Raw genomic sequence first — 230,686 nt, 5'->3', positions numbered from 1 at the left:
CTATTTCAGGACCCATACAGGGGATATTATAAAATCGCTGACAAGTATTATACCGATTTTTGGACCGCTCCCCGATCCTCAGCCGGAAAATCAAATCCTGGGCCCTATGGCCGATCCCTATGGCGGCGTCATTAACATTGGCAGTATAGTTAAAAATGGAGTTGATCATGATTACATAACCTCCATAAATTTAGCTATAGACACCGAGATTCTCCTGAAAGATTTAAATTATACCCTGAAAGCCGGTGATATTGTAACGCTGCACGCCACCTTCCAGGGCGACTATAAAGCTGACGATAATTTTGCATCCAACAAATACAATTACAAAGCAACAGTAATTACTCCAACCGACACGGAATTCCATATAACTATTCCTTTTGGTGATATATCCGGATACGGAACGCCAAAAAATAGTCAGTATAAAAATTTGTATAAAATGTATTATTCTGTAACGCCGAAAGGTACGAATAAAGAAATTGCGGCAAGCAGTTTTTCTACGGGCACTCTTTCAACCAGAATTATATAGGTAAAACAATGAATAAGAATTTAAGTCAAATAACTCCGTTTATAATACAAAACCACATAGATAATGGACATATTAATATTTCAGATATTGGTAATACAATTCAATTTACCTGTGATCCATGGGAGCATATTAGAACTACTCAGCATGCTACACTATTTATCAATAGCAACGCTGTCGCGTCGATGCAACTTATTTCTTACAAAGATCGCCTGGCGTCCCCGCCAATCTTCAGTCTTGCCACCGCAAATCACTTTCAGTCGGGTCAGGGCTACGAAATATATATAGAGGTTGTTGAGCCGGATGGATCCGACAATCCTAATAAAAGCAGAAGCCAATCTCTTTTTATTAGTATATCATAATAGTATTATTTAACAATATTCAACATATACAATTATTATATTTATATTATAAATAGGATATATTTATGATAAATATACTATCTGATCTTGGAGATACGGATCTTTCAGTTGCCGTACTTGATTATAGTTCTTCTCCTCCCGTTCTGTATCTTAATGTCGTTCAAGGTGCAATTTCTGTTACATGTGCTGCGTGGGATAATATAAGAACAGATCAAACCGCAATTTTATTGCTGGATGGTGTAGAGATTGCCTCTCAGCCTATAGAGCCTCTGGATCCGGATGGAGAGAATCCCAATCAAGGGAAGGCTCCGATATTTCCTGTTGACGTAAAAGGTAACTTTACTGCCGGAAATCGGTATAGTTTACAAATAAAGTCCGTCGATACAGCCATGAATATCGGCTTGTCTCGAACTCTTGTCTTTGACGTGAAAGCAGATTCGCTGGAAAAGCATATCTCGATCGACATCACGCAAGGCGCTGCCGGATATTCAGATAAATATCCCTATCTGATGCCCGCCGATGTAGCGGTCGTCAGGGGGCCGGCAGGTTTGGAACTGGAGGCGCGTAGTGGCGGCGCGGTTCGCTTTCAGGATTGCGGAGGAGCTGAAACCTGCATTTTCAGTTTTGACGATCGTGGGGTCTGCCCGCTCGTTCTGATCCGTATCGATTCCCTTAACCCCTCGGGAGGGCCTTCCGGCCTATTGGCCGATGATCCGGATCGGATCATCCTTTTCCGGCGCGGCAAAAAGGATGAACTCATCAGCAAGCCGGTTATTTTCGGAAATTACGTTCCGGCAACAGGCGATGCCGCCCTCGCCTTCGATTCCGTTTCTTGCAATAGCGTTGGTATCGCCGATGGACAGACAATGTGCATCGTCAGCCTCATCATGAAAAATCCGGCAGCAACCGACACGCTTTACATCAATCTCGGAGAGGGGTTGAGAATGGCTGAGCATACCTACAACAAGTCTTATTCCGCCAGTCCCGGCACGAACCTTCCGTCGACCCCGATTGTCAACGGCATGGCCGAATTCGGTGTCATAGCCGACGCGCCCGGCACTTACGATGTGGCCGCTTTTCCGCGCATGCAAACATCGGCTTATTGGACCAATAAAATTGAATTTCGTTCTTTGTTATAAAGGCTTTTGTCATGACTAATACAGATGCTTCATCAAGCAACGTGCTGCCCGTCGATGCCAAAACCACGATTGAAATGGTTACTGACAATTCGGTGGCCAACGGAAATTCCGAAAATATCGCCATGGCAAGCCTCACGAATGCGGGTGATTACCGAGGGGGCCTTTTCTTCACATTCAATATTAAAAAGGGCAATGCCACATTTGTGACTACCGGTCAGAAGACCGTTACCGTCAAGGCTAACCCCGCCTATATTGCTTCCGCAAGTTTTGTCGATACAAGTGCGGAAACAGGAGAGATTGAAGTATATCCCACTGTCAACACCGCGCTTTCTGATAAAACCAGCTATACGTTCGGAGCCGTGCCGGTAAAAAAGGACATGATTAGCCTGAAGGCGACGGTCGATTATGCTATTGCCGACGGAGAGGATGCCGATAAGGTTACGGCAACCTTGACGGACGCCAATAACCAGCCACTTGCCATGCAGCAACTCAAATTCGAACTGCCGGCGGGGAGCGGAGCAACTTTCGGTCCTGATTCAAGTCCGTTAATTGTCAAGACTGACAGCACAGGGCAGGCCACTGTTCCTGTTACTCTCAAGTCGGCGCAAGACGCCATCATCAGGGTGACATGCTCACTGGTGACGGATGCCAGTATTACGCGATATATCGATATCCATTTCCGGGCTTTCGTAAAACCGCAATTGCGTCTGACGGCGAACACGACAAAAGACAATGCCCCGGCAAATGGCACCGACGTCGACACCGTTGTTGCAACGCTGGTTGATCAGAACAACAAGCCCGTCAGCGGCGTTGCTGTCCTTTTTGACATCAGCCCGCATAACAATGATGTGTTCATTCAGGGAGCACCACCGCCTCAGCAGGTGGTGACCGACGTGAACGGCAAGGCGACGGTCAATATCACCGACAAATCCACACTCGCTGAAAGCATCACGGTGACCGCCTCACTCGTCTCCGATGCCACGGTCAATGATAGTGCCATAGTGCATTTCCAGGCTGTCGTGAAACCGCAATTGCGTCTGACGGCGAACGCGACAAAAGACAATGCCCCGGCAAATGGCACCGACGTCGACACCGTTGTTGCAACGCTGGTTGATCAAAACAACATGCCCGTCAGCGGCGTTGCTGTCCTTTTTGACATCAGCCCGCATAACAATGATGTGTTCATTCAGGGAGCACCACCGCCTCAGCAGGTGGTGACCGACGCGAACGGCAAGGCGACGGTCAATATCACCGACAAATCCACACTCGCTGAAAGCATCACGGTGACCGCCTCACTCGTCTCCGATGCCACGGTCAATGATTATACAACAATCCATTTTCAAGTTGTAAATCCAGCGCCACCAATACCACCGCCGCCGCCACCGTCTGGCCAGTTAAGCATAACGTTTCGCTTATACAGGCCCGGTATAACTCAACCTATTCCCTTCCCTAACTATCAGCGAGTGGGAACTGCAAGAGCCTATGTCTTTCTTAATGATAGCAACGGTCGTCCCGCACCCAATAGCCGTGTCTATCTTTTCGTCCAATCCATATACTATGTACAATCGCGCATTGTCGGACTTAACGGATATCCAATAACACCTGCACCCGGAGCATATGCGATAACAGATGGTGAAGGTAAAGTGCAGGTGAATATCGCCCAGTGGCCCGGCCCAAATGTCTCGTCCTCACCTGTAAGGCTATATGCAAATTTTACCGGCCAACAGCCAGTCGGTCAGTTTTTACCTATTACGTTCACATGACCATGACGAATCTGCTCTGGCGGCCATGGCCGCCAGAGTCAATTTCTAATGTGGGCTTCTTGGTTCGATTGCAAAAGTTTTGCGACCGGGCGCCTTCAAATCCAATTACCGGCGGCTGTTTCGTTCGGCGTGAAATTGCGCTAGTTACATCGCATGGCGCAGAAAAAAGCACACGAAGTCGATCAGTTCATCAACCGTCCGGGCAGTTCCTTTCCGGTCGTTCTCATCTATGGACCCGACAGGGGACTGGTGAACGAACGCGCGCGCCGTTATGCGCAGGCCACCAGATTGCCACTGGATGATCCTTTCGCGGTCATTCGCATGGAGGCCGACGAGATCGATGCCGATCCTTCGCGCCTCGCCGATGAAGCCCACACAATATCCATGTTTGGCGGACAGCGGCTGATCTGGATCAAGAACGCCGCAGGCCAGAAGAAGCTGGCCGAGGCGATAAAACTGCTCGCCCATGAGCCGCCACATGAAACCTTCATTCTCGTGGAGGCGGGCGATCTCAAGAAGGGTGCTGCCCTGCGCAGCGCCGTGGAAAATGCTTCGGCCGGTATGGCATTGCCCTGCTATACCGATGATGCACGCGGCATAGATGGCGTCATCGACGACGTGCTGGGCGAATGGAAACTACAGATTACCATGGATGCCCGGCATTTGCTGCGCGCAAGCCTTGGCGGCGACCGGCTTGCCACGCGCGGCGAGCTGGAAAAGCTCTGCCTTTATGCACGCGGCAAACCGCGCATCGACATAGACGATGTGCGTGAAGCCGTGGGCGATGTCGCGGCCCTTTCGACCGATGAAGTGATAGACGCCGTCCTGCTCGCCGATCTGCCCCGCTTTGAAGCGTCCTTCGACCGCGTCGTAAAATCCGGCACAGCACCTTTTCTGCTGCTCAACACGGCCGCACGCCAGTTCCAGCAGATCCAGACATTGCGCCATATCGCCGATACGGAACGCAAAAGTGCTTCTGCGGTCGTTGCGGCGGCCCGCCCGCCGGTTTTCTTCAGCCGCAAGAAGCTGGTTGAGAATTCGGTGAACCGCTGGAATGCCGATAGCCTCGCGCGCGTTCTTGAACGCCTTCAGCGCGCAGTGCTTGAAAGCCGCAGGAATGCGGCCCTTGCAGTGCCGATCATTCGTCAATGTCTGCTGGCAATAGCCGTGGAAGCGGCGCGCAATGCGCGAAAACAATAAACCCCGCTACACGCAAGCAACGAGGCCTATAAGACTAAGTATCAATAAATATATCAGCTCTGCAAGCGACGGCAAATCTCATCAAGCTGCTCAAGAGAACTATACCGTATCTTGACTTCACCACCGCGCTCACGATGATTTATTTCTACTTTCATACCGGTAACATCGGAAAGAAGCTTTTCAAGAGCCTTGGTATCGGCATCTTTTTCCGCCGGAGCGCTTTTAGCAGGCTTGAGCGCACTATCGCCGCGCGCTTCCGCCTGCGCCAAAGCCTCCACCTGCCGGACCGACAGGCCTTCCTTGACGACCCGCTCTGCCAGAGCAGTCGGGTTATCCATGGTAATCAGGCTGCGCGCATGACCGGCCGACAAGGCGCCATCGGAGATGAAATCCTGCACGCGCTGCGGCAGTTTTAGCAGACGCAAAGTATTGGCGACATGGCTGCGGCTTTTGCCGATCACCTGTGCCAGATCGTTTTGAGTATATTCGTGATTATCGATAAGCTGTTGATAACCAAGCGCTTCTTCCACCGCATTCAGATCCGCGCGCTGCACGTTTTCAACGATTGCAATTTCGAGCGCGACACGATCATCCACGTCACGGATAATGACGGGGATGGTATCCACCCCTGCGCGCTGCGACGCGCGCCAGCGGCGTTCACCTGCGATCAGTTCGAAATGATCCGGTTGCCCCGGTGCAGGACGCACGACAATCGGCTGCACCACGCCGTGTTCACGAATGGATTGAGCCAGATCTTCCAGCTCCACTTCCGAAAACATGCGCCGTGGATTGCGCGGATTGCGGGTAACGAATTCAATCGGAATATTGCGCTCTGTGGGAACCGCGACCTTCCGCTCTTCCGCCGGGCGGTCGATTTCACCGATCAGGGCGGCCAATCCCCGGCCAAGGCGCTTTTTTGAAGGATCGTCGTTCATGGTTCGGCAAATTCCTGCAATTGTTACGTAGTCGAATCGATCTGGGTATCACACGCGATACCCGCTATTACGCGGCTTTCAGCTGCCGCTCACGTTGGATTACTTCCGATGCGAGCTGCAAATAAGCCTGACTGCCAGCGCATTTGAGATCATAAAGTATCGCCGGCTTGCCATGCGATGGTGCTTCCGACACCCGCACATTACGCGGAATAACGGTACGATATACTTTTTCACCCATAAAAGCGCGAACATCATCCACAACCTGCGTTGCCAGATTGTTGCGACTGTCGAACATTGTCAAGACGATGCCCTGAATCGACAAATCGGGATTGATGGTGGACCGCACCTGATTGACGGTCTGCAAAAGCTGGCTCAAGCCTTCCAGTGCAAAAAACTCGCATTGCAGCGGCACCATGACGGAATCCGCCGCAGCCATGGCATTCAACGTCAACAGGTTGAGCGATGGCGGACAGTCGACCAGAATATAAGAAAACCGCTCGGCGACGGCTGAATCAAAGCGCAAGGCATCCCGCAGACGACGCGTGCGGTCAGCCACCTGCGCGATTTCCATTTCAATCCCCAAAAGATCGAGCGTCGAAGGGACGATGAACAGGTTTGGAACCGCCGTCTGCATCGCAGCTTCAGGCACGGAAGCTGCCTGCGTCAACACATCATAAGACGAAAGCGGGCGATCATGCCGGTCGATTCCAAGCCCTGTACTGGCATTGCCCTGCGGGTCCAGATCGACGATCAGCACCGTCTCGCCGATAGCTGCCAGTGCAGTGGCCAGATTGATTGCCGTGGTGGTTTTCCCCACGCCGCCTTTCTGGTTTGCAATGGTTATGATCCTGGATCTGTCGCTCATTCCCGTCGCCCTGCTGCTGTTTATTTCCACTATCGGCAAATCAACTGCCTGCTCGGCGCAGATTGCTGATTTCGAGTATTACCGAAGCCGGATCAATGGTGCTTTGATGTTGTACCAGATCGTAACGCCAGCCGACACGGCTTTCATCGATTTCCCGCTGATAATCCCTACCTTTTTGAAACAGGGCCTTGGAACCATTGGTCAGCCAGGGCTCGGCCAGCGTGAAAAGATCGGTCAACGACGCTAAGGCCCGCGCCGTGATGATTTCAGGCGAGGTGATTTTATCCCGCATCGCCTCGATCCGGACCGCATGGACCCGCGCGGGAATATCGAGTTGCCCCGCTGCGGTGCGCAGAAAAGCTGCTTTTTTGCCTGCGCTTTCAATCAGGTCAATTGAAGCCCCCGGCACGTCTTTCAAAAAACAGGCCGTCACGATGCCCGGAAATCCGCCGCCCGAACCAAGGTCAAGCCAGCGTGTCGCCTGCGGAGCCAAGGGAAAAATCTGCGCACTGTCCAGAATATGACGGTTCCAGAGATCGGCCAGCGTCGAGGGAGACGCCAGATTGATCGCTTTCGACCACTTGCGAAACAGCGCTTCAAACTCCATCAGCCGCTGCGCTGTTTCACGTGAAACAGACGGAACCACTGCCCGAAGCGTTTCAAACCCTCTATCTGCACTCATGCCACACCCTTATCAGCAAGTTCCGCCGTGGCGCGTTTACGCGCGCCATGCTTCTTTATCTGGGCGATCAGCAATGCCAATGCGGCAGGCGTCATTCCATCAACCCGCTGCGCCTCGGCGATCGTTTCCGGCTGGCGCAGTTTCAGCTTCTGCTTCAACTCATTGGACAGGCCGGAGATCGTATCAAAGCCAAGATCGGCGGGAATGAGCAGCCGCTCCTCGCGCTCCATCACCGCAATATCATTCTGTTGCCGATCCAGATAGACCGCATATTGCGCTTCGATTTCCAGCGCTTCACGCGTCATCGCGTCAATCGAAGCCAGTTCCGGCCAGATTCTGTTCAACTGTTCCAGGCCGATATTGGGATAGGAGAGAAGCTCGTAAGCCGAGCGGCGCACTCCGTCATGATTAAGGTGAAGCTCATAGCGGCTCGCAAGATTGGGCGTGATCGTCAATGACTTGGCCAATTCCCGCGCCCTTGACAAAGCATCCTGCCGGTCTGCAAAGCGAATACGGCGCTCATGGCCCAGAATGCCAAACTCGTCCGCGAGCGGCGTCAAACGCTGATCCGCATTATCGGCGCGAAGCGACAGGCGAAATTCAGCGCGGGAAGTGAACATACGATAAGGTTCGCTGACGCCGCGTGATGTCAGATCATCGATCATCACGCCGATATAGGCTTCGGTGCGCTGAATGATAACCGGTTCACTGCCCCCTGCCCGCCTCGCCGCGTTCAATCCCGCAATCAAGCCTTGTGCACCCGCTTCCTCATAACCCGTCGTGCCGTTGATTTGTCCGGCAAGAAAAAGACCTTCGACGCGGCGCGTTTCCAGACTGCGTTTCAATTCTCTCGGATCGATGAAATCATACTCGATAGCATATCCCGGCTGCAACATGACAGACTTTTCAAGACCGGGTATGGTCTTGAGCAGATCGAGTTGTACTTCTTCCGGCAGGGAACTGGAAATACCATTGGGATAAACCGTATCGTCGTCGAGACCTTCCGGTTCCAGAAAAATCTGATGGCTTTCACGATCGGCGAATTTGACGATCTTGTCTTCGACCGAAGGGCAATAGCGCGGGCCGATACCCTCGATCGAACCTGAATACATGGCCGAACGGTGCAGATTTGCCCGGATAATATCATGCGTGTGCGCGGTCGTATGGGTGATGCCGCAATCGATTTGCGGTGTGGTGATCTTGTCCGTCAAGAGCGAGAAAGGAACCGGATTTTCATCGGCAGACTGCACGGCAAGCCCGCTCCAGTCGATCGTGCGCCCGTCCAGCCGCGGCGGCGTGCCGGTCTTCAACCGCCCCAAGGCAAAGCCGAGCGCGGCCAATGTGTCCGACAATCCGAGCGCTGGCTTTTCTCCCATGCGTCCGGCGGGGATTTTCTTTTCGCCGATGTGAATAAGGCCATTAAGAAATGTTCCGGTCGTCAGGACCACGGACGCACAATTAAGTTCCCGCCCATCGGCAAGAACCACCGCATGAACGCACCCATCCGACACCCGAATATCTGCGGCACCGCCTTCGACAACCGTCAGATTGTCCTGTTCGGCAATCAGCGCCTGCATGGCCAGCCGGTAGAGCTTTCTATCCGCCTGCGTACGCGGTCCTCGAACCGCAGGGCCCTTGCGGCGGTTGAGCAGGCGAAACTGGATACCGGCCTTATCGGCCACCCGCCCCATCAGACCGTCAAGCGCGTCGATCTCGCGAACCAGATGGCCTTTACCCAATCCGCCAATGGCGGGATTGCAAGACATGACACCTATCGTATCGAATTTATGCGTTACCAATGCAGTGCGTGCGCCCGCGCGCGCTGCCGCCGCTGCGGCCTCACAGCCCGCATGGCCGCCGCCGATCACGACGACATCATAAGCAATAGCTTCGGGCGAACCTGAAATGTTCATCCTGATACAATCCGAATCCGTTTCTGAAAGCGTCTCTTTGACATGAATAGCCTTGGAACGAAAGGGTAAACTGCTGAAAGATGATCACTCTTCATAAATAGGCGAACCGGTTTCAGTTTACCAGGCTCGGCTTCGGTCTGGCGGGTCATGGGTTTGCCCTGAATTACCCGGCAATGCATCCCGCAATCCGTCGAATGTTTCCGACGAAGAGCCGCGTCTGGATTCATAGATATGGGCGTGAGTCAACTCTTGCCGGGAATCTCCACAGATGTTTCACGTGAAACATCTGTATGCCAGTCAATCATGTTTGAGTTATGTTTCAGACGTGTTTCACGTGAATCATTTGCCGATGCAGAATTGAGAAAAGATCACGTCCAATATTTCTTCCACATCCACATCGCCGGTTATCCGCCCCAAAGATTGCGAGGCCAGACGCATATTCTCGGCGCGCAGTTCCAGCGGCAGGTCGTCCCGGACGATTGCTGTTTCTATTTCCGTCACGGTCGATTTCAAGAGATGAATATGACGCTGGCGAGTGGGAACTACATCATTGATCGATCCAATACGCTGCTCTGCAAAACCTTGCAGGGCATCGAGTAATTGGTCAAGATTCTCACCAGTTTTTGTCGAAATTTGAAATTGCCACTCTCCCCCTCCTTTTCGCGCCAGATCCCATTTAGTCCCCACGCGCCACACTTCGACACTCTCGTCTTCCAGAGAGACCGGGAGAGGATCGTGCATATCTTCCAGCAGCAAGACGAGATCGGCCTCCGACGCCCTTTCGAGCGCGCGTTCAATGCCTATCTTTTCTACCTTGCTTTCGGTTTCGCGCAGCCCCGCTGTGTCGGTCACGTAAAGCGGAATCCCGCCAAGATTGAGTTTGACTTCGAGGAGATCGCGCGTGGTTCCTGCTTCCTCGGAGATAATCGCCACCTCGCGGCCTGCGAGAAAATTAAGGAGGCTTGATTTTCCGGCATTCGGCGCACCGGCAATCACCACATGCAAGCCATCGCGCAGCATGGCAGCGCGCTTGCCGCTTTCTATGTGCTGGGAAATTTCGTTCTTGAGATTGTTGAGTTCAGTCCATACCTGCGTCGCCACCGAACCGGGAACATCGCCTTCATCGGCAAAATCAAGCTCTGCCTCAATCAATGCGCGGGCGCGAACGAGCCGCTGCCGCCACTGCGTATAAAGTGCGCGTTGTGAACCCGAAGCCACCTGCATCGCCAGCCGGCGCTGGCCCTCGGTCTCAGCTGCGATCAGATCGGCAAGACCTTCCGCGATGGTCAAATCCATCTTACCATTGGTAAAAGCCCGGCGTGTGAACTCACCGGCTTCGGCGATACGGCATCCGGGAAAGGCGTGCAACTCTTCCAGCAGCCTTTCGACGACCGCAACGCCGCCATGCAAATGAAATTCCGCGCAATCCTCGCCGGTAAAACTGTTTGGAGCAGGGAAAAACAGCGCCAGTCCGCGGTCGATCGCATCACCGTTACGGCTGCGGAATGTCTTATAGGCCGCTGTTCGCGGGATTATCATTGAACCGATAATCGTTTCGAGTACGAATCGAACTTGCGGCCCGGAAATACGCACGACCGCCACGCCGGAAGGCAGGCGTCCGCTTGAAAGGGCAAAAATCGTGTCCTGAAATGTCTGGCGCTCGTTCATTCAATCTGGTGTCCTATATACAGCACTATGTGCATATTGGTTCCAGACAGGAAAGAAAAGGCTCATGAGTATTCCCAGCCGCAATCGCCTCGCCAACGAGCCAAGCGCTTATCTGCGCCAGCATGCAGATAACCCCGTTCACTGGCAGCCATGGGGACGCGAGGCGCTTGACGCCGCCAAAGAGAGTAATCGCCCCGTTCTCCTGTCGATTGGCTATGCCGCCTGCCACTGGTGCCACGTCATGGCGCACGAATCTTTCGGGGATGAAGAAGTCGCCGCGGTCATGAACGAACTCTTCGTGAATGTGAAGGTCGATCGTGAAGAGCGTCCGGATATTGACCAGATCTATATGGCGGCACTCAGTGCCATGGGGCAGCAGGGCGGCTGGCCTCTGACGATGTTTCTGCGCCCCGATGGCAAGCCCTTCTGGGGCGGCACCTATTTTCCGCGCCATGCGCGGCACAACCTGCCGGGCTTTATCGATGTGCTTCAAGCCGTCAATAATCTCTGGCACAGGGATCAGCAAAAAATTAACCATAATGCGCAAGCTGTGTTTAACCATCTGGAAGGACAGCTTTCCGCGCAAAGGGAAGCGGGGCAGAACGAGATCACGCGCTTTGACCGGATAGTCGAGCGCATTAACAGCCTGTTCGACCCGCTTCGCGGCGGCATGGAAGGTGCGCCAAAGTTTCCTAATGCCCCCTTCATGGATGCGCTCTGGCTCTCCTGGCTTTATAACGGCGAAACCGCCCATCGCGACGCGTTTCTGCACTCGCTGAAAACCATGTTGCAGGGTGGGATATATGATCATCTGGGCGGTGGACTCTGCCGCTACAGCACCGATGCCGAGTGGCTGGTGCCGCATTTTGAAAAAATGCTTTATGACAATGCACAGATGATCCGCCACGCCAACTGGGCCTATGGTGAGACGAAGAATGCGTTGTTTCGTAGCCGAATCGAAGAGACCGTCGACTGGCTGCTTAGCGAATTACGCCTGCCCGATGGCAGTTTTGCCTCCAGCCTCGATGCCGATAGCGAAGGGGAAGAAGGCAAATTCTATATCTGGACAGAAGCCGAAATCGATGCGGCGCTTGGTGATGAGGCCGAGCATTTCAAAGCCTTTTATGGCGTGACTGCGCAGGGCAATTGGGAGGGTAGCAATATTCTCAATCGCCTGCATGCTCCCGATCAGCCGGCCGAATTTTCACCCGCCATAATGAATGCGAAAGCACGCCTGCTTGATTTGAGAAACACGCGTATCCGCCCTGCCCGCGATGACAAGGCTTTGACCGACTGGAACGCACTGGCCATTCGTGCGCTCGCGGAAGCCGGACGCAGTCTGGCGCGCCCCGGCTGGATCGATCAGGCCCGCGCGGCTTATCGCTCGATCCGCACGACGCTGCGCGACGGCCAGCTTGCGCATTGCCGGATGGGCGAGCATCTGCTCTACCCCGCCCTTTCCACCGATTATGCCGCCATGATCAATGCAGCCCTTTCGCTTCATGAAGCCACATCCGACAGAAGTTTCATCGATGATGCCATCGCCTACAAGAAGGCGCTGGATGCTTCTCATCGCGATGCCGCCGGTAATTATCGCCTGTCTGCGCTTCATGCGGATGATGTGATCCTGCACAGCTATGGCGATTATGACGAGGCAATCCCCAGCGCCACGAGCCAGATCATGGAAGCGCTGACACGCCTGTTTCTTGCAACCGGCGACATGGCGCTTTATCGGGAAACGGAAAAGCTCATCGAACAGGCACTGGGCCGGGCGCTGGCGCAGCAATATGGCCAGATCGGCATATTGAATGCCGCGAGATTTGCCGCCGAGCCGCTTTCGCTGGTGATCGCAACCCAAGGCAAGGATGAAGAACTCGTTTCGATGGCGAATCGAAAGCCCGACCCGCGGCGTTTCGACAGAATTATCCCGCTCGAAACGGGTGCAACAATCCAGCTGCCGACCGGCGGCAGCGCTCAGGCGCAACATCCCACGGCCTGGCTATGCAAGGGCCAGGTTTGCCTGCCCCCGGTTGAAAATGCGCAGGCGCTCGAAATCCTTCTTGCCGGGTAACAGGCATAATATAAAAACGCCGCGCTGAATGGCAGCGCGGCGTTTTCAAAAGCGATAAGGGATAATGAATATTACGTATTCATCGAGTCGAAGAATTCGCTGTTGCCCTTGGTCTGCTTGAGTTTATCGATCAGGAATTCGATTGCATCGGTGGTTCCCATCGGCGCGAGGATGCGGCGCAGGACAAATATCTTCTGGAGATCGGCGCGCGGCACCAGAAGATCTTCCTTGCGGGTGCCGGATTTGAGAATATCCATCGCCGGGAAAATACGCTTGTCGGCAACCTTGCGGTCGAGAACGATTTCCGAATTGCCCGTGCCCTTGAATTCTTCAAAGATCACTTCATCCATGCGCGAGCCGGTGTCGATGAGTGCGGTCGCGATGATGGTCAGCGAGCCGCCCTCTTCGATATTGCGCGCAGCACCGAAGAAACGCTTCGGGCGCTGGAGCGCATTCGCATCCACACCGCCGGTCAGAACCTTGCCCGATGACGGCACCACCGTATTATAGGCGCGTCCGAGGCGGGTGATCGAGTCGAGGAGGATGACGACGTCCCGGCCATGCTCGACAAGGCGCTTGGCCTTTTCGATGACCATTTCCGCCACCTGAACGTGACGCGACGCAGGTTCGTCGAAAGTCGAGGAAATGACTTCGCCCTTGACCGAGCGCTGCATATCCGTGACTTCTTCCGGGCGCTCGTCGATCAGCAGGACGATCAGATAGCATTCGGGATGATTGGCAGTGATCGAATGGGCGATATTCTGCAGCAGGACCGTTTTACCGGTGCGCGGTGGCGCAACGATCAGCCCGCGTTGGCCCTTGCCGAGTGGTGCGACCAGATCGATGACACGCGCCGACAAATCCTTGGAGGTGGGAACTTCCAGCTCCATCTTGAAGCGTTCATTGGGATAGAGCGGCGTCAGATTGTCGAAATGGACCTTGTGGCGGATTTTCTCAGGGTCTTCGAAATTGATCGAATTGACCTTGAGCAGCGCGAAATAGCGTTCGCCTTCCTTTGGTCCGCGAATGGGGCCTTCGACCGTATCGCCGGTTTTCAGCGAGAAGCGGCGCAATTGCGAGGGCGAGATATAAATATCGTCAGGGCCGGGCAGATAATTGGCATCGGCAGAACGAAGGAAGCCAAATCCGTCCTGCAGCACTTCAACGACGCCTTCACCGATAATTTCGATGTCTTGCGCCGCAAGCTTCTTGAGGATCGCGAACATCAGTTCCTGCTTGCGCATGGCGCTTGCATTTTCGACCTCAAGCGTTTCGGCAAAAGCCAGAAGCTCGACCGGCGTCTTGTTCTTGAGTTCTTGTAGTTTCATTTCCTGCATGGGCGAGGAGCTCTTTTAAAATATAAGGAGAAAATGCAGTGGTTCGGAAAGATGGTCACTGGCGTGACCGGCATCGAAGGCCTGCTATTATGATGGGAGAAGAACTCTTTCATACCGATTTCCGGCACGAAGAGCAAGTATCAGTTAATGATAGTCGAATTATTCTGCAATAGGCAATAAGACGAAGACCCGGAAATCTCCGGGTCTTGTGGTTTAAAATTTCGTATCAGCCTGTTTTAAAACGGTTTCACGATCACCAGAATGACGATCAGGATCATGAGAACGGTCGGGATCTCATTGACAATGCGCCAGTGACGGGCCGGTTTGGTATTCCGGTCTTCGGCAAAAAGCCGCATGTTCTTGGACAGATAGCCATGCAGGCCCGACATAAGCACGACCAGCAGAAGCTTTGCATGCAGCCAGCCGCCCTTGAAGCCGAAAATCTCCCACGCCATCCAAAGTCCAGCAATCCAGCTTACAACCATTGCGGGATTGATGATGAAGCGCAGCAACCGCCGCTCCATCACCTTGAAAGTCTCCGACTTGTCCGATCCGATCGCTGCTTCGCTGTGATAGACGAACAGGCGTGGCAGATAGAGCATGCCCGCCATCCATGAGATTACGGCGATCACATGCAGCGCCTTGATCCAGGGATAGGCGCTGGCCGGATTCACGTGAAACAATGCCCAGGTGCCGACAGCAACGACGATGATGGCAACGACAGCACGGATCAATACGATTGGCCCGCCCTTTTCTCTGGATGTCGCGCTCATGATGCGCCTCCTCTTATCCGGTCGATCATACGCTGCACATTTTCAATCGGCGCCTGCGGGGTGATCCCGTGGCCGAGATTGAAAATCAGCGGTCCATGGCCAAGCTTTTCGAGAATGGCATCCACACCTTCATCCAGAGCCTCTCCGCCTGCAACCACCCGCAACGGGTCGAGATTGCCCTGCACGGCACCTTCCGCCTGCAATTGCGCGGCAAAGGAAAGCGGAACCGACCAGTCGAGGCCAAGCACATCGACGCCGGTTTTCTCGCGATAGCCTGCATAAAGCATTCCCGCACCCTTCGGAAATCCGATAATGCGCGCTTCGGGATAAACCGCCCTCACCTTCTGCACGATGCGCGCGACCGGCTGGATGCAGAAACGCTCGAAGCAATCTTCATCCAGAACGCCCGACCATGAATCGAAAATTTGCAAGGCATCCGCGCCTGCATCAAGCTGCTCGATGAGATATTCCGCCGAAACATCGGCCAGATCGTTCAGCAGCTTTTCAAAAGCTTCAGGGTGACGATAGGCAAACAGCCGGGCCGGTGCCTGATCCGGCGTGCCGTGACCTGCGATCATATAGGTCGCCACCGTCCAGGGCGCACCACAGAAACCCAGCAATGTCGTCTCATCGGGAAGCTGTTCACGCAGCAGCCGCACCGTCTCATAGACCGGCTCCAGCCTTTTTGCCGCCCCTTCCGTCTCAAGCCAGAAAATCTCGTCGGCATCGATGGGCGTCATCAATGGACCCCTGCCCTCTTCAAAGCGAAGATCGCGTCCAAGGGCATGGGGGACGACGAGAATGTCTGAAAACAGGATTGCTGCATCAAAGCCAAAACGGCGGATAGGCTGCAAGGTGACTTCAACCGCCAGATCGGGAGAATAGCACAGGTCGAGAAAACCACCGGCCTGTTTGCGCAATTCCCGATATTCGGGGAGATAGCGGCCAGCCTGACGCATCATCCAGATTGGTGGTGGAAACACGGTTTCACCATCGATCACTTTCAAGACCTTGCGCTTCATTTCACTCCATCCTGCTGATCCCGGCATCCTGACTATATGGATTGCCTGATTCCCTGACCGGTTGCGAGCGAGAGTTTTCCCGTCCGCTTTTCTTAAAGAAAGGAAGATTCTTGAATCTTTTTATTCTTAGAGTCTGTTGGAATCGGGGATTAAGCCTTGTCCGCTTTTTCCCCACAGTTTCACTATCCCGGTCTTATCCTGTGCAATAATTCACCGATAGATGGGACAAATGCAATGATAACTCAAATTTTTCTTAGAATATAAAGGGTTACGAATTGACGCAGTCTAGGTCTCCTTGTGGAAAATCCGGGGATAAAGCCTGGGTTTTGCAATGTTGCGAGTCTTGTCCACAAACAGGATTGAAAGCTGCACACATGTTTGCTCGCTGTGGATGACTTGCCAAGTTTTCCACGGCCTGCCATGGCTTGTGGATGAAGCGTCCGCTTTACGCACATTCATCAACAGGCAGGCCAGAAAACTGTGACCAGACCGCTTTCCTACTTTCATCTTCATCTGATTTCTGATGCGACCGGAGAGACTCTGCTGGCGGCGGGCCGGGCGGCGGCGGCGCAATATGTCAATGCACGGGCGATAGAGCATATCTATCCTCTCATCCGCACCGAAAAGCAGCTTCGCAAGGTGCTCGAAGACATCGATGCCGAGCCGGGTATCGTGCTTTATACGGTGGTGGATCAAAAGCTCGCCGCCATCATCGACCAGTCCTGCATGGAAATGGGTGTGCCGAGCGTTTCCGTGCTGGAGCCGGTGCTCAATACGTTTCAATCCTATCTCGGTGCCCCCGCCCATCGCCGCGCCAGCGCGCAGCATGTGCTCAATGCCGATTATTTCCGCCGCATCGACGCGCTCAATTTCACCATGGAACATGATGACGGGCAATTGCCCTATGATATAGAAGAGGCAGACGTCATTCTGGTGGGCATATCGCGCACGTCGAAAACGCCGACCAGCATCTATCTGGCCAATCGCGGCATCAAGGCGACCAATGTTCCCATCGTTTTAGGCATCCCGCTGCCCGACGCGCTTTTCAGCGCCAAACGGCCGCTGATCATCGGGCTGGTGGCGACGGCGGAACGCATTTCGCAAATCCGCCAGAACCGGCCGCTGGGCAGCGTGCCTTCGCTCGATACCTCTCTCTATACGGATCGCGCGTCGATTTCCGAGGAACTGACCTATGCGCGCAATCTGTGCAACCGGCATGGCTGGCCTGTCATTGACGTAACACGCCGGTCGATCGAGGAAACCGCAGCCGCCATTCAGGCGCTGCTGCGCAGCGGCAAAAAGGATGATTGATCATGACGGCAAAACTTATTCTTGCTTCAAAAAGCCCGTTTCGTTCCGCCCTGCTCAAAAATGCGGGGCTGGACTTTTCAAGTGAAAGCGCTGATCTGGACGAGCGCGCGGTGGAGGCCCCGCTTTATGAAAGCGGAGCGACACCGGAAGATGTGGCCCTCGTGCTGGCTGAAGCCAAGGCGCTTGATGTCAGTGCGAAAAATCCCGATGCCATGGTGATCGGCTGCGACCAGACCTTGTCGATGGGTGACGGGATTTTTCACAAGCCTGCGGATATGGACGCCGCGCGCCGTCAATTGCTGAAGCTTTCGGGCCAGACTCATCAGCTCAACAGCGCCGTGGTGCTGGTGAAGAATGGCGAGACGCTCTGGCGGCATGTTTCCATCGCCCGCATGACGATGCGCGATCTCGATCCGGGCTTTGTCGGGCGCTATCTCGGGCGTGTCGGCGATATTGCGCTGGCAAGCGTGGGCGCCTATCAGGTGGAAGGCCCCGGCATCCAGCTTTTCGAGCGCATCGAAGGCGATTATTTCACCATTGTCGGGCTGCCGCTGCTGCCGCTGCTGGCGCAATTGAGGAAGGAAAAACTTATCGATGGCTGAAACAGCGCTCAGGGCCTTTGTGACCGGTTTTCCGATCAAACATTCGCGTTCTCCGCTGATCCATGGCTTCTGGCTGAAGGAGCACGGCATTAACGGCACTTATGAAGCCATCGAAGTGGCGCCGGATGCGTTTTCCTCCTTCCTGCAATCTTTTCCGGGCAAGGGTTTTGCGGGCGGCAATGTCACCATTCCGCACAAGGAAGCAGCCTTTGCAGCCGCGCAAAGCCACGATGCAGCGGCAACCGCCATCGGCGCGGTCAATACGCTCTGGCTTGAAAAGGGCGTTCTTTGCGGCGGCAATACCGATGCCTATGGTTTTGCCGCCAATCTCGATTCGGGCGCACCGGGTTGGGACAATGCCGATAGCGCGCTGGTTCTGGGTGCGGGCGGCGCGGGCCGCGCCATCGTGCATGCCCTGCAAAGCCGCGGCTTTTCATCCATTGCCATCGTCAATCGCACCTTGAGCCGCGCCGGGGATCTGGCGGCACATTTCGGTGCTGGCGTTTCGGCGCATGGATGGGAGGAGGCGCAGGCGCTTGTCAGGCAGGCGGGACTGATCGTCAACACGACATCGCTCGGCATGAGCGGCCATGGCGAGGCGGAAGATTTTCCGCTCGATTTGAGCAATGCGCAAAAGGCGGCGGTGGCGACCGATATTGTCTATGTGCCGCTCAAGACGCCTTTTCTTGCAAAAGCGCAAGGCGCGGGGCTGAAAACCGTCGATGGGCTGGGCATGCTGCTGCATCAGGCCGTTCCGGGTTTCGAGCGCTGGTTCGGCACAAGACCGCAAGTGACAGCGGCCCTGCGTGAGCATATTCTGGCGGATATGAAAAAGGCTGGTGCTTTATGATTATCCTCGGACTGACCGGTTCCATAGGAATGGGAAAAACCACCGCCGCCAATATGTTTGCGCAGGCGGGCATTCCGGTTCACAGCGCCGATGAAACGGTGCACCGCCTTTATGCGGGGCGCGCGGCAGCGCTGATCGAAGCGGCATTTCCCGGAACGGTCATCAACGCAACTGTGGACCGACAGAAGCTTTCCGCAGCAGTGCTGGGCAATGAAACGGCGATGAAGCGGCTTGAAGCCATCGTCCATCCGCTGGTGCACGAGGAAGAAGCAGCTTTCTTGCGAAACGCGGATGAGGCGGGTGCGGATCTTGTCGTGCTCGACATTCCCTTGCTGTTTGAAACCGGCGCGGACAGCCGGGTCGATTGGGTGGCGGTGGTTTCCGCCCCGGCGCCCATCCAGCGCCAGCGCGTCCTGTCGCGCCCCGGCATGACGGAGCTTAAACTCGACGCGATTCTTGCCCGGCAGATGCCGGATGCGCAAAAACGCGAGCGCGCCGATTTCATCATCGATTCAAGCAGCAGTTTTGACGAAACGCGCCGCCAGATCGGGGATATTATCGCGAAATTGCGTGGACAACCGGCGGCCAGCGCCTGATATGCGTCTGGCCATGGTATAGAATTGACCAAATTGAGAGGTTGTAATGCGCGAGATCGTTTTTGATACGGAAACCACCGGACTTGAGCGGCTGGAAGACCGTGTGATCGAAATCGGCGGCGTGGAACTCATCAACCGCTTTCCGACCGGACGCACCTTCCATAAATTCATCAATCCGCAGGGACGTCAGGTTCATCCGGAGGCGCTGGCGGTCCATGGCATCAGCAATGAGAAATTGCTCAATGAGCCGACATTCGCGGAAATTCTCGATGAATTCATGGAATTTATCGATGGCGCGAAGCTGGTCGCGCATAATGCCATGTTCGATCTGGGCTTCATCAATGCCGAACTCGACCGGCTGGGCCAGCCCCCCATCGCGCTGGAACGCATCGTCGATACGCTGGCGCTGGCGCGCCGCAAGCATCCGATGGGGCCGAATTCGCTCGATGCGCTCTGCAAGCGTTATGGCATTGAAAATTCGCACCGCACCTTGCATGGCGCTTTGCTCGACTCGGAAATCCTCGCCGAAGTCTATATCGAGCTGATCGGCGGCAAGCAGACCGCGCTTGGATTGAGTTCTTTCGGCAATTCCGGTGATGACGAGCGTTCGGGAACGGGCGGTCGGATTGCTCTGGCCCAGCGCCCCCACCCGCTGCCTTCGCGCGTAAGCGAGCAAGAGCGCGCGGCCCATATGGCGCTTGTGGAAAATCTTGGCGAGAAGGCCGTCTGGAAGAAATATATCTGAAGCATTTCCAGCAAAAGTGCTTCGCACTTTTGCGCAGGATAATGCGACAAGAAAAAATGTATTTTCCAGCAAAAGTGCGAAGCGCATCGGAGCAGGAAAAAATACAACAAAAAAAACCCGGCTTCGCGCCGGGTTTTCTCGTAATATAGAGTAAAATCAGCTCTTTACAGCGGCCTTGGCCTGTTCTTCGGCCATGCGCTGCTGGAACATCTGTGCGAAATCGATCGGGTCGATCATCAGCGGCGGATAGCCGCCATTGCGGGTGGCGTCGGCGATGATCTGGCGCGCGAACGGGAACAGCAGACGCGGGCATTCGATGAAGAGCAGCGGCAGCATATGTTCCTGCGCGATGCCCTGAATGCGGAAGACGCCGCCATAGACCAGTTCGGCATTGAAAAGCACGTCCTTGCCGTCGACGGCCTTGGCTTCCAGCGTCAGCACGACGTCGAAATCCGTTTCGGACAGCGGATTGGCGTTCACATTGACATTGATATTGATGGAAGGAGCCTTCTCGCGCGGACGCAGCGACAGCGGCGCGCCGGGGCTTTCGAAGGACAGGTCCTTTACATATTGCGCGAGAATATTGAGGGATGGCTGCGCATCAGCGCCATTGCCGTTCTTTACTTCGCCCGTTTCGGCCTTATCGCTCGGCGTCTTTGCCATTATCGGTATGCCTTCTCTTCGAGATTTATCTTGTTGCCGTTAAAGCTGCGCTGCTTGGCTAGCATGTGCGTGAAGCAGAGGCAAGAAACGGTTTAAAGGTTAGAATATGCGCAATCATCAATCTTTCCTGTCCCGGTTCCACGGTGAATTTTCATCCCCTTTGTCGGTATAGTCTTCCGGATCGAGATCGATCACATGATTGTCGCGCGGTCGGCTCTCGCCATAGCCCTGCGAATAACGCGCACTCGTGGCAGTCATGACCATGCGTCCGCGCATGACCCTGTTCCACACGAAATCGCGGATCGGCGGGATGAACAGCAAGAGGCCGATGGCGCTGGTGACGAAACCGGGCACGATCAGCAATATGGCGGCAAGAACGAGCATCGCCCCATGCACCATTTCGCGATCCGGCACCCGCCCGGCGACGGTTTCGGTGCGGATGCGCTGCAAAAGTCCGATTCCCTGCACGCGCAGCAGGAAAAAGCCGAGCATGGCGCTTAATATGATGAGGCCCAGTGTCGCCAGAACGCCGATTTCGCTGCCGACGATGACAAATCCGGCAATTTCTACGAAAGGCATTGCCAGCATGGCAATGAGGGCTAAAGAAGGGAACACGTCGGTTACGACCTTATGTTGATTTGTGTTTCCGATAGCATATCGCTCGAAAAATAACGATTTTCGAATAATGATATGCGTGCAGACAATCGAAACTGTCTATCATAGAATAACAGATAGGTATGCGCGATCGGGATTTGAATGATCAATGAACCCGATCTATATGTAGGTAACGAAATTGAAGACGGAAGGGAGATGCATATCCTGATCCGTCAGGTGGTGGCAGAGAGTATGGAATTTTTTGATTTTGGCACGATATTCTTTTTCATCGCGGCGGTGGTCATTTTTCTTCAGCTGAGAAATGTTCTTGGTCGCCGCACGGGAAATGAAAAGCCTCCTTTCGACCCCTATACATCTGCGCGCAGCGCCGAGGCGCAGTCCGGTGGTGCTGAAGCGGATAATGTCGTTGCCCTGCCGCGCCGCGGCGCTGAAAAGGATTTCACCGCCATCGACAAGATTGCGCCATCGGGCACGCCGGTCAATGACGGGCTGCGCGCAATCTATGCGGTTGATCCTTCCTTCGAGCCGAACAAATTCGTCGAGGGCGTGAAGATCGCCTATGAAATGATCGTCATGTCCTTTGCCGATGGCGACCGCAAGGTGCTCAAGAACCTGCTTTCCAGGGAAGTCTATGAAGGCTTCGTTTCGGCGATAGACGAACGCGAGCAGCGCGGCGAAAGCATCCGCTCTTCCTTTGTCGGCATCGAGAAGGCGGAAATCTCCAATGCGGAGATGAAGGGAAGCGACGCGCATATCACGCTCAACATCGTCAGCCAGATGATTTCCGCTACGCTCGACAAGGACGGCAAGGTGATCGACGGCGATCTGGAAAACGTGGTCGAAATCAAGGATCTGTGGACTTTCGCCCGTGATACCCGCTCGCGCGATCCCAACTGGAAGCTCGTCGCGACCGAGGCCGAGGATTAATCAAGACGGAAATCGGGCCGTTTACCGCCCGAAACCGGAGCCGGATTCGAGCGTGTGAACAGATTGGCAAAGCTATTGCGCCCGTTGGGCTTTGCGGATTGCCCCGGCTGGGACCGGGACGATCAGGCTTTGGCGTTTTCGGCCTTTCGCCGCTCCGCCGATCATGCTGCAAACAATTCTTACAAGAGCGGCGCGCTGGGTATTTCCTTTGAGGCGCTCCAGCCGGTCTTTGCCGCCGCGCGCGATCTCGCCGATCCCGACACGCAGGCGGCCCGCCGCTTTTTTGAGACGCATTTCATCCCTTGCCGGATTGTCGATGAGGCCGCACCCGGCTTCGTGACCGGCTTTTACGAACCCGAAATCGAAGCCGCGCTGGTCGCCGACAGCTATTTCAATGTGCCGTTTCTGGCAAGGCCGGATGATCTGGTGAAGGTCACGGATGAAAACCGCCCCGCCGGGTTCGATCCGTCCTTTGCTTTTGCCCGGAAGACCGAAACCGGACTTGTCGAATATGACGACCGCCGCGCCATCGAACAGGGCAGTCTTGCCGGTCGCGGTTTGGAACTTGCCTTTGTCGCGGACCGCGTTGACGCATTCTTCGCCCATGTGCAGGGCGCAGCCCGTCTTCACTTTGGCAATGGCGATGTCATGCGGATCACCTATGCCGCCAAGAGCGGCCATGCTTTTACCGGCATCGGGCGCATTCTGGTGGCGGAAGGGGAAATTGCAGCGGATGAAATCAGCATGCAGTCGATCCGGCGCTGGTTGCGCGACAATGCTGACAGGGCGGACGATCTGATCTGGCGCAACCGCTCCTATATCTTCTTTCGCAAGGCAGATGTTGACGACATTGCGGCGGGTCCGGTAGCGGCGGCCAAGGTGCCGCTCACCGCTGGCCGCTCCATGGCGGTGGACAAGCTTTTGCACACATTCGGCACGCCGTTTTTTATCGATGCGCCGACGCTGACCGCTTTCGGCAATGCGCCCTTTTCGCGGCTGATGATCGCGCAGGATACGGGAACGGCGATTGTCGGTCCGGCGCGCGGCGATCTTTTTGCCGGCTCCGGCGACGCGGCGGGCGAGATCGCGGGCGGAATCCGCCACAGGGCCGATTTTTACGCGCTGGTGCCGCGCGCGCTGGTGGGGGCATAAGCATGGCTCCGCGACAGGACAAACCGCCAAAGGACTATCTTCGCATTGAAGACCGGATATTGTGGGAAACGGTAGCAAAAACCGCCACACCGCTTGCCGGTAAAAAGAGCGCGGAGCCGGAAGACTGGCTCGATTTGAAACAATCGGCGCAAAAGCCTCAAAAACCGCCCATGCCCGGGACGGTGCAGGCACCAAACAATGCACAGGAACCCAAGAAACCGCGTTCCGCGCCCAATGAGACACCCCTTCATAATTTCGATCCGCCCACCCATCGCAAGATTTCCAAGGGACGGGTTCAGATCGAGGCGCGTATCGACCTGCACGGCCTGACCCAGAATGAAGCCCATGAACTGCTTTATGGCTTTCTGCTCGATGCCCATGCGCGCGGTCTCAAACATGTGATGATTATCACCGGCAAGGGGCGCTCCTTTGGCAGTGCGGGCATCTTGCGCCAGGCCGTGCCGCACTGGTTTTCGACGCCGATGTTTCGTCTGCTTGTCAGCGCCTATGAAGATGCGGCACGCCATCATGGCGGCGATGGCGCGCTTTATGTGCGCTTGCGCCGCCAGAACCGGACAGGTGGCCTCAAATGACGCCGTTCGGAAAAAGACTGCGCGAGTTGCGTCAGGAGCGTGGCGTCACGCAAAAGGAAATGGCCGAGGCGCTGCGGGTGTCGCCAGCCTATCTTTCGGCGCTCGAACATGGGCGGCGCGGCCAGCCGACATGGGATTTGTTGCAGCGCATCATCACTTTTTTCAATATCATCTGGGATGAGGCGGAAGAATTGCAAAATCTGGCGGCAATCTCACATCCGCGTGTGATGATCGACACTTCCGGCCTGTCGCCGCAGGCAACGGAACTGGCCAATCTTCTGGCGCGCAATATCCGCCTCATCGATCGCGAGACGATCCGGCATCTGAGCGAGGAGATCGAAGCCGCGCGCAAACGGCGCCGGAGCATCAGGCCGCTTTCATCAAAATAATCAAAACAGCGCTTTGAGTTCATCGAGCTTGAAATTGACCAGCCAGCCATAATAGTTTTCCTGCGGCAGCAGCAGATCCTGTCCGGCAGCTTTTCTCCTGGCGTTTTCGTTCGCAAGACTGCGCGCCCGCTGCTCCGCACCGCCGGTATTATAGAGCGTTGCGGTGATGCCCGGATTTTTCGAAATATCGAAACCGGCGATCCGCCGATAATCGGTGATCGATTGTTTGAGCGTCGCCGCGATATAGGGCAGCGTCAGGTCCGGGTCCATGATGGTCTTGTAGACTTCATTGCCGTTTCCGGCATTGAGCTTCGGCAGGCCCGAAACGCGATTGACCATGTCCGACATCATCAGCGCGGTCAGCGGATTGATCTGCCCGAGGCCGAATGTCTGCCCGGCATAGAAAGGCTGGAAGAACACGGCGCTGAAACGATCATTGGGAAAGGTCTTGCCGCCGACGCTCCTGCCGCGAAATTTCGTGTTCCAGATATTTTCGCGACAGCTCCAGAGCTTGTAGCTGTCGGTGAATTTCTGGCATGTCGAAAATTCCGGGCGTTCTATGAACTGGCTTATTCTTTCGCCATTATGACTGAAGCTGACGCCCTGACTGACATAGGACATCGCCTTGACGTAATAGGTCTGAAGTCGGTCATAGACATCGACATTATAGGTGTGCTCGCCGACAATGGCCCCGACGATATGCAAGGGATCGATGCCATAGGCATTGGCGGTGGATCTGATCCTGGAGCGCAGCGCCGCATCCGTTTTCAGCAGATTGTAAATCTTGCGATATTTGGCTTCATAGGTGGTATTGAGCTGGTTCGTGCGGCGCGCCGAAGCCCCCGGCACGGCCGGCTGCTCGATATTGCGGTTGCCCGGAGGAACGCTGACGGCTGCTTGCGCGCTTTGGCAGGCGAAAATCGAGGCAAGCGCAATTCCCGCCAGAGCGGCCATCGGTCTTGCTTTTGCAGCTTTGTGAAAACAGAAAACCGCCCGGCGGCCCCATCGGCTGGTCATTGTATGAAAACGGCCTCAATACAGCTCTTGAATTGGGAGGAAAATAAAAAACCCCCTCGATGAAGTCGAGGGGATTTTTGGCTTTCGCGATAATCTGTCGGCTGCGTGGCTTTCCAGCCACGTTTCTACAGAATGAACCGCGACAGGTCGGTATTTTTTGCAAGATCGCCGATGGTGCTGCGCACATATTCGGCATCAACCTTGAAGGCTGAGCCGGATTTGTCGGGCGCATTATAGGAAATATCGTCCAGCACCCGCTCCATGACCGTCTGCAAACGGCGCGCGCCGATATTCTCGACCGACGAGTTCAGATCAACCGCAATATCGGCAAGCGCATCGATGGCATCATCGGTGATTTCCAGCGTGACGTCTTCGGTCGCCATCAGGGCAATATATTGCTTGATGAGACTGACTTCGGTTTCCGTGAGGATGCGGCGGAAATCATCGCGCGTCAGCGCACTCAGTTCCACGCGGATCGGCAGGCGGCCCTGCAATTCCGGCAAAAGGTCGGAGGGCTTGGAGACGTGAAACGCGCCCGAGGCGATGAACAATATATGATCGGTCTTTACGGGGCCGTATTTGGTGGCGACCGTGGTTCCCTCGACCAGCGGCAGCAGGTCGCGCTGCACGCCCTCGCGCGACACGCCCGCGCCCATTCCGCCTTCGCGTGCTGCGATCTTGTCGATCTCGTCGAGAAAGACGATGCCGTCATTTTCGGTCGAGCGCAGCGCTTCCTGAATGAGTTGCTCCTGATCGAGCAGCTTGTCGGATTCATCATTGATCAGGATGGCATAGGAATCACGCACCGTGGTCTTGCGCTGCTTGGTGCGCCCGCCCATGGCCTTGCCGAAAATATCGCCCAGATTGATCATGCCGATATTGGCGCCCGGCATGCCGGGGATTTCAAAGTTCTGGCCAACACCGGTATCGGCGACCTCGATCTCGATTTCCTTGTCGTCCAGTTCGCCGTCGCGCAGCTTCTTGCGAAAACTTTCGCGGGTGGCAGGGCTTGCCGTCTTGCCGACCAGCCCGTCAAGCACGCGCTCCTCGGCATTGAGATGCGCCTTGGCCTTCACGTCCTCGCGCTTTTTCTCGCGCACCAGTGCGATTGCCGCTTCGACAAGATCGCGGATGATCTGCTCGACATCGCGGCCCACATAGCCGACCTCGGTGAATTTGGTGGCCTCGACCTTGATGAAGGGCGCACCGGCCAGCTTGGCGAGGCGGCGCGAAATCTCCGTCTTGCCCACGCCCGTCGGCCCGATCATCAGAATGTTCTTGGGCATGACTTCTTCACGCATCTGCCCTTCAAGCTGCTGGCGCCGCCAGCGATTGCGCAGGGCGATGGCCACGGCGCGCTTGGCGTCGTTCTGGCCGATAATATAGCGATCGAGTTCCGAGACGATTTCCCGGGGAGAAAAATTACTCATGATTACAACCTGTTCTTCCGCTGCCTGATCGATGGACCGGCGAGCACGTCATTCCGCATCGAGGCTTTCGGCGATGATATTGTGATTGGTATAGATGCAAATATCGGCGGCGATCTCCATCGCCTTGCGCGCGATTTCCTCGGCATCGCGGTCGGTATCGACAAGCGCGCGCGCGGCGGCCAGCGCATAATTGCCGCCCGAACCAATCGCCATGACGCCGTGTTCAGGTTCCAGAACATCGCCGGTGCCTGTCAGCGCCAGCGTGACCTTGCTGTCGGCAACCAGCATCATCGCTTCAAGGCGGCGCAGGTAACGGTCGGTGCGCCAGTCCTTGGCAAGCTCGACACTGGCGCGCATGAGCTGGTCTGGATATTGTTCGAGCTTGGCTTCGAGCCGTTCGAGCAGCGTGAAGGCGTCGGCTGTCGCGCCTGCAAAACCGGCAATGACATTGCCCTTGCCGATGCGGCGGACCTTGCGCGCATTGCCCTTCATCACCGTATTGCCGAGCGAAACCTGCCCGTCGCCGGCAATCACCACCTTGCCGCCCTTGCGCACGGTTACGATGGTTGTGCCATAAATTGTCGTGGGACTATGTTCGATCATCGATCACTCCTTTGGCGGGCGCAAACTTGATGGACCGCCGATAAGCAGGCTGAATCAGGTTGCAGTTTGCTTATTTAAGAACGGTGCGCCGGAATTCAAATAGTCAAAAGCATTTGGCAAAAGAAGCAAGCTGTTCTAGAACGCCTCTGGATTTGGCTGCGATGCGGCCACAAAAGATCAGAATGAGCGCAAGCTCTCTAAAAGGAAATGCTATGACGGCTGAAGGCGCCCGCAAGGCGAGCATCGAACGTTCAACCAAGGAAACAAGCATCGCCGTTTCGGTCGATCTGAACGGCAGTGGCAAATTCGACATCACCACGGGCGTCGGTTTCTTTGATCACATGCTTGAACAGCTTTCCCGCCATTCGCTCATCGATATGCGCGTGATGGCCAAGGGCGATCTCCACATTGACGATCACCATACGGTCGAGGATACCGGCATCGCGCTCGGACAGGCGCTCGCCAATGCGCTTGGCGAGCGGCGCGGCATCATGCGCTATGCCTCGCTCGATCTGGCTATGGACGACACGCTGACCGCTGCCGCCGTCGATGTATCGGGCCGCCCTTTCCTGGTCTGGAACGTCAATTTCTCAGCGCCCAAGATCGGCAATTTCGACACCGAACTGGTGCGTGAATTCTTTCAGGCTTTCGCGATGAATGCGGGCATCACGCTGCATGTGAACAATCGCTATGGCGCAAATAACCACCATATTGCCGAGACGATCTTCAAGGCGGTGGCGCGGGTTCTGCGCGCAGCCATCGAAACCGATCCACGCCAGAAAGATGCGATCCCCTCGACCAAGGGTTCGCTGAAGGGATAGTCCCCGAAAGGACACATCATGGCGCAATTCGTCGTTCTGGAACCGGCCGGCGCTGCCCGCATGGAGAGCGCTGAACAAGCTGTGTTCGTGCGCGACGGATTTTCGGTGCTGGCGCTGATCCTGCCGGTCGTCTGGCTTTTGGGCCATCGCCTGTGGTTTGAAGCGATTGCGGTTTTAGGCGTGACCATTCTGCTGGGATTTGCCGGATCGCTGCTTGGTATTGCCGATACGGTTCCCCTGCTCTCGCTGCTCGTTTCGCTTTTCGTGGCGCTTGAAGGCTCCCACTGGAAAATAGCCAGGCTCCGGCGCAAGGGCTATCGCGAGCGCGCGGCGATAGAGGCAAACAATCTGGATGAGGCGGAAATTCGTTATTTCTCCGCTCTTGACGCTGGCGCGAAAACGCTGGAACAAAAACCGGCTCCGGAATGGAGCTGCCCTATGGCGCAGCCTTCCCACATCCCACCTGCCCACAATCCCACGGGTTCGACCATCGGATTTGTCGGCTACCGCGGAGAAAATTGAAAATGCGTGTCGCTATCGTCGATTATGGCTCCGGCAATCTTCGCTCCGCCGCCAAGGCTTTCGAGCGCGCCGCACATGAGCATGGCATTGCTGCGCAAATTGAACTGACGGCGGATGCGGACCGCGTGGTCGGCGCCGACCGCGTGGTGCTTCCCGGCGTTGGGGCCTATGCCGATTGTCGGCGCGGCCTTGATGCGGTTTCCGGCATGGTGGACGCGCTCAATGAAGTCGTGCTCAAAAAAGCCCATCCTTTTCTTGGCATCTGCGTAGGCATGCAGCTCATGTCGGAGCGCGGGCTGGAAAAGGAGATCACGCAGGGCCTTGGCTGGATTGCCGGTGACGTGCGCGAAATGAAGCCGTCCGATCCCGCGCTAAAAATCCCGCAGATCGGCTGGAACCGGATTCACGTGAAACATTCGCACCCGATCTTCGACGGGATCGAGACCGGCGATAACGGTTTGCATGCTTACTTCGTGCATTCCTATATGTTTGATGCCAAAAATTCCGCCGATGTGCTGGCCGTTACCGATTATGGCGGCACCGTCACCGCCGCCGTCAGTCGCGACAATATGGTGGGCACGCAGTTCCATCCCGAAAAGAGCCAGATGCTTGGCCTTTCGCTCCTTGCCAATTTCCTGAAATGGAAGCCCTAAAAAGAAGTCATGAGAATATGATACTTTTTCCCGCCATCGATTTGAAAGACGGTCAATGCGTGCGCCTCAAGCTGGGCGACATGGATCAGGCCACCATCTATAATGAAGACCCGGCAGCACAAGCAAAAGCCTTTGAAGATCAGGGCTTTGAATGGTTGCATGTGGTCGATCTCAATGGCGCGTTCGCCGGTGAAAGCGTCAATGGCCGGGCTGTTGAAGCCATCCTCAAGGCAACAAAAAATCCGGTCCAGCTTGGCGGCGGCATCCGCACGCTGGCCCATATTGAAAGCTGGCTTGGCAAAGGGCTGCGCCGCGTCATTTTAGGCACTGTCGCCGTGCGTGATCCGGCACTGGTGATTGAAGCCTGCAAGGCTTTCCCCGGACAGATCGCTGTCGGCATCGACGCCAAGGGCGGCAAGGTTGCCGTCGAAGGCTGGGCAGAGGCTTCCGAACTGGGCGTTGTCGAGCTGGCGAAGAAGTTCGAGGGTGCGGGCGTTGCCGCCATCATCTATACCGACATCGACCGTGACGGCATTCTGGCAGGCATCAACTGGGACTCGACGCTGGCCCTTGCAGATAGCGTGAGCATTCCGGTGATTGCTTCGGGCGGACTTGCCTCGATGGACGATATAAGGCGGCTTGCCGGGCCCGATGCGCGCAAGCTTGAAGGCGCGATTTCAGGCCGTGCACTTTATGACGGGCGTATTGATCCGGCTGAAGCATTATCAGTGTTGAGGGCAGTGGCATGAGTTTGAAAGCAAGAATAATTCCCTGTCTCGACGTCAAGGACGGAAGAGTCGTCAAGGGCGTCAATTTCGTCGATCTGATCGATGCGGGCGATCCGGTGGAAGCCGCGCGCGCCTATGATGCGGCGGGCGCGGACGAACTCTGCTTCCTCGACATCACCGCATCATCGGATAATCGTGAGACGATTTTCGACGTGGTGGCGCGCACCGCTGAACAATGTTTCATGCCGCTCACCGTTGGTGGCGGCGTGCGTCAGGTTGCCGATATTCGCAAGCTTCTGCTGGCCGGAGCGGACAAGGTTTCGATCAATACGGCTGCGGTGAAGAACCCGGATTTTGTGGCGGAAGCCGCCGACAAGTTCGGCAATCAATGCATCGTGGTGGCGATTGACGCCAAAAAGGTTTCAGGCGAAGGCGAAGCCGACCGCTGGGAGATTTTCACCCATGGCGGACGCCAGACGACCGGCATCGATGCGGTGGAATTTGCGCAGAAGGTGGTCGATTTGGGAGCAGGTGAAATCCTGCTGACCTCGATGGATCGCGACGGCACCAAGGCCGGTTATGACGTGGCGCTGACGCGCGCGGTTGCTGATAGCGTGCGCGTGCCGGTCATTGCATCAGGCGGCGTGGGCACGCTCGATCATCTGGTGGCGGGCATCCGCGACGGCCATGCATCGGCGGTTCTGGCTGCGTCGATTTTCCATTTTGGCACCTATACGATTGACGAAGCCAAGCGCTATATGGCGCAAGCAGGCATTCCGGTACGCCTTGATCCGGCGCGCTGAATAAAGATCAGGAAGGAAACCCGATGAGCCAGTTCACGCTCGCGGACCTCGAACGCATCATCGCCGGACGCGCAAGCGCCACGGACGGCTCGTCCTATACGGCAAGCCTCATCGCGAAAGGCCAGACCAAGGCCGCACAAAAGCTTGGCGAGGAAGCCGTGGAAACGGTGATCGCCGCCGTCTCCGGCGATCGCGCCGGGGTCATCTCGGAAAGCGCCGACCTGCTTTATCATCTGCTTGTGGTCTGGAAGATCGCGGGCGTTCCGCTCAATGACGTTCTTGAAGAACTGCGCCGCCGCACGACGCAGACCGGTCTTGAGGAAAAGGCCGGACGCGCGAAGGGCTAGGCGGCTGCATATGTGGGAAAAAGTCGATCAGCTCACCCCGTCGCGCTATTCGCCCTACCGCTTCTTTTCCGCGCAGGAATGGTCGGGCTTTCGCGCCGACACGCCGCTGACGCTCAGTTCCGATGAGGTCGACCGGCTGCGCTCGCTGGGCGATCCGATCGATCTGGATGAGGTGCGCCGCATTTATCTGTCGCTCTCGCGACTGTTGTCGGCGCATGTGGAAGCAAGCCAGCTTCTGTTTCATCAGCGCAAGCAGTTCCTCAATATGGAGGACAGTTTCAAGACGCCTTTCATCATCGGCATTGCCGGTTCGGTCGCGGTGGGCAAATCCACCACTGCGCGCGTTCTCAAGGAGCTTCTGGCACGCTGGCCGTCAAGCCCGAAGGTCGATCTGGTGACGACGGATGGCTTTCTTTATCCCAATGCCGTTCTGCGCGAACAGAACCTGATGGAACGCAAGGGCTTTCCCGAAAGCTATGATGTCGGTGCGGTTCTGCGCTTTCTTTCGGCGATCAAGGCAGGCATGAGCAAGGTGCGCGCGCCGCTCTATTCGCATTTGAGCTATGATGTCTTGCCGGGCGAATATCAACTCGTCGACAAGCCCGACATCCTGATCTTCGAGGGCATCAACGTGCTTCAGGTGCGCGATCTGCCCGAAGACGGCAAGATGGTGCCCTTCGTCTCGGATTTCTTCGATTTCTCGATCTATATCGATGCGGAGACCGACCAGATTCATAAATGGTATATCGACCGTTTCATGCGGCTGCGCGAGACGGCTTTCCGCAATCCCGAATCCTTCTTTCACCGCTATTCGCAGCTCTCAGAGGATGCCGCCCGCTCGATTGGCGAGGGCCTGTGGCACAATATCAACCTGAGAAACCTGCGCGAGAACATCCTGCCGACGCGTCCGCGCGCCGATCTCATCCTGCGCAAGGGCAGCGATCATCTGATCGAGGAAGTGGCCCTGCGCAAAATCTGAAAATGTAGAAAGAAAAGGCCGCCTGCCTGTGCATAGCGGCCTTCTTCTTTGATAGATCAGCCTTCCAGCGGCGGAATGCGCAGAACCTGACCGGGATAGATTTTATCGGGATGGGTAAGCATAGGCTTGTTGGCCTCGAAGATGATATTGTTCTTCGCGCCCTTGCCCTTGCCATATTGGGCTTCGGCGATTTTCCAGAGATTGTCGCCCTTCTTGACGGTGTAGAAGACCGGCTCGCTGCCGGTTCCCGCACCTTCCACGGTAAGCTCGGAAGCTTCCACCTTGGAAACGCCGAGCGAATTTCCGACCGCGATGATGGCTTTCTCGAAGGCTGACTGATCCTTCACATTGCCTTTCAGGACCGCCTTGTCGCCCTCGACGCTGACTTCGACGCCATCGGTGCCCAGATGATGTGAATCGAGTTCCTTCTTGAGATCGTCGGCTTTGGGCTCGTCTTCACCGAAACCGAGTTTGGTGCCGACCGACTTTACGAAATCGAAAATTCCCATTGGGCGTGTCTCCCTGTTGTTGCAAACCTATTATTGCCTGAATGAAATATTAGGCGCTTTGCGCCAGAAACAAGTGGTAAATACAGCAATCACAACGCGGTAACGATATTTCGGTTTCCTGTTTCAGTCAAACGAGACCTTGCCGCGCCCCTTTTTGATTTCCGAACGGCCGGATTTGGCTTTCAGCCGCCGTTCGACCGATCCTTTGGTGGGTCTGGTCTTCTTGCGCGGCGGGGGCGGCGGCTCGGCCGCTTTGGCGACCAGCGCGACCAGTCTTTCGCGCGCATCCTCGCGATTGCGCTCCTGCGTGCGGAAGCGGTTGGCTTCGATCAGAATATCGCCTTCCCGTGTGCCACGCTGGCCCGCGAGTTTGAACAGGCGCGAAAGCACCTCTTCCGGCAGGCCGGAGCGGGAAGCATGAAAACGAAGCTGAACCGCGGTCGAGACCTTGTTGACATTCTGCCCGCCGGGGCCGGATGAGCGGATGAAGCTCTCCTCCAGATCGTCCTCCCGGATGCTCAGGCGCGCGTTTATGCGGATGATGTTGCGGTTTTCTTCCATGAAGAGACCCATACACCGTTTTGCATGGTCTGGACAAAGAAAACCCGGCCTCTCGACCGGGCTTCCCCCTCCTCCTCAGGATGAGAACTTATGCCAAGGCGCTGAGATGCTGACGCATCACGCCTTGAATATGCTCAATCGCCGCACGGGCTGCTTGTTATTCAGCGGCAACGCGGATTGCGGGCGCCGCATTCTTTACGTCGTGATCGACATGGCGTTCAAACTTCTCGAAATTCGTCACGAACATATCGACAAGCTTTCCGGCCTGCGCGTCATAGGCTTTCTTGTCGGCCCAGGTCGAACGCGGGTCGAGAATGGCGCTGTCGATGCCCGGCACCGCGACCGGCACCGCGAAGCCGAAATTCGCATCGGTGCGGAATTCGGCATTCTTGAGTGAGCCGTCGAGTGCCGCCGCCAGAAGCGCGCGCGTCGCCTTGATCGGCATGCGCGAGCCGGTGCCGTAAGCGCCGCCGGTCCAGCCTGTATTGACCAGCCAGCAATCGACCTTGTGTTCGGCGATCAGCTGGCGCAGCAGATTGCCGTATTCCGATGGATGACGCGGCATGAACGGCGCGCCAAAGCAGGTCGAGAAGGTCGCTTCCGGCTCGGTCACGCCCTTTTCAGTGCCTGCGACCTTGGCGGTGTAGCCCGACAGGAAGTGATACATGGCCTGCGCGGGCGTAAGCCTTGCGATGGGCGGCATCACGCCAAAGGCATCGGCGGTGAGCATGATGATATTCTTTGGCTGGCCGCCCTTCCCCGTTTTGGATGCATTGGGGATGAAATCGAGCGGATAGGCGCAGCGTGTATTCTCGGTCAGCGAGCCGTCGTTGAAATCCGGCTGGCGACCTTCATCGAGCACGACATTTTCAAGCACCGTACCGAAACGCTGCGTGGTGGCATAGATTTCCGGCTCCGCTTCTGCCGAAAGGCGGATGGTCTTGGCATAGCAGCCGCCCTCGAAATTGAAGATGCCATGTTCGCCCCAGCCATGCTCGTCATCGCCGATCAGCGTGCGGGTCGGGTCGGCGGAAAGCGTGGTCTTGCCGGTGCCCGAAAGGCCGAAGAATACGGCGGTGTCGCCATTCTCGCCTTCATTGGCCGAGCAATGCATCGGCATAACGCCCTTGGCAGGCAGGATATAGTTGAGCGCGGTAAAGACGGATTTCTTCATTTCACCGGCATAGGATGTGCCGCCGATCAGAACGATGCGGCGCGTCAGATCGACCGCGATCACCGTTTCGCTGCGCACGCCATAGCGTGCCGGATCGGCCTTGAAGGACGGCAGGTCGATGATCGTCATTTCCGGCAGGTAGGAAGCAAGTGCGTCCGCTTCGGGCCTGATCAGCAGATTGCGGATGAACAGCGAATGCCAGGCATATTCGGTAATCACGCGGGCATTAATCTTGTTGTCTTCATCCGCGCCGCCGATCAGGTCCTGGACGAAAAGCTCCTTGCCCTTGGCATGCTCGATGAAATCGGCATGCAGAAGCGCGAAGGCTTCCGGCGTCATCGGCTTGTTATTGTCCCACCACACATGATCTTCGGTAGCGGCGTCACGCACGACGAATTTGTCTTTCGGCGAGCGGCCCGTATGCTGTCCCGTCCGCGCCACCAGCGCGCCCTGTGCCGAAATTTCGGCCTCGCCGCGCCGGATGGTTTCCTCGTAAAGCTTCGCCGGCCCGAAATTATAAAAGACTGCGGAGAGCTCCTTGAGTCCTGAAGTCGCGATGGAAGCGGCAGGGTTGTGAATGCCGAACTCTTTCATGGGGTCTCCGCCATTAGATTGAATAACACAATTCCCCGCACTCCTTTTGAAGTCGGGGATGGCAGTCAGAAACAGATTAATTAAATTAAATCAAACCATTAATCGATTTAAAAATTTTGAAATATTTTTTAAATCGTTTAAAATAACAGCAATTGCGTGCAATACGGATAAAATACAGCCGGAAGCTGTATTGGCCAATCTTTGCAATTCGCGAGCGGGTTGGGGTGGATCTTCACGCATTGCCACATTTTGTACCTAATTTGTACTGCAAAAGCGCCATGGCTGTAATAATATCGGGCGCAAAGAGGCGTTCGGTGATCTTGCCGCTGCGATTTTGCGGCAGCTAACAAAGGAGAAGATCCGCATGAAGGAAGCTTCGGCAACACAGACGATTGCGCTGGTTGATGATGACCGCAATATCCTGACCTCTGTTTCGATTGCTCTGGAGTCGGAGGGCTATCGCGTGGAAACCTATACGGACGGGGCTTCGGCGCTGGATGGTCTGACGGCGCGCCCGCCCAATCTTGCGATCTTCGACATCAAGATGCCGCGCATGGACGGCATGGAACTGCTGCGCCGCCTGCGCCAGAAATCCGATCTTCCGGTCATTTTCCTGACCTCCAAGGATGACGAGATCGATGAGCTTTTCGGCCTCAAGATGGGGGCTGACGATTTCATCACCAAGCCTTTTTCGCAACGCCTTCTGGTCGAACGCGTCAAGGCGGTGCTGCGTCGTGTGGCGGCGCGCGACGGCACGGCCAAGCCCACGGGCCAGCAGGCTAAATCGCTTGAGCGCGGCCAGCTCGTCATGGATCAGGAGCGCCACACCTGCACCTGGAAAGGCGAGCCGGTCACGCTCACCGTCACCGAGTTCCTCATTCTGCATTCGCTGGCCCAGCGCCCCGGCGTGGTGAAAAGCCGTGACGCGCTGATGGATGCGGCCTATGATGAACAGGTCTATGTGGACGACCGCACGATCGACAGCCACATCAAGCGCCTGCGCAAGAAGTTCAAGGCGGTTGACGACAGTTTCGAGATGATCGAAACGCTTTACGGCGTGGGCTATCGCTTCCGCGAGGCGTAATAAATCTATCGAAGGCGATGGCCCCGGCAGGGGTGAAACAAGGGCAAGACCGAAGCGGCATGGTCGCAGAAACCCGAAAAAACGGCCTGGCAGGCATAAGGGAACGCAAGGCGCGACGGCAACGCTCGCTGTTCTTGCGGCGGCTTTTTGCGCCTTTCAGCCGCTTTTTCGGACAATATCTGTTCTCCAGCCTGACCCGGCGCATATTGTTTCTCAATCTCGCGGCGCTGGCGGTGCTGGTGTCGGGTATTCTCTACATGAACCAGTTTCGCGCCGGGCTGATCGATGCCAAGATCGAAAGTCTTCTTACGCAAGGCCGCATCATCGCGGCGGCGATCTCCTCATCGGCCACCGTCGACACCAATTCTCTGCTGATCGACCCTGAAAAGCTTCTGGAGCTTCAAGCCGGGCAAAGCATCACCCCCTCGCCCGATTCCCCCGATAACTGGGAATTTCCGATCAATCCCGAAAAAGTCTCGCCGCTGCTGCGCCAGTTGATTTCGCCGACCAGCACGCGCGCGCGCATTTATGACCATTACGCCAATCTGCTCCTTGATTCCCGCTCGCTTTATACGCCCGCCTTTGCCTCCGGCGGTCCGGTCTTCCGCTATGAATTGCCCGCGATCGAAGAGGAAACGCCCGGCCTGTGGGAACGCTTCACCGACTGGCTGTCGCGGCTCTTTTATGGCGGCCTGCCGCTTTATCAGGAACAGCCCGGCGGCAATGGCCTTGCCTATCAGGAAATCGTCCGCGCCTTGAGCGGCTCGCCGCAAACCGCGCAGCGGCGCAACCAGCAGGGCGAACTGGTGGTTTCGGTGGCGGTGCCCATCCAGCGTTCGCGCGCCATTCTGGGCGTATTGCTGCTTTCCACCGAAGGCGATGACATCGACAATATCGTGCGCGGCGAGCGCATGGCCATATTCCGCGTGTTTGGCGTGGTTGCGGCGGTGATGGTGATTCTCTCGCTGTTTCTCGCCTCCACCATCGCCAATCCGCTGCGCAAGCTTGCCGCCGCCGCCGACCGCGTAAGGCAGGCGGGAGCCAAGGGCCGCGTGGAAATTCCCGATTTCTCCGAAAGGCAGGATGAGGTCGGGCATCTTTCCACCTCGATCCGCGACATGACCAGCGCGCTTTATACGCGTATCGAGGCCATTGAAAGTTTTGCCGCCGATGTCAGCCACGAGTTGAAAAACCCCCTCACCTCGCTGCGCAGCGCGGTCGAAACCCTGCCGCTCGCAAAGTCCGAGGATTCGCGCAAGCGCCTGCTCGACATCATCCAGCATGACATACGCCGTCTCGACCGGCTGATTACCGATATTTCCGATGCCTCGCGCCTTGATGCCGAACTGGCGCGCGAGCATGTCGACCGTGTGGATATGGAAAAGCTTCTGGGCGGGCTTGTGAATGCCGCGCGCGAAGTGCGCCGCAACAAGGTCGGCACCGAGATCGTCTTCAATATCGGCAAGCCGCCTGCGGGCAAGAAGGGCTTCTTCGTCGCCGGACACGATCTTCGTCTTGGTCAGGTTGTCAGCAATCTCATCGAAAATGCCCGCTCTTTCGTGCCCGACGATACCGGGCGAATCATTATCGGCTTGAGCGGTGAAGGCAGCCGCCTGCGCATTCTGGTCGAAGATAACGGGCCGGGCATATCGATCGAGAATATCGAGCGCATCTTTGAACGTTTTTATACCGATCGCCCGTCCGCGGAAGCCTTCGGGCAGAATTCCGGCCTCGGCCTTTCGATCAGCCGCCAGATCATCGAGGCACATGGAGGAACGCTGACGGCCGAAAATATCATCAGCCCTGCTGATCCCGACACGATGATGGGTGCGCGCTTCATCGTCGATCTTCCCGCCAGCGCATAGGAAAACCGGATGTTTCCGGGGTGCTTTGATGACGCCTGAAGAAGAAAAAAGCGGCCTTCATGCCACCACGCTGCAATTGCGCGGGCGAGGTATCATGGTGATGGGAAAATCCGGCGCGGGCAAGACCGAACTGGCGCTGACGCTGATCGAGCGCGCCCGTATTCGCGGCGAGCAGGCGGTTCTGGTCGCCGATGACCGCACATTGCTGCATGTCGAGGAGGGACGCCTGATCGCAAGCGTTCCCGCAACGCTTGCGGGTGGGGTGGAGATACGCGGCGCGGGGCTTTTTGCCGTTGATTATGCGGCAGAAACGCCGCTTGACCTTGTCGTCACGCTGGTTGATCGCGATGCGGCGGAGCGCTATCCGGGCGAAGAGAAGTGGCGCTTTGAAGGCGTGGACATTCCGCAGCTTCTCCTGCCTGCCCTCTCGTCGAATGGCGATTCCAATGCGCTGTCGCGCGCGATCGAAGCAATCCTGTTCTACAGGCCATGGCCGGAGCCGGTCGATTGACCTGCAAGCGGGCGGAATATTGCCAATCCGCTCTGAAAACTGTGCTCAATCATGCGGCATTTTGCTTTTTTGAAGGCAACACGGAAATTTTTCACTTGCCATCAAGATTTGCCCTGCCAAGATGCACAACTCGTCGGCTTGGTCCGGCAGGATTTCAGTGCCATCTGCTTTCAGGCGGGATGATGCGGCGGGCGCGCGACAGGAGCTTTTAAAGTATGATCGGACTCGTGCTTGTTACGCACGGAAGACTGGCCGAAGAGTTTCTTCATGCTGTTGAGCATGTGGTTGGCCCGCAGGAAAAATTCGAAACCGTGTGCATCGGGGCGGACGACGATATGGAGCAGCGTCGGCGCGACATCGTCGATGCGGTCGCGCGTGCCGAAAGCGGCAGGGGCGTCATCATTCTCACCGATATGTTCGGCGGCACACCCTCCAATCTGGCGATTTCCGTCATGAAGGAAGGCGAGATCGAAGTCATCGCAGGCGTCAATCTGCCGATGCTCATCAAGCTTTCCAGCGTGCGGATCGGCGGTGACATAAAATCGGCGCTGCGCGAAGCGCAGGAGGCGGGGCGCAAATATATCAATGTCGCAAGCCAGGTTCTGACAGGAAAGTAACCGATGCATTCCAGCGTTGCTGTCACCGGCGAATATGATCCTGCAACCGCCCTCACCCGTTCTTTCGAAATCGTCAACAAGCGCGGTCTTCATGCCCGCGCTTCGGCGAAATTCGTGCAGATGGTGGATGGCTACAACGCCCATGTCCGCGTCTCCAAGGACGGCATGGTTGTGGGCGGAACCTCCATCATGGGGCTGATGATGCTCGCCGCCTCTCCCGGCTGCTGCATCGATGTCAGCGCATCGGGCGAGGATGCGGACGCGGTGCTCGAAGCCCTTGGCGCGCTCATTGCCGACAAGTTCGGCGAGGAATGCTGAATATTTCCCCCTTTTGCGATCTTGTCGATCCGGTTGGCGTTTTCGATGCCGGCATTGGCAGCTATGCCATGGTCGATCTGATTCGCCGCCGTCAGCCTGAGCGCGACATTCTCTATTTTGCCGACCGGGCGAGCTTCCCCTATGGCGCAAAGTCCCGTGAGGAACTGCTGGCGATCACCCGGCGCAGCGTGGATTATCTGGCAGGACTGGGCGCTGGCAGCGTCGTTCTGGCTTCCAATGCGCCCTCCATCATGGTGCTGGATGCATTGAAAAGCGGTTTCGCCCTTCCGGTCCATGGCGTGGCACCCCCGGTGCGCGCGGCGTGCAGCGCAAGCCGCAGCGGCAAGGTCGCCATCATGGGTGTGCGCTCGATGATCGACAGTGCCGAACTCCCCCGCTTCGTGCGCACGCAGACGGACAATCCCGAAAATGTCGCGCTCATCAATGCCTCCGCCATGGTGGAACTGGTGGAAAACGGCGCGTTCCTGCGTGAGCCGGAATTGACGACCCTGAAGGTGACGGCCTTCTGCGACGAGATTGCCGCTTGCCATCCTGAAGTCGATGCGCTGACACTTTCGAGCACGCATCTGCCATGGCTGCGGCCATTTTTCGAAAATGCCCGTCCCGGCTGGCAGTTTTTCGATCCCGCCGACGATGTGGTGGCGGCCTTGCCCCACCTGCATTCAAACAAGTCGCATTCAGGCAAGCCCCATTCAGCCAAACCGCAGGGCGCAACGGGACGCACAGTGGCGCTGGTGACGGAAAGTGCCGCCTACCCGGTCGATGAGTTTCGCCGGATGCTGGCGCTTCTGGGCGTCGATCTGCCCTTGACGGTGGTTTCGCCACTGTCCGATATGCACGTATAATGATTTCTTTATGTTGCGTTGTGCTGATCGCTGCGATCTGATAATCAGAACGCCAGCAGAAGCCCTCTCCTCCCTCCCTTCGTCTTGCGGGCTTCAAAACCAGTTTGATTGGAGCACAAGATGAGCGCAAGCCAGGATTTTGTCGTCAAGGATCTCGGTCTGGCCGATTGGGGCCGCAAGGAACTCGACATTGCCGAAACCGAAATGCCGGGCCTGATGGCGGCGCGTGAGGAATTCGGCAAGTCGCAGCCGCTCAAGGGCGCGCGCATTTCCGGTTCGCTGCACATGACCATCCAGACCGGCGTTCTGATCGAAACGCTGAAAGCTCTGGGTGCGGATGTGCGCTGGGCTTCCTGCAATATCTTCTCGACGCAGGATCATGCCGCAGCCGCGATTGCCGCGACCGGCACGCCGGTTTTCGCCATCAAGGGCGAGACGCTTGAGGAATACTGGACCTATACCGACCAGATCTTCCAGTGGCCCGATGGCGAACCGTCCAACATGATCCTCGATGATGGCGGCGACGCCACCATGTATATCCTGATCGGCGCGCGCGCCGAAGCGGGCGAGGATGTTCTGTCCAATCCTTCTTCGGAAGAAGAGGAAGTCCTCTTTGCGCAGATCAAAAAGCGCATGGCGGCAACGCCCGGATTTTTCGCAAGGCAGCGTGCTGCCATCAAGGGTGTGACCGAGGAAACCACCACCGGCGTCAACCGTCTCTACCAGTTGCAGAAGAAGGGCCTGCTGCCCTTCCCGGCCATCAACGTCAATGACAGCGTCACCAAGTCGAAATTCGACAATAAATACGGCTGCAAGGAATCGCTGGTCGACGGCATCCGCCGTGGCACCGATGTGATGATGGCGGGCAAGGTCGCTGTCGTTTGCGGCTATGGCGATGTCGGCAAGGGCTCGGCGCAGTCGCTGGCCGGCGCCGGTGCGCGCGTGAAGGTGACGGAAGTCGATCCGATCTGCGCGCTTCAGGCCGCAATGGACGGTTTTGAAGTCGTCACGCTCGATGATGCCGCCCCCACCGCCGACATCGTGATCACCACGACCGGCAACAAGGACGTGATCACCATCGATCATATGCGCAAGATGAAGGATATGTGCATCGTCGGCAATATCGGCCATTTCGACAATGAAATTCAGGTCGCGACGCTGCGCAATCTCAAATGGACCAATGTGAAGCCGCAGGTCGATCTCATCGAGTTCCCCGACGGCAAGCGCCTGATCCTGCTTTCGGAAGGCCGCCTGCTCAATCTGGGCAATGCCACCGGCCATCCAAGCTTCGTCATGTCCGCCTCCTTCACCAATCAGGTGCTGGCGCAGATCGAGCTTTATACACGCACGGATGCCTACAAGAACGAGGTCTATGTGCTGCCCAAGCATCTCGATGAAAAGGTGGCGCGCCTGCATCTCGACAAGCTCGGCGCGAAGCTCACCGTGCTTTCCGACGAGCAGGCCGCCTATATCGGCGTCACTCCACAGGGTCCATATAAGCCGGAACACTACAGGTATTAACCATAGGTTAAGCATTCCACTACATGTTGAGGCCAGACGGTTGACAAGCTGTCTGGCCTTTATTTTTGCGCAAGAGACGCTTCACGCGGATTCGCTGGAAGGGTATTGTTAAGGCGAATCAAGCGTTCCGGGCAGAGACGTAAAGCGGCTCTGCCTGCGGAAATGCGGGAAAATAATGTGTTTTGACGGGTATCTGCGTTCGGCGTCTTGTGCCATTTCTGGCAAAAGGCGGTCGGCGTAGCCTTCTTCGAAACCGGATTGCTCTTGCTGCACCATGGCGGGTGCGCAGGGGCTGGAATGTGGCAGTTTTGAAATACGGCTCGATTTCCGTGCGAAATTGGCCGGGGTGGCGGAGAAAAGGGAAACATGCCAGAGGTCGGCTCATTGGAGCATGATCCCGAAACGGGGAAACAGTGTTTCACAAAAATGGCACGCTTGCGCGAAAAGCCGCGAGCCGAAAAGCCTTTTGCTTCAAAAAGCCTGCTTTCCCGATTTCTCAAGTCCGGCATTTCCGTGTCTGCGCTGCTTGCAGCCGCGCCCGCTTATGCGCAGGAGGCTTATGATTCGGCCCGCATCGCCCTTCCCTATGGCGGCAGTGTCGGCGCCTTCGAAGTCATCCAGTTCTCCATTTTTGTCGGCGCTTTGGGCGCAGCCCTTCTTTCCGCTGGCTGGCTCATTCGTGACCGCTCAAAAATATATAATGAAAACAATGATCTGCGCAGCAAATTCGCGGATCTCAGCCTGACGGCGCAGCGCAATGAAGCGCTGCTCAATCTCAAGGATCAGCGCATCGTCGTCTGGGACGCGCATGGCGCGCGCGCCGATCTGGTCGGGCAATTGCCCTTTGACAGCGGCGCACCGCAGGACCGCTCGCATTTTCTGGCATTTGGCCGCTGGCTGCGCCCGCAATCGGTCATAGCGCTCGAACGCGCGATTACCGCGCTGCGCGAACAGGCCCATGCCTTTGACATGACGGTGGAAACCGTCAATGGCGCGCTACTGGATGTGCATGGGCGTACATCGGGCAGCTTCGCCATCGTCCGCTTTCTAAGCCTTGAGGGCGTGCGCGCCGAGCGCGCGAGCCTTCAGGCGCAAAACCGCGAACTCTCCGAAAAACTGGCGCTCCTGCGCCATCTGCTCGACCGGCTCGACCAGCCTGCATGGGTGCGCGACAGCGGCGGGCGGCTCGACTGGGTCAACAGCGCCTATGCCCGCGCGGTCGATGCGGTGGACGCCATGCAGGCCGCAACCGAGGGCCGCGAGCTTTTCGGCGCGCAGGCGCGCCAGCGGCTGGAGCGCAACCGTTTTGCCGAACCCGATCTGCATGAGCAATTGCCGGCGGTCGTGCGTGGCGATCGCCGCGTTTTCGACGTGACCGAAGTGAGCGCGGAAACCGGCTCTGTCGGGCTGGGTTTTGATCTCAGCGAAATGGAGCAGGTGCGCGAGGAACTCAATCGCACGCTCAAAAGCCATGCCGAAACGCTGGATCAGCTTTCCACGGCGGTTGCGATCTTCGATCCGGAAATGAAGCTGCAATTCTTCAATCAGGCTTTCGTCGCGCTCTGGTCGCTCGATACGGCCTGGCTGGAAACGCAGCCGAGCAATACGCTGATTTTTGATCGCCTGCGCTCGGAAGGCAAGCTTCCCGAACAGCCGGAATGGCGCAAGTGGAAGGATTCCATGCTTGCCGCCTATCGCGCGGTAGAGCCTGAAGAACATATGTGGCATCTGCCCGACACACGCATCCTGCGCGTGGTCGCAAACCCGCATCCCAAGGGCGGCGTGACGTGGTTCTTCGAAAACATGACCGAGAAATTCGAGCTCGAAGGCCGCTATAATACGCTGATCAAGGTGCAGGGCGAAACGCTCGATCATCTGGCGGAAGCGGTGGCCGTGTTCGGCTCCGATGGCCGGCTGCGCCTTTCCAACCCGTCCTTTGCCGGTCTGTGGTCGCTGCCTGCGCTCATGGTGGTCGAAGGCACCCATATTTCCGGCATTGCCCGGCTTTGCCGCCAGCGCGGCGGTGACAGCCTGTGGGATGATTTCGTCTCCTCCGTCACCGGCTTCCTCGATGAGCGCAACGGCCATATGGGGCAGGTCGAACTCGATGACGGCATCATCCTTTCCTATGCCGTGGTGCCGCTGCCCAAGGGGCAGACCATGCTCACCTTCATCGACGTGACCGACACGGTGCGCGTCGAGCGCGCGCTCAAGGAAAAGAACGAAGCACTTTCGCTGGCCGATCAGATCAAGAATGATTTCGTGCAGCACGTCTCCTACGAGTTGCGCTCGCCGCTGACCAATATTATCGGCTTCACCGAACTGCTGCAAACCCCGGCCTTCGGCTCGCTCAATGAGCGCCAGCTTGAATATCTCGACCATATCGGCACGTCCTCATCGGTGCTGCTGGCCATCGTCAACGATATTCTCGATCTGGCGACGGTGGATGCGGGCATCATGCAGCTCGATATTGACGATGTATCCATCGCCGATGAAATCGACGCCGCCGCAAAACGTGTCGGCGAGCGCTTTGCGGAACATGATATTTCGCTTGAAATCCACATTGCCGATGATGTCGAGGCCTTCAAGGCCGATGCCAACCGGGTGAGGCAGGTTCTGTTCAACCTGCTTTCAAATGCCGCAAATTATGCGCCGGAAGGTTCCGCAGTGACATTGCAGGTCGTGCGCGAAGGCTCGGAAATCGTCTTTACGGTTCATGATGACGGTCCGGGCATGCCCGCCGATGTGCTCGACACCGTTTTCAAGCGTTTTCAGGCCTATCCCAATGGTGGGCGCAAGCGCGGCGTCGGGCTTGGCCTTTCCATCGTCAAGAGCTTTGTCGAACTGCATGGCGGCAAGGTCGAGATCGAAACCGGCCCCGAAGCCGGACTGAAAAGCGGCACCACGGTAATTTGCCGCTTCCCGTCGGAAGCGCGCAGCTTCCGCGCCGCCGCCGAATAGGATAAGGGGTGCTTATGAGCGCCTCAAACACATATATCGAATTTTTCCTGCCCGACGAAGCCGCCACGCAGCGCTTTGGCGAAGACTTCGCCCTTGCCTTGCAGAAAGGTGATCTTGTCACCCTGTCGGGCGATCTGGGTGCGGGAAAATCCTCGCTTGCCCGCGCCGTCATTCGCACGATTGCCGATGATGACGCGCTGGACGTGCCAAGCCCGACTTTCACGCTGGTGCAAAGCTATGAGGCGCTGCGCCTGCCCGTCGCCCATGCCGATCTCTACCGCATTTCCCATGGCGAGGAACTCGACGAACTGGGGCTTGCGGAATTTCTCGAAGATGGGGCGGTGCTTGCCGAATGGCCCGAACAGGCCGAAGGCTTCCTGCCTGCGCCGTCATTCGCGGTGACACTTGCCCATGAGGGGGCCGGGCGGCGGATTCGTGTCGAAGGCACGCCGGAGGCGATTGCACGTCTGCAACGCTCGCTTGCCATCCGCGCTTTCCTTGAGCAAAACGACCGCAAGGGCGCGACACGCCGCTATCTGCAAGGCGATGCATCGCCGCGCAAATACGAAACGATTACCAGCGCTGGCCATGGCGTCGAAATCCTGATGAATGCGCCCGCCTTGCCCTATGATCCGCCGTTGCGCAACGGAAAATCCTATCGCCAGATTGCCCATATCGCAGAAAATATTCAGGCTTTCGTGGCCATCGGCAGGCTGCTGGAGAGCCGGGGCTTCCGTGTGCCGCAAATGCGCGCGATGGATCTCGATGCCGGGTTTCTGGTGCTTGAGGATCTCGGCAGGCAGGGTGTGCGCGCGCCCTCCGGCGAGCCGGTGACGGAACGCTATGAGGCGGCAGCGCGTTTTCTCGCCCATCTGCATGGGGTCCAATGGCCCGACCGCGTACCGATTGACGGCTATAGTGATCACATCATCGCCCCGTTTGACCGTGAGGCGATGATGATGGAGGTCGATCTTGTCGGGCAATGGTATGCGCCGCGCATGATGGGTCGCCAGTTGAGCGAGACTGAAAGCACCTCTTATGCCGCAGCATGGGATCAGGTCTTTGACGCGATTTCCGATACGGAGCAAAGCCTGCTGCTGCGCGATTATCATTCGCCGAACCTGTTCTGGTTTGCCGATGCGCAGGGCAGGGACAAGATCGGCACCATCGATTTTCAGGATGCGATGATCGGCCCTGCCGCCTATGACGTGGCGTCGCTGGCGCTGGATGCGCGCGTGCGCATTGCTCCTGAGCTTGAGCAGGCGACCTTGCGCGCCTATTGCGGCGAACGCCGCAGGCTCGGCCACACCTTCGACGCGGCAGAATTTGGCAAAGCCTATGCCGTCATGGGCGCGCAGCGCAACGCCAAGCTGCTGGGGCTTTTCGTGCGCCTCGACGAGCGTGACGGCAAGCCGCATTATCTCAACCACCTGCCGCATATCCACGAATATCTGGAGCGCGTGCTGCACCATCCGGTTATGGAGCCGGTGGCGGCATGGTTTAACGCGCTCGGTCTGTTACAGAAAAGGCAGGACGATGAAAATGCCTGATACGGCCATCATGCTTGCCGCCGGTCTTGGCAAGCGCATGCGCCCCATAACCGACACTATACCCAAGCCGCTGGTCGAAGTGGCGGGCAAGCCGCTGATCGATTGGGGGCTGGACGCACTTGCCCAAGCAGGCGTGCAAAAGACAATCGTTAACATCCATTATTTAGCCGACAAACTGGAAGCGCATCTTTCTGAACGCAAAGCGCCGCAGATTATCATTTCCGATGAACGCGATTGCCTGCTCGATTCGGCGGGCGGCATCATCAAGGCGCTGCCGGAGCTTGGAAAAAAGCCGTTCTTCGTTCTCAATGCCGATACGTTCTGGGTAGGCGACGTGGCGAGGCCCAATCTTGCCGCTCTTGCCGAATTCTGGGATGACGCCCGCATGGACATCCTGCTGATGACGGCGGAGTTCTCGCAGGCCACCGGCTTTGAGGGCAAAGGTGATTTCGTTGCGGATAATGAGGCCCGCCTGCGCCGCGCGCGCGATGTTGCGGGAACCCCTGTGATCTATGCGGGCGCAGCTATTCTTCATCCGCGCATCTTTGCGGGTGCCGAATCGGGCGTTTCCTCGCTCAATCGATATTTCGATGCAGCCATTGCAGCAGGGCGTCTTTATGCTATGCCCATGAGCGGACATTGGCTGACGGTGGGCACGCCCGAAGCGATAGGCGAGGCGGAGGCTGCACTATCGGCTTTGGCATAGGAGGCGACAGCATGAGACGGCAGAAACTGTTTTCCATTCCGTCCGGCACGCCTTTTCTGCCCGCTTTCGCCAAGGCGCTGCTGGAAGGCAGGCTGGTGGAAGGTTTTCCCGGCAATCCCTCCGATCCGCTGGCGCTGGCCAGCGCGACCATCTATGTGCCGACGCGGCGCGCGGCGCGCGCCTTGCGTTCAATCCTTGTCGATATGAATCCGGCTAAGAGCGCCATCCTGCCCACCATTCGCCCGCTCGGCGACGTGGATGAGGATGCAGCCTTTTTCAATGCGGGGGCGGCAGGCGTCTTCGATCTCAACCCGCCCATCGGCAAGGCCGAGCGGCTTTTGCTGCTGGCGCGGCTGATCCGTCCATGGCGTGAATCCCTGCCTGTTCATGTGCGCGCGCTTTTCGGCGTGGATGACGTGTCGGTTCCGGCCACCACCGCCGACGCCATCTGGCTTGCGCGCGATCTTGCCGGTCTGATGGATGAAGTCGAAACCGACAATGCAAGCTGGAGCCAGCTTGGGGACATTGCGCCGGAAGACCTTGCCGACTGGTGGCAGGTGACGCTGGGCTTTCTCGATATTGTAACAAAACTCTGGCCGGATATTCTGGAAGAACGCAGGCTTTCCAACCCGGCCGCGCATCGCAACCAACTCATATTGGGCGAGGTGGCGCGGCTGCGTGACAATCCCCCGCAGGGTCCGGTGATCGCTGCCGGTTCCACCGGCTCGATTCCGGCTGCTGCTGAACTGATTTCGACCATCGCCCGATTGCCCAATGGCACAGTCGTGCTGCCGGGGCTTGATCGCGATCTTGATGATGGCGCATGGCGCCTGCTGGGGGAGGCGGAGGACAATCCTTCCACCTTCGGCCATCCGCAATATGGCTTGCACAAATTGCTTGAGACCATCGGGATATTGCGCGACGATGTTGAGCATATTGAAGATATGCCGCATGAAAAGCGTGTGCTGGAACGGGTGGTCAGCGAGGCGCTGCGCCCGGCAGAAACGACCGATGCATGGAGCCTGCTCAACAGCAATGCGGATATGCGCCCGCAGGCCTTGCAAATTGTCGCGCAAAAAATCGATCTGATCGAGGCGGCAAACGAACGCGAGGAGGCGCTGGCGGTGGCGCTCGCGCTTCGCGATGCAATCAGCAATGCGAACAGGACGGCAGCGCTGGTGACGGCAGACCGCAATCTGGCGCGCCGCGTGGTGGGCGAACTGGCGCGCTTTGGCATCGATGCCGACGATTCGGGCGGGCGGCATTTGCGCGACATCGAAACCGCGACGCTCATGCGTCTGGCCATCGAAAACCTGTTTAATCCCGGTGATCCGGTGGCTTTGCTGGCGCTGGTCAAACATCCGATGCTGCGGCTTGGCGGCAAGCGCATCGACCGGCGGCTGGCGGCGGAAACACTTGAACTGGTGGCTTTTCGCGGCGGTACGGGCCGCGCTTCGATCATCGATCTGCCAGCCTTCTTCGACCGCCGGCTGGAGGAAAGCGCCAGCCAGCCATGGCAACCGGCATGGCATTCCACCATCACGCCAGAGATGATCGAGGCCGCGCGTAATCTTTGCGTGAGCCTTTCGGAAGCGGTCGTGCCGCTTGCCCCCTTCACGATTGTTAACCGGCGAACGGAAATTGGCGAGATCGCGCGCGCGACCGTCGAAGCACTCGAAAACCTTGCGCGCGACGAGAATGGCAGCGTGACCGGCTTTTATTCCGGCGAGCATGGCGAAAAGCTGGCTTCCTTCCTGCGTCAGCTTGTATCGAGCGAGGCGGGCCTTGATTTCGAAGCCGCCGAATGGCCCGCTATTATCGAAGCTTTGATGTCGGGCGAGACGGTCAAGCCGCATCCGGGCGGCCATCCGCGCGTCTTCATCTGGGGTGCGCTGGAAGCGCGTTTGCAGACGGTCGATACGGTCGTGGTCGGGGGACTTAACGAAGGCAGCTGGCCTGCCAAGACCCGCAACGACCCCTTCATGTCGCGCCCGATGAAGGCGATGATCGCGCTTGATCCGCCAGAGCGCCGCACGGGCCTTGCCGCGCATGATTTCCAGATGGCGCTTGGCATGGATCATGTCGTGCTGACCCGCTCGCAGCGCACTGACAATGCGCCAACCGTACCCTCGCGCTGGTTGCAGCGCTTTGAAACCGTGCTTGGGGCGGATGTGACTGGCGATATGCGCGCGCGTGGAAACCGCTTCATTCACTGGGCGCGCGAGATCGACCGCGCGCCGGACGTTCCTTTCGTCAGGCGGCCGCAGCCCGCCCCTCCGGTCGAGGCGCGGCCAAAGCATTTCTCGGTTACGGAAATCGAGACGCTACGCCGCGATCCCTATGCGATCTTTGCAAAGAAGATACTCAGGCTGCGCCCGCTGGAGCCGCTGATCCGCGATCCGGCAGCAGCCGAGCGTGGCACGCTGTTTCACGATATTCTGGGCCATTTCACGCAGGAAGCCATCGATCCAATGTCGCCGGAGGCGGCACGACAGCTTGCCGAAATCGGCGGGCTGTTTTTTGCGCAAATGGACCTGCCGACTGAAATCGAGGCGGTCTGGTGGCCGCGTTTCACCGGCCTTATTCCGCAATTTCTCGAATGGGAGCGCGCACGCGCCTATAATGTGCAGACCCGTTTTGCCGAAATCGCCTCGGATAAGCGCGAGGTCGAAAATCTTGGCATCACATTGTCGGGCCGTGCCGACCGGATCGATCTGATGCGTGACGGCAGCGCGGAAGTGATCGACTACAAGACCGGCTCGACGCCATCTCCACGGCAGGCGCATGTGCTCTTGTCGCCGCAACTTGCACTGGAAGCAGCTTTGCTCGTGCGCGGCGCTTTCCGTGAACTGGGCCCGGTCAGGGCGTCCGATCTGACCTATGTGCGCCTGCGTGCGGGCGGTGAAGTGAAGCCTGAATCGATCCTCCGGGTCGGCAGGCCCCCTTCGGAAAAGACCGCGCCCGCGCTTGGTGAGGAAGCATGGCAGCGCCTTGCGCAATTGCTGGCGGAATATCAGAAGCCGGATAAGGGTTATCTTTCGCGCGCGCTGCCGTTTCGCGAAACCGATCTGACCGGCGATTACGATCATCTGGCGCGCGTGCTCGAATGGTCCGCCGGTGGCGATGCGGGCGGGGAGGGCGGCGAATGAAAAAGCAGCGCAATATTCCGCCCGAAACCATTGCCGCCCAGGCGAGCGCCGCCAATCCGCAAGCCTCCGTCTGGGTGTCGGCCAATGCGGGTTCCGGCAAGACCCATGTGCTGACCGAGCGCGTCATCCGGCTTTTGCTCGAAGGCACCGATCCGTCGAAAATCCTCTGCCTGACCTATACCAAGGCTGCGGCGGCAGTGATGCAGAACCGCGTCTTTGCGCGCCTCTCTGAATGGGCGGTCCTGCCCGATGCCGATCTGGCGGAGCGGCTTTTCAAGCTTGAGGGCCGTCGCCCCGGTGCGGCACGGCTTGGCGTGGCGCGGCGTCTTTTCGCGCGCGCGCTGGAGACGCCGGGCGGGCTGAAAATCCAGACCATCCACGCTTTCTGCGAAGCCATCCTGCACCAGTTCCCGCTTGAAGCGAACATCGCCGGTCATTTCGAGATGATGGATGATCTGATGCAGGCCGCACTTGTGGGCGAGGCGCGCCGCACCCTGCTTGAGACGGCGCATGGCGGCGGCGACGCGCAACTTGGCGCGGCCTTTGCCGACGTCATGCAGGCCGCAGGCGAAATGGGCCTGCAATCGCTGCTCGATGAGGCGGTCAACCGCCGCCACGGCTTGCAGCAATATATCGCGGCACTCGGCATGGCAGAGGATCGCAGCGAGGCGCTTCATCGCAATTTCGGCTTCAGTCCGGATGCGCGCGAGGCGGATATTCTCGCCGATCTCTGGCCGATGCCGGAATTTTCCGACGATGCGCTCGATCTGATCCTCTCGATTGCGAAGGGCGCGGCGCGCGCACATGATTTCGCCTTGCAACTCAAGCAGTTCGACAAGGCGAAAACCGCAATCGACAGGGAGGCGGTGCTGCGCGCGGCTTTCCTGAAGGCGACGGGCGAGGCCAAATCCGGTTCCTATGTCGGCTCGGCGGCAGTCAAAAAGCTGTTGCCGGATTTCGAGGAGGATTTCAACGCCGCCGCTGCCCGCATCGAACAGGGACTGGACCGGCTCAGGGAATTGCGTCTTGTCCGGCTCAATCTGGCAGCCCTCACGCTGATCGACAATCTGCTGCAACGCTATCACGATTTGAAACGCAAGCGCGGCCTGCTCGACTTTGAAGACCTGATTACCCGCACGGTTGCGCTTCTGGCGCGCGAGGGCGCAGGGCAATGGGTGCAATATAAGCTCGACCGCGGCATTGATCATATTCTGGTCGATGAGGCGCAGGATACCAGCCCCGACCAGTGGCAGGTCATCCGCATGCTTTCAGAGGAGTTTTTCTCCGGCCTCGGCCAGCGCAATGTGCAGCGCACGCTGTTTGCCGTGGGCGACGAAAAACAGTCGATCTATTCGTTTCAGGGTGCCGTGCCGGAAGATTTTGCCGCGCAGGGCAGGGCGGTCAGTCTGCGCGCCGAGGATGCGCAGCTTCAATTCGAGCGTGTAAGCCTCAATTTCTCGTTCCGCTCGGCTCCCGATGTGTTGCAGGCAGTGGATGAGGTCTTTGCGCGTCCCGAGGCCAATCGCGGCCTGTCAGGGGCAACGGTTCACTCGGCCATTCGCGAAAACGAACCGGGTGAGGTGGAAATCTGGGACATGCTGACGCCGGAAGCGGTGGAGGAGCCGGATGACTGGCGCATACCGGTCGATCACCTGGCCGCGCCCGCCGTCCGTCTGGCCGAGCAGATCGCAGCCACCATCCGCTATTGGCTCGATCGCGGCGAAACCATTCCGGGGCAGAACCGCAAGCTTGCGCCGCGTGACATCATGGTGCTGGTGCGCAAGCGCGACCAGTTCATGCCTGCCTTGTCGCGTGCGCTCAAGGAGCTTCAGGTGCCGGTGGCCGGTGCCGACCGGCTGAAACTGACCAGCCATATCGCCATTCAGGACCTGATGGCGCTGGGCCGTTTTGTGTTGCAGCCTTCCGACGATCTTTCGCTGGCTTCGCTTCTCAAAAGCCCGCTTTTCGGCTGGGACGACGAGCAGCTGTTCAGGCTTGCCCATCCGCGCGGCGCGGGCGAAACCCTGTTCGAGCGGCTTTATCGTGCCTCGCAAGAGGATGCGGCGCTTATCCCGGTCCATAAGACGCTGAGCCGCTGGCGCAACATGGCCGACACCATGCCGGTCTTCGAGTTCTATGCGCGCATATTGAGTGCGGATGGCGCGCGCCGAAAGCTTCTGGCGCGATTGGGGCCGGAAGCGGGCGACATTATCGACGAATTCCAGAATTATGCGCTGTCCGCCGAGCGCGCTGGCTTGCCGGGCTTGCAGGCTTTTCTGGAAACGCTGGATGCAGCCTCGCCCGAAATCAAGCGCGAACTCGATCAGGGGCGCGATGAAGTGCGCATCATGACGGTGCATGCCGCCAAGGGGCTTGAAGGTGCGGTGGTGTTTCTGGTGGATCCGGGCAGCGCGGTCTGGACCGGCAGCCGCGCGCCGAAACTGGTGCCCTTTGATCTTACAAATGACGGTCAGCCGGTGAAAGGTTTCCTCTGGCAGCCCAATTCAGCCTATCAGACCGGGTTTCTGGCAGCCCGGATCGAAGGTTTGAAGACCCGTGCCGAAGAAGAATATCGCCGCCTGCTCTATGTGGGCATGACGCGCGCCGAAGACCGGCTCATCATTTGCGGCTATCGCGGCGCGCGCGAAAGCGGCGAGACATGGCACAGGCTGGTCGAGGATGCGCTGACCACAAAGGCGGAAACCTTCATCCATCCGATTACGGGCGAGGCCGCGCGCCGCTATCGCAACACGCCGCGCGGCTTGACACAGATCATTGAAAGCGAGCCGGAGGAGGCAACTGCACTGCCGCCGCTTCCGCAAGCCTATCTGCATCCGATGAAACCCGAACCCGGATTGCCGCGTCCACTGGCGCCCTCGGGCGCTTCGGCACTGATCGAGGCGGATGAAGAACCGCCGCTCGACATGGCCTCGCCTGTGCTGGGGCCGGGCAATGAAGCGCCCGGCTTTGCTTTGCGGCGCGGCACGGCGATCCATATGCTGCTGCAATATCTGCCGGACGTGGTGCAGGCTGAACGTGAGCAACTGGCGCAGGATTATCTCGCGCGCATTGCCGCCGACTGGCCGCAGGCCGAGCGGGAAAAAGCGTGGGACAGCGTGCGTGCCGTGCTGGATGATTCAAAATTCGCGCCGGTCTTTGCGCAAGGCTCACGCGGCGAGGTGGCGATCATGGGCATGATCGATCTGGGTGGTAAAGACCATGCGGTATCGGGCCAGATCGACCGCATCAGTGTAGATGAAAACCGCGTTCTGATTGTCGATTACAAGACCAATCGCCCGCCGCCGAAGGTGATTGAGGCGGTGCCATTCGCCTATCGCGCGCAATTGGCGCTTTATCGCGAATTACTCACGCCGCTTTATCCGAGCCGCGTGGTGGAGGCTGCTTTGCTCTTCACCGAAGGGCCATTTCTGATGTCTCTGCCGGATGCCGTGCTCGATGAAGCGTTAGAGGCACTTAAAGCCACTCAAGGAAAGGTGAGTAACTAGAGCATTTCCAGCAAAAGTGTGAAACGGTTTTGCGTCCGGATAATGCGATAAAATAAAAAATAGAGCGGTTCCGGCGATTCTGTTTAAACAGGAACCGCTCTAGAACTTGACGGATGGCGGCGCGCGCGCCACATGATATGGTCAAGAGAAGCAGGTTCTGAGTGAGTCTGCAAACATATCTGCCGCTTTGGTGCGAAGAAGAGGACAGCCCCATGACAACCGTAAAGGTCGATAACAGCAATTTTCAATCGGACGTTCTTCAGTCGAGCGAGCCGGTTGTGGTGGATTTTTGGGCTGAATGGTGCGGTCCATGCAAGATGATCGCCCCGGCACTCGATGAGATCGCGGCGGAAATGGCCGGAAAGGTCAAGATCGCCAAGGTCAATATCGACGAGAATCCGGAACTCGCAGCCCAGTTCGGCGTACGTTCGATCCCGACACTTCTTCTGTTCAAGGATGGTGAACTCGCCGCCAATATGGTGGGTGCTGCTCCAAAGAGCCGCCTTGCCGACTGGATCAAGGCTTCCGCTGCTTGATAAGAGCGACTTATAGAAATGAAAAGCCCGGCCTTTGCGCCGGGTTTTATTTTCGAGCGCATCCCGAAAAGTGTGAAGCGGTTTTCGGAATAAGATGCGCGTAAAAACAACACTAGAGTGGCGGAGTGCCGTTTTCCGCCAGCACTTCGCCTGCCAGATAAAGCGAGCCGCCGATCAGGATGCGCGGCGGCGCTTCATCATGCGGCCAGGTATCGCGCAAGAGCTTCAATGCATTGGCCACCGAATGCACCGGCTCTGCCGAAAGTCCGGCTTTTTGTGCCGCCAGCGCCAGTGTATCATTTGCGATGGTCGCATCGCTGGATGAAATGGGCACCGTGAAGACATGCCGCGCCATACCTGCGAAAGCTTCGAAATAGCCGGTCGGATCCTTGGTGTTGATCATGCCGGTAATGAGGAAAAGCGGTCGTGTGGAGCGCTCTTCAAGATCGCCCAGCGCTTCGGCTATGACAATGCCCGCGCCGGGATTATGCCCGCCATCGAGCCAGATTTCCGAAGCCGGAGGCGCAAGATCGACCAGCGCGCCATGGGTAAGCCGCTGCATGCGCGCGGGCCAGTCCACGACCATCAGCGCTTTTTCAGCCGCTTTTTCCGTAATGGTAAAGCCCGCCATCTGCACGGTTTCGATTGCCGCCGCCGCATTGGCGATCTGGTGGCGTCCGGGCAGGCGCGGCAGGGGCAGGTCAATCAGCCCGTCCTCGTTCTGGAACACCATCCGCCCATGTTCCTCAAAGGCGAGGAAATCCTGCCCATAGACCGAAACCGGGCAATTGAGGCGGTCGGCGGTGGAGGTCAGCACTTCGCGCGCCGCATCGAAGAACTGGAAGCCGATGACGACCGGACAGCCTTCCTTGATGATACCGGCCTTTTCGGCGGCGATCAGCTCCACCTTGTCGCCCAGATAGGCCTGATGGTCGATCGAGATGGGCATGATCAGCGCTGCGGCGGGATCATCAATGACGTTGGTTGCGTCGAAACGCCCGCCAAGCCCCACTTCAAGGATGACGACATCCGCCGGATGTTCGGAAAACAGCACGAAGGCAACGGCGGAGAGGATTTCAAAAACCGTGATATGCTGCCCGCCATTGGCCGCTTCGACGCGTTCTATGGCATCCGCCAGAACATCGTCGGAAACGAATTCGCCGCCGCCCTTGGCGGCAAGCCGATAGCGCTCATGCCAGTTGACCAGATGCGGCGAAGTATGGACGTGAACGCCAAAGCCGCTGGCTTCGAGAATGGCGCGGCAGAAGGCACTGGCCGAGCCCTTGCCGTTGGTTCCGGCAATATGGATGACGGGCGGCAGGTTGAGATGCGGATTGCCGAGCTTCTCCAGAAGGCCGCGAATGCGCTCCAGAGAAAGATCGAAACCTTTTGGATGCAATTGCATCAACCGCTCGATGACGGCATCCGCTTTTCCTGCCACGATCAGGCCGCCTTGCTGTCAGCTTCTGGCTGTTCAGGGGCAGGGAGATCGCTGTTGGCCGGCTGCCGGGTCATGATCTTGAGCAGGCGCGCAATGGTTTCCTTCAGTTCGAGCCGCGAAACGACCATATCGACCATGCCGTGCTCCATCAGATATTCGGCGCTCTGGAAGCCTTCGGGCAGCTTTTCGCGAATGGTCTGCTCGATCACGCGCGGCCCGGCAAAACCGATCAGCGCGCCCGGTTCGGCAATATGGATGTCACCCAGCATGGCGTAGGAAGCGGTGACGCCGCCGGTGGTCGGATTGGTGAGGACGACAATATAGGGCAGGCCCGCTTCTTTCAGCATTTCCACGGCAACCGTGGTGCGCGGAAGCTGCATGAGTGAAAGAATGCCCTCCTGCATGCGCGCGCCGCCGGAAGCTGCAAACAGCACCAGCGGACGCTTGAGTTCGATGGCCTTCTCAAAGCCCTGAATGATGGCTTCGCCCGCGCCCATGCCCAGCGAACCGCCCATGAAGCCGAAATCCTGCACGGTGGCGACGATGGGCAGGCCCTCGATGGTGCCAAGCCCGTTGATGATGGCGTCATCCATGCCGGTGCGGGTGCGATAATCCTTGAGACGGTCGATATATTTCTTCTCGTCGCGGAATTTCAGCGGGTCGAGCGGAACTTTCGGCGCTTCCAGCGTCGTATATTCGCCCTTGTCGAAGAAGAAACGCAGACGGTCCTTGCCCTTGATGCGCATGTGATGGCCGGAGGAGGGAATCACGAACTGATTGCTCTCAAGATCCTTGTGGAACACCATTTCGCCGGTCGATGGATCCTTGATCCAAAGATTTTCCGGCATTTCGCGCCGTCCGAGCATCGAATTGATCTTCGGGCGGACGTAATTGGTGATCCAGTTCATGACGTTTGGTCCCGTTTCTTGTTCTACAGTGTTCGCTGCTTAAATGGCCGATTTATTGGGCGGCTTCAAGGCGCGTCGCGCGAATGCTCTGCGCCAATGCGCTTACAAGCTTTGTCGCGGCAGCGACGGGGTCGCCCTTCGCCTTGCCGTCTGCGCCCAGTTCTCCGGCAATGGCATTGACGATTGCCGTGCCCACCACAACGCCGTCAGCCGCAGCGCCAATGGCTGCCGCCTGCTCCGGCGTCTTGACGCCAAAGCCGACGCAGATCGGCAATTGCGTGCTTTTCTTGATGCGGCGAACCGCATCTGCGACGGCGGATGTATCGGCGATGGCCGAGCCGGTAATGCCGTTCATCGAGACATAATAGACGAAGCCCGAAGAATTGTGCAGCACCTTGGGCAGGCGCTTGTCGTCGGTGGTCGGTGTGGTGAGGCGGATGAAGCTGATGCCCGCCTCCATTGCCGGAATGCACAATTCCTTGTCCATTTCGGATGGCAGATCGACGATAATCAGCCCATCAATGCCCGAGGCTTTGGCATCGTTGAGAAAGCGTTCGACGCCGTAAATATAGATCGGATTGTAATAGCCCATCAGCACGATGGGCGTCGTGTCGTCCTGCTTGCGGAAATCTTCGGCCATTTTCAGCGTCTTGGCCAGCGTCTGCCCGGCCTTGAGCGAACGCAGACCAGCGGCCTGAATCGCCGGGCCATCGGCCATCGGATCGGAAAAGGGCATGCCAAGCTCGATCACGTCGGAACCGGCCTTGGGCAGCGCCTTCATCACTTCAAGCGAGGTTTCATAATCGGGATCGCCGCCCATGAAATAGGTGACAAGCGCCGGACGGCCTTCGGATTTCAACTGAGCGAATTTGGTGTCGATGCGGGTGGTCATAGTCATTTCCCTCAGATTTCCATGCCGAGCAATTGTCCGACCGTATGCACATCCTTGTCGCCACGGCCCGACAGATTGACGATGATGACCTGATCCTTGCCCATGGTCGGGGCCATCTTCACGGCCTGCGCGATGGCGTGCGCCGATTCGAGCGCCGGAATGATGCCTTCGGTGCGGGTGCAGAGCTGGAATGCGTCGAGCGCCTCATCATCGAGGATCGGCACATAATCGACACGGCCCGTATCGCGCAGCCATGAATGTTCGGGGCCGACGCCGGGATAATCGAGACCTGCCGAAACCGAATGGCCTTCGAGAATCTGGCCGTCTTCATTTTGCAGCAGATAGGTGCGGTTGCCATGCAGCACGCCGGGGCGTCCCGCATTCATCGATGCGCAATGCTCGATGCCGTCGAGGCCGCGCCCGCCCGCTTCGACGCCGACGATCTTCACCGACGCATCGTCAAGGAAGGGATGGAACAGGCCGATGGCATTGGAGCCGCCGCCGACTGCCGCCACGATCACATCGGGCAGACGGCCTTCCTGTTCGAGAATCTGTGCGCGTGCTTCGGTGCCGATGACCGACTGGAAATCGCGCACCAGTTCCGGATAGGGATGCGGACCAGCGGCGGTGCCGATCAGGTAATAGGTGTCCTCGACATTGGTCACCCAGTCGCGCAGCGCTTCGTTCATGGCGTCTTTGAGCGTGCCGTGACCCGCTGAAACCGGCCTCACTTCCGCGCCCAGCAGCTTCATGCGGAAAACATTCGGCTTCTGGCGCTCGACATCGGTTGCGCCCATATAGACCACGCAGGGCAGGCCGAAGCGGGCGGCGACGGTGGCGGATGCCACGCCATGCTGGCCAGCGCCGGTTTCCGCGATGATGCGCGTCTTGCCCATGCGCTTGGCAAGCAGGATCTGGCCAAGGCAATTATTGACCTTGTGGCTGCCGGTATGGTTGAGGTCTTCGCGCTTGAAGTAGATTTTCGCGCCGCCCGCAAGGCCCTTGGCCGAGGAAATGTCACGAATGTGGTTTGTCAGCCCTTCGGCGAAATAGAGTTTCGACGGACGACCGGCATAATGGGTCGAGAGGTTCGACAGCTCGGCCTGAAATTCGGGATCGTTCTTCGCCGTTTCATAGGCGTCCTGCAATTCGAGGATCAGCGGCATCAGCGTCTCGGCGACGAAACGTCCGCCAAAAATGCCGAACATGCCTTCTTCGTCCGGGCCTGTCTTGTAGGAATTGGGTTCAACCGGCTTGTTCAACATTCCGCTCCGTCATGTTCAGGCATGGTCTGCGGATGATTTTTTATCCGCTCTGGCAATGGCCTGGAAAAATTCCTCGATAAGATGCACGTCCTTTTCGCCGGGCGCGCGCTCCACACCGGACGACACATCGATGCCCGGCGCTCTGGTCTTTTGCAGCGCCTCGGCGATGTTGCCCGCATTCAGCCCACCGGAAAGCATGTAATCGACATCCGCGTCAAGCGTATCAAGCAAGGTCCAGTCGAATGCGACGCCATTGCCGCCGGGAAGCTCAGCGCCTTTCGGCGGCTTGGCGTCGAAAAGAAAGCGGTCGGCAATGCCTTTATAGGGCGCAATGGCGGCCAAATCGGAAGCCTCGCGCACGGCAAACGCCTTCATGACCGGCAGGCCATAGCGCTTCTTGACGAAGCTTACACGTTCCGGCGTCTCATGGCCATGCAATTGCAGCATGTCGGGATAAAGCCGGGCGACGATTTCATCGAGCGCCGCGTCATCCGCATCCACCGTCACGGCAACCACCTTTGCGCGTCCACGCGCTGCATCACGCAGGTGCGCTGCCTGTGCGGGCGCAAGGTGGCGCGGGCTTTTGGGAAAGAAGATGAAACCGATATGCGTCGCTCCGCCATCCAGAGCGGCGGCAACCGCTTCGGGCGTTTTCAGGCCACATATTTTTATATCAAGAACCATCGCATTCCCGTCGCACAAATTGCGGCGCGACTCAAGCCGGATCGCCGTTAGCGCCTATAGACTGGTCATCGATGCCGTGTGCAATCAGGTAATCATATGCTTCCATCACCTCAAGGGGAATGGCTTGCGCGATCTGAAAGCCTTTTGCCGGATATGCGAGAATGCGTTTGAGATCGCCGACCAGTTCACGCGCCAGCATTTCAAACGGGTAATGCTCGGTGGGCTGGTCTTCGAAAGCGGTCAGCGGCGCGGTGATGAAGGCTTTCGCTTCCGGCCAATACCGCGCCACCGTGGCGTGAACCCGGTGTTGCGTTTGCGGTTTGGTCACGAAAATCGCGCTGATGGCGCCCGGCCCGAGCTTTTCGCGTGAGAGCGAGACTTTCTCGCCGATATTGCTGGCATCCGGCTCGATGATGATCGCGCTTTCAGGCACGCCGCGTTCGATCGCAATCGCCGCGAAGGCTTCCGCCGCCGTGGTCGCAAACAGGCCTTCCGTTCCGCTGCCGCCCTTGCCGGTGAAGAGAAGCGAGGGCGCCAGCCCTTCGAGATAAAGCGCGGCGGCGCGTTCCGCCACCCGCAGGTCGTAACTGCCAAACCCGATGATCACATCGGCCTTTTGTAGCGGATCATAGATGCAATGGTAATCCCAAAGCACCTTTGCGGCGGTCAGAATGGTTTGATTCATGAAAAGTCGATAGCCTGTAATGCGCTGCCATTGCGCTTTAGCCATGCCTTGCAGCGCTCGGTGTCGGGGCAAAGCTCCTGGCAGAGTTTCCAGAATTTCGGTCCATGGTTCATCTCGATGAGATGCGCCACTTCGTGGGCCACGAGATAGTTTATCACGGGCGGCGGCGCCATGCCTATACGCCATGAAAAGGACAGGACGCCATCCGATGTACACGAACCCCAGCGGCTTTTCGTATCCTTGAAGCGGATGGCTTTGGCCTTGCGCCCGACGGTTGCCGTATGGCGCGCGACGAGTGCCTCGATGTCGCGCTTGACTTCACCCTTGAGGTAATCGGCAACACGGCGCGGCAAATGGGCGGCATCGCCATGAACCAGCAATATATTGCCGTCAAGCTTTTCGATGGTGCCGCGCCCGGCCTGATGCGCGATGAGATGGGGCACGCCGCGAATGGGTATTTTCACCCCGCTCCGGATGCCGGGCTGGTCGGGCAGTTTTGCAATGCGGCTTTCGAGCCAGCCTTCGTGGCGGCGCAGAAAGCTCTGCACTTCCCGTTCCGGCAGTCCGGGCGGGATGGTGACGCGCAACCCCTTGCCGTTCGCTTCGATACGCAGCGTCAGCCGCTTGGCGCGCGGGTTCTCGAATATCCGCAATGGCATTTCACGACCGCCGACCGCGTGAACGCGCTCGCTTCTGACGGTCGCCGGACCGGCCGGGACGGAACGAAAAAAGGAAAAGCCCATTGCTCAAGAATAAGCGATTCGCGCAAAAAGCCAGTAAAATTTATGGGAGATAGATAAACGGCGCGGATAAACCGCGCCGTTTCATGCTTTTTCGAGGCTGTTTTACCGCTTATTCGCCGGTAAAGCCGTTCTCGTCGTCGTTTTCGCGCGGCGCGGGCGTCCTTTTTGCGCTGGTGCGGCGTTCTGCCATGAAGCGGTCGAATTCTTCCTTGTCGCGTGCACGGCGAAGCTCGGCGGCATAGGTTTCGAATTCGGCACGGGCTTCCTCAAGCTTGCGGCGTTCTTCCGCAAGACGTTCCAGCTCCTCACGGCGCCAGTCGTCGAAAGCGGCATTGCCGGTATTGCCGGTAAAGCTGAAGCTTTCATTCTTGCAGCAGCCGCGGAAAGAGCCGAATACGGAATCGGTCTTCTCGTTCACATTGCGCTTGAAGCCTTCGAGGCGGTCGCCCCAGATGATATAGGCCAGCATGGCAAGGCCGAGCGGCCAGAAAAGGATGAAGCCGAGCACCATCAGCGCAATCGTGGCTGGCGTCCATGCCGGGCGGATCAATGCGGAATTTGTCATGGTCTACTCCGTCGATTATGGCCGGCCTCTCTTCTGCACCATGCAGATATTGAACTGGCGGCTTGATTTCGACGTGGTGAGAAAATTGCGGCATTTCAAGAATACCGCAGTCCGATTTGCGCCCGGCAAGAGCTAAGCAATGTGATTCGCTGCAAATTTTTTTTCGCAGTTTTCAGGGTCAGCCCTGTGAGGGAATGCACTCCACAAGCCCGTCAAGGGTGCGGATGAGCAGATGGATATCCTGTTCGCGCGAAAGCCTGTGGTCGCCATCGCGCACCAGTGTGAGCGTGACATCATCGACCGGCAGGTGTTCGATCAGCGTCAGCGCGTGTTTATAGGGCACGTCCTCGTCCTGCATGCCCTGCAATATATGCACCGGGCAGCCCGTCTCGATAATGCCCTTGAGAACGAGATTGTCGCGCCCGTCCTCGATCAATGCGCGCGTATAGATGTCGGGTTCGGGCGAATAGGCGGAAGGTTCTTCGCAATAGCCTTTCTCAGCAAGATCCTGTTTCTGGCGCTCGCTCAGACCGGGTTCCACGAGAAGGGCGGTGAAATCCGGTGCCGGTGCGATCAGCACCATTCCCGCGAGTGCTTCGCCCTGCTTTTTGAGTTCCTGCGCCATGCGCAGCGCAATCCAGCCGCCCATGGAGGAGCCGACCAGAATCTGTGGACCTTTTGCATAGTGGCGATAGACGGCAAGGCTTTCAGAGAGCCAGCGCGAGATCGTGCCTTCGTTGAAATCGCCGCCCGACTCACCATGGCCGGAATAATCGAGCCGCAACGCGCCATGGCCGGTCTCTTGCGCCCATTCATCGAGCGCCAGCGCCTTGGTGCCCATCATGTCGGAGCGATAGCCGCCAAGCCAGATCACACCGGGCATCTGGCTTCCCGCCCTGTGGCGCACGGCGATTTCAGCTCCGTTCACCTTGATGAATTCCGGTTGCGCGTGGCTCATATTCTTTCTCCTGATTATCCGGCGCCTATGACTGCCATAACGGGCCGCATTAGCCAATGTCCTTGTAATCGTGAGAAATGCGACCGATATGTCGTCTGTCGCCCCCAAAGCTTGTTTATCGTCTTTAACGTCCGGGGGTGATTTTTCATATGAAAGATGCTATTGACTTTAGTGTCTGCTTGACGACATTTCCGTGACCGACTGCGGTTTGATTGGGGATATGTCATCGCGGCAACGAAATTGAATCGCCTTTAGTGACAATAATCAGGAGATAACGACCATTCGCCGACCGTTCAGAGCGACGCCGGTCCAGAAAGATGGACCACGTTCCAACCGCGATATCCGGGTGCCCCGGGTTCAGCTTATTGATGCCGAGGGACAGAACCACGGCACCGTTTCGATTCAGGAAGCAATTGCGCTGGCGGAGGAAGCTGGCCTTGATCTCGTCGAGATCGTGCCGAATGCCGAACCGCCCGTCTGCAAGATCGTGGATCTTGGCAAGCTGAAATATCAGAATCAGAAAAAAGCTTCCGAAGCGCGCAAAAAGCAGAAGACGGTCGAAATCAAGGAAATCAAGATGCGACCGAACATCGACACCCATGATTATGAGGTGAAGATGCGGGCTGCGCAGCGTTTCTTCGATGAAGGCGACAAGGTCAAGTTCACGCTGCGTTTTCGCGGACGTGAAATGGCGCATCAGGAGCTTGGCATGAAGCTGCTCCAGCGCGTCAAGGAAGAGACAACCGAGATCGCGAAGGTGGAAGCCGAGCCGAAGCTCGAAGGCCGCCAGATGATGATGGTGCTGGCTCCGCGCTGATCTTTCTCATATTGCCTTGGAAAAGCCGCCTTTCGGGCGGTTTTTCTTTGCCTGAACAAATCGCTTTCAGGAACAGACATGAAAACATTGGGCGAACTGGGCAAATATCAGCAGCGTCGTCGGCAGGTAATTGCAATCATCATAGCGCTTCTGGTTGTAGCGCTGCTGTTCGTGAGGGCGCAATCTTCAAACCACATTCATGAATATATCGAAGCATTCGGCATCAGCCTGATCGTTGTCGCCATTATCGGGCGCATATGGTGCACGCTCTATATTGGTGGCCGCAAGAGCGCTGAAATCGTAAGCAGTGGTCCCTATTCGGTGACGCGCAATCCGCTTTATGTTTTCAGCGCCATCGGCGCTGTGGGCGTGGGTGCGCAGACGGGAAGCCTGATCGTGGCACTGGCTTTCGGCCTTTTGTGCTATCTGGCTTTTGCGACAGTGATCCGCACGGAAGAAAAGTTTCTCGCGCAGAATTTCGGCCAGCCCTATCGCGAATATCTGGCGCGGGTTCCGCGCTTTTTTCCCAATTTCGCGCTGTTTCGCGACGATGCCGAACTGGTGGTGAAGCCCGACCGGATTTATCGCACTTTCATGGACGGCCTGATATTCTTCATCGCCTATCCGTTTTTCGAGTTCGTCGAATATCTCCAGAATATCGGCACGCTGCCGGTTCTGCTGAGACTTTATTGAGGCTCGCGCCGATTCTCCATTGCCTTTTTAAGGCTTTATGCCTATAAGGCCGCGTCGAACCGCCCGGCAGGGCATGCCGTGGCGGTTTCGTATGCCTTCCGGGCTTGGTCGGTCCGGGAGTAAAACAGGGTTTCTGTCGGTTGCAGACACGAACGCCACTTAAAGCAAGAGGCGTGGAGTGCCGCAGGCACGACGGGGACTAAACAAAGGAGTAGCAAAATGCCCAAGATGAAGACCAAATCGGCCGCCAAGAAGCGGTTCAAGATCACTGCTACAGGCAAAGTCATGGCTGCCGCTGCCGGCAAGCGCCATGGTATGATCAAGCGCTCGAACAAGTTCATTCGCGATGCACGCGGCACCATGGTTCTGTCCGATGCCGATGCAAAGATCGTAAAACAGTTCCTGCCCAACGGCCTTTAAGCCGCGCCTTTTAAGGAGATCATATTATGGCACGTGTAAAACGCGGCGTGACGGGTCATGCCAAGCACAAGAAAGTTCTCGATCAGGCCGCTGGCTTCCGTGGTCGTCGCAAGAACACCATCCGCACCGCCAAGGCTGCTGTCGATCGTTCGAAGCAATATGCCTATCGCGACCGCAAGAATCGCAAGCGTTCGTTCCGCGCTCTGTGGATCCAGCGCATCAATGCGGCTGTCCGTGAGCAGGGCCTGACCTATGGCCGTTTCATCGATGGTCTGGCCAAGGCTGGTATTGAGGTTGACCGCAAGGTTCTGTCCGACATTGCAATCCATGAGCCCGAAGCATTCGGTGCGCTGGTTGCATCGGCAAAGAAGGCTCTCGAATATCTCAAGAACACCGAGACGCCGAACGCTTTTGAAGGCGCTGTCCGCTAAGCCAGCCCTTCCCGAAGTGATATTGTGAATTTTGGGAACCCGCGCTGGCTCGGCTGGCGCGGGTTTTTCTTCATGAGTCCGGCAGGTGCGAGCGGGATGCCGCCAAGAGGCGTGGAGCGCCGCAGGCGCGACAGGGATTTAAAGCAAGAGGCGTGGAGCGCCATAGGCGCGACAGGGAAGCAACCAAGAGGCGTGGAGTGCCGAAGGCACGACAGGGAAGCAAATAATGAGCGATCTTGAACAACTCGAACAAGCGATTCTGAGCGAAATTGCCGCCGCCCATGACGAGCAGGCGATTGAAGCGGTGCGCGTCGCGGCTCTTGGCAAGAAGGGCACGGTTTCGGAGAAACTGAAGACGCTGGGTTCCATGTCGCCGGAAGAGCGGCAGGCGCAGGGACCGGCGATCAACGGCCTGAAAAACCGCGTCACCGAAGCGCTGGCCGAACGCAAGGCCGAACTGCGCAAGGCGGCAGTGGCTGCGCGTCTTGAGCGCGAAAAGCTTGACGTGACGCTTCCGGTGCGCGAAAGCGCTGCATCGCGCGGACGCATTCATCCGATTTCGCAGGTCATCGATGAAATCACGGCGATTTTTGCCGATATGGGCTTTTCGATTGCCGAAGGCCCGGATGTCGAAACCGATTATTATAATTTCACGGCGCTGAACTTTCCCGAAGGCCATCCGGCGCGCGAAATGCACGACACTTTCTTCTTCAATCCGGACGAAAATGGCGAGCGCAAGCTGCTGCGCACCCACACGTCGCCGGTGCAGGTGCACACGATGGAGAAATTTGCCGCGCTGCGCGACAAGGAAGGCCGTGACGAGCCGATCCGCATCGTCATTCCCGGCAAGACCTACCGCATGGATTCCGACGCCACCCATTCGCCGATGTTCCATCAGGTCGAAGGTCTGGTTGTCGATAAAAGCGCCAATGTCGCCAATATGAAATGGGTGCTGGAAGAATTCTGCAAGGCGTTCTTTGAAGTGCCGTCGCTTAATATGCGCATGCGCCCGAGCTTCTTCCCCTTCACCGAACCATCGGTCGAAGTGGATATTCAGTGCGACCGTTCCGGCCCGCATGTGAAATTCGGCGAGGGCAATGACTGGCTTGAAATTCTTGGCTGCGGCATGGTGCATCCCAATGTGCTGCGCATGTCGGGCTATGACCCGGAAGTCTATCAGGGCTTTGCATGGGGCATGGGTATCGACCGCATCGCCATGCTGAAATACGGTATGCCGGACCTGCGCGCCTTCTTCGACGCCGATGTGCGCTGGCTCAACCATTATGGTTTCCGCCCGCTTGATATTCCGACACTTTTCGGCGGCCTGAGCGCTTAAAGACAGGAAGGACAGACACATGAAATTCACGCTTTCCTGGCTCAAGGATCACCTTGAAACCGATGCGACGCTCGATGAGATCGTCGAGAAGCTGACCGATATTGGTCTGGAAGTGGAGGGCGTCGATGATCGCGCCGTTTTCAGAAGCTTCACCATTGCCAGGGTGCTGACGGCTACCCAGCACCCCGATGCCGACAAGCTGCGCGTTCTCAGCGTCGATAGCGGCGACGGCAAGCCGTTGCAGATCGTCTGCGGCGCACCCAATGCGCGCGCTGGTCTTGTGGGCGTTCTGGCGCGTCCGGGCGATTACGTGCCGGGCATCGACGTCACGCTTTCGGTCGGCAAGATCAGGGGCGTCGAAAGCTTCGGCATGATGTGCTCCGAGCGCGAGCTGGAATTGTCCGATGAGCATGACGGCATTATCGACCTGCCCGAAAATGCGCCTGTCGGCACCAGTTTTGCCGCCTATGCCGGACTTGACGATCCGGTCATCGAAATCGGCCTCACGCCCAATCGTGCCGATTGCACCGGCATTCGCGGCATTGCCCGCGATCTTGCCGCCGCTGGCCTTGGTCGGCTGAAAGACACGCTGCCTGAACCCGTCAAGGGCGAGGGCGAAACGCCGGTCAAGGTCGTTCTGGATCAGGATGCGGAAAACCCGTTCTGCACCGGCTTTGCGCTGCGCATGGTCAGGGGTGTGAAGAACGGCCCCAGCCCCAAATGGATGCAGCAGCGCCTCAAGGCCATCGGCCTGCGCCCGATCAATGCGCTGGTGGATATTACCAATTACGTGACCTTCGATCAGGGCCGTCCACTGCATGTTTTCGATGCGGCCAAGGTCAAGGGCAATCTCACCGTTCGTCCGGCAAAGGATGGCGAGACGATTCTGGCGCTCGACCAGCGCGAATATAAGCTCAAGCCTGACATGTATGTGATTGCCGATGAAAACGGGCCTGAATCGATTGCCGGTATCATGGGCGGCGAACATTCGGGCTGCGACGAAAACACGGTCGATGTGCTGATCGAATCGGCCCTTTGGGACCCGCGCATGATTGCGCGCACGGGCCGCGAACTGGGTATCGTCACCGATGCGCGCTATCGCTTCGAGCGCGGCGTGGACCCGGAAATGATGCTGCCGGGTGCGGAAATCGCAACGAAGCTCGTTATGGAACTTTGCGGCGGCGAGCCGACGGTTCTCGACGTCGTGGGCTATAGCAAGTCTGAGCAGCGCGTGATCGATTTCCCGGTTTCGGAGGTCAGGCGCCTGACGGGGCTTGAAGTCTCCTATGATGAATCCGCCGACATTCTCAAGCGCCTCGGCTTCGGCGTCGAGGGCGACGGCAAGACCATCAGGGCCACTGTTCCCACATGGCGCAATGATGTGGAAGGCAAGGCGGATCTTGTGGAAGAGGTCATGCGTATTCATGGCATCAACGAGATTAAGCCGCAGCCGCTGCCAAGCCACAGCGCGGTCAATGGCCGCATCCTGACCACCATGCAGATACGCACCCGCCATGCGCGCCGTATGCTTGCTTCGCGCGGCATGATGGAAGCCGTGACCTATTCCTTCATTTCGGAAGCGCAGGCCAAAGCCTTTGGCGGCGGCAAGCCGGAATTGAAACTGGCCAATCCCATTGCAGCCGATATGTCGGACATGCGGCCTTCGCTGCTGCCGGGCCTGCTCGCAGCCGCGCAGCGCAATGCGGACCGCGGCTTTGGCGATATTGCCCTGTTCGAAGTTTCGGGCATTTATGAAGGCGACAAGCCGGAACAGCAGCGCCGCGTCGCTGGCGGCGTGCGCCGCGGCACGGCAGGCGTCGAAGGTGCGGGCCGCTTCTGGTCGGGCAATGCTCCCGCCGTCGGCGTGTTCGACGCCAAGGCCGATGCGCTGGCGGCGCTGGAAGCGGCTGGTGCGCCGGTCGATCGCATCCAGATCGAAGCCGGTGGGCCGGAATGGTTCCATCTGGGTCGTTCGGGCACGCTAAAGCTTGGTCCGAAGGTGGTGCTTGGATATTTCGGCGAATTCCACCCCGATACGCTGGAAGCGCTTGATGTGTCGGGTGCGCTATGCGGCTTCGAGGTCTATATCGACGCAGTTCCTGAACCCAAGGCGAAGATCACGCGCACGAAGCCGGCCCTGGCTCTGTCGCAGTTCCAGAGCCTCAAGCGCGATTTTGCGTTTGTCGTGGATGCAGGCGTGGAAGCGGGCAATGTCGTGAAGGCGGTTTCATCCGCTGACAAGAAGCTGATTGCAGGCGTTCAGGTTTTCGACATCTTCACCGGCGCTTCGCTGGGCGCGGGCAAGAAGTCGATTGCCGTCGAAGTGCTGTTGCAGCCGCAGGACCGCACGCTGACCGACGAGGATCTGGAAGCCCTGTCGAGCCGCGTCGTGGCCAATGTCACGAAACAGACCGGCGGCGTCCTGCGCGGATAGTGATGACGAAAGCCCGCTCACCGGCGGGCTTTTATGTGCCAGAGAGGAGAACGGCATGTTTCGTTGGGGTGTTCTTTCGACCGCAAAAATCGGCGTTACGCAGGTGATCCCGGCGCTCTGCGCCTCCGATAATGGCGTGGTCCATGCCATTGCGAGCCGCGATCATGCAAAGGCGCGTGCGGTGGCGGATCGTTTCGGCGTGCCGCTCTCTTTCGGCTCCTATGAGGAACTGCTTGCCTGCGATGAAGTCGATGGCGTCTATATTCCGCTGCCAACTGCGCAGCATGTCGAATGGGCCTTGAAGGCAGCACAGGCGGGCAAGCATGTGTTGTGCGAAAAGCCCATCGCGCTCAAGGCCGAAGACATCGACCCGCTTATCGCCGCGCGCGACCGCTACAAGGTCGTGATGGCTGAAGCCTTCATGGTCTATTACCACCCGCAATGGATCAAACTGCGTTATCTTCTGGCAGAAGGGGCGATCGGCACGCTGCGCCATGTGCAGGGTGCTTTCACCTATTTCAATGTCGATGCAGGCAATATGCGCAACCGGCCGGAACTGGGCGGCGGCGCTTTGCCCGACATCGGCGTCTATCCAACGGTCGTAACCCGCATGGTGACGGGCAAGGAGCCCTTGTCGGTGCAGGCGCGGGTTGAATATGATCCCAAATTCGGCACCGACCGCTATGCCAATGTGGCGGCGCGTTTCGACGGATTTGATCTCAGCTTCTATGTCGCAACGCAATTGGCGGGTCGCCAGACAATGGTTTTCCATGGCGACAAGGGCTTTATCGAGGTCCATGCGCCGTTCAATACCGGAAAATATGGCCATGGCCGCATCACGCTTTACGATGCAGCCCACACGCAGGCGAGCGAATGGTCGTTTGGCGATGCGAACCATTATCAGTTGCAGGCGGAAAACTTCGTGCGCGCTGTGCGCGGCGAAAATGTGATGCTGTTTTCGCTGGAAAACTCGCGCGCCAACCAGAAATTCATCGATGCCATCTACCGCGCGGGCAAAAATGAGGGGTTTGTAGATGTATGACAGCGCCTGCAAGCCTTGCCGGACATGAATCTTGCATTGTCCGGCAGCTTGTAGCGACTTGTGACTTGCAGTGAAAAACTGCCTTTCTTATATACGCCTCGCACGAGGCTTTGATGACAGGCCCGGCGGATCGGAAGCGATCCCCGTACCGCAGCCTTGAAGCAGGCATTGTGAAACCGATAGGAACTGCCTTAGAACGCTCGGTAGAGGTTCAGGCGGTTTGCTGAATGGAGAGAAATATGGCTAAAGTTATTGGTATCGATCTGGGAACGACCAACTCCTGCGTCGCCGTCATGGATGGCAAGAACGCGAAGGTCATCGAGAATGCCGAAGGTGCGCGCACGACGCCTTCGATCATCGCTTTCAGCGAAACTGACGAACGCCTCGCTGGTCAGCCTGCGAAGCGTCAGGCCGTCACCAATCCTGAAGGCACCCTGTTTGCCGTCAAGCGCCTGATCGGTCGCCGCTTTGACGACCCGATGGTCACCAAGGACAAGGACCTTGTTCCCTACAAGATCGTCAAGGGCGACAATGGCGATGCATGGGTCGAAACCCACGGCAAGAAATATTCCCCCTCGCAGATTTCGGCCATGATCCTTCAGAAGATGAAGGAAACCGCTGAATCCTACCTTGGCGAAAAGGTCGAGCAGGCCGTCATCACGGTTCCGGCCTATTTCAACGACGCCCAGCGTCAGGCCACCAAGGACGCCGGCAAGATCGCCGGTCTGGAAGTCCTGCGCATCATCAACGAGCCGACCGCAGCCGCCCTTGCCTATGGTCTCGACAAGAATGAAGGCAAGACCATCGCCGTCTACGACCTTGGCGGCGGCACCTTCGACGTGTCGATCCTCGAAATCGGCGATGGCGTCTTCGAGGTGAAGTCGACCAATGGCGACACCTTCCTTGGCGGTGAAGACTTCGACATGCGTCTGGTCGAATATCTGGTTGCCGAGTTCAAGAAGGAAAGCGGTATCGACCTCAAGAACGACAAGCTTGCTTTGCAGCGCCTCAAGGAAGCTGCCGAAAAGGCCAAGATCGAACTGTCGTCGGCGCAGCAGACCGAAATCAACCTGCCGTTCATCACGGCGGACCAGACCGGCCCGAAGCACCTTGCAATCAAGCTTTCGCGCGCCAAGTTCGAAAGCCTCGTGGATGATTTCGTCCAGCGCACCATCGAACCGTGCAAGGCCGCGCTCAAGGATGCGGGCCTCAAGGCTGGCGAAATCGACGAAGTGGTTCTGGTCGGCGGCATGACCCGCATGCCGAAAATTCAGGAAGTCGTGAAGGCTTTCTTCGGCAAGGAACCGCATAAGGGCGTGAACCCCGATGAAGTCGTCGCCATGGGCGCGGCCATTCAGGGCGGCGTGTTGCAGGGCGACGTCAAGGACGTTCTGCTGCTTGACGTGACCCCGCTTTCGCTCGGTATCGAAACGCTCGGCGGCGTGTTCACGCGCCTGATCGAACGCAACACCACGATCCCGACCAAGAAGTCGCAGACCTTTTCCACCGCCGAAGACAATCAGTCGGCTGTGACGATCCGCGTCTTCCAGGGCGAGCGTGAAATGGCAGCCGACAACAAGATGCTCGGCCAGTTCGACCTCGTTGGCATTCCGCCCGCACCGCGCGGCGTGCCGCAGATCGAAGTGACCTTCGACATCGACGCCAACGGCATTGTCAACGTGTCCGCCAAGGACAAGGGCACCGGCAAGGAACACCAGATCCGCATTCAGGCATCGGGTGGCCTTTCGGACGCCGACATCGAAAAGATGGTCAAGGACGCAGAAGCCAATGCCGAGGCCGACAAGCAGCGCCGCGATGCGGTCGAAGCCAAGAATCAGGGCGAAAGCCTCCTGCATTCGACCGAAAAGTCGATGAAGGAATATGGCGACAAGGTTTCGGCTGAAGACAAGCAGGCCATTGAGGATGCGATGGCAGCCCTCAAGACCGCGCTTGAAGGCGACGATGCCGAAGACATCAAGGCGAAGACGCAGACGCTTGCCGAAGCTTCGATGAAGCTTGGTCAGGCCATGTATGAAGCCGCGCAGGCTTCGGAAGAAGCAGGCGCGCAGGGTGACGAACAGGCTTCGTCCAACGACGATGTTGTCGATGCCGATTATGAAGAAATCGACGACGACAAGAAAAAGTCGTAAGCCTTGTCCGTAAAGCTCAAGCCCGGGGTAACTCCCGGGCTTGAACGGCCTTTCGGGACGGTTGAACCGGACGGACAAATGAAAACAGTCCAGCATCAGGCCGCTTTTTTGTTTTGATGTGGCATGTTGCGCCAAACAGGACCGGGGACGCTACCGTGAACGGGGAAGCGGTCCATCCGTCGGGATAACGAACTGATGAAGATCGACTATTACGAAGCTCTGGGTGTCGAGAGAACCGCAGACGAGAAAACGCTGAAATCGGCGTTCCGCAAGCTCGCCATGCAATATCACCCGGACCGCAATCCGGATAATCCGGAAGCGGAACGCAAGTTCAAGGAAATCGGCGAAGCCTATGAAACGCTGAAAGACCCGCAGAAGCGCGCAGCCTACGACCGCTTCGGCCATGCAGCCTTCGAGAATGGCGGCATGGGTGGCGGTTTTGGTCAGGGCGGTTTCGGTGGTGCCGGTGGATTTGCCGATATTTTCGAAGATATTTTCGGCGAGATGATGGGCGGCGGTCGCCGTCGCTCCAGCGGTGGTCGCGAACGCGGCGCCGATCTGCGCTACAATATGGAAGTGACGCTGGAAGAAGCCTATGCGGGCAAGGCAGCGCAAATCCGCGTGCCGACTTCCATCACCTGCGATGAATGCACCGGCTCCGGCGCCAAGGCCGGTTCGCAGCCCACCACCTGCACCATGTGCGGCGGGGCGGGCCGGGTGCGTGCTTCACAGGGCTTTTTCTCGGTCGAGCGCACCTGCCCGACCTGTAACGGTCGCGGCCAGATCATCAAGGACCCCTGCGGCAAGTGCCATGGTCAGGGCCGCGTGACGCAGGAACGCTCGCTTTCGGTCAATATTCCTGCTGGTATCGAGGATGGAACCCGTATCCGTCTGGCCGGTGAGGGCGAGGCGGGAACGCGCGGCGGACCGTCGGGCGATCTCTACATCTTCCTGTCGGTCAAGCCGCATGAATTCTTCCAGCGCGACGGGGCCGATCTTTATTGCAAGGTGCCGATCTCGATGACCACCGCAGCTCTTGGCGGTCAGTTCGAGGTTTCGACCCTTGATGGCACGCAGACGCGGGTGAAAGTGCCCGAAGGCACGCAGAACGCCAGGCAGTTCCGCCTCAAGGGCAAGGGCATGCCGGTGCTGCGTCAGGCGGTCTTTGGCGATCTCTATATCCAGATCGACATCGAGACGCCGCAAAACCTCTCCAAGCGCCAGCGCGAGCTGCTTGAGGAGTTCGAATCGCTTTCCTCGAAGGAGAACAGCCCCAAATCGGCTGGCTTCTTCTCCCGGATGAAAGAGTTTTTCGAGGGAATTGCTGAATGAAGAAAAGGAGGCCGCGAGGCTTCCTTTTTTATTGTTTTCCTTATTCCTGCCTTGCTTAGAGAATTCAAAACGGCATAAACTTGTTCAATAACGACAATGGGAGCATAGAGGATGGCAGGACAGCTCGGCAGGAAACTGGCCGCGAAGTTCGATGAGGAGATTCGTTTTTTCAAAGGCTGGATAGACGGACCCAAGGCGGTCGGTGCCATATTGCCGACGAGTTCCATCACCGCGCGGCGCATGGCGAGCGTCATCGATATTCATTCCGGCTTGCCTGTTCTTGAGCTTGGGCCGGGCACCGGTGTCATCACCAAAGCCATTCTCAATCATGGCGTAAAGCCTTCCGACCTTTATTCGGTGGAATATTCGCAGGATTTTACCGAACATCTGCGCAAGACCTTTACCGGCGTGAATATTCTTCAGGGCGACGCATTCGATCTCGATGCCGCTCTGGGCGAGAAAAACAATCTGCAATTCGACAGCATCATTTCCGCCGTGCCGATGCTCAATTTCCCCATGGAGCGCCGGGTGTGGCTGGTCGAAAACTTGCTTGCACGCATGCCGCAGGGCCGTCCGTTGATCCAGATCACCTATGGCCCCATGCCGCCGGTGCCAGCTGGAAAAGGCAATTATGCCGTGCAGCACTATGATTTCGTGATGCGCAATGTACCGCCAGCACAGCTTTGGGTCTATCGTAGCCCTCTGGTGTGATTCTCCAAGGGTTCGCGATCCATGTCTCCACGCATTCTGGTGTTTGCGGGTTCGATCCGCACAGGCGCATTTTCCGGCCAAATGGCGGATGCTGCTTCTCAGCAGCTTGCTGAACTGGGCGCGGAAGTGACCCGCATTTCCCTTGTCGATTATCCGCTCCCGATCATGGATGAGGATCTGGAAAAGGAAAAAGGCGTTCCGGAAAATGCAATGCGGCTCGGACGTCTTTTCGCGGCCCATGACGGGCTGATGATCTGTTCGCCCGAATATAATGCCTCGATCCCGCCGCTTCTCAAAAACACGCTCGATTGGGTTAGCCGCATATCAAAAGATGGCGATAAGCCTTTCAAGCCCTATGCCGGGCTGACCGTCGGCCTCTGCTCGACCTCTGACGGCAATTTTGCCGGAATGCGCGGGCTTTATCATCTGCGTGCCGTGCTGATGGCGGTTGGAACGCAAATCGTCACCGAACAATGTTCGGTCGCCCACGCATCCGAAGCCTTCAATGAGGATGGCAGGCTGAAAAACGAGCGCAGTGCGAAAGCGCTGCACAGGGTCTGCGCGAGCCTGATTGAGCACGCGCGCTGATTTTTCCTTTCGCAAATGGTTTCCTTATGCGATCAGGGGGAAATCCTGCTGGAGAGTTTCATGACGACAATGCAATTGCGCGACCGCCTGATCGTCGGTCTGGATGTGCCGACGCTCGCCGAGGCGGAAAGACTGGTCGAAGAACTGGGCGATACGGTCTCTTTCTACAAGATCGGCTATCAGCTGGTTTTCGCGGGCGGTCTGGATTTCGCGCGCGCGCTGGTTGCGGCAAAGAAAAAAGTCTTCCTCGACATGAAGCTGCTCGACATCGACAACACCATTGCCAAAGGCGTGGAAAATGTCGCGAAAATGGGCGTCTCCATGCTCACGCTCCATGCCTATCCCAAGGCGATGCGCGCAGCGGTCGAAGCCGCGAAAGGCTCGGACCTCTGCCTGCTGGGTGTTACCGTGCTCACCTCCATGGACGATGCCGATCTCAGGGAAGCAGGTTATGCGGACACAGCCGAAACGCTTGTGCTAAAACGCGCGGCGCAGGCGCGCGCAGCAGGCATGGGCGGCATCGTGGCATCGGCTGCCGAAGCTTCCGCCATTCGTCAGGCTGTTGGCGAGGAAATGGCCGTGGTCACGCCCGGCATTCGCCCGGCAGGCGCTGAAAAGGGCGACCAGAAGCGGGTCATGACGCCAGCCGATGCGCTCAAAGCCGGTGCCAGCCATCTTGTGGTAGCGCGTCCCATTGTGGCAGCATCCGACCGCAAGGCGGCGGCAACGGCTATTCTGGACGAAATGCGCTCGGCCTTATAATTGCAATCGAGGAGGAAACAATGACCAAGGCCTATTGGATTGCCCGCGTGGATGCCCGTGACCCGGAGCGTTACAAGGATTATGTTTCGACCGCCAAGCCTGCTTTCGAGCGTTATGGCGCAAAATTCATCGCGCGCGGCGGCAAGGCGGAAGCTGTCGAAGGACCGGGCCGCGCGCGCAATGTCATCATCGAATTTGAATCCATGCAGCACGCGCTCGATTGCTACAATTCGCCCGAATATCAGGCGGCGAAAGCCATCCGCCAGACGGTGGCCGATGGCGAGATTGTGATCGTCGAAGGCGTCTGACGGAAATCTCCGGCAAAAGCAGGGACGGACCTGCCTGCGGCCTTTCAGGCCGCAGAAAGGGCTATCTCGTCTGTTGATTCCGTCTTAAGTTTCCGCAACTGCGAATCGCGAGGAAATCATGGCTCTTAAAGTTGCGGTCCAGATGGACCATATCAGCACGGTCAGCATTGCGGGTGACACGTCATTCGCCCTGTCGCTTGAGGCGCAAAAGCGCGGGCACGAACTTTATCATTACACGCCCGACCGTCTTTCCATGCGCGATGGCGTGGTGACGGCTCTCATCGAAAAGATGGAACTGCGCGACATCAAGGGCGATCATTATACGCTGGGCGAGCCGGTGCGTCGTGACCTGTCGGAAATGGATGTCATCCTGCTGCGTCAGGACCCGCCATTCGACATGAATTACATCACCACCACGCATCTGCTGGAACGCATCCACCCCAAGACGCTGGTGGTGAACGATCCGGCATGGGTGCGCAACAGCCCGGAAAAGATTTTCGTCACCGAATTTCCCGACCTGATGCCCGAAACGCTCATTACCAAAGACCCGCAGGAAGTCCTCGATTTCCGCCGCGAATTTGGCGACATCATCCTCAAGCCGCTTTACGGCAATGGCGGGGCGGGAGTGTTTCATCTGGCCGATGGCGACCGCAATCTCAGCTCGCTTCTGGAAATGTTCGAGCAGCTTTTCCGCGAGCCTTTCATCGCGCAGCGCTATCTCAAGGATGTGCGCGCTGGCGACAAGCGCATCATCCTCATTGATGGCGAGCCGGTTGGCGCGATCAATCGCGTGCCGTCGGAAACGGATGCGCGCTCCAACATGCACGCCGGTGGCCGTGCGGAACAGAGCAAGCTTACGCCGCGCGAGCGTGAAATCTGCGAGCGCATCGGCCCGTCGCTCCGCGAGCGCGGCTTCATTCTGGTCGGCATCGATGTGATCGGCGATTACATGACCGAGATCAATGTCACGTCGCCAACCGGTATCCGCGAAATCGAACGTTTCGACGGCACCAATATCGCAGCGCTGTTCTGGGATGCGGTCGAAGCCAAAAGATAATTCGTTCCCGAAACGTTCTTGAAACTCCCGCCGAACCATGCTTAACTCCTGAAGTTGTATTCAGGCATTTCCCGCTTGCGGGTTGTGCTGCGTGGCGGGCGGGGGTTCATGGTCGCGCGGGTGGGAACGGTTGCCTTTCAGGGCATAGAGGCGGTGCCGGTCGACGTGCAGGTCATGATCGCGCCGGGAAAAATGGGCATGTCGATTGTCGGCTTGCCCGATAAGGCCGTGGCCGAAAGCCGCGAGCGCGTGCAGGCGGCGCTTCATGCATCCGGCCTTTCCATGCCGACGAAGCGGGTGACGGTCAATCTCGCGCCTGCCGATCTGCCCAAGGAAGGCTCGCATTACGATCTGCCGATCGCAGTCGGGCTGATGGCGGCGATGGGCGCCATTCCGGCCGATGCCATTCAATCCTATCTGGTTCTGGGTGAATTATCGCTCGATGGCGCGATTACGGCTGTCGCGGGCGTGTTGCCCGCCGCAATCGGGGCCAATCGCGCTGATAAAGGGCTGATCTGCCCTCATGCCTGCGGGGCGGAAGCGGCATGGGCGGGCGCGGATATTGATATTCTTGCCCCGCGCAGCCTGATTGCGCTGGCCAATCATTTCAAGGGGACACAGGTGCTGACGCCGCCTGAACCCTCCATGCGGGTATCGAGCGAGGTGCAGGCTGATCTCGCCGACATCAAGGGGCAGGAGACGGCCAAACGGGCGCTGGAAATCGCTGCTGCCGGAAACCATAATCTTTTGCTTGTTGGCCCTCCCGGATCGGGCAAATCCATGCTGGCGCAGCGTCTGCCCTCGATCCTGCCACGGCTTTCGCCGCGTGAATTGCTCGATGTTTCTATGATCGCATCGATTGCGGGCGAGCTGGCGAGCGGAAGATTGTCGGACAGGCGGCCTTTTCGCGCGCCGCATCATTCTGCTTCCATGGCGGCGATGGTCGGCGGCGGCATGCGCGCGAAGCCCGGTGAAGTGTCGCTGGCTCATAATGGCGTGCTGTTTCTCGATGAGTTTCCCGAGTTTTCGCCGCAGGTGCTCGATTCCCTGCGCCAGCCGCTGGAAACCGGCGAATGTATGATCGCGCGCGTCAATCATCGCACCAGTTATCCGGCGCGCTTTCAGTTGATCGCGGCAATGAATCCATGCCGCTGCGGCATGGCGGGCGAGCCGGGCCATACATGCGCGCGTGGCCGGCGTTGCCAGAGCGACTATCAGGCGCGTATTTCCGGCCCCTTGCTGGATCGTATCGATCTGCGCGTGGATATGCCTGCCGTTTCAGCGCTTGATCTTATCGAGCCGTCACAATCGGAAACAAGCGAAACAGTTGCAAAGAGGGTGGCGCGGGCGCGCGCGATACAGGCTGCGCGTTATTCCGCCCTTGGGCTGGACCCGGCCATGACCAATGCGCATTGCTCGGCCAATCTGATCGAGGAGGTGGCAAGGCCCGATGCGGCGGGGCTGAAATTGCTGCGCGATGCCAGCGAGCAAATGCGCTTTTCCGCCCGCGCCTATCATCGCATTCTCAAAGTGGCGCGCACGCTGGCCGATCTTGACGGAGTGGACAATATCGGGCGCATCCATCTGGCGGGCGCGATTTCCTATCGCATGGGCGCGGATCGCCTGATTGCGGCGGGATAAAGCATGTCGCCCGAAAGTGTGTACCGGTTTCGGGATAACGGCATGCGTTAAAACAAAAACTGAAAGCGCATCCCGAAAAGTGTGAAACGGTTTTCGGACAAGATGCGCGTTAAAGCAAAAACTGAAAGCGTAAGGAGCGAATCTGAAAGATCGCGACACGCTTTGTTCGGCAGGCTTACTTGACGGCGCCGACCAGCAGATTGTCCGGCGCTTCGATGCTTACCCAGCGGCCCGTATGGCTGGCCGACTGACGCTTGAGAAAGGTGTAGTCGGACTCATCCCAGCGCATGACCTCATCGGTCAGATTGTCGAGGATGAAATCGCCGCGATCTGTGCGTACGGTCAGGACCGCATGGCCTTCGCCATCGGGCTTGCGAACGACGGTAATAAGCAGGTCCGTCATCGGAATGCCGGCCTGATGCAGTTCGCGCTGCTTGAGCAGGACATAATCCTCGCAGTCGCCAACCGTGGTCGGATAATCCCAATATTCCTCGACGCCAAAAATTTCCATATCGGTCATCGGCTGGATGCGCTCATTGACCGAAAGATTGATCTCGACAATGTTTTGCCAATTGTTGTGCCCAAGTGCAAGCGGGCGCGTGTCGCGGCTGGTAATAGCGCATTCGCTGGCTTCGCGCTTGCAGAATTCATAATGCCCGATCGGCTGTGAGGTCAGCTTGCCCGTCTGCATATAAGCGCTCGTTGCAGCCTCGGCACCAAATCCTGACACGAGAACGGCTGCACCCAGACTTGCAGCAGCGATAATTTTTCTGGCCGAGCGAACTACGCAAAACATACTCAACGCCTTTTTTCACAGCCCGCACAGGGCATTTATTAACGAAAAGTTAAAATATGAAACATGGCCCGAGTCAATTCGCATCGCCCCGTCTTCGCCCGACATCTTAATTAATGGTTAATGCGGGTGGAGCGTAAAATATACACGCATAAAGTGTATCTACATATGTAAAAAACCGCCGCTAGGGTCAGCGGCGGTCTATATAGATAGTAAAATCAATGGTTCGTTTCAGGCAGGCGTGAAGCAGACCTTCGTATGACCGGCGTTGATAAAGCCCAGACGCTGCGCAGCACCCTTGGAAAGATCCAGCACGCGGCCTTTGATGAAGGGGCCGCGATCATTGATGCGCACAATGAGCGACTTGCCGTTTTTCTGGTTGGTGACCTTGATCTTGCTGCCCAAAGGCAGGGTGCGATGGGCTGCGGTCATTCCAGCGGGATTCATGCGTTCGCCGGAAGCGGTGCGCGATGTGAGCGCATACCAGGATGCGCCGCCGCAGCGCGCGGCCTCTGCTTCCATTGCGGTGACTGAAAAAAGACCTGTCGTCGCAACGGCGAGCATGGCAAAGCGGATATTGAACTTCATACTAGTTCCACGAGTCGTTTCGGAGAGGCTTCTCATTCATGAGCGAGAAGACCGCTGCCATCTGGAATCAAAATATGGCAATGACATGCCCTTAATGAGAGTATTATAGGGCTGATAAAGAGAATGACTTGGAGGAAAAATATCCTATATTGAGCGTTGTTTACTCTTTTATCCAAGAGTATCCAAGGAATATTTTGAAAATATGATGCTTGGCAAGAATTTATACTTTAAGGATGCAAGGCTGATTGCCGGTATATATGCTTTTCTGTGCATAAAACCGGAAAATCAGCTTTTCTTTCGCCTTTTCCTCAGGAGCATCGATGCAATTTCTATTTGCAACCCCAGTCATAAGGGGAATTGCGGAAGTTGAAACATTGAGGCAAAATCGGGGCAAAACCGGGGCGAAAATGCTGCGGCTCACGGGAATGATGGAGCAGGCCGGTTCGATTTGAGCGGACCCGGTTAAATCCTGTATCGGGCAATAGCCGCCTCGCTTATGACAAGCACAGGACGCTATAATTGTGGGCAGCGGCGGCTGGCCGATTTTTGCAGCTTGCCGTGGCGAATGCCCCTTATGGGCCGATAAATATTTCTCATTTGCTTTGAATAACGCATCCGCACTTCAATCGGGCTGCTTCGCCGGCCGCGGCCGGGCAGTGAGTGGCTCGGACTTATCCTATTGAAACCTTGGCTGGATGCAGAGATGACCGCAGGAACGACGAAAGAACTGGCAAATTATATTTCTACAATGCGCTATGAGGATCTGCCAGACGATGTGGTGGACGGCGCGCTCCGAGCCGTAATAGATTCGGTCGGCAACATAATTTCTGCATCCTTGATCGAGCATCGCCTGCCGCTCATTAATCTGGCCAAGTCGATGGGGAGAGGTGTTCCGGAGGCTAGCCTGTTCAGGAACAGCGAACGCATCACCATGACGAGCGCAGCCTTTGGAAATTGCGCCCAGGCGACGATTATCGACTTTTGCGACGCCGCCAGCAGTCGGCACGGGCATGTGGTGATCTGGCCGGGAGCAATCACGGTTCCGGCAGCGCTCGCGGCCGTCGAGGCAACCAGAGGGTCGGGCAGGGCCTTGTTGACCAGTGTTGTGGCGGGTTATGAATGCGGCACGCGCATCGTCCGTGCGATGGACATCGACAGCCCCTTGCAGGGCCCAGTTCAGGCGCGCGGTCCGTCGGTCTTCTGCTCCGCCGCTGCCGCCGGGCATGCCCTGGGGCTTGATCCCGCGCAGATGACTTCGGCGCTGGGAATGGCCGGTGTCTATTGCCCTGTCTCAGCCGGTTATCGTTTCTACGGGGACGAAGGTCTGGTGCCGAGGGCGCACATAACCCATGGCTGGGCCTGGATGAGTCTTTCGGGCGTATTCGCCGCTCAATCGGCAAGCGCGGGTCTGGAAATGCTGCAGGAGCAGAACATTCTCGATGGCGACCGCGGCCTGTGGCGCATGCTGGGCATGACGGAGTTCGACCCTGAAGCCGTCACGAAGGATCTCGGTAAAAGCTTTTCGATTCCAAACTTCAATACGAAAGGTCATCCGGGATGCTCGTTCACCCACGGCTCCATCATCGGAACTGGCAAGCTTCTCTCGGATAATGGCATCGATGTGGATGCCATCGAGCAAATCACGGTCGCGACCAACACAAGAGACACAGTCGGATTCGAGGATCGCTCCCCGACCAATCTCGTCGACCGGATGTTCAGTCTTCCCGAGCAATTGTCGATCGCGCTGGTGGCCGGAGAGCCCGGACCGGGCTGGTATGCCGAAGATATTCTCGACAGTCCGGCAAGAACAGCGCTTGCAGACCGGATTCGCGTTGCAGTCGATGAGGAATGTGAGGCCGCCCGCGACCATGGAAAACGCATTACGAAAATAGAACTCCGGACGAAGGACGGCCGCGTTCTCCATCATGAACGCGAGGGCGGCTCGCGGCTCAGCTCGCTTGAGGACATCGAAGCCAAGTTCCTGATCAGTGTCGGACAGGTTGTCGGCTCTGAGCGTGCATCCGCGATACTTGAGAAAATCCACCATTTGCCGGAAGCGGAGAATTTGGACGATCTGATCCATGCGATAAACCAGTAGTCGCTATATTAGCCGGTCCGCCTTCACAACTCCGACATTGTCTGTGCCCGGTTTTGACGGCTGTATAAAGGGCCTTGATGAAGGCATCAGCTAAATCAATTTCTCAAATGGTGTCGGCAAAGTAGAGTACCCGGAAATAAATAATTGCCGCAGGGTGCAGGCTGTTCGTCGGTGCCTCAGGGCACCATGGGAGGATGCAAATGGACGCAAATGTCGACACCCTGTCGTTAAGTCTGGCCCGATGGGTTGAGGCTCTTCGCTACGAGGATCTGCCGCCGGAAGTCATTCATCATATCAGGCGGTCCCTCCTCGATTATCTTGGTGTTGCCATCAGGGGGGCGTCTTCACGCGTTCCCCGGATTCTGCTCCAATATCTTGTGGCTTCGGAGGGTAAGGGCGGCGCTTCCGTCCTCGGCACGGATCAAGGGCTTTCGTCAGCGAATGCGGCGCTCGCGAATGGCACCGCTGCCGCGGCGCTCGAACTCGATGACGGTCATGCAAAAGCTGCCGTGCATCTGGGCGCGGTCTCCTTTCCGGCTATATTGGCGACGGCGGAGGAACGGGGCTCAACAAGCAGGGACGTCATTCTGGCCGCTGCCGCCGCTTATGAAGTCGCGTCGCGATTGGCGATGGCTGCGGACAGGGCGGCAAGGCGCGGTTTTAATAATACGCCGCTGATCGGCGGTTTCGCTGCGGCTGCCGGGGTTGCAAAAATCCTCGGCGGCGATGCCCGCACGATTGCCCACGCTCTTGGCCTTGCGGGGTCGACGACTGGCGGCCTGTTCGACTACCATGGAGGCTGGCTGGATTCGTGGTGCGTAAATACGGGAAGAACCAGCCGCGAAGGGTTGCTCTGCGCCAATCTGGCCGCCTCCGGGATCGCGGGGCCGCTTGATATTTTTCATGGGCCGCGCGGTTTCGCCGTTGCCTTCACCGATGGGGAGTTCGATGGAAACGCTGTTCTCCGTTCGATCGGGCAGGAATGGCGCATGCTCGAAACTTATATCAAACCCTATCCCTGCTGCAGGCGACTTCATTCGCCCATCGACGCCGTTCTTTCCTTACGGCCCAAAGTCGGGGATATTGACGCGGTTGAACGGATCGTGGTCGAGACATCGGCGGATTCCGCCCGCCTCGACCGCAAGGACTTTGATAGTGTTTCGGCCGCCCAGATGAGCATACCCTACGGCGTCGCCGTGGCGCTCATACACGGTGCGCCGACGCTGGAACATTTCGAGGCGGACGTCCGCGAGGATCTGCGTATCCGGCGCCTTGCCGATCTCGTGGAGGTTCGCAAATCGGACGATCCCGACGTTGCGGACCGCCAGTCGAGCGCCCGGGTGAGCCTGTCGATCGGCGGCGTCACATCCGGGGTCACGGTGGAGGAACCATCGGGGAACCCGGCCAACCCCGTCGATGACGGCGCGCTTGAGGAGAAGTTTCGCCAGCTGGTCGAGCCGGTGATCGGTGGTTCCGCTACCACGCGTCTGGCCGAGCGGGTCTGGTCATTCGGCGATGTCCGGCACGAGCCGGAAGAGGGCGGGGAACTGCATTTTCTTGGAAGTCTCCATGCCCGGTAATCAGCCGCGTGCTCATGCCCAGAACAGTATTCTTGCAGCCGAAGCGGCTGGCATTCAGACCATAAACCGTGACACGAAAAGGAATGAAGCATGAAGAGAGCGACGCTGCGCAGTTTGTTGGGCCAGCCGGAAATCGTTTTCCTGCCTGGCGGGGGCGGTCCGCTCGATATGCTGCTCATCGAGCAGGCAGGTTACAAAGGGGCTTATCTCAGCGGTTATTCGGTCGCAGCGCAAAGATATGGCCTGCCGGATATTGGGCTTATCGCCTTCAAGGAGATGCTGGAAGCCGTTGAAGCCGTGTGCCGGGTGTCGGCTCTTCCGATTATCGTTGATGGCGACACCGGCTATGGCGGCATTCTGAATGTCCGGCAAACCATCCGGGAATTCGAGGCGGCGGGAGCTGCGGCAGTATCGATCGAAGACCAGTGCTGGCCGAAGCGGTGCGGCCATATGCAAAACAAGATGATCGAGCCGATCGCAACCTCCATCGGCAAGATTGAAGCCGCCGTTCAGGCCCGCCGCAGTGACGACCTGATGATTGTGGCGCGTACCGACGCGCGCGATGTGCTCGGCCTCGATGAAGCCATTCGCCGGTGCAAGGCCTATAAGGCTGCCGGTGCCGATATGGTTTCCCTCCACAGCCCTCAATCCATCGAGGATCTGAAGGTCTTGCTGGGCGAGATCGAGGGACCGCATACCATAACCATAGGAGAAGGGGAGTTCACGGACGGCATCGAGGTATCCGATCTCTTCAGCATGGGCTTTGAATTTGCCAGCCTGGCCAGCAGCAGCCTTCGAACCTATGTGTCGGCCGTGTCCACAATGCTCGGAAATGTCAGGAAAAACGGTCATGTCCGTGACATTGCCAGATCGGCCGTCAGCCTCGATGCTCTAAACGACATCGTAGGGCTCAAGGCATTGCAGGAATTTGAGGATAATATTGCCATGCGGGAGAATGTGGTCGGCTGAAGCATCCCGCAGCTAAACGGATTCGTTTAGAGCGGTTCCTGTTTAAACAGAATCGTTGGAACCGCTCTATCTATTTGTTTTTACGTATTATCCTGCGCAGAGCTGTTTCACATTCTTGCTGAAAATGCTCTGGTCCCACTCCCGGCTGTCTGTCGCGCTTGCGCCTTTCATCATCTGCCCCGTACCAGGGCGGACGAATTTCGCATGGGCGGACCGAAGGCCCTGATCTCAAGCATATTTCTGATAAAGCGGAGCCCGCGCAGCGACGGCAAATGCTGTTATGGGCAGGGAGTTAAGATGAATTCTATTAATCCCCGCATATTCACAATTAATTTTCAAAATGATCGGACCGACTTGCATAATCAAGTGTGGCCGCAGGCATGGCAATCATCGTGCCACGTCAATAATCCACCAACATAAGAAGGGAACTTATCTATGTCGTTGCTCTTACTGAGACGATTTTGCCGAACGGGATTTCTGGCGGCGGCGCTCATATCCATGATTTTTGCGGCTCCCGCGCGGGCGGAGCAGAAGACGGAAGAAGTTAAATTCGGCCTGTTGCCCGGACTGGCGCTTTATCTCCCGCTTTGGGTGGCCGACGACAAGGGATTTTTTGCCGAGCACAAGGTTAGCCCGACTTATGTCAATGTCGGCGGCGGCGGCGCGCAAACGATGGCAGCGCTTCTGGGCGGTAGTTTCGACATGACGGATCTGTCGTTGCCGGCCCTCGCTATTGCCAATGAGAAGGGCCAGGATCTGCGTGTCATCGCGGGCAACCATACCAACCTGTCATATGTGCTGCTTGTTCGCAGCGATCTTGCGGAGCCGACCATGGATGAAGGCTATCCGGCGATCATGCACAAGCTGCGCGGCAAGCGAGTGGCGGCAAGTACCATCGGATCGAACTCCTATATCGTCATGAAACATCTGCTTGAGGGCGCGGGCATGACGTTTGATGACATAGTGCTCACTCAGGTCCAGACCGGCAGCTCTGCTTCCGTAATGATGGCGGCGGACCAGCTTGATGTTGTGTTGCAGAGCGAACCGTATGTTTCGATGCTCACTGATCAACTCAAGAAGGGGCGGATCATCCTTGATCTGAGGACGCCGGAAGGTACAGCGGCTGCAGGTCTCGACGGTCTGATCTATGACATCTGGTTGGCCAAGGCTTCGGTTGCGAAAGAAGATCGTGTCATCCGCGCAACCAAGGCGCTCGATGAGGGGATCAAGTACATACAGGACCCCAATACCGACATCAAATATCTCATGGACATCACCCGCAAGAACCTGAAGCTCGATCTGTCTGATGATCTTTTACAGGCCCAGATTAAAAGCATGATTCCGGCTTTCCGGACCGTCATCACGCGTGAAGACGTGGAGCGTTCCTTCAAGGTTCTGGGGATTGACGCGATGCCCTATGAATCGGTTGTCACTGGCCTTGCGGCTGAAAAATAGACAGCGGGGCGTCAGGTTGCGGCCGCAGACGGCCAATGCCTGACACTTCGATTTGACCCGATATGGAAAAGACAATGAACGCACTGAACACAGCGGCGGTGAATGCTGTAGAACTCAGATCTGTCAGCCATTCATTCCCGTCTCACGACCCTTCTCTTCCTCCCGTGCCTGTCGTCAACAAGGTCACGCTGAATGTCGCCAAGGGCGAGTTCATCGCAATTATCGGCCCAAGCGGGTGCGGAAAGTCCACGCTTCTGAACATGGTCGCCGGCATTGTGAAGCCGGATCGCGGATCGGTTCTCGTCAATGGCCGCCCGGTGGATGGGATAGATCCGGCCCGGGGCGTGGGCTACATGTTTGCCAATGATTCACTCTTTCCGTGGCGCACCACATGGGAGAATGTCGCACTCGGTCCGGAGCTGCGGCGCGATCCGGCCAAGAAGGAGAAGGCATTCGAGATGCTGCGTCTTGTTGGTCTTTCGGGTGCGGAATACAAATACAGATCGCAGCTCTCGCACGGAATGAGACAACGCGCCTCGCTGGCACGCACGCTCGCGCAGGACCCCGATATTCTCCTGCTGGACGAACCTTTCGGGGCTCTGGATGCACAAACCAAAGTCCTTGTTGAAGAAGAATTCATGCGCATTCGCGATGCGCGCGGCAGCACCGTCCTGTTCGTGACGCACGATCTGACCGAAGCCATTACTCTGGCGGACAAGGTCGTCGTCATGTCGGCGCGGCCCACTTACATCAAATCCGAGGTCGTGGTCTCGATTGAACGCCCGCGTTCTCTGGTGGGAACACGCTTCGATAAGACCGCGCAGGAATTGTATCTCAATCTTTGGGAAGAACTCCGCCCCGAGGTGACGGCGCAAGAGCTGGAGAAGGCATCATGACCCATGCAACTGTAGCGAGGCTGCCTGTCCAAAGGCGGTTTCATGTTCCTGTTCTTCTGGCCAGAATTCTCCTGGCGGTCGGAGCGCTGCTTCTGTGGGAAGCGCTGGCGACGTTCCATATTGTCGATGAATTCTGGATCAGCAAGCCGAGCAAGGTCTTCCCGGCAATTGTCGAATATCTTTCCACCCGCGAGGGCTGGTACGCGGTGGCCGTCACCTTTTATGAAGCCGTCTGGGGCTTCATCCTTGCCATGTTCTTCGGGGTTATCAGCGGGTTCCTGATCACCCGTTCCGAATATATCAAGTCTGTCCTGAACCCGTTTGTCGGCGTTATGAATGCCGTCCCTAGACTGGCGCTCATTCCCCTCTTCATCGTGTGGTTCGGTATCGATTCACTGTCAAAAGTCATGATGGTGTTCATGATCTGCTATTTCGTGGTGCTGGTGAATACAATCAGCGCCATCGAAGGAGTGGATCGCGAACTCGTTCTGGTTGCCCGGCTTCTTGGTGCCAACAAGAGAGACATCCAGCGAAAGGTCATGATTCCAAGCTCGATCCCGTGGCTGTTCGCCGCCACACGAATCTGCGTGGGAAATGCCGTCGGCGGCGCTGTCGTGGCCGAAATGGTCGCAGGCAATGGCGGACTTGGCTTCATGGTAAGCGCGGCAGCGGCGATGCTCAACCTGCGCGATGTCTTTGTGGCCGTGATAATCGTGATGGCGATCGCATATTGTTGTGACGTTCTGCTTTTGAAACTGGAACGCCGACTGCTTCGCTGGCGACCCTCGGCAATGGCTTCCTGAAAAGCATGCCGCCCGAAAGCGGGAACCGGTTTCGGGATAAGCGGCAGAATATTTACCAGTGCGGATATTTGGCGGGCAGCTCCGCTTTGAAGCTGCCCGCCGAAACTTGTGGGCAGTCCGAAACAAGATCGTCTGGTGGGATGGCGCAGGCCTATTCATTGTCGATCGAACGGACAAAACCCGCCGGGAAAGGAAGGCGTCAGCTATCGGGATAATGCGGGATCAGATCGGTGCCTTTAAATTATCATGTGTCTTCAAATAGAAATTACATAAATTTGGCATGACCTTCGCAAGATAAAAATATCAAATGCGAAACTCATGCCATTATAAGAGATTTTACAAGGTTTAATTCAAGGATAACTTCAGGAAGTGATTATTCAGTTCAGGCCGGTTTCGGATAGTGCCTGATTAACGATCACCTCGTCGAGCAATAGTGCCTCGTTGAGCTCGTATTTCTGGAAGATTTTCTTCATGGTGCCGTCGCGCAGAAGCGAATCTACGGTGGCGCTTATTGCTTTGGTCAGTTCCTCATTTCTTTTTATGACGAGCAATCCATGCAGCTGAAGGTTCCATCCCAGAGGCGATGATTCCGGCGCCACAACTTCAACCTTGCCGCCTTCGATGGCCTTCATTGCGCCCAGCGCCGTCGGAGTGGAAACGAATGTGGCATCCGAAGCCCCGCTTCGAACAGACAGGATCGTGTCGGGCGTATTGGGCAGCGTGGTGATGCTCACACGCGGCTCGTTCCTGGCTTCGCAATCCACGCTCAAGCTTTCAAAGTAATCGGGTGGGGACCAGCCTTTCAGGACGGCCAGCTTTTTCCCGCACAGGTCTTTGCCGCTCGTCAGGTTAAGGGGGTTGCCTTCTTTAACGACCAGCGAAACGCCGTATTTCATATAATCGATCATATTCACCACCTTCTGGCGCCCTTCAGTGTCGGCATCGGTGGAGAGCATGAAATCGGCCTGCCCGGCCTGAAGTGCCGGGATGATGGAGTCATGATTTACCCGGCTAAGGGAAATTGTGGTGCCAAGACGCGCGGCGATGGCCTCGCCGAAATCGATCAGCACCCCATAAGGCTTGCCATCACTCGCGATCATTGAAAATGGCGGCTGTGGCGGGTTGAAGGTTGCGCGCAAGCCGTTCTTCACATTTTTCTCCGGAAGAAGCTTGGCCAGTTCGGGATCCTTCGATATTTCCACGCCGGCAACAGTTACCGTCTCAGCGCTGAATGCCGGACCAGCCAAGCCCCAAGCCAATCCGGACAAACTGAAAGCAACAAGTCCTTTAAATCCTAAATTCATCGACATTCCCCTTTTTGATTATGGATTGATTTTCCTTCGGAGGTGTTTCGTGCATCTCTGGAAATGCTCTGTCCTGACGCCTTATCCGGACGCAAAACCGCTATGCACTTTTGCTGGAAATGCTCTAAAGAACGCTCGATAGAAATGCCTGCGTTCGCTGGTCTTTAGGCCTGGACAGCACCTCTGCCGCCGTTCCGATCTCGATAATATTGCCCGAATGCATAAAGGCGGCACGATCACAGACCTCGCGAGCAAAGCCGATTTCATGCGTCACCACGATCATCGTCATCCCCTCTTCTGCCAGTTCGCGCATCACATTCAGCACTTCTCCCACCAGTTCGGGGTCGAGTGCACTGGTAGGCTCGTCAAATAAAAGCAGTTTCGGGTCCATCGCCAGCGTTCGCGCTATTGCCACGCGCTGTCTTTGCCCGCCGGATAGTTCCGATGGATATGCATTCGCCTTGGAGGCCAGACCAACCCGTTCAAGCAGGGTCATCGCCCTTTCGCGGGCTTCTGCGGGAGGCCGTTTGAGGACTCCGATCGGAGCTTCAACGATGTTTTGCAGCGCGGTCATATGACCAAACAGATTGAAGGACTGGAACACCATCCCGATATGCCGCCGCATGCGATTGATGTCGCGCGGATGAGCCTCGCGAAGAACATTTCCCGTTCGCGTATAACCCATCAGTTCGCCATCGACGAAGATCATCCCGCCGCTTATCTGTTCCAGATGATTGATGCAGCGCAACAGGGTGCTTTTCCCCGATCCGCTGGCTCCGAGCAACGCCAGAACCTCTCCTTTTGGAACTTGCAGATCGATCCCGCGCAAGACTTCCAGACTGCCGAAAAATTTTCGCACCTTGATCGCTTCGACCATCCAATGCTCGGCCGCAGCATGTCCTGACAACGGGTTTTGAGCCTGTTTTACGGCACTCACTGTTCCAGCCATATTCACACCCGCCTCCTTGTTCTAGAAGCAACACCACGACCATAACGACGCTCCAGCCATGCTTGCGGGGCCGCAAGTAATGTCGTGAAAAAGAGGTACCAGAAGCTGGCGACGATCAATAATGGTATGACCTGAAAGTTCTCCGAATAGATGAACTGAACCGTCGTCATCAAATCCTGACCGCCGATGACCGAGACAAGGGAGGTGGTCTTGAGCATGGTTATCAGGTCATTGCCCATGGGCGGAATTATCGTGCGCATGGCTTGCGGCAGGACTATCCTGCGCATGATGCGCCCGGAACCCATGCCCAATGATGACGCAGCCTCGACCTGACCATGATCAACCGAAAGGATGCCCGCCCGGATAATCTCGGAAGCATAGGCAACCTGATTGAAAGTCAACGCGAGGACGGCAGCCATGACCGGATTGATCAGGTTTGACGTTTCGGTAGACCAGAGCACCATGTCTGTGAAGGGCACCGGCAGGCTGATGGTTGGATAGATTGCACCCGCATACGCCCAGAAAATCAACTGGACCAGGATCGGCGTGCCGCGGAATATCCAGACGTAAAATCTGGCAATGCCTGAAAGCACCATATTGTCGGAAAGGCGCATGACCGCCAGAATCACGCCGCCAGCCACCCCGAAAACCATCGAAACGACCGTCAGATACAAGGTGACCAATATGCCCCTTAATATCATTGGCGCCGTCAGATACTCAGATACGATGTCGATGCCGATATTGGGATTGTTGATCAGAGACCAGGCCATGCTCGCGAGTATGGCGATCACCAGCACCGCGGAAAAATAACGCCACGGGTATCTGCGCTTGAGGATACGAAGGGATTCAATATCGCCCTCTTTTGCGTCGCTCTTTATAAGAGTGCCTCTTGGCTCAATAATTGCTGATCCGCCTATCACCGAGTCCGCTCCTCAGATCAATAATGTTGAACGGAAATTTTACATATCAATTGTCAAATATACAAATTTTCTATAGAAATATTTACATTAAATATACTTATGTTTAATATATATCACATAGATAGGCTTTGTTATATCAATATAAAAGTATAAATATTGCCTGCACAGACAATATTTATACTTTGCCTATTTATGGGGGCGGCTTATTTCGTGGTCAGGGCGGCGCATATTGTGTGAGCCGCCCTTGCTGTTTTGCTCGTTACTGAACGGCTTTGAGGCCGGCCGGATTTAAAACACCGTTGAAGGAGTGCTTGATCCGATTTGCAGCCATCTGGAAATGCATCGTATCCGTGCCGAACAGAACGCCGGAAACGCCGTCATCAAACATTTCGTTGATGGTCTTGCTCGGATCCCTGAGTTCGAGCGGGATCGCGAAGACATAAACATTATTCCTGGCGCCAGCGTCACAGACCCTGCGAAGGGCGTCGCGGGTCTTGCTCATGATCTCCGGCGAAAAGCCTTCTTCGACCGCGCCAATCGAAACGGCATAATCGCCGGGGCCGAACAGAACCGCATTGATGCCGTCGACTTTCATGATGGCGTCGACATTGTCCACGGCGATATAGTCCTCGATCAACGGGATGATCGCGACGTGATCGTAAGGATTGCGGGCATATTCCAGCCAAATATCGTCACGATAGCGCGCCGCTCTTACATCCGGGCACATCCCGCGCACCCCGACCGGCGGAAAGGCTGCCGCAGATGCCGCACGGCGCGCTTGTTCCACTGAGTTTACGCGCGGCACAATCACGCCCTGAGCGCCGCGATCCAGCGTTTTCATGATCAGGACTTCATTGAGTTCCTTGACGCGGACCACCGGAGACAATCCAAAGGAATCCGCGGCCCTGATCAAATGCGCGATATGGCCGGTATCATATTCCGTATGTTCCGTGTCCAGCATGGTGAAATCAAACCCGCATTCACCGATGATTTCGACATTGTGCGGAGATCCCGAGTAAAGCTCCAGCCCGATCATCTTCTTGTTCTGCTTAATCTTGTCAGTAAGTTTCAATCTTCTATCCTCCATATTTTCTGTTGAATTTGATTGTTCCCGAAAAGACCTGTCCGTGCCCTGCCGCTTATCCATGGCTAAATTTTGGGCCTGAATCCTGGGTCTGAATTTTGCCCATATGTCCTCATTTCGCGCCCGGCGACGGCCGGCTAGAGCGGTTCCTGTTTAAACGGAATCGTTGGAACCGCTCTATCTATTTGTTTTTACGCATTATCCGGACGCATCGGAGCAGGAAAAGAAATCAGTCCAGTGAACTGATTTCCCTGCGGAGGCGTTTCACACTTTTGCTGGAAATGCTCTAAACGCGATTGGTTTCCACTGGTGCAGGCATTATTCGAACGCGGTCGGCAGGCCGGCCTCTCAAGTCGATTTTATTACAGCATGTCGTATCGGTCCCGCAGGTCCTGCCACTGGGAAATTTTAGCCAGCCCCTGGACCTCTCCAAGGGTTGCCATGTTTGCCGCCAGATATTCGGACGATATGTGCTGCAGATTATGCAGGGATTCATAGTTTTGCTGCATCTGCTTCATGGCGGAGCATAAGCCCAGCGCACAGTAAACGAGGCTCTTATAGCCCATTTCCTCATAGGCAGTGACGGGCAGGCAGCAGGCCGGATTGGACGCATTGTCGCCGACAAATGCGATTACACGACCAGGAAATTCCTCGCCGACTTCACGCAGCTCTTCTTCCGTTTCCTGCTCGCAGAATATGCAATAATCCGCGCCCGCGTTCAGATAGGCTTCCATTCGCCGCTTGAGCCCGTCTATGCCCTCCGTTCCCTTGGAATCGGTTCGGGCGATCAGCATGAAATCGGGGTCGCTCCGCGTCTCGACGGCAGCCTTGACCTTGGTCACGGCATCGCTGAGCGGAATAACCGAGCGATTGGACTGCTGAGAGCATTTTTTAGGGAAAGGCTGGTCTTCGAAATGCACGGCGGCGACACCGGCATTTTCATAGGCATGGATCGTTCGCACAAAATTGGTGAGGGCGCCAAATCCCTGATCAATATCGCACAGGACCGGGACATCGAGGACGTTGACTGCATTTATCGCAACGGAGAGCATTTCGGACATGGTGGTCAGCCCCCAGTCGGGGTACCCGGCCATGCTGGCCGAAATCGAGAAACCTCCCAGATAGGCCACCGGAAATCCGGTCTTTTGTATGAGCAGTGACGACAGCACATCATATGCGCCCGGGATCACCACAATTTTCTGCTGCTCGAATACATTTCGGAGTTTACGTGCGTTTGTCATGGTTCTTTCAGTTTCCTTATAGGCGACGCGTCAACGAATGGCTCCGGCACGGCAGATTGTTCCCCGCGACTGGCTGTCTCTGCAAATATGACCGGATAATCGGCTATGGCTGCTTTTGTCAGCCCGCCAAACTTCTATAGCCCTCCATGATCTTTCTGCATTCGCGCGAGAACATCAGTGCGTCCGCATCGTACATGACCATGCCGACGCCCATATCGAGCAGTTTCTTGATGCCATCGGCGGGCGAGGCCTCGATAACGGGCATTCCCTTGAGAACCACCTTATGCCGTCGCGTTGCTTCCAGAACCGTCCTGAAGGCTTCCTGCACAACCGGCGAGGCAAGGCCTACGGCCCCGACGCCGAGGCTTTGCCCCAGATCGCCTGCCCCGAAGCCGATGACAGAGACCTCGGGCAAGGCACAAATTGCGTCGATATTTTCCAGTGCCGCGGCATTCTCGATCAGAGGAACGAACATCACCTCTTTCTCGACCCAGGCGAGATATTGAGGCCAGACAGCATCATCGTAACGCGCGGCCCTTGTAACGGGACACATGCCTCTGTTGCCCCTTGGAGCATAATACATTGAATCAATTGCTTTTTGCACATCTGCCGCGTCGGTAACCTGCGGAACGATGACCCCGTGCGCGCCAGCTTCCAACACCCGGCTGATGTCCTTGGGGTTATTCTGGGCAACCCTGACAAATGAACTCAGGCCCGATGCATCCGCCGCCCTGATCATGTCCTCGATGGATTCAAAACCAAAGGGAGCATGTTCCTGATCGAGTTGAACATAATCAAAACCCGCCCAACCGATCATTTCGATAATGCGCGGGCTTCCGAGCATTATTTCCATCCCAAACGGAATCTGGCCTGCTGCCAGCTTTTTACGGACCTTGTTTTCCGACCACATATTGCAACTCCATTTTCAAGAAGAATGCCTTGAATGCGCCGGGAAAGCGCGCACTTGCCCATCGGAGGGCAGCGGACCGCCATCCGATGTCTGCTTTCCAGTCGCAGAAGGGCCACGTCACGAAGATAAGCAAAGGTCACAGCAATAAAGGCGTCATGCAATATGGCTGCCGACGTGTCGACCAAAGGATATTCTTTTACGGCTCAACGTGGCACACCAGATGGCATAGGGGAAATAAATACAAATTATGTCTCCATAAGCGGGGGATGCATTATCCCATGCCTTCGGAGTTTCAAAAAATCACACCACACAGGCGCATGCTTATAAGACGATTAATAATATTAATTCAGTTTATGAATTCACAGATGCTAATTAACATTGGGAACTTAGCTTTTGGGAGGATTACTGGAAATGAAATATGGACCGCTGCTGCAAGCGACCCACCGATCGGTCTTGGCGCTGACCGGGTCAATGATGTTCTTTATCGGGGGCTGGGCGCATGCCGCTGAAACGAACATCGAGTTGCCTTCATATTACCCTTCAGATTACCAGAGCCTGATTGACGCCGCCCAAAAAGAAGATGGAAGTCTGGTAATATATAGCTCTTACACTCAAGAGGCATGGAACCCGGTTTTCAAAGCATTTCAAGATAAGTACCCTTTTGTTAAGAACATCAAGAACCTCGACATAGAAGGCGAAGAAGTCTACCAGCGCCTGCGCATGGAATCCTCCCGTGGAACCCCCAGCGGTGATATTGTCGAGATTCAGCCTAATATCGGTGCAAAGCTCAGAGACGAGCAGGAATTGGTCCTGCCCTACACATCGCCAGAAGCATCTCAATATCCATCTGATTTAATACAGCCTTATCCTAACGGCTATCAATATGCCGTAAGTGCTCTGGTAATCGGATATAACACCAAAATCCTTCCCAAGCCGGTTGGGTCGATTAAAGATATAGCAGATCAGATCAAGGAATTTGGCGACAGCGGCTTGATGGTCGGGGTCCGCAATATTTCTTCATCCTTCGCCCTGACCGCATATTATACCTTGCTGAACCATAAGCCGGAATTATGGGAGCAATTCGAGACCATCCTTCCGCATTCCAAGCCGGAGGGTTCCTCAGGCTCCTTGCTGACGAAACTGCAAACCGGTGAATATGCGGCAGCGGTTTTCATGTCGGATTCGACCATGCTTCCCGCAGTTGCCCAAAGCGGGGGTCTGCTGGCAGCGGTGATTGCCAAGGATGGGACACCTTTTCTGGGCGGAGCGGTGTCGATTGCCGCAAACTCGCCACGGCCCAACACGGCAAAGTTATTTCTGGACTTCATGCTGTCCCATGAAGGTCAGCAGGCGATCCTGAAAGGGGGTCGGCCAGCCATCCGTAATGGATTGGAAAAAGTAGACGGACTTTATTCCTTTGAAGAAGCGACGAGCGCTATTCCGGCCGATGCCGTTGCAATTGTCCCGTTCAGCGAGCTTCCGGCAGACCAGGTAAGCGCATTTACCGAACGCTGGAAGGCCACCGCTGCCAAATAGCTGCCGGCTGGCGCCCAGCTTTGAATCTCATCGATCTGGCGGGAGGAAATCAGGCATTCGGCCTGCTTCCCGCTTGTTTCTAATTCTCTCTGATGAAAATCAGTAAAGGATGCTCATGTCGGACGCTGCTTCGCTTCCTTCCTCCAAAACCAATCCTCCCCATGGCACCATCCCAATACGCACTCGAATATTCGGCATGACGCGTAGTACAGTGGTGGTATACGGAACATTCCTTCTGGTGGCCTTGCTTGTTCTGGCTCCCGCTATTCCTATCGTGTTCCAGTCGTTTTCAGACCGTCCGCTATATGAAAGCAACAAGCTTTTCACTTTGGATGCCTATATCAGGCTGTTCACGGAAGCAGGCTTCGGCGAAGTTATATTCAATACGGTGCTGTTTGCTGTATTGAGCACGATCTTCGCGCTGATGATTGCAATCCCAATGGCTGTACTGGTCGTCAAAACCAACGTGCCATGTCGGCGTCTGCTTGATTTTTTCATGCAGTGGCCCTTTTTTATTTCCGCCCTCGTTCTTTCGTTTGGCTGGATCCTCATTTATTCCCCTGCCGGCTTTGCCAGCAAATATATGAGGGATCTGGTGGGGTTCGTTCCGTGGAACCTCTACAGCATTCCGGGGATGGCGCTGGTGGAAGCGACGGGTCTGGCTCCCATCGCCTATGTTTATTGCGCCAACAGTCTTCGGCAGGCCGATACTTCTTTGGAGGCGGCAGGCCAGTCCGTCGGCGCGTCGCCGCTTCAGATTTTACGGCTGATTGTCGTCCCCATGCTGCGCCCGCCGGTGGTATATAGTGGTTTGCTGATATTCAGCATGAGTCTCGAAGCCCTCAGTGTCCCATTGCTGCTTGGCATGCCCAACGGCATCAATATGTTCTCAAGCTTCCTCTATCAGTACGGGCTGACATCGGCCAATCCGGACTATAGTGTGCTGGCTGCGGCGTCGGTCCTTGTCCTCATCGTTCTTGCGGGGCTTATTGTCTTGCAGGGACGGATATTGAAGCAATCAAGACGCTTTATCAGCGTTCGCGGTAAGGTACCAAGGCCGCATGTACTCCCTCTGGGTTCCATTCGGTGGGTAGCCTTTGGCATTATCTCCCTCTACCTGCTGCTTGCCACCGTGGTTCCGCTGGGCGCACTTGTTTTCCGCTCATTCACCCAGATTTTTACCCCGTTGATGAACCCGTTCAGTGTTCTGACGCTGGATAATTACAGGCTGCTGTTCACGGTCCCGGCCTATTATGATCCGATCATTACAAGCCTGATCGTCTCTTCCATAGGGGGCGTGCTTGTCAGCTGCGTTGCGATTCTTGCCGCGGTGGTTGCCAAACGCTCGAATTTCAAATTCAACCGGCTGACGGAATATCTCGTTTTGTCCTCTCTGGCTGTACCGGGGACAGTGCTCAGCATCGGGCTTTTCTGGGCATTCAGCAGTCTTCCGCGCAATTGGGGCGGCGACATTCTGGTCGGCAGCGTATTTGGGCTCATAATCGCATTTGGCATTCGCGCGCTGCCGGTCGCCTATTCTTCGCTCGCATCGGCATTGATGAAACTCCATGAAGAACTCGACCATGCTGCCCGTGTTTCGGGGGCCGATTGGGTCAGGATGTGCCGGGAGGTGCTCTTCAAACTAATGACTCCGGCTTTCATCTCGGCGGTGCTTCTGGTTTTCGTTATTATGATGAAAGAATACGCAACGGCCATTTTCCTCGTTTCCGCAGACACACAGGTCTTGGGAAGCGCCATGCTGTCGCTATGGACCCAGGGAAGTACGGGGCCTGTAAGTTCGCTCGCGGTTGTACAGATAATAATCAGCACCGTCGTTGTTGGCGCGGTAACTTTACTGACTAGAAGGATTCGTCATGCCTGACATCATTGTCTCTGGCCTAAGCCGGGTTTATCCAGATGGGACCTATGCGGTAGATGATATAGACTTCAAGGTTTCTGACGGGGAGTTTTTTACCCTTCTGGGCCCCAGCGGCTGCGGCAAGTCAACGACGCTTGCTTGTATCGCAGGACTCGATACTCCCACTGCGGGAGAGATCAAAATCGGCTCACGCACGATATTCGACAAGAAAGCGGGCATCGATACGCCTTGCGAGGAACGCAATGTGGGCATGGTGTTCCAATCCTATGCCTTGTGGCCCCACATGACCATCAACAAGAATCTGGCTCTGCCGCTGAATTTGCGCAAAGTGCCGGCGGCAGAACAAAAACGAATGATCGCCAACGCACTGGACATGGTGGATCTCGCTTCCTTCGGTCACAGGTATCCTCATGAATTATCCGGCGGGCAGCAACAGCGCGTCGCACTTGCCCGGGCGCTCGTATATTCCCCAACCATCCTGCTGCTGGACGAGCCGCTTTCCAATCTTGATGCGAGGCTGCGCCATCAGGCGCGTGCCTGGGTAAAGCGCGTGCAGCAGGAGTTGCGCATCACCACTATCTATGTCACCCACGATCAGGATGAAGCGCTGGCCATGAGTGACAATGTTGCGGTTATGTCGAAAGGGCGCATCGGTCAGCTGGCAAGCCCTAAATCTGTCTACGAAACCCCATCCACATTAGACGTTGCAGGCTTTGTCGGGCGCATGAATTTCCTTGAAGGTGTCGTGACAACCGTGAACAAGGGGCTGTTTTCCGTTGCTTTGGATGAATCCGATGAGGTGATTTTTGTAAAGGACACCATGGGGGCCGTACCAGACGCGGTGGTTACGCTGGCATTCCGCCCGGAAAAGGTGCGTATAGCAAAAGACAATGACCGTGATCCGAATTCTAATTACCTGAAAGCGGAGCTTATTGAAGAAAGCTATGTCGGTTTTCGATACGAGTATAAATTCCGGTATCAGAATTCGGTCATTGAAGCCTATGGCGATCAGCCATGCGCGGCGGGCTATTCCGTGCTCCAGATCGATCCGGACGCCATCATATCCTATTGTGGCGAATCCGAGCTTCGCGTCTCCCCGGAGCAGAGCCGCGGCCGAATGGCGGGTTCCAGACCGAATGAGCGCATTTCCAGCTAGAGCATTTCCAGCAAAAGTGCGTAGCGGTTTTGCGTCCGGATAATGCGTAAAAACAATGATTTAGAGCGGTTTCGATGATTCCATGTTAACCGGAACCGCTCTAAAGAATATCGCCTGAAAGTGGGAACCGCCTCCGCAGGGAAATCAGTTCGCCGGACTGATTTCTTTTCCTGCGCTGCTTCGCATAGAGCTGTCAGCTTGCGTAAAGTTCGCTAGCTAACAATTTTCATGTTGCGATGAATCTGCCCGTTGGGCAGGTCGCTGCCGTCGAGTTTGGAGATAAGGTGGTTGACGAGACGGATGCCCGCATCCGAAAGCCGGGGGTGTTTGTAGAACAGCCCTACAAGAATCTCCGACATCGGCGGAAAACCATCTTTTTCACTGAGAATGCGCATTCCCGGCCGCAATGTATGCCGCGTCAAGGCGGTCACGCCCAGCCCATTGGCAACCGCATTCTGGAGACCGGTGATACCTGGCCCCGTATAGGCGATGCGCCAGCGTATATGTGCAGCATCCAAGGACTGGATCATCCGTGCCCGATAGGCGCATCCTTCCGGGTGCGCTGCCAGCGGAACGCTTTTCTCGGGATCAAAGCGCATGTTTTCGCTGGCCGCCCACACAGGCCGTTCAACCCAGGTGCGCGAAATATATTGCGTGGCCTCCTTATCGGTCATGGCCACCGCCAGATCGAGTTCGTCTGCCCGCAGACGTTCGAGAATGCGCGCGCTCCAGTCGCAATGGATTTCAAGAGATACATCGGAATGCTGGAGCATATAATCGACAATACCTTTCTGCAAAAAAGCGAAGGCATAATCATTTGGCAAGCCCACACGCAGAACGCCGGATATTGTTGATCTGTTGAAAAAAGAGGCCAATTCATCATTGAGGCGCAGGATTTCCCGAGCATAGCTAAGTAGCATTTCTCCTTCACTGGTGAGCTGAAGCGTGCGTCTCGTCTGCGTGATCAAGGTCGCGCCAACCAGTTCTTCCAAGCGCTTTATTTGTAATGAAATCGCCGGTTGCGTGCGGCCAAGGACATTGCCTGCCTTGGTATATGCACCCAAATCGACGACCGATACAAATGTTCGCAACAGGTCGGTTTGGAAATTTGTAATTTTAGCCATGTATTTCGTTCCCATTTTATTTTTTCCGTTAATCCGGATTCAGGGCATTCTTCAGTTAAATCTGATTGCGATCTAACGTGTCGGCCCCGTTTTTCTAAGGTCGTTCAGTTTTTCTGAACAGGTTCTTATAATCTTCTGGATAGATTTCTGTTTCGATCATGCAGCGGCCATGGTCGACATTGATGCATTGAAGTAAATCGTTCCGACGGCTGCCGGTCAAGGCAGGAATGGAGGAGGCGGCTGCATGGGGCCTGAGCACGCCGCTTGAGTGAGGAGTTGCGCCCGGCGTGAGGCAAGGCGTGAGGCAAGGCGTCAGGTCGGGCGGCGCGGCGGTCAAGGTGATACACCGCGCAGGAAAAGCCGATGCAGAATGGCTATATCGAATCCGTCAACAGCCGCACGCGTCAGGCTGCTGACGTCACCTGCGTTCAGTCGGCATAGACCCAGACGACGACTGCATCCTCCACCCCTTCCGATACCCATAAATGGCCATTGGAGGCATCGTAATATATGCTGTCGCCTTCCTCCAGTCTGGTTGGAGCATAACCTTGGCTATGAATTACCAGGGTTCCCTTCATCACCACCAGAAATATTTCCGCGTTATACGAAGCCCACTCAGTGTAGGCTGAAATATCCCGCGCACGCACGCGGGTACGGATGGGCGTCATCTTGCGATTTGTAAGATCGTTACAAAGCATCATGTTGTCACAGGTTGACGTTTTGGTGCTGCTGCCCTCACTGGAGCGCGATATGCTGCGGCGCGCGGTAATTGCCGAAGGACGCGCGGTCTCCAACAATTGGCTTAGTCCCATGTTCAGTCCGCGGGCAATCTTGGTGAGGGTCGTCACGGTGGGCGAGAGTTCCTGTCGTTCTATCTTCGATAATGTCGAAAATGATACGCCCGTCCGCTTGGCGGCCTCCTGCAAGGTCCATCCACGGTCGCTGCGCAACTGGGCAACCCGGGCGCCGACATTTATCGATTCGACCGAAGCCGGCCCCGAAGGGAAAGAAGGGCGGACGACGTCCAGATCAATATCCATCATTTACTCCATGGAAATATTGCCTCATGCGGGCAAGCACAAATCTTTGCGTAAAGTACGCCTCTTCATTGAACTTGACAATCCGATACGATAGTGATCGTAATTGTCTTATACGACAATTATTGGATTGATGCATCGCTCACCCTGCATCGTCAGCATAAACAGGAAACCGCTCATTATGCGTGCGCAAGATCTGAAGGGAATATTCCCTGCATTACCCACTCCACTCAAGTCCGACGGCACGCCCGACCTTGACGCCCTCGGGGAACTCATCGAGCGCAACCTGGCTGCGGGCGCAACCGGGCTGGTGCCCATGGGTGGCACGGGCGAGTTCACGGCCCTTTCGCCCGAGATTCGCATAGCGGTGGTTCGCCATACGGTCGAGGTGGCCAAGGGCGCGGTTCCGGTAGTGCCGGGTGTATTGTCGACCGGCTTCGCGGATGCGGTGGACATCGGCAATGCGTTCCGCAGCGTGGGTGCCGATGGGATCATGTTGGTGACGCCATTCTATGTGGTCCCGAGCCAGAAGGGCGTAATAGATTATTTTCACGCCTATCGTGCAGCGGTCGATGCGCCGCTCGTCTATTACGATATTCCTGCACGCACGGGTCTGGTAAGCAAGCCTGAAACCATTGCCGCCCTTGCCGATGACGGCACGATTATCGGAATGAAGGTCTGCAATACCGATACGCATTACTTCAACTGCCTGGCCGATACGCTTGACGGGCGCATCGCATTGATGTCGGGAGACGACATGATGTACGCGGTTCATGTCATGCATGGTGCAAATGGTGGCGTACTGGCAAGTGCACCCATGCTGCCCGCCTATTGGGTCAGGATTCACAACACGCTGGCCCAGGGTAATTTTGCCGAAGGCATCGCGCTGCACCGCAAGTTGCTGCCGATCTTCCGCGCCCTGTTCAATGAGGTGAATCCCGGCCCGCTCAAGACGATGATAACCCGATTGGGCCATCCGATGGGGCCGGTATCGTTGCCTTTGGCATCGCCCGGAATGGAAACACTGGCTCTTATCGATACAGCGGTTGACATCGTTTCCCGCGAAAGCCTGGCCTGAAACCATGCGCTATTCGCCCGCCTTTCATGATTTTGACGAGATGCGGGCTCGCGCATGCAAGCGGCTGCCACACGCCCTGTTCGAATATATAGACCGCGGCACCGAAGCAGAAACGGCATTGTCGGCGCTTCATGAGGGGTTCGGTGCGCGGCGGATCGTGCCGCGAACGTTAAACGCGCCGTCCGATCCCAATATCGCGACGCGCCTGTTTTCCACCTTGCGGCAATGTCCTTTTATTATTGCTCCCACCGCACTTGCCGGGCTTGTCGCCTTTGAAGGAGAACTGATAATGGCGCGGGCTGCCGCGCGCGCGGGCGTACCATTTTGTGTCGCAACACAATCATCGAGTTCGATTGACCGGATTGCAAAATATGCGCCCGATGCCGAGCTCTGGTTTCAGCTCTATGTGTGGCGGGATCGCGAGGAGACCTGGCGCCTGCTTGAGCGGGCGCGCAGGGCTGGGGTAACGACCTTGCTTCTCACTGTCGACACACCGGCTTCACCGAAAAAAGTCCACAATCTTCATAATGGCTTCGGTATACCGCTAAAGCCGTCGCGAAGGCTGGTATGGGATTTTATTCGTCATCCGGGATGGGTGATGACCGTGGCAGCGCGCTATATCGCTCAAGGCGGCTTGCCCTCCTACGCCCACTATCCGGTTCAGGCCAGAACCAGTGTTGCCCGGAGCATCAGTGATCCGCGCTTTGCTTTGGAGACGAGTTTCGGCGCCGATTTTCTCAATGAATTGCGCAATCGCTGGAAGGGCCGGCTGCTCGTTAAAGGCATTCTTGCTCCCGAAGACGGCCATATTGCCGCCGCAGCAGGCTGCGATGGCATCGTCGTGTCTTCGCATGGTGGCCGCAATCACGATAGCGCAGTCACGCCACTGGCCGCTCTGCCCGCGATTCGCGCGGCAGCGGGGCCGGAAATGGCCATTCTGGCCGATAGCGGAGTGAGGCGCGGCAGCGATGCGGCCAAGCTTATTGGCGCAGGAGCGGATGGGGTGCTTTTGGGACGCGCCCCGCTTTTCGGACTGGCCGCAGCAGGGCAAGACGGCGTCATTGCGGCCATCGAATGCGTCAGGGAGGAATTACGGGCGTTTCTATCCTTCTCCGGCGTTTCGCAGCTCACACAATTACGCCATGCCGTCTGGCAGGATGAACGATAATAATTCTTCCTTTCGGAAAAATTTGTCGTATAGTAAAATAAAAAAGCACAAAGATGGATAAAGGGAACAAGGATGTCGACATCGCCGGTATCGGTCCAGCTTGAAGGTATTGGCCGCGATTTTGGTACATTCACGGCGTTGCATGACATCGACCTGCATGTGAAGGCCGGGGATTTCGTTTCGCTGCTGGGGCCTTCGGGGTGCGGCAAGACAACGACGCTTCGCCTGATCGCGGGCTTCGACAGCCCGTCGCGCGGACGTATTCACATTGGTGGCAAGGACATCACAGATCTTCCTCCCAACCGGCGCAAGCTGGGCATGGTGTTCCAGAACTATGCGCTTTTTCCTCATATGAGCGTTGCGGAGAATATCGGCTTCGGGCTGCGCATGGCCGGTGTTGCGAAGGCGGAAATCACGGCGAAAGTGAAACGGATGCTGGACATGATCCATCTGGATCAGCACGGCGACCGCATGCCTTCCCAATTGTCGGGAGGGCAGCAGCAGCGCGTTGCAATCGCAAGGTCGCTGGTAACTGAACCGTCCGTCCTGCTTCTCGACGAGCCCATGGGAGCGCTCGACAAGAATTTGCGCCACAGCATGCAGACAGAACTGCGCCAGATGCAGCAGAATTTTCAGATTACCACCATTCTCGTCACGCATGACCAGGACGAAGCCCTGACCATGAGCGACAAGGTCGTGGTCATGGAAAGCGGTTATATTCGCCAGATGGGCACCCCCGAACAGGTTTATGACCGCCCCCTCAACAGTTTTGTGGCAAATTTCCTCGGCATATCGAACAATCTGCCTGCTGCGGTGACCGGAACGGCGCGCGACGGCATGGCCCCGATCGAATTGCGACTGCCGGGAACCAGCCCCGTGCAGACCAGCGCCCTGGCTCGTGGACTGAACGGCGATGTCATCCTCAGCATCCGTCCTGAAAGGATCGGCATTTCAACCGATCCGCTAAGCCCGGACGAGCAAACGGTCAGTGTCGCCGGAACGGTGGTCAACCATGTTTTTCGGGGCGCTTATCACGATTACTCGATCTCGGTGGGCCCCGATGCCCCGCCGATAACCGTCTTTGAACAGGCACGCATTGAAGAAAAACGGCCATGCTGGTCGGTTGGCAGCCGGGTTTGGGTCAACTGGCCTGCAAAGGCGCATACCGTTTTCGCCGCTAATATGTAAAAGAACAGGGCAGACACATGACCATCGATCCGATCACCCTAGAGATCCTCAATAACAAGGTCAGCGCCGCGGCCGAAGAAATGAGCTACACCCTGCAACGCACGGGACGTACGCTGTTCGTCAAGGAAACGGCGGATTTCGCAACGGCAATCGCCGATCTCAACGGCAAGTTTTTTGGTTATCCGCGCGCGATTGGCGTGTCGAACTATATGGATCTGGATTGCATGCCTGCAATCCGCGCTTTTGACGATCTGGCCCCCGGCGACGTCATCATGACCAACCATCCCTTCGAAAGCGAAGGGCTGGCGACACATCTGCCCGACCTCCATATGATCCAGCCCTATTTTCATAACGGCAGGATCGTCGCCTATGGCTGGTGCTTCATCCACTGCTCGGATGTCGGTGGGCGCGTGCCATCGTCCATTTCTCCCGCAAATACCGAGATTCATCAGGAAGGGCTGCTCATTCCCCCGGTCAAGATCATGGAAGGCGGCAAGGAAAACCGCGATTTCCTGCGCATATTCCGGGCGAATTCCCGCACGCCGCACGATAATGCGGGCGACATCAAGGCAATGGTCGCCTCTCTGGCAACCGGAGAGCAGCGGGTCGCCGAGCTGATCGCCCAGCACGGGGTCGAAGATTTCATCGAGAGCCAGGAAGCGCTGCAAGCTTATTCCGCCGCCAAGGCGCGCGCGGTTTTACGCCGCATTCCCGATGGCAGCTACGAATTCATCGATTATCTGGACGACGATTTCAACTCGACCGTTCCGCTGCGGCTGAAAGTCAGGATGACGGTTTCCGATGGTCTGGTTCATCTCGACTATAGCGGAACCGACGGACAGGTGGCTTCCGCCTATAATATTCCGACTGGCGGCAAAAGACATCCCTGGCTCACCTTGCGGCTGATCGCGTTCATTCTGACCTATGATCCCACTGTGGCCATCAATGCGGGGCTGTATCGCAATTTTTCGGTAAAGACCGAGGAAGGCTCGATCGTCAATCCGGTCTATCCGGCTGCCGTGGGTGTGCGCCATGCCACGGCGACGCGGGTCAATGACGTTCTCAACGGCGTTCTGGCAAAGGCGGTGCCGGAATTGATGAAAGCGCCCAGTGGCGGCGTGACGGTGCCGGTCGTTTTCACTGAACCCGATGCCGCTACCGGTGGCCGCAAGGTTCTCGTGCTGGAACCGCTCGTCGGCGGGTCCGGCGCGCGGGCGGGCGCGGATGGTGTCGATGGCCGCGACAGCGGCATTGCCAATCTCGCCAATAATCCGATCGAAAGCGTCGAAAGCAATGCGAGCGTGCGGGTCAAATCCTGGGCGCTGCGCATGGGATCGGGCGGCGCAGGCCAATGGCGCGGCGGCCTCGGCCTGACCCTCACCTTTGAAATTCTCGCCGACGACTGTCAGGTTCTGGGGCGCGGTACGGAACGTTTCCGCTTTGCGCCGTGGGGCATGAAGGGCGGGCATGAGGGTGCACTGTTTCAGGTCATTCTTGAGAAGGCCGACGGCTCGATTGTCGATGTGGGCAAGCTCGATGTCCTCGATGTCAATCGCGGCGACATCGTCTCGATCCATACGCCGGGCGGCGGCGGCTATGGCGATCCGTTCAAGCGTGACGCCGTGACCGTAGCCGATGACGTGCGCAGGGGGTTCATTACCCTCGAACAGGCGGCGCAGGACTATGGCGTGGCGCTGAGCGCAACGCTCGACGTGGACCAGGACGCAACCGCGGCCCTTCGCGCGGCGCATCCCGGCCGATCTGCCGAATTCATCTTTGGCGAAGAGCGCGACTCCTGGGAAGCGCTGTTTACGGACACGCATGTCACCGAACTCAACGAACTTCTGTCAAAGCTGCCGATGGGGGCACGCCAGAAGCGCCGCGCCGCCATCTATGCCGATGTGCTCGATGGCGTCCCGCGGGCGGGGACCACTCCGCTTGCCGAGCGTATCGCTGCAGTGGGCGATGCACCCAAGCGGCTGGAAAAGGCGCTTGTCGCGCTGCGTGACGAGGTAGGGGAAAGCCCCTCCGGCGTGAGTGCCGCCGCATGACCCGGACCGAGATATTGGCGGCGCCGGTGCAATGGCCCCGGCAGCCCCGGCGGAGGCTGCCCAAGGGCGTGATCGGTATCATCCCGGCGGTGCTTTTTCTGCTGCTGTTTTTCATCGCGCCCCTGATCGACAATACGATCAACAGCCTCCAGACAGCACAGGGCTGGTCCGCAGGCAATTATGTGCGCCTGCTCACGGACCAGTATTTCCTGAGCGTGATCTTTCGTACCCTCTGGGTAAGCCTGATTGCTACGGTGATCTGCGTCCTGATCGGTTATCCCGTCGCCTATCATCTGGTGCGCCATTCGGGTGCCATGGCGACCGTCCTGATCTTCCTGCTGGTGGCGCCGCTGATGACCTCGATTCTGATGCGCACTTATGGCTGGCAGGTTTTGCTGGCGCGCGGCGGCATGGTCAATACGGTACTTCTGGGTATCGGCCTGATAGACAAGCCCCTGCGCGTGATCCAGAGTCCGATTTCGGTCATGATCGGCATTGTCCATATTCTCGTGCCTTACATGGTCATTTCAATTGCTGCCGTATTGCAGGGCGTGGACCGCAGGCTTGAAGAAGCCGCGAGCATTCTTGGCGCCGGGCCTGTGCGCAGTTTTATCAACGTCACATTGCCGCTCAGCCTGCCGGGGGTGATTACAGGGTCGATTATCGTTTTCATGATGGCGAATGGTAGCTTCCTCACCATGCTGCTATTGGGCAATAATAGCGTCGTCACGCTGCCTGTCCTGATCTATCAGCAGTTTACTTTGGTGGGCGACGCGAAGTTCTCTGCCGCCATGGGCAATATCCTTCTGGTACTGGCGCTTATGTGTCTGTTTCTTCAGCTGCGGCTGGTCCGCGGCAAGGGAGGCATTCAATGAGCAGCAGTCCCGCCGCCCGTACTGTCACCGCGCGACTTGGCCGTGCCCTGCTAACACTGTTCGTGGTGGCCTTCTTCGTCTTCCTTCTCGCGCCCATCGCAATCGTGGTGTTGTTCTCTTTCGTGGATGCAGCCTTCGTGCGCTTTCCAATCGAGAGCTTCTCACTGCGCTGGTATGTACGGATGATCGAATACAAGCCGTTTCTAAGTTCGCTGGGCTTCAGTCTGGTGGTGGCCATTGTTTCGGGCCTGATCGCCCTGATTATATCGCTTCCTGCCGCCCTCAGCCTGGCGCGTTCGCGCGGTGCGCTGGCGGAAATGGTGGTGACACTGCTGCTTGCCCCCTTGTCTATGCCCATGATCCTTCTGGGCGTGGCGCTGCTCTATTATCTGTCGTGGATGGGACTGGGCATTTCGGTTACGTCGCTGCTTATCGGACATGTGGTCGTATCGATCCCTTACGTCACCCGCACGATCATCGCCGTCTATCAGGGCGCCAGCCCCAGTTTCGAGGAAAGCGCGCGCATCCTTGGTGCAACGCGCTGGCAGGTGTTCCGCCATGTGACCCTGCCGCTTATTCGACCGGGCATCATCAGCGGTCTTCTGTTTTCGATGCTGGTCTCGCTCGACAATCTGCCGATTTCGCTTTTTTTCGCGGGATCGACAACGAACACCCTGCCCGTCGTGATGCTGGCCTACCAGCAGAACCAGTTCGACCCGGCAATCGGTGCGATCAGCACCGTGCAGCTGCTTGTCGCCGTCGTAACCCTGTTGCTGATCCAGCGCTTCGCCGGGCTGAAAAATCTCGTAAGCCAGAACGTTCGATAATCACAAAACAATCTAATGGGAGATAAAAGAGGATGAAAATTTCGAACCTTTCGCATCGCCTGACCGGCACGGCCATCGCGTTGCTTCTGCTTTCAGCACCGGCGCTGGCCGCCGATGTGACAGTGACCGCCTTTGGCGGAAGCTGGGAACAGGCTTTCCGTAAATGCTATGCCGAGCCTCACACCGCCCGCACCGGGCAAAGCGTCGAGGTCATCATCGGGGGTCCGCCGCAATGGATAAGCCAGATTTCGGCAAATCCCAACAATCCGCCCATCGACGTGCTCGTCAACCTGATGGATACCGCCGCGCTGGCCAGCAAGGACGGGCTTGTCGAACTGCTCGATGAATCGAAGATACCGAGCCTGTCCAAAGTATCGGCCCAATTTATCGAGCCGCTCGACAACTATGGCACCGTCATCAATTACGGCGCGGCGGGCCTGGCCTATAATCGCGATACGGTGAGCGAACTGCCCAAAACATGGAAGGAATTCTTCCAGGGGGCCATCGATGGCGACTACGTGGCGGCGCTGCCCGGCATCAACCTTTCGAGCACGACACCAACCGCGCTGCTTTGGAATATCATCGATCTTTACGGCGCTGACATCGATGACGAAGATGCCCTCTTCGCTGAACTCAAAAAGCTCAAGGATAGCGGTAACGTCGTCTTCTATAACGACATCAACCAGTTTCTGACCCTGATCCAGTCAGGTGAGGCCGACATCGGTCCTTACTGGGATGGCCGCGCATGGCTGGCCCATGACAGCACGATCCCGAATCTCGACTTTTACTATCCGGAGGAAGGCGGCGTCATCAGCCCTTCCGTGATCCAGAAGGTAAAGAACGGTTCCGAGAATGGCTGGGATTTCATCGAAACCCTGCTTACTGCCGACAATCAGAAGTGCTTCGCCCACGCTATCGGATATGCCGTGGTCAATAGCGATGTGGAATATGAAGGCAAGCTCGCGGAACGCGTACCCGATATTGCCACGATCCGCTGGCCCGACTTCAAGAATGTCGCAGCGCGGATGCCGCAATGGGTCGACCGCTGGAACCGCGAGATCGGTCAGTAATCTTCGCGCCCGTCCTTTCTGGGCGGGCGTCCAATTTTCTGTAGGAACACTCATATGAGCAAAGCACAATGCCGGATCGGCGTCGATGTCGGCGGTACTTTCACCGACTTCGTGCTGGTCAATGCCGCAACCGGCCAAACGACTTTCTTCAAGGAACCAAGCGTGCCGTCAGACCCGTCCGCATCGGTCGAGCGCGGCATCGTCAAGGTTATCGAGAAGGCAGGTGTGACCAATGACGATGTGGAACTGGTCATCCACGGCACGACAATCGGGCTGAACGCCATCATCCAGAGGCGCGGCGCTCCCATTGCGCTCGTGGTTCCCAAGGGCTTTCGCGACATACTCGAAATCGCACGCTCCCGGATGCCCAATTCCTATGACATGAACGCCGGCAAGGAAGAGGTTCTGGTTCCGCGCGACCTCGTCTTCGAGGTGGGAGCAAGCATGGGCGCGAACGGCGAAATCCTGTCGCGGCCCGATGCGGACGAACTGGATGCGCTTGCAGCACGGCTGAAAGAAACCGGCGTTGCCGCAGTCGCCGTCACCCTTATCCACGCCTATCTCTACCCTTCGCTCGAACGCGATGTCGTATCTGCTCTTGCCCAGAGATTGCCGGGCATTCTCGTCACGGCTTCGGCGGAAATCTGGCCGGAGACGCGTGAATATGAACGGACATTGGTGACGCTGCTCAATTCCTATGTCCATCCGCTGATGACCGGTTACTTCACGCTGCTGCAAGAACGGCTGGCACGCCTGGGCTTGACCGCACCCGTCTATATCACCTCGTCGAACGGCGGCACCCTGTCGGTGGACACGGCTCGCGATCGCCCGATAGATACCGTGCTTTCAGGACCGGCATCCGGTGTCGTGGCAGCGCATGTCATCGCCGGGCAATCGGGCGTCGATCGTATCATCACTTTCGACATGGGCGGCACTTCGTCCGATATTGCCGTAACGCGCAACGGCGATCCCGAATATACCACCCGCACGCATATCGGTGATTTTCCGCTGGTCCTGCCGGTCGTCAACGTCTCTGCCATCGGAGCGGGCGGCGGCTCGATAATCTGGGTGGATGAGCATGGCTTGCTCAAGGTTGGACCGGGCAGTGCCGGTGCCGATCCCGGCCCTGTCTGTTACGGACGCGGTGGTATGTCGCCCTGCATAACCGACTGCTATGTGGCTATCGGCCTGATCGATCCCGACAGGTTTCTTGAAGGACGCATGAAACTCGACCGTCAGGCAGCGCTGGATGCTCTCGCCGCAGTCGGTGAGAAGATCGGGATTTCTGGCCCTGATGCGGGCGTGCGCACTGCGGAGGCAGCCTTGCGTATCGCCACGGCGGTCATGGGGACGGAATTGCGCAAATCTCTGGCGCAGCGCGGTGAGGATCCGCGCAGTTTCGCGCTGATGCCATTTGGCGGCGCTGGCCCGACGCACGCAAACATGCTGGCCTCGGAAGTGGGCCTGACGTCGATGATCGTGCCGGGTGCTCCGGGTACTTTTTGCGCCATGGGTGCAACATTGGCGGACATCAAGCGCGACTATCTGCGCTCATTGCGCCACCGCGTGACAAATCCGGCGGTTACAGCCGGTCTTCTGTCGAAAACGCTCAGCGAACTGGTCAGGACGGGTCGGGAATGGATCGCGGGCGAAGGCAGCAATCTTGGCGATCCGGTCCTGACCATAACCGCCGACCTCCATTATGAGGGTGAAGCTTTCGACATCAATGTGCCCGCCCCCATGCATGGCGATGAGATCGACGTGGCCGCATTGTGCGAAGCGTTCCACCAGCAGCACGAAAGACAATATGGTTTTCGCGATCTGGAAAGCCCGATTGAAATCGTGACCCTGCGCCTGCGCGTCAGCGCCAATCTCCCTCGCGTGCCGACGGCAATGACGGTGGGTGACGAAAGCGCCGAAGCTCTCGAAACACGTTCGATCTGGCACGATGGCGGGTTTATGCCGGTCAGCGTCTATAACCGGCGCGGACTTGCGCGCGGACAGAGAGTCGCGGGCCCCATCGTTCTGGAGCAGGAGGATACCACGACCTGGATTCTTCCGGGATGGGAGGTCGAGGTGCAGGAAAATGGCAGCATTCTTGCACAGGCGGTAGCCTGAAAAATTGCCCGGAAGCACTCATCGCTTCCGGGCAGTAAAACCACATGAAAGGTCCAGGCTTTCGATCAGAACGATCAGAGCGGGAATACGGCCCCCGGATTCATTCGCAGGTCGGGGTCGATGAGCCGGCGAAGAGCCTGCATGAGATCCATGCGTACCGCGTCCGTCCGCTGCGATAATTCTCCGGTCAGCTTGCGCCCGATGCCATGCTCGGCGGAAAATGTTCCGCCCAGTGCCTCGACCTCGTCATGAACCAGCGCCATGACTTGCCCGGTTACTTCGTCCGGATTGGCAAAAGCCGCCCATTCTTCATGCGTGAAATGCACGATGAAGTGTACGTTGCCGTCGCCTATATGCGATACGATCAGGATATTGGCATCGGGATGCAGCCGCTGGACAGCGGCGCTGCAACGTTTGATCATCTCCGGCACCATGGCGGGGCGCACGGCCACATCATGCGACAGGCTGTGGCCATGGATCTTGTTCGCCTCAGACACGGAGTGGCGCACATGCCAGATGTCGCTCGCCTGCGCTTCGCTTTGAGCGACGAAAGCGTCGGTAACCGTCCCCTCCTCGAATCTTTCGGCCAGCCAGTCCTCCAGCGCAGGGCGCAGATCGGCGCTCGCATCGGTGCTTCCAAGCTCGATCAGCAACGACCAGTCGGGACGATCGTCAAAAGGCTGCCGCGAACGAGGGATATGGCGCAATACAAGATCAACTTCATTGCCTGAAAGCAATTCCGCTGCCTGCACCGAGGTGTCGAAACGATCTTGCAGCCGCATGAGCAATTCGACCGCCGCTCCAATATCCCTAAGGGCGATCCACGCATGGGCCGAAGCGTGCAGCAGGGGCTGCATGCGCAGCGCTGCGGCCGTGACGATCCCCAAGGTTCCCTCGGCTCCGATAAAGAGGTTTTTGAGATCATAGCCTGTATTGTTCTTGCGCAGGGCCTTGAGGTCTTCGAGTATCCGGCCATCGGGCAAAACCACTTCAAGACCGCAGACCAGTTCGCGGATCGGGCCATAACGCAGAGCGCCCGTGCCGCCCGCATTCGTCGATACCAGACCGCCAATTTGCGCACTGCCTTCGCTGCCCAGATGAAGAGGGACGCGACGATCGACACTTTCAGCGGCTTCATGCGCGGCGGTTAGAGTTGCGCCCGCTTCAATAACAAGAACACCAGATGGTTTATCGATCTCCCGGATTGTCGTCATGCGACCTAACGCCAGAACGATGCCCTGTCCTTCATCCGTTGGTATTGCCCCCTGGCAAAGCCCGGTATTGCCTCCTTGTGGAACGACCGCCCGCCCATACCGCGCCGCGATCTTCATCACATCAGCCACTTCCACCGTGCTCCCCGGGAGCACCACTGCGACCGCCCGGCCGGTGGCATATCCTCTCCAGTCTTCCAGATAGCCGATCATATCGTTCGTATTCGTCAGCACATGGCGTATGCCCACCACGCCTGCCAGATCTTTGAGAAACGCGTCGTTTGATTGGTCTTGATGTGTCATTGCGGCTGATCCTGAGGATGAAGGTAGAATTGTCGTATAGTATAAATTATTATACCATAATGCAATAAAGCTGTTCCCTGTCACGATCATATGCGGAGCCGCTATCCTGCTGAATCCACCTCATGACCGGCGTGCTCGAATTGTGCTTCCCGTCGGGCCGTTGCGGAGATCGAGCCGCAGAACCTTTTTTGCATATGCCGACATGCACGAAGCGGATGATCCTGCTATAAGCGCTCAGCTTTGGAACGGATGACATGCCGCATAAACCGCAAAAGGATGACGCAGTTCGCTCTTTTTCCGCGCTTTCGGCGGGCAAGCGCGCCTTTTATCTCGCGCTTGGTTTCTTCATGCTGGCTCTGGGTATCATCGGCGTGGTGGTGCCGGTAATGCCCACGACGATCTTCATCATCCTTGCCGCAGGCTGCTTTGCCCGCTCGTCGCCCAGATTTGAAGCGCGCCTGCTTGCCAATCCGAAATTCGGACCTCTCGTCATCAAATGGCGCGAGCGCGGCGCGATTCCGCCCTATGCGAAATTCTATTCCTGTCTGGGCATGGCCTTTGGTTATGGCATGTTCTGGTGGTCGGCAAATCCCGGCCCGCTGTCCGCAATAGCGGTTGCGATCTTCATGCTCGGCACGGCTGTCTATATATTGACGCGACCGGACGAATAGCCTTGCGGCAGGATTGCCGGATGCCGCAGCCAATAAATTGCGTGTCGGCGATATTGATACAAACCTGTAACAATAGTGTCATATGAATGTAATATAGAGCGCGTAGACGGCTACTGACGCTTTCCCGTCATAGGTCTTTTACAACAGGAGCTAATGCTCATGAACAAGATGATTTCCTCGACCGCGGCGCTCGCTATTGCCGCCGTTCTGTCGGTTTCCGCCGCTCAGGCGCGCGACCAGATTCAGGTGGCCGGTTCTTCGACCGTTCTTCCTTACGCCAAGATCGTCGCTGAAACTTTCGGCGAAACCTACCCTGATTTCAAAACCCCCGTCATCGAATCGGGCGGTTCGGGCGCAGGCATCAAGGAATTCTGCAAGGGCGTCGGTGAAAACACCATCGACATCGCCAATGCATCGCGCGCCATGAAGGACTCCGAACTCAAGTCCTGCATCGACGCTGGCGTCAAGGACGTTCAGGAAGTTCGCTTCGGCTATGACGGCATCGTATTCGCCACCGACGCGCAGGGTCCGGACTGGAAACTGAAGCCGGTCGATCTCTACACGGCTCTGGCTGCCCAGATCGTTGTCGACGGCAAGCTGGTCGACAATCCGAACACCAAGTGGAACCAGGTCAATCCTGATCTGCCGGATTGGGACATCGCCGCCTACATTCCGGGCGAAAAGCACGGCACCCGCGAAGTGTTCGAAGAAAAAGTTCTGGCTGACGGCTGCAAGACCTCTGGCGCTCTTGACGCAATCAAGGCGACCGGCCTTGACGACAAGGCTGCTGGCAATGCCTGCATCGCTGTGCGCAAGGACGGCAAGGCAGTGGACATCGATGGCGACTACAGCGAAACGCTGGCCCGCATCGAATCCAACAAGACCGGCGTTGGCGTTTTCGGCCTCTATTTCTACGAAAACAATGCTGACAAGCTCAAGGTTGCGACCGTCAACGACGTAAATCCGACGGCTGAAACCGTGGCTTCGGGTGAATATCCGGTTTCGCGTCCGCTGTTCTTCTACGTGAAGAAGGCTCACCTGGGCGTCATCCCCGGCCTGAAGGAATATGTTGATTTCTTCCTGTCCGAACAGATGGTTGGTCCTGAAGGCCCGCTTGCTGAATATGGTCTGGTTCCGGCTCCGGATGCAGAACGTGAAGCACAGCGCGCAAGCTTCACCGAAGGCAAGGTTCTTGCTGCCAAGTAAGCTGTGAATTAGGAAGGTGCGGGAAGTATTTTCCCGCACCTTCTGCTTTGAATTCTTGGGCAACCGGGGAAATTGTATGTCCTTCTTTCTGGTTCTTGTCAGTGTCGTCGCTATCGGGCTGATCGGCTTGTTTATCGGGCGGCAGCGTGCTGTCGCGCTCGATCGGTCGCAGCCTGTCAGCAGCGCGTCCCCGGCCAGCGGCGCGTCCCCGGCCAACGGCGCGTCCCCGGAATGGGAAAAAATGCACTCCCGGCCTCATTATCATGGCTGGTGGGTGTTTCTCGTTTCGACGGTGCCCGCGGTTCTTTTTCTGGCCGTCTGGTCGGTCGGCACATCCGTATATCTCGATCACAGCGCAACTGCGCGTATGCCGCAGGCAATCGAGGATGGCAGCTATTCCAGCCGCAGCCTCCAGCTTGGCATGATCCGGAACCTTGCCGATGGCCTGGAGCGCCTGACGCCTGCCGAACTTGAAAATTTCCCCCAGACCTATCAGCAGGCGCGTGAACTGCTCGGCTCGCGGGGCGTGGCTCTCGCCACCGAAGGGCAGGACTATATGGTCCCGATTGCCCTGTTCATTGAGAGAGCCGACAAGCTCTCCCACACGATCGGCACGGCGATTGCCTTCATCATCGCGGTTGCAGGTGTCGTATTCGGCCTGTCGACCATCTCCCGTCGCCGGCGCGCCCGCAACAATGTCGAACGCATCGTTTTATGGGGGCTGATTGCGGCTTCCGGCGTCGCCATTCTTACGACCATCGGCATCATCTTTTCGATGCTGTTTCAGACGATCAATTTCTTCAATTCGGTCGCGCTCGTCGATTTCTTCTTCGGAACCGTATGGGATCCGCGTTTTGCTGCGGCCGGTTCGGGCGGCGAAACGGGACAGTTCGGCCTGATCCCCCTTCTTGCAGGCACGCTTTACATCGCCTTCGTTGCCATGCTGTTTGCGGTGCCGGTCGGCCTGTTTTCAGCCATCTACATGGCTGAATACGCCTCGCCCAAGGTGCGCATGGTGGTCAAGCCGCTGCTCGAACTTCTGGCGGGCATCCCGACCATTGTCTATGGCTTCTTCGCGCTGGTCACGGTGGGTCCGTTCCTGCGTGATCTGTCGGCGGCAATCGCGGGCGGACAGGGCTTCATCATGGCGCAGAGCGTGCTGACGGCAGGCCTTGTCATGGGCGTGATGCTCATCCCCTTCGTTTCCTCGCTTTCCGACGACATCATCACCGCCGTGCCGCGCTCGCTGCGTGACGGTTCGCTGGGCCTTGGCGCGACCCGCTCGGAAACCGTCAAGCGGGTGGTATTGCCCGCGGCCCTTCCGGGCATTGTCGGCGCGCTTCTGATGACCGCCTCGCGCGCGATCGGTGAGACCATGATCGTGGTGCTGGCTGCAGGCGTTGCCGCCCGCATCACCATCAATCCCTTCGAGGCGATGACGACGATCACCGTCAAGATCGTCAACCAGCTCACCGGCGACCTTGAATTCGATTCGCCGCAGACGCTGGTCGCCTTCGCGCTTGGCATCACGCTGTTTGTCCTGACGCTGATCATGAATATCTTCGCGCTCTATATCGTTCGCAAATATCGGGAGCAGTACGAATAATGACTGACACCACCTTCAATTCTGTCGGCTCCTCGGCAAAGCCCCAGCGTCGCGATATTGGATTGAAACGCCGCTATGCGGCAGAGCGCCGCTTCCGCTTGTACGGGATTCTGGCCATTGCCGTTGGCGTGTTCTTTCTCTGCGCCTTGCTGTTTTCGATCTTCTCGAAAGGCTACACGGCTTTCTGGCAGACGACGCTTTATCTTCCGGTCGAACTGAGCGAACAGGTGATCGATCCGGGCAACAAGCGCGCGACCGATCCCAATGTGCTCATTACCGCGAACTATCCGCAGCTTGTGCGCAATGCATTGGCGCAAAAGCTCGGCGTATCGACGACGGACCGTCCCGCCATGCGCGATCTTGGCCGCATGTATTCGGATGGCGTGCGCGTGCAGCTGCGTGAAATGGTCATGAACAATCCTTCGCTGATCGGTACGACGCAGACCGTTGCGGTTCTGGCTGGCGCCGATGTGGATTCGGCCTTTAAGGGGCAGATCAACCTTTCGGTTCCTGAAGCAAGCCGCAAAGTGTCGGACCGGCAGGTCGCATGGATGAACCAGCTTGCGGCAGACGGCGTGATGAGCCAGGCCTTCAACAAGGGCCTGTTTACCTTCGGCGCATCCAGCCGCCCGGAAACGTCGGGTCTTGGCGTGGCGCTGCTCGGCTCGCTCTACATGATGCTGATCGTGCTCGTTCTGGCGCTGCCCATCGGCGTCGCCTCCTCGATCTATCTGGAAGAATTTGCCAAGAAGAACCGCTTTACGGACCTTATTGAAGTCAACATCAACAATCTGGCCGCGGTGCCATCCATTGTTTTCGGTCTTCTGGGTCTCGCGGTCTTCATCAATTTCTTCAATCTGCCGCGTTCGGCCTCGATTGTCGGCGGTCTTGTGCTCACCCTCATGACCCTGCCGACGATCATCATCGCAACCCGTTCCGCGCTGCGCGCCGTGCCGCCCTCGATCCGGGCTGCGGCTCTGGGGCTGGGCGCATCCAAGACGCAGATGGTTTTCCATCACGTCCTGCCGCTGGCCGCCCCCGGCATCCTGACCGGCACCATTATCGGGCTTGCGCAGGCATTGGGCGAAACCGCGCCGCTGCTTCTCATCGGCATGGTGGCATTCGTCGCCGATTTGCCCGCAACGCCGATGGACCCGGCCACCGCTCTGCCCGTGCAGATCTATATGTGGGCCAATGAAGCAGAACGGGCTTTCGTGGAACGCACTTCGGGCGCTATTATCGTCCTGCTTTTATTCCTGGCTGCGATGAATATCGCCGCAATCATTCTGCGCCGCCGTTTCGAGCGCCGCTGGTAAACGGGAGACAAGGTGATGAATCTAATGACAGAAAGATCTCTCGATAAAGCCGTAGGAGACAAGATGAACGCCAATGCCAGTTCCATCAAGATGCGGGGCGAGAAGGTCAGCGTATTTTATGGCGAAAAACAGGCCCTTTTCGATGTCGATCTGGAAATCCCGGAAAAGATAGTCACTGCGCTGATCGGCCCTTCGGGCTGCGGCAAGTCCACTTTCCTGCGTTCGCTCAATCGCATGAACGATACGATCGAAGGCTGCCGTGTCGGCGGCAAGATCACGCTCGACAAGGAAGATATATACGATCCGAAGATCGACGTGGTGGAACTTCGCGCCCGTGTCGGCATGGTGTTCCAGAAGCCGAACCCGTTCCCCAAGAGCATCTACGAGAATGTGGCCTACGGCCCGCGTATTCACGGTCTGGCCCGCTCGCGCGCCGAGCTTGAAGAAATCGTCGTCACCAGCCTTCAGAAAGCCAGCCTGTTCGAGGAGGTGAAGGATCGCCTGCACGATGCCGGCACCGGTCTTTCCGGCGGTCAGCAGCAGCGCCTGTGCATTGCACGCGCCATCGCGGTCAGCCCGGAAGTGATCCTGATGGACGAACCCTGTTCGGCGCTCGATCCGATCGCGACCGCGAAGGTCGAGGAGCTGATCGATGAGCTGCGCCAGAACTACACCATCGTCATCGTGACCCACTCCATGCAGCAGGCGGCGCGCGTGTCTCAGCGCACAGCCATGTTCCATCTGGGCAATCTGGTGGAAGTGGGCGACACGGAAACCATGTTCACCGCCCCGACCGAAAAGCGCACCCAGGACTATATTACCGGTCGCTTCGGTTGATGTGCAGGGGCGCTCCGCAAGGGTGAGCGCTCCAGATAAATGAATAGTGCGGCATCCCCGCAATCTTGATTACGAGGTTTAACATGTCGTCCCAGCATACTGTTCGCTCCTATGATGAGGAACTGAAGTTCCTCACCCACAAGATTGCCGAAATGGGCGGTCATGCGGAACGCATGGTCGAGCAGTCTGTCACTGCGATCGTCAATGCCGATAACGCGCTCGCCCAGCGGGTTATTTCCGACGATCTCATTCTGGATGCCAGCGAGCGCGAGATCGATGACAAGGCGGTCATGATCATTGCCAAGCGCCAGCCCATGGCGGTGGACCTGCGTGAAATCATCGGCGCGATCCGCATTTCCGCCGATCTGGAACGCGTCGGCGACCTTGGCAAGAACATGGCCAAGCGTGTGGCTGCCGTGTCGGAATCGCGCCAGCCCGTCAAGCTTTATCGCGGCCTGGAAACGCTGGCCGATCTTGCTTTGACGCAGCTCAAGGACGTGCTCGACGCCTATGCCTCGCGTTCGGTGCAGCAGATCAATATCGTACGCGACCGCGATGACGAGATCGACGCGATGTACACGTCGCTTTTCCGTGAATTGCTGACCTATATGATGGAAGATCCGCGTAATATTTCCGCCTGCACGCATCTTCTGTTCTGCGCCAAGAATATCGAGCGCATCGGCGATCACGCCACCAATATTGCAGAGACCGTTTATTACATTGTCACCGGACTGCAAATGCCGCCCGAACGGCCAAAGGAAGACCTGAGCCACGGCATTGTCGTGGATTAAAGCATTTCCAGCAAAAGTGCGTAGCGGTTTTGCGTTGGATAATGCGGCAAACCAAGCATTTCCAGCAAAAGTGCGCAGCGGTTTTGCGTCGGACAATGCGCCAGAACAAACGCTCGGAAGTGGTTCCGGGGATTTATTGAACAGGACCGCTCCAGGCATCAAATCTTGAACAATGCCGCTTCGGCGGCTGAGATATGTGAAAAACGCGGCGGCACGCGGTCGATGGGGGGCTTGCATTCTCCGCTCGCCGGATTTTTGAATAGGAACTGCCGGAATGTCACAAGCACCTAAAATTGCTGTGGTTGAAGATGAAGAAGCGCTGAGCGTATTGCTGCGCTACAATCTGGAAGCGGAAGGCTATCAGGTAGAGACGATTCTGCGCGGTGACGAAGCCGAAATGGTGCTTCGTGAAAATGTGCCCGACCTTCTCATTCTCGACTGGATGCTTCCTGGCGTTTCAGGAATAGAACTCTGCCGCCGCCTGCGCCAATGGCCGGAAACCGAGCGCCTGCCGATCATCATGCTGACGGCGCGCGGCGAGGAAAGCGAGCGCGTTCGCGGTTTGAGCGTGGGTGCGGATGATTATGTCGTAAAGCCGTTTTCGACGCCGGAACTGCTGGCGCGGGTCAAGGCCATGCTGCGCCGCGCCAATCCCAGCGTGCTCTCGCATGTGCTCAAGGTGGGTGATCTGGTGCTTGATCGCCAGCAGCATCGCGTCTACCGCAAGGAGCGCGAAGTGCGGCTTGGACCGACTGAATTCCGCCTGCTCGAATATTTCATGATGTCGCCGGGCCGTGTCTTCTCGCGCAGCCAGCTTCTCGACGGCGTCTGGGGACCGGATATTTATGTGGACGACCGCACCGTCGATGTCCATGTCGGGCGTTTGCGCAAGGCCATCAATTTCGGTCGCGCGCCCGATCCCATCCGCACCGTGCGCGGCGCCGGCTACTCGTTCGGCTGAACGCCCGGCGCTTTTCATACCGGCGGAGGACGGCACCGATTCGGGGTCTCCGCCGGTAAGAAGCGCTGGAATCCTTCATTCTCACGCGATGTTACAATCTGTCGGGTAAATTTGAAGGAACCTTGCGGAACCTTCCGGAATCAGAAATTCGGGAGTTGATCTGGGCTTAAAATCAGCCCCTTGCCAATTTTTCAAAGCAAAGCTGAATTAAGGCGGCGATATGGCCTGCCATTTCAAGATTTTGAATCCCGCTAAATCAACAACTTATGAATATTTTCAAGTACGTTAAGAATTTATTAATATATTCAAGGGGTTTTGAGGCGAGATTCATCTCTCCCATCGGGTTCGGTTTGCAGTTGTTACAGCCGCAGCTTCATTTTCGGAATTTGACCCATCGCCTTTTTTTGGCCTAAAAATTCCAAAACCTTGAATGTGACGAGTGACACCGAACGTCTGATTTTAATCGCCGTTCTTTTGGCTTGCACCACCGCAGCCCGCTTTCCCGATGCCCCCGAAGGGCGGGAGCGGGCGAAACAGTTAAGGGTCCTAACTATGAGACAGAACCGTTGACGCGCCCCGTTAAGTGGAAACTGCCCATTCTTGCGGGGCTGCTCATGGCAGCTTTTGCAGTGACGGGTTGCACGACAACCGGAGGCAAGGACAAGACGGCGGCGGCCAGCCACGTCAAAACGGTGCAGGGCACGAAAACCTTTGCCTATACGGCGCGCGATCGTGAATGCCTTCAGCGCGCCATGTTCTTCGAATCCAACCGTTCCAGCCCCGATGGCCTCGTGGCTGTCGGAACCGTCGTGATGAACCGCCTCGCCAATGAACGCTACCCCGATACGATTTGCGGTGTGGTTGGCCAGAAGAAGCAGTTCGCCCCCGGCGTCCTCACGCGCAAGATGAAGCCTTTGCCTGATGTGGAAGCGGCAGCCGACGCGGTTTTGAAGGGCAAGCGCCACCCAAAGCTCAAGAACGCCATGTTCTTCCACACCGCCGGGCTGAAATTCCCCTATCGCAACATGCATTATGTGCTGGTTGCGGGCGGCAATTCTTTCTATGAAAAGCGCAGGCGTGACGGTTCACTGGAAAACCCGGTGCCGCAGACGCCCTATGCTCTTGCTTATGTTTCGCCGTCACAAGCGCCATCCGCGCCGCAGCCCGATGTGCAGAGCGTGCTGGCGCAGGCGTCCGGCACCCCGCAGGTGGAAGAGCAGGGCATTGCTTCCGGACCGGGCGCGGGCGAGGAGAGGCTGGCGACATTGCCGGTCAAGCCTGCCGACAAGCCGCAGCTCACCCAGATGGCGGCATATCAGCCCGTTTCCGGACTGGATGAAGGCGCTGCGCAATCGCAGACGATCTCCCACAGGACACAATTGGGATATGGTCCCGATAATGAGCGTATAGACGCCATTGGCGCATTGTTGCTCGCGCAGGAACGTCCGCACACGCCGCTTTGAGCCTGTGCCTGAAAAGGCTTGCGGACGTTACTTCTTGATGCGGACGGGCACCGGCTGATAGATCACCAGCGGCCGGTCATAAAAATCCGTCCGGCTCTCCCAGGCACGGCGATCCGCGCGGCGGTCGAGATCGAGCCGCATCAGGCAGTTGGCAAAGGCTTCCGTGTTTTCCCTGAAACCGTAATTGCGGCAGGTCTGCTCATCAGCGGCGCGGCGTTGTTCGGGCGTCATCGTCACGCACCCGGCCAGCAGGGTGGCGGTAGCCAGAATGATAAGCGCACTTTTCCTCATTGCCATTGCTTTCGTTTGATTGCTATTGCTTCTGACCGCATGTTCAATATAGCGCAGCGATACAGATTTTTCCAAAAGGTTCTCCGCCCTCATGGCTCACGATACGAACAATCCCGCCATCGATCCGGTAAAGCTTGAACGTCTGGCCGAAGTGGCTGTGCGCGTCGGCCTGCAATTGCGCGAAGGACAGGATCTGGTCATTACCGCGCCGGTCGTGGCGCTGCCACTGGTGCGGCTGATCGCCAAACACGCCTACAGGGCCGGGGCCGGACTGGTCACGCCATTCTTTGCCGATGATGCGCTGGCACTGGCGCGCTATGAAAACGCCTCCGATGAAAGTTTCGACCGCGCCGCCGACTGGCTTTATGAGGGCATGGCCAAAGCCTATGCGAATGGTGCCGCGCGCCTGGCCATCGCCGCCGACAATCCGATGCTGCTTTCGGCGCAGGACCCCGCAAAAGTTTCGCGCGCCAACCGTGCCAATTCCATCGCCTATCAGCCCGCGCTCGAAAAGATTGCCGGGTTTGACATCAACTGGAACATCATCTCCTATCCAAACCCGGCATGGGCGGCATTGATGTTTCCCGATGAGCCGGAGGAAGCGGCGACGCGCAAGCTGGCGGATGCAATTTTCTCGGCGTCGCGCGTCGGTGTCGATGATCCGGTCGAAGCATGGGCGACGCATAATGCCAATCTTCGTGCACGCACCCGTTTTTTGAATGGCAAGAATTTTTCCGCCCTGCATTTTACGGGTCCGGGTACCGATCTTACCGTGGGGCTGGCCGACGGGCATGAATGGCATGGTGGGGCGTCGATGGCCAAAAACGGCATCACCTGCAATCCGAACATTCCCACCGAAGAGGTCTTTACCACGCCGCATGCGCTGCGCGTGGAAGGCCATGTTTCGAGCACCAAGCCATTGTCGCATCAGGGCACGCTGATCGATAATATTTCCGTGCGCTTTGAGAAGGGCCGGATCGTCGAGGCGAAGGCCAGCCGCGGCGAGGAAGTGCTTTTGAAGGTGCTGGATACGGATGAGGGCGCGCGCAGGCTCGGCGAAGTGGCGCTGGTTCCGCATTCCTCGCCGATCTCGCAGAGCGGGCTTTTGTTCTACAACACGCTTTTCGACGAAAATGCCGCAAGCCATATCGCGCTCGGGCAATGCTATTCGAAATGCTTCATCGACGGAGCAACGCTTTCGCCCAAACAGATCGCCGCGCAGGGCGGCAATTCGAGCCTCATTCACATCGACTGGATGATCGGCTCCGGCCAGATCGACGTCGACGGCATCAATGCCGATGGCAGCCGCGAGCCGGTGATGCGCGGCGGCGAATGGGCCTGACCTGTCTGCCGTAACAAGGAAAAGGCCGGGAAATCCCGGCCTTGAACCTATTTGCTTTCCTGCACATGTGCCTCAAGGAACCACAGCGCCTTGTCGAAGCTGCGCGAGGCAGCGGTGAAAATATCGGCGGTGGTGTCGTCGCCGGCTTCATCCGCATCCTTGATCGATTTTCTGATCAGGTTCGCCACATCGCCATAGCGCTCGATCAAAGCCTTGAGATGATCGTGGACGGCGTAAATATCGGTCGGATAGGGCGCGAGCTTCGTTTCCTTTTCGACCACCTGCGTCGTGCCATAGGCCGTGCCGCCCAGCTGGACGGCGCGTTCGGCAATCGTATCGACATGGTCATCAAGATCGGCACGGAACGTATCGAGCATTTCGTGCACTGCGATGAATTGCGGCCCCTTGAGGTTCCAGTGCGCCTGCTTGGTGATGAGGGAGAGATCGATGGTCGCTGCCAGATTCTCGTTGAGCAGTGCGATCATCGTCGTCTTGGTATTGGAAGGAAGATCGTTACGGGTTGCATGCATTGCCTTGTTGGACATTTTTTCCTCATAACTATTATTGCTGAAACCAGTCAGTTTCCGGCTGGAAACCGCATTTTTCGAGATGGCAAGCGGGAAAACCCGCGCCCTTGGTGGTAAAACGCGCGAACGCGCATTTGGTTCCGGTGAAACCGAACTTTTCATGCGCCCGCCGCTTGGGGCTTGTCGCGGCGCGATTTCTGATCTACGCGAAGCGCATGAAGATACTCGCTCTCGATACCGCCTCTTCCTGGTGCGCTGCCGCAATTTATGATGCGCAGAGCGATCTTGTTCTCGCGCAAGTCAGCGAGAATATCGGCAAGGGCCATGCCGAACTGCTCATGGATTACATCGCAACAGCATTGGATGAGGCTGGAATCGCCATGAACGGGATCGACCGTGTGGCGGTCAATATCGGCCCCGGCTCCTTTACCGGCGTGCGTATCGGCGTGTCGGCGGCGCGCGGTTTCGCGCTGGCGCTGGGGCGTCCGGCCATTGGCGTCAGCGCTTTTCAGGTGTTGGCCTTCGAGGCCGCACAGGCCCATCCGGCAAGGCCCGTTCTCGTGCTGCTGGATGCCCATCGTGGTGAAATCTATGCGCAGGCCTTTGCCGGGGACGGCACAGCGCAGGCCGATCCGGTCGTCGTGTCGCGCGATGAGGCGATCGCCCTTGCACGCGCGCAATCCACGCAGACCGTGCTGGCAGGTTCTGCGGCCAATGCGGTCAATGAAGCACTTTCAGGTATTTTCACCGTTGCCCGAAGCGAGGCGACCGGACATATCGGCACTTATGCGCGGCTTGCAGCCCGGCATGGGCCGGGCGAAGCCCCCCGGCCGCTTTATATGCGCGCTCCCGACGCCAAGCCGCAAACCGGCTTTGCGCTGCCGCGCCGTTCTGCTGGAGAATAGCGCGATGATGAGCTTCTTGCGCGAGCGCTTTGGCCGCAAGCCCGTTCTGATCGAGCCGCTTGGCGCGCGCGACAGCGCAGAAATTCACCGCATCCATGCACAAGTCTTTCACCACGGCTGGAGTTCGGACGATTTCCGCGCGCTGATCGCGCAGGAAACGGTTTTCGGCTTCATTGCCCGCCCGCAGGGCAGGCCAGCCGCCGCCTGCGGTTTCGTGCTGGCGCGGCTTGTGGCTGGCGAGGCCGAAATCCTCACCATCGCGGTTGCAGGCGAGGCGCAGCGGCAGGGCATTGGCCGGTTGCTGATGGATGCCGTGCTGCGTCATCTTTATCAGGAGCGTGCCGAAACCCTGTTTCTGGAAGTCGATGAGGCCAATGTGGCGGCGCAGGCGCTTTATCGCCGCCTGGGCTTTGCCAGAGTGGGGAGCCGCCCGGCCTATTATGAAACGGAAAATGGCCGCTCTTCCGCTCTCATTTTGCGGCGCGATTTCAAGAGGCCGCAATGATCGGCTCAATCCGCATCATTGTCGTTCTGGCCGCCTTTGCGGCGCTGACCTTGTCACTCATTCCGGTGCAATATGTCTTCCTGAAGCTCAAGAATGGCTGGAAGAAGCGCCTGCCGCACCGCTTCCATCGCATCGTCGCCCGATTGCTCGGCTTCCGTGTCCATATTCATGGCGAAATGCATGAGGGGCGGCCGCTGCTGCTGGTGGCAAACCATACATCATGGAGCGACATTATCATCCTCTCGACGGTCGGGCAGGTGTCCTTCATCGCCAAGTCCGAGGTGAAGGGCTGGCCCGTTTTCGGCCTGCTGGCAGTCCTGCAACGCACTATTTTCGTCGAGCGCGAGCGGCGCGGCAAGACCGGCCAGCAGACATCCGTGATCGCCACCCGTCTGGCTGCGGGCGATGCCATGATTCTTTTTCCCGAAGGGACGACTTCGGACGGCAATCGTGTGCTGCCCTTCAAAACGGCGCTGTTTGGCGCGGCCCATGCCGCGATCCGCGAGACGGACGTGGACGAAGTGATCGTCCAGCCGGTCGCAATCGCCTATACCCGGTTGCACGGCATGGCCATCGGGCGCTATCATCGCCCTGTCGTATCGTGGCCGGGCGATGTCGAATTGCTGCCCCATCTCAAGGGTGTCCTGCGTGCCGGCGCGATTGATGTCGAAGTGCGTTTCGGCGAGCCGGTGGTTGTGACCGCTGACACGGACCGCAAAATGCTGGCGCGAATCATGGAAGAACGGGTGCGGACATTGCTGCAAGGCGCATTGTTCGCGCGCGACATTGCAGATGATTAACGCCCGAGCGGGTTTATCGCCTTCCAAATGCGCGATAAAAACTGTAGATAGCCGCCATGAGCGAAAATATGACCGATATGCAGAAAACACCGGCTGGCAGCAACACCCGTAAGGTCTTTGTAAAGACCTATGGCTGCCAGATGAATGTTTATGACAGCCAGCGCATGGCCGACAGTCTTGCGGCGGAAGGCTATGTGACGACCGACAGGCCCGACGATGCCGATCTGGTCCTGCTCAATACCTGCCATATCCGCGAAAAGGCTTCGGAAAAGCTTTATTCAGCGCTCGGTCGCCTGCGCAAGATGAAGAATGCGCGCGAAGCGGATGGCAAGGAATTGACCATCGGCGTCGCAGGCTGTGTGGCGCAGGCGGAAGGGCAGGAGATCCTGCGCCGCGCGCCCAATGTCGATCTGGTCATCGGCCCGCAGACCTATCACCGCCTGCCCAATGCGCTTGCAAGGGTGCGCGGCGGCGAAAAGGTGGTCGAAACCGATTATGCCATCGAGGACAAGTTCGAGCATCTGCCCGCGCCCCGGCGTGAAGAAGTCGTCAAGCGCGGCGTTTCGGCATTTCTCACCGTGCAGGAAGGCTGCGACAAGTTCTGCACCTTCTGCGTGGTGCCCTATACGCGCGGCGCGGAAGTCTCGCGCAGCGTGGCGCAGATTGTCGCAGAAGCCGAGCGCCTCGCCGATAGCGGCGTACGCGAACTCACCCTTCTGGGGCAGAACGTCAATGCCTGGCATGGCGTGGGCGACGATGGCCGCGAATGGGGGCTGGGCGAATTGCTGTTTCGCCTTGCGCGTATTCCCGGTGTTGCACGGCTGCGCTACACCACCAGCCATCCGCGCGACATGGATGATGCGCTGATTGCGGCCCACCGCGACCTGCGGCAATTGATGCCCTATCTGCATCTTCCGGTGCAATCGGGTTCGGATCGTATCCTGAAGGCGATGAACCGTCGCCACAAGGCCGACGAATATCTGCGCCTGATCGAACGTATTCGCAATGTCCGCCCCGATCTGGCGCTTTCGGGCGATTTCATCGTCGGCTTTCCCGGCGAGACCGATCAGGATTTCGAGGATACGATGAAGCTGGTGCGCGAGGTGAATTACGCGCAGGCCTATTCGTTCAAATATTCGCCGCGCCCCGGCACGCCGGGTGCCGATCTTGACGATCATGTCGATGAAGCGGTCAAGGATGAGCGCCTCCAAAGGCTTCAGGCGCTTTTGTCCGAACAGCAATATGCGTTTCAGGATTCGATGATCGGGCGCAAGATGGACGTGCTGCTGGAAAAGCCGGGCCGCTTCCCCGGCCAGATGGTGGGCCGCTCCCCGTGGCTGCTTCCGGCCATTGTCGAAAACAACGCCGATGCGGTCGGCGATATTATTCATGTGCAAATCACTGCCACCGGCACCAATAGTCTTATTGCGCAAAAACTCGGCTGAAGGCATGATGGCTTTGAGGCGGGCCTTGACAGCCTGCCCCAATGCGATCGCAATGCGAGAACCTTAACAGGTCAATTGAGGAGATCCGGTTGAGCGCTACGGAAAAGTTGAAACCTGCCAAGCCAACCACTCAAACGCAAAAAAGCCTGTCCGGCACCCCCGTCTCGGGAGCCTCGGATATGGCCCACATCGTCCTTACATTCGACAATAATCGCCTTGCCAGTGCGCTTTATGGCCAGTTCGACGAGAATCTGGCGCGTATCGAGCAGCAACTGGGCATCGATGTACGCTCCAAGGGCAACCAGCTCTCGATCCGCGGCGAGCCGACGGCGACTGAGCAGGCACGCCGGGCGCTCGACCAGCTCTATGAATATCTGCAAAAGGGTCATGAATTGTCGCCATCCGATGTCGATGGCGCCCTGCGCATGGCCGCTGCTGCCGATGACCAGCTCATCTTGCCCACGCTGGAGAACAAGGGCAAGATTTCCGCAGCCCAGATTTCGACGCGCAAGAAGACGATCTTTGCCCGTACCGCGACGCAGGACGCCTATATGCGCGCGCTTGATCGCTCGGAACTGGTTTTCGGGGTCGGGCCTGCGGGCACCGGCAAGACCTATCTGGCTGTCGCCCATGCCGCCATGCTGCTTGAGCGCGGCCTTGTGGAACGCATCATCCTTTCGCGCCCGGCGGTCGAGGCGGGCGAACGGCTGGGCTTTCTGCCCGGCGACATGAAGGAAAAGGTCGATCCCTATCTGCGTCCGCTCTATGATGCGCTTTACGACATGATACCGGCGGAAAAGGTCGAACGCGCCATTGCCGCAGGCGTAATCGAGATCGCGCCGCTGGCCTTCATGCGCGGGCGCACGCTGGCCCATTCGGCGGTCATTCTCGATGAGGCGCAGAACACCACCTCCATGCAGATGAAGATGTTTTTGACCCGCCTTGGTGAAGGCTCGCGCATGATGGTCAATGGCGATCCCAGCCAGATCGATCTGCCGCCCGGCCAGAAGTCCGGTCTTGTCGAAGCGCTCAATGTGCTCGCCGATGTGGATTCGGTCGTGAAGGTCCGCTTCACCGAAAAAGACGTGGTGCGCCATCCGCTGGTGGCGGCGATCGTCAACGCCTATGACCGCCACGGCAAAAGCATATAGACGAAAAGACCAATATCGCCCTTGCAATCGGGCCGTGGAATGATGATTTAACACTATTCTGTCCGCCGAAGGCGGGCAGTTTTTTAACAAGCGGAAGGATAAGCGGTTTGCGTCAGGGCAATCCGCGCAAGACGTGCCAGACAACACGATCCACATCGACATTATGATCGAAGCCGGCAACTGGCCGGATGAAACCGTTCTTGAGGGATTGGCGACGCGCGCTGTTGCAGCAGCCTGGGACAATCTCCGGCTGAAACCCGCCGAGAGCGAATTGAGTCTGGTTTTCACCGACGACGCTTCCATTCAGGCGCTCAATGCGCAATGGCGCGGCAAGGACAAGCCGACCAATGTGCTTTCTTTCCCGGCCTTTCCCGTTAGGGCAGGCGACCAGCCCGGCCCCATGCTCGGCGATATTATCATCGCGCGTGAAACGGTGGAGCGGGAAGCTCTCGATGAGGGCAAGCCGTTTGAAAATCATCTGACCCATCTCATTGTGCATGGTTTTTTGCATCTTCTGGGTTACGATCATCAGACGGAGGAGGAAGCCGAGGAGATGGAGCGCCGCGAGCGGGACATCCTTCATGCTCTTGCCATCCCCGACCCTTATGCTGTATCCGGTTTACACATCGAAACAGATTGATCATGTCAGACCAAAACTCGAATTCACGCTCCGGCGGCGATAATGGCCGGAACGAGGCGCAAGACCCCGAAGGACAAAGTACGCAGCGGCCTCTGGCCGAAAAGCGATCCCTTTTGTCCAATATTTTTCCTTTCATGCGCTCACGTCAGTCCTCCACTTTGCGCGAGGATCTGGCCGACGCTCTTTCCAGCACGGCAAGCGAGCAGGATTCCGCTTTTTCTCCTGAAGAAAAGGCAATGCTGCATAATATCCTGAGCCTGCGCGAAATCCGCGTCGAGGACGTGATGATTCCGCGCGCCGATGTCGAGGCCGTCGATATTTCCGCTCCGCTCTGGGAAGTGCTGGAGCTTTTCGAGGAAACGGGCCGCTCGCGCATGCCCGCCTATGCCGAAACGCTGGACGATCCGCGCGGCATGATCCATATCCGCGACGTGCTCAATTATATCACCCGTCAGGCGCGCAAGGCTCCCGAAGGAAAAAGCGTCGATAGTTTCGACATGAACCGTATCGACCTGTCCAGGACGATCGGCGAGCTCAATCTGGTGCGCAAGGTCCTGTTCGTGCCGCCTTCCATGATGGCCAGCGGATTGATGGCGCGCATGCAGGCGACCCATATCCAGATGGCGCTGGTCATCGACGAATATGGCGGCACCGACGGGCTGGTATCGCTGGAAGACATTGTGGAAATGGTCGTCGGCGACATCGAAGACGAGCATGACGACGAAGAGATCATGATCGCGGAAGAGGCCGACGGCACATTTATCGTCGATGCCCGGGTCGAGCTTGATGAACTGGTGGAAAAGATCGGTCCCTCCTTCGAGGTGGGAGAGCATGGCGAGGATGTCGACACCGTCGGCGGCCTTATCTTCTCGGTCCTTGGCCGCATTCCGGTGCGCGGTGAGCTCGTGCAGGCGGTGCAGGGTTACGAATTTCAGGTGCTGGACGTCGATTCGCGCCGTGTGAAGCGGGTGCGTATCGTGCCGCTTTCCCAGACGCATCAGTTAGATGCCACCAGCCCCGAAGGCGCTGCCGATGCGCCGGAGCCTTCTTCCGAAAACGCCCATCCCGATCCCCTCGCCGGTTCCAAAGAGGCGGGATGATTAACGGGCTGGGGGGGAGGATCAGGTCCTTAAGCGGCTGGCAGCATGCGCTGGCCGCTTTTCTGGCCGGGGCCTTCCTCACGCTGACGCAGCCGCCCTTCGATATTCTTTTTGCCGGTTTTGTTTCCTTTCCGCTTCTCGTCTGGCTCATCGATGCCAGCCGGTTCGATTCCGACAAGGGCCTGATCCGCCGCTTGCTGCCTGCCGCCATCACCGGCTGGTGGTTCGGCTTCGGCTATTTCGTGGCGGGCTTATGGTGGATCGGCGCAGCACTTCTGGTCGATGCGGACGAATTCGCATGGGCTTTGCCGCTTGCGGTTCTGGGCCTGCCGGCCTTCCTCGCCCTGTTTCATGCCTTCGCCGCCATGGTCGCGCGGCTGTTCTGGTCGGATGGGCTGGGCCGCATTCTCGCGCTGGCTTTCGGCTTCGGCCTTGCCGAATGGCTGCGCAGCTTCCTTTTTACCGGCTTTCCGTGGAACGCGCTGGGTTATGCCCTCATGCCCACGCCGATGCTGATGCAATCGGCCGCCATTGCCGGATTGACCGGCATGGGCGTGCTGGCGGTTTTTCTTTTTGCGTCTCCCGCGTTGCTTGCGGGTGGGCGGCTGGCGCGGAGCGGGCTGTTTCTTGCGGCATTCCTCGCCGCAGGCCATGTCTTCTACGGCGCATGGGTGCTGGCGAAAGCGCCTCCGATGGGCGCGGAAGAAACCACGCTCTCGGTGCGTATCGTGCAGCCATCCATTGCACAAAGCCTGAAATGGGACGATGGCGAACGCCGCGCGATCTTCGATAAATTCATCGCCATGTCGAAACAGCCGCCTGCGGCGGGCAGGCCGGTGCCCGATGTGATCGTCTGGCCGGAAACAGCGGTGCCTTATATATTATCGTCGACGCCCGACGCGCTGGCGCGCATTGCCGATATGGTGACGGATGAACAGGTTCTGCTGACGGGCGCAGTGCGCGAGGAAACCGTTCCCCGCCGCAATTCGCGCTATTATAATTCCATTCTGGCCATCAATAGCCACGGCAGGATCACCGACTATTCCGACAAGGTGCATCTGGTTCCTTTTGGCGAATACCTGCCCTTCGAGCGCCTGCTGCGCAGCCTCGGCCTTCAGGAAGTGGTCGAAATGCCGGGCGGCTTTACCCCGGCCAGAGCGCGGCACGCAATCAATGTCATGGAAGGGCAGACCTTCCTGCCGCTGATCTGCTACGAGGCGATCTTTCCCGACGAGCTTGGCTATACGGGCCGCAAGCCGACCGCGATCATCAATGTCACCAACGACGCCTGGTATGGCGATACGCCGGGGCCTTACCAGCATTTTCGCCAGGCGCAGATCCGAAGCGTCGAGCAGGGCCTGCCTATGGTGCGCGCGGCCAATAACGGCATATCCGCCATCGTGGATGCTTATGGTCGAATCACCGAGGAACTGCCGCTCGATGCGGTGGACGTGATCGACGCCTATCTGCCGCAGGCGCATGTCCCATTTTGGGGCAGGTCGCCATCCGGCAGGGAGGCTCTGGTGATTCTATCAACCCTGCTGATAGCGTGCTTGTGGTTACGCTTGCCATTTAGCAGGCGTTTTCATTGACATGCTAATGCTGTTAAGCTGTTATACTAAGGTTGCAGGCTCGTTTGAGCAAAATTGCCGGATTACCTCTCACCTTGAATAATATGAACCCTGCTCGGATGAGCGGGGCGTGAATAAAGGCTCGCTAATGCGAGGAGTCACAGCTGAATGATTGAGAATAAGAAAAAACCCAACCCCATCGACGTGCATGTCGGAAGCCGCATCCGGCTTCGCCGCAATATGTTGGGACTCAGTCAGGAGAAACTGGGCGAGAGCCTTGGCATCACCTTTCAGCAGATTCAAAAATATGAAAAAGGCACCAACCGCGTCGGCGCAAGCCGCCTTCAGGCGATTTCGTCGATCCTGACCGTGCCGGTATCGTTCTTCTTCGAGGATGCTCCCGGTTCAGGTATCGCCGGGCAGGGCGGCTTTGCCGAAGATAATGAAGCAACTTATGTCGTTGATTTCCTGAATTCCAACGAGGGCGTGCAGCTTACCCGCGCTTTCACGCGGATTTCCGATCCGAAAGTCCGCCGCAAGATCATCGATCTGGTAAAGTCGCTCGCCGATGGCGAATAAACGCAGCCTGCGGCAAGTTTTTTCCGGCAAGCCGGCTTCATGGCAAGAATATGCATTGACGGTTTATTCCCAACTTGGCTAACACATTACCGTGCCCGGAAGCTGTTCCGGGCACTACTGTGTTCCGTGGCGGACATTGGCTCCGCCGGATTTTCAAGAGGGGTTACCCGTGTCGCGCAGTTCTTATCTCTTCACCAGCGAATCTGTGTCCGAAGGCCATCCGGACAAGGTTTGTGATCGAATTTCCGATGAAATCGTGGACATGATCTACAAGGAAGCGCGCCGCACAGGCGTCGATCCCTGGTCGGTCCGTATTGCCTGTGAAACGCTCGCCACCACCAATCGCGTCATTATCGCGGGCGAGGTGCGGGTGCCGGAAACATTCCTGAAGAAGAATAAGGACGGCTCCATCGTCAAGGATGCGGCGGGCCACCCGGTCATCAATCCATCGCGTTTTCGTTCGGCTGCGCGCAAGGCAATCCGCGAAATCGGCTACGAGCAGGACGGCTTCCACTGGAAGACGGTCAAGATCGACGTCCTGCTGCATCCGCAATCGGCTGACATCGCGCAGGGCGTGGACAATGCCTCCGACCGGCAGGGCGAGGAAGGCGCGGGCGATCAGGGCATCATGTTCGGATATGCCTGCCGCGAAACCCCCGATCTGATGCCTGCGCCGATCTATTATGCCCACAAGATTCTTGAGCGGATTTCGCAGGCGCGCCATGGCGGCGAGGGTGAGGCGGGCACGCTCGGCCCCGATGCCAAGAGCCAGGTGACGGTGCGGTATGAAAACGGAAAGGCTGCCGAAGTCACGCAGATCGTCCTTTCGACGCAGCATCTGGATGCGCGCTGGGATTCGAAAAAGGTGCGTTCCGTGGTCGAGCCTTATATCCGCGAAGCGCTGGATGGCCTTCCGATTGCGCATGATTGCAACTGGTACATCAATCCGACCGGAAAATTCGTCATCGGCGGTCCCGATGGCGATGCCGGGCTGACGGGCCGCAAGATCATCGTGGACACCTATGGCGGCGCGGCCCCGCACGGCGGCGGCGCTTTTTCGGGCAAGGATACGACCAAGGTGGACCGTTCCGCCGCCTATGCCGCGCGTTACCTCGCCAAGAATGTGGTTGCCGCCGATCTGGCCGATCGCTGCACCATCCAGCTTTCCTACGCCATCGGCGTTGCCCAGCCGCTTTCGGTCTATGTCGATCTTCATGGCACCGGCAAGGTGGCTGAATCCGCCGTCGAGGATGCGCTGCGCAGCGTGATGGATCTTTCGCCGACCGGTATCCGCAAGCATCTCGATCTCAACAAGCCGATCTATGCCAAGACTTCGTCCTATGGCCATTTCGGTCGCAAGCCGGGCCGCGACGGTTCCTTCTCATGGGAAAAGACCGATCTGACCAAGGCTCTCAGGAAAGCCCTTTCGGCCTGATCGACCTTATGACTGGCGAAACTCACCCAACACGCGCGGCCGGAAATTTCTTCGGCCGCAGGCATGGCAAACCGCTCCGCGCGCATCAGAACGAACTGTTCGACGATCTGCTGCCGCGTCTCAAGCTCGATCCGGGCCTGCCCGCTCCCGCCGATCTGCGCACGCTTTTCGATGTCCCCGTCGATTCCGTGCGCATGGAAATCGGTTTTGGCGGCGGCGAGCATCTGCATCACGAGACGGGCCGATACCCGCAGACGGGCTTTATCGGCGTCGAGCCTTTCGTCAACGGCATGGCGAAAATGCTTGCGGCGCTCGATGCGCAGCCGCGTCCCAATCTGCGCCTTTATGATGAGGATGCCACCGCAATTCTCGACTGGCTGCCGGATGCGTCATTGTCGGGCATCGATCTGTTCTATCCCGATCCATGGCACAAGCGCCGCCACTGGAAACGCCGCTTCGTCAGCGACGCCAATCTCGACCGTTTCGCACGGGTGCTGAAACCGGGTGCAAAATTCCGCTTTGCTTCCGACATCGAGCACTATGTCAACTGGACGCTCCAGCATTGCCGCCGTCACGACGCCTTCGACTGGCAGGCCAAAGGCCCCGCCGACTGGAACGACGCCTATGAAGGCTGGCCCGGAACCCGTTACGAGGCCAAGGCGTTCCGCGAAGGCCGCCGCGCCGCCTATCTGACTTTCGTCAGAAAGTGAAACAATAAAGGTGCGGCTCTTGAAAAAAGCAGCACTTGCTGGTATATAAGTTTCAAATTCTTGGTCGTTTGAACAAGAGTGGGTCCACCCGGTCCCGCTCTTTTTTGTTACCTGCGGCCCTGTAAAAGAGCTTTATCGGCCCTTTCGAAAGGTTTTGAGTTGACGCAACAGGATCAGACAAACGAAGCGCAAACGGCGGTCTCCGGCGCAGATGAGCGCTTTCTGCGCGAAACCGGCGTCGATGCCAAGGTTGCAGCCATCATCGAGCCGGTTCTTGAAACGCTGGGTTTTCGTCTGGTGCGCGTTCGCCTGTCCGGCCTCAACGGCCAGACCTTGCAGATCATGGCAGAGCGCCCCGATGGCACCATGACGGTCGAGGACTGCGAACTGGTAAGCCGTACGGTTTCGCCGGTTCTGGATGTCGAAGATCCTGTCAGCGGCAAATACCATCTGGAGATTTCCTCGCCGGGCATCGACCGTCCGCTGGTGCGCCGGTCGGATTTCGCCGATTGGGCAGGGCATATCGCCAAGGTCGAAACCTCGGTCATGCATGCCGGACGCCGGAAGTTTCGCGGTCGCATCGTGATTGGCGATGCGCAATCGGTCACGATCGAAAGCGATCAGGTCTCTTATGGCAATGAGCCTGTGGTCAGCATTCCGTTCGATCTGATTTCAGATGCACGCCTCGTTCTCACCGATGATCTGATCCGCGATGCGCTGCGCAAGGACAGGGCTTTGCGTGAGGGCCGCATTCCCGGCGATGATCTGGGCAACGATCCCGCAGACGATACGCAAGAAGCCGCGTCCGCTGAAGCAGGCGCGGAAAAGAAATAAGTTTCAGGCATCGGGTATCTGGATGATACCGGATGCGTCACCAAGGAGAGACCTATGGCAGTCAGTGCAAACAGGCTGGAACTTCTACAGATCGCCGATGCCGTTGCGCGCGAGAAGTCGATTGACCGCGAGATCGTCCTTGCGGCCATGGCCGATGCAATCCAGAAGGCGGCGCGTTCGCGCTATGGCCAGGAAAGCAATATCCGCGCCGACATCAATGCGAAATCCGGCGAAATCAAGCTCCAGCGCCTGCTCGAAGTGGTCGAGACTGTCGAGGATTACGCCACGCAGATTTCATTATTCATGGCGCGCGACCGCAATCCGGACGCGCAGATCGGCGACTTCATCGCTGACCAGCTTCCGCCCATGGATTTCGGTCGTATCGCCGCGCAGTCGGCCAAGCAGGTCATCGTGCAGAAGGTGCGCGAAGCCGAGCGCGACCGCCAGTATGATGAATTCAAGGACCGCGTCGGCGAGATCGTCAACGGTTCGGTCAAGCGCGTCGAATATGGCAATGTCATCGTCGATATGGGCCATGGCGAAGCCATCGTGCGCCGCGATGAACTGATCCCGCGCGAAACCTTCCGCTATGGCGACCGCATCCGCGCCTATGTCTATGATGTGCGCCGCGAGCAGCGCGGCCCGCAGATTTTCCTTTCGCGCACCCATCCGCAATTCATGGCGAAGCTTTTCACCATGGAAGTGCCTGAAATCTATGACGGCATCATCGAGATCAAGTCGGTCGCCCGCGATCCGGGTTCGCGCGCCAAGATCGCCGTTGTCTCGCGTGACGCCTCCATCGATCCGGTCGGCGCCTGCGTGGGCATGCGCGGCAGCCGTGTTCAGGCGGTCGTCGCCGAGCTTCAGGGCGAAAAGATCGACATCATTCCGTGGTCGCCGGATGCGGCTTCCTTCATCGTCAACGCGCTTCAGCCTGCGGAAGTGGCTAAGGTTGTGCTCGATGAAGATGCGGAACGTATTGAAGTTGTCGTCCCCAATGACCAACTATCATTGGCAATTGGCCGTCGTGGCCAGAATGTGCGTCTCGCATCGCAGCTGACCGGCTGGGATATTGATATTCTCACCGAAGACGAGGAATCCGAGCGCCGCCAGAAGGAATTCGTCGAACGTTCCAACCTCTTCATGGAAGCGCTCAATGTCGACGAAATGGTCGGTCAGGTGCTGGCTTCCGAAGGCTTCGCTTCCGTGGAAGAGCTGGCCTATGTAGAGCTGAGCGAGATCGCTTCCATCGACGGTTTCGATGAGGATACCGCAGGCGAAATCCAGGATCGCGCCCGCGAATATCTGGAGCGCATCGAAGGCGAGCAGGATGCCCGCCGTCAGGAACTGGGCGTCGAGGACGAACTGCGCGAACTGCCGGGCATCACCACGGCCATGATGGTCGCGGTGGGCGAGGACGGCGTGAAGAGCATTGAAGACTTCGCCGGTTATGCGGTTGACGATCTTGTCGGCTGGCGTGAGCGCAAGGATGGCGACACCATCACCCATAGCGGTGTGCTGACGCCGTTCGATGTTTCGCGCGTCGATGCGGAACAGATGGTGCTGGCTGCGCGTTTGAAGGCAGGCTGGATCACCGAAGACGAACTGGCGGCAGCCGAAGGCGAAGAGGAGCCGGAAGGCGACGACGTCGCTGCCGACGAGGAAGCCGCTTCCTGATGAAGTTGGGCCGCATTGCGCCTTTGCGCCGATGCGGCTCCACAGTTTGATCCGGGTTTGATCCGGAGTTTGATATTGTGGTGGGGCTTTGGCTCTGCTAGAGCACAGCTCCGATATGCCGGAAATGCAAAAAAATAAATAAACCGGGCGGTTCTTTGCTTCACAAAGGGGTAAACTGCCCGGAACCGCAGCGGTTTTGTAATGGAGTAGCAGGCGATTGATGGTGGGCCGGGTCAGCGCGGAGAAACAGGACGTGAACGACAGAACCTGTATCGTCACGCGCGAAAGCGGCTCTGCCGAGGATATGATCCGCTTTGTGGCCGGGCCTGACGGTTCGGTGGTGCCCGATCTCAAGCGTAACCTGCCGGGCAGGGGCTGCTGGGTGAAGGCGGAACGGCGTTTCGTGGACGAAGCGGTCAAACGCAGGCTTTTTGCGCGCGCATTGAAGGAAGGCGTGACCGCGCAGGACGATCTCGGCGCACTGGTGGACCGGTTGCTGACGAAATCGGCGCTTGGAAGTCTGGCTCTGGCGCGCAAGGCGGGTGCGGTGGTTTCCGGCTCGACGAAGGTCGATCAGGCGATACGCACCGGGGCTGCGGCGCTGGTGCTCCATGCGCAGGAAGCTGCCATTGACGGTGTGCGCAAGCTCGATCAGGCGCGCCGGGTGGTGGTGCATATGGATGGCCCTCAAATCCCGTCTTTTTCTCTTTTTAGCGGAGAAGAAATGGATTTGGCATTTGGGAGCGGAAATGTGATACATGCAGCCGTGCTGGATGGACAGGCGGCAGCGGGTGTCGTGCAACGGGTGCAATTATTGCATCGCTATCGTGGAGATGGCCCGGCAAACAGGAATTAGCGCATTTCCCTCACGGGAGTGTTTGAACGGTCAAACAGGGCAGTCCGATACTGCCATAAAATAATTGGTAGAGCGGTTCTCTCGATTCCGACAAGACGGGATCCGCTCTGGAGCATGATCGCAAAGCTGGCATTTATGTCGGCGCCATCATGCGCTGAGGTGGATGACTGGGGCATTGTCCGAACTGATTTCATCGTTCTGGAAGATGCTTTGGTAAAGCGGCAGAAGTCGCGAAGGAAACGGAAACGTAATGAACGATAAAACAAACGACGACAAGACGCTGAGCGTCAATCCGAAGAAGACGCTGACCCTGAAGCGGTCGGGTGTCGAACAGAGCACCGTGCGCCAGAATTTCAGCCACGGCCGCACGAAGGCTGTCGTCGTTGAAACCAAGAAGCGCAAATTCGCACGGCCCGATGAAAAGCCGGAAGCGGAAGTGACGGCGGCCCCCCCGGCTGCAACGCCAGCACCCGCATCGGCGCCCGCGCCGACACCTGCGCCAGCAGCCGCTGCTCCAGCCGCTCCGAAGCCGAAGGCCCCGGCGGCCCCGACAGCATCGGCGGCACCGGCACCGACAGCACCCAGGCCGCATGTCGCGCCGCAGAACCAGCGCGCAGCCCAGCGTTCCAACACGCAGCAGGCCCAGCGTCCGCGTTCGGGTGATCGCTCCGGCATGGTTTTGAATACGCTTTCGCGTTCTGAAATGGATGCGCGCCGCCGTGCGCTCGAAGAGGCGCGCATTCGCGATGCCGAAGATCGCGCCCGCGCCGCGGAAGAAGCAAAGCGCCGTGAAGAGGAAGAGGTCCGCCGCGCCAAGGAGCGTGAGGAATCCGCTCGCCGTCAGGCCGAGGAGGAAGCCCGCCTCAAGGCTGAAGCCGAAGCGCGCGCGCGTTCCGAAGCCGAAGCCAGCAAGCGCGTGTCCCAAAGCGAGGGGCGTCCAGCATCGCAAACCGCTCGTCCGCAGGGCGGACGTCCGGCTGCCCCCGCAGCCGCAGCTCCCATCGCCGATGTCATTCCGGGTGCCAACAAGCCGCTGCCGCAAAGCCAGTTGCGCAAGAATGTGGCGACGGATGACGACGAAAATCGCGGTCCAGCCGCCCGTCGCGGTGGCCCGGCAAAGCCGGAAGTGCGCGCTCCCAAGGCCGTGAAGGGCGCAGAAGATCGCCGTCGCGGTAAGCTGACGCTCACCAGCAATCTTGACGATGAGGGCGGTCGCGCCCGCTCGCTTTCGGCCATGCGCCGCCGTCAGGAAAAGTTCAAGCGTTCGCAGATGCAGGAAACGCGCGAGAAGATTGCGCGTGAAGTGACCATTCCTGAAACGATCACGCTTCAGGAACTCGCACAGCGCATGGCCGAACGTTCCGTCGACATCATCAAATATCTGATGAAGCAGGGCCAGATGATGAAGCCCGGCGACGTGATCGACGCGGATACCGCGCAGATCATCGCCGAGGAATTCGGCCATACGGTCAAGCGCGTAGCCGAGTCCGACGTGGAAGAAGGCATCTTCAATGTCGAGGACAATTCAGAGGCCATGGTCTCGCGTCCTCCTGTCGTCACCATCATGGGTCACGTCGACCACGGCAAGACCTCGCTGCTCGACGCGATCCGCCACGCCAATGTGGTCTCGGGCGAAGCAGGCGGCATCACGCAGCATATCGGCGCCTATCAGGTCGAACAGAACGGCCAGAAGATCACCTTCATCGATACGCCGGGCCACGCAGCTTTCACCGCGATGCGTGCACGCGGCGCACAGGCAACCGACATCGCCATTCTGGTGGTGGCAGCCGATGACAGCGTCATGCCGCAGACGATCGAATCGATCAATCATGCCAAGGCGGCCGGAGTGCCGATCATCGTGGCGATCAACAAGATCGACAAGCCGACAGCCGACGCGCAGAAAGTGCGTACCGCGCTGCTCCAGCACGACGTTTTCGTCGAAACGATGGGCGGTGAAGTTCTCGACGTGGAAGTTTCCGCCAAGAACAAGCTCAACATCGACAAGCTGCTCGAAGCGGTTCTGCTGCAGGCTGAAATCCTTGATCTCAAGGCTGATCCGACGCGCACCGCAGAAGGCGTGGTCATCGAAGCCCAGCTCGACCGCGGCCGTGGTTCGGTTGCGACCGTCCTCGTCCAGAAGGGCACGCTGCATCCGGGCGACATCATTGCCGCTGGCAATGAATGGGGCCGGGTGCGTGCGCTGGTCAATGACCGTGGCGATCATGTCAAGGAAGCCGGTCCCGCAATGCCGGTGGAAATCCTCGGCCTTCAGGGCACGCCGCAGGCGGGTGATCGTTTCGCAGTGGTTGCCAATGAGGCCAAGGCGCGTGAAATCGCCGAATATCGCCAGCGTCTGGCTCGCGACAAGGCGGCGGCACGCCAGACCGGTTCGCGCGGCTCGCTTGAACATATGATGAGCCAGCTTCAGGTGTCCGGCACCAAGGAATTCCCGCTGGTCATCAAGGGCGACGTGCAGGGTTCCATCGAGGCCATCACTTCGGCACTCGAAAAGCTCGGCACCGACGAAGTGCGCGCGCGCATCGTCCATTCGGGCGCAGGTGGTATCACGGAAAGCGACGTGTCGCTGGCCGAAGCCTCCAATGCCGCGATCATCGGCTTCAACGTCCGTGCCAACAAGCAGGCGCGCGATGCTGCCGAACAGCAGGGTATCGAAATCCGCTATTACAACATCATCTATGATCTCATCGATGACGTGAAAGCGGCCATGTCGGGCCTTCTGTCGCCGGAACGCCGCGAAACCTTCCTTGGCAATGCGGAGATTCTCGAAGTCTTCAACATCACCAAGGTCGGCAAGGTTGCCGGTTGCCGTGTTACCGAAGGCAAGGTCGAGCGTGGTGCGGGCGTTCGCCTCATCCGCGACAACGTGGTCATCCACGAAGGCAAGCTCAAGACGCTCAAGCGCTTCAAGGATGAAGTGTCTGAAGTACCGGCCGGTCAGGAATGCGGCATGGCCTTCGAGAATTACGACGACATCCGCGCAGGCGACATCATCGAAGCCTTCCGCGTCGAGCACGTTTCGCGCTCGCTGTAATATGAGTATTGCCGGGCCGCCATCAGGATGGCCCGGCTTTTAATTGCCCGGTCCGGAGGGTCTGACTCCTGTCCGGATCGCGGCATGTCACGCGTTGCGGCGTTTTTCAGTTTGCGGCTCATCATCCGGGTGCCCATGCGGGGCATTCCGGCTTTTCATGCCGCTTATCGAGGATAAGGCTTATGGCACGTTCCCATGACCAGAAAGGCTCAGGCGGCCTTTCCCAGCGCCAGCTTCGCGTGGGCGAACAGGTGCGCCACGCAGTGGCGGAAATACTCCAGCGCGGCGAAATCCGCGATGATGTACTGGAGAAGACGGTTGTGTCTGTATCGGAGGTGCGCATGTCGCCCGATCTCAAGATCGCGACCTGCTTCATCACCCCGCTTGGAGACGTCGATCCGCAGCTGATCGTCAAGGCGCTTGCATCGCATGCGAAATTCATTCGCGGGCGTGTGGCGCCAAGGCTTAACCAGATGAAATACATGCCGGAATTCCGCTTCCGGCCCGATACGAGTTTCGACAACTTTGCCAAGATCGACGCATTGCTGCGTTCGCCGGAAGTGGCGCGCGATCTCAAGCAGGATGAAGACGAGGACAACTAAAGCATGGCAAGACGGGGCAAGAAAAAAGGACGTCCGGTTTCCGGCTGGGTCATTTTCGACAAGCCGAAGGGCATGGGATCGACAGAAGCGGTCTCCAAGATCAAGTGGCTGTTCAATGCCGAAAAAGCCGGTCATGCCGGTACGCTCGATCCGCTTGCTTCCGGCATGTTGCCGATTGCGCTGGGCGAAGCCACCAAGACGGTTCCCTATGTCATGGACGGAACCAAGATCTATCGCTTCACCGTGAGCTGGGGTGAGGAACGCTCGACCGACGATCTGGAAGGCGAGGCGACGAAAACCGCCGATAAGCGTCCGTCGCGCGAAGAGATCGAAGCCCTTCTGCCCAATTATACCGGCGTGATTTCTCAGGTGCCGCCGCAGTTCTCGGCCATCAAGATCGATGGTGAGCGCGCCTATGATCTCGCCCGCGAAGGTGAAACCGTCGAAATTCCGGCGCGTGAAGTCGAAATCGACCGGCTTGAGATCGTCGATTGTTCCGATGCCGACCGGACTGAGTTTGAAGTCGAATGCTCCAAGGGCACCTATGTCCGCTCGCTGGCGCGCGACATGGGCCGCGATCTTGGCTGCTATGGCCATATTTCCGATCTGCGCCGGATTGAAGTCGCGCCGTTCACACAAGAGGATTTCGTAACGCTCGCGCAACTTGAGCAAGCATGGCCGCCCCTGCCGCCAAAGGATGAGGACGGCAATGTGGTCGAGAACGCGCCGCGCCGCGATTTCTCTGCGCTTGATGCGCTGGTGATCGAGACGGGAGCAGCACTTGACTGCCTGCCGCAAGTGCCCCTGAGCGAAGATCAGGCGCAGCGGGTCCGCCTTGGCAATCCCGTGATCCTGCGCGGGCGCGATGCGCCCATGGACGCGGATGAAGCCTGCGTGACGACCCGCGGCAAGCTGCTTGCCATCGGCTACATCGAGCGCGGACAGTTCAAGCCCAAGCGCGTCTTTACGGCGGGCTGAGGGCGGACAAATATTTGAGACTGGCATTTGTGCCATTTTTGCACTATATGCCCATCATCGACCGTACAAATGCTACGTTAGATTTTGCTCATGGCCCGCGCTGGACGACATCCCGGCCCGGGCGTCTGGTTTTCCTCTCATCAAGAAAGGGTGTTACGATGTCGATTACTGCTGAGCGCAAGCAAGCACTTATCAAGGAATATGCCACCAAGGAAGGCGATACCGGTTCTCCTGAAGTTCAGGTTGCCGTTCTTTCCGAGCGCATTTCCAATCTTACCGAGCACTTCAAGGGCCACAAGAATGACAACCATTCGCGTCGCGGCCTTCTGAAGCTGGTTTCGCAGCGTCGCCGCCTCCTGGACTATGTCAAGGGCGTGGACGAAGCGCGCTACCAGGCGCTGATCGCCCGTCTGGGCCTGCGCCGCTAACGGCAAAATCGGGCGACGCCTCAAAACGTCGCCCGTTTGAATTTATTCCGGGCATGATCTGCCCGGCAAGCATGAAAGCGCACAGGGCGCTTTCGATTCTGCCGCAAGTGCGGCAATGCTTACGACCTGGACCAGTCATGGGGCAGGATTGCAGGCAGTTCGTACCGTTTACAATGCGCGAGCTTCCCGTTGTCTTGCCCGTGGCCTGTCCGCCAACCCGGAAAACCCTGAAAGCGCATCGCGCGGGTTTTCATTAAAAGGACAAGATATGTTCAATACCCATAAAGTCGAAATCGAATGGGGCGGTCGTCCGCTCATTCTGGAGACCGGCAAGATCGCCCGTCAGGCTGACGGCGCTGTTCTCGCCACCTATGGCGAAACCATGGTTCTTGCGACGGTCGTTTCGGCCAAGGAACCCAAGCCGGGGCAGGATTTCTTCCCGCTCACCGTGAATTATCAGGAAAAGACCTATGCCGCGGGCAAGATTCCCGGTGGCTATTTCAAGCGTGAAGGCCGTCCGAGCGAAAACGAAACGCTGGTTTCGCGCCTGATCGACCGTCCGATCCGTCCGCTTTTTGTCGAAGGTTACAAGAACGACACGCAGGTTGTCATCACCGTCATCCAGCACGATCTGGAAAATGATCCCGACGTGCTTTCGATGGTCGCCGCTTCCGCAGCGCTCACCATTTCCGGCGTGCCTTTCATGGGCCCGATCGGCGGCGCTCGCGTCGGCTACATCAACGGCGACTATGTGCTGAACCCGAACATCGACGAAATGCCCGAATCGAAGCTCGATCTGGTTGTCGCCGGTACGTCGGAAGCCGTTCTGATGGTTGAATCGGAAGCACAGGAACTTTCCGAAGAAGTCATGCTCGGTGCAGTCATGTTCGGCCATAAGGGCTTCCAGCCGGTGATCGACGCGATCATCAAGCTGGCTGAAGTTGCCGCCAAGGAGCCGCGCGACTTCCAGCCGGAAGATCTTTCGGCGCTCGAAGCCAAAATGCTGGCCCTGATCGAAAACGACCTGCGTGACGCATACAAGATCACCGAAAAGCAGGCCCGCTATGCGGCGGTCGATGCTGCCAAGGCGAAGGCCAAGGAGCATTTCTTCCCCGAAGGCGTGGAAGAGCCTGAATTTTCGGCGGAAGAGTTTGCAGCCGTATTCAAGCATTTGCAGGCCAAGATCGTTCGCTGGAACATTCTCGATACCGGCAGCCGCATCGATGGCCGCGATCTTTCGACCGTTCGTCCGATCGTTTCCGAAGTCGGCCTTCTGCCGCGCACGCATGGTTCGGCACTCTTCACCCGCGGCGAAACGCAGGCCATCGTGGTTGCGACGCTCGGCACCGGTGAAGACGAGCAGATGATCGACGCGCTGACGGGCACCTACAAGCAGCCCTTCATGCTGCACTACAATTTCCCGCCCTATTCGGTTGGTGAAACCGGTCGCATGGGCTCGCCCGGCCGTCGCGAAATCGGCCATGGCAAGCTTGCATGGCGCGCAATCCATCCGATGCTGCCTTCGGCTGACCAGTTCCCCTACACGATCCGCGCCGTATCCGAGATCACCGAATCCAACGGTTCGTCCTCGATGGCATCGGTTTGCGGTGCTTCGCTGGCGCTGATGGATGCCGGTGTTCCGATCACCCGTCCGGTGGCCGGTATCGCCATGGGTCTCATCAAGGAAGGCGACCGTTACGCCGTTCTCTCCGACATTCTCGGTGATGAGGATCATCTCGGCGATATGGATTTCAAGGTTGCCGGTAGCGAAAACGGCATCACCGCGCTTCAGATGGACATCAAGATCGACGGTATCACCGAAGAGATCATGAAGGTTGCTCTGGAGCAGGCCAAGGGCGGTCGTGTCCATATTCTGGGTGAAATGAGCAAGGCCATCTCCTCGTCGCGTGAAGAACTGGGCGAATTCGCTCCGCGCATCGAAGTGATGAACATTCCGACCGACAAGATCCGCGACGTGATTGGTTCGGGCGGCAAGGTCATCCGCGAAATCGTGGAAAAGACCGGCGCCAAGATCAACATCGAAGACGATGGCACGGTCAAGATCGCGTCCTCGAACGGCAAGGAAATCGAAGCCGCGAAGAAGTGGATTCACTCCATCGTTGCCGAGCCGGAAGTCGGTGAAATCTACGAAGGCACGGTTGTGAAGACCGCTGACTTTGGCGCTTTCGTCAACTTCTTCGGTCCGCGCGACGGTCTGGTCCATATCTCGCAGCTTGCAGCCGAACGCGTTGCCAAGACCACCGATGTGGTCAAGGAAGGCCAGAAGGTCTGGGTCAAGCTCATGGGCTTCGACGAACGCGGCAAGGTTCGCCTGTCGATGAAGGTCGTCGATCAGGAAACCGGCAAGGAAGTCGTTGCCGAAAAGAAGGCGGAAGCCGACGCTGAATAAGCTGTGCTTCATCCATTCAGGAAAGCGCGCCCTTGTGGCGCGCTTTTTTGTTGCGCAGCACTCTTTTAATGGCCATGAAAGGGCATGATTACAGGCGCGCAAAAAACACTCTTCCTTCCTTTCGAGCAGGATATTCTGGACAGGCCGCAAGCGGGGCAATCCATTCTCGCCTGCGGCATTTCAGCGGATCGGCTGCTCGATGATGGCTGGAAGCAGGCGCTGACCTGCCTGCAGCCATGGCGGCCCGACTGGCTGGCATTGAACCGGGAAGGCTTCCATGCCGAGCCGAGATTGGCCGCAGACAGCCGCTTTTCCGGCGGGCTGCTCTTGCTCGGAAAACATCGCGGACGCAACGAGGCGTGGTTTGCGGAGCTTCTGGCGCGTGTTGCGCCGGGCGGCTGGATCGTGGTGGCAGGCGACAAGAAACTGGGCATTGACAGTTTCCGCAAATGGGCCGGCAATATCGCTGAAATCAGTGACCGCCTGTCGAAAAACCATGCGGTCGCTTTCTGGTTGCGACGGCCTGCCGATCTCGATGATGATTTCATCGCAGCCCTGCGCCCTCTGCCCAGCGAAATTGAAGGGGGGTTTCGCACGGAACCGGGCATGTTCTCCCATGGCGTCATCGACAAGGGATCGGCCCTGCTGGTGCCGCATATGGAAAAGATCGTCTTCGGCAATGTCGCCGATCTTGGCGCGGGCTGGGGCTATCTTGCCGCGCAATGCCTGAAATTTGCCGACCGCATCAAATCCATCGATCTTTTCGAGGCGGATTTCGAGGCGCTGGAGGCTGCGCGCGGCAATATGGAGCGTCTGGGCGCCTCGGTGCCGCTTGCCTTCAACTGGCATGATGTGACCAGCGAAAAGATTACGGGCATCTATGATACCGTCATCATGAACCCGCCCTTTCATGAAGGGCGGAGCGCGGATGTTTCACTGGGCCAGAGTTTCATTGCCGCTGCTGCCTCGCGTCTCAAGACAGGCGGAAGGCTGCTGATGGTTGCAAACCGGCAATTGCCTTACGAGGCCACGCTCAAGGAGCGGTTCAAGTCGGTGACGATGCTCGAAGAAGCGTCCGGCTTTAAAATTTTTGACGCAAAGAAATAAACAAAAACCCGGCATCTCTGCCGGGTTTTTTTGAGAAAGCGAAATCTATTCGCCGCGTTCGGCATCGGAGCTTTTCAGCTCCTCAAGGGTGGGCATCGAGACGATATTATAGCCCGAATCCACATAATGAACGCCGCCGGTCACGCCGCTGGAAAGATCGGACAGCAGGTAGACCGCCGATTTGCCGACATCGTCAATATCGACGGTGCGGCGCAGCGGTGAATTGCGGCGCTGATAGCTGAAGATGGCGCGCGCATCGCCGATGCCTGCACCGGCCAGCGTGCGCACGGGGCCTGCGGAAATCGCATTGACGCGAATGCCCTGCGGTCCGAAATCGGCGGCCAGATAACGCACCATGGCTTCAAGAGCCGCCTTGGCCACGCCCATTACGTTGTAATTGGGAATGGTGCGGGTCGAGCCGCCATAGGTCAGCGTCAGGATCGAGCCGCCATCCGTCATCAGTTTTTCGGCGCGCTGCGCCATTTCCGTGAAGGAATAGGCGGAAATCACCATGGTGCGGCTGAAATTTTCGCGTGTGGTGACGTCTGCGTAACGGCCTTTGAGTTCCGTCTTGTCGGAAAAACCGATGGCGTGAACGATGAAATCGAGCTTGCCCCACTTCTTCTCGATTTCAGCGAAAACGGCATCGACGGTTTCAATATTTTCCACATCGCATGGCAGCACGAAATCCGAGCCGACCTGTTCGGCCAGCGGTTTCACGCGTTTGCCAAGCGCATCGCCCTGATAGGTGAAGGCGAGCTCGGCTCCCTGGGCGGCGAGTTGTTTTGCAATTCCCCAGGCGAGTGAGTGATTGTTCGCGACCCCCATGATGAGGCCGCGTTTACCTTGCATCAGACCTTCCATATTGTCCCTCTCCCTCAGCCCTGATAGCGCTGGAACACCAGCGTTGCATTGGTGCCGCCAAATCCGAAGGAATTGGAAAGCACGGTATTGAGCTGAGCATTGTCGATACGCTTGCGAACGATAGGCATGTCCGCGAAAGCAGGGTCCAGTTCTTCGATATGCGCGCTTTCACAGATGAAGTTGTTTTGCATCATCAACAGCGAATAGATGGCTTCCTGCACGCCTGTCGCGCCGAGCGAATGGCCGGTCAGGGACTTGGTGGCGGCAATGGGCGGGCAGGCATCGCCCGAGCCGAATATCTGGCGAATCGCGTCGATTTCCGGTGCGTCGCCTGCGGGTGTCGAGGTTGCGTGCGGGTTGATATAGTCGATCTTGGAATTGACGGTCGAAAGCGCCATTTTCATGCAGCGGATCGCGCCTTCGCCCGAAGGTGCGACCATGTCGTAACCATCGGAGGTTGCGCCATAGCCGACGATCTCACCATAGATTTTCGCACCGCGCATGCGCGCGGTTTCGAGGTCTTCGAGCACGAGCACGCCCGCGCCGCCTGCAATCACGAAGCCGTCGCGGTTCTTGTCATAGGCGCGCGAGGCCGTGGACGGGGTATCGTTATATTTTGACGACATCGCCCCCATGGCGTCGAACAGCACCGAAAGCGTCCAGTCGAGGTCCTCGCAGCCGCCCGCGAACATGCGGTCCTGCTTGCCGTACTGGATCATCTCGAAGGCATTGCCGATGCAATGGTTCGAGGTCGCGCAGGCTGACGAGATCGAATAATTGATGCCCTTGATCTTGAAGAAGGTCGCAAGCGTCGCCGAAGCCGTGGAGCTCATGGCTTTGGGAACCGCGAAGGGGCCGACGCGCTTGGGGCCTTTTTCGCGGGTTATATCGGCGGAATCGACGATCGTGCGCGTCGAAGGACCGCCCGAACCCATGATGATGCCGGTGCGGTCGTTCGAGACTTCCTCTTCCGACAGCCCCGCATCGGCAATCGCCTGATCCATGGCGATATGGTTCCAGGCCGTGCCGCGACCATGAAAGCGCATGGCGCGACGGTCGACGAGCGCTTCGACATCGATCTTCGGAGCGCCGTGAACCTGGCAGCGGAAACCAAGTTCGGCATATTCCTCTGCCCGCGAAATGCCGGATTTGGCTTCACGCAGCGAGGCCGTGACCTCTTCGGTGTTATTTCCAATCGAGGATACGATCCCCATACCCGTTACGACCACACGCCGCATCGCGTTCTCCTTTGCACCTGTTCCCTGAGGCTGGCCCTGTGGGCTTGCCCGTCTTTCGGTTACATAGTGCGATCTTCGCATGTTTTGAGCGCGGCTACATGAAAACTCTTCATTTTCTGTAGTCGCGCCCGTGAATTCTGGTGGTTAAGCGCTTATTCCGCGCTGCCTTCCTTCGACAGACCGACGCGCAGGTCTTTTGCCTGATAGATGGTTTCACCATCGGCCTTGAGCCAGCCATCGGCGGTGCCAAGCACGAGGCGACCGCGCATGACGCGCTTGAAATCGATGCCATATTCGAGAAGCTTCGTATGCGGACGCACCATGCCCTTGAACTTCACCTCGCCGGTGGAGAGCGCCATGCCGCGGCCCGGCTCGCCCAGCCAGCCGAGGAAGAAGCCCGTCAGCTGCCACATGCCGTCAAGGCCGAGGCAGCCCGGCATGATGGGATTGCCGGGAAAGTGGCAGGGGAAATACCAGTCGTCCGGGCGCACGTCATAAGCAGCGCGCACATAGCCCTTGTCGAATTCGCCGCCCGTTTCAGAAATCTCGGTAATACGATGGACCATCAGCATCGGGGGCAGGGGAAGCTGTGCATTGCCCGGACCGAACAGCTCGCCGCGCGCGCAGCTGAGAAGCTCTTCATATCCGTAGCTTGATTTCTGTTCGGCCATTATGCCTCCATTCGGGATCATTCTGCGATGACCGTTCCTGCTGGCAGGACCGGTCTGGTTGTCGTCATTTCCGGAACATCCCTAACACAGACTGTTTCCGGCAGTAAATCATGCGTTGGTTTTCGCCGGAAAAGCCGGGAATAACCATGCCTATTGATACTTGTTTCGCAACGGCATATATCAATGTCAGTAGGCAATGGGCAACAGCCTGTTCGATGTTTGACAAAATTGCTACGAGCTTGTGACGGGTCTAAGGGTAAAAATGCAGAATCATCATGCCCACCACTCGATGGTTTCCATGGAGAAACGGCTTCGCGGTGCCGGTTTGCGGCCCACGCGGCAGCGTGTCGCGCTCGCAAACCTGATCTATGCACAAGGCGATCGGCATTTGTCGGCGGAGGAGCTTCACGAGGAAGCCGTTCTGGCCCATGTGCCAGTCTCGCTTGCGACCGTCTATAACACATTGCACCAGTTCACCGAAGCCGGGATGCTGCGCATCATTGCGGTCGAGGGTGCGAAAACCTATTTTGACACCAATGTTTCCGATCACCAGCATTTCTTCCTTGAAGGGGAGAATGTGGTGTTCGACATTCCGCATGGCGAGCATGGCCAGCCGACGGTGGCCAATATGCCGCCAGCGCCGGAAGGCATGGAAATCGTCAATGTCGATATTATCGTGCGCCTGCGCCGCAAGGGGCGCTGATCGCATTCGATACGAACTATAAAAAAAGCGGCTTCTAGAGCATTTCCAGCAAAAGTGTGAAACGCCTCCGCAGGGAAATCAGTTCACTGGACTGATTTCTCTTCCTGCTTCGATGCGTCTGGATAATGCGTAAAAACAAATAGATAGAGCGGTTCCGACGATTCCGTTTAAACAGGAACCGCTCTAGCCGCTTTTTTAACAGGCGCATACCAGATGGCGGTTCAATCGAAGACTTCGCCCGGATAGACGCCCCAGAGTTCGGACTGCCTGAACCAGCCTTTTGCACTCCTCATTTCGAGGCGGCACCACTCGCCATTGCATTCGCTTACCGTGCCGATGACGCCGGGCTCGACTTCCGCCGCGACACCGGAGGTTTCGCTTGGGTCGCGCCGCATGGTAATCATCGCGCCCTGATCGTTCTTAAGCCATGGCGCGGCGGCGGCGGTGCGCTTGCCCGACAGGAGCGACTGATAGACCCAGCCTTCGGTGCCATCGGCATCGCGAATGCGCCGCCAGTTGTCATATTCCTGAATGATCTCCACGGGCAGGCCGGCTTTCAGAAACAGCCACGACACCGCATATTGGCGACCGGGGCCGACGCGCAGATTGACGCGTGCGGGCTTGAGGCTGACAAAGCGCGGCACCGGCAGTCCGCTTGCGCCCAAAGTGGTGCCTGCGGGCGCTGCTGCGCTTGCCTTATGGTATTGCGGCGCGCCCATCGGCGCAATGAACAGCAGCAATGCGATGGCGCATAATGTGGTTATCGAAAACTGCTGCGGAACTATGCGGTACAATTGCAACCTCTCGTCGCCCTGTCATTTCATGGCAGTTTTCAGGAGGGATGCCGCCATGCCTCTGGAACTGCCAAACCAACCGGAGTGCGGTTTTGTGCTTGTGATTTTCTTTGTCTTTGCCATGCTGCCTTGCTAGAGATGGGCAGCCGAAGCGATTTCCTATATTGCATCTTCTTGGTTAAGGAGGTCTCAACGGCTGGGAAGCTGCTTGAGGCATTGCTTAACAGAGGGGTGGAGATGTCGAACAAGAAAAAACCGCTGGTCATTCTTACCCGCAAATTGCCGGATGCCATAGAAACCCGAATGCGGGAACTGTTCGACGCACGCCTGAATATCGACGATCACCGCATGACGCAGCCGGAAATCATCGCTGCCATGAAGGAAGCAGATGTTCTCGTTCCCTGCGTGACCGACGTGATCGATGCGGCGATTATCGAACAGGCAGGCCCCAATCTGAAACTGATCGCGAATTTCGGTAATGGCGTCGATAATATCGATGTCGCAGCCGCTGCAAAGCGCGGCATCACCATCACCAATACCCCCAATGTCCTGACCGAAGATACCGCCGACATGACGCTGGCGCTGCTGCTGATGGTGCCGCGCCGCCTTGTCGAAGGGGCCAATGTCTTCAACAAGCATTCCGGCGAATGGCCGGGCTGGTCGCCGACATGGATGCTCGGACGCCGCATCTGGGGCAAGCGCCTTGGTATCGTCGGCATGGGCCGCATCGGCACCGCCGTCGCCCGCCGCGCCAAGGCTTTCGGCCTGTCGATCCATTATCACAATCGCAACCGCGTCAGCCCGCAGGTCGAGGACGAGCTGGAGGCGACCTATTGGGACAGTCTCGACCAGATGCTCGCCCGCATGGACATCATCTCGGTCAATTGCCCTTCGACGCCTGCGACCTTCCATCTGCTTTCCGCGCGCCGTCTCGCGCTGATGCAGCCCACCGCCTATGTCGTCAACACGGCGCGCGGGCAGATCATCGATGAAGTGGCGCTGACGGACCTGATCGAGCAGGGCAAGCTGGCGGGTGCGGGCCTCGACGTTTACGAAAACGAGCGTGCCGTTAATCCGCGCCTTTTGTCACTGGTGGAAAGAGGCAAGGTCGTGCTGCTGCCGCATATGGGATCGGCAACGATCGAGGGCCGCGTCGATATGGGCGACAAGGTGATCATCAACATCAAGGCTTTTGTCGACGGACACCGCACGCCCGACCGGGTCTTGCCCAATCGGGTGTAAAAAGGCTCTTCAAAAACTTACGGCCTGCGGATCAGCGTCGGCAGATCATAGAGATAGGCGATACGCCTGATGGCCTCTTGCAGCGGCTCCAGCGTCACGCTCATCGTGTGGCCGCTGGCATGGATGAGCATATCGGGCGATGCGCATATGGCGACATGGCCTTTCCAGAAAACCAGATCGCCGCGCGCAAGATTTGAATAATCGCTCTCCGGCGCAATGATTTCGCCCAGGCTGCCCTGCTGCATATCCGAATCGCGCAGTACCTTGCGGCCCGCCACCCACATGCAAAGCTGCACGAGGCCCGAGCAGTCGATGCCGAAGCCCGATGTGCCGCCCCACAGATAGGGCGTGTGCAGCAATGTTTCGGCAATGGCCACATAATCGGATGCATATTCGCCGATAGGCGCCAGATGACGCGCGATCAGCGCCTCACCGCTTTCAAGCAGGGCATATTGCGTGCCGCGCTTTTCCGCTGTGCCGACAATGCGCAGGCGCGAGCCGAGCGAGAGCGCTTTGGTATGTGCAAAGCGCAGATCGGAACCGGGATAGACGAATGTGCGCGGGACGATGATCATATGGGTGGCCTCGCCACCGGGCTTTTCCAGCGCGGCGGACGAGACATAGCCGGTATAGCCGTCGCGTGCGGCCTGCACCCAGCTCCAGCCGTCCTGTTCCTCGAAGACCTGCACGTCATCGCCGAAAATCATCTGCGTCTGCGGACCGCTATCGGGGCGCGGCTCAGCGCGCAGATCGGCTACGGATGCGTTGATTCGCATGCGGCTTCCAGCGGTAAAACGGCTCGCTTCAACCGCGCCGCGCAACCGTTCATCGGCGAGATCGGGGCGATAGGCGTTGAGGCGGCGGTCGGGCAGGCTCACAGTGGTAACTCCCTTGCTTTGGCAATCACCAGATCGCCCAGCCTTTCGACATAGAGCGCTCCGGCGACGGTTCTTTTCACCAGCACATTGCGTTTGTCTTTTTCATCCCGATGCCGGGAGACGAGATCGAGCAACCCCATCGTATCGAGCGCGCGCGTGATCACCGGCTTGGTGACATCAAGCTTTGCCGCCAGTCCCCGCACCGTATGCGGCGGCGGCTCCAGATAGATGGTCAGAAGAATCGCTGCCTGCCGGGTGGTCAGATCCGGCATCTGGTCCCGAATCTGCTCCAGCGACAGGGTTTTCAGCAAGGTCAGCGCCTGCAAGGGCTTGAGCTCAACGGGCATAACACCAGACCGCTCGGAATTGTTTCGGACCCGTATCATTCAACGCGGTTTCGCCCCTTCAATCAAGCGGAATCATCGCGCCGGAAACCGCTCCTTCAAAAGCTGGTATAAAGCGCGGATTCCCTGCGCTTCGCCGCCCACGGGCGAGGCGGGCTTTTCCACCGGCGTCCAGCCGAAAATATCGAAATGCATCCAGCTTTCGGCTTTTTCGACAAAACGGCTGAGAAACAATGCCGCCGTGACCGATCCGGCAAAACCGTCGCTGGTGACATTGTTGATGTCTGCCACCCGCGAGGAAAGCTTTTTCGCATAGGGCTGCCAGAGCGGCATGCGCCACAATGGATCGGCTGTCTCGCTCGCTTTGCGGCCAAGCGCCTGCGCCAGATCGTCGTCATGCGTATAGAAGGGCGGCAGGTCGGGGCCGAGCGCCACGCGCGCAGCGCCCGTCAGCGTCGCCATATCGATGATGAGTTCCGGCTCTTCCTCATCGGCGAGCGCAAGCGCATCGGCCAGCACCAGACGGCCTTCGGCATCGGTATTGCCGATTTCCACGCTCAGGCCCTTGCGGCTCTGCAATATGTCGCCGGGGCGGAAGGCATTGCCGGAAATCGAATTTTCGACCGCCGGAATCAGCACGCGCAGCCGTATGGGCAGTTTTGCAGCCATCACCATCAAGGCAAGGCCGAGCACATTTGCGGCTCCGCCCATGTCCTTTTTCATCAGCAGCATGCCGCTGGCCGGTTTTATATCGAGCCCGCCCGTATCGAAGCAGACCCCTTTGCCGACCAGAGTGATTTTCGGATTATCCTCATTGCCCCAGCGCATGTCGATGAGGCGCGGCGCGATGCTGCCTGCGCGCCCCACCGCATGGATCATGGGAAAATTCTGCGCAAGCAGCGCATCGCCTTCGATGGTCGAAATTTCCGCCTGATATTTGGCGGCGAGATCGCGTGCGGCCTGTTCCAGCGCATCCGGCCCCATATCATTGGGTGGCGTGTTGATGAGGTCGCGGGCGAGCGTCACCGCATCGGCGATTGCCTGCGTCTCATGCGCATCCACACCTTCAGGCAGGGCCAGCCGGATGGATTTGTCATCCTTCTTGCGATAGCGCGTGAAACTATAGCCGCCCATCAAAAAGGCCAGCGCGGCAAGGCTGGCGTTTTGCAGCTTGCCTTCAATATGCCAGTCGCCTTCCGGCAGGGCGCGGGCGAGCTTTCCGGCAAGAAGCGCCCATTGGCTTTCCGGCTCCTCATGGCCGATACCAAACAGCGCACCGGCAATCGCACCTTTTTCTCCGGCAAGAACGAGAACGCGCCCGGCTTCGCCATTGAAATCATTGGCTCTGGCCCAGAAAACGGCGTCCTGCGCCAGCCCGGCCTGATCGATGCCGCCTTTTTCAATGAACCATATGGGGCGGCTCTCAGCCGATCTTGCAGGGATGATTTCGACGGGCATGGCCTTCCTCAATGGTGGTTCTGATCGAAGGACTGCACCTGCACGGATTGATAATCCAGCATGGCAGCAGGCTTTCCGGCAAAAAGCGCCAGCCCGCTGATGACGGCGATAATCGCCAGCGCGCCGATGAGCGTGCATTCGATCATCGCTGCACCTGATCTGTTTCTCAAAAAGCGCGTCATCAATGCCGGCATCACAATTACCCTGAGCAAATCTCTTGTTCGGGAGCATTTTTAATGCGCGGCGATTGTGATGGGTTTAAGAAACAGGGAAAACAAATAGTAAATTTCGCACCGCACGCCGATCAGGGCGGTTTGGGTTAATGGATGGCAAATGCTGCCGTCAGGGCCTATATGAGCCGCTGTTGCCAACACTGCCGGAAGAAACATTATGCCCGAATTGCCAGAGGTCGAAACGGTACGCCGTGGCCTGGAACCCTTCATGCAGGGTGCGAAGGTCGAGCGGGTCGAGCAGAACCGGCCCGATCTGCGCTTTCCCTTCCCGCAGGATTTTGTTTCGCGCCTCAAGGGCCGCAGGATCGATGCGCTGGGGCGGCGGGCCAAATATCTCACCATCCATCTTGATGACGGGTTGTCGATCATCAGCCATATGGGCATGTCCGGCTCTTTCCGCATCGAGGCGGAGCAGGCAGGCGAATCGCCCGGCGAATTTCATCATGAACGTTCCAAAAACAGCCGCCACGACCATGTGGTTTTTCATCTGACCCGGCCTGACGGCTCCTGCGTGCGCATCATTTATAATGATCCGCGCCGTTTCGGTTTCATGCTGTTTGCTGAAAAAGGTGCGCTGGATGACCATCCGCTGTTGAAAGGGCTTGGCGTCGAGCCGACGGGAAACCGGCTTTCGGGCGAATTGCTGGCGAGCCTTTTTGCAGGCCGCAGGACACCGCTCAAGGCAGCGCTTCTCGATCAGCGGCTGATTGCCGGGCTGGGCAATATCTATGTCTGCGAAGCGCTTTGGCGCTCCGGCCTCTCGCCCATGCGCGCGGCAGGCTCGATTGCCGATGATGCGCAGGTGCTTGATCGTCTGGCGGGCGATATTCGCAATGTCATTGCCGAAGCGATAAAGGCGGGCGGCTCGACGCTGAAAGATTATATTCAGGCCGATGGCGCGCTGGGCTATTTCCAGCATTCTTTCTCGGTTTATGGAAGAGAGGCCCAGCCGTGCAAGGCTCCCGGATGCAGCGGCATGATCGGGCGCACCGTGCAGGCAGGTCGCTCGACCTTCTTTTGCGCGTCCTGTCAAAACTGAATGCCTTTCACGGCTCCACGCTTGCAAAAACGCGCCCGGCAGTTCACTTTGCGACCACGAATTGGATACTACGGAGGAGAGTGCTTCCATGGCCTATGAAACCATCGTTGTAGAGACGCGCGGCGGCGTTGGTCTTGTTCGTCTTAACCGGCCGCAGGCGCTCAATGCCCTCAACGGACGGGTTCTCGATGAGCTGACGGAAGCACTGGCCGGTTTCGACACTGACGGCAGGATCGGCGCAATCGTGCTGACCGGCTCCGAAAAGGCTTTTGCCGCCGGCGCCGACATCAAGGAAATGCAGCCGATCAATTTCGTGGATGCCTATCTTCAGGACATGTTTGCGGACTGGCATAAGGTCGATCGCGTCCGCAAGCCCATTATCGCGGCTGTCGCCGGTTATGCGCTGGGCGGCGGCTGCGAGCTTGCCATGATGTGCGATTTCATCATTGCCGCCGACAATGCCAAATTCGGCCAGCCCGAAATTACCCTGGGCGTCATGCCCGGCATGGGCGGTTCGCAGCGCCTGACCCGCTATGTCGGAAAATCCAAGGCCATGGATATGTGCTTGACGGGCCGCATGATGGACGCGCAGGAAGCCGAACGCTCCGGTCTGGTCTCGCGCGTGGTGGCGCCGCAGGATCTGATCGAGGAAGCCCTCAAAGCGGCCGAGCGCATCGCGTCCTTCTCGCGTCCTTCCGTGCTGATGGTCAAGGAATCGATCAATCGCGCCTATGAAACCACTCTCGATGAGGGGCTGCGTTTCGAGCGCCGCCTGTTTCATTCGCTCTTTGCGACCGAAGACCAGAAGGAGGGCATGTCGGCTTTTGTCGACAAGCGCACACCGGCTTTCAAGAACCGTTGAATGGGCATGTCGCAGCTGATCGCATCTGTGTAACAGAAACCACATTGACGCGGCTTGAAAGCTGATCTATAAGCCCGGCCAAGGATCGGCGGCCTCCAGGCATTGTGGCTGCCCGGAGATTTTGTGACCGACGGCTTAGACCGTGGGCTAGCTGACAGAAAAAGAGAGGCATTTATGGCCAATACTCCTTCGGCCAAGAAGGCAGTGCGCAAGATCGCTGCCCGCACCGAAACCAACAAGTCCCGCCGTTCGCGCGTGCGTACTTTCGTGCGCAAGCTTGAAGACGCGCTTTTGAGCGGCGACAAGCAGGCAGCAGAAGTCGCGTTCAAGGCTGCTGAGCCTGAACTGATGCGCGCTGCATCCAAGGGCGTCCTGCACAAGAACACTGCGTCGCGCAAGGTGTCGCGTCTTGCAGCACGCGTGAAGGCCCTCAACGCCTGATTTTTCCAGATTTGGAACTTTATTGAAAACCCGGCTAATATTAGCCGGGTTTTCTTTTTGCGATTCTTTCGACGGGGAGAGGCCTGCGGCGGCGCGCGGGCGATTCTTGCAAAAACAGTCATTTTGTCCCCGGGCATTCCTTTGCCGCGAAACGATCAGGGCGGCTTCATGACCCGGCATGGCAAGCGCCCGGCCTATGCGCCGGAATTTTAACGTTTATTTAATACGACGCCTTCAACCGCCGTTCTATTCTGAAACAGGTTGCAGCTATTTCCTTTTTAACTTCAAAGAGTTGTTGATGTTTATCCACCCTTATCCACAGGCCCTTCACGGGATTCGAAAACGCGGATGAGTCAAGCAGATTTTTTAAATTTATTTTGCCTTCCCCCATTTTGCGAATGCCTGAAAAAAGTCGCGATGGAAACACATTGAATCCTAAGGCGTTATTTCGCTGGCATCCGATTCTCCCTCTTCTCCAGACTCCGATGCAAGCCCCCGGCGAAGAAAAAACTGCTCTTTAAAGGGTTGCTCTTTGCCGCGAGGCTTCGCTAAAGTCAGGTCATTGAGAGGGGCGGCCGTTGGCCCGAAGTTAGCATCGCGTTAGCATCAAATGGAGACTTGTTGACGTTGGCATATGTTGCCCGCGGGTGCTGATTTTTTGGTCCTGACGGCCCTTTTCGAGTGCATTGATTGCTTACCATTCATTAACCGGAATGCTCTTTTAGGCGCATCTTTGTTGTTTGAGTGGTTGTCGCGAATTCTGTTCCGGGCAATCAGGCAAAAGCCTTGGTTCGAGAATGGAAACGATTCTCGAAGCATATGATCTGCTGCTCTTCAGAATGGAGGCTGTCGGTCATGACGCGCAGGCAGAACGGCGTATGGGTTGCAGGTAGTGTGTGGGTAAGTGGGTAAATAAGTAAGCAGGCAGGTAAGGAGTATCCCGGTTAATGGCCCCGTTGGGCCGGTTTGGTTTGTGTTCGGCTCTTCCATGCGGGGAGCCTTTGTAATGTGAGTGCCGCCTGGGCGCCGATCCTCGGGATCAGGAAAGCCCGGTGCAGGAAATAACGACAAACGCTGTAAAAATGGCGTGTAGGAATTTGAGGCAGGCGAGACAATGGCAATGATGACTGGCAAGTCGACGGCAACGATGGGTGATGATGCGCATGCGAACCGTATCCATGGATCTTCTGCTACCGGAAAAGACAAGAACCTCGTGGTGAGCGCTGACAGTGCCCCCGGTGAAGAGGTTTTCGAGCGGCTTACAGCAAAGCTGAAAGCGCGCGTTGGCAGTGAAATTTATTCGAGCTGGTTTGGGCGTCTGAAGCTGGATGATCTCTCCAAGAGTGTCGCACGTCTGTCGGTGCCGACGGCATTTTTGCGCTCGTGGATCAACAACCACTATTCAGAACTTCTCACCGAGCTGTGGCAGGAAGAAAATCCGCAGATTCTCAAGGTCGAAGTGGTCGTGCGCGGCATGAGCCGCGTGGTGCGCACCGCAGCACCCGTTGAAACCAGCGAAACCGTGGAAACCAGAGCGCAGGCGAACCTGCGCGAGAAGGTCGTGTTTCCGGTGGGCCAGCCGGGCGCTGAAAAGCGCGGCTCCGCAGTGGTCGCCGAAACGGCTGCCGCGTCAGGCGCGGTTCTCGGCTCGCCGCTCGATCCGCGCTACACATTCGACACCTTCATCGATGGCGCCTCCAACCGCGTCGCACTCGCTGCCGCGCGCACCATCGCCGAAGCAGCCTCCAGCGCCGTGCGCTTCAATCCGCTTTTCATCCATGCCTCCGTGGGCCTTGGCAAGACCCATCTGTTGCAGGCAATTGCTGCCGCTGCCTTGCAGCGGCAGGAAAAGCCGCGCGTCGTCTATCTGACTGCGGAATATTTCATGTGGCGCTTTGCCACCGCCATTCGTGACAACAATGCGCTCTCCTTCAAGGAGCAGCTGCGCGACATCGACCTGCTCGTCATTGATGATATGCAGTTCCTGCAGGGCAAGTCGATCCAGCACGAATTCTGCCATCTGCTCAACACGCTGCTCGACAGCGCCAAGCAGGTCGTGGTTGCGGCTGATCGCGCTCCCTCGGAACTCGAATCGCTCGATGTGCGTGTTCGCTCGCGCCTTCAGGGCGGTGTCGCGCTGGAAGTCGGCGCGCCCGATTACGAAATGCGTCTGGAAATGCTGCGCCGCCGCCTCACCGCCGCGCAGGTCGAGGATTCCGGCCTCAATATCGACGAAGATATTCTTGCCCATGTCGCGCGCACCGTCACCGGGTCGGGCCGCGAACTCGAAGGCGCATTCAACCAGCTTTTGTTCCGCCAGTCCTTCGAGCCGAACATTTCCATCGAGCGGGTTGACGAACTGCTGGGGCATCTCACCCGCGCCGGAGAGCCCAAGCGGATTCGCATCGAGGAAATCCAGCGCATCGTGGCGCGCCACTACAATGTCTCCAAGCAGGACCTGCTCTCCAATCGCCGCACGCGCACCATCGTGAAGCCGCGTCAGGTGGCGATGTATCTCGCCAAGATGATGACGCCGCGCTCACTGCCCGAAATTGGCCGCCGTTTTGGCGGGCGCGACCACACCACGGTTCTGCATGCGGTGCGCAAGATCGAGGATCTGGTTGGCGCGGACACCAAGCTGGCGCAGGAGCTTGAGCTTCTCAAGCGTCTCATCAACGATCAGGCCGCCTGATAAGGATGGCCTCAGGGCTGCCAAGGCAGCCTGATGGGGATGACTTGGGGCTGCCAAGGCCGGTTATCAACAAAAAGCCCGCGCAGTTGGGGTTGATCCCGTTGCGCGGGCTTGCTTTTCTCCTTAAAAATCTGCCACTTTAGCAAACCTTCTGGCGCTTGTGCGCCTTATTGACGGGGGCGTCTGCCCGTTGCGCGGTTGCCCTGTCCTAGCGAGCGAGTGCGTTTTAACATGCGTGTTACCCTGGAGCGATCGAACCTTCTCAAATCACTCAACCACGTCCACCGTGTCGTGGAGCGCCGCAACACGATACCGATTCTCTCCAATGTGCTTTTGCAGGCAGATGGCGCAAGCCTCGCTCTCAAGGCGACGGACCTGGATCTGGAAGTCAATGAAGCGACCGCCGCCATGGTCGAGCAGGCGGGGGCGACGACCGTTCCGGCGCATCTTCTCTACGACATCGTGCGCAAATTACCCGATGGCGCGGAAGTCATGCTCGCGGTCAATCCCGACGGCGGCTCCCTGTCGGTCATTTCCGGTAAATCATCGTTTCGCCTGCAATGCCTGCCGCAATCCGATTTTCCGGAACTGACCGCAGGTTCCTTCACCCATTCCTTCCGCATCGAGGCGCAGGCGTTGAGGCGCCTGATCGACCGCACGCAATTTGCGATTTCGACGGAAGAAACCCGCTATTATCTCAACGGCATCTATCTGCATGCCATCGAAAGCGACGGCGCGCTGAAATTGCGCGCTGTGGCAACCGACGGTCATCGTCTGGCGCGCGCCGAACTTGAAGCGCCATCGGGTGCCGAAGGCATGCCCGGCATCATCATTCCGCGCAAGACGGTTGCCGAATTGCAGAAACTGGTCGATGTGCCGGATGTGGTCGTTTCGGTTGAATTGTCGGACGCAAAAATCCGCTTCACGGTCGGCTCGGTCGTTCTCACCTCCAAGCTGATCGACGGCACCTTCCCCGATTACCAGCGCGTCATTCCTTCGGGCAACGACAAGAAGCTGACCATCAGCCGTCAGGATTTTGCAGCCTCCGTGGATCGCGTCTCGACCATTTCGAGCGAGCGCGGCCGCGCCGTCAAGCTTTCCATTGCTGACGGCCAGCTTACATTGACCGTCAACAATCCCGATTCGGGCAGTGCGACTGACGAATTGGCTGCGGACTACGATGCCGATCCGCTCGATATTGGTTTTAACTCCAAATATCTGCTCGACATCACCAGCCAGCTTTCCGGCTCCGATGCCATCTTCATGCTGGCCGATGCCGGTTCTCCGACCCTGGTGCGTGACACCGGCGATGAAGACGTCCTTTACGTGCTCATGCCGATGCGTGTTTGAAGAAACAGGCCGTGTCCGCATTCGAGCCTGAGCAAAGCCGCCCGGATCGCGTATCGGTCCGGCGGCTTAAACTTGTGAACTTCCGCAATTATACGGAGTTGACCCTGCCGCTTGGCACCGGCCATGTGGTGCTGACGGGCGAAAACGGCTCGGGAAAAACCAATCTGATTGAAGCGCTTTCGTTTCTGTCGCCGGGCAGGGGGCTGCGCCGCGCTGCCTATGATGATGTGGCGCGCAGTGCAAGCGCCGATGGCTTTGCCATTCATGCCGCCCTCGAATGCGCGACCTATGGCGAGGCCGATATTGGCACCGGCACGGCAGGCAATGGCGAAGGCGGGCGCAGGGTGCGCATCAATGGCATGAGCGCGTCCAGCGATGAATTGCTCGATTATGCGCGCATTCTCTGGGTCGTCCCTTCCATGGACGGGCTTTTTACCGGTGGCGCATCGGAACGGCGGCGCTTTCTCGACCGTATGGTGCTGGCGATTGATACCGCGCATGGCAAGCGGGTACTCGATTATGAAAAAGCCATGCGCAGCCGCAACCGGCTCTTGAATGACGGTATGAATGACGACCGCTGGTTTGACGCCATCGAAAACCAGATGGCGGAACTGGGCACGGCGATCGCAGCCGCGCGCGCGCAGGCCATGCGGCTGATTGCGGCCATGATCGAAAAACTGCCCGCTGAAGGCCCGTTTCCAAAAGCCGACTGTTTTCTGGAAGGCGCGCTTGAGCAGCGGATCGGCGTTGAGGCGGCGCTTGATCTGGAAGAAGACTTTCGCCGCTCCCTGCGCGATGGAAGGGCGCGCGATCGCGCTTCAGGCCGGACGCTGGAAGGTCCGCACCGCACCGATCTGATTATCCAGCACCGCCCCAAATCCATGCCCGCGGCTCTCTGCTCGACCGGCGAGCAAAAGGCGCTGCTGATCGGCCTCATACTGGCCCATGCGCGGCTAACGGGCGAGCTTTCCGGCATGGCGCCGATTCTGCTGCTTGATGAGATTGCCGCCCATCTCGATACGGGTCGCCGCGCCGCATTATTCGGCATTCTCGATGATCTGGGCGGCCAGAGCTTCATGACAGGCACGGATCGGGCGCTCTTTGAGGCGCTTGAAGGCGATGCGCAATTCTTCAATGTCGCAGCCGGGCAATTGACGCGGCTTTGAGACAAAATACCCGCTGACAGCGCCGGATTGCCGGCCTATGCTTGCCATCATGAATGCACCGTCAAAATCCTTTTCATCCGACGAACTCGAACGCTATGCGCGCCATATCGTGCTGCCTGAAATTGGCGGTCCCGGCCAGCAGAAGCTAAAGGCCGCGCGCGTGCTGGTGCTTGGGGCGGGCGGGCTTGGCGCGCCGGTGCTGCAATATCTGGCGGCAGCGGGAATAGGCACGCTCGGCATTGTCGATGACGACACGGTTTCGCTCTCCAATTTGCAGCGGCAGGTCATCCACGAGACGGCAAGCGTCGGGCAGACGAAGGTCGAAAGCGCGGCAGCGGCAATCGCCCGTATCAACCCGCATGTGAAGGTGGAATGCCATAATCTTCGCCTCGATGCGCAGAATGCGCAGGCGCTGATTGCCGCTTATGATGTGGTGGTGGACGGCTCGGATAATTTTGCGACGCGCTATGTGCTGGCCGATGCGGCAGCGGCAGCACAGCGCCCGCTGGTGAGCGCGGCTATTGGCCGTTTCGATGGCACGATTACGGTTCTCAAACCCTATGAAACCGGCGCAGACGGCTTGCCCAACCCGTCCTATCGCGATCTTTTTCCCGAAGCGCCGCCGCCGGGAAGCGTCCCCACTTGTGCTGAAGCAGGCGTATTGGGCGTGTTGCCGGGGGTCATGGGCAGTCTTGAGGCTATGGAAGTCATCAAGCTGGTTGCAGGCATAGGAGAGCCGCTTATAGGGCGGCTGCTCCTTTATAATGCGCTGACGGCGCGTTTTGAAACCATCCGTTACAAGGCGGCGAAACGCCCCTGACGGCCTTCAGGTTATTTGATCAGTACTGCGTGGCGCGATCCACGACATGCTCCAGCGTGCCGTCGCGCTCGAAGGCTTCGATCTGGCGGAGGATCTGCGGGACGATGGCTCCTGCGGAAGAACTTGCCGCCGCATGGGGCGTGATCATCACCTTGGGATGGGTCCAGAGCGGATTGTCCGCTGGCAGCGGCTCCTGATTGAACACGTCGAGCGTTACCGCCGAGAGCATGCCGCGATCAAGTGCGGCCAATATATCGGCTTCGTTCTGCAAGCCGCCGCGACCGGCATTGATGAGCACCGGCGCGCCGAGCGGGCCGTCGCTTTTCAATTGCGCGAACATGGTCATGGACAATATGCCCTTTGTGTCGGGCGTGAGCGGCAGAAGGCATACGAAAATATCCGCCGTGCCAAGGAAAGGCGCAAAGCCGTCCTTGCCGTGATAGGTCTTCACGCCCTCGATTTCCTGCGGACGGCGGCTCCAGCCGGTAATGTTGAAGCCGAGCGCCCTGAGCTTTTCGGCAGCATCGCGCCCCAGCACACCCAGTCCCAGCATCCCCACCGTCACTTCATGCGCGGCAGGCTGGCGCGGGTCTTCGTGCCAGACCCGGTTTTGCTGCTGCTTGCGATAGATCGACCCGAAGCGATGATGATCGAGCACCTGCCAGACCACATATTCGGTCATGCGCATGGTCAGATCGTCGGAAATGACGCGCACCAGCGGCACATCGGGGATATGCGGATCGTGAAACACATGATCGACGCCTGCGCCGAGCGAAAAAATGACCTTGAGATTGGGCAGATTGGCCAGTGCACCGGGCTTCTGTTTCCACACCAGCGCATATTCGATGGAAGGATCGGTTTCCGCGCGTTCCGTCACCACCTTGCGGCCCGGCGCATGGGTCCGGAAGGTTTCAAGCCAGCTCTCCGGGTTCCAGTTGGACAGCGCCAAATAAATATTGCCTTCACTCATTGTTTTATTCCTCCCTGAGCGGCCTCCATATGAAAGGCCGCAGCCATCAGCGCTTTGGTATAGTCTGTCTTGGGATTAGCGAAGATTTCCTTCGCCGGTCCATATTCCACCGCCTTGCCGTTGCGCATCACCAGCACGTCATTGGCGAGCGCCCGCACCACTTTCAGATCGTGGCTGATGAAAAGATAGGCGAGATCGTGCTTCTTCTGCAATGCCCGCAGAAGATCGACCACCTGTGCCTGCACGCTCATGTCCAGCGCCGATGTCGGCTCGTCCAGCATGACGAATTTCGGGTTGAGCACCATGGCGCGCGCAATGGCGATGCGCTGGCGCTGCCCGCCGGAAAACTCATGCGGATAGCGAAAGCGGCTTTCAGGATCGAGATTGACCTCGTTGAGTGCCGCCACCACGCGCGCATCGCGTTCATCGGCAGAAAGCTTCGGCTCATGCACCAGAAGCCCTTCGGCGACGATGTCCGCAATGGTCATGCGCGGGGAGAGCGAGCCGAACGGGTCCTGAAACACGATCTGCATCTCGCGCCGCAGCGGGCGCATGTCGCTGAAGCTGAATTTCGCAATATCGCGACCGTCGAAGCGGATTTCACCTTTGGATGAGATCATGCGCGACAATGCCAGTCCGAGCGTCGTCTTTCCCGAACCCGATTCGCCCACGACACCCAGCGTCTGGCCCGCGCGCAATTCCACATCGATGCCGTCAACCGCCTTCACATGATCGACGGTCTTGCGCATGAAGCCCTTCTTGATCGGGAACCAGACGCGAATATCCTTGCCTTCCATCACCTTTTCGGCGGAAAGATCGGCCAGCGGCGGCTCGCCCTTGGGTTCAGCAGCCAGAAGATGCTTTGTGTAGGGATGCTGCGGATTGTCGAAGATTTCCTGCGTCGGCCCGCTTTCGACAATCTTGCCGTTGCTCATCACGCAAACGCGGTCGGCGATCTTGCGCACGATGCCCAGATCATGCGTGATGAACAGCATCGACATGTTCTGCGCTTTTTTAAGATCTGCCAGAAGCTGCAATATCTGCGCTTGCACGGTGACGTCGAGCGCGGTTGTCGGCTCGTCGGCAATCAGCAGCTTCGGCTTGTTGGCGAGCGCCATCGCGATCATGACGCGCTGGCGCTGCCCGCCCGAAAGCTGGTGCGGAAAGGAAGCCAATCGCTTTTCCGGCTCGCGAATGCCGACCTCGTGCAGCAGTTCGAGCGTGCGCTTGCGCGCGGCCTCATCGCCCATGCCCTGATGCATTTTCAGGATCTCGCCGATCTGCCGCTCCACCGGGTGCAGCGGATTGAGCGAGGTCATCGGCTCCTGAAAGATCATGGTGATGTCATTGCCGCGCACACGCCGCAACTCCGCCTCCGATGCCTTCATCAGATCCCGCCCGTCAAAAAGAACTTCGCCGGAAGGATGGCTGGCGGCGGGGTAGGGCAGGAGCTTGAGCACCGAAAGCGCGGAGACGGATTTGCCCGACCCCGATTCGCCCACAAGCGCCACAGTTTCGCCCTGGGCTATGTCGAAGGAAATGTGATCGACCGCAATACGCTCCTCGCCATTTTGGCGAAAGGCAACGGAAAGATCGCGGATCGAAAGCAGGATTTTGTCGTTCATCGCTCCGCTCATTGAAATGCCTTTCGCGGATCGAATGCATCGCGCGTCGCCTCGCCGATGAAGATCAGCAGCGACAGCATCAGCGAGATCACCACAAAGCCGGTTATGCCGAGCCACGGCGCTTGCAGATTGTTCTTGCCTTGCGCGAGCAGTTCGCCAAGCGAAGCCGAACCCGGCGGCAGGCCGAAGCCGAGGAAATCAAGCGAGGTCAGCGTGGTGATCGAGCCATTGAGGATGAAAGGCAGGAAGGTCAGCGTCGCAACCATCGCATTGGGCAAAAGATGCCGCCACATGATGGTGCCATTCTTGACGCCGAGCGCACGCGCCGCATTCACATATTCAAAATTGCGCGCACGCAGAAATTCGGCGCGCACCACGCCCACAAAGGCCACCCATGAAAACAGCAGCATGATGCCCAAAAGCACCCAGAAACCGGGCGGCAATATCGCTGCGATAATCAGCAGCAGGTATAGCACGGGGATGGAGGACCAGATTTCGATGAAACGCTGGAAGATCAGATCGACCCAGCCGCCGAAATAGCCTTGTATCGCCCCGGCGCTGACGCCGATAATGGCGGAAAAGAAGGTGAGAATGAGCCCGAACAGCACCGAAATGCGAAAACCGTAAAGCGCGCGGGCAAAGACATCGCGTGCCTGATCATCCGTACCGAGCCAGTTCCAGTTGCCGATGATGCAATTGGGATCATCGACGCCGAGCGGATAGCGCTGGCAACGCTCTTGCTTGCTGTAAAGCCAGAAGGGCTTGGAGGGTGCGGCTTCCGGAATGTCGTTATTGACCGTATTGTAGGAATAGCGCACCGGCGGCCAGATCGCCCAGCCATTGCTTGCGATCTCTTCCTGGATAAAGGGATCGCGATAGTCGGTTATGGCATAGAATCCGCCGAATTTCTCTTCCGGGTAATTGACGAAAACCGGGGCCAGCAGCTCACCCTTGTAGGAAACGAGAATGGGCCGGTCATTGGCGATGAATTCGGAACCAAGTGCTGCAATGAGCAGGAACAGGAAAATCCACAGCGACCAGTAACCGCGCTTGTTGGCCTTGAAATTCTGCCAGCGGCGCTTGTTGAGCGGGGAAAGAAACGGTCGTTTGACTGGCTTGGCGGCAGCGTTGAGTGCGGTGTCCATCACACATCCCTCCGCTCGAAGTCGATGCGCGGATCAATCCACGTATAGGTGAGATCGGACAGCAGGCCGACCAGAAGGCCGATCAGCGAGAAAATATAAAGATTGGCGAACACCACCGGATAATCGCGGTTGATGATCGACTGGTAGCCGAGCAGGCCCAGCCCGTCGAGCGAGAAAATGGTTTCGATCAGCAGCGAGCCGGTAAAGAAGGCCGAAATGAAGGCGCCGGGAAAACCGGCAATGACGATCAGCATGGCATTGCGGAAAACATGCCGGTAAAGCACCTGATTCTCGGTCAATCCCTTGGCGCGCGCCGTCGTTACATATTGCTTGCGGATTTCTTCCAGAAACGAATTCTTGGTCAGAAGCGTCGTGGTGGCAAAGGCCGAGAGCACCAGTGCCGTCACCGGCAGCGCCATGTGCCACAGATAATCGCCGATCTTCTCCCACCATGACATTTGCGCGAAATCAGGCGAGGTGAGGCCGCGCAGCGGGAACCAGTCGAAGAACGAGCCGCCGGCAAAAAGCACAATCAGGAGGATGGCGAACAGAAAACTTGGAATCGCATAGCCGACGATGATGACCGCGCTGGTCCATGTGTCGAAGCGCGAGCCGTCCTTGATGGCCTTGCGGATGCCGAGCGGGATCGAGATGATATAGGAAAGGAAAGTCAGCCAGAGGCCGAGCGAGATCGAAACCGGCATCTTTTCCTTGATGAGATCGATCACGCTGATGTCGCGAAAATAGCTGTTTCCGAAATCGAACCGCAGATAATTCCACAGCATCAGGCCGAAGCGTTCCAGCGGCGGCTTGTCGAAACCGAACTGCTTTTCAAGTTCTTCAATGAATTGCGGGTCCAGCCCCTGCGCGCCGCGATATTTGGAATTGACCGAGCCGCTATCCATGCCGTTCTGGCCAAAATCGCTGCCTCCGCCCGAAAGGCGGTCGAGCGCATCGCCGCCCTGGCCTGAAAGCTGTGCGATCACGCGTTCCACGGGGCCGCCGGGGGCGAACTGCACGACAGCGAAGGAAATCGCCATGATGCCGAGGATGGTCGGGATCATCAAAAGCAGGCGGCGTAAGATATAAGCGCCCATCAGCCTTTTGCGCCCCGCATTGCTGTTGTGTATTTCTGCCTATGGCTTGCCAATGATTTTTGCCTTTTCTTTATCGATCCACCAGAGCGTCTCCACCGGAAATCCGTAATCGGGCTTTGGCTCCCTGAAGCCGAAACGATCCCAATAGGCCACGAGGTGATTCGCCACTGTCCAATTTGGAATCCAGTCGCGCCGGATACGCAAGACCCGATCGAGCACCCGGATCGTTGCAACCAGTTCGTCGCGGGTGGAAGCGGCCCCCACATCGTCAAGAAGCGTGTCGATTATTGCATCGGCTGTGCCGGGCAGATTGTAGCTTCCGGGCGTTTTGGCGGCTTGCGAGCCGAACATGCCCGCAAGCGATTCCTTTGTCGGTGTCGCGCCGAACTGCATGGCGATGCCCACCATGTCGAACTGGAAATCCTGCATGCGCGCCTGATACTGGCTCGGGTCCACCAGCCGCAGGCTGGCGTCGATGCCGATGGCGCGCATTTTCTGGATGAAGGGATTGTAGATGCGGGTGAAGCTTTCCGAATTGCTGAGAATCTCCAGCGAGAATTTCGTGCCGTCCCGGTCATGAAACTGGCCCTTGTCGCGCTCGAAACCCGCCTCTCGCATCAATTCGATAGCACGCGAAAACTGTGCGCGGTCGCGTCCTGTTCCGTCCGAAACGGGCAGCACCGGCACGTCGCCGAAAATCGCATCCGGTAACTTGCCGCGATAACGCTCCAGCACTTTCATCTCGTCGCGCGTCGGCTGGCCCATGGCCTGAAAATCCGAACCGTTGAAGCAGGATTGCGAGCGCTGATAGGCACCGTAGAACAGGTTTTCATTGGTCCATTCGAAATCAAAGCACAGGCTGATGGCTTCGCGCACGCGCGGATCGCGAAAGCGCTCGCGGCGCTGGTTGAGCGCCCATGCCTGCATGAGCGGGCGTTTTTCTCTGGGAAAGGTGCGCTTTATGATTTTCTTTTGCTGCATGGCGGGAAAATCATAACCCGTCGTCCAGTTCTTGGAGACGCTCTCGGCGCGAAAGTCGATGCTGCCCTTTTTGAATGCCTCGAATTCCGGCTGGCGGTCGCGGTAGAATTCGATGCGGATGCGGTCGAAATGATTGAAGCCGCGCTGCACCGGCAAATCCTTGGCCCAATAATCTTCGACGCGATCATATTCGATATATTGCCCCGAGGCGAATTTACCGACGCGATAGGCACCGGAGCCGGGTATGGGTTCCATGGAGGTGGCTCCGAAATCGTGTCCTTCGAGCCATTTTTGCGACAGGATGGGCAGCACGACCGCATCCAGAATGGCATTGGGGCCGCGACCGGCGGAAAAATGCATCCGCACCGCGCCTTTTTCCGTTTCATCCACCGCATCAAGCGCCGCAAGGCTTTGCCTTATATGCGGATGGCCTTTTTCTTTCAGTGTTTTATAGGTGGAAACCACGTCCGCGGCGGTAATGGGCGCGCCATCGTGAAAGCGGGCGTTCTCGCGCAATGCGAATGTGCAGGTCTGGCGATCCTCGGAAAGCGTCACGCTTTGCGCGATCAGCCCATAGACCGAATCGGGTTCGTCCAGCGCCGGGGTCATCAGGCTATCGAAGGTAAGTTCCATGCGCGGGGGCGCATCACCCTTGAAAGCGAAGCTGTTGAGCGTGTTGAAAGTCTGCGTGTTCTGGTTCCATAGCCATGTCGAGGGCGCGAGCGTGAACGTCCCGCCCTTGGGGGCGTTAGGGCTGGCATAGTCGAAATGGCTGAAATCGGGGCCATATTTAAGATCGCCAAAGGCCGAAAGCCCATGCAGCGGCGTGGCCGTTGGCAATAATGCGAAAGCCTTTGCAGGCAGCATGGCTGTGAGCGCGACGCTGCCTGATGCGCCGAGAAAATGGCGACGGTTCATGCTGAAAATGGCCATGACCGTTCGCCCTATTCGCCGCCGGTTTTGAGCTTGGCTTCCTTTGCGGGGTCGACCCACCAGGAGAAAGGGTCGATCCCGATATAATCGGGCTGCGTTTCCGGCATGCCGAACTTGTTCCAATAGGCGATATTGATGTGGTCGGAATACCATTGCGGAATCACGTAATAATTCCACAGCAATGCCCGGTCGAGTGCATGAGTCGCGGCGACCAGTTCGTCGCGATCCTTGGCGTAGATGAGCCGGTCGATCAGCTTGTCGATGGCCGGGTTTTTAATGCCCGCATAATTGCGGCTGCCTTTGAAATCCGCCGCCGCCGATCCCCACATGTCGCGCTGCTCATTGCCGGGCGAGCCGCTCTGGCTGATGACGGAAGTGATGACGTCATAGTCGAAATCATTGACGCGGGCCTGATATTGCGCCGCATCCACGATGCGCACGGTGGCATTGATGCCGATCTTGCGCAGGCTTGCCGCAAATGGATTATAGATGCGCTCGTCGGTCGGATCGCTTCCCAGAAACTCGATGGTGAAGGGATTGCCGTTCGCGTCGACAAGCTTGTTGCCTTTCAGGCTCCAGCCAGCCTCGGAAAACAGCTTGAGCGCCGTGCGCAGATTGGCCCGTGTTGCCTGCGCCGTATCATAGACCGGCAGCTTGAATTCCTCGGTCAGTGCCTGGGGCGGGAGCGAATCCTTCACCGTTTCAAGGATAGCCTGTTCCTCCGGCGTGGGCGGGCCGCTCAGTTGCAGCTCATTGCCCGCGAAATAGCTTTCGATGCGCTGATACTGGTTGAAGAACAGCAGCCGGTTCATCGATTCGAAGTCGAAGGCATAGGTCAGCGCTTCGCGAACTTTCGGATCCTTGAACTTGTCGCGGCGCGTGTTCAGGAAATAGCCCTGCATGCGACCGACCGCATGGAAGGGAAAGGATTCCTTGATGACATCGCCGCGTTCTACAGCCGGGAAATTATACTGCTCTGCCCAGCGCTGGGCGCGATTTTCCTGCCGGTAGTCGTATTGGCCGCCCTTCTTGAAGGCTTCCCATATGGCGTCTTCATTGAAGTAATATTCATATTTGATGCGGTCGAAATTATTGCGGCCGACATTGACGGCCAGGTCCTTGCCCCAGTAATCATCGACCCGCGCCCAGATGATCGAGCGGCCGGGCGTAACTTTTTCGATTTTATAGGCGCTGGAACCGAGCGGAATTTCCAGTGTCGAGCGGCCAATGTCGCGCTGCCTGCCCTGCGCGTCCTTGGCCGTCCACCAATGTTTGGGCAACACGGCAAGCTGGCCCATGATCTGCGGCAATTCGCGATTGCCCTTCTGCGAGAAGGTGAACGTAACCTCGTGTTCGCCGGTTTTCTCGGCCTTTTCCACATCGCCATAATATTTATTGTACATCGGCGATTGCTTCTTGAGCACATCGAATGACCAGATCACGTCATCGACGGTAATCGGCTCGCCGTCATGCCATTTGGCATCGGGGTTGAGCCGGAACTTTACCCATGAAAAATCGTCGGGATATTGCAGCGCTTCGGCAATGAGCGGATATTGCGTCGAACCCTGATCGAGCGCATCGCTCATCAAAGTGTCGTAAAGCATGCCGCCGCCGAAGGGCGAAAGGCCCGCTGCCGCAACACCTTGAATGACATAGGGGTTGAGGGTGTCGAACGTACCCACTGCGACCTGATTGAGCGTGCCGCCCTTGGGTGCCTGCGGATTCACATAGTCATAATGTTTGAAATCAGCCGGATATTTCGGCTCGCCCATCAGGCTGGAGGAATAGCGCCATTGCGGCGCGGACCCGTCATCCGCCGGTGCCTGGGCGTAACTGCCCGAAACCGCCGCTGCGGTCAAAACAAGTGCGAATGTTCCCGCCCGAAAAGCTCTCATCCATTATCTCCGTTGCTGCCTGAGATATATAAATGCCAGTTTTAGGGCTTTTTGCGGAGGAAGAAAGGCGGGGTGCAAAAAAATTGCAGGCGATAAAAAAAGCCGGGCTGAAACCCGGCTTTTCAAATGCTTGGCTTGCAGGCGCTTAGTTGGCAGGCGTCTGCTCAGGTGCCGCAGGCGCCGTTTCGCCCTGCTGCTGGCCGTCACTGGCCGGTGCCTGTTCTGCGGGCGTCTCGCCTTCCTGTGCGGGCGCAGCCTCGCCAGCAGGCGCAGCTTCCTCTGCCGGGGCAGCATCAGCCGCCGGAAGCGGAGCGGGATTGTCCGAAAGCGTGCGCAGATAGGCGATCAGGTCGGCGCGCTCATTATCCTTCTTGTCGCCGGCAAAGCCCATGGCCGTGCCCTTGATATAGCCCTTGGGCGAGAACAGGAACTTGTTGAGGTGCTCGAAATCCCATTTGTTACCGGCTGCGGCAAATTCTTTCATCGCGGCGGAATAGCTGAAGCCTTCAACCGAAGCAGCCGGACGGTTCACCACATCCCAAAGATGCGGGCCGACCTTGTTCGCGCCACCCTTTTCAGCCGTATGGCAGGCGGCGCAACGCTTGAAGACGTTCTTGCCGCGCTCGGGATCAGCAGACTGCAACAGCGTTGCGATCGATACTTCTTCCTTGGCTGGCGCAGCTTCACCGCCGCTGCCTGCCTCTGCCGCTTCAATTCTGTAACCGGGCTTCTCGGGTGCGGGTGCGTGAAACAGTGAATCGGACAGGATGCCCGTCGTCATGACAACGAAAACCGTTGCCAGAAAAGCCATTATAAACTTGTTAGTCCGGGTTGAATTCATCGCCGGTCAGCGCTCCCTCTAGCACAACGCCCTCCACAGCCGGCATGCAAACCTTCAGAAGGCTGGCAAATCTCTCCCCGGCATCGGGCGGAAACTAGGTCTTTTGCCAAGGCGATGCAACACTTATGAGGTTAACCCGCCCCGTGACTTTTTGACACTTTTGCTGCATTTCTCGGACGGATAAAGGATTGTGGCGTCTCAAGCGCGACCATTTGCAACACCATGGAAGGCAACGGTTCAGATGATGAAAACCCTGACACTCATTCCCGCGCGGCTCGGTTCGACGCGCCTTCCCAACAAGCCGCTCGCCGATATTTGCGGCAAGCCGATGATCGTGCATGTGGCCGAGCGGGCCGCGGCGGCAGGGCTTGGCCGCACGGTGGTCGCAACCGATAGCGAAGAAATATTCGCCGCTGTCGAGGCCCATGGCCATGAGGCGGTCATGACGCGAAGCGATCACGAATCAGGCTCCGACCGTATCTATGAGGCGCTTCTCGCGCTCGATCCCTCCGGTGAGGTCGATGCCGTCATCAATGTGCAGGGTGATCTTCCCACCATCGATCCTGAAACCATCCGCAGCGCCTTGCGTCCGCTTGAGGACGGCCCGGCGGATATTGCCACGCTGGGTGTGGAGATCGTGGCGGAAGAAGAAAAGACCAATCCCAATGTGGTCAAGATCGTCGGCTCGCCGCTTGATGACGGGCAGCGCCTGCGTGCGCTCTATTTCACCCGCGCCACCGCGCCCTATGGCGAAGGCCCGCTCTATCACCATATCGGCCTTTACGCCTATCGGCGCGCAGCGCTGGAGCGTTTCGTCGGGCTGGGGCCGTCAGCGCTTGAAAAGCGTGAAAAGCTCGAACAGCTTCGCGCGCTCGAAGATGGAATGCGCATCGATGCGCAGATCGTCAAGACGGTGCCTTTGGGCGTCGATACGCAGGCTGATCTTGACCGGGCCCGGCTTATTATCGAAAAAGGCCTGTGAGAGAATTGTAAGAAAAGCCTGTATGTTGCAGGGCATTTGAGAAAGTACGGCTAAAATGAAAACCAACCGGATTTCCTTTCAGGGTGAAGCGGGCGCCAATTCCGATACGGCTTGCCGCAACATGTTTCCCGATATGGAGCCTCTGCCGTGCCCGACTTTTGAAGATGCCTTCAATGCGGTTGAAAGCGGTGCCGCCGATCTGGCGATGATTCCCATTGAAAATACGCTCGCGGGCCGCGTCGCCGATATTCACTATCTGCTGCCGCTTGCCGATATGCATATTGTGGGCGAATATTTCCTGCCGATACACTTCCAGTTGATGGTGCTTCCCGGTGTTGCGCGTGAGGAAATCCGGACCGTTCACAGCCATATCCATGCGCTCGGCCAGTGCCGCAAGGTCATTCGCCAGAATGGCTGGAAGCCGGTGATCGCGGGCGATACGGCAGGGGCGGCGCGGCTTGTAGCCGATACGCAGGATCGCTCGATGGCAGCCCTTGCGCCGCGCCTTGCCTCCGACCTTTACGGCCTCGATATTCTGGAAGAAAACGTCGAGGACGCGGAAGATAATGTAACGCGGTTCGTGGTGCTGTCGAAGCAGAAGCAATGGGCGTCCCGCCAGTCCGATGCCGAACGCATCATCACCACTTTCGTCTTCCGCGTGCGCAACGTGCCTGCCGCGCTCTATAAGGCGATGGGCGGTTTCGCCACCAATGGCGTCAACATGACCAAGCTGGAAAGCTACCAACTGGGCGGACGTTTTGTTGCGACGCAGTTTTATGCCGATATTGAAGGCCACCCCGACGACCGCAATGTGCAGCTTGCGCTCGAAGAACTTGAATTCTTCTCGAAGGAAGTGCGCATTCTGGGTGTCTATAAGGGCAGCGATGTCCGCGACACGCATCTGCTGGCGGCTGAATAGAGCATTTCCAGCAAAAGTGCGAAGCGGTTTTGCGTCCGGATAATGCGACAGAGAAAGAGCATTTCCAGCAAAAGTGCGAAGCGCCTCCGCAGGGAAATCAGTTCACTGGACTGATTTCTTTTCCTGCTCCGATGCGTCTGGATAATGCGACAAGCAAAGATAAATCTTTAACTTTCAGCCCATGCCCTGATCAGATGGGTTGCGATGGCGCCGGATGCAGGCACGCGCAGCCCGTTTTCATGCGTGCCTGCGAGCATGGCGCGGACTTCCGTCTTGTCGAACCAGCGCCCGTCTTCGAGTTCCGAGCGGTCGATTGTGAAATCGTCGGAAAGCACTTCCGCATGGCAGCCGATCATCAGCGAATAGGGAAACGGCCATGGCTGGCTGGCATGGTAGGCGACGCGGCCGATGGCCAGGCCCATTTCCTCGAAGCTTTCGCGCCGCACTGCCGCTTCGATGGTTTCGCCCTGTTCGATAAAGCCTGCCAGCGATGAATAGGAACCCTGAATGAAATGCGGGCTGCGTGCCAGAATGCATTTGTCGCCGCGAACCGGCAGCATGATGGCAACAGGATCGGTGCGCGGAAAATGCTCCGCGCCGCAATTGGGGCATTGGCGCTTTGCGCCGCCAGCGCGCATTTTGCTTTTTGTGCCGCAGCGGCCGCAATAGCGATGATTGCCATGCCACGCAATCAGGGCGGCGGCTTGCGCCAGCGCGCCGAGAATGTCGGCGCTCACAAGCCCTTCCATATAGATGCTGCGGTAATCCTGCGCGCGGTATGGCGCGGGGAGGGCTTCCGGGTCGAGGGGTGCCATCAGCGCTACGATAGGCGCTCCATCCTGCAAGCCCAGAAAAACCGGCTCGCTTAAATCGGGTGCAAAGCCTTGCGCCTCATCGAAACGAAGCAAGGCGCGCGGAGCCGCCTCATCGCTGTAATCGAGCAGAAGCCGGTTGCCGCCAAGCACCATGACCTGCGTTTGCGGCAGTTCAAGCGCAGTGAAGGCGGAATCGTCCTGCCGTTTTTCGGATAGGCGATCGATGCGGTTGCCGGCAAAGCCGACAAGGCTGCTTGGTTCGATTTCCGGCAGGTCGTAGAGGCGCAAAGCCATGATTGTCTCGGATATGTGATATTTTAGAGGGCTGTGCGAATGGCTTCGATGAGCTTTTCGGCGTCTTTTCCATCATAGCTCTCGCTTGCGCCATGGCCCCATACCGGACCGGGCCAGCCTGCGTCACCCTCGTTGCGCGCGATGACATGGAAATGGAGCTGCCGCACAATATTGCCCAGAGCGCCGACATTGATCTTGTCGCAGGAGGTCGCTTTCTTGAGTGCCTGCGAAACGATTGCGGCTTCGAAGGTCAGCATGGTCTGATCGAGCGGCGTCATATCGTGAAGTTCCGTCAAACGCACGCGCCGCGGCACGAGAATGAGCCAGGGCCAGCGCTTGTCGTTCATCAGCCGCAGCTCGCACAGGCCGAGCTTGGCGACGGGAAATGTATCGGCATCGAGCCGTTTATCGAGTTCAAACTGTTCCATGGAATATTCTTACCAGTTTTTTTCGCTATGTGCTTGCTTTTTGCGCAATGATTGACGATATGCAGCGTGGGAGGTTGGTGGTGGACGAGCCACTCGCCAACCGGGTCAGGTCCGGAAGGAAGCAGCCCTAACGAGCCACGGCACGGGTCACCGTGCCAGCCTCCCACCCTTCCTTTGCATTGCCGGCTGTTGATTGGCCCGCCTCCTTGGTTGACGGCGACCATATGCCCGGCCAAACTGGCGACAGGAAAACACGAATAAAGAACGGAAGGTCGCAATGGACACAAAATCCGCAGACATTGCTGCCGATGGGGCCTATCGCGTTCTAGCCCGCAAATACCGTCCGCAGGATTTTAACGATCTCATCGGCCAGGAGCCGATGGTGCGCACGCTCAAAAACGCGTTCGAGACGGGTCGCATCGCGCAGGCGTGGATGCTGACCGGCGTTCGCGGGGTCGGCAAGACCACGACGGCGCGCATTTTGGCGCGCGCGCTCAATTACAAGACCGAAACGAACGATCAGCCGACCATCGATTTGTCCATTTTGGGCGAGCATTGCCAGGCGATCATGGAAGGACGCCATGTCGATGTGATCGAGATGGACGCGGCCTCCCACACCGGCATCGACGATATTCGCGAGATCATCGAGCAGGTGCGCTATCGTCCGGTTTCGGCGCGCTACAAGGTCTATATTATCGATGAAGTGCACATGCTTTCCACCGCTGCCTTCAACGGTCTGCTAAAGACGCTGGAAGAGCCGCCGCCGCATGTGAAATTCATCTTCGCGACCACTGAAATCCGCAAAGTGCCGATCACGGTTCTCTCGCGCTGCCAGCGTTTCGACCTGCGCCGCATCGAATCGGGGACGCTTGCCGCGCATCTGCGCCGCATTGCGCAAGCTGAAAAGATCGAGGTCGATGACGCCTCGCTCGCCATGATTGCGCGTGCGGGCGAAGGCTCGGCGCGTGATTCGCTTTCCATCTTCGATCAGGCTATTGCGCATGGCGCAGGAATTGTGAGCGCGGAAGCCGTGCGCTCCATGCTGGGCCTTGCCGACCGCGCCCGTATCATCGACCTGTTTGAAATGCTTATGCGCGGCGATGTGGCCGCAGCACTCACCGAATTTCGTGCCCAATATGATGTGGGCGCCGACCCTTCGGTCGTGCTGACTGATCTCGCCGATTTCAACCATCTGGTGACGCGCCTGCGCTTTACGCCCGATGTGGCGGAAGATGTGACGCTTTCGGAGGATGAACGCCTGCGCGGACGCGAATTCGCACAGAAACTATCCGTGCGCGTGCTTGCGCGCACATGGCAGATGCTGCTCAAGGGCATTGCGGAAGTCGATACCGCCTCGCGGCCTGTGCAGGCGGCAGAAATGCTGCTGATTCGCCTTGCCCATGCCGCCGACCTGCCCACGCTCGATGAAGCGCTGCGCGGGCTTGAAAACGGTGCCGTTTCAGCGCCGCGCACGCCTTCGCCGGACAGGCCCAATGCAGGCCCCGCGCCGCAGGCGCGCGCCGTAACCGCCGATGCGGTCGCTTCATCTTCGATGCCATCTGCATCCGGTAGCCCGGCCACGGCCATGCGCATTGTCGAGACACAGCCCCAGCCGCAACCTCAGCCTTCGGTGCCGATCACTGGCCTTGATGACATTATCGCGCTGGCCGATAAATATCGCGACATGCAGTTCAAGATTCTGGTCAAGAATTGCGTGCGTCTCGCCTCGATCGCGCCGGGGCGGCTTGAAATCGGCCTGACTGATGACGCGCCGAAATCCCTGCCGGGCGACATTGCGCAGCATCTTCTCAACTGGACCGGCATTCGCTGGGTTGTGACGGTGGCGCGCGATGTGAGCGGGCAGACCGTGGCGGAAGCCGAAGCCGAGCGCCGCGAAAGCCTTGAGATGGATGCGCGCGCCGATCCTGATGTCGCGGCCATACTTGCGGCATTTCCGGGTGCCAAAATCACCGATGTGCGCATTGCTATCGCCGAGCGCGATGACGATGAGGATATTGATCTCGATGCTGTCGAGCCTGTGCCGGAAGCGCCGCTGGAAGACGATTGAGATTTATAAGATAACAAGGAGTGAACCATGCGCGATATGCTGGGCATGATGAAACAGGCGAAGGAATTGCAGGCCAAGATGAAGGCCATGCAGGACGAGATCGCCGATATGGAAGCCACCGCCTCGTCGGGCGGCGGTCTGGTGACGCTCACGCTTTCGGGCAAGGGTACGATGTCGAGCCTGAGCATTGACCCTTCTTTGATGAAGGAAGGCGAGGGCGAAATCCTCGAAGACCTGATCATCGCAGCCCATAACGACGCCAAGGCCAAGCTGGAAGCGGCCATGGCCGAGAAGACGCAGTCGCTGACCGCCGGTCTGCCGATTCCGCCCGGCTTCAAGCTGCCGTTCTAAGGCAGTAGGGGAATAAGGGAATAGGGGAGTATGTTTGGTCGGCTGACTGCCGCCATGTCGTATATCCCCTGATTCCCGTTCCCTACTCCCTTATTCCCCTATTCCCTTACCCCGTTAAGCAAATGTCCAAACGAATCGCTGGTCCCGAAATCGAACGCCTGATCCAGCTTCTGGCCCGTGTGCCGGGGCTGGGGCCGCGTTCGGCACGCCGCGCCGCACTCCATCTCATCAAGAAGAAAGAAGCGCTGCTGGTACCGCTTGGCGACGCCATGCAGGAGGCTGCGCAAAAGGTGCGCATCTGCTCGTGCTGCGGCAATGTCGATACAAGCGATCCGTGCACGATCTGCACCGACGAGCGCCGTGATTCCTCGACGCTCATCGTCGTGGAGGACGTTTCCGATCTCTGGGCGCTGGAACGCGCAGGCACGATGAATGTGCGCTATCATGTGCTTGGCGGGCGGTTGTCGCCGCTTGATGGCATCGGCCCGGATGATCTCAATATCAAGGGACTGGTCGAGCGTGTCGCCACAGGCGAGGTGCGCGAGGTGATTCTCGCGGTCAACGCCACCGTCGAAGGCCAGACGACGGCGCATTATATCACCGATCAGTTGACCGATTTCGATGTGCGCGTCACGCGCCTTGCCCATGGCGTTCCGGTGGGCGGAGAGCTTGATTATCTCGATGAAGGAACGCTCGCAGCCGCCCTGCGGGCGAGAACTGCATTATAGCAAGCGGGAGATATGCATGATGGCAGGATATGGGAAGCGCAGCTTGAAAATCGCTCTTGGCCTTGCCGCCATCTTCATGATCTCTCCGGCTATTGCTGCGCCTTCCAAGGCGCAGGTTGAAAGCCGGTATCGCAACTGGCTCGAAAAGGATCTCTGGCCGGAAGCGAAAGCCGCAGGCGTCTCGCGCGCCATTTTCGATCAGGCTTTTGCGGGCGTATCGATCAATTGGAAACTTCCCGATCTGGTCATCCCCGGCGCGAAACCGAAAGCGCCCAAAGAGCAGAAACAGGCTGAATTCGGCGCACCGGGCCGCTATTTCAATGCGAAGACCGTCAATTCCGTGAGCAATGGCGGCAAGGCGCGCCTTGGGCAATATGCAAGCCTGCTTAAAAATATCGAGCGCCAATATGGCGTGCCGGGGCGGGTCGTCCTTGCCATATGGGGCCGCGAATCGGGCTTTGGCACGGTGAAAATTCCCTATAATGCCTTTGAAGTGCTCGGCACCAAGGCCTTCATGGCGACACGCAAGGACATGTTTCGCGAAGAACTGGTCGCGGCGCTCCAAATCGCCTCGCGCGGCTATATCGATGAAAGCACCATGAAAAGCTCCTGGGCAGGTGCGCTCGGCCAGCCGCAATTCATGCCGTCATCCTATCTCAAACACGCTGTCGATTTCGATGGCGACGGCAAGCGCGACATCTGGAATTCGGTGCCGGATACGCTCGCCTCCATCGCCAATTATTTGCGCATCCATGGCTGGCAGAGCGGGCGCGACTGGGGTTTTGAGGTCAATGTCCCGCAGGATGTTTCCTGCTCGCTGGAAGGCCCCGATCAGGGCAGAACAATCGCGCAATGGGCCAAACTCGGTATTACCCGCATCAATGGCAAGGCTTTTCCCGAAAATGAAATGAAGGGCGAAGGCTTTCTGCTCATGCCTGCTGGCCGTTATGGACCGGCCTTCATCGTCACGCCCAATTTCTACGTGCTCAAAGACTATAATATGAGCGATCTCTACGCGCTCTTCATTGGCCATGTCGGTGATCGCATCGCTTATGGCGTGGGTGATTTTCAGCAAAAATGGGGCAATGTCGGCACCATGTACCGCTCTGACATTCAGGCCATGCAGAAGCGCTTGCAGGCCCACGGCCACGATGTTGGCAAGGCCGATGGGCTTCCCGGTTTCAAGACGCGCCGCTCCATTGGTATGTGGCAGACGCAAAATGGCATGGCGCCGACCTGCTTTAGCGTGCCGGAACTGCTAAAGACTATTCGCTGAATTTGCGCCGAAAGCCAATGGCCCCCGGCGCAATGCATCAGGCGGCTTTCGCCAGCATACCATGCGGGTCGAGCACGAATTTTTTCGCAGCCCCCTGATCGAAGCTCTCATAGCCCTGCTCGGCTTCTTCGAGCGAGATGACCTGCGCATTGACGATCTCGGCAATATTGAGCCGTCCATGCAGAATGGCCTGCATGAGCTGCCGGTTATATTTGAGCACCGGCGTCTGCCCGGTGTAGAAGGATTGCGCCTTTGCCCAGCCAAGGCCGAAGCGCAGCGAGAGGCTGCCCTGTTTTGCGGCCTGATCCACCGCGCCGGGATCTTCGGTGACGTAAAGCCCCGGAATGCCGATAGCGCCCGCCGGACGGGTGATCTCCATCATCTGGTTGAGGACGATGGCTGGCTGTTCGCCGCCGCTATGGCCGCGCGCCTCAAAACCGACCGCATCGATGGCGCTGTCCACCTCGTTGCTGCCGGTCACTTCAGCGATCATGTCGCCAAGCCGGTCGCTGGCCGAAAGATCGATCGGCTCGAAGCCGACCTTTCGTGCGTGTTCGAGCCGCTCCTTGTTGAAATCGCCGATCATGACGACCGCAGCGCCCAGAATGCGCGCGGAGGCGGCTGCGGCAAGGCCCACCGGGCCAGCGCCTGCGACATAGACCACCGATCCGACGCCCACACCCGCCTTGACCGCGCCATGAAAGCCGGTGGGCAAAATGTCGGACAGCATGGTCAGGTCGCGGATTTTCTCCATGGCCTGCTCGCGGTCGGGGAATTTCAGCAGATTGAAATCCGCATAGGGCACCATGACATAGCGTGCCTGCCCGCCGATCCAGCCGCCCATATCGACATAGCCATAGGCCCCGCCCGCGCGCGATGGATTGACGGTGAGGCAGACGCCCGTATCCTGCGATTTGCAGCAGCGGCAGCGCCCGCAAGCCACATTGAAGGGGACGGAAACAATGTCGCCCACATCGAGCATTTCGACATCGCTGCCTTTTTCGATGATTTCGCCGGTGATTTCGTGTCCAAGCACGAGGCCCGGCATGGCAGTGGTGCGGCCGCGCACCATATGCTGATCGGAGCCGCAAATATTGGTTGAAATCACTTTCAGGATGACGGCGTGTTCGAGCTTGCGCCCGTCGGGCGCGCTCAGCGCCGGATCATCAATATCACGAACTTCGACTTTACCGGGGCGCAAGTAAACAACGCCTCTGTTCCTGCTCATGTCTGCCTCCTCCATATCGACTGTGTCGGGATTCCGGGTAGCTCCCGGTGAAGCAAGCTTACAGTGTCAGGCGGCCTGTCCGCAGTCCTATGCGCGACATCTATGATTCGTTGAGAAGCATGTCGGTGAAGGATTGCAGCGCTCTGGTGCGGTAACGCTCATTGTGCAAAAGCATGAGAAACTGGCGCTGCGGCAGGGAAAAATCGGCTTTCACCAATGTTCGCGCGGCCAGATGCGGCGCGGCCACCAGTTCGGATATGGCAGTGGCATAATTGCCTGAGCGCACGGCCGAACAAATGGCCTCATTGGAGGGAAGTTCCAGCGCCACATCGAGCCGCAGCGGGTCGTAGCCTGCCGCGCGCATGGCGTCCTCGAATACGCTGCGCGTACCCGAACCGTGTTCGCGCAAGATCCATTGCGCGCCAAACAGATCATCCCATGTCAGTCGCCCTGCATTTCTCCATTGATGATCGGGACGGGTGACGACGATCAACCGGTCTGCACCGACCTTGCTTAGTGTCAGGGAAGGGGCCTGCACCGCGCCTTCGACAAGGCCGACATCGGCAAGCCCTTCCTGCGTGGCTTCGGTGACGCTTTCTGTATTGCCAAGCGTCAGGCGCACATCGATCAGCGGGTGGCTGGCGTGGAACTGCGCCAGATAAGGCGGCAGCCAGTAGCTGGCGATCGTCTGGCTGGCATGAATGGCGAGAATGCCGCGCTTGCCGCCGCCAAGTTCCGACAGCATTCGCTCGGCGGTCCGCGCACGGGCAAGTGTTGCGCGCGCTTCGTCGAGAAACAGCCTTCCTTCGCCGGTCAGCTCTATACGCCGCCCGATGCGGTTGAACAGCATCGCGCCATAGCGTTCTTCCAGATTGCGAATCGCGGAACTGACCGCTGATGGCGTCAGATGCAGAACTTCCGAAGCGCGGGTCAGATGCTCGCGCTCGGCCACCTCGATGAAAATACGCAATTGTTCCAGGGTCATGGCAGCAATCGTTCGATTTTATCTAATGATTCATGACATATTATGCGATGGAACGAACAGAAGAAATAGGGCACCAGATTGGAAAATATTTCTCAAGATGAAATGCCTTACAGATGCCCATCGTGAATAGTTCAAAAATCCAGACAATTCTTCCCGGCCTCGCATTGAGTGTTGCCGTGTCGGCGGTCGCCGTCGGCCTCGAAAAAATCGAGGAGCATTATATGGGCCGCGCATGGCTGGAGGCGCTGGTCATTGCGATTCTTCTTGGGACCGCCGTGCGCACATTCCTGCGACCGGGTGTGCGTTTCAGCAAGGGTATCGGCTTTTCCGCCAAGCCCTTGCTGGAATTTGCCGTGGTGCTTCTGGGGGCCTCGATCAGTGCAAGTGCCGTGATTTCCGCAGGCCCCGGGCTGATTATGGGAATAGCAGGCGTGGTGATGGTGGCGATCCTGTCGAGCTATGGCATTGGGCGTCTGCTCAGGCTCCCGCATCGCATGGCAGTTCTGGTGGCTTGCGGCAATTCCATTTGCGGCAATTCGGCCATCGCGGCTACGGCCCCGGTTATCGGCGCGAAAAGCGACGATGTGGCGGCGTCGATTGCGTTCACCGCGATTCTGGGTGTTATCGTCGTCCTCTGCCTGCCGCTTCTGGTGCCGCTTTTGGAGCTTTCGCATAGCCAGTATGGTGTTCTGGCCGGATTGACGGTCTATGCCGTGCCGCAGGTTCTGGCTGCAACCGCACCGGTGGCAACCATCAGCGTGCAGCTTGGAACATTGGTCAAACTGGTGCGCGTATTGATGCTCGGCCCGGTGATTCTGGCGCTTGCGCTTATCGTCGGAAACAAGAGCGCCAGTGCCAGACCGGGCTTTTTTCAGCTCGTTCCCTGGTTCATCATCGGCTTTCTTGGCATGATGGCGCTGCGCTCCCTGCACCTGATACCGGAAGCTGTCCTGCCCGGCATTCAGTCTGCCTCGACTTTGCTGACCATCATTTCCATGGCAGCACTTGGCCTTGGCGTCGATATTCGTTCCGTGGCGCAGGCCGGCGGGCGGGTGACACTGACCGCCGTGCTATCGCTTGCGGTGCTGGGCGCAATCAGTTTGGGACTGATTTATCTGCTGGGCGTGCTTTGAAACAATTATCTTAAAGAAAAAGCCCGGTGCGAGCCGGGCTTTTCCATGTTCAGTCGAAGAGGGAAAAGATCAGTTCTTTTCCTGCTTCTTGAGGGCTGCGCCGAGAATGTCGCCGAGCGAAGCGCCGGAGTCGGTCGAACCGTACTGTGCGACTGCTTCCTTTTCTTCGGCGATTTCGAGCGCCTTGATCGAGACCTGCAGCTTGCGGGTCTTCTTGTCGAAGGCGATGACGCGGGCGTCGACCTTCTGACCGACCGTGAAGCGTTCCGGACGCTGTTCGTCGCGGTCACGCGACAGATCCGAGCGGCGGATGAAGCTGTCGAGGTCGTGATCGACCAGACGCACTTCGAGGCCGCCATCGGTAACGGCAGTCACTTCGCAGGTTACAACGGCGTTCTTGCGCAGTTCGCCCGAAGCGGCTGCTTCGCCGACCTTGTCGCCGGAAAGCTGCTTGATGCCGAGTGAGATGCGTTCCTTCTCGACATCGACGTCGAGAACGACAGCCTTGACCACTTCACCCTTGTTGTACTCTTCAATGACCTGCTCGCCCGGACGGTTCCAGTCGAGGTCGGAGAGGTGAACCATGCCGTCAACGTCGCCGTCGAGGCCGATGAACAGGCCGAATTCGGTCTTGTTCTTGACTTCACCTTCAACAACGGTGCCCGATGGGTACTTCTGGGCGAAGGTCGTCCACGGATTGTCGAGGGTCTGCTTGAGACCGAGCGAGATGCGGCGCTTGACCGGATCGACTTCGAGCACAACGACTTCGACTTCCTGCGTGGTGGAAAGAATCTTGCCCGGATGGACATTCTTCTTGGTCCACGACATTTCGGAAACGTGGATGAGGCCCTCGATGCCCGGCTCGATTTCGACGAATGCACCGTAATCGGTGATGTTCGTGACGGTGCCGGTGATCTTTTTGCCGATCGGGTACTTCGCGCCGATACCATCCCAAGGATCGCTCTCGAGCTGCTTCATGCCGAGCGAGATACGATGGGTTTCCTGGTTGATGCGGATGATCTGCACCTTGACCGTCTGGCCGATGGTGAGGATTTCCGACGGATGGTTGACGCGGCGCCATGCCATGTCGGTAACGTGCAGCAGACCATCGATGCCGCCGAGATCAACGAACGCACCATAATCGGTGATGTTCTTGACGACGCCTTCAACGACCTGACCTTCTTCAAGGTTCTGGACGATTTCCGAACGCTGTTCCGCACGGCTCTCTTCAAGAACGGTACGGCGCGAGACGACGATATTGCCGCGGCGCTTGTCCATCTTGAGGATTTCGAACGGCTGCGGGACATGCATGAGCGGGGTGACGTCGCGGATCGGACGAATATCGACCTGCGAACGCGGCAGGAAGGCAACAGCGCCGTCCAGATCGACGGTGAAGCCGCCCTTGACCTGATTGAAGATGACGCCATCGACGCGCTCGCCATTGGCGAACTTCTGCTCGAGCTTGCCCCAGCTTTCTTCGCGGCGAGCCTTTTCGCGCGACAGAACGGCTTCGCCCAGAGCGTTTTCGATGCGCTCGACGTAAACTTCAACTTCGTCGCCCGGCTTCAGCGTGCCGTCTTTGCCCTTTGCGCCGAATTCCTTCAGCGGTACGCGGCCTTCGACCTTGAGGCCAGCATCGATGATCGCCATGTCTTTTTCGATGGCGACGATGCGGCCCTTGACGACATAGCCTTCGGCAAGATCGTGTTCCGCAAAGGATTCAGCCAGCAGGGCTTCGAAATCCGAGCGGGAGGGGTTGAATTCTGACATAAATACTCCTGATGCATCCGGGATGAAACCACATCGGATGCGGCGCCGGGGGGTTAGCGTTGCGTTATGCCCAACCTCGGCTCCGTCTATGAAGACAACCGGCGCGTGGAACGCGAAGTCAGGCTTTTCAGTATGAGAGAGCAGCACATATAGTGCTGTTATCCCGGTAATCCAGTATTATGCTGCGCCAAAGCGTGATCGATCAGCTTTTTTGCCGCCAGAAATGCCGCTTCTATACTCATTTTGCTCGTATCTAGCAAGTGCGCGTCTTGCGCGGGCTTGAGTGGCGAATCGGTGCGGTTCATATCGCGCTCGTCGCGCTTTTTAATATCGGCGAAAATTTCATCGAAATCGGCGGCTCCGCCTTTGGCGATAATCTCGTCATGTCGGCGCTGCGCACGCACTTGCGGCGAGGCAGTGACGAAGAGCTTGATCTGCGCATCCGGGCAGACGACCGTGCCTATATCGCGCCCGTCGAGCACGCTCGATGGCAGGGCTTGAGCAAAATGGCGTTGCGCTTCCACAAGCGCACGCCGCACCGCTGGCATCACCGCGACTTTCGAAGCCGCTTCGCCGATATGATGCATTGAAAGCACGTCGCGGTCCATCTCGCGCAGATCGAGGTGGCGCGCAGCATCTGCCGCTATGGCCTCATCGTCAAGCGGCAAGCCCTTGTCGAGCAGCGCCTTGGCGACCGCGCGATAGGTCAGTCCGGTATCAAGATGCGGCATGCCGTAATGGATGGCGATGCGCCGGGCAAGGGTTCCCTTGCCCGATGCTGCCGGTCCGTCGATGGCGACGACGAAAGACTTCATTGCGCGTCGCTTCGTTCGATCTTCGCGCCCAGCCCCGCCATCATATCCATGAATTCGGGGAAGGAAGTGGCGATGATCGTGTAATCATCCACGGTGACGGGCTTTTCGGAAGCCAGACCCATAACGAGAAAGCTCATCGCGATACGGTGATCGAGATGGGTTTCGACCGTGCCGCCGCCGATGCCCTTGCCATCCGGGCGTCCGCGAACGGTGAGCGACATTTCGCCTTCGGTGCAATCGACGCCATTGGCTTCAAGTCCGCGCGCAACCGCTGCCAGCCGGTCTGATTCTTTCACCCGCAGCTCATCGAGCCCGTCCATGACGGTTTCGCCTTCGGCAAAAGTCGCTGCGATCGCCAGGACCGGATATTCGTCGATCATCGACGGCGCGCGTTCCGGGGGTACGACGATGCCTTTGAGCTTCGATGACTTCACGCGAAGATCGGCAACGTCTTCACCGCCTGCAAGGCGCTCGTTGAGCACTTCAATATCCGCGCCCATTTCCTGCAAGGTGAGGATCAGGCCGGTGCGGGTCGGGTTCATCAATACGTTGCGTATGGTGACATCCGAGCCTTCGACCAGCAGCGCCGCCACGAGCGGGAAGGCGGTCGAGGAAGGGTCGCCCGGCACATCGATGCTCTGCCCGCTCAGCTTGCCCTGCCCGACGATATGGATATGGCGCACACCCTCCGTATCAGTCTCGACGGAAAGATCGGCGCCAAAGCCCTGCAGCATCTTTTCCGTGTGATCGCGCGTCATGACCGGCTCGATCACGGTGGTGATGCCCGGCGTGTTGAGGCCCGCAAGCAGCACGGCGGACTTTACCTGCGCCGAAGCCATCGGCACGCGATAGCTGATCGGATTGGCGGTTTTGGGTCCAGTGAGCGTAAGCGGCATCCGGTCGCCCTCGGCGGATTTGACCTGCACGCCCATCTGGCGCAGCGGATCGAGCACGCGGCCCATCGGGCGCTTGGAAAGCGAGGCGTCGCCGATGAAGGTCGTGGTCATATCATAGGTGCCCACAAGCCCCATGGTCAGGCGCGCGCCGGTTCCGGCATTGCCGAAATCCAGCGGCGCTTCGGGCTGCAACAGGCAGCCATTGCCGGTGCCGTTGATGATCCAGACATCGCCCTCTTTACGGATTTTTGCGCCCATGGCTTCCATGGCGCGACCGGTATTGATGACGTCTTCGCCTTCGAGCAGGCCGGTGATCCGGGTTTCACCCGAGGCAAGACCGCCAAACATGAAGGAGCGGTGGGAAATGGACTTGTCGCCGGGAATGCGTATATCGCCCGAAAGTCCCTCTGAACGATGGGCGGATGCAGGTTTCAGGGGTGAGGAATGGGACATCGATTTTCACTGTCGCATTTTTGGCGTATTCTACGCCGGGATTAAACAAAGCGCAGCCTCCCTAGCATAGCTTGCCGCCGGGGTCACGCGGCAACGAAATTTAAAGCGGGATCAGGCGCAAAGGGGTCCGGATACGCGATTGTCCGCAAAGTGAAATCAAGTGAGCGGGCATTCGACAATATGGCTTTCGCTGCGCGCCAAGAGTCTTTAGCTTTGACAAAAGCTGCAAATTGCGTTTATGCACCGCACAAATACCGCAAGGCGCGATTTTCGATTGAATTTTTGGCCCCTGACAGAATGCGCTGCGGGCGCGACGGGGAACTCAGAGTAACGAGGCTAGACGTGGCAAAACCTGAACTTGGTACCAAGCGCATCGACCCGGAAACGGGCAAGAAGTTTTACGATCTCAACCGCGATCCGATTGTTTCGCCCTATACCGGGATTTCCTACCCGCGCTCCTATTTCGAAGCAACGATCGCGGAAAACCGCGCGGCGGAAGAAGAGACCGAAGAGGAAGAACTGGATACGGCGCTCGAAAAGCCAGAATTCGTTTCGCTTGAGAGTGCGGATGAAGAGGCCAAGGGCGGCGAGGATATTCCGGACATCGACGATGATGTCGATCTGGGTGACGATGACGACGATGCGTTCCTCGAAGAAGAGGAAGACGAGAATGACGACGTATCGGATATTCTGGGCGGCGGCGTCGGCGACGACGACGAAGACGTCTGATCGGATTTCTGTTCGTGGAAAATATGCAAGGCGGCCCGTTGGGTCGCCTTGTTGCATTTGAGCCTGTTTTTCCGTGGTGTGTTGCGCGCCTGTGGTCCTGATGTGGACAAAAGACGAATTATTTTGCACAGCGAGGCTCTGGTTGCGATTTAGCGCTTGATCTTCTGCGACTTGGCCTTTAAGAAGCCGCCTCGACGGGCAACAAGTTCTGCCTGCTTCGCCTCGCAAGAGGTCTGATGGGGCCATAGCTCAGCTGGGAGAGCGCCTGCATGGCATGCAGGAGGTCAGCGGTTCGATCCCGCTTGGCTCCACCAATTTCTCACCGATCCAAATCGTTCCATTGCGCTTTCCTTGCACGATAACTTTCTTTCATGGATGTTTTATTGCAATGCAGGCCGGCTGTGAAAATGCTGGAAAGCCATGGACGGATTTGAATCTCTCTTCTAGAAATTCATCTGCAAGCCGGTGGAAATCGGCAATGATGCGTCTTGCACGCGATTCTGGGAGGAACAATGAGCACCGAGGCGATCTCCGCGCAATTTCCGCATGACAAGCCACTCTGGCAACCCGATGCAAATCGCATTGCATCGAGCGCGCTTGAGCATTTTCGTGTCGCAGCGCAAAAGCGTGCCGGCAAGGATTTGCCCGATTATGCAGCGCTTCATTGCTGGTCGGTGGAAGATCGCGCGGCTTTCTGGTCGCTCGTTTGGGATTTCTGCGGCGTTATCGGCGAGCGCGGCCAAACCGCCCTTATCGATAATACCCATATGCGCGATGCGAAATTTTTCCCCGATGCGAGGCTCAATTTTGCGGAAAATCTCCTGCGCAAGACAGGAAGCGAGGAGGCAATCGTCTTTCGCGGCGAGAATAAGCTAGAGCGCCGTCTGACATGGGACGATCTTCACGCGCTGGTCTCGAAGTTGCAGCAATTCATGCTGGCGGAAGGTGTGCAGCCCGGCGACCGTGTGGCGGGCATGATGCCCAATATGCCTGAAGCGGTGGCATTGATGCTGGCAGCTTCCTCCATTGGCGCGGTCTGGTCTTCCTGTTCGCCCGATTTTGGCGAGCAGGGCGTGCTCGACCGTTTCGGCCAGATCGAGCCGAAGCTGTTCTTTGCCTGCGACGGCTACTGGTATAATGGCAAGCGCATCGAGGTTGCTGACAAGATCGCAGCAGTCACGGCGAAGCTTCCGGGCCTCAAGCGTTCGGTGATCGTGACCTATCTCGGAGAAGCGGAAGCCGTTGCCGAAAAGGCGCAAAAAGGCATTGCGCTTGACGCAGCACTTGCCCCATTCAAGGCAAAAGAGGTCGAATTTACGCGCCTGCCATTCGATCACCCGCTCTGCATCCTGTTTTCGTCCGGCACCACCGGCATTCCCAAATGCATCGTGCATCGGGCGGGCGGTGTGCTCTTGCAGCACCTCAAGGAGCACCGGTTCCACGCCGATATTCGCGATGGCGACCGTTTCTTCTATTTCACCACCTGCGGCTGGATGATGTGGAACTGGCTGGCATCGGGCATCGCTTCCGGCGCGACATTGCTGCTTTATGACGGCTCGCCCTTCTATCCCGATGGCAATGCCCTGTTCGATTATGCCGCCACTGAGGGCATGACCTATTTCGGCACCTCCGCCAAATTCATCGACGCAGTGCTGAAAGCCGGATTGAAACCCGGCGAAACGCACGATCTGTCAGTGCTGCGCACCATTTCTTCCACCGGCTCGCCCTTGTCGCCGGAGGGTTTTGCCTTCGTCTATGAAGCGATCAAGAAGGATGTGCATCTGGCGTCGATTTCCGGCGGCACCGATATTGTCTCCTGTTTCGTGCTGGGCGTGCCGACAGAGCCGGTCTGGCTGGGCGAAATTCAGGGCGCGGGCCTCGGCATGGCAGTCGATGTCTGGGACGATGACGGCAAGCCGGTGCGCGGGCAAAAAGGGGAACTGGTCTGCACAAAGGCATTTCCTTGCATGCCGCTGCAATTCTGGAACGACCCGGAAGACAAGAAATATAACGCCGCCTATTTCGAGCGTTTCGATAATATCTGGTGCCATGGCGACTTTGCCGAATGGACCGAACATGACGGCATTGTTATCCATGGCCGCTCGGATGCGACCCTCAATCCCGGCGGCGTGCGCATCGGCACGGCGGAGATCTACAATCAGGTCGAGCAGATGCCGGAAGTCGCCGAAGCGCTCTGTATCGGGCAGGATTGGGACAATGACGTGCGCGTCGTGCTGTTCGTGCGACTGGCTGAAGGTGTGACGCTGGACGACGATCTGAAAGCGCGCATCAGGACGAAAATCCGCACCGGCGCCACACCACGCCATGTTCCGGCAAAGATCGTTGCGGTAAATGACATTCCGCGCACCAAATCCGGCAAGATCGTTGAACTTGCCGTGCGTGACATCGTGCATGGGCGCGAGGTAAAAAACCGCGAGGCGCTGGCCAATCCTGAAGCACTGGAGCTTTACCGCGAGATTGCCGAGCTTCAGAGCGATTAAGCCGCGAAAGAAAATTTCGTAAGATGGCAATAAATAGCCACAGAACGCCGCGCAATCTGGTTGCTTAATCGGCCTTCACACGACACTCTGCTTTAATAGCCGGGCAGAACTTGTGGAGGACGAGTATGTTTGCTTCTGGCATGAATTTCGGTCTTGGCGAGGAGATCGAGGCCCTGCGCGATACGGTGCGCCGTTTTGCGCAAAGCCGCATTGCGCCGCTGGCCGCTGAAACCGACCGCAACAATGCATTTCCGATGCATCTTTGGCGTGAACTGGGCGAGCTTGGCGTTCTTGGCATCACCGCACCCGAAGAGCATGGCGGGGCAGGCATGGGCTATCTCGCCCATTGCGTGGCGATGGAAGAAATCAGCCGCGCATCCGCCTCTATCGGCTTGAGCTATGGCGCCCATTCCAATCTCTGCGTCAACCAGATCACGCGCAATGGCTCGCCCGAACAGCGCGCGAAATATCTGCCCAGGCTTATTTCCGGCGAGCATGTCGGCGCGCTTGCCATGTCCGAGCCGGGCGCCGGGTCCGATGTGGTTTCGATGAAGCTCCATGCTCAAAAGCGGGGCGAGCATTATGTGCTGAACGGCAACAAGATGTGGATCACCAATGGTCCCGATGCCGATGTGCTGGTGGTCTATGCCAAGACCGATCCCACAGCGGGCTCGCGCGGCATCAGCGCATTTATCATTGAGAAAACCTTCAAGGGTTTCTCGACGGCGCAAAAGCTCGACAAGCTCGGCATGCGCGGCTCCAATACCTGCGAACTGGTGTTCGAGGATTGTGAGGTGCCAGCCGAAAACCTGCTGGGCGAGGCGGGCAAGGGCGTCAACGTGCTGATGTCGGGCCTTGATTATGAGCGCGTGGTGCTGGCGGGCGGGCCGCTCGGCATCATGGCCGCCTGTCTCGATGTCGTCGTGCCCTATGTGCATGAGCGCAGGCAGTTCGACCAGCCGATTGGCGAATTCCAGCTCATGCAGGGCAAGCTTGCGGACATGTATGTGACCTTCAACGCCGCGCGCGCCTATACCTATGCGGTGGCGGCGAGCTGCGACCGGGGTGAGACATCGCGCAAGGATGCGGCAGGCTGCATTCTTTATACGGCGGAAAATGCCACGCAGATGGCGCTTCAGGCGATACAGGCGCTGGGCGGCAATGGCTATATCAATGATTATCCGACCGGTCGCCTGCTGCGTGACGCCAAGCTTTATGAAATCGGTGCCGGTACGTCGGAAATTCGCCGCATGCTGATCGGACGGGAACTGTTTCAGGAGACCCGCTGATGCCGGTTCTCAAATCCGGGATTTCGACCCGAAATACTGTCTTTGAAACAAACCGCAAGGCGATGCTGGCGGCAATCGATGTGGTTGCCGAAGCGTCCCGCGCAGCACTTGACGGCGGCGGCGAGAAGGCGCGCGAGCGTCATGTCGCACGCGGAAAACTTCTGCCGCGCGAGCGCGTGGCGCAATTGCTCGATCCGGGTTCGCCTTTTCTCGAAGTGGGGCTGACGGCAGCGCATGGCATGTATGGCGGTGCGGCACCTTGTGCGGGCATCATCACCGGCGTGGGCCGCGTTTCGGGCCGCGACTGCATGATCGTCTGCAATGATGCGACGGTGAAGGGCGGCACCTATTATCCGATTACGGTGAAAAAGCACCTGCGCGCGCAGGAGATTGCGGGCGAAAACCGCCTGCCTTGCATCTATCTGGTCGATTCGGGCGGTGCGAACCTGCCCAATCAGGACGAGGTTTTCCCGGACCGCGATCACTTCGGGCGCATCTTCTACAATCAGGCGCAAATGTCGGCGGCAGGCGTTGCGCAACTCGCCGTGGTCATGGGTTCGTGCACGGCAGGCGGTGCCTACGTGCCTGCCATGAGCGACGAGACGGTAATCGTTCGCAATCAGGGCACGATCTTTCTGGCCGGTCCGCCATTGGTGAAGGCTGCAACCGGCGAAGTGGTGAGCGCGGAAGATTTGGGCGGTGGCGATGTGCACACGCGGCTTTCCGGCGTGGCCGATCATCTGGCCAATGACGATGCCCATGCATTGCAGATCGCGCGCGCCATTGCGGCCAATCTCAACAGCGAAAAACGAAGTTTCATTCCAAAAGGCGACAGCGCCGCGCCGCTTTATGACCCCGAGGAAATTCTCGGTGTCGTCTCCGCCGATACGCGCATTCCCTATGATGTGCGCGAGGTGATCGCACGGCTGGTCGATGGTTCGGATTTCGACGAGTTCAAGGCGCGCTTTGGTCCGACTTTGGTCTGCGGCTTTGCAAGCCTTTATGGAATACCGGTCGGCATCATTGCCAATAATGGCGTGCTGTTTTCCGAAGCGGCGCTCAAGGGCGCGCATTTCATCGAGCTTTGCTGCCAGCGCAATATTCCGCTGGTGTTTTTGCAAAACATTACCGGCTTCATGGTCGGGCGCAAATATGAGGCCGAAGGCATCGCGAAACATGGCGCCAAGCTGGTGACGGCAGTGGCGACGGCCAATGTGCCGAAAATCACCATGCTGATCGGCGCGTCCTATGGCGCGGGCAATTACGGCATGGCGGGGCGGGCTTATTCGCCGCGCTTTTTATGGACATGGCCCAATAGCCGCATCGCGGTCATGGGCGGAGAGCAGGCCGCAGGCGTGCTGGCGAGCGTCAAGCGTGACGGGATCGAGCGAACCGGCGGCACATGGTCGGCGGAGGAAGAAGCGGAGTTCAAGCGTCCGACGCTGGAAATGTTCGAGCGCCAGAGCCATCCGCTCTATGCCTCGGCACGGCTTTGGGATGACGGCATTATCGATCCGCGCAAGAGCCGCGAAGTGCTGGGTCTGTCGCTTTCCGCCACACTGAATGCGCCCGTCGAGCCGACGCGCTTTGGCATCTTCAGAATGTAAAGGGCGATCAGATGTTCAAGAAAATACTGATCGCCAATCGCGGAGAAATTGCCTGCCGGATCATGCGCACGGCGCGCAAAATGGGCATTGCCACCGTCGCGATTTATTCCGATGCGGATGCCCACGCGCTGCATGTCGAAATGGCCGATGAGGCAGTGCGTGTCGGCCCGGCACCGTCCGCGCAAAGCTATTTGAACATCGATGCGATCATCAAAACAGCACTTGAAACCGGCGCAGAGGCGATCCACCCGGGCTATGGTTTTCTCTCGGAAAACCCAGCTTTCGTGGAAGCGGCAGAGGCAGCAGGGCTGGTCTTCATCGGCCCCTCGGCCAAAGCCATTCGCGCCATGGGGCTGAAGGACGCCGCCAAGGCGCTGATGGAAAAGGCAGGTGTGCCGGTCGTGCCCGGCTATCACGGCGACAATCAGGACGGCGCTTTCCTCAAAGATCAGGCCGACCGGATGACTTATCCGGTACTCATCAAGGCACGGGCAGGCGGCGGCGGCAAGGGCATGCGGCGCGTCGATAATCCGGCCGAATTCACTGCGGCACTCGATAGCGCGCGGCGCGAGGCGGAAGCCGCGTTCGGCGATGGCGCTGTGCTGATCGAAAAATATATGACCAAACCGCGCCATATAGAGGTGCAGGTTTTTGGCGATAATCACGGCAATGCGGTGCATCTGTTTGAGCGTGACTGCTCGCTGCAACGCCGCCATCAGAAGGTGATCGAGGAAGCGCCCGCCCCCGGCATGACGGCTGAAATGCGCGCAGCCATGGGCGAGGCTGCGGTCAAGGCGGCATTGGCGATTGGCTATAGCGGCGCAGGCACGGTAGAATTTATCGCCGACGTGTCGGAAGGGTTGAGAGCTGACCGCTTCTTCTTCATGGAAATGAACACGCGGCTACAGGTCGAGCATCCGGTGACGGAAGCGATCACCGGCCTTGATCTGGTCGAATGGCAATTGCGCGTCGCGGCAGGCGATCCGCTGCCGAAACGGCAAGACGAACTTGCGATCAATGGCTGGGCCTTCGAGGCAAGGCTTTATGCGGAAGACCCGGCGCGCGATTTCCTGCCTGCGACGGGCAGGCTTGCGCTCTTCGCACCGCCTGAAAATGCGCGGGTGGATTCCGGCGTGCGGGCAGGTGACACGATCACGCCGTTCTACGATCCGATGATAGCCAAGATCATCACCCATGGCGCCACGCGCGACGAAGCACTCAACCGGCTTGATGCGGCACTCGACAAGACCCGCATTGCCGGGCTTGTCACCAATAGGCAATTCCTCTCGGAGCTTTGCAATCTCGAAGCTTTCCGCAAGGGTGATGTCGATACCGGACTGATCGCGCGGGAAACAGACACGCTTTTTGCGGAACAAAAACCTTCCGATCTGGCTTTCGCGCTTGCCGCCCTTGGCGCGCTCGATCTTCTGGATGCCCCTGCAAGGGATGATCCGTGGACGCGCCTGCGCGGGTTTCGCCTTTGGGGTGAGGCTTCGCGCTCGGTTCTGCTCGCCCATCACGGCGAATGCCACACGGTAAATTTCACGACCAAAGGCGACAGGCATTTCAGCTTCGCCTTTGGCGATCTCGAAATCCTCTCTCATGAAAACGGGCTGCTGCGCTTTAGCATCGATGGCCGCGTGTCCGAAGCAATGGTGCTGCGCATTTCGCATGATGTGAACGTGCAAGTCGAAGGCCGCGACACCATATTTCATCATATGCAATCCGTTGGTGCGGAGGAGGACACTTCAAGCGAAAGCCGCATTCTTGCACCCATGCCGGGATTGGTGCGGCTGGTTTCCATCACGGAAGGCATGAATGTCGCCAAGGGCGATGTGCTTGTGACGATGGAAGCGATGAAGATGGAACTGTCGCTGACCGCGCCGCGCGACGGCAGGGTTGCGTCCGTGAGAGTCGCGGCGGGCGATCAGGTCGATGAAGGCGCATTGCTGGTTGAACTGGAGGAAGATCATGGCTGAACGCGTTGAAATCGTTGAAATGGCAGCGCGTGACGGCCTGCAGAATGAAAAGCGCTTTGTGCCGACTGCCGATAAAATTGCACTGATCGATCGGCTTTCCGATTGCGGCTATGCCCGCATAGAGGCGACGAGTTTCGTCAGCCCCCGATGGGTGCCGCAACTAGCCGATGCAGCGCAAGTCATGGCCGGAATAGATCGCCGCAACGGCGTGCGATATTCGGCATTGGTGCCCAATATGAAAGGCTATGAAGCAGCGCTGGCAGCCGGCATGGATGAAATTGCCGTTTTCATTTCCGCCTCGGAGGGGTTTTCCAAGGCCAATATCAATTGCTCCATAGCGGAGAGCATCGAACGCATATCCCCGGTCATCGGCGAGGCCATCACGGACGGGCTTGGCGTGCGCGGCTATGTGAGTTGCGCCATCACCTGCCCCTATGACGGGCCAACGCCACCGCAGGCGGTTGCCGATGTGACCGAACAGCTTCTGTCGCTGGGTTGCCACGAGGTGAGCCTTGGCGACACGACAGGCCATGGCACGCCCGAAACCATTGCCGCCATGCTGGACGCGGCTCTCGAAATCACGCCGCCGGTGCATCTTGCCGGACATTTTCACGACACTGGCGGCCACGCCCTCGACAATATCCGCGTGAGCCTCGAAAAGGGCCTGCGGGTATTCGATGCTTCGGTCGGCGGTCTTGGCGGCTGTCCTTTCGCACCCGGCGCAAAGGGCAATGTCGATACGGTTGCCGTGGTGGAAATGCTGCATGGGCTTGGTTTTGAAACGGGCCTTGATCTCGAAAAGCTGAGAAGCACAGCACGGTTCGCGCAGACGCTGCGGCAGGACAAGGCGGCATGAGCGACTTCGAAACCATCCATATTGCGATGGACCGGCGCGGCGTCGCGACACTCACCCTTGACCGCCCCGAACTGCATAATGCGCTTTCGGGCCGGATGATCGATGAACTGACCACGGCGGCGCTTCATCTGGCGGATAATGCCGATGTGCGCATCGTGATCCTGACGGGCAGGGGGCCAAGTTTCTGCGCGGGCGCCGATCTTGGCTGGATGCGCGAACAGATGAAGGCCACACGCACCCAGCGCATCGAGGAAGCGCGCAAGCTTGCCCTGATGCTCAAAGCTCTGCGCGATCTGCCCAAGCCGTTGATCGGGCGCATCAACGGGCAAGCCTATGGCGGCGGTATCGGCCTGATCAGCGTTTGCGATGCGGCAATCGGCGTTTGCGGCGCGCGTTTCGGCCTGACGGAAACGAAGCTCGGCCTTATCCCCGCAACCATCAGCCCCTATGTGGTGGCGCGTATCGGCCAGGCGCATGCCTTGCGCACATTCACCTCGGCGCGGATTTTCGACGCTCATGAGGCACGGCGCATGGGGCTTCTTACGGCTGTTGTCGAGCCTGAAAATCTCGACGCAGCAATAGAGGAGGAGATAAAACCTTATTTCTCCACCGCTCCCGTAGCCGTTGCGGCATCCAAACGACTTGTCCATGCGCTTGGCGCGCCGATTGACGAAAGGGTGATCGATATGACGCTCACCCGGCTTGCCGATACATGGGAAACGCCTGAAGCCGCAGAAGGAATCGCGGCCTTTTTTGCAAAGCTTTCACCATCATGGAAAAGGGAGGAGTGGAATTCGCCCTGAGGCCGAATTCTGTTGCTATTGCCGCGACTTGACTACTTGCAATCGGTGGCCGGAAATGCATTCTTATTATATTATGAAAGCTAAATCTCGCTCTGGAACATGATTCTGAAAAAGTTGATGCGATTTCGGATATATTATGGCTGGAGGAGTTCCCGGCAATGCCGGGAATGGCTTTTGAATTGACCCTTTGCGACGAAAATTGACAAAGGGGAGGGCTTGGCAATTGACCGGTGCACAGATGCCGGAAATTGCGTGGCATGGATTGTCAGGGGCTATTCGAAAAATGCCTCGCTAAAGGAGAAAGATATGAATCGCAAACTGCTTTCCAGCGTGGCTTTCGCTGCTACACTTGGCTTTGCCAGCGCAGCTTACGCAGATATAACAATCGGCGTCGTCGCGCCGCTGACCGGCCCGGTCGCAGCCTATGGCGATCAGGTCAAGAAGGGTGCCGAGACTGCGGTTGAAGTCATCAACGCCGCCGGCGGCATCAATGGCGAGAAGATCGTTCTCCAGTTTGCCGACGATGCGGGCGAGCCCAAGCAGGGCGTTTCTGCGGCCAACCAGCTTGTTGGCGATGGCGTCAAATTCGTCGTCGGCCCGGTGACGACCGGCGTTGCAATCCCGGTATCCGACGTTTTTGCGGAAAATGGCGTGTTGATGGTTACGCCGACCGCGACCGGACCCGATCTGACCGCGCGTGGTCTGGAAACCGTATTCCGCACCTGCGGACGTGATGACCAGCAGGCCGACGTCATGGCCGACTATTATCTGAAGAACCTCAAGGATAAAAAAGTCGCCATCGTCCATGACAAGGGCGCTTACGGCAAGGGTCTGGCTGATTCTTTCAAGGCTGCGATCAACAAGGACGGCGTGACGGAAGTGCATTATGATTCCGTAACACCGGGCGACAAGGATTTCAGCGCGCTCGTCACCAAGCTGAAGGCGGCTGGCACGGAGGTCGTTTATTTCGGCGGTTATCATGGTGAAGGCGGCCTTCTGGCTCGCCAGCTGCACGATGCCGGTCTGACCGCCCTGATTCTCGGCGGGGAAGGCTTGTCCAACACCGAATATTGGGCGATCGGCGGCGACACGGCGCAAGGCACACTGTTCACCAATGCGGTCGACGCGACCAAAAACCCGGCTTCCAAGGAAGCGGTTGACGCGCTCACCGCCAAGAATATCCCTGTCGAGGCTTTCACCATGAACGCCTATGCTGCGGTACAGGTCCTCAAGGCCGGGATGGAACGTGCCGGCACCACGGAAGATTCGGCAGCCGTCGCCAAGGTGCTGCATGAGGGTGAGCCAATCCCGACGGTCATCGGTGAACTGACCTATGGCGGTACCGGCGACCTGACCTCGCCGAGCTTCGATGTCTTCAAGTGGGATGGCGGAAAAATCGTTGCTGCTGAATAGAGCATTCCCTGTAACGGAAACCGACCGGGGTTCTTTGCAAAGCAAATAAAGAAAATGAAGAAACGCCGGGTTTTGCCCGGCGTTTTATTTATGAATCAGGGTAGCCGAGCTCTGCTTCGACGCTCTCGAACGTTCGCTCCATCGCATATGTCGGGCTGAACGGAAGGCCGAAATGCCCATAGGCGATGGATAATTGACGTTCCGCCCTGCGCTCGCTTCCTCGACCTATGGCCGCCACATAAAGAGCGGCGGCAAGTCCGGTGCGATCCGATCCTGATTTGCAATGAATAAGAACCGGCTTTTGCGCATTCCGCATCACGGCAATCAGTTGTTGCGTGCGTTCCGGGCTCAATTGCTTGCTGGCCGACATTTCAAAATCAATATGCTGGATACCCAGCGCTTTTGCAGTGGCTATTTCATCATCATACCATTCCGATCCGGGTTCCGCGCCGCGCAGATTGATGATGCTCCTGATCCCGTGTTGATTGTGCATATAAGTAATGCGCACAGGATCAAGCTGGTTGGAACGATAGGCTTCACCGGCGATGATTGCGTGAATATTGCCTTTATATTGCATGGCAACAAGATAGCCGCCCGGCACGCTTGCCGCGATGAGAAGAGCAAGAGCCAGCACACCCCCAAAGCTGAAGGCCATTTTGGCGTGTCTTTGAAAGAATGTCATTTTTCCTTGCATAGTAGATAAATCTCAAATGCTTTGTTTCTGGACTGTATGCTTGAAATTGTGCCGATCCGTAGTAGGCTGTCAAAGCAGTACTGTTTGTAGAATGTGTTTATTTTGTAGTTCGGTAATAAATAAGTAATTCCGGAAATCATCCGTAGAAAGGATGGTTTGGCTTATGAATTTTTTGCGAAGCCTCGGCAATTTTTACGAAAGGTAAGGTTCGGTTAACCATAAGCGCCTATGCTGTAACCATTGAACCGGGGGCTAACTGGCGGAGCAGGTTTATGCAGCGCTACAGATTTGATGATAAAGCGGTCTTGATCGAAGCCATCGTCGAGCTTCTTAACCGGGGGGTTGAACCGGATGAGCTTGATCTTGTCCTGAGCCGGATTGGTCCGGTGGATCTTGATCTGATGCATGATTGTCTGGCTGAAGTCTGGAACTACAATCACCCCGGGCAGGTCAGCGAGCCGATGGCGGCCTGATTGATTGGCTGCTTTCTATGTCATACTCTTGAAACAGAACAGGTCTATACCTACGTCTGTATCGGGAATTCACTTGGATCTGTGACCACGGATGTACTGGCGCAGGACCGGGTGAATACAGAAGGTCGGGTTACCCCGGCCTTTTTTGTTGGGCTTTCATAAAAGCAGGCCGCCAACCCCCATGCGGGCAAGATCGGCGGATTGCAGCTCTATCCCCGCCATCAGGCGATCGATGATCCTGTCCAGACTGCTTTCGCGTGCGCTGCGCGCTGAACCGGGGGCAACGACGACATATTTTCCGGCGCATTTTCCCACAGACAGAAGATTGCCCGGATCGACCGGCACGCCGATGCGCAGGATTTCGCCGCCAGCCTGAATGATCGCGCGCGGCACAATATCCGCTTCGTCCGCCACTGCCGATGCGCTGAAAATAACCAGCAGATCGCTGATTTTTGCAAGTTCGGCAATGGCCGTGGCAAGGGCGGTGCTTTCATGCGCCACGCGTCGTTCGGCGCAGACCCGGCCGCCATTGCGTTCGGCGCGTCTGGCGATCAGCGTCTGGGTTTTGGCAAGAACCGTCTCGCGTATGGCGGGCAGGCGTGACTGGATGAGACCGATGCGCGTCGCCTGAAATGCCTTGACGTCAAACATGGCGCGCTCGCCGCACCGATTGTAGATTTCATCGATCAGCGATTTCGGAACGGCAAAGGGAATGATCTTGACCGTTGCCACCATCTGTCCGCCTTCGACGCGGTTGTGATTGTGCAGGCTGGCCACCGAAATGCGCTCGTCGAGCATATTGATGGCGTCCACGCCCGCAATATCCGCGCAGAAAACGCCGCTTTTTTGCGCGAACAGATTGATACGTCCCGTTGTCGCCACGCCGCTTTCGATATTGCCAGAAACAAGCAGCCGCCCGATTGCCGCCGCCGCATCGTTTTCGCCCATATCATCGGTTTCGAGCTTTGCCGCCAGCACATGAGCCATGCCTGCCCGGCGCATTGCTTCAAGATGGCCCGATTCCAGCACCGTTCCCTTGCGCAGATGGTATGGCTCCGCAACAAGACTATTGGCGATGATCGTCCCTTCGGCCTCTTCAAGCGGCCATTCCCTGAAAATCATAAAGCGTCTCTTCCAGCAAATCCCACGAGCTTCATGCGCTCCCCGCACCCGGTCGGCTTTGTAATTATCAGCAAACATCAGGGGGCCATAGCCAATGGCGGTTATTTTGCGTCAAAGGCGTGACAAATGCGATTATTCGTTATATCGGTACATTTGGAATTTTCAGAAATTACCGAAAACTAGGAAATTACATGGCCTCGGCGCTTCATGCCGTGCGCTGGATGGAAAGACAAATGAAACACGGCACCCCCCGAACGATCGCTTCGTTCGCCGCGTTGGCAATCATGGTGTTTCTCGCTGGCTGCGAGAATCAGGTCCTGCTCTCTCCCAAGGGGCAGGTCGGCATGGCGGAACGTGATCTCATCTATTTCGCGACGGGCTTGATGCTTCTCGTCGTATTGCCGGTCATTTTCATGACCCTTTATTTTGCCTGGAAGTATCGTTCTACGAATGAAGAGGCGGAATACAAGCCCGACTGGCATCATTCCAACAGGATCGAAGCGGCGGTCTGGCTCATCCCGGTCGCCATTATCGTGGTTCTGGGCACCGTCACCTGGATCAGCACCCACAAGCTCGACCCCTATCGCCCGCTCGAATCGAGCGTGCCGCCGGTCAATGTCGAAGTGGTGGCGCTCGACTGGAAGTGGCTGTTCATCTATCCCGATTACGGGGTTGCCTCGGTCAATGAAATGGCCATGCCTGTCGGCGTGCCAGTCAATTTCAAGCTGACCTCTTCCAATATCATGAATTCCTTCTTCATTCCGGTGCTTGGCAGTCAGGTCTATACCATGCCCAGCATGCAGACCAAGCTGCACCTGATCGCCGATCATGAGGGCGTATTTGACGGCATTTCGGCCAATTACAGCGGCCAGGGCTTTGCCCAGATGCGCTTCAAGGCGCATGCTTTCGATCAGGCCGGATTCGACAAATGGGTGGCCGACGCCAGGGCTTCCGGACAGGAACTGAACCGCGATCGTTATGCATCGCTCGTTCAGCCGAGCGAAAAGCATCCGGTGCAGCATTTTGCCTATAATGACAAGGCGCTGTTTCACGGCATTGTGAACCGCTGCTGGGACGGGAAGTCCGTCTGTCTGGATGATGAAATGCATCGCACGCAGATGGCTCAGGCGGCGCGCGCAAACCTGCGCAAGTCCTCGCCTGTCGATTTCAGCCAATGGGCGAACGACATCATCTGCGCCATCCAGCCGCAGCGCCTGTCGCAGCTTGAAAACTGATTTGCCGATGCCGCAGCGCTCCCGATGAGCACGTCCGGGCGCTGCGGCTGATCGCACTCCAATCGAAGCAAGAATAGAAATGTTCGGAAAACTTACGCTCGAAGCGATACCCTTCCACGAGCCGATCATCATGGTCACATTGGCTGCGGTGGCTGGCGGAGGGCTCGCCATTCTCGCAGCCATCACCTATTATCGCAAGTGGGGCGTTCTGTGGAACGACTGGCTCACCTCCGTCGATCACAAGCGCATCGGCATCATGTATATCATTCTGGCCTTCGTGATGCTGTTCCGCGGCTTCTCGGACGCCGTGATGATGCGTGCCCAGCAGGCCATGGCCTCCGGCGCCAATGAAGGCTTTCTGCCGCCCCATCACTACGACCAGATCTTTACCGCCCATGGCGTGATCATGATCTTCTTCGTGGCGATGCCTTTCATCGTCGGCCTGATGAACTTCGCCGTGCCGCTCCAGATCGGCGCGCGCGATGTGGCGTTTCCCTATCTCAACTCGCTGAGCTTCTGGCTTACCGTTGCAGGCGCCATTCTCATCAATATCTCGCTTGGTGTCGGTGAATTCGCCAAGACCGGCTGGCTGGCCTATCCGCCGCTTTCGGGCAAGGAGTTCAGTCCCGATGTCGGAATGGATTACTATTTGTGGGCCTTGCAGATTTCCGGCATGGGCACGCTGCTTTCCGGCGTCAATCTGATTACCACGATCATCAAGATGCGCGCGCCCGGCATGGGCATGATGCAGGTTCCGGTTTTCACCTGGACCGCGCTCTGCGCCAACATTCTGATTGTCGCAGCCTTCCCGATCCTCACCGTCACGCTTTCGCTGCTGACGCTCGATCGTTATCTGGATTTCCACTTCTTCACCAATGATTCCGGTGGCAATCCGATGATGTATGTCAACCTCATCTGGATCTGGGGCCACCCGGAAGTCTATATTCTGGTCCTGCCCTGCTTCGGCGTATTCTCCGAAATCATCGCGACCTTCTCACGCAAACGCCTTTTCGGCTATACGTCGATGGTCTACGCAACGCTGGCGATCACCGTTCTGTCGTTCCTCGTCTGGGTGCACCACTTCTTCACCATGGGTGGCGGCGCGAGCGTGAATGCCTTCTTCGGTGTTGCAACCATGATCATCGCCATCCCCACGGGGGCGAAGGTCTTCAACTGGCTCTTCACCATGTATAAGGGGCGCGTGCGGCTCGAAACGCCGGTCATGTGGACCATCGGTTTCATGTGCACCTTCGTCGTCGGCGGCATGACGGGCGTTCTGCTGGCCGTTCCGCCTGCCGACTTCGTGTTGCACAATTCGGTCTTCCTGATTGCGCATTTCCACAACGTCATCATTTCGGGCGTGCTGTTTGGCTGTTTCGCAGGGCTGATCTACTGGTGGCCGAAGGCTTTCGGCTTCAAGCTGCATGAAGGCTTGGGCAAAAAAGCCTTCTGGTGCTGGCTCGTCGGCTTCATCATGGCCTTCATGCCGCTCTATGTGCTCGGCCTGATGGGCATGACCCGCCGCCTCAACCACACGGAAAATCCCGCCTGGCATATCTACCTGATCGTTGCCGCCATCGGTGTGGCGATCATCCTGCTCGGTATCGTCTTCCAGGTTCTCCAGATCATGATCTCCATTCGTGACCGCGAAAAACTGCGCGAGACCAACGGCGATTCCTGGGGTACGGGCCGCACGCTGGAATGGTCGCTGTCTTCGCCGCCGCCATTCTACAATTTCGCCGAAATCCCGCATGTGCGCGATCATGACGGCTGGTGGGATATGAAGCAGAACGATTACGTGCGCCGCACGACGGGTTTTGCCCGCATCCACATGCCCAGGAACACCGGCACGGGCTTCATCATCGGCATGCTGACCATTCCGCTCGGTTTCGCCTTGGTCTGGCATATCTGGTGGCTGGCGATTGCCTCATCGCTGGGCGTTCTGGCCGTCGCCATCGCCCACTCCTTCAACAATGACAGGGATTTCTATGTCCCGGCCGAGGAAGTGCAGCGCATCGAAGATGCCCGCACCCGGCAACTGCTTGCTCAGGAGGCCTGATCCATGAGCGCTGCCACCAATACCGCTTTGCCCTTCAAGGGCGGCAATGAAAATCCGGTTCACGAGGATCATCATGATGCAGGGTCGACCACATTGGTCGGCTTCTGGATCTACCTGATGAGCGACTGCGTCCTCTTCTCGGGACTTTTTGCAACCTATGCCGTTCTGGCGCATCAGTTTGCGGGCGGCCCGACCGGTCGCGAACTGTTCGACCTGCAATTCGTGCTGGTCGAAACCATGATCCTGCTCGTCTCCAGCGTGACCTACGGCATGGCGACGCTGGCCATGTACAAGAACAACAAGGCAGGCGTCCTGCGCTGGCTTGGCGTCACCTTCATGTTGGGCGCGGCTTTCCTCGTGATGGAAATCTATGAATTCCACCACCTGATCTCCATTGATGCCGGACCGGGCCGCAGCGCCTTCCTTTCAGCCTTTTTCACGCTAGTCGGAACGCACGGCATTCATATTACCTCGGGCCTGATCTGGATTCTGGTGCTCACTGGCCAGCTTCTTCGCGATGGCCTGACCGAAAAGAACCGGACGCGCGTGATGTGTCTCAGCCTCTTCTGGCACTTCCTCGACATCATCTGGATCGGCGTCTTTACCCTTGTCTATCTGCTGGGTGTACTGTGATGAGTTCTGCACACGAAACACACGATCAAGCCGCACACGGAAGCCTGAAGACCTATCTGACAGGCTTCGTGCTGGCCCTCGTTCTCACCGTCGTTCCTTTCATGCTGGCGATGAACGGTTATTTCACGCCTGCAACCACAGCCGCCATCGTTCTGGGCATCGCTGTCGTTCAGATTCTCGTGCATCTGGTCTATTTCCTGCATCTGGATCCGAAGTCCGAGAACGGCTGGAATATCCTCGCGCTCATTTTCACGGTCATCATTCTGGCCATCGTGCTGGCAGGCTCCATCTGGGTCATGCATCACCTCGATACCAATATGATGCCGATGCATATGACGCCGGAAGCGGCGCGCAATCTGCCATAAGGTTCTGGCGGCCCAACCTGCGGCTTTTTCCTCCCTCTCCCCCTCCTGAAAGCCGCACGGCGCTCCGGTTTCGACCGGGGCGCCTTTTTATTTGCGGTTCATATTAATGATATGGGGATTTGGTAATAAAAATTCCGATTTGAATATAGTATTTACCATATAATGAAAATATATTTGCTGTTGATTGAAATATAGATAAAATGCATATGGTCAATAATGTTTTTATTCTAAATATTTATTTTTTAATCAGGAGTTTATTCAATGAATTTAATTAAGAAAACTCTTAATAATAGATTGTTTATTCCTGCATTTCTTGCGGCGATGGTGGCTTTGCCTGCCGTGGTCCAGGCAGCGCCCGGCGTAGTAACGGCCAATGTGAATGTCCGCGGCGGTCCGGGGGTGAACTATGGGCGGGTGGCGACGCTTCCCGCGGGAAGCTGGGTTGATGTAGGGCGATGCCGGGGCAACTGGTGTCAGGTCGGGAACCGTGGCTATCTTGGCTGGGTTTCTGCGCGCTATGTCCATATCGGTGCGCAGCCCGTTGCACCTGCCCCCATTGCGCCCCCTTATGCGGCGCCGCCGGCGATTACGCTGTTTTTCGGTTCCGGCTATTCTGACCGGGGCCGGGGTTACTATCGGCCCTGCATGGCTTCCGGCTGCGTTCCTTATCGAAGGCATGGCTGGGGCCCAAACTGGCGCCCGCATCCGCATTGGAGCCCGTCGCATTGGGAGCCGCATGGTGGCCCGCATTGGGGACCGCGCCCCTATTGGGGACCGGGACCGGTGATAGGGCCGGGCGGTCTGCGGCCGTTTCATCGTCCTATGCGCGCGGAACATGCAGGACGGTAATATTTTTAGAGAAAACGCATAACCCGTCATCAGTATCAGGTCATTTTCTCCCCCTCCCCAATGACCTGATCCGCGGCCTGCCGGAACCTCCTCCTCCCGGCAGGCCGCAATCAATTGGTGTATTAACGCTCCATTGACTCAATTGATTTACAATAAATGCCACTTGCCGCCTCTCGATTGTGCTTGGGGCGGAAGTCGTTTGGGTTGATGCTTGGCGTTCTGTCTGCACTGTGATAATCCCTGAATCGTCCTGGGATTGGGGGAGGCGGGGCGCTGCCCAGACGGCCACGGAACGAGAACTGGACAAGTAGCGCGTATGATGTGCAGTAACAGGACGATAATAGGACGCAATATTGCCGCACTGTTGTTGACGGCCTGTTTTTCTACAGCTTCCCTTTCGTCCGCCGCAGCGTTTGAAATCTTTGGTGTCCGCCTTTGGGGGGAAGCGAAGAAGGATGACGCCGATGCGGTCATTGCCGATCCCCTGAAATATTCCGTCAATGTCGAGATGACGGGCAACCGCACCAATGCCGATGGCACACAGGCGGATCTGAAATCCGTTATCGAAGGCGCATCGGGGCTGGTTGCCGACGAGGATCGTCCCGCCTCCGGTTCGGCAGGGCTGCTGGCCAAGGCGCGCGGCGATTACCGGCGTATTCTGGCTGCACTTTATGATCAGGGCCGCTATGGCGGCACCATATCCATCAGGGTGGGCGGGCAGGAAGCCAATGATATTCCTGTCGACGCGGCTATTCCCGATAATGCCAAAATCGATATTTCCGTCGATCCGGGTCCGCAATTCCTGTTCTCGCGCACCGCGATTTCCAATATAGCCCCGCCGCCCACCGACCGGCGCGACAAGGTGCAATCGCCGCAGGATGCGGGTTTTGCGCCGGGCGAGGTAGCGCGGTCGACGACAATCCTGAAAGCCGAGCGCCTCGCCGTGGAGGCATGGCGCCATCAGGGTTACGCGAAAGCCCGTGTGACGAGCGAGGACATCGTCGCCGATCATGCCGATAATCGTATTTCGGCGGATATAGGACTCGATCCGGGCCGCAAAGCGCATTACGGGCCGGTCAGCGTGGTGGGCACGGCGCGGCTCGACCCGCAATTCATCGCATGGATGACCGGATTGAAGCCGGGACAGGAATATGATCCCGACGATATAGAACGCGCAAAAAAGCGTCTCGGACGCATGGAAGTCTTCCGCGCGATGAATTTCGAGGAAGCAGAGGCGATCGAGCCGGATGGTACTTTGCCCATCACGCTCAATGTTCAGGAACGAAAGCCGCGCCGGATCGGCGCTGGTGTTGAATATTCCACCCTCGATGGTTTCGGCGTCACCGGTTACTGGATGCATCGCAACCTGTTCGGCAGGGGCGAGCGCCTGCGTTTTGACGCCAAGGTCAGCGGTATCGGCGGATCGCAGGACAATTCCTTCGATCCGGCCAATTATACCTATCTTCTTGGCGCAAGTTTCGCAAAGCCCGGCGTCTTCACGCCGGATACGGATTTTGTCGCGGCGCTCGATGCCAAACGCGAAGTGCTGGACGCCTATACCGAAACTTCGGTCAATGCGAAGGTCGGCTTCACGCATATCTTTAGTGAAGAGCTTTCGGCAAATATCTACGCCAAAGCAAGCCATGGCCGCTTCGACGACGATTTTTTCGGCAAGCGTGAATTCACCACCGGCGGGCTTGAGGCGGGCGTCATCTATGACGACCGCAACAATAAGCCAGACCCCAGTTCCGGTGTCTATCTGGAAGGCAATATCCAGCCTTTCTATGAATTCCAGCGCGGTAACTTTGCCACCCGCTTCACTGCCGAAGGCCGGACCTATTATGGCTTTGGCGAGACGGATCGCGTCATTTTGGCTGGCCGCGTGAAAGTCGGCTCCATTGTCGGCGCATCAATCGAAGACCTGCCGCCCAATCAGGTGTTTCTGGCTGGCGGCGGCGGCTCCGTGCGCGGCTATTCCTATCGCGGCATCGGGGTGGAAACATCGACCGGCGACGTGATCGGCGGACGTTCTCTGGTCGAGGCTTCGGGCGAGGTGCGCGCGCGCGTCACCGATTCCATCGGCGCTGTGGCATTCCTCGATGCCGGTTATGTCGGCGAGCAATCCTTCCCGGATTTTTCGGAAGAAATGCGCTTGGGAACCGGTCTCGGCCTGCGCTACCTGACCGGCCTTGGCCCGATCCGGCTCGACGTGGCCGTTCCGCTTAACCGCCGCTCGGGCGATCCGAGCTATGCATTCTATGTCGGCATAGGACAGGCGTTTTGACCAGATTACTTGCAATCCTCGCCCTCCTTTTGTTTGCGGTTCCGGCCATTGCCCAAGAACGGGCCCAGGAACAGGTCCAGGGACAGGCCCAAGAACAGGCGGAGGAAGAACAGTCCTATTTTCTGTCTTTCGTGGAAAATCAGCTTTCCGCGCCCAACCGACGCATTTCCATTTCCGGCATAAGCGGCCTGCTCTCGTCTGAAGCAACAGTCGGCTCCATTACGGTTGCCGACCGCGAAGGCGTATGGCTGCGCATTGAAAATGCAAAGCTGAACTGGAGCCGTCTGGCGCTTTTCACCGGACGGCTGAGCGTCCAGTCGCTCGTCGCCGAGCGCATCGACCTTGTGCGCAAGCCCCTGCCGGATACCAGCCTGCCGTCGCCCGAATCTTCCAGCTTCAGCCTGCCTGAATTGCCGATTTCCATAAATATCGACCAGCTTGAAGTGGCGCGGCTGCATTTTGGCGCGGAAATCTTCGGGCTTGAATCGGAAGTCTCGCTCAATGGCAATCTGTCGCTGGCCGATGGATCGCTCGATTCCGCCTTTGACATTACGCGCCTTGATGGGCCGGGCGGCTCTTTCGTGCTGCGCGCAGCCTATGCCAATGCCGACCAGAAGCTCGATCTCGACCTGAAAGTGTCCGAACCGGCCAATGGCATCGTCGCCAACCTGCTCAATCTGCCGGGCTACCCGCCGGTCGATCTTGCCGTGACCGGAAGCGGCACGCTCGATGATCTGAAAATCGATCTGGCGCTGGATACCGATCACAATCGCACTCTTACCGGCGGCTTCACCTTGCAGCGGAAGGGCGATGGACGCGTATTCGTGGCTGGCCTCGAAGGGCCGGTCGCGACGCTGGTTCCGGCGGAATTCCGTGAATTCTTCGGTGCGCAAACCGTGCTTTCGGCAAATGGCCTGCTCAAGGATGCAGGCGGCTTTCGTCTTGACGATCTGGCGCTGACCAGCGCTGCGCTGAACGTGAAGGCTTCGGCTGAAGCGGGCAATGACGGCTTTCTGAACCGGCTGCGTCTTGACGCTTCCATCAAGGATGACAGCAAGGATCGTGTGCTTTTGCCGGTCAAGGGCGGCGAGACATCCATTGCCGATGCCCGTTTCCAGATCGCCTATGGTGATCGGCCGACCAATGACTGGACAGGCACGCTGGCCATTTCCGGTTTTGAGAATGCGCAGGTTTCGGCATCCTCGATTGCGCTGGATATGGGCGGGGTCGCTGAAAATCTCAATGATCCGCTGAACCGCCATATCACCTTCAATGTGAATGGCGGCGTGGACGGCATTTCCTCGCCCGATGCAAAAATTGCCGAAGCTTTGGGCAATAGCATCAAGCTTGCCATTGCCGGCGGCTGGCGCACCGGAACCCCGGTGGAGCTTGCCAATGTCAATATTGAAGGCAATGGGCTTGGTCTGGCGCTTCAGGGCAATATCGCCAATGCGGCCTTTAACGGCGATATTATCGCAAAAATAGCCAGCCTTGCTCCCTATGCCTCACTCGCCGGACGCGATCTGGCGGGCAGCATCGATGTCAAGGCGTCGGGCACGGTCTATCCGGTCAGCGGCGCGTTCCAGCTCGACCTCGACGGCACGGCGCAGAACATGCGCACCGGAACACAGGCTGTCGATAATATTCTTGACGGTGACGTCAACCTCAGCGGCAATCTGGGTCGGAGCACGCAAGGGTTTTCGGCGCGCGATTTCCGTATCGGCAATGACTTGAGCGAAATTACCGCCAATGGTTCCTTTGCCAGCGACAAGGCGGATTTCGATTTTGGCGTGATGCTGTCCGATCTGTCCCTGCTCTCCGACAAGGCGTCGGGACGCATGACCATCAAGGGCAGCGCGCGCGGCGATGACAAGCTGATCGCGCTGGCGCTGCGCGCCGATGCACCGCAGGGCACGCTTGCCGGACGCAAGCTTTCCGAAGGCGCTCTCGATTTCAACGCCATGCTGGATGGCAATGCCAAAACCGGTGCTTCGGTATCAGGCAGGCTGGCAGGCCAGGCGCTCCTCAACGGTGATCGTGTCGATCTTGGCACGGTGATCGACATTGCCAATGATGAAAAGCGCTTCACCGACCTGATTTTCAACGCAGGCGGCGCGCATCTGTCCGGCAATCTCACCCAGACGCCAGAAGGGCTTTTCACCGGCCAGCTCAAGCTCGATGCGCCGGATATTTCGACGGCGGCAGCACTCTTTCTGGCTCAGGCTACAGGGACGGCCAATGCCGATATAGAGCTTTCAGCGGAAGGCGAGAGGCAGAATGCGCGCGTCAGGGCCGATGCGCGCAATGTGAAGGTCAATGATAACCACATTGCATCCGCTGATATTGCGCTCACCGCAAGCGACCTGTTTGGCGTGCCCACCGTCGATGGCAATGCAGCGGCGCGCGACATCATGGCTGGCACTTTCGGCATCGACAGCTTCGATGCACAAGCCAATGCAACCGGATCGAAGACCGATTTCAGCGTCAGCACGAAACTCAAAATCGGCACATTGGCCAATGCGAGCGGCTCGCTTCAACCAAAGGACGGCGGCTTTGAGCTTGCCCTGGCATCTGCCGATGTAAGACAGGACACGCTTGCAGCAAATCTTGCCGCGCCCGCGACCCTCACCATGAAGGGCAGCGAGATTTCCTTTGGCGATATTGTGGTCAATACCGGCGATGGGCAGGTCCGGGTCAATGGTTCCGTCGCTGACCGCCTTGATCTTGCCGTGGCGATCACGAACCTGCCGCTGGCCCTTGCCAATACGTTCAGGCCGGAACTTGGCCTTGGTGGCACGGTCAACGGCACTGCGCGCATCACCGGGACGCGTGACGTGCCCGATATTGCCTTCGATATGTCGGCGCGGGACGTTATTGCGGCGGAGCTGAGAAATCAGGGTATAGCGGCGCTGAATGCGGATGCCAGAGGAACATCGAACAATAATCGCCTCAATGTCGATGCGCATGTGACCGGCGGCGGCGGGATCGATCTGCGGGCCAGCGGCGGCGTGCCGCTGGATCAGGGTGAACTGGCGCTGGATGTCAATCTGGCCAATCTGCCGCTGGCAGCACTCAATGGCGCGGTCAAGGGACAGGATCTGGCGGGCAATGTGACAGGAACGGCGCGCGTCACCGGCCCGCTGACCAATCCTTCGGCAACGTTTGATTTGCGCGGCTCCGGTCTTGCGGCAAAACCGCTGCGTGACAACGGCCTTGCGCCGCTGACGCTTCAGGCGGCAGGAAGCTATGCCGCCAGGGCGATAGACCTCTCTTCATTGTCCGTTGATGGCCCGCAGGGCCTCAATGTCACCGCCAATGGCAAGGTGCCGTTTTCGGGGCAGGGATTGGGTGTCAATGTCACCGGCAATGTTCCACTGGTGCTCGCCAATCGTTTTCTGGCGGACCGGGGCGGGCAGGCTTCCGGCACGCTGTCGCTGACGGCCAGTGTCTCGGGCGGTCTGGACAGGCCGCAATTGCGCGGCATGTTCTCGACCACCGGTGCGCAGTTCATCGATCCCGAGACCAATCTGCGCGTCACCAATATCAATGTCATGGGCAGCATGGAGGGTGAAACCATCACGCTGCGTCAGGTCAACGGCACTTTTGGCGGCGGCGGCACCATCTCGGCGACAGGCACGATTTCGACCAATGCCGCAGCCAGTTTCCCCGCCGACATTACCGTCAAGCTGGATCGTGCGCGCTATGCCGACGGCAAGCTGGTGGTGGCGACCGTCGATGGCACGATTTCGGTCAAGGGACCGCTGATGCGCGATCCGCTGATTTCGGGCCGCATCGATGTGGATCGCGCGGAAATTTCCGTACCGGAAAATCTTGGCGGCGGCGCAACCTATGTCCCCGTCCGCCATATCAATACGCCAAAGGATGTGCAGATCACGCTCGATCGCGCCAAGGCGGAAGAGCGCGGCAGCAATGTGCCGACGCCGACCGCGCGCCCGAACATGCCGCGCCTCGACGTGCTGGTGAGCGCGCCCAACCAGATATTCGTGCGCGGGCGCGGTCTGGATACCGAGCTTGGCGGTCGTGTGCGGCTGACCGGACCCGTCACCAATATCCAGCCCGTGGGAGCGTTCGACCTGATCCGCGGCCGCATCGGCATTCTCGGCCAGCGCATCACCTTCGACGAGGGTAATGTGACGCTGGTGGGTGATCTCAATCCGCAGCTTCATTTCGTGGCGCGTACCGAAGGCAGTGACATTACGGCAATCGTGACGGTGACAGGAACGGTCGACAACCTCAACATCGTCTTCTCCTCGTCACCCGAACTGCCGCAGGACGAAGTTCTGGCCCATCTGATCTTCAACCGCTCGCTGGGTGAGCTTTCGGCCTTCCAGATTGCGCAGCTTGCCGCTGCTGCTGCCGAACTTGCCGGCGGCTCCAACAATTCGCTGATCAGCAAATTGCGGCAGGGTGTCGGACTGGATGACATTGATGTGGTCACAAACGACAAGGGCGAGACCGCCGTGCGTGCCGGGCGCTATATACGCGATAATATCTATCTGGGCGTCGAGGCGGGCGCCGGGGGCGATACGAAGGGTACGGTCAATCTCGACATTTCGCGCAGTCTCAAGGTCAAGGGCGCATTGGGATCGGATGGCGATTCGAGCGCCGGTATTTTCTTTGAACGGGATTATTGAGCCCTGTTTTTTACGATTGGGTGCACTGTTTAACCCTTCTTCAACCATAAGGACGCAAATATCGGGACAATAAAGGCATATTGTCGATTGTTTCAGATTGGGCGTTTTCATGTCAGGGTTGAATGAAAGATTAAACCGCCGTCATTTCCTGCTGGGTACGGGGGCAGTCATGCTGGGCGGCGCGACGGGCTGTTCACAAACCATGGACATGTCTGCCTTTCAGATGAATATCGATCCAATGTCCACCGGGTCTATCACGGCTGTGCGCCCGCAAATCAGCGTGGACAAGGCGATAACCACGCCCGATGTCATGTATGCCGCCGTGCAGGAAGGGTCTTTTTCCCTGCCTGCCATTCCTTACGAAAAAATCCCAAAGCAATATCGGCGGCAGATCGTGCCCGATCCGACGGGACAGGCGCCCGGTACGATCGTTGTCAGCACCAAAGATCACTTCCTTTATTATGTCCTGCCCGGCGGCGAGGCGCTGCGCTATGGCGTCGGTATCGGCAAGGCGGGCTTCGAATGGAGCGGTCGCGCCAATGTTCAATATAAGAGGGAATGGCCGCGCTGGACCCCGCCACCGGAAATGATCCAGCGCAAGCCGGAACTGGAAAAATACCGCAATGGCCAGGAACCCGGCCCGCAAAACCCGCTTGGCGCACGCGCGCTTTATATTTTCCAGAACGGTCGTGATACGGGCTATCGCATTCACGGTTCGCCGGAATGGTGGTCGATCGGCCAGTCAATGTCGTCGGGCTGTATTCGCCTGATCAATCAGGACATTATCGATCTTTATAATCGCGTTCAGGGGCAGGCGCCGATTATTGTCGGATAATTATCGCCTGCAAGCGTGAGCGAGTTCGCGAAAAATATTTATAGAAACAATTATATGAGGGCGCGTTTTGATTGAGGTCGAAACGCGCTCGTGTTTTATTTGAAATGCGCAGGCGTCAGTACAGCTTCATGAAGTGCGGCGACGCGGCGCAATTCAGGCTTTGCCGTCGTCACGGATGCATGATGTGTAGCGGCAGTGTCGTTCTGCGCGACAAGCACTGGCAGGGACGGGGTCGTGAAAGCAGCCGTCGTCAGGATGATGGCGGCGACAAAGCCGAGGCGTCGTTCGGTTCTGGCTAACATTGTTCTCTCCTCGCACCGCAATTGAGCGGCGAATATAAAAATCGTTTTGCCCGTTGCGCTTTCAGATCAATGAAAAGTCGCGCTATGGGTCGTGTTCAATGCAATGTCGATGGCGTGGACGGGTATTGGCAACAAAGTCTGTCCGAAATCGGCCAATGTATCGGCAAAATTGCGCGCGGCTTCTGCCACATCGTCGCAGCGACGCTGGCAGGCAATCGCTCCGATGCATGTGTCGAGCAGCAGCGCATCATGATTTTGCAGGCCCGAAATCAAACCGAGCGTCAGGCATTCCTCGCGGCAGACATGGTTCGAATCGAACGGAAATGCACGCAGCGGACAGCTTGCACAGTGCCGCAGGACGCGGATGAACTGTGAAAGCTCGGCGATGGCGCGCTTGGCCTCCCGCGGCCCCAGAATCTCCGCATAAAGCCCCCACGCCATTTCCCACGGAATGATGGACCCCGTCTCGAAACCTGCCGTCCAGCGACGATAACCCTCAAGCACCAGCTTTTCCGGCAGACGGTCATAATAGCCCGTGCTGTTCATGCCGGTGAGTTGCGATATGCGCATATTCATGCCCGCCTCCATCGTTGAAGCTGGACGGGCGCACTGCAATGTCCGGTCGGCAGTGAAGGTTTGCGCCATGGCAAACCGTCGATACATGCAGACCGGTTTTGATTAAGACCGATCATCTGGTCCTCCAATCGAAAGGGGGCAAGGCCCTGACATCAAAGGCTGTACAAATTGCTTCAGGCATAAAAGCTGCAAAATTAACTGGAGTCAATCTATCAACTTTAAAAAGCCCAAATAATTCAATACAATAGAATTATTCTAGACTATAATAGTCATGTTTATAAGATACAGCATCACCGTCTGGGCGCAACAATTCGATGGCCGTGGCGATTGCGGCAAACCGGCGCAGGATTCTGCTATACGGGCAAGACGAGCAGGGATTGGCAAGCCGTCAGGCGTTCAGATGAGTGCCTGACGGCCTGCCAGAGCCGGAAGCTAGAGTATTTCCAGCAAAAGTGTGAAACGCCTTCGCAGGAAAATCAGTTCACTGGACTGATTTCTTGTCCTGCTCCGATGCGCCGGATAATGCGCAAAAACAAATAGATAGAGCGGTTCCAACGATTCCGTTTAAACAGGAACCGCTCTACGGCATCAGTGGTGCGAATGATCGCCGGATTTGCCGCTTTGTGCGGTCACTGGAAAATCGACTTCGACCTTTCCGGCCTTTTCGAACTCCAGCGTTACAGTGATGTTTTCGCCTTCCTTATAGGCATGTTCGGGCTGGATGAACATCAGGTGGTAGCCGCCCGATTTCAGCTCGACGGTTTCCCCTGCCGGAAGCTCCAGCCCATTGTCGAGCTTGCGCATTTTCATCACCTGCTTCTCCATGGTCATTTCATGGATTTCCACGCGCTTGACGCCGCCTGTGCTTGCACTCACCAGCCGGTCGGCTTCCTTGCCCTCATTGGTGATGGTGAGGAAGCCGCCAGCCACCTTTGCCCCCGGAACCATGGCGCGCACCGACGGATTGGAGATGGCAAGTTCCCCGACCTTGATCGCGGCAGCGGCATGATCGCCGTGTGATCCGTGTGACCCATGATTGCCATGGTCTGCGTGATCATCCGCACTGGCCACCACATGAAGCTGGGGCGCGGGATGCGCCAGCGCATGCGGATCCTGACCTTCCTGCGCAATTTGCGTCCAGGCGACGGAAGCATCCGCGCCGCATGATTGCGTTACGGGGAAGGAAAGCACGGTGTTCTTGTCGAAACTGGCCAATTGGCCGACAACGACAAACTCATCATAATAATCGCTTGGCAGTTCGCCGTCGCTCCAGACGACCCGGCGGACGCCCGATGCGACATCCTTGCCATGAACCTTATAGGCTTGCGCATAATCGCTTTTCGTCGTTTTCACTTTCCAGCCTGCCTTGGGCTGCGGCTGCGCCGAGATAAAGCCTTCCGGCAAGTCCACTTTCACAGCGGTGGTCGCCTTGCCGTCGCAGCCGTGCGGAATGCGGATGACCGCCTTGTAGAAGCTGCCAGCCTTTGCTTCCTTTTGTTCGAGCGACGAATGGGCGCTGGCCAAGCCAGCAGATGCGCACAGGGCGAGAACCGAAATTGCGGATGCAAAAAATTGATGGTTTTTCATTTTGGTAAACCTGAATAGTCAGTAATCGGGATGCCGCTCGGCAAGCGGCGTGTTCGCAAAGACTGTTCAGGCAAAAGGCGGGGCGTGCGGTGGCGCTGAAGGCGGATAGATATTCCGCCGCAGAATCGGCTGCGGCAAAATGATGTGCTGCGCCGTCGCAATATCGGGTGCGGCACCGGTCGAGGAGGCGGGCAGGGGGCAAAGGAATGCCGCTGAAATTCGGCATGCCTCGCAACCATTATCATGCAGATGCCTTTTCTGCCCGTGATCGTAGCTGTCGGTGCTGTTATCGTTGATGCACAGCACCGGATAGCTGCCATCGGGAAGCATGTAATAGCTGGACTGGAAGTCACTGGCCGATGAAAGCTCGATGGGCCTATGCGCAAAAGCGACGAGAACAACCGCCAACACGCTCATGATGCGTATTGCCAGCATTGCCCGCCGGTTGATTGCGCTTTTCCTCAACTTGCAGCTTCTCCTTCGTGTCGCAATTTATTTATTTCATTGTGGCTGTCTTTGCCAAGCGTCAAATAAGCCCGCATTGCTGCCATATGCTTACCGATAGCGACCGCCGCGCTGAATGACCTCAATCTTATAGCCGTCCGGGTCGTCCGCGAAAAAGAAACGGGCGACCGGCACGTCGCCATTCTTGAAATCGACCAGATTTCCGACCTTGAACCCCAGTTCCTTGAAGCGGGCATGTTCGGCATCCAGATCGTCCACAACCACGGCCAGATGCCCATAGCCATCGCCGAGATTATAGGGCTCGGTGCGGCCTTTATTGACGGTCAGTTCGACCTCGAAGTCGGCTTCTTCATTGCGCAGATAGATCAGCGTGAAGCTTTCAAAGTCGATGCGCTCGGCAATCTGGAGACCAAAAGCCTGATTGTAGAAGCTGACTGATTTCTCCTCATCGAGAACGCGGATCATCGTATGAACGGCCTTTGCCATCATCGTCACCTTTTTTCTGGAAACTCTTTGGCCGGATTGATTGGCCTTTTATCTGAAACTGGATTATCTCAGGAAGTGTGAAGCAGGCAAGTTCACGACTTGCCGCATGCGAGGTTGGAATAAATGGCTAGCATAACGCGCGAGCAGGTTCTTGAGCGGCTGAAAGGCGTGACGGGGCCGGATTTCAAAAGCGATGTCGTCTCGCTCGGTCTGATTTCAGATATTTTTATCGCCGACGGCAAGGTTTTTTTCTCGATCACCGTCCCGGCGGAACGCGCCGATGCGCTGGAACCCATGCGTCTTGCGGCCGAAAAGGTGGTCAGGGAGATTCCGGGCGTTACCGGCGCGCTGGTCACATTGACCGCTGAAAAGAAGGGTGGCCGCACCAGCGATGATGCCCCGCCGCCAAAACCGCAGCCGCGTCCCGCAGCCCCCGCGCAGCATCGCCAGCCGCAGCAGCGTCCGGCTGCAAAACCGGGCATTCCCGGCGTCGGCTCGATCATTGCGGTTGCTTCGGGCAAGGGCGGCGTGGGCAAATCCACGACAGCCGTCAATCTGGCTTTGGGCCTTGCTGCTAACGGTTTGAAGGTCGGCATTCTGGATGCCGATATTTACGGACCTTCCATGCCGCGCCTGCTTGGCCTGTCCGGACGTCCGGAAACGGTGGAAGGCCGCATTCTCAAGCCTATGGAGAATTATGGCGTCAAGGTCATGTCCATGGGCTTCATGGTCGATGAGGAAACGCCGATGATCTGGCGCGGGCCGATGGTGATGTCGGCATTGACGCAGATGCTGCGCGAGGTCGCATGGGGCGAACTTGACGTTCTGGTCGTCGATATGCCGCCCGGCACCGGCGATGCGCAGCTCACCATGGCGCAGCAGGTGCCGCTTGCGGGCGCGGTCGTTGTCTCCACTCCGCAGGATCTGGCCTTGATCGATGCGCGCAAGGGCATCAACATGTTCCGCAAGGTGGATGTGCCGCTCTTGGGCATTGTCGAGAATATGAGTTATTTCATCGCGCCCGATACGGGCACGCGCTACGATATTTTCGGCCATGGCGGCGCGCGCAAGGAAGCCGAACGCCTCGATGTGCCGTTCTTGGGCGAAGTGCCGCTGCATATGGATGTGCGCGCCTATTCGGACAATGGCACGCCGATCACCGCCAAGGAACCCGATAGTCCTCACGCAAAAATCTATCGCGAGATCGCGCGAAAGGTCTGGGAAAACATGAAGGGCGGAAAAGGAGCCGGTAAGCCAGCCCCCGCGATTGTGTTTGATTAAAGGAATAAGGGAATAAGGGAATAAGGGAATAAGGCCCTTATTCCCTTTCACTCACGTAATGACCGATGGTTCCGGGCGTCCGCTGCGCTTTTTGACCTCGGCGATTTTTTCCGCTGCATCGATCAATGCGGCGAGCGTTTCCTGCGTATCGAGATCATGGCGGGCCTGATCGGCTTCATAACGCTCGATATAGATGCGGATCGTCGCGCCCGATGTGCCGGTGCCTGAAAGGCGCAGAACCACGCGCCCGCCGCCCTCGAAATAGATGCGGATGCCCTGATGTTCGCTCACCGAATGATCGACCGGATCATGATAGGCGAAATCGTCCGCCTTCACGACTTGCAGGCCGTTGACATGGGTGCCGGGCAGGGTGGCGAGTTTGCCGCGCAGATCGGCCACAAGCGTCTTTGCAATGTCCGAATCGACCGCTTCGTAATCGTGGCGGGTATAATAATTGCGCCCGAAACGCGCCCAATGCTCTTCCACGATCGCTTTCACGCTTTGCTTGCGCACGGCCAGAATATTGAGCCAGAGCAGAACCGCCCATAAGCCATCCTTCTCGCGCACATGATCGGAGCCGGTGCCCGAACTTTCCTCGCCGCAGATCGTCACCTTGCCATTGTCGAGCAGATTGCCGAAGAACTTCCAGCCTGTCGGCGTTTCGTAAAGGCCGATGCCGAGCTTTTCCGCCACGCGGTCGGCGGCGGCACTGGTCGGCATGGAGCGCGCAATGCCCTTGATGCCGGCTTTATAACCGGGCGCCAGATGCGCATTGGCGGCAAGCAGGGCGAGGGAGTCGGACGGGGTGACGAAAATACCGCGCCCGATGATGAGATTGCGGTCTCCGTCGCCATCCGACGCAGCGCCGAAATCGGGGGCGTCGTCCGACATCAGCAGATCGTAAAGACCCTTGGCATAGACCAGATTGGGATCGGGATGATGGCCTCCGAAATCGGGCAGCGGCACGAAATTGATGACGCTGCCTTCCGGTGCGCCCAGACGGCGTTCGAAAATCTCCTTGGCATAGGGGCCGGTGACCGCATGCATGGAGTCGAATTTAAGACCGAAACCCGCTTTGATCATCGCGCGAATGGCGTCGAAATCGAACAGGGTTTCCATCAGTTCGGCATAATCTGTCACCGGATCGAAAATGACGATCTCTGTCTGCCCGATAAGCTGCGTGCCGATCGTGTCTATATCCACATCGGCAACCTCGGCGATTTTATACTGATCGATCACCTTGGAGCGGGCGAAGATGGCTTCGGTGATTTTTTCAGGCGCAGGGCCGCCATTGCCGATATTGTACTTGATGCCGAAATCTTCCTTCGGCCCGCCCGGATTGTGGCTTGCCGAGAGTATCATGCCGCCAAATGCCTTGTATTTGCGGATCATGTTGGAAGCGGCAGGCGTTGACAGAATCCCGCCTTGCCCCACCATGATGCGCCCGAAGCCGTTGGCTGCGGCCATTTTGATGAGTTTCTGGATCACTTCCCGATTATAGAAGCGCCCGTCTCCGCCGACCACGAGGGTCTTGCCTTCAAAGCCGTCCAGAACATCGAAAACCGACTGGATGAAGTTTTCCGCATAATGGGGCTGCTGGAAAACCGGGACTTTCTTGCGCAGGCCGGATGTGCCTGGCTGTTGATCCTGAAAGGGCGTGGTGGCGATTGTCTTGACGGTCATGCTTTTCCCGTTCGGTTCAATTGGCTGAAGAAAGCTTTTGTCGGTATTTGTGTAGTTTGCAAGACAAGATAGATCAAACTTGCTGTTAGGGAATGACAAACTGTGTATCGTCCTCTCATGCACAAGCGCGATCATGACAACACAGGCGGGCCGGACAGCCCGGCTTCGAAACATATATCCCCGGAGCATCTGGCGGGGGAAATCCTTTCGTGTTCTGACGCGGCGCAAAAGCGGCTGTTTGTGGCAATCTCAGGCCCGCCCGGTGCAGGAAAATCCACCCTTTCCGCCTCCTTGTGCGCGGCAATCAATAAGGGCGGCGACGGGCCGGCGGCAATCGTGCCGATGGACGGATTTCATTTCGACAATGGGGTTCTCGATGAAAAGGGCCTGCGCAAGCGCAAAGGCTCGCCGCCGACATTTGATTGCGCCGGTTTCGCCGCCCTGCTGGAACGGCTTGGAAACGCCACGGATGATGTGGCGATTCCTCTCTTCGACCGCGCGCTTGATCTGGCGCGCGCGGGTGCAGCTATCGTGCGTCCCGATCACCGGATCCTGCTTATAGAAGGCAATTACCTGTTGCTCGATCAGCAGCCCTGGCAGGGATTGGCGCGATTTTTCGATATAACGGTCTTTCTGGACGTTCCCTTTCCCGAGCTTGAGCGCCGTCTCGTTCAGCGCTGGCTCGATCACGGCCATGATCGGCATGCAGCGCGCGAGCGCGCTCTTTCCAACGATATTCCAAATGCGCAACTGGTGGTTTCCGCCTCGCGAAAGGCGGATTTCATCATTGTGCCCAAATGATGGATAATCAATAATCGGATTGCCGGGTCCCTCTGGAACGGCCCCGTCATGGAGGCATGATGAGCATATATCTTCCCGACGATCTTCATCGCGCTCTGGAACGCTTCATCGATGAAAAATACCCCGGATTGAACCAGAGCGAAGCCATCCTTCTTCTTGTGCGCCATGCGCTGGTGCAGCAGGGCTATCTTGCAGCCGCCGCAGAACATGGTACACCGCCTGAAGACTTGAATGCGACAAACGATGATTGAACATGACCAAGACATCTCAAGAAGGTGATGGCGCCAGATATTCACTTGGCCGCCGCCTTTTGTTCCTGACGATACTGGCCGTTTTGCTGGCCTGCGCCTTGGTCACAATGAGCATTTATCTCTTCGATGCCGATGGCAGTCTGGATCTCGAAGATTTTGGGGTTTTTGTTTATAAAATCAATGCGATGGACACGACACTCCCGCGCATTCTCTAATGGCCGCAACATTTTCGTTACGGGCTGAAACATTCATTTTGATGCCTTTGGGCTCTTGAGGGCTTCCGTTTTCCGCCTTTTGCGTGATAGATGAAGGTTAACAATCATGTTGAACTTGTCTGGATCGGGCCGCACGGGCCTTGCTGGATCGAGAGGATCGTATGGCATTCGAGGAGATCAAGGCGGAAATCGGATTGCTGTTTGAGCAGATGGTGAACCAGCCGCAGGACATCCATGAAATCCGCGAAACGATTCGCGAAAAGCTCAATCTTCTCAAAGCCAGCGGCATGCCGCTGCCGCAGGATTTGGTCGAGCTTGAAAAGCGCATCGAAGAAGATTTTGAAAACAAATAGATAGAGCGGTTCCGACCATCTGTTTAAACGGGAAACGCTCCGAGATCGGGACTTTATGCTTTGACGTCTTTCGCCCCTGCTTCCCTTGCTAAAGGCCTTCTATTATTAGGCTGCGTGCTGGCGCTGAGCGCTTGCAACACCACCGGCGACAGCAATGGCATGAAAGCGGCATCGCTCACGCAAGCCGATAGCGCCCAGAACGCTGATACTGCCCGGAGCGCTGACGGGGCCGCGGAGACTTCGGAAGCGCAAGACATGGTCGCCCTCGCCAATCCGGTTCTGCCTTCCGTCGTTCCCATTCCGGGCATGCGTGGTGAGCCCGAGCCGATGCTCGCTTTTGCAGGCGCGCAGGCGGAAGCGTCTCCGGCTTCTCTTGCGGCCAATATTGCATTTGAAACACCTGACCATGCGCCCGATGGTCTTGATGATCTCATCAGCAAATATTCAGGCGCTTATGACGTGCCTGAAAGGCTGGTGCGCCGCGTGGTGCATCGCGAAAGCCGTTTCAATCCGGGGGCGCGCAACGGGCCTTACTGGGGCCTGATGCAGATCAGCCACCCTACGGCGCGCGGCATGGGTTATCAGGGAACGGCGCAGGGCCTGCTCGATGCGGAAACCAATCTGAAATATGCCGTCCGCTATCTCGCCGGTGCCTATAAGGTAGCGGAAGGCGATGAAAGCCAGGCCGTCCGCTTTTATGCGCGCGGTTATTATTATGATGCCAAGCGCAAGGGCATGCTACGCGAAACCGGGCTGGACGGCAGTTTCCGCAAGCAAGAAAACCCCGTCATCGATGCGCAGGCGGCATCTTTGCCCCAAGGTTCTGCGGTGCCGGTTCCCGCGACCGCTCCCACTACTCTCTCGCTGACATCCGATATGCAATAACCCATCCTTGAAAAGCAGTCATCTTAATGCTGCAAAGTGCTGGCAAGATCGCGTTATCTTCTGCGGAAGGCGGGTGCGATGGATGCTGGATTGCCATATAAGGTCAAATGGAAATATGACCGGGCGGAGCTTTGGGCCGATGGCATCGTCCATGTGCTGGGCGTGGCGCTGGCGGTGGCGGGCGCACTTGCCATGTTCATCTATTCGCTGCCGCATCTGCCCGCCGCAGCCTCCATTTCCGCAGCTGTCTATCTTGCAAGTCTTTTGACCGCGCTGGGGCTGTCCGCGCTCTATAATATCTGGCCGGTTTCGCCGATGAAATGGTTTCTGCGCCGCTTTGACCATTCGGCGATCTATCTGCTGATTGCCGGAACCTACACGCCTTTCGCCATTCATATGGGCGCGGCTGCCTGGCCCTTGCTGCTGTTTGTATGGAGTGTGGCCGGTATCGGCATCATGCTGAAGCTTTTTCTGCCCGGTCGCTTCGATCGGCTGTCGATCCTGCTTTATCTGGCACTCGGCTGGAGCGGCCTCATGGTCTATGACACGATGGTGCAATCGCTTCCGCCCACCGTGTTCTGGCTGATCGCCGCCGGTGGGGTGGTCTATTCGCTCGGCGTGATTTTCCATGTCTGGGAGCGACTGCGATTCCAGAACGCCATCTGGCATGGATTCGTGGTGGTCGGCGCAGCGCTGCATTATTGCGCGGTGCTCTCCTTGTAAGCGCCATCAAACGGCGAATGCGGCCAGAATATCGGTGCTGGCGGCCGCACTCATGCGTGTGCTGCTGATGTCCCTGCCGGAAGTCCGGGAAAATTACAAAATACAAATAAAATTCAGATTTCTTTAGTCCATGGCAATGATCTGCTTGGCAACTATTGGTAATTTTACAAATTTTATTTCCAATATAATAAAGTAATTGTTGAATATTTATAGGAAATTTAGCTGTGTCTAAAATAAATTATAATTTATATTCCAAGATAGCTGTTGCTGCAATATTAAGTAATATTTTTGTTAATCAAAGCCATGCCGGACCCGGTATATTTATAAATGACGGAACGGATCCGGGTTGTACCTGGATATACGATAAGACGGGCATGTCCGTCATAGGGAATTATGATAACAACTTGAACCCGGCGGAAAATAATACTGCGAAGAATATAGCCGGAGAAAACAAACTCCCTAATACGGCTGATCTGGGTGGTGCTGCAACAATCACATGTTCGAGTGCGCACAAGGAAATACAGAATAACCGGGCGCTTTTTTACAGTGAAGTTTACGGTAGCGGTTCGCGTTCCCTGACGCTTGGCGGCGAATTGTTCGTCACGAGCGGAAGGCTGGGTCTGGGAGAGGGATCTGACACGCAGGGAATACGTATCGGTTCGATTGCAACACTGGACGGCCAATCAGGCAAACGGGCGATAGCCATGGGCGCTGGCAAGAAAGCGGCCCTTGCCAGTGGGGATGACGCGATAGCCATGGGTAGCGGAGCAAAGGCTGCGGGCAGCAACGGGCTGGCGCTGGGTAAGGGCAGTGTGGCCTCAAACACCAACGATGTTGCATTGGGAGCAGATTCCCATACCGCGAAGATTGTCGCCACCTCCGGCGTGACGCTTCTTGGTCAGGATTACGCATTCGCCGGGAGCAAGCCGACAGGAACGGTTTCCGTGGGTGACAAGGGGGCGGAGCGCACGCTGACCAATGTCGCAGCCGGTCGCATCGATGCAACTTCGACGGACGCCGTCAATGGCTCGCAACTCCATGCCACCAATCAGGCGGTGGAGCATCTTGGTGGACGCGTCGATCATCTGGATGCATCGATCGATACGGCTTCGGCCAGTATCCGCAATCTTGAGCAAGGCGCTTTACAGTGGAACAAGGAAACCGGCGCCTATGATGCCAGCCGTGGAACCGGGTCCGCACAGAAGATCAGCCATGTGGCGCAGGGCGAGCTTTCCAGAAATTCGACCGATGCCGTGAATGGATCACAGCTTTACGCGACCAATCAGGAGATCGGTACTGTGAAAGACGGTATTGCCGAGATTGGCAGAAATACCATCAGATACGATCTCGATTCCGAAGGCATGAAGAGAAACAGCGTCACCCTTCAGGGCGGTGATCCCAACGCTCCGGTCGTATTGGCGAATGTGGCAAGCGGTGTCAGGACGAGCGACGCGGTCAATCTCGGACAGTTGCGCGAAAGCGTTGTCGCAGTGCAGCAATCTGCAAAGAACTATACGGATGAGCGGACTTCATACGCCATTACGAGCGCCAACAGCTATACGGATCGGCAGGTCCGGCAGGCGCGCGCCTATACCGATGAAAAATTCGGCTTGCTGAGCGGACATATTGGCGAGGCCCGCAGAGAAGCCCGTCAGGCGGCGGCTATCGGACTTGCCGCAGCGTCGCTGCGCTATGATGAGCGGCCCGGCAAGTTCAGCATGGCGATTGGTGGCGGTGTCTGGCGCAAAGAAGGCGCTTTTGCCGCGGGTCTTGGTTATACCAGCGAGGACTCCCGGTTTCGATCCAATGTCTCGCTCACCGCGGCAGGTCGAAGCGTCGGCGGCGGGTTCGGTTTAAGCTATACTTTCAACTGACCGGGCAATCGACATGATGGCACCATATCGAACCGGATGGGGACGTTCGGTCCTGTCCGGTCTGGTTCTGGTCTCTCTGTCCGGCGTTGTTTTCGCCGGACAGAAGGACAAGCAGGCCAGGCTGCGGCCTCCGTTCCCGGCTTTCACAATGACGCCGGGCTTTGCGATCAAGGCGGCAGATGTCACCGTTCCCGATGGCGTGCCGATGGGACAATATCGCCGCATTGTCCGGCCATTTCGGAACTGGACGCAAATCTGCGATGAAAATCTGCAAGAGAAGAAAAAGATTTGCAACATAACGCAGGCCATCCTTGGCGAGAGCGGGATGACGGTGCTGAGTTGGTCATTGGCGGCAACGGATACCGGCCAGCCCTTCATGATCATGCGCGTCCCGGCCTCTGTTGGAGCGGACAACCATATTCAGCTTGATTTTCGTGACGGCTCGGCGCCGATCAAAACGCGGATTGCAGCCTGTGATCGCAATGTCTGTATTTCCTACCTGCCGGTCGGCCCTCGCATGCGTGCTTATATCAAAAAAGCCGCAACGCCCGAGATTTCCTACTCGCTGCTCAAGGGGCAGGACGCTGAAAACATTGTCTTTCGTGCGCCACTTGACGGTCTTGCCGTCGCGCTGTCCGCCATTTGAGGCCCGGTGAGCCGACATTGCAAATAAAAAGGAACGGCCCCCGGTTGCGGGGGCCGTTTCTTGAAATGATTCTGGAGAGGCGGAAATTTATTTCCGGTTGCGCGCGGCCAGCGTGCGCAGGCGCAGCGCATTGAGCTTGATGAAGCCTGCCGCGTCCTTCTGGTCGTAAGCGCCCTGATCGTCCTCAAAGGTGACGAGCTTGTCGGAATAAAGCGACTTTTCCGATTCGCGACCGATCACCATCACATTGCCCTTATAGAGCTTGAGCGTGACTTCGCCCTCGACATGGCGCTGGCTGTGATCAATGGCGGCTTGCAGCATTTCGCGTTCCGGCGAGAACCAGAAGCCGTAATAGATCAGCTCCGCATAGCGCGGCATCAGCTCGTCTTTCAGGTGCGCTGCACCGCGATCGAGCGTGATCGATTCGATGGCGCGATGTGCGGCCAGCAGGATCGTGCCGCCCGGCGTCTCGTATACGCCGCGCGATTTCATGCCGACGAAGCGGTTTTCAACCAGATCGAGACGGCCAATGCCATTGTCGCGGCCATAGTCGTTGAGCTTGGCAAGCAGCGTCGCTGGCGAAAGGCGCTCGCCATTGATCGACACGGCGTCGCCCTTTTCAAAGCCGATCTTGATGATCGTGGCCTTGTCGGGGGCTGCTTCGGGCGAGATCGTGCGCATATGCACATATTCGGGCGCTTCGATTGCCGGATCTTCCAGAACCTTGCCCTCGGATGAGGAATGCAGCAGATTGGCGTCGACGGAGAAGGGGGCTTCGCCCTTCTTGTCCTTGGCGACGGGAATCTGGTGCTGTTCGGCAAATTCGAGCAGATGCGTACGGCTCTTGAACGACCAGTCGCGCCACGGCGCGATGATCTTGATGTCCGGGTTGAGCGCATAGGCGGAAAGCTCGAAGCGCACCTGATCGTTGCCCTTGCCGGTCGCGCCATGCGCGATGGCGTCTGCGCCGGTCTTTTCAGCGATTTCGATGAGATGCTTGGAGATCAGCGGACGGGCGATAGAAGTGCCGAGCAGATAGACGCCTTCATAGACGGCATTGGCGCGGAACATCGGGAAGACGAAATCGCGCACGAATTCCTCGCGCACGTCCTCGACGAAGATTTCCTTGATACCCAGCATTTCCGCCTTCTTGCGTGCCGGTTCAAGTTCCTCGCCCTGACCCAGATCGGCGGTGAAGGTTACGACTTCCGCGCCCAGTTCCGTCTGGAGCCATTTCAGGATAATCGAAGTATCGAGGCCGCCCGAATAGGCGAGCACGACTTTTTTGACGTCTTTCAGCTTGCTCATGATCATTTTCCGTCTGATGCGATAAAGCCCCGCCAAGGGGCCGAAGAACAGGATGCTGCCGTTCTTTTATCAGTTGGCGAGGATGGCGCAAGCCGCATGGTGCCGCCCTGCCATGCGAGCATGAACTTTGTCGATAAAAATTTGATGGTGTGCCTATGCAATTCGCGTTAGCTTGCCGCGAATTTCTGGAGTCTCTCAATGTCTTTTCTGGCAAACCTGACCTTCATCCCCGAATGGACGATTTTCGTCCAGTTCGTCATCGCCACCGCCATTCTCACCATCACGCCGGGACCGGACATGACTTTGTTCGTGGGCCGGGCACTTTCCGAAGGCAAGGCAGCAGGCTTTGCCTGCCTTGGCGGCGCGCTGACGGGCATCGTCATCCATACGAGCATGGTTGCTCTGGGGCTTTCCGCGCTGATTATTGCCTCTCCGGCCGCTTTCACTGTGCTCAAGACAGTTGGCGCGGTCTATCTCGTCTGGCTTGCCGTGCAGGCGATCCGCAAGGGATCGGCCTTCTCGCCGGAAAAGAATGGTGGCAAGAAGCACACATTGTTCCAGAACTGGCTGACGGGGCTCGGCATCAATCTGCTGAACCCGAAGATCATCCTGTTCAACATGACCTTCCTGCCGCAATTCGTCTCCGCCCATGATCCGCATGCGGTGGGAAAATTATTGTTCCTCGGCCTGTCCTTCATTCCGCTATCGCTGCCTTTCACCATTCCGATGATTCTGGCCGCTGACAGGTTTGCAGGACTGCTGAAGAAAAACCCGACCGTGACGCGGATCGTCGACTGGCTGTTTGCGGGGATTTTCTCGGCCTTCGCGCTGAAGATCATCACCGCGCAGGCGAAATGATTTTATTTCACCGGGCGCTCCAGAAATCGCCCGGCATTGCGTCCGGCAACGAGCCAGTAGACAAAGCCGCCAACAACTCCGGCACCCGCAAAAGCGCCGGTCATCAGCGCGGTTCCTCCGCTGAACGGCTGGCCGTTGACGACAAGGAACATGCCCGTTCCCAACGCCAGCAGGCCGATCACAAGTCCGCCGATGCAATAGGGCAATGACGAACGCCACCCCCTGATTTCGCCAAGCACGATCAGGACGAGGGCCGGAAAGAAGCTGTAGCTGCCCGCCATCACCGCGAGAACCGGTCCGCCGACGAGCACTGCGGCATAAAAGCCGCCCATCATCCAGGCATCGCCTATATTGACGAAAAAGCTCTCAAAGAACGGATCGGCCCCTATAGATTCGGATTGCGCATAGCCCATCATATCGATCTGGCTATAAAAAATAGCCGCCAGAAAAAATCCGGCGGCCAGCATGGCGCAGCAATAGCCCACGAGGATAGCGGCAAGGCGCATGATATAATCGAATGTGTCGGTCAAGCGCCCTCGCTTAGTCTTCCCCGTGACCTGCAATCATCATGGCTTCGAGCGCAAGACGTTCGCTCTTGCGCATCCGCTCCGATTCCGATTTCAACTGCCCGCAGGCGGCGAGAATATCGCGCCCGCGCGGCGTGCGGATCGGCGATGCATAGCCTGCCGCGTTCACATAATCGGCAAAACGCTCGATCTGCTCCCAGTCCGAACATTGATAATTGGTGCCGGGCCACGGATTGAAAGGTATGAGATTGATCTTGGCCGGAATGCCGCGCAGCAGTTTCACCAGCTGTTTGGCGTCTTCCATGCTGTCGTTGATGTCCTTGAGCATCACATATTCAAAGGTGATGCGCTTGGCGTTTGAGAGGCCCGGATATTCGCGGCATGCCTTGATGAGTTGTTCCAGCGGATATTTCTTGTTGATCGGCACGAGAAGATCACGCAGGTCGTCGCGCACCGCATGCAGCGAAATCGCCAGCATCACGCCGATTTCCTCGCCGGTGCGATAGATTTCCGGCACGACGCCCGATGTCGAGAGCGTGATGCGGCGCTTGGAGAGCGAAAGCCCGTCGCCATCGGAAGCGATCAGCAGCGCCTTTTTCACTTCCTCGAAATTATAGAGTGGCTCGCCCATGCCCATCATCACGATATTGGTGACCTTGCGGCCCTCCGCAGGCACGATCGCGCCATCGGGCGTGTTGGTATCGGGAAAATCACCGAGCCGGTCGCGTGCGGTCAGAAGCTGCGCCAGAATTTCTTCCGCCGTCAGATTGCGCACCAGCTTCTGCGTGCCGGTATGGCAGAAGGAGCAGGTGAGTGTGCAGCCGACCTGGGAGGAAATGCACAAGGTGCCGCGGCCTTCCTCGGGAATATAGACGCTTTCGATTTCGACCGGACGGCCCGCGCCGCGCGGCGGAAAGCGAAACAGCCATTTGCGGGTGCCATCCTGCGAAATCTGCTCTTCGACCACTTCAGGGCGCGCAATGGTAAAATGCTGCGCCAGAACATGGCGCAGATCCTTGGAAATATTGCGCATATCGGCGAAATCGGAAACGCCGCGCACATAAAGCCAGTGCCAGAGCTGGGCGACGCGCATCTTGACCTGCTTTTGCGTCACCCCGGCATCGATCAGCGCCTGCGCCATTTCCTCGCGCGACATGCCGATAAGCGACGGTTTTTGTTCCAGATTGGCGCGCACGTGGCGGGCAAGCTGGTTGCGTGTGTCATCGATGGTGAGGTCGAACGAAATGGACATAAAGTTTCAACTATCAACGGGGCGAGCGCAATCAGGCGCGCCGATTATCTTTACCGATTGCCGATTTTATCGATTGCATGGATATATAGGCTCGTTCATCTGAATAATAAGAGCCTTGTTGCGCGCGCTCATAGCATAGAATAGCGCGCTCGTCATCCCGCTGCGTAAAAGAGCCGTGCCGAAAAGCAAAAGCCGGGCTTGCGCCCGGCTCTGGAACCCTGCCACGGCGTGGTTCACATCAATTGCATTTCTGGATCGCGGCCAGCGCTGCCGAAATACCCTTGAGCGAATAGGTATAGTTGGTCTTGGTGC

The 230,686-nt window shown here is 57.7% G+C and carries 212 protein-coding genes, 1 tRNA gene, 1 other RNA gene and 2 pseudogenes (2 of these 216 only partly in view); 143 read left to right on the top strand and 73 right to left on the bottom strand.

From position 1 onward, the window contains the following. From DKP76_RS19570 to holA, 4 genes are all read left to right on the top strand, one after another. Positions 1 to 526, top strand: partial view of a hypothetical protein gene (locus tag DKP76_RS19570; protein WP_245410121.1) — the final stretch only. The gene continues 1,034 nt to the left of window position 1, outside the view; 526 of the gene's 1,560 nt are visible here — the last part of the coding sequence; the start codon falls outside the window, past its left edge; its stop codon occupies positions 524 to 526. A gap of 424 nt (positions 527 to 950) precedes the next feature. Next, entirely contained in the window at positions 951 to 2,024 is a 1,074-nt protein-coding gene (locus DKP76_RS03250; protein ID WP_109704961.1) for a glyceraldehyde-3-phosphate dehydrogenase, read from the top strand. Between the two features lie 11 nt (positions 2,025 to 2,035). Continuing rightward, positions 2,036 to 3,787 carry an Ig-like domain-containing protein gene (locus tag DKP76_RS03245; protein WP_109704960.1) on the top strand — a complete coding sequence of 584 codons (1,752 nt, stop codon included), beginning with the start codon at positions 2,036 to 2,038 and terminating at the stop codon, positions 3,785 to 3,787. A gap of 153 nt (positions 3,788 to 3,940) precedes the next feature. Beyond that, entirely contained in the window at positions 3,941 to 4,987 is a 1,047-nt protein-coding gene (gene holA, locus DKP76_RS03240; RefSeq protein ID WP_109704959.1) for a DNA polymerase III subunit delta, read from the top strand. 53 nt (positions 4,988 to 5,040) lie between these two features. Here holA and DKP76_RS03235 read toward each other — a convergent pair whose 3' ends face one another. From DKP76_RS03235 to mnmE, 5 genes are all read right to left on the bottom strand, one after another. Further along, on the bottom strand, positions 5,041 to 5,922 hold the full coding sequence (locus tag DKP76_RS03235; protein WP_109704958.1) for a ParB/RepB/Spo0J family partition protein: 882 nt from the start codon (positions 5,920 to 5,922) through the stop codon (positions 5,041 to 5,043). 67 nt (positions 5,923 to 5,989) lie between these two features. Next, positions 5,990 to 6,787: a ParA family protein gene (locus DKP76_RS03230; protein WP_109704957.1), complete on the bottom strand. Its 798-nt coding sequence runs from the start codon at positions 6,785 to 6,787 to the stop codon at positions 5,990 to 5,992. A gap of 40 nt (positions 6,788 to 6,827) precedes the next feature. Continuing rightward, positions 6,828 to 7,469: a 16S rRNA (guanine(527)-N(7))-methyltransferase RsmG gene (gene rsmG / locus DKP76_RS03225; RefSeq protein WP_109704956.1), complete on the bottom strand. Its 642-nt coding sequence runs from the start codon at positions 7,467 to 7,469 to the stop codon at positions 6,828 to 6,830. Continuing rightward, positions 7,466 to 9,382: a tRNA uridine-5-carboxymethylaminomethyl(34) synthesis enzyme MnmG gene (gene mnmG / locus DKP76_RS03220; RefSeq protein ID WP_109704955.1), complete on the bottom strand. Its 1,917-nt coding sequence runs from the start codon at positions 9,380 to 9,382 to the stop codon at positions 7,466 to 7,468. The genes rsmG and mnmG overlap by 4 nt, the downstream gene beginning before the upstream one ends. Before the next feature lie 339 nt (positions 9,383 to 9,721). Continuing rightward, on the bottom strand, positions 9,722 to 11,050 hold the full coding sequence (mnmE, locus tag DKP76_RS03215; RefSeq protein WP_109704954.1) for a tRNA uridine-5-carboxymethylaminomethyl(34) synthesis GTPase MnmE: 1,329 nt from the start codon (positions 11,048 to 11,050) through the stop codon (positions 9,722 to 9,724). Positions 11,051 to 11,114: 64 nt separating this feature from the next. Here mnmE and DKP76_RS03210 point away from each other — a divergent pair, with 64 nt between their 5' ends. Beyond that, the gene (locus DKP76_RS03210) at positions 11,115 to 13,121 is read left to right on the top strand and encodes a thioredoxin domain-containing protein (protein ID WP_109704953.1); all 2,007 of its coding nucleotides are present in this window, start codon (positions 11,115 to 11,117) and stop codon (positions 13,119 to 13,121) included. Positions 13,122 to 13,192: 71 nt separating this feature from the next. On the opposite strand, the gene rho is transcribed toward DKP76_RS03210, so the two are convergent. The 3 genes from rho to hemE all read right to left on the bottom strand — a co-directional run bounded on the left by rho (position 13,193) and on the right by hemE (position 16,253). After that, a complete protein-coding gene (gene rho, locus DKP76_RS03205) occupies positions 13,193 to 14,458 on the bottom strand; it encodes a transcription termination factor Rho (protein WP_109704952.1) in 1,266 nt (421 codons plus the stop codon). Positions 14,459 to 14,694: 236 nt separating this feature from the next. After that, positions 14,695 to 15,231, bottom strand: a complete 537-nt coding sequence (gene hemJ, locus DKP76_RS03200) for a protoporphyrinogen oxidase HemJ (RefSeq protein WP_109704951.1) — start codon at positions 15,229 to 15,231, stop codon at positions 14,695 to 14,697. Then, positions 15,228 to 16,253 (bottom strand): uroporphyrinogen decarboxylase, encoded by a 1,026-nt coding sequence (gene hemE / locus DKP76_RS03195; RefSeq protein WP_109704950.1) that lies wholly within the window; start codon positions 16,251 to 16,253, stop codon positions 15,228 to 15,230. The genes hemJ and hemE overlap by 4 nt, the downstream gene beginning before the upstream one ends. Positions 16,254 to 16,733: 480 nt before the next feature. Between hemE and DKP76_RS03185 the strand changes: the two genes are divergently transcribed. From DKP76_RS03185 to dnaQ, 5 genes are read left to right on the top strand one after another with little or no spacing between them, the layout of a single operon-like run. After that, positions 16,734 to 17,564 carry a pyruvate, water dikinase regulatory protein gene (locus DKP76_RS03185; RefSeq protein WP_109704948.1) on the top strand — a complete coding sequence of 277 codons (831 nt, stop codon included), beginning with the start codon at positions 16,734 to 16,736 and terminating at the stop codon, positions 17,562 to 17,564. A 2-nt stretch (positions 17,565 to 17,566) separates the two neighbouring features. After that, complete coding sequence (locus DKP76_RS03180) at positions 17,567 to 18,166, top strand: Maf-like protein (protein WP_109704947.1); 600 nt, start codon at positions 17,567 to 17,569, stop codon at positions 18,164 to 18,166. Further along, complete coding sequence (locus DKP76_RS03175) at positions 18,159 to 19,016, top strand: shikimate dehydrogenase (RefSeq protein WP_109704946.1); 858 nt, start codon at positions 18,159 to 18,161, stop codon at positions 19,014 to 19,016. Before DKP76_RS03180 ends, DKP76_RS03175 begins: the two co-directional genes overlap by 8 nt. Beyond that, positions 19,013 to 19,612 carry a dephospho-CoA kinase gene (gene coaE / locus DKP76_RS03170; protein WP_109704945.1) on the top strand — a complete coding sequence of 200 codons (600 nt, stop codon included), beginning with the start codon at positions 19,013 to 19,015 and terminating at the stop codon, positions 19,610 to 19,612. Before DKP76_RS03175 ends, coaE begins: the two co-directional genes overlap by 4 nt. A gap of 46 nt (positions 19,613 to 19,658) precedes the next feature. Then, positions 19,659 to 20,357 carry a DNA polymerase III subunit epsilon gene (dnaQ, locus tag DKP76_RS03165; RefSeq protein ID WP_109704944.1) on the top strand — a complete coding sequence of 233 codons (699 nt, stop codon included), beginning with the start codon at positions 19,659 to 19,661 and terminating at the stop codon, positions 20,355 to 20,357. Positions 20,358 to 20,513: 156 nt separating this feature from the next. Here the strand turns inward: dnaQ and secB are convergent, their stop codons facing one another. Together secB and DKP76_RS03155 are read right to left on the bottom strand one after the other, a co-directional pair. Further along, positions 20,514 to 21,020 (bottom strand): protein-export chaperone SecB, encoded by a 507-nt coding sequence (gene secB / locus DKP76_RS03160; RefSeq protein ID WP_109704943.1) that lies wholly within the window; start codon positions 21,018 to 21,020, stop codon positions 20,514 to 20,516. A 117-nt stretch (positions 21,021 to 21,137) separates the two neighbouring features. Next, entirely contained in the window at positions 21,138 to 21,635 is a 498-nt protein-coding gene (locus DKP76_RS03155; RefSeq protein ID WP_109704942.1) for an FxsA family protein, read from the bottom strand. 231 nt (positions 21,636 to 21,866) lie between these two features. On the opposite strand from DKP76_RS03155, the gene DKP76_RS03150 reads away from it, so the two are divergent. Genes DKP76_RS03150 through DKP76_RS03135 form a run of 4 tightly spaced genes read left to right on the top strand, consistent with a single transcriptional unit; the run spans position 21,867 to position 24,696 of the window. Then, positions 21,867 to 22,562 carry a Tim44/TimA family putative adaptor protein gene (locus DKP76_RS03150; protein WP_109705160.1) on the top strand — a complete coding sequence of 232 codons (696 nt, stop codon included), beginning with the start codon at positions 21,867 to 21,869 and terminating at the stop codon, positions 22,560 to 22,562. A 54-nt stretch (positions 22,563 to 22,616) separates the two neighbouring features. Further along, positions 22,617 to 23,714 (top strand): murein transglycosylase A, encoded by a 1,098-nt coding sequence (gene mltA / locus DKP76_RS03145; RefSeq protein WP_109704941.1) that lies wholly within the window; start codon positions 22,617 to 22,619, stop codon positions 23,712 to 23,714. A gap of 2 nt (positions 23,715 to 23,716) precedes the next feature. Beyond that, positions 23,717 to 24,307: a Smr/MutS family protein gene (locus DKP76_RS03140; RefSeq protein WP_109704940.1), complete on the top strand. Its 591-nt coding sequence runs from the start codon at positions 23,717 to 23,719 to the stop codon at positions 24,305 to 24,307. Continuing rightward, positions 24,304 to 24,696 carry a helix-turn-helix domain-containing protein gene (locus DKP76_RS03135; RefSeq protein ID WP_109704939.1) on the top strand — a complete coding sequence of 131 codons (393 nt, stop codon included), beginning with the start codon at positions 24,304 to 24,306 and terminating at the stop codon, positions 24,694 to 24,696. The genes DKP76_RS03140 and DKP76_RS03135 overlap by 4 nt, the downstream gene beginning before the upstream one ends. Here DKP76_RS03135 and DKP76_RS03130 read toward each other — a convergent pair whose 3' ends face one another. From DKP76_RS03130 to hslV, 3 genes are all read right to left on the bottom strand, one after another. Continuing rightward, complete coding sequence (locus DKP76_RS03130; RefSeq protein ID WP_109704938.1) at positions 24,697 to 25,713, bottom strand: DUF1402 family protein; 1,017 nt, start codon at positions 25,711 to 25,713, stop codon at positions 24,697 to 24,699. 125 nt (positions 25,714 to 25,838) lie between these two features. Then, on the bottom strand, positions 25,839 to 27,143 hold the full coding sequence (hslU, locus tag DKP76_RS03125) for an ATP-dependent protease ATPase subunit HslU (RefSeq protein WP_109704937.1): 1,305 nt from the start codon (positions 27,141 to 27,143) through the stop codon (positions 25,839 to 25,841). A 48-nt stretch (positions 27,144 to 27,191) separates the two neighbouring features. Further along, positions 27,192 to 27,746: an ATP-dependent protease subunit HslV gene (gene hslV, locus DKP76_RS03120; RefSeq protein ID WP_109704936.1), complete on the bottom strand. Its 555-nt coding sequence runs from the start codon at positions 27,744 to 27,746 to the stop codon at positions 27,192 to 27,194. Positions 27,747 to 27,958: 212 nt separating this feature from the next. Here hslV and hisB point away from each other — a divergent pair, with 212 nt between their 5' ends. The 7 genes from hisB to coaA are packed head-to-tail and all read left to right on the top strand — an operon-like array spanning position 27,959 to position 32,599. Next, a complete protein-coding gene (gene hisB, locus DKP76_RS03115) occupies positions 27,959 to 28,567 on the top strand; it encodes an imidazoleglycerol-phosphate dehydratase HisB (RefSeq protein WP_109704935.1) in 609 nt (202 codons plus the stop codon). Between the two features lie 18 nt (positions 28,568 to 28,585). Next, positions 28,586 to 29,089, top strand: a complete 504-nt coding sequence (locus tag DKP76_RS03110) for a DUF2628 domain-containing protein (protein WP_109704934.1) — start codon at positions 28,586 to 28,588, stop codon at positions 29,087 to 29,089. Between the two features lie 2 nt (positions 29,090 to 29,091). Further along, complete coding sequence (gene hisH, locus DKP76_RS03105) at positions 29,092 to 29,742, top strand: imidazole glycerol phosphate synthase subunit HisH (protein ID WP_109704933.1); 651 nt, start codon at positions 29,092 to 29,094, stop codon at positions 29,740 to 29,742. 17 nt (positions 29,743 to 29,759) lie between these two features. Continuing rightward, complete coding sequence (hisA, locus tag DKP76_RS03100) at positions 29,760 to 30,491, top strand: 1-(5-phosphoribosyl)-5-[(5-phosphoribosylamino)methylideneamino]imidazole-4-carboxamide isomerase (RefSeq protein ID WP_109704932.1); 732 nt, start codon at positions 29,760 to 29,762, stop codon at positions 30,489 to 30,491. Next, positions 30,488 to 31,273, top strand: coding sequence for an imidazole glycerol phosphate synthase subunit HisF (gene hisF, locus DKP76_RS03095; protein ID WP_109704931.1), 786 nt, complete (start codon positions 30,488 to 30,490; stop codon positions 31,271 to 31,273). Before hisA ends, hisF begins: the two co-directional genes overlap by 4 nt. A gap of 23 nt (positions 31,274 to 31,296) precedes the next feature. Then, complete coding sequence (locus tag DKP76_RS03090) at positions 31,297 to 31,620, top strand: phosphoribosyl-ATP diphosphatase (protein ID WP_109704930.1); 324 nt, start codon at positions 31,297 to 31,299, stop codon at positions 31,618 to 31,620. A 10-nt stretch (positions 31,621 to 31,630) separates the two neighbouring features. After that, on the top strand, positions 31,631 to 32,599 hold the full coding sequence (coaA, locus tag DKP76_RS03085) for a type I pantothenate kinase (RefSeq protein ID WP_109704929.1): 969 nt from the start codon (positions 31,631 to 31,633) through the stop codon (positions 32,597 to 32,599). A 56-nt stretch (positions 32,600 to 32,655) separates the two neighbouring features. On the opposite strand, the gene lysM is transcribed toward coaA, so the two are convergent. The 4 genes from lysM to DKP76_RS19130 all read right to left on the bottom strand — a co-directional run bounded on the left by lysM (position 32,656) and on the right by DKP76_RS19130 (position 35,683). Then, a complete protein-coding gene (gene lysM, locus DKP76_RS03080; RefSeq protein WP_109704928.1) occupies positions 32,656 to 33,108 on the bottom strand; it encodes a peptidoglycan-binding protein LysM in 453 nt (150 codons plus the stop codon). Positions 33,109 to 33,231: 123 nt separating this feature from the next. Beyond that, the gene (arfB, locus tag DKP76_RS03075) at positions 33,232 to 33,681 is read right to left on the bottom strand and encodes an alternative ribosome rescue aminoacyl-tRNA hydrolase ArfB (protein ID WP_199224735.1); all 450 of its coding nucleotides are present in this window, start codon (positions 33,679 to 33,681) and stop codon (positions 33,232 to 33,234) included. Positions 33,682 to 33,826: 145 nt separating this feature from the next. Then, positions 33,827 to 35,437, bottom strand: a complete 1,611-nt coding sequence (locus DKP76_RS03070; protein WP_109704927.1) for a phosphoenolpyruvate carboxykinase — start codon at positions 35,435 to 35,437, stop codon at positions 33,827 to 33,829. A 90-nt stretch (positions 35,438 to 35,527) separates the two neighbouring features. After that, complete coding sequence (locus tag DKP76_RS19130) at positions 35,528 to 35,683, bottom strand: hypothetical protein (protein ID WP_158279403.1); 156 nt, start codon at positions 35,681 to 35,683, stop codon at positions 35,528 to 35,530. Positions 35,684 to 35,801: 118 nt separating this feature from the next. Here DKP76_RS19130 and DKP76_RS03065 point away from each other — a divergent pair, with 118 nt between their 5' ends. From DKP76_RS03065 to trxA, 13 genes are all read left to right on the top strand, one after another. Continuing rightward, positions 35,802 to 36,521 carry a response regulator transcription factor gene (locus tag DKP76_RS03065; RefSeq protein WP_109704926.1) on the top strand — a complete coding sequence of 240 codons (720 nt, stop codon included), beginning with the start codon at positions 35,802 to 35,804 and terminating at the stop codon, positions 36,519 to 36,521. A gap of 59 nt (positions 36,522 to 36,580) precedes the next feature. Further along, positions 36,581 to 38,386 carry a stimulus-sensing domain-containing protein gene (locus DKP76_RS03060; protein ID WP_109704925.1) on the top strand — a complete coding sequence of 602 codons (1,806 nt, stop codon included), beginning with the start codon at positions 36,581 to 36,583 and terminating at the stop codon, positions 38,384 to 38,386. A 28-nt stretch (positions 38,387 to 38,414) separates the two neighbouring features. Further along, positions 38,415 to 38,897, top strand: coding sequence for an HPr kinase/phosphorylase (locus tag DKP76_RS03055; protein ID WP_109704924.1), 483 nt, complete (start codon positions 38,415 to 38,417; stop codon positions 38,895 to 38,897). Between the two features lie 215 nt (positions 38,898 to 39,112). Beyond that, positions 39,113 to 39,514: a PTS sugar transporter subunit IIA gene (locus DKP76_RS03050; protein ID WP_109704923.1), complete on the top strand. Its 402-nt coding sequence runs from the start codon at positions 39,113 to 39,115 to the stop codon at positions 39,512 to 39,514. Positions 39,515 to 39,517: 3 nt separating this feature from the next. Then, positions 39,518 to 39,832 carry an HPr family phosphocarrier protein gene (locus DKP76_RS03045; RefSeq protein WP_109704922.1) on the top strand — a complete coding sequence of 105 codons (315 nt, stop codon included), beginning with the start codon at positions 39,518 to 39,520 and terminating at the stop codon, positions 39,830 to 39,832. Then, on the top strand, positions 39,826 to 40,698 hold the full coding sequence (locus DKP76_RS03040; RefSeq protein WP_109704921.1) for a glutamate racemase: 873 nt from the start codon (positions 39,826 to 39,828) through the stop codon (positions 40,696 to 40,698). Before DKP76_RS03045 ends, DKP76_RS03040 begins: the two co-directional genes overlap by 7 nt. A gap of 120 nt (positions 40,699 to 40,818) precedes the next feature. Next, complete coding sequence (ahcY, locus tag DKP76_RS03035) at positions 40,819 to 42,219, top strand: adenosylhomocysteinase (protein WP_109704920.1); 1,401 nt, start codon at positions 40,819 to 40,821, stop codon at positions 42,217 to 42,219. A 426-nt stretch (positions 42,220 to 42,645) separates the two neighbouring features. After that, a complete protein-coding gene (locus DKP76_RS03030) occupies positions 42,646 to 45,180 on the top strand; it encodes a sensor histidine kinase (RefSeq protein ID WP_245410134.1) in 2,535 nt (844 codons plus the stop codon). Between the two features lie 14 nt (positions 45,181 to 45,194). After that, positions 45,195 to 46,730 carry a tRNA (adenosine(37)-N6)-threonylcarbamoyltransferase complex ATPase subunit type 1 TsaE gene (tsaE, locus tag DKP76_RS03025; RefSeq protein WP_109704918.1) on the top strand — a complete coding sequence of 512 codons (1,536 nt, stop codon included), beginning with the start codon at positions 45,195 to 45,197 and terminating at the stop codon, positions 46,728 to 46,730. Further along, complete coding sequence (locus DKP76_RS03020; protein WP_109704917.1) at positions 46,717 to 47,436, top strand: nucleotidyltransferase family protein; 720 nt, start codon at positions 46,717 to 46,719, stop codon at positions 47,434 to 47,436. Before tsaE ends, DKP76_RS03020 begins: the two co-directional genes overlap by 14 nt. A gap of 11 nt (positions 47,437 to 47,447) precedes the next feature. Beyond that, entirely contained in the window at positions 47,448 to 50,585 is a 3,138-nt protein-coding gene (gene addB, locus DKP76_RS03015) for a double-strand break repair protein AddB (RefSeq protein WP_109704916.1), read from the top strand. Then, positions 50,582 to 54,091 (top strand): double-strand break repair helicase AddA, encoded by a 3,510-nt coding sequence (gene addA, locus DKP76_RS03010; RefSeq protein WP_109704915.1) that lies wholly within the window; start codon positions 50,582 to 50,584, stop codon positions 54,089 to 54,091. Before addB ends, addA begins: the two co-directional genes overlap by 4 nt. Before the next feature lie 212 nt (positions 54,092 to 54,303). Continuing rightward, positions 54,304 to 54,627 (top strand): thioredoxin, encoded by a 324-nt coding sequence (gene trxA / locus DKP76_RS03005; RefSeq protein WP_109704914.1) that lies wholly within the window; start codon positions 54,304 to 54,306, stop codon positions 54,625 to 54,627. A 112-nt stretch (positions 54,628 to 54,739) separates the two neighbouring features. On the opposite strand, the gene DKP76_RS03000 is transcribed toward trxA, so the two are convergent. The 8 genes from DKP76_RS03000 to DKP76_RS02965 all read right to left on the bottom strand — a co-directional run bounded on the left by DKP76_RS03000 (position 54,740) and on the right by DKP76_RS02965 (position 61,810). Continuing rightward, positions 54,740 to 56,032 carry a bifunctional folylpolyglutamate synthase/dihydrofolate synthase gene (locus tag DKP76_RS03000; RefSeq protein WP_109705158.1) on the bottom strand — a complete coding sequence of 431 codons (1,293 nt, stop codon included), beginning with the start codon at positions 56,030 to 56,032 and terminating at the stop codon, positions 54,740 to 54,742. Positions 56,033 to 56,070: 38 nt separating this feature from the next. Beyond that, entirely contained in the window at positions 56,071 to 56,976 is a 906-nt protein-coding gene (gene accD / locus DKP76_RS02995) for an acetyl-CoA carboxylase, carboxyltransferase subunit beta (RefSeq protein ID WP_109704913.1), read from the bottom strand. 52 nt (positions 56,977 to 57,028) lie between these two features. Further along, positions 57,029 to 57,868, bottom strand: a complete 840-nt coding sequence (gene trpA / locus DKP76_RS02990; RefSeq protein WP_109704912.1) for a tryptophan synthase subunit alpha — start codon at positions 57,866 to 57,868, stop codon at positions 57,029 to 57,031. Positions 57,869 to 57,879: 11 nt separating this feature from the next. After that, positions 57,880 to 59,130: a tryptophan synthase subunit beta gene (trpB, locus tag DKP76_RS02985; protein WP_109705157.1), complete on the bottom strand. Its 1,251-nt coding sequence runs from the start codon at positions 59,128 to 59,130 to the stop codon at positions 57,880 to 57,882. A gap of 18 nt (positions 59,131 to 59,148) precedes the next feature. Further along, positions 59,149 to 59,817 (bottom strand): phosphoribosylanthranilate isomerase, encoded by a 669-nt coding sequence (locus DKP76_RS02980; protein WP_109704911.1) that lies wholly within the window; start codon positions 59,815 to 59,817, stop codon positions 59,149 to 59,151. Between the two features lie 31 nt (positions 59,818 to 59,848). Continuing rightward, on the bottom strand, positions 59,849 to 60,502 hold the full coding sequence (locus tag DKP76_RS02975) for an ElyC/SanA/YdcF family protein (protein ID WP_109704910.1): 654 nt from the start codon (positions 60,500 to 60,502) through the stop codon (positions 59,849 to 59,851). Then, positions 60,499 to 61,245: a M48 family metallopeptidase gene (locus DKP76_RS02970; protein ID WP_109704909.1), complete on the bottom strand. Its 747-nt coding sequence runs from the start codon at positions 61,243 to 61,245 to the stop codon at positions 60,499 to 60,501. The genes DKP76_RS02975 and DKP76_RS02970 overlap by 4 nt, the downstream gene beginning before the upstream one ends. 109 nt (positions 61,246 to 61,354) lie before the next feature. Beyond that, positions 61,355 to 61,810, bottom strand: a complete 456-nt coding sequence (locus tag DKP76_RS02965) for a DUF2852 domain-containing protein (protein ID WP_109704908.1) — start codon at positions 61,808 to 61,810, stop codon at positions 61,355 to 61,357. On the opposite strand from DKP76_RS02965, the gene DKP76_RS19125 reads away from it, so the two are divergent. After that, positions 61,809 to 61,946, top strand: coding sequence for a hypothetical protein (locus DKP76_RS19125; RefSeq protein WP_158279402.1), 138 nt, complete (start codon positions 61,809 to 61,811; stop codon positions 61,944 to 61,946). The two genes, DKP76_RS02965 and DKP76_RS19125, sit on opposite strands and share 2 nt — an antisense overlap. Positions 61,947 to 61,988: 42 nt before the next feature. On the opposite strand, the gene DKP76_RS02960 is transcribed toward DKP76_RS19125, so the two are convergent. After that, positions 61,989 to 62,768 carry an alpha/beta hydrolase gene (locus DKP76_RS02960; protein ID WP_109704907.1) on the bottom strand — a complete coding sequence of 260 codons (780 nt, stop codon included), beginning with the start codon at positions 62,766 to 62,768 and terminating at the stop codon, positions 61,989 to 61,991. 280 nt (positions 62,769 to 63,048) lie between these two features. Between DKP76_RS02960 and infC the strand changes: the two genes are divergently transcribed. The 15 genes from infC (at position 63,049) to DKP76_RS02885 (ending at position 78,490) form a co-directional block, all read left to right on the top strand. Next, positions 63,049 to 63,585 (top strand): translation initiation factor IF-3, encoded by a 537-nt coding sequence (gene infC / locus DKP76_RS02955; protein ID WP_109704906.1) that lies wholly within the window; start codon positions 63,049 to 63,051, stop codon positions 63,583 to 63,585. Between the two features lie 78 nt (positions 63,586 to 63,663). Beyond that, positions 63,664 to 64,278 carry a methyltransferase family protein gene (locus DKP76_RS02950; RefSeq protein ID WP_109704905.1) on the top strand — a complete coding sequence of 205 codons (615 nt, stop codon included), beginning with the start codon at positions 63,664 to 63,666 and terminating at the stop codon, positions 64,276 to 64,278. 219 nt (positions 64,279 to 64,497) lie between these two features. Continuing rightward, a complete protein-coding gene (gene rpmI / locus DKP76_RS02945) occupies positions 64,498 to 64,698 on the top strand; it encodes a 50S ribosomal protein L35 (RefSeq protein WP_109704904.1) in 201 nt (66 codons plus the stop codon). A 26-nt stretch (positions 64,699 to 64,724) separates the two neighbouring features. Then, positions 64,725 to 65,129, top strand: coding sequence for a 50S ribosomal protein L20 (gene rplT / locus DKP76_RS02940; protein WP_109704903.1), 405 nt, complete (start codon positions 64,725 to 64,727; stop codon positions 65,127 to 65,129). A gap of 226 nt (positions 65,130 to 65,355) precedes the next feature. Next, positions 65,356 to 66,465: a phenylalanine--tRNA ligase subunit alpha gene (pheS, locus tag DKP76_RS02935; protein WP_109704902.1), complete on the top strand. Its 1,110-nt coding sequence runs from the start codon at positions 65,356 to 65,358 to the stop codon at positions 66,463 to 66,465. 19 nt (positions 66,466 to 66,484) lie between these two features. Further along, complete coding sequence (gene pheT / locus DKP76_RS02930) at positions 66,485 to 68,899, top strand: phenylalanine--tRNA ligase subunit beta (protein ID WP_109704901.1); 2,415 nt, start codon at positions 66,485 to 66,487, stop codon at positions 68,897 to 68,899. Positions 68,900 to 68,954: 55 nt separating this feature from the next. Beyond that, positions 68,955 to 69,941: a Gfo/Idh/MocA family protein gene (locus DKP76_RS02925; protein ID WP_109704900.1), complete on the top strand. Its 987-nt coding sequence runs from the start codon at positions 68,955 to 68,957 to the stop codon at positions 69,939 to 69,941. Positions 69,942 to 70,180: 239 nt separating this feature from the next. After that, positions 70,181 to 72,091: a molecular chaperone DnaK gene (dnaK, locus tag DKP76_RS02920; RefSeq protein ID WP_109704899.1), complete on the top strand. Its 1,911-nt coding sequence runs from the start codon at positions 70,181 to 70,183 to the stop codon at positions 72,089 to 72,091. Positions 72,092 to 72,286: 195 nt separating this feature from the next. Continuing rightward, on the top strand, positions 72,287 to 73,423 hold the full coding sequence (gene dnaJ, locus DKP76_RS02915; protein ID WP_199224734.1) for a molecular chaperone DnaJ: 1,137 nt from the start codon (positions 72,287 to 72,289) through the stop codon (positions 73,421 to 73,423). 111 nt (positions 73,424 to 73,534) lie between these two features. Further along, a complete protein-coding gene (pmtA, locus tag DKP76_RS02910; protein ID WP_109704897.1) occupies positions 73,535 to 74,134 on the top strand; it encodes a phospholipid N-methyltransferase PmtA in 600 nt (199 codons plus the stop codon). Positions 74,135 to 74,155: 21 nt separating this feature from the next. Beyond that, positions 74,156 to 74,722 (top strand): NADPH-dependent FMN reductase, encoded by a 567-nt coding sequence (locus tag DKP76_RS02905; RefSeq protein WP_109704896.1) that lies wholly within the window; start codon positions 74,156 to 74,158, stop codon positions 74,720 to 74,722. A gap of 60 nt (positions 74,723 to 74,782) precedes the next feature. Continuing rightward, positions 74,783 to 75,484 (top strand): orotidine-5'-phosphate decarboxylase, encoded by a 702-nt coding sequence (pyrF, locus tag DKP76_RS02900; protein ID WP_109704895.1) that lies wholly within the window; start codon positions 74,783 to 74,785, stop codon positions 75,482 to 75,484. A gap of 20 nt (positions 75,485 to 75,504) precedes the next feature. Further along, positions 75,505 to 75,792, top strand: a complete 288-nt coding sequence (locus tag DKP76_RS02895; RefSeq protein ID WP_109704894.1) for a DUF1330 domain-containing protein — start codon at positions 75,505 to 75,507, stop codon at positions 75,790 to 75,792. 118 nt (positions 75,793 to 75,910) lie between these two features. Beyond that, a complete protein-coding gene (gshB, locus tag DKP76_RS02890; protein ID WP_109704893.1) occupies positions 75,911 to 76,849 on the top strand; it encodes a glutathione synthase in 939 nt (312 codons plus the stop codon). A 108-nt stretch (positions 76,850 to 76,957) separates the two neighbouring features. Next, positions 76,958 to 78,490 carry a YifB family Mg chelatase-like AAA ATPase gene (locus tag DKP76_RS02885; protein WP_109705156.1) on the top strand — a complete coding sequence of 511 codons (1,533 nt, stop codon included), beginning with the start codon at positions 76,958 to 76,960 and terminating at the stop codon, positions 78,488 to 78,490. Between the two features lie 175 nt (positions 78,491 to 78,665). Here DKP76_RS02885 and DKP76_RS02880 read toward each other — a convergent pair whose 3' ends face one another. Both DKP76_RS02880 and DKP76_RS02875 read right to left on the bottom strand, forming a co-directional pair. Next, positions 78,666 to 79,286, bottom strand: a complete 621-nt coding sequence (locus tag DKP76_RS02880) for a transglutaminase-like cysteine peptidase (RefSeq protein ID WP_109704892.1) — start codon at positions 79,284 to 79,286, stop codon at positions 78,666 to 78,668. A 228-nt stretch (positions 79,287 to 79,514) separates the two neighbouring features. Continuing rightward, positions 79,515 to 79,871: a septal ring lytic transglycosylase RlpA family protein gene (locus tag DKP76_RS02875; RefSeq protein ID WP_109704891.1), complete on the bottom strand. Its 357-nt coding sequence runs from the start codon at positions 79,869 to 79,871 to the stop codon at positions 79,515 to 79,517. Between the two features lie 320 nt (positions 79,872 to 80,191). On the opposite strand from DKP76_RS02875, the gene DKP76_RS19735 reads away from it, so the two are divergent. From DKP76_RS19735 to DKP76_RS02845, 7 genes are all read left to right on the top strand, one after another. Then, a complete protein-coding gene (locus DKP76_RS19735) occupies positions 80,192 to 80,323 on the top strand; it encodes a hypothetical protein (RefSeq protein ID WP_280953515.1) in 132 nt (43 codons plus the stop codon). Positions 80,324 to 80,574: 251 nt separating this feature from the next. Next, positions 80,575 to 81,969, top strand: a complete 1,395-nt coding sequence (locus DKP76_RS02870; protein WP_109704890.1) for an MmgE/PrpD family protein — start codon at positions 80,575 to 80,577, stop codon at positions 81,967 to 81,969. 200 nt (positions 81,970 to 82,169) lie between these two features. Further along, positions 82,170 to 83,549, top strand: coding sequence for an MmgE/PrpD family protein (locus DKP76_RS02865; protein WP_158279401.1), 1,380 nt, complete (start codon positions 82,170 to 82,172; stop codon positions 83,547 to 83,549). Between the two features lie 90 nt (positions 83,550 to 83,639). After that, positions 83,640 to 84,518 (top strand): isocitrate lyase/PEP mutase family protein, encoded by an 879-nt coding sequence (locus DKP76_RS02860; RefSeq protein WP_109704888.1) that lies wholly within the window; start codon positions 83,640 to 83,642, stop codon positions 84,516 to 84,518. A 498-nt stretch (positions 84,519 to 85,016) separates the two neighbouring features. Beyond that, entirely contained in the window at positions 85,017 to 85,973 is a 957-nt protein-coding gene (locus DKP76_RS02855; RefSeq protein WP_158279400.1) for an ABC transporter substrate-binding protein, read from the top strand. A gap of 74 nt (positions 85,974 to 86,047) precedes the next feature. Beyond that, positions 86,048 to 86,869 (top strand): ABC transporter ATP-binding protein, encoded by an 822-nt coding sequence (locus DKP76_RS02850; RefSeq protein ID WP_158279399.1) that lies wholly within the window; start codon positions 86,048 to 86,050, stop codon positions 86,867 to 86,869. Further along, complete coding sequence (locus tag DKP76_RS02845) at positions 86,866 to 87,672, top strand: ABC transporter permease (RefSeq protein ID WP_109704885.1); 807 nt, start codon at positions 86,866 to 86,868, stop codon at positions 87,670 to 87,672. The genes DKP76_RS02850 and DKP76_RS02845 overlap by 4 nt, the downstream gene beginning before the upstream one ends. A gap of 377 nt (positions 87,673 to 88,049) precedes the next feature. On the opposite strand, the gene DKP76_RS02840 is transcribed toward DKP76_RS02845, so the two are convergent. The 6 genes from DKP76_RS02840 to DKP76_RS02815 all read right to left on the bottom strand — a co-directional run bounded on the left by DKP76_RS02840 (position 88,050) and on the right by DKP76_RS02815 (position 94,014). Then, positions 88,050 to 88,982: a transporter substrate-binding domain-containing protein gene (locus DKP76_RS02840; protein WP_109704884.1), complete on the bottom strand. Its 933-nt coding sequence runs from the start codon at positions 88,980 to 88,982 to the stop codon at positions 88,050 to 88,052. Positions 88,983 to 89,100: 118 nt separating this feature from the next. Beyond that, entirely contained in the window at positions 89,101 to 89,853 is a 753-nt protein-coding gene (locus DKP76_RS02835) for an amino acid ABC transporter ATP-binding protein (protein WP_109704883.1), read from the bottom strand. 74 nt (positions 89,854 to 89,927) lie between these two features. After that, on the bottom strand, positions 89,928 to 90,845 hold the full coding sequence (locus DKP76_RS02830; RefSeq protein WP_245410120.1) for an amino acid ABC transporter permease: 918 nt from the start codon (positions 90,843 to 90,845) through the stop codon (positions 89,928 to 89,930). Between the two features lie 259 nt (positions 90,846 to 91,104). Beyond that, positions 91,105 to 91,917 (bottom strand): HpcH/HpaI aldolase family protein, encoded by an 813-nt coding sequence (locus tag DKP76_RS02825; RefSeq protein WP_158279398.1) that lies wholly within the window; start codon positions 91,915 to 91,917, stop codon positions 91,105 to 91,107. Between the two features lie 374 nt (positions 91,918 to 92,291). Beyond that, the gene (locus DKP76_RS02820) at positions 92,292 to 93,170 is read right to left on the bottom strand and encodes an isocitrate lyase/PEP mutase family protein (protein ID WP_109704881.1); all 879 of its coding nucleotides are present in this window, start codon (positions 93,168 to 93,170) and stop codon (positions 92,292 to 92,294) included. Between the two features lie 118 nt (positions 93,171 to 93,288). Then, complete coding sequence (locus tag DKP76_RS02815) at positions 93,289 to 94,014, bottom strand: HpcH/HpaI aldolase family protein (RefSeq protein WP_158279397.1); 726 nt, start codon at positions 94,012 to 94,014, stop codon at positions 93,289 to 93,291. A 477-nt stretch (positions 94,015 to 94,491) separates the two neighbouring features. On the opposite strand from DKP76_RS02815, the gene DKP76_RS02810 reads away from it, so the two are divergent. From DKP76_RS02810 to DKP76_RS02800, 3 genes are all read left to right on the top strand, one after another. Next, complete coding sequence (locus tag DKP76_RS02810) at positions 94,492 to 95,616, top strand: ABC transporter substrate-binding protein (protein ID WP_109704879.1); 1,125 nt, start codon at positions 94,492 to 94,494, stop codon at positions 95,614 to 95,616. Positions 95,617 to 95,812: 196 nt separating this feature from the next. Next, a complete protein-coding gene (locus DKP76_RS02805; protein ID WP_109705154.1) occupies positions 95,813 to 97,498 on the top strand; it encodes an ABC transporter permease in 1,686 nt (561 codons plus the stop codon). Further along, the gene (locus DKP76_RS02800) at positions 97,491 to 98,651 is read left to right on the top strand and encodes an ABC transporter ATP-binding protein (protein ID WP_109704878.1); all 1,161 of its coding nucleotides are present in this window, start codon (positions 97,491 to 97,493) and stop codon (positions 98,649 to 98,651) included. Before DKP76_RS02805 ends, DKP76_RS02800 begins: the two co-directional genes overlap by 8 nt. Before the next feature lie 212 nt (positions 98,652 to 98,863). Here DKP76_RS02800 and DKP76_RS02795 read toward each other — a convergent pair whose 3' ends face one another. Continuing rightward, positions 98,864 to 99,775, bottom strand: coding sequence for a LysR substrate-binding domain-containing protein (locus DKP76_RS02795; RefSeq protein WP_109705153.1), 912 nt, complete (start codon positions 99,773 to 99,775; stop codon positions 98,864 to 98,866). A 428-nt stretch (positions 99,776 to 100,203) separates the two neighbouring features. Then, positions 100,204 to 100,818, bottom strand: coding sequence for a helix-turn-helix domain-containing protein (locus DKP76_RS02790; protein WP_245410119.1), 615 nt, complete (start codon positions 100,816 to 100,818; stop codon positions 100,204 to 100,206). 175 nt (positions 100,819 to 100,993) lie between these two features. On the opposite strand from DKP76_RS02790, the gene DKP76_RS02785 reads away from it, so the two are divergent. The 8 genes from DKP76_RS02785 to DKP76_RS02750 all read left to right on the top strand — a co-directional run bounded on the left by DKP76_RS02785 (position 100,994) and on the right by DKP76_RS02750 (position 111,187). Continuing rightward, complete coding sequence (locus DKP76_RS02785) at positions 100,994 to 101,890, top strand: dihydrodipicolinate synthase family protein (protein WP_158279396.1); 897 nt, start codon at positions 100,994 to 100,996, stop codon at positions 101,888 to 101,890. Next, a complete protein-coding gene (locus DKP76_RS02780; RefSeq protein ID WP_109704875.1) occupies positions 101,859 to 103,058 on the top strand; it encodes an alpha-hydroxy acid oxidase in 1,200 nt (399 codons plus the stop codon). The genes DKP76_RS02785 and DKP76_RS02780 overlap by 32 nt, the downstream gene beginning before the upstream one ends. Positions 103,059 to 103,130: 72 nt before the next feature. After that, entirely contained in the window at positions 103,131 to 104,246 is a 1,116-nt protein-coding gene (locus DKP76_RS02775; RefSeq protein WP_109704874.1) for an ABC transporter ATP-binding protein, read from the top strand. Positions 104,247 to 104,263: 17 nt separating this feature from the next. Continuing rightward, positions 104,264 to 106,297 carry a hydantoinase B/oxoprolinase family protein gene (locus tag DKP76_RS02770; protein ID WP_109704873.1) on the top strand — a complete coding sequence of 678 codons (2,034 nt, stop codon included), beginning with the start codon at positions 104,264 to 104,266 and terminating at the stop codon, positions 106,295 to 106,297. Beyond that, complete coding sequence (locus DKP76_RS02765; RefSeq protein WP_109704872.1) at positions 106,294 to 107,172, top strand: ABC transporter permease; 879 nt, start codon at positions 106,294 to 106,296, stop codon at positions 107,170 to 107,172. Before DKP76_RS02770 ends, DKP76_RS02765 begins: the two co-directional genes overlap by 4 nt. Beyond that, a complete protein-coding gene (locus DKP76_RS02760) occupies positions 107,169 to 107,999 on the top strand; it encodes an ABC transporter permease (protein ID WP_109704871.1) in 831 nt (276 codons plus the stop codon). The genes DKP76_RS02765 and DKP76_RS02760 overlap by 4 nt, the downstream gene beginning before the upstream one ends. A gap of 32 nt (positions 108,000 to 108,031) precedes the next feature. Continuing rightward, entirely contained in the window at positions 108,032 to 109,069 is a 1,038-nt protein-coding gene (locus DKP76_RS02755) for an extracellular solute-binding protein (RefSeq protein WP_109704870.1), read from the top strand. Between the two features lie 54 nt (positions 109,070 to 109,123). After that, positions 109,124 to 111,187, top strand: a complete 2,064-nt coding sequence (locus tag DKP76_RS02750) for a hydantoinase/oxoprolinase family protein (RefSeq protein WP_109704869.1) — start codon at positions 109,124 to 109,126, stop codon at positions 111,185 to 111,187. A gap of 74 nt (positions 111,188 to 111,261) precedes the next feature. Here DKP76_RS02750 and DKP76_RS02745 read toward each other — a convergent pair whose 3' ends face one another. Beyond that, on the bottom strand, positions 111,262 to 112,701 hold the full coding sequence (locus tag DKP76_RS02745; RefSeq protein WP_109704868.1) for an FAD-binding oxidoreductase: 1,440 nt from the start codon (positions 112,699 to 112,701) through the stop codon (positions 111,262 to 111,264). A 254-nt stretch (positions 112,702 to 112,955) separates the two neighbouring features. On the opposite strand from DKP76_RS02745, the gene DKP76_RS02740 reads away from it, so the two are divergent. From DKP76_RS02740 to DKP76_RS02705, 8 genes are all read left to right on the top strand, one after another. Further along, positions 112,956 to 113,372, top strand: coding sequence for a YbaN family protein (locus tag DKP76_RS02740; protein WP_109704867.1), 417 nt, complete (start codon positions 112,956 to 112,958; stop codon positions 113,370 to 113,372). Between the two features lie 159 nt (positions 113,373 to 113,531). Next, positions 113,532 to 114,578, top strand: coding sequence for a PstS family phosphate ABC transporter substrate-binding protein (locus DKP76_RS02735; protein ID WP_109705152.1), 1,047 nt, complete (start codon positions 113,532 to 113,534; stop codon positions 114,576 to 114,578). Between the two features lie 76 nt (positions 114,579 to 114,654). Then, positions 114,655 to 116,184, top strand: coding sequence for a phosphate ABC transporter permease subunit PstC (gene pstC, locus DKP76_RS02730; RefSeq protein ID WP_109704866.1), 1,530 nt, complete (start codon positions 114,655 to 114,657; stop codon positions 116,182 to 116,184). Then, on the top strand, positions 116,184 to 117,500 hold the full coding sequence (pstA, locus tag DKP76_RS02725; protein WP_109704865.1) for a phosphate ABC transporter permease PstA: 1,317 nt from the start codon (positions 116,184 to 116,186) through the stop codon (positions 117,498 to 117,500). Before pstC ends, pstA begins: the two co-directional genes overlap by 1 nt. Positions 117,501 to 117,563: 63 nt before the next feature. Beyond that, positions 117,564 to 118,337 carry a phosphate ABC transporter ATP-binding protein PstB gene (gene pstB, locus DKP76_RS02720; RefSeq protein ID WP_245410133.1) on the top strand — a complete coding sequence of 258 codons (774 nt, stop codon included), beginning with the start codon at positions 117,564 to 117,566 and terminating at the stop codon, positions 118,335 to 118,337. Positions 118,338 to 118,420: 83 nt separating this feature from the next. Further along, on the top strand, positions 118,421 to 119,128 hold the full coding sequence (gene phoU / locus DKP76_RS02715) for a phosphate signaling complex protein PhoU (RefSeq protein WP_109704863.1): 708 nt from the start codon (positions 118,421 to 118,423) through the stop codon (positions 119,126 to 119,128). A gap of 274 nt (positions 119,129 to 119,402) precedes the next feature. After that, positions 119,403 to 120,089 (top strand): phosphate regulon transcriptional regulator PhoB, encoded by a 687-nt coding sequence (gene phoB, locus DKP76_RS02710; RefSeq protein ID WP_109704862.1) that lies wholly within the window; start codon positions 119,403 to 119,405, stop codon positions 120,087 to 120,089. A 566-nt stretch (positions 120,090 to 120,655) separates the two neighbouring features. After that, entirely contained in the window at positions 120,656 to 121,552 is an 897-nt protein-coding gene (locus tag DKP76_RS02705) for a cell wall hydrolase (protein ID WP_109704861.1), read from the top strand. A 27-nt stretch (positions 121,553 to 121,579) separates the two neighbouring features. On the opposite strand, the gene DKP76_RS02700 is transcribed toward DKP76_RS02705, so the two are convergent. After that, the gene (locus DKP76_RS02700; protein ID WP_109705151.1) at positions 121,580 to 121,849 is read right to left on the bottom strand and encodes a hypothetical protein; all 270 of its coding nucleotides are present in this window, start codon (positions 121,847 to 121,849) and stop codon (positions 121,580 to 121,582) included. Between the two features lie 85 nt (positions 121,850 to 121,934). On the opposite strand from DKP76_RS02700, the gene DKP76_RS02695 reads away from it, so the two are divergent. Next, positions 121,935 to 123,185: an aminopeptidase gene (locus DKP76_RS02695; protein ID WP_109704860.1), complete on the top strand. Its 1,251-nt coding sequence runs from the start codon at positions 121,935 to 121,937 to the stop codon at positions 123,183 to 123,185. 47 nt (positions 123,186 to 123,232) lie between these two features. Here DKP76_RS02695 and dps read toward each other — a convergent pair whose 3' ends face one another. Then, entirely contained in the window at positions 123,233 to 123,730 is a 498-nt protein-coding gene (dps, locus tag DKP76_RS02690) for a DNA starvation/stationary phase protection protein Dps (protein WP_109704859.1), read from the bottom strand. Between the two features lie 197 nt (positions 123,731 to 123,927). Here dps and tsaB point away from each other — a divergent pair, with 197 nt between their 5' ends. The 20 genes from tsaB to DKP76_RS02585 all read left to right on the top strand — a co-directional run bounded on the left by tsaB (position 123,928) and on the right by DKP76_RS02585 (position 146,497). After that, a complete protein-coding gene (gene tsaB / locus DKP76_RS02685) occupies positions 123,928 to 124,617 on the top strand; it encodes a tRNA (adenosine(37)-N6)-threonylcarbamoyltransferase complex dimerization subunit type 1 TsaB (protein WP_109705150.1) in 690 nt (229 codons plus the stop codon). Positions 124,618 to 124,621: 4 nt separating this feature from the next. Next, positions 124,622 to 125,122, top strand: coding sequence for a ribosomal protein S18-alanine N-acetyltransferase (rimI, locus tag DKP76_RS02680; RefSeq protein WP_109704858.1), 501 nt, complete (start codon positions 124,622 to 124,624; stop codon positions 125,120 to 125,122). Continuing rightward, complete coding sequence (gene olsA, locus DKP76_RS02675) at positions 125,119 to 125,922, top strand: lyso-ornithine lipid O-acyltransferase (protein WP_109704857.1); 804 nt, start codon at positions 125,119 to 125,121, stop codon at positions 125,920 to 125,922. The genes rimI and olsA overlap by 4 nt, the downstream gene beginning before the upstream one ends. Positions 125,923 to 125,978: 56 nt before the next feature. Beyond that, complete coding sequence (gene miaB / locus DKP76_RS02670; RefSeq protein WP_109704856.1) at positions 125,979 to 127,367, top strand: tRNA (N6-isopentenyl adenosine(37)-C2)-methylthiotransferase MiaB; 1,389 nt, start codon at positions 125,979 to 125,981, stop codon at positions 127,365 to 127,367. Positions 127,368 to 127,456: 89 nt separating this feature from the next. Beyond that, entirely contained in the window at positions 127,457 to 128,518 is a 1,062-nt protein-coding gene (locus DKP76_RS02665; protein WP_199224733.1) for a PhoH family protein, read from the top strand. A 133-nt stretch (positions 128,519 to 128,651) separates the two neighbouring features. Then, the gene (ybeY, locus tag DKP76_RS02660) at positions 128,652 to 129,158 is read left to right on the top strand and encodes an rRNA maturation RNase YbeY (RefSeq protein ID WP_109704854.1); all 507 of its coding nucleotides are present in this window, start codon (positions 128,652 to 128,654) and stop codon (positions 129,156 to 129,158) included. 2 nt (positions 129,159 to 129,160) lie between these two features. Next, entirely contained in the window at positions 129,161 to 130,258 is a 1,098-nt protein-coding gene (locus DKP76_RS02655; protein ID WP_109704853.1) for a hemolysin family protein, read from the top strand. Beyond that, positions 130,255 to 131,850 carry an apolipoprotein N-acyltransferase gene (gene lnt / locus DKP76_RS02650; RefSeq protein WP_109704852.1) on the top strand — a complete coding sequence of 532 codons (1,596 nt, stop codon included), beginning with the start codon at positions 130,255 to 130,257 and terminating at the stop codon, positions 131,848 to 131,850. Before DKP76_RS02655 ends, lnt begins: the two co-directional genes overlap by 4 nt. 147 nt (positions 131,851 to 131,997) lie before the next feature. Continuing rightward, positions 131,998 to 132,408, top strand: coding sequence for a helix-turn-helix domain-containing protein (locus tag DKP76_RS02645; RefSeq protein ID WP_109704851.1), 411 nt, complete (start codon positions 131,998 to 132,000; stop codon positions 132,406 to 132,408). 169 nt (positions 132,409 to 132,577) lie between these two features. Continuing rightward, complete coding sequence (metK, locus tag DKP76_RS02640; RefSeq protein ID WP_109704850.1) at positions 132,578 to 133,843, top strand: methionine adenosyltransferase; 1,266 nt, start codon at positions 132,578 to 132,580, stop codon at positions 133,841 to 133,843. Positions 133,844 to 133,851: 8 nt separating this feature from the next. Then, positions 133,852 to 134,553 carry a tRNA (guanine(46)-N(7))-methyltransferase TrmB gene (gene trmB, locus DKP76_RS02635; protein ID WP_109704849.1) on the top strand — a complete coding sequence of 234 codons (702 nt, stop codon included), beginning with the start codon at positions 133,852 to 133,854 and terminating at the stop codon, positions 134,551 to 134,553. A gap of 159 nt (positions 134,554 to 134,712) precedes the next feature. Then, entirely contained in the window at positions 134,713 to 135,387 is a 675-nt protein-coding gene (rimP, locus tag DKP76_RS02630; RefSeq protein ID WP_109704848.1) for a ribosome maturation factor RimP, read from the top strand. A 54-nt stretch (positions 135,388 to 135,441) separates the two neighbouring features. Continuing rightward, positions 135,442 to 137,064 carry a transcription termination factor NusA gene (nusA, locus tag DKP76_RS02625; protein ID WP_109704847.1) on the top strand — a complete coding sequence of 541 codons (1,623 nt, stop codon included), beginning with the start codon at positions 135,442 to 135,444 and terminating at the stop codon, positions 137,062 to 137,064. A 220-nt stretch (positions 137,065 to 137,284) separates the two neighbouring features. Next, a complete protein-coding gene (locus DKP76_RS02620) occupies positions 137,285 to 137,920 on the top strand; it encodes an RNA-binding protein (protein WP_109704846.1) in 636 nt (211 codons plus the stop codon). Between the two features lie 250 nt (positions 137,921 to 138,170). Next, on the top strand, positions 138,171 to 140,972 hold the full coding sequence (gene infB / locus DKP76_RS02610) for a translation initiation factor IF-2 (protein ID WP_109704844.1): 2,802 nt from the start codon (positions 138,171 to 138,173) through the stop codon (positions 140,970 to 140,972). A 182-nt stretch (positions 140,973 to 141,154) separates the two neighbouring features. Next, positions 141,155 to 141,574, top strand: coding sequence for a 30S ribosome-binding factor RbfA (rbfA, locus tag DKP76_RS02605; protein ID WP_109704843.1), 420 nt, complete (start codon positions 141,155 to 141,157; stop codon positions 141,572 to 141,574). Positions 141,575 to 141,577: 3 nt separating this feature from the next. Beyond that, complete coding sequence (truB, locus tag DKP76_RS02600) at positions 141,578 to 142,552, top strand: tRNA pseudouridine(55) synthase TruB (protein WP_109704842.1); 975 nt, start codon at positions 141,578 to 141,580, stop codon at positions 142,550 to 142,552. Between the two features lie 158 nt (positions 142,553 to 142,710). Continuing rightward, positions 142,711 to 142,980, top strand: a complete 270-nt coding sequence (gene rpsO / locus DKP76_RS02595) for a 30S ribosomal protein S15 (RefSeq protein WP_109704841.1) — start codon at positions 142,711 to 142,713, stop codon at positions 142,978 to 142,980. A 268-nt stretch (positions 142,981 to 143,248) separates the two neighbouring features. After that, positions 143,249 to 145,390 carry a polyribonucleotide nucleotidyltransferase gene (gene pnp / locus DKP76_RS02590; RefSeq protein WP_109704840.1) on the top strand — a complete coding sequence of 714 codons (2,142 nt, stop codon included), beginning with the start codon at positions 143,249 to 143,251 and terminating at the stop codon, positions 145,388 to 145,390. An 84-nt stretch (positions 145,391 to 145,474) separates the two neighbouring features. Beyond that, positions 145,475 to 146,497, top strand: coding sequence for a class I SAM-dependent methyltransferase (locus DKP76_RS02585; RefSeq protein WP_109704839.1), 1,023 nt, complete (start codon positions 145,475 to 145,477; stop codon positions 146,495 to 146,497). A gap of 45 nt (positions 146,498 to 146,542) precedes the next feature. On the opposite strand, the gene fabI is transcribed toward DKP76_RS02585, so the two are convergent. The 3 genes from fabI to fabA all read right to left on the bottom strand — a co-directional run bounded on the left by fabI (position 146,543) and on the right by fabA (position 149,270). After that, positions 146,543 to 147,361 (bottom strand): enoyl-ACP reductase FabI, encoded by an 819-nt coding sequence (gene fabI / locus DKP76_RS02580; RefSeq protein ID WP_109704838.1) that lies wholly within the window; start codon positions 147,359 to 147,361, stop codon positions 146,543 to 146,545. 14 nt (positions 147,362 to 147,375) lie between these two features. After that, positions 147,376 to 148,599, bottom strand: coding sequence for a beta-ketoacyl-ACP synthase I (gene fabB, locus DKP76_RS02575; protein ID WP_109704837.1), 1,224 nt, complete (start codon positions 148,597 to 148,599; stop codon positions 147,376 to 147,378). 152 nt (positions 148,600 to 148,751) lie between these two features. Continuing rightward, on the bottom strand, positions 148,752 to 149,270 hold the full coding sequence (gene fabA / locus DKP76_RS02570; protein ID WP_109704836.1) for a 3-hydroxyacyl-[acyl-carrier-protein] dehydratase FabA: 519 nt from the start codon (positions 149,268 to 149,270) through the stop codon (positions 148,752 to 148,754). A 262-nt stretch (positions 149,271 to 149,532) separates the two neighbouring features. On the opposite strand from fabA, the gene irrA reads away from it, so the two are divergent. Next, positions 149,533 to 149,973, top strand: coding sequence for an iron response transcriptional regulator IrrA (irrA, locus tag DKP76_RS02565; protein WP_109704835.1), 441 nt, complete (start codon positions 149,533 to 149,535; stop codon positions 149,971 to 149,973). Between the two features lie 221 nt (positions 149,974 to 150,194). Here the strand turns inward: irrA and DKP76_RS02560 are convergent, their stop codons facing one another. Further along, positions 150,195 to 150,692, bottom strand: a complete 498-nt coding sequence (locus DKP76_RS02560) for an SH3 domain-containing protein (RefSeq protein WP_425349361.1) — start codon at positions 150,690 to 150,692, stop codon at positions 150,195 to 150,197. A 312-nt stretch (positions 150,693 to 151,004) separates the two neighbouring features. Between DKP76_RS02560 and DKP76_RS02555 the strand changes: the two genes are divergently transcribed. Continuing rightward, on the top strand, positions 151,005 to 152,009 hold the full coding sequence (locus tag DKP76_RS02555) for a 2-hydroxyacid dehydrogenase (protein ID WP_109704833.1): 1,005 nt from the start codon (positions 151,005 to 151,007) through the stop codon (positions 152,007 to 152,009). A 17-nt stretch (positions 152,010 to 152,026) separates the two neighbouring features. On the opposite strand, the gene DKP76_RS02550 is transcribed toward DKP76_RS02555, so the two are convergent. The 4 genes from DKP76_RS02550 to DKP76_RS02535 form a co-directional block, all read right to left on the bottom strand. Continuing rightward, positions 152,027 to 152,887, bottom strand: coding sequence for a C40 family peptidase (locus DKP76_RS02550; RefSeq protein ID WP_109704832.1), 861 nt, complete (start codon positions 152,885 to 152,887; stop codon positions 152,027 to 152,029). Continuing rightward, the gene (locus DKP76_RS02545) at positions 152,884 to 153,234 is read right to left on the bottom strand and encodes a MarR family transcriptional regulator (protein WP_109704831.1); all 351 of its coding nucleotides are present in this window, start codon (positions 153,232 to 153,234) and stop codon (positions 152,884 to 152,886) included. The genes DKP76_RS02550 and DKP76_RS02545 overlap by 4 nt, the downstream gene beginning before the upstream one ends. A gap of 72 nt (positions 153,235 to 153,306) precedes the next feature. Beyond that, entirely contained in the window at positions 153,307 to 154,689 is a 1,383-nt protein-coding gene (locus tag DKP76_RS02540; protein WP_109704830.1) for a leucyl aminopeptidase family protein, read from the bottom strand. A gap of 8 nt (positions 154,690 to 154,697) precedes the next feature. Further along, the gene (locus DKP76_RS02535; protein ID WP_109704829.1) at positions 154,698 to 154,883 is read right to left on the bottom strand and encodes a Flp family type IVb pilin; all 186 of its coding nucleotides are present in this window, start codon (positions 154,881 to 154,883) and stop codon (positions 154,698 to 154,700) included. 196 nt (positions 154,884 to 155,079) lie between these two features. Here DKP76_RS02535 and mutM point away from each other — a divergent pair, with 196 nt between their 5' ends. From mutM to DKP76_RS02500, 7 genes are all read left to right on the top strand, one after another. Next, positions 155,080 to 155,961 carry a bifunctional DNA-formamidopyrimidine glycosylase/DNA-(apurinic or apyrimidinic site) lyase gene (mutM, locus tag DKP76_RS02530; RefSeq protein ID WP_109704828.1) on the top strand — a complete coding sequence of 294 codons (882 nt, stop codon included), beginning with the start codon at positions 155,080 to 155,082 and terminating at the stop codon, positions 155,959 to 155,961. Positions 155,962 to 156,049: 88 nt separating this feature from the next. Further along, positions 156,050 to 156,823: an enoyl-CoA hydratase gene (locus DKP76_RS02525; protein WP_109704827.1), complete on the top strand. Its 774-nt coding sequence runs from the start codon at positions 156,050 to 156,052 to the stop codon at positions 156,821 to 156,823. Positions 156,824 to 156,997: 174 nt separating this feature from the next. Beyond that, complete coding sequence (gene rpsT, locus DKP76_RS02520; RefSeq protein ID WP_109704826.1) at positions 156,998 to 157,264, top strand: 30S ribosomal protein S20; 267 nt, start codon at positions 156,998 to 157,000, stop codon at positions 157,262 to 157,264. Between the two features lie 1,120 nt (positions 157,265 to 158,384). Further along, complete coding sequence (gene dnaA, locus DKP76_RS02515; protein WP_109705149.1) at positions 158,385 to 159,956, top strand: chromosomal replication initiator protein DnaA; 1,572 nt, start codon at positions 158,385 to 158,387, stop codon at positions 159,954 to 159,956. Between the two features lie 231 nt (positions 159,957 to 160,187). Next, positions 160,188 to 161,306, top strand: coding sequence for a DNA polymerase III subunit beta (dnaN, locus tag DKP76_RS02510; RefSeq protein ID WP_109704825.1), 1,119 nt, complete (start codon positions 160,188 to 160,190; stop codon positions 161,304 to 161,306). 11 nt (positions 161,307 to 161,317) lie between these two features. Next, positions 161,318 to 162,472, top strand: coding sequence for a DNA replication/repair protein RecF (gene recF / locus DKP76_RS02505; protein WP_109705148.1), 1,155 nt, complete (start codon positions 161,318 to 161,320; stop codon positions 162,470 to 162,472). 37 nt (positions 162,473 to 162,509) lie between these two features. Next, positions 162,510 to 163,292, top strand: a complete 783-nt coding sequence (locus DKP76_RS02500) for a molybdopterin-synthase adenylyltransferase MoeB (protein WP_199224732.1) — start codon at positions 162,510 to 162,512, stop codon at positions 163,290 to 163,292. Positions 163,293 to 163,311: 19 nt separating this feature from the next. Here the strand turns inward: DKP76_RS02500 and DKP76_RS02495 are convergent, their stop codons facing one another. The 7 genes from DKP76_RS02495 to DKP76_RS02465 all read right to left on the bottom strand — a co-directional run bounded on the left by DKP76_RS02495 (position 163,312) and on the right by DKP76_RS02465 (position 172,779). Continuing rightward, positions 163,312 to 164,262, bottom strand: coding sequence for a 2-hydroxyacid dehydrogenase (locus tag DKP76_RS02495; protein ID WP_109704824.1), 951 nt, complete (start codon positions 164,260 to 164,262; stop codon positions 163,312 to 163,314). Continuing rightward, the gene (locus DKP76_RS02490) at positions 164,259 to 165,887 is read right to left on the bottom strand and encodes an ABC transporter ATP-binding protein (RefSeq protein ID WP_109704823.1); all 1,629 of its coding nucleotides are present in this window, start codon (positions 165,885 to 165,887) and stop codon (positions 164,259 to 164,261) included. Before DKP76_RS02490 ends, DKP76_RS02495 begins: the two co-directional genes overlap by 4 nt. Positions 165,888 to 165,895: 8 nt before the next feature. Continuing rightward, entirely contained in the window at positions 165,896 to 167,035 is a 1,140-nt protein-coding gene (locus DKP76_RS02485; RefSeq protein ID WP_199224731.1) for an ABC transporter permease, read from the bottom strand. Continuing rightward, positions 167,032 to 168,129, bottom strand: a complete 1,098-nt coding sequence (locus tag DKP76_RS02480) for a microcin C ABC transporter permease YejB (RefSeq protein WP_109704821.1) — start codon at positions 168,127 to 168,129, stop codon at positions 167,032 to 167,034. The genes DKP76_RS02485 and DKP76_RS02480 overlap by 4 nt, the downstream gene beginning before the upstream one ends. Before the next feature lie 39 nt (positions 168,130 to 168,168). Next, positions 168,169 to 170,043 (bottom strand): extracellular solute-binding protein, encoded by a 1,875-nt coding sequence (locus DKP76_RS02475; protein ID WP_109704820.1) that lies wholly within the window; start codon positions 170,041 to 170,043, stop codon positions 168,169 to 168,171. An 11-nt stretch (positions 170,044 to 170,054) separates the two neighbouring features. Continuing rightward, entirely contained in the window at positions 170,055 to 171,938 is a 1,884-nt protein-coding gene (locus DKP76_RS02470; RefSeq protein ID WP_109704819.1) for an extracellular solute-binding protein, read from the bottom strand. Positions 171,939 to 172,083: 145 nt separating this feature from the next. Next, the gene (locus tag DKP76_RS02465) at positions 172,084 to 172,779 is read right to left on the bottom strand and encodes a c-type cytochrome (protein WP_109704818.1); all 696 of its coding nucleotides are present in this window, start codon (positions 172,777 to 172,779) and stop codon (positions 172,084 to 172,086) included. Between the two features lie 244 nt (positions 172,780 to 173,023). On the opposite strand from DKP76_RS02465, the gene DKP76_RS02460 reads away from it, so the two are divergent. After that, positions 173,024 to 173,761, top strand: coding sequence for a 3-deoxy-manno-octulosonate cytidylyltransferase (locus tag DKP76_RS02460; RefSeq protein WP_109705146.1), 738 nt, complete (start codon positions 173,024 to 173,026; stop codon positions 173,759 to 173,761). 55 nt (positions 173,762 to 173,816) lie between these two features. After that, complete coding sequence (locus DKP76_RS02455; protein WP_109704817.1) at positions 173,817 to 174,680, top strand: prephenate dehydratase; 864 nt, start codon at positions 173,817 to 173,819, stop codon at positions 174,678 to 174,680. A gap of 167 nt (positions 174,681 to 174,847) precedes the next feature. Here the strand turns inward: DKP76_RS02455 and nudC are convergent, their stop codons facing one another. Continuing rightward, a complete protein-coding gene (nudC, locus tag DKP76_RS02450; RefSeq protein WP_109704816.1) occupies positions 174,848 to 175,789 on the bottom strand; it encodes an NAD(+) diphosphatase in 942 nt (313 codons plus the stop codon). A gap of 23 nt (positions 175,790 to 175,812) precedes the next feature. Beyond that, on the bottom strand, positions 175,813 to 176,217 hold the full coding sequence (locus tag DKP76_RS02445) for an HIT domain-containing protein (RefSeq protein ID WP_109704815.1): 405 nt from the start codon (positions 176,215 to 176,217) through the stop codon (positions 175,813 to 175,815). 69 nt (positions 176,218 to 176,286) lie between these two features. On the opposite strand from DKP76_RS02445, the gene ffs reads away from it, so the two are divergent. The 5 genes and pseudogenes from ffs (at position 176,287) to DKP76_RS02420 (ending at position 180,640) form a co-directional block, all read left to right on the top strand. Next, an RNA gene (gene ffs / locus DKP76_RS02440) (signal recognition particle sRNA small type) lies at positions 176,287 to 176,384 on the top strand. Positions 176,385 to 176,479: 95 nt separating this feature from the next. Next, positions 176,480 to 178,285, top strand: a pseudogene (locus tag DKP76_RS02435) (DNA polymerase III subunit gamma/tau); the annotation flags it as partial. 27 nt (positions 178,286 to 178,312) lie between these two features. Beyond that, positions 178,313 to 178,636 (top strand): YbaB/EbfC family nucleoid-associated protein, encoded by a 324-nt coding sequence (locus DKP76_RS02430; RefSeq protein WP_109704813.1) that lies wholly within the window; start codon positions 178,313 to 178,315, stop codon positions 178,634 to 178,636. Between the two features lie 122 nt (positions 178,637 to 178,758). Next, positions 178,759 to 179,364, top strand: a complete 606-nt coding sequence (gene recR / locus DKP76_RS02425; RefSeq protein ID WP_109704812.1) for a recombination mediator RecR — start codon at positions 178,759 to 178,761, stop codon at positions 179,362 to 179,364. A gap of 16 nt (positions 179,365 to 179,380) precedes the next feature. Beyond that, on the top strand, positions 179,381 to 180,640 hold the full coding sequence (locus DKP76_RS02420; RefSeq protein ID WP_109704811.1) for a lytic murein transglycosylase: 1,260 nt from the start codon (positions 179,381 to 179,383) through the stop codon (positions 180,638 to 180,640). Between the two features lie 37 nt (positions 180,641 to 180,677). Here DKP76_RS02420 and fdhA read toward each other — a convergent pair whose 3' ends face one another. Further along, a complete protein-coding gene (fdhA, locus tag DKP76_RS02415; RefSeq protein WP_109704810.1) occupies positions 180,678 to 181,868 on the bottom strand; it encodes a formaldehyde dehydrogenase, glutathione-independent in 1,191 nt (396 codons plus the stop codon). A 100-nt stretch (positions 181,869 to 181,968) separates the two neighbouring features. Next, positions 181,969 to 182,853, bottom strand: coding sequence for a LysR family transcriptional regulator (locus DKP76_RS02410; RefSeq protein WP_109704809.1), 885 nt, complete (start codon positions 182,851 to 182,853; stop codon positions 181,969 to 181,971). A 113-nt stretch (positions 182,854 to 182,966) separates the two neighbouring features. On the opposite strand from DKP76_RS02410, the gene DKP76_RS02405 reads away from it, so the two are divergent. Beyond that, positions 182,967 to 183,986, top strand: a complete 1,020-nt coding sequence (locus DKP76_RS02405; protein WP_109704808.1) for a YeiH family protein — start codon at positions 182,967 to 182,969, stop codon at positions 183,984 to 183,986. 69 nt (positions 183,987 to 184,055) lie between these two features. Here the strand turns inward: DKP76_RS02405 and rpsA are convergent, their stop codons facing one another. The 3 genes from rpsA to aroA form a co-directional block, all read right to left on the bottom strand. Then, on the bottom strand, positions 184,056 to 185,756 hold the full coding sequence (gene rpsA / locus DKP76_RS02400; RefSeq protein WP_109704807.1) for a 30S ribosomal protein S1: 1,701 nt from the start codon (positions 185,754 to 185,756) through the stop codon (positions 184,056 to 184,058). Positions 185,757 to 185,914: 158 nt separating this feature from the next. After that, positions 185,915 to 186,571 carry a (d)CMP kinase gene (gene cmk / locus DKP76_RS02395; protein ID WP_109704806.1) on the bottom strand — a complete coding sequence of 219 codons (657 nt, stop codon included), beginning with the start codon at positions 186,569 to 186,571 and terminating at the stop codon, positions 185,915 to 185,917. Beyond that, on the bottom strand, positions 186,568 to 187,920 hold the full coding sequence (aroA, locus tag DKP76_RS02390) for a 3-phosphoshikimate 1-carboxyvinyltransferase (protein WP_109704805.1): 1,353 nt from the start codon (positions 187,918 to 187,920) through the stop codon (positions 186,568 to 186,570). Before aroA ends, cmk begins: the two co-directional genes overlap by 4 nt. A 342-nt stretch (positions 187,921 to 188,262) precedes the next feature. On the opposite strand from aroA, the gene DKP76_RS02385 reads away from it, so the two are divergent. From DKP76_RS02385 to DKP76_RS02345, 9 genes are all read left to right on the top strand, one after another. Further along, complete coding sequence (locus DKP76_RS02385) at positions 188,263 to 188,649, top strand: TIGR02300 family protein (protein ID WP_109705145.1); 387 nt, start codon at positions 188,263 to 188,265, stop codon at positions 188,647 to 188,649. Positions 188,650 to 188,887: 238 nt separating this feature from the next. Continuing rightward, positions 188,888 to 188,963 (top strand) — tRNA-Ala (locus DKP76_RS02380). 198 nt (positions 188,964 to 189,161) lie between these two features. Next, positions 189,162 to 191,150, top strand: a complete 1,989-nt coding sequence (locus tag DKP76_RS02375; protein ID WP_109704804.1) for an acetoacetate--CoA ligase — start codon at positions 189,162 to 189,164, stop codon at positions 191,148 to 191,150. Positions 191,151 to 191,290: 140 nt separating this feature from the next. Further along, entirely contained in the window at positions 191,291 to 192,439 is a 1,149-nt protein-coding gene (locus tag DKP76_RS02370) for an isovaleryl-CoA dehydrogenase (protein WP_199224741.1), read from the top strand. Continuing rightward, complete coding sequence (locus DKP76_RS02365) at positions 192,439 to 194,046, top strand: carboxyl transferase domain-containing protein (protein ID WP_109704802.1); 1,608 nt, start codon at positions 192,439 to 192,441, stop codon at positions 194,044 to 194,046. Before DKP76_RS02370 ends, DKP76_RS02365 begins: the two co-directional genes overlap by 1 nt. Before the next feature lie 11 nt (positions 194,047 to 194,057). Then, positions 194,058 to 196,025 carry an acetyl/propionyl/methylcrotonyl-CoA carboxylase subunit alpha gene (locus DKP76_RS02360; RefSeq protein ID WP_109704801.1) on the top strand — a complete coding sequence of 656 codons (1,968 nt, stop codon included), beginning with the start codon at positions 194,058 to 194,060 and terminating at the stop codon, positions 196,023 to 196,025. Then, positions 196,018 to 196,881 carry a hydroxymethylglutaryl-CoA lyase gene (locus DKP76_RS02355; protein ID WP_109704800.1) on the top strand — a complete coding sequence of 288 codons (864 nt, stop codon included), beginning with the start codon at positions 196,018 to 196,020 and terminating at the stop codon, positions 196,879 to 196,881. The genes DKP76_RS02360 and DKP76_RS02355 overlap by 8 nt, the downstream gene beginning before the upstream one ends. Continuing rightward, positions 196,878 to 197,684 (top strand): crotonase/enoyl-CoA hydratase family protein, encoded by an 807-nt coding sequence (locus tag DKP76_RS02350; RefSeq protein ID WP_109704799.1) that lies wholly within the window; start codon positions 196,878 to 196,880, stop codon positions 197,682 to 197,684. Before DKP76_RS02355 ends, DKP76_RS02350 begins: the two co-directional genes overlap by 4 nt. A 306-nt stretch (positions 197,685 to 197,990) precedes the next feature. Beyond that, positions 197,991 to 199,097, top strand: coding sequence for an ABC transporter substrate-binding protein (locus DKP76_RS02345; RefSeq protein ID WP_109704798.1), 1,107 nt, complete (start codon positions 197,991 to 197,993; stop codon positions 199,095 to 199,097). 88 nt (positions 199,098 to 199,185) lie between these two features. Here DKP76_RS02345 and DKP76_RS02340 read toward each other — a convergent pair whose 3' ends face one another. Continuing rightward, positions 199,186 to 199,752, bottom strand: a complete 567-nt coding sequence (locus DKP76_RS02340; protein WP_245410118.1) for a tyrosine-protein phosphatase — start codon at positions 199,750 to 199,752, stop codon at positions 199,186 to 199,188. Between the two features lie 311 nt (positions 199,753 to 200,063). On the opposite strand from DKP76_RS02340, the gene DKP76_RS02335 reads away from it, so the two are divergent. Further along, positions 200,064 to 200,264 (top strand): hypothetical protein, encoded by a 201-nt coding sequence (locus DKP76_RS02335; protein WP_109704796.1) that lies wholly within the window; start codon positions 200,064 to 200,066, stop codon positions 200,262 to 200,264. Positions 200,265 to 200,420: 156 nt separating this feature from the next. Here DKP76_RS02335 and DKP76_RS02330 read toward each other — a convergent pair whose 3' ends face one another. After that, positions 200,421 to 201,386: a molybdopterin-binding protein gene (locus tag DKP76_RS02330; protein ID WP_109704795.1), complete on the bottom strand. Its 966-nt coding sequence runs from the start codon at positions 201,384 to 201,386 to the stop codon at positions 200,421 to 200,423. 233 nt (positions 201,387 to 201,619) lie between these two features. On the opposite strand from DKP76_RS02330, the gene cyoA reads away from it, so the two are divergent. From cyoA to DKP76_RS02290, 8 genes are all read left to right on the top strand, one after another. Continuing rightward, on the top strand, positions 201,620 to 202,621 hold the full coding sequence (gene cyoA, locus DKP76_RS02325) for a ubiquinol oxidase subunit II (RefSeq protein ID WP_109705144.1): 1,002 nt from the start codon (positions 201,620 to 201,622) through the stop codon (positions 202,619 to 202,621). Positions 202,622 to 202,700: 79 nt separating this feature from the next. Further along, positions 202,701 to 204,680: a cytochrome o ubiquinol oxidase subunit I gene (cyoB, locus tag DKP76_RS02320; protein ID WP_109704794.1), complete on the top strand. Its 1,980-nt coding sequence runs from the start codon at positions 202,701 to 202,703 to the stop codon at positions 204,678 to 204,680. A 3-nt stretch (positions 204,681 to 204,683) separates the two neighbouring features. Further along, entirely contained in the window at positions 204,684 to 205,313 is a 630-nt protein-coding gene (gene cyoC / locus DKP76_RS02315) for a cytochrome o ubiquinol oxidase subunit III (protein ID WP_109704793.1), read from the top strand. Then, positions 205,313 to 205,678, top strand: coding sequence for a cytochrome o ubiquinol oxidase subunit IV (gene cyoD / locus DKP76_RS02310; protein ID WP_109704792.1), 366 nt, complete (start codon positions 205,313 to 205,315; stop codon positions 205,676 to 205,678). Before cyoC ends, cyoD begins: the two co-directional genes overlap by 1 nt. A 261-nt stretch (positions 205,679 to 205,939) precedes the next feature. Further along, positions 205,940 to 206,527: an SH3 domain-containing protein gene (locus tag DKP76_RS02305; protein ID WP_109704791.1), complete on the top strand. Its 588-nt coding sequence runs from the start codon at positions 205,940 to 205,942 to the stop codon at positions 206,525 to 206,527. 316 nt (positions 206,528 to 206,843) lie between these two features. After that, complete coding sequence (locus tag DKP76_RS02300) at positions 206,844 to 208,811, top strand: autotransporter assembly complex protein TamA (RefSeq protein ID WP_109704790.1); 1,968 nt, start codon at positions 206,844 to 206,846, stop codon at positions 208,809 to 208,811. Continuing rightward, positions 208,808 to 213,466, top strand: coding sequence for a translocation/assembly module TamB domain-containing protein (locus DKP76_RS02295; protein WP_109704789.1), 4,659 nt, complete (start codon positions 208,808 to 208,810; stop codon positions 213,464 to 213,466). The genes DKP76_RS02300 and DKP76_RS02295 overlap by 4 nt, the downstream gene beginning before the upstream one ends. A gap of 109 nt (positions 213,467 to 213,575) precedes the next feature. After that, entirely contained in the window at positions 213,576 to 214,301 is a 726-nt protein-coding gene (locus DKP76_RS02290) for a L,D-transpeptidase (RefSeq protein ID WP_109704788.1), read from the top strand. A gap of 95 nt (positions 214,302 to 214,396) precedes the next feature. On the opposite strand, the gene DKP76_RS02285 is transcribed toward DKP76_RS02290, so the two are convergent. The 5 genes from DKP76_RS02285 to DKP76_RS02265 all read right to left on the bottom strand — a co-directional run bounded on the left by DKP76_RS02285 (position 214,397) and on the right by DKP76_RS02265 (position 217,717). Then, complete coding sequence (locus DKP76_RS02285) at positions 214,397 to 214,603, bottom strand: hypothetical protein (protein WP_109704787.1); 207 nt, start codon at positions 214,601 to 214,603, stop codon at positions 214,397 to 214,399. 66 nt (positions 214,604 to 214,669) lie between these two features. Continuing rightward, positions 214,670 to 215,179 carry a hypothetical protein gene (locus DKP76_RS02280; RefSeq protein WP_199224730.1) on the bottom strand — a complete coding sequence of 170 codons (510 nt, stop codon included), beginning with the start codon at positions 215,177 to 215,179 and terminating at the stop codon, positions 214,670 to 214,672. Between the two features lie 588 nt (positions 215,180 to 215,767). Further along, a complete protein-coding gene (locus DKP76_RS02275) occupies positions 215,768 to 216,766 on the bottom strand; it encodes a DUF1775 domain-containing protein (protein WP_109704786.1) in 999 nt (332 codons plus the stop codon). Positions 216,767 to 216,832: 66 nt separating this feature from the next. Next, complete coding sequence (locus DKP76_RS02270) at positions 216,833 to 217,231, bottom strand: hypothetical protein (RefSeq protein WP_425349357.1); 399 nt, start codon at positions 217,229 to 217,231, stop codon at positions 216,833 to 216,835. 90 nt (positions 217,232 to 217,321) lie between these two features. Beyond that, positions 217,322 to 217,717 (bottom strand): VOC family protein, encoded by a 396-nt coding sequence (locus tag DKP76_RS02265; protein WP_109705142.1) that lies wholly within the window; start codon positions 217,715 to 217,717, stop codon positions 217,322 to 217,324. Positions 217,718 to 217,840: 123 nt separating this feature from the next. Here DKP76_RS02265 and DKP76_RS02260 point away from each other — a divergent pair, with 123 nt between their 5' ends. Next, on the top strand, positions 217,841 to 218,998 hold the full coding sequence (locus DKP76_RS02260) for an Mrp/NBP35 family ATP-binding protein (RefSeq protein WP_109704784.1): 1,158 nt from the start codon (positions 217,841 to 217,843) through the stop codon (positions 218,996 to 218,998). Positions 218,999 to 219,049: 51 nt separating this feature from the next. On the opposite strand, the gene DKP76_RS02255 is transcribed toward DKP76_RS02260, so the two are convergent. Continuing rightward, complete coding sequence (locus DKP76_RS02255) at positions 219,050 to 220,681, bottom strand: alpha-D-glucose phosphate-specific phosphoglucomutase (protein WP_109704783.1); 1,632 nt, start codon at positions 220,679 to 220,681, stop codon at positions 219,050 to 219,052. A gap of 117 nt (positions 220,682 to 220,798) precedes the next feature. On the opposite strand from DKP76_RS02255, the gene DKP76_RS02250 reads away from it, so the two are divergent. From DKP76_RS02250 to DKP76_RS02215, 9 genes and pseudogenes are all read left to right on the top strand, one after another. Then, a complete protein-coding gene (locus DKP76_RS02250; RefSeq protein ID WP_109704782.1) occupies positions 220,799 to 221,482 on the top strand; it encodes a nucleoside/nucleotide kinase family protein in 684 nt (227 codons plus the stop codon). A 59-nt stretch (positions 221,483 to 221,541) separates the two neighbouring features. Beyond that, positions 221,542 to 221,733 carry a ribbon-helix-helix domain-containing protein gene (locus tag DKP76_RS02245; RefSeq protein WP_109704781.1) on the top strand — a complete coding sequence of 64 codons (192 nt, stop codon included), beginning with the start codon at positions 221,542 to 221,544 and terminating at the stop codon, positions 221,731 to 221,733. 2 nt (positions 221,734 to 221,735) lie between these two features. Then, positions 221,736 to 221,948 carry a hypothetical protein gene (locus DKP76_RS02240; protein WP_109704780.1) on the top strand — a complete coding sequence of 71 codons (213 nt, stop codon included), beginning with the start codon at positions 221,736 to 221,738 and terminating at the stop codon, positions 221,946 to 221,948. Positions 221,949 to 222,109: 161 nt separating this feature from the next. Further along, positions 222,110 to 222,301: a hypothetical protein gene (locus DKP76_RS02235; RefSeq protein ID WP_109704779.1), complete on the top strand. Its 192-nt coding sequence runs from the start codon at positions 222,110 to 222,112 to the stop codon at positions 222,299 to 222,301. Between the two features lie 159 nt (positions 222,302 to 222,460). Further along, positions 222,461 to 223,186 carry a lytic transglycosylase domain-containing protein gene (locus DKP76_RS02230; protein WP_245410116.1) on the top strand — a complete coding sequence of 242 codons (726 nt, stop codon included), beginning with the start codon at positions 222,461 to 222,463 and terminating at the stop codon, positions 223,184 to 223,186. A gap of 78 nt (positions 223,187 to 223,264) precedes the next feature. Next, positions 223,265 to 223,909 (top strand): PAQR family membrane homeostasis protein TrhA, encoded by a 645-nt coding sequence (gene trhA, locus DKP76_RS02225; protein ID WP_109705141.1) that lies wholly within the window; start codon positions 223,265 to 223,267, stop codon positions 223,907 to 223,909. Positions 223,910 to 224,283: 374 nt separating this feature from the next. Beyond that, a pseudogene (locus tag DKP76_RS19800) lies at positions 224,284 to 225,000 on the top strand (hypothetical protein); the annotation flags it as partial. A 123-nt stretch (positions 225,001 to 225,123) separates the two neighbouring features. Continuing rightward, positions 225,124 to 225,783, top strand: a complete 660-nt coding sequence (locus tag DKP76_RS19795; RefSeq protein ID WP_425349360.1) for a YadA-like family protein — start codon at positions 225,124 to 225,126, stop codon at positions 225,781 to 225,783. A gap of 13 nt (positions 225,784 to 225,796) precedes the next feature. Continuing rightward, positions 225,797 to 226,429: an invasion associated locus B family protein gene (locus DKP76_RS02215; RefSeq protein WP_109704777.1), complete on the top strand. Its 633-nt coding sequence runs from the start codon at positions 225,797 to 225,799 to the stop codon at positions 226,427 to 226,429. Positions 226,430 to 226,516: 87 nt separating this feature from the next. Here DKP76_RS02215 and DKP76_RS02210 read toward each other — a convergent pair whose 3' ends face one another. Next, on the bottom strand, positions 226,517 to 227,737 hold the full coding sequence (locus DKP76_RS02210) for an argininosuccinate synthase (protein WP_109704776.1): 1,221 nt from the start codon (positions 227,735 to 227,737) through the stop codon (positions 226,517 to 226,519). A 198-nt stretch (positions 227,738 to 227,935) separates the two neighbouring features. Here DKP76_RS02210 and DKP76_RS02205 point away from each other — a divergent pair, with 198 nt between their 5' ends. Then, complete coding sequence (locus DKP76_RS02205; RefSeq protein WP_109704775.1) at positions 227,936 to 228,595, top strand: LysE family translocator; 660 nt, start codon at positions 227,936 to 227,938, stop codon at positions 228,593 to 228,595. Positions 228,596 to 228,597: 2 nt separating this feature from the next. Here the strand turns inward: DKP76_RS02205 and DKP76_RS02200 are convergent, their stop codons facing one another. The 3 genes from DKP76_RS02200 to DKP76_RS02190 form a co-directional block, all read right to left on the bottom strand. Then, positions 228,598 to 229,125: a hypothetical protein gene (locus tag DKP76_RS02200; RefSeq protein WP_109704774.1), complete on the bottom strand. Its 528-nt coding sequence runs from the start codon at positions 229,123 to 229,125 to the stop codon at positions 228,598 to 228,600. Between the two features lie 10 nt (positions 229,126 to 229,135). Beyond that, the gene (gene rlmN, locus DKP76_RS02195; protein WP_109704773.1) at positions 229,136 to 230,374 is read right to left on the bottom strand and encodes a dual-specificity RNA methyltransferase RlmN; all 1,239 of its coding nucleotides are present in this window, start codon (positions 230,372 to 230,374) and stop codon (positions 229,136 to 229,138) included. Positions 230,375 to 230,612: 238 nt separating this feature from the next. Beyond that, positions 230,613 to 230,686 carry the end of an invasion associated locus B family protein gene (locus tag DKP76_RS02190; protein WP_109704772.1) on the bottom strand. The gene runs 430 nt beyond the window's last position, so only the last 74 of its 504 coding nucleotides appear in the window; the start codon falls outside the window, past its right edge — the gene reads right to left on this strand; its stop codon occupies positions 230,613 to 230,615.

The organism is Falsochrobactrum shanghaiense, from assembly GCF_003149535.1.
GTDB classification, from domain to species: domain Bacteria; phylum Pseudomonadota; class Alphaproteobacteria; order Rhizobiales; family Rhizobiaceae; genus Brucella; species Brucella shanghaiense.
The sequence above is the reverse complement of the archived record's forward strand: the minus strand, read 5'-3'. Positions and strand labels throughout refer to the sequence as shown.

Coding starts and splice junctions, on each gene's coding strand:
- trhA (WP_109705141.1), top strand. CDS start 223,265: ATGGATGCTGGATTGCCATATAAGGTCAAATGGAAATATGACCGGGCG.
- cyoC (WP_109704793.1), top strand. CDS start 204,684: ATGAGCGCTGCCACCAATACCGCTTTGCCCTTCAAGGGCGGCAATGAA.
- rplT (WP_109704903.1), top strand. CDS start 64,725: ATGGCACGTGTAAAACGCGGCGTGACGGGTCATGCCAAGCACAAGAAA.
- hisH (WP_109704933.1), top strand. CDS start 29,092: ATGCGTGTCGCTATCGTCGATTATGGCTCCGGCAATCTTCGCTCCGCC.
- DKP76_RS03245 (WP_109704960.1), top strand. CDS start 2,036: ATGACTAATACAGATGCTTCATCAAGCAACGTGCTGCCCGTCGATGCC.
- DKP76_RS02265 (WP_109705142.1), bottom strand. CDS start 217,717: ATGGCAAAGGCCGTTCATACGATGATCCGCGTTCTCGATGAGGAGAAA.
- DKP76_RS02765 (WP_109704872.1), top strand. CDS start 106,294: ATGACCCGGACCGAGATATTGGCGGCGCCGGTGCAATGGCCCCGGCAG.
- DKP76_RS02850 (WP_158279399.1), top strand. CDS start 86,048: ATGAACGCACTGAACACAGCGGCGGTGAATGCTGTAGAACTCAGATCT.
- accD (WP_109704913.1), bottom strand. CDS start 56,976: ATGAACTGGATCACCAATTACGTCCGCCCGAAGATCAATTCGATGCTC.
- DKP76_RS02745 (WP_109704868.1), bottom strand. CDS start 112,701: ATGACACATCAAGACCAATCAAACGACGCGTTTCTCAAAGATCTGGCA.
- DKP76_RS02340 (WP_245410118.1), bottom strand. CDS start 199,752: ATGGCCTTCAGCTTTGGGGGTGTGCTGGCTCTTGCTCTTCTCATCGCG.
- irrA (WP_109704835.1), top strand. CDS start 149,533: ATGCAGAATCATCATGCCCACCACTCGATGGTTTCCATGGAGAAACGG.
- trxA (WP_109704914.1), top strand. CDS start 54,304: ATGACAACCGTAAAGGTCGATAACAGCAATTTTCAATCGGACGTTCTT.
- DKP76_RS02300 (WP_109704790.1), top strand. CDS start 206,844: ATGATGTGCAGTAACAGGACGATAATAGGACGCAATATTGCCGCACTG.
- DKP76_RS02355 (WP_109704800.1), top strand. CDS start 196,018: ATGGCTGAACGCGTTGAAATCGTTGAAATGGCAGCGCGTGACGGCCTG.
- fabI (WP_109704838.1), bottom strand. CDS start 147,361: ATGGAAGGTCTGATGCAAGGTAAACGCGGCCTCATCATGGGGGTCGCG.
- DKP76_RS02260 (WP_109704784.1), top strand. CDS start 217,841: ATGGCTAGCATAACGCGCGAGCAGGTTCTTGAGCGGCTGAAAGGCGTG.
- DKP76_RS02455 (WP_109704817.1), top strand. CDS start 173,817: ATGAAAACCAACCGGATTTCCTTTCAGGGTGAAGCGGGCGCCAATTCC.
- DKP76_RS02645 (WP_109704851.1), top strand. CDS start 131,998: ATGATTGAGAATAAGAAAAAACCCAACCCCATCGACGTGCATGTCGGA.
- DKP76_RS03140 (WP_109704940.1), top strand. CDS start 23,717: ATGGCTCCGCGACAGGACAAACCGCCAAAGGACTATCTTCGCATTGAA.
- DKP76_RS02420 (WP_109704811.1), top strand. CDS start 179,381: ATGATGGCAGGATATGGGAAGCGCAGCTTGAAAATCGCTCTTGGCCTT.
- DKP76_RS02775 (WP_109704874.1), top strand. CDS start 103,131: ATGTCGACATCGCCGGTATCGGTCCAGCTTGAAGGTATTGGCCGCGAT.
- DKP76_RS02835 (WP_109704883.1), bottom strand. CDS start 89,853: ATGGTCGAAGCGATCAAGGTGCGAAAATTTTTCGGCAGTCTGGAAGTC.
- DKP76_RS02305 (WP_109704791.1), top strand. CDS start 205,940: ATGAATTTAATTAAGAAAACTCTTAATAATAGATTGTTTATTCCTGCA.
- DKP76_RS03135 (WP_109704939.1), top strand. CDS start 24,304: ATGACGCCGTTCGGAAAAAGACTGCGCGAGTTGCGTCAGGAGCGTGGC.
- hemE (WP_109704950.1), bottom strand. CDS start 16,253: ATGAAGCGCAAGGTCTTGAAAGTGATCGATGGTGAAACCGTGTTTCCA.
- DKP76_RS02975 (WP_109704910.1), bottom strand. CDS start 60,502: ATGAATCAAACCATTCTGACCGCCGCAAAGGTGCTTTGGGATTACCAT.
- DKP76_RS02960 (WP_109704907.1), bottom strand. CDS start 62,768: ATGAGCCACGCGCAACCGGAATTCATCAAGGTGAACGGAGCTGAAATC.
- DKP76_RS02480 (WP_109704821.1), bottom strand. CDS start 168,129: ATGGGCGCTTATATCTTACGCCGCCTGCTTTTGATGATCCCGACCATC.
- cyoA (WP_109705144.1), top strand. CDS start 201,620: ATGAAACACGGCACCCCCCGAACGATCGCTTCGTTCGCCGCGTTGGCA.
- DKP76_RS02585 (WP_109704839.1), top strand. CDS start 145,475: ATGATTACAGGCGCGCAAAAAACACTCTTCCTTCCTTTCGAGCAGGAT.
- rpmI (WP_109704904.1), top strand. CDS start 64,498: ATGCCCAAGATGAAGACCAAATCGGCCGCCAAGAAGCGGTTCAAGATC.
- trmB (WP_109704849.1), top strand. CDS start 133,852: ATGACTGGCGAAACTCACCCAACACGCGCGGCCGGAAATTTCTTCGGC.
- DKP76_RS02470 (WP_109704819.1), bottom strand. CDS start 171,938: ATGAGAGCTTTTCGGGCGGGAACATTCGCACTTGTTTTGACCGCAGCG.
- DKP76_RS03235 (WP_109704958.1), bottom strand. CDS start 5,922: ATGAACGACGATCCTTCAAAAAAGCGCCTTGGCCGGGGATTGGCCGCC.
- DKP76_RS03055 (WP_109704924.1), top strand. CDS start 38,415: ATGACGCCTGAAGAAGAAAAAAGCGGCCTTCATGCCACCACGCTGCAA.
- hslU (WP_109704937.1), bottom strand. CDS start 27,143: ATGAGTAATTTTTCTCCCCGGGAAATCGTCTCGGAACTCGATCGCTAT.
- DKP76_RS03060 (WP_109704925.1), top strand. CDS start 36,581: ATGGTCGCAGAAACCCGAAAAAACGGCCTGGCAGGCATAAGGGAACGC.
- truB (WP_109704842.1), top strand. CDS start 141,578: ATGGCAAGACGGGGCAAGAAAAAAGGACGTCCGGTTTCCGGCTGGGTC.
- trpA (WP_109704912.1), bottom strand. CDS start 57,868: ATGACCACCCGCATCGACACCAAATTCGCTCAGTTGAAATCCGAAGGC.
- DKP76_RS02620 (WP_109704846.1), top strand. CDS start 137,285: ATGGTGGGCCGGGTCAGCGCGGAGAAACAGGACGTGAACGACAGAACC.
- DKP76_RS02560 (WP_425349361.1), bottom strand. CDS start 150,692: ATGGGCGCGCCGCAATACCATAAGGCAAGCGCAGCAGCGCCCGCAGGC.
- DKP76_RS02875 (WP_109704891.1), bottom strand. CDS start 79,871: ATGAAGTTCAATATCCGCTTTGCCATGCTCGCCGTTGCGACGACAGGT.
- DKP76_RS02805 (WP_109705154.1), top strand. CDS start 95,813: ATGACGCGTAGTACAGTGGTGGTATACGGAACATTCCTTCTGGTGGCC.
- DKP76_RS19735 (WP_280953515.1), top strand. CDS start 80,192: ATGCAATTTCTATTTGCAACCCCAGTCATAAGGGGAATTGCGGAAGTT.
- DKP76_RS03065 (WP_109704926.1), top strand. CDS start 35,802: ATGAAGGAAGCTTCGGCAACACAGACGATTGCGCTGGTTGATGATGAC.
- DKP76_RS02740 (WP_109704867.1), top strand. CDS start 112,956: ATGCCGCATAAACCGCAAAAGGATGACGCAGTTCGCTCTTTTTCCGCG.
- pnp (WP_109704840.1), top strand. CDS start 143,249: ATGTTCAATACCCATAAAGTCGAAATCGAATGGGGCGGTCGTCCGCTC.
- DKP76_RS02500 (WP_199224732.1), top strand. CDS start 162,510: ATGCTTGCCATCATGAATGCACCGTCAAAATCCTTTTCATCCGACGAA.
- pmtA (WP_109704897.1), top strand. CDS start 73,535: ATGGCAGGACAGCTCGGCAGGAAACTGGCCGCGAAGTTCGATGAGGAG.
- rpsA (WP_109704807.1), bottom strand. CDS start 185,756: ATGTCAGAATTCAACCCCTCCCGCTCGGATTTCGAAGCCCTGCTGGCT.
- DKP76_RS02330 (WP_109704795.1), bottom strand. CDS start 201,386: ATGATTTTCAGGGAATGGCCGCTTGAAGAGGCCGAAGGGACGATCATC.
- DKP76_RS02870 (WP_109704890.1), top strand. CDS start 80,575: ATGACCGCAGGAACGACGAAAGAACTGGCAAATTATATTTCTACAATG.
- DKP76_RS03000 (WP_109705158.1), bottom strand. CDS start 56,032: ATGCAATTGCATCCAAAAGGTTTCGATCTTTCTCTGGAGCGCATTCGC.
- DKP76_RS02490 (WP_109704823.1), bottom strand. CDS start 165,887: ATGAACGACAAAATCCTGCTTTCGATCCGCGATCTTTCCGTTGCCTTT.
- DKP76_RS02250 (WP_109704782.1), top strand. CDS start 220,799: ATGCACAAGCGCGATCATGACAACACAGGCGGGCCGGACAGCCCGGCT.
- pheT (WP_109704901.1), top strand. CDS start 66,485: ATGAAATTCACGCTTTCCTGGCTCAAGGATCACCTTGAAACCGATGCG.
- coaE (WP_109704945.1), top strand. CDS start 19,013: ATGATTATCCTCGGACTGACCGGTTCCATAGGAATGGGAAAAACCACC.
- DKP76_RS02885 (WP_109705156.1), top strand. CDS start 76,958: ATGGTCGCGCGGGTGGGAACGGTTGCCTTTCAGGGCATAGAGGCGGTG.
- pyrF (WP_109704895.1), top strand. CDS start 74,783: ATGACGACAATGCAATTGCGCGACCGCCTGATCGTCGGTCTGGATGTG.
- coaA (WP_109704929.1), top strand. CDS start 31,631: ATGTGGGAAAAAGTCGATCAGCTCACCCCGTCGCGCTATTCGCCCTAC.
- rlmN (WP_109704773.1), bottom strand. CDS start 230,374: ATGTCCATTTCGTTCGACCTCACCATCGATGACACACGCAACCAGCTT.
- DKP76_RS03045 (WP_109704922.1), top strand. CDS start 39,518: ATGCATTCCAGCGTTGCTGTCACCGGCGAATATGATCCTGCAACCGCC.
- dnaJ (WP_199224734.1), top strand. CDS start 72,287: ATGAAGATCGACTATTACGAAGCTCTGGGTGTCGAGAGAACCGCAGAC.
- tsaB (WP_109705150.1), top strand. CDS start 123,928: ATGAAGATACTCGCTCTCGATACCGCCTCTTCCTGGTGCGCTGCCGCA.
- DKP76_RS02970 (WP_109704909.1), bottom strand. CDS start 61,245: ATGGGCTTTTCCTTTTTTCGTTCCGTCCCGGCCGGTCCGGCGACCGTC.
- pheS (WP_109704902.1), top strand. CDS start 65,356: ATGAGCGATCTTGAACAACTCGAACAAGCGATTCTGAGCGAAATTGCC.
- DKP76_RS03210 (WP_109704953.1), top strand. CDS start 11,115: ATGAGTATTCCCAGCCGCAATCGCCTCGCCAACGAGCCAAGCGCTTAT.
- nudC (WP_109704816.1), bottom strand. CDS start 175,789: ATGGCTTTGCGCCTCTACGACCTGCCGGAAATCGAACCAAGCAGCCTT.
- DKP76_RS02375 (WP_109704804.1), top strand. CDS start 189,162: ATGAGCACCGAGGCGATCTCCGCGCAATTTCCGCATGACAAGCCACTC.
- dps (WP_109704859.1), bottom strand. CDS start 123,730: ATGTCCAACAAGGCAATGCATGCAACCCGTAACGATCTTCCTTCCAAT.
- DKP76_RS03110 (WP_109704934.1), top strand. CDS start 28,586: ATGGCGCAATTCGTCGTTCTGGAACCGGCCGGCGCTGCCCGCATGGAG.
- DKP76_RS02865 (WP_158279401.1), top strand. CDS start 82,170: ATGGACGCAAATGTCGACACCCTGTCGTTAAGTCTGGCCCGATGGGTT.
- DKP76_RS02280 (WP_199224730.1), bottom strand. CDS start 215,179: ATGAATATGCGCATATCGCAACTCACCGGCATGAACAGCACGGGCTAT.
- DKP76_RS02350 (WP_109704799.1), top strand. CDS start 196,878: ATGAGCGACTTCGAAACCATCCATATTGCGATGGACCGGCGCGGCGTC.
- DKP76_RS02235 (WP_109704779.1), top strand. CDS start 222,110: ATGGCATTCGAGGAGATCAAGGCGGAAATCGGATTGCTGTTTGAGCAG.
- arfB (WP_199224735.1), bottom strand. CDS start 33,681: ATGGGTCTCTTCATGGAAGAAAACCGCAACATCATCCGCATAAACGCG.
- DKP76_RS02290 (WP_109704788.1), top strand. CDS start 213,576: ATGTCAGGGTTGAATGAAAGATTAAACCGCCGTCATTTCCTGCTGGGT.
- phoU (WP_109704863.1), top strand. CDS start 118,421: ATGTCGTCCCAGCATACTGTTCGCTCCTATGATGAGGAACTGAAGTTC.
- hisA (WP_109704932.1), top strand. CDS start 29,760: ATGATACTTTTTCCCGCCATCGATTTGAAAGACGGTCAATGCGTGCGC.
- DKP76_RS02365 (WP_109704802.1), top strand. CDS start 192,439: ATGCCGGTTCTCAAATCCGGGATTTCGACCCGAAATACTGTCTTTGAA.
- miaB (WP_109704856.1), top strand. CDS start 125,979: ATGAGCGAAAATATGACCGATATGCAGAAAACACCGGCTGGCAGCAAC.
- hslV (WP_109704936.1), bottom strand. CDS start 27,746: ATGATCGAACATAGTCCCACGACAATTTATGGCACAACCATCGTAACC.
- lysM (WP_109704928.1), bottom strand. CDS start 33,108: ATGGGAATTTTCGATTTCGTAAAGTCGGTCGGCACCAAACTCGGTTTC.
- rpsT (WP_109704826.1), top strand. CDS start 156,998: ATGGCCAATACTCCTTCGGCCAAGAAGGCAGTGCGCAAGATCGCTGCC.
- DKP76_RS02795 (WP_109705153.1), bottom strand. CDS start 99,775: ATGGCTAAAATTACAAATTTCCAAACCGACCTGTTGCGAACATTTGTA.
- DKP76_RS02880 (WP_109704892.1), bottom strand. CDS start 79,286: ATGTTTTGCGTAGTTCGCTCGGCCAGAAAAATTATCGCTGCTGCAAGT.
- mnmG (WP_109704955.1), bottom strand. CDS start 9,382: ATGAACATTTCAGGTTCGCCCGAAGCTATTGCTTATGATGTCGTCGTG.
- DKP76_RS02335 (WP_109704796.1), top strand. CDS start 200,064: ATGCAGCGCTACAGATTTGATGATAAAGCGGTCTTGATCGAAGCCATC.
- rsmG (WP_109704956.1), bottom strand. CDS start 7,469: ATGAGTGCAGATAGAGGGTTTGAAACGCTTCGGGCAGTGGTTCCGTCT.
- DKP76_RS02800 (WP_109704878.1), top strand. CDS start 97,491: ATGCCTGACATCATTGTCTCTGGCCTAAGCCGGGTTTATCCAGATGGG.
- DKP76_RS03050 (WP_109704923.1), top strand. CDS start 39,113: ATGATCGGACTCGTGCTTGTTACGCACGGAAGACTGGCCGAAGAGTTT.
- mutM (WP_109704828.1), top strand. CDS start 155,080: ATGCCCGAATTGCCAGAGGTCGAAACGGTACGCCGTGGCCTGGAACCC.
- DKP76_RS02540 (WP_109704830.1), bottom strand. CDS start 154,689: ATGCCCGTCGAAATCATCCCTGCAAGATCGGCTGAGAGCCGCCCCATA.
- DKP76_RS02655 (WP_109704853.1), top strand. CDS start 129,161: ATGTCAGACCAAAACTCGAATTCACGCTCCGGCGGCGATAATGGCCGG.
- DKP76_RS02430 (WP_109704813.1), top strand. CDS start 178,313: ATGCGCGATATGCTGGGCATGATGAAACAGGCGAAGGAATTGCAGGCC.
- DKP76_RS02245 (WP_109704781.1), top strand. CDS start 221,542: ATGAGCATATATCTTCCCGACGATCTTCATCGCGCTCTGGAACGCTTC.
- nusA (WP_109704847.1), top strand. CDS start 135,442: ATGGCAGTCAGTGCAAACAGGCTGGAACTTCTACAGATCGCCGATGCC.
- DKP76_RS02255 (WP_109704783.1), bottom strand. CDS start 220,681: ATGACCGTCAAGACAATCGCCACCACGCCCTTTCAGGATCAACAGCCA.
- rimI (WP_109704858.1), top strand. CDS start 124,622: ATGATGAGCTTCTTGCGCGAGCGCTTTGGCCGCAAGCCCGTTCTGATC.
- aroA (WP_109704805.1), bottom strand. CDS start 187,920: ATGTCCCATTCCTCACCCCTGAAACCTGCATCCGCCCATCGTTCAGAG.
- DKP76_RS02695 (WP_109704860.1), top strand. CDS start 121,935: ATGGCTCACGATACGAACAATCCCGCCATCGATCCGGTAAAGCTTGAA.
- DKP76_RS02950 (WP_109704905.1), top strand. CDS start 63,664: ATGAAAACATTGGGCGAACTGGGCAAATATCAGCAGCGTCGTCGGCAG.
- DKP76_RS02410 (WP_109704809.1), bottom strand. CDS start 182,853: ATGACCCTGGAACAATTGCGTATTTTCATCGAGGTGGCCGAGCGCGAG.
- addB (WP_109704916.1), top strand. CDS start 47,448: ATGAGACGGCAGAAACTGTTTTCCATTCCGTCCGGCACGCCTTTTCTG.
- DKP76_RS03070 (WP_109704927.1), bottom strand. CDS start 35,437: ATGAAAGAGTTCGGCATTCACAACCCTGCCGCTTCCATCGCGACTTCA.
- DKP76_RS02925 (WP_109704900.1), top strand. CDS start 68,955: ATGTTTCGTTGGGGTGTTCTTTCGACCGCAAAAATCGGCGTTACGCAG.
- fabA (WP_109704836.1), bottom strand. CDS start 149,270: ATGGCCGAACAGAAATCAAGCTACGGATATGAAGAGCTTCTCAGCTGC.
- DKP76_RS02370 (WP_199224741.1), top strand. CDS start 191,291: ATGAATTTCGGTCTTGGCGAGGAGATCGAGGCCCTGCGCGATACGGTG.
- pstA (WP_109704865.1), top strand. CDS start 116,184: ATGACTGACACCACCTTCAATTCTGTCGGCTCCTCGGCAAAGCCCCAG.
- DKP76_RS02215 (WP_109704777.1), top strand. CDS start 225,797: ATGATGGCACCATATCGAACCGGATGGGGACGTTCGGTCCTGTCCGGT.
- DKP76_RS02840 (WP_109704884.1), bottom strand. CDS start 88,982: ATGTCGATGAATTTAGGATTTAAAGGACTTGTTGCTTTCAGTTTGTCC.
- olsA (WP_109704857.1), top strand. CDS start 125,119: ATGATCGGCTCAATCCGCATCATTGTCGTTCTGGCCGCCTTTGCGGCG.
- DKP76_RS03150 (WP_109705160.1), top strand. CDS start 21,867: ATGGAATTTTTTGATTTTGGCACGATATTCTTTTTCATCGCGGCGGTG.
- DKP76_RS02210 (WP_109704776.1), bottom strand. CDS start 227,737: ATGAGCAAGCTGAAAGACGTCAAAAAAGTCGTGCTCGCCTATTCGGGC.
- DKP76_RS02275 (WP_109704786.1), bottom strand. CDS start 216,766: ATGAAAAACCATCAATTTTTTGCATCCGCAATTTCGGTTCTCGCCCTG.
- DKP76_RS02230 (WP_245410116.1), top strand. CDS start 222,461: ATGAAAGCGGCATCGCTCACGCAAGCCGATAGCGCCCAGAACGCTGAT.
- DKP76_RS02815 (WP_158279397.1), bottom strand. CDS start 94,014: ATGCTCGGAAGCCCGCGCATTATCGAAATGATCGGTTGGGCGGGTTTT.
- DKP76_RS02555 (WP_109704833.1), top strand. CDS start 151,005: ATGTCGAACAAGAAAAAACCGCTGGTCATTCTTACCCGCAAATTGCCG.
- cmk (WP_109704806.1), bottom strand. CDS start 186,571: ATGAAGTCTTTCGTCGTCGCCATCGACGGACCGGCAGCATCGGGCAAG.
- DKP76_RS02820 (WP_109704881.1), bottom strand. CDS start 93,170: ATGACAAACGCACGTAAACTCCGAAATGTATTCGAGCAGCAGAAAATT.
- rbfA (WP_109704843.1), top strand. CDS start 141,155: ATGGCACGTTCCCATGACCAGAAAGGCTCAGGCGGCCTTTCCCAGCGC.
- DKP76_RS02700 (WP_109705151.1), bottom strand. CDS start 121,849: ATGGCAATGAGGAAAAGTGCGCTTATCATTCTGGCTACCGCCACCCTG.
- dnaK (WP_109704899.1), top strand. CDS start 70,181: ATGGCTAAAGTTATTGGTATCGATCTGGGAACGACCAACTCCTGCGTC.
- DKP76_RS02545 (WP_109704831.1), bottom strand. CDS start 153,234: ATGCCCGTTGAGCTCAAGCCCTTGCAGGCGCTGACCTTGCTGAAAACC.
- infB (WP_109704844.1), top strand. CDS start 138,171: ATGAACGATAAAACAAACGACGACAAGACGCTGAGCGTCAATCCGAAG.
- hemJ (WP_109704951.1), bottom strand. CDS start 15,231: ATGAGCGCGACATCCAGAGAAAAGGGCGGGCCAATCGTATTGATCCGT.
- holA (WP_109704959.1), top strand. CDS start 3,941: ATGGCGCAGAAAAAAGCACACGAAGTCGATCAGTTCATCAACCGTCCG.
- DKP76_RS02475 (WP_109704820.1), bottom strand. CDS start 170,043: ATGGCCATTTTCAGCATGAACCGTCGCCATTTTCTCGGCGCATCAGGC.
- DKP76_RS02760 (WP_109704871.1), top strand. CDS start 107,169: ATGAGCAGCAGTCCCGCCGCCCGTACTGTCACCGCGCGACTTGGCCGT.
- DKP76_RS02905 (WP_109704896.1), top strand. CDS start 74,156: ATGTCTCCACGCATTCTGGTGTTTGCGGGTTCGATCCGCACAGGCGCA.
- DKP76_RS02785 (WP_158279396.1), top strand. CDS start 100,994: ATGCGTGCGCAAGATCTGAAGGGAATATTCCCTGCATTACCCACTCCA.
- DKP76_RS03230 (WP_109704957.1), bottom strand. CDS start 6,787: ATGAGCGACAGATCCAGGATCATAACCATTGCAAACCAGAAAGGCGGC.
- DKP76_RS03175 (WP_109704946.1), top strand. CDS start 18,159: ATGGCTGAAACAGCGCTCAGGGCCTTTGTGACCGGTTTTCCGATCAAA.
- DKP76_RS02750 (WP_109704869.1), top strand. CDS start 109,124: ATGAGCAAAGCACAATGCCGGATCGGCGTCGATGTCGGCGGTACTTTC.
- pstB (WP_245410133.1), top strand. CDS start 117,564: ATGAACGCCAATGCCAGTTCCATCAAGATGCGGGGCGAGAAGGTCAGC.
- recR (WP_109704812.1), top strand. CDS start 178,759: ATGTCCAAACGAATCGCTGGTCCCGAAATCGAACGCCTGATCCAGCTT.
- lnt (WP_109704852.1), top strand. CDS start 130,255: ATGATTAACGGGCTGGGGGGGAGGATCAGGTCCTTAAGCGGCTGGCAG.
- gshB (WP_109704893.1), top strand. CDS start 75,911: ATGGCTCTTAAAGTTGCGGTCCAGATGGACCATATCAGCACGGTCAGC.
- DKP76_RS19125 (WP_158279402.1), top strand. CDS start 61,809: ATGGTCTACTCCGTCGATTATGGCCGGCCTCTCTTCTGCACCATGCAG.
- hisF (WP_109704931.1), top strand. CDS start 30,488: ATGAGTTTGAAAGCAAGAATAATTCCCTGTCTCGACGTCAAGGACGGA.
- cyoD (WP_109704792.1), top strand. CDS start 205,313: ATGAGTTCTGCACACGAAACACACGATCAAGCCGCACACGGAAGCCTG.
- mnmE (WP_109704954.1), bottom strand. CDS start 11,050: ATGAACGAGCGCCAGACATTTCAGGACACGATTTTTGCCCTTTCAAGC.
- DKP76_RS02205 (WP_109704775.1), top strand. CDS start 227,936: ATGTCTTTTCTGGCAAACCTGACCTTCATCCCCGAATGGACGATTTTC.
- secB (WP_109704943.1), bottom strand. CDS start 21,020: ATGGCAAAGACGCCGAGCGATAAGGCCGAAACGGGCGAAGTAAAGAAC.
- dnaA (WP_109705149.1), top strand. CDS start 158,385: ATGATGACTGGCAAGTCGACGGCAACGATGGGTGATGATGCGCATGCG.
- ahcY (WP_109704920.1), top strand. CDS start 40,819: ATGAGCGCAAGCCAGGATTTTGTCGTCAAGGATCTCGGTCTGGCCGAT.
- DKP76_RS03020 (WP_109704917.1), top strand. CDS start 46,717: ATGAAAATGCCTGATACGGCCATCATGCTTGCCGCCGGTCTTGGCAAG.
- DKP76_RS03040 (WP_109704921.1), top strand. CDS start 39,826: ATGCTGAATATTTCCCCCTTTTGCGATCTTGTCGATCCGGTTGGCGTT.
- tsaE (WP_109704918.1), top strand. CDS start 45,195: ATGAGCGCCTCAAACACATATATCGAATTTTTCCTGCCCGACGAAGCC.
- dnaQ (WP_109704944.1), top strand. CDS start 19,659: ATGCGCGAGATCGTTTTTGATACGGAAACCACCGGACTTGAGCGGCTG.
- dnaN (WP_109704825.1), top strand. CDS start 160,188: ATGCGTGTTACCCTGGAGCGATCGAACCTTCTCAAATCACTCAACCAC.
- DKP76_RS02855 (WP_158279400.1), top strand. CDS start 85,017: ATGATTTTTGCGGCTCCCGCGCGGGCGGAGCAGAAGACGGAAGAAGTT.
- rho (WP_109704952.1), bottom strand. CDS start 14,458: ATGCAGGAAATGAAACTACAAGAACTCAAGAACAAGACGCCGGTCGAG.
- DKP76_RS02495 (WP_109704824.1), bottom strand. CDS start 164,262: ATGAGTGAAGGCAATATTTATTTGGCGCTGTCCAACTGGAACCCGGAG.
- DKP76_RS02360 (WP_109704801.1), top strand. CDS start 194,058: ATGTTCAAGAAAATACTGATCGCCAATCGCGGAGAAATTGCCTGCCGG.
- DKP76_RS02465 (WP_109704818.1), bottom strand. CDS start 172,779: ATGAATTCAACCCGGACTAACAAGTTTATAATGGCTTTTCTGGCAACG.
- DKP76_RS02535 (WP_109704829.1), bottom strand. CDS start 154,883: ATGCCGGCATTGATGACGCGCTTTTTGAGAAACAGATCAGGTGCAGCG.
- rpsO (WP_109704841.1), top strand. CDS start 142,711: ATGTCGATTACTGCTGAGCGCAAGCAAGCACTTATCAAGGAATATGCC.
- hisB (WP_109704935.1), top strand. CDS start 27,959: ATGACGGCTGAAGGCGCCCGCAAGGCGAGCATCGAACGTTCAACCAAG.
- pstC (WP_109704866.1), top strand. CDS start 114,655: ATGTCCTTCTTTCTGGTTCTTGTCAGTGTCGTCGCTATCGGGCTGATC.
- DKP76_RS02525 (WP_109704827.1), top strand. CDS start 156,050: ATGGCCTATGAAACCATCGTTGTAGAGACGCGCGGCGGCGTTGGTCTT.
- DKP76_RS02735 (WP_109705152.1), top strand. CDS start 113,532: ATGAACAAGATGATTTCCTCGACCGCGGCGCTCGCTATTGCCGCCGTT.
- DKP76_RS02285 (WP_109704787.1), bottom strand. CDS start 214,603: ATGTTAGCCAGAACCGAACGACGCCTCGGCTTTGTCGCCGCCATCATC.
- DKP76_RS02345 (WP_109704798.1), top strand. CDS start 197,991: ATGAATCGCAAACTGCTTTCCAGCGTGGCTTTCGCTGCTACACTTGGC.
- cyoB (WP_109704794.1), top strand. CDS start 202,701: ATGTTCGGAAAACTTACGCTCGAAGCGATACCCTTCCACGAGCCGATC.
- DKP76_RS02790 (WP_245410119.1), bottom strand. CDS start 100,818: ATGATGGATATTGATCTGGACGTCGTCCGCCCTTCTTTCCCTTCGGGG.
- DKP76_RS02965 (WP_109704908.1), bottom strand. CDS start 61,810: ATGACAAATTCCGCATTGATCCGCCCGGCATGGACGCCAGCCACGATT.
- DKP76_RS02810 (WP_109704879.1), top strand. CDS start 94,492: ATGAAATATGGACCGCTGCTGCAAGCGACCCACCGATCGGTCTTGGCG.
- DKP76_RS02240 (WP_109704780.1), top strand. CDS start 221,736: ATGACCAAGACATCTCAAGAAGGTGATGGCGCCAGATATTCACTTGGC.
- DKP76_RS02755 (WP_109704870.1), top strand. CDS start 108,032: ATGAAAATTTCGAACCTTTCGCATCGCCTGACCGGCACGGCCATCGCG.
- DKP76_RS03180 (WP_109704947.1), top strand. CDS start 17,567: ATGACGGCAAAACTTATTCTTGCTTCAAAAAGCCCGTTTCGTTCCGCC.
- DKP76_RS03130 (WP_109704938.1), bottom strand. CDS start 25,713: ATGACCAGCCGATGGGGCCGCCGGGCGGTTTTCTGTTTTCACAAAGCT.
- DKP76_RS02980 (WP_109704911.1), bottom strand. CDS start 59,817: ATGGTTCTTGATATAAAAATATGTGGCCTGAAAACGCCCGAAGCGGTT.
- DKP76_RS02845 (WP_109704885.1), top strand. CDS start 86,866: ATGACCCATGCAACTGTAGCGAGGCTGCCTGTCCAAAGGCGGTTTCAT.
- addA (WP_109704915.1), top strand. CDS start 50,582: ATGAAAAAGCAGCGCAATATTCCGCCCGAAACCATTGCCGCCCAGGCG.
- DKP76_RS02770 (WP_109704873.1), top strand. CDS start 104,264: ATGACCATCGATCCGATCACCCTAGAGATCCTCAATAACAAGGTCAGC.
- DKP76_RS03090 (WP_109704930.1), top strand. CDS start 31,297: ATGAGCCAGTTCACGCTCGCGGACCTCGAACGCATCATCGCCGGACGC.
- DKP76_RS02860 (WP_109704888.1), top strand. CDS start 83,640: ATGAAGAGAGCGACGCTGCGCAGTTTGTTGGGCCAGCCGGAAATCGTT.
- phoB (WP_109704862.1), top strand. CDS start 119,403: ATGTCACAAGCACCTAAAATTGCTGTGGTTGAAGATGAAGAAGCGCTG.
- DKP76_RS02405 (WP_109704808.1), top strand. CDS start 182,967: ATGCCCATCGTGAATAGTTCAAAAATCCAGACAATTCTTCCCGGCCTC.
- DKP76_RS03030 (WP_245410134.1), top strand. CDS start 42,646: ATGGCACGCTTGCGCGAAAAGCCGCGAGCCGAAAAGCCTTTTGCTTCA.
- fabB (WP_109704837.1), bottom strand. CDS start 148,599: ATGCGGCGTGTGGTCGTAACGGGTATGGGGATCGTATCCTCGATTGGA.
- DKP76_RS02445 (WP_109704815.1), bottom strand. CDS start 176,217: ATGGAACAGTTTGAACTCGATAAACGGCTCGATGCCGATACATTTCCC.
- DKP76_RS02895 (WP_109704894.1), top strand. CDS start 75,505: ATGACCAAGGCCTATTGGATTGCCCGCGTGGATGCCCGTGACCCGGAG.
- fdhA (WP_109704810.1), bottom strand. CDS start 181,868: ATGAGCAGGAACAGAGGCGTTGTTTACTTGCGCCCCGGTAAAGTCGAA.
- DKP76_RS02460 (WP_109705146.1), top strand. CDS start 173,024: ATGAAAACCCTGACACTCATTCCCGCGCGGCTCGGTTCGACGCGCCTT.
- DKP76_RS03250 (WP_109704961.1), top strand. CDS start 951: ATGATAAATATACTATCTGATCTTGGAGATACGGATCTTTCAGTTGCC.